Origin of the sequence: Natrinema marinum, assembly GCF_024296685.1 — an archaeon.
Taxonomy (GTDB): domain Archaea; phylum Halobacteriota; class Halobacteria; order Halobacteriales; family Natrialbaceae; genus Natrinema; species Natrinema marinum.
The window spans coordinates 2,177,660-2,401,173 of record NZ_CP100763.1 but is presented as its reverse complement, the minus strand read 5'-3'; the positions used below and the strand labels follow the sequence as shown (position 1 = coordinate 2,401,173).

Annotated in this window: 223 protein-coding genes, 3 tRNA genes and 1 pseudogene (2 of these 227 running past the window's edge); 131 read left to right on the top strand and 96 right to left on the bottom strand. The window is 66.2% G+C overall.

The features are described from left to right. Together NKH51_RS11945 and NKH51_RS11940 are read right to left on the bottom strand one after the other, a co-directional pair. Positions 1-1,744, bottom strand: the 5' portion of a protein-coding gene (locus NKH51_RS11945; protein WP_254761905.1) for a PD-(D/E)XK nuclease family protein. It extends 500 nt beyond the left edge of the window; only the first 1,744 of its 2,244 coding nucleotides appear in the window; the start codon lies at positions 1,742-1,744; its stop codon lies off the left edge, out of view. A 515-nt stretch (positions 1,745-2,259) separates the two neighbouring features. Next, positions 2,260-2,697: a universal stress protein gene (locus tag NKH51_RS11940; protein WP_254761904.1), complete on the bottom strand. Its 438-nt coding sequence runs from the start codon at positions 2,695-2,697 to the stop codon at positions 2,260-2,262. Positions 2,698-2,805: 108 nt separating this feature from the next. On the opposite strand from NKH51_RS11940, the gene NKH51_RS11935 reads away from it, so the two are divergent. Then, on the top strand, positions 2,806-3,978 hold the full coding sequence (locus NKH51_RS11935) for an MFS transporter (RefSeq protein ID WP_254761903.1): 1,173 nt from the start codon (positions 2,806-2,808) through the stop codon (positions 3,976-3,978). Positions 3,979-4,005: 27 nt separating this feature from the next. Here NKH51_RS11935 and NKH51_RS11930 read toward each other — a convergent pair whose 3' ends face one another. After that, positions 4,006-5,649, bottom strand: a complete 1,644-nt coding sequence (locus tag NKH51_RS11930) for a thiamine pyrophosphate-binding protein (protein WP_254761902.1) — start codon at positions 5,647-5,649, stop codon at positions 4,006-4,008. 876 nt (positions 5,650-6,525) lie between these two features. Further along, positions 6,526-7,704, bottom strand: coding sequence for a CaiB/BaiF CoA transferase family protein (locus tag NKH51_RS11925; protein WP_254761901.1), 1,179 nt, complete (start codon positions 7,702-7,704; stop codon positions 6,526-6,528). 192 nt (positions 7,705-7,896) lie between these two features. Between NKH51_RS11925 and NKH51_RS11920 the strand changes: the two genes are divergently transcribed. After that, entirely contained in the window at positions 7,897-8,952 is a 1,056-nt protein-coding gene (locus tag NKH51_RS11920; protein ID WP_254761900.1) for a TAXI family TRAP transporter solute-binding subunit, read from the top strand. Between the two features lie 7 nt (positions 8,953-8,959). Then, a complete protein-coding gene (locus NKH51_RS11915) occupies positions 8,960-10,963 on the top strand; it encodes a TRAP transporter permease (RefSeq protein ID WP_254761899.1) in 2,004 nt (667 codons plus the stop codon). Between the two features lie 230 nt (positions 10,964-11,193). Here NKH51_RS11915 and NKH51_RS11910 read toward each other — a convergent pair whose 3' ends face one another. Together NKH51_RS11910 and NKH51_RS11905 are read right to left on the bottom strand one after the other, a co-directional pair. Further along, positions 11,194-11,949, bottom strand: a complete 756-nt coding sequence (locus tag NKH51_RS11910; protein ID WP_254761898.1) for a CoA-transferase subunit beta — start codon at positions 11,947-11,949, stop codon at positions 11,194-11,196. Continuing rightward, positions 11,949-12,902: a CoA transferase subunit A gene (locus tag NKH51_RS11905; RefSeq protein WP_254761897.1), complete on the bottom strand. Its 954-nt coding sequence runs from the start codon at positions 12,900-12,902 to the stop codon at positions 11,949-11,951. The genes NKH51_RS11910 and NKH51_RS11905 overlap by 1 nt, the downstream gene beginning before the upstream one ends. A 137-nt stretch (positions 12,903-13,039) precedes the next feature. On the opposite strand from NKH51_RS11905, the gene NKH51_RS11900 reads away from it, so the two are divergent. Beyond that, positions 13,040-13,831, top strand: coding sequence for an IclR family transcriptional regulator (locus NKH51_RS11900; protein ID WP_254761896.1), 792 nt, complete (start codon positions 13,040-13,042; stop codon positions 13,829-13,831). A 562-nt stretch (positions 13,832-14,393) separates the two neighbouring features. Continuing rightward, positions 14,394-14,798, top strand: coding sequence for a CBS domain-containing protein (locus NKH51_RS11895; RefSeq protein WP_254761895.1), 405 nt, complete (start codon positions 14,394-14,396; stop codon positions 14,796-14,798). A 134-nt stretch (positions 14,799-14,932) separates the two neighbouring features. Here NKH51_RS11895 and NKH51_RS11890 read toward each other — a convergent pair whose 3' ends face one another. Further along, a complete protein-coding gene (locus tag NKH51_RS11890) occupies positions 14,933-15,316 on the bottom strand; it encodes a hypothetical protein (protein ID WP_254761894.1) in 384 nt (127 codons plus the stop codon). A gap of 113 nt (positions 15,317-15,429) precedes the next feature. Between NKH51_RS11890 and NKH51_RS18830 the strand changes: the two genes are divergently transcribed. Next, a complete protein-coding gene (locus NKH51_RS18830) occupies positions 15,430-15,558 on the top strand; it encodes a hypothetical protein (protein ID WP_256527461.1) in 129 nt (42 codons plus the stop codon). 39 nt (positions 15,559-15,597) lie between these two features. Here the strand turns inward: NKH51_RS18830 and uvrA are convergent, their stop codons facing one another. The 3 genes from uvrA to NKH51_RS11875 form a co-directional block, all read right to left on the bottom strand. Then, positions 15,598-18,561 (bottom strand): excinuclease ABC subunit UvrA, encoded by a 2,964-nt coding sequence (gene uvrA / locus NKH51_RS11885; protein WP_254761893.1) that lies wholly within the window; start codon positions 18,559-18,561, stop codon positions 15,598-15,600. 211 nt (positions 18,562-18,772) lie between these two features. Next, a complete protein-coding gene (locus NKH51_RS11880; RefSeq protein WP_254761892.1) occupies positions 18,773-20,299 on the bottom strand; it encodes a glycosyltransferase family 2 protein in 1,527 nt (508 codons plus the stop codon). After that, positions 20,296-21,804, bottom strand: coding sequence for a DUF2334 domain-containing protein (locus tag NKH51_RS11875; RefSeq protein ID WP_254761891.1), 1,509 nt, complete (start codon positions 21,802-21,804; stop codon positions 20,296-20,298). Before NKH51_RS11875 ends, NKH51_RS11880 begins: the two co-directional genes overlap by 4 nt. Before the next feature lie 429 nt (positions 21,805-22,233). On the opposite strand from NKH51_RS11875, the gene NKH51_RS11870 reads away from it, so the two are divergent. Further along, on the top strand, positions 22,234-22,737 hold the full coding sequence (locus tag NKH51_RS11870; protein WP_254761890.1) for a hypothetical protein: 504 nt from the start codon (positions 22,234-22,236) through the stop codon (positions 22,735-22,737). 103 nt (positions 22,738-22,840) lie between these two features. Next, a complete protein-coding gene (locus tag NKH51_RS11865; RefSeq protein WP_254761889.1) occupies positions 22,841-23,770 on the top strand; it encodes a ferritin family protein in 930 nt (309 codons plus the stop codon). Between the two features lie 24 nt (positions 23,771-23,794). On the opposite strand, the gene NKH51_RS11860 is transcribed toward NKH51_RS11865, so the two are convergent. Further along, positions 23,795-24,907: an aminotransferase class V-fold PLP-dependent enzyme gene (locus tag NKH51_RS11860; protein ID WP_254761888.1), complete on the bottom strand. Its 1,113-nt coding sequence runs from the start codon at positions 24,905-24,907 to the stop codon at positions 23,795-23,797. Between the two features lie 285 nt (positions 24,908-25,192). On the opposite strand from NKH51_RS11860, the gene nirK reads away from it, so the two are divergent. Both nirK and NKH51_RS11850 read left to right on the top strand, forming a co-directional pair. Then, on the top strand, positions 25,193-26,281 hold the full coding sequence (gene nirK / locus NKH51_RS11855; RefSeq protein WP_254761887.1) for a copper-containing nitrite reductase: 1,089 nt from the start codon (positions 25,193-25,195) through the stop codon (positions 26,279-26,281). A 234-nt stretch (positions 26,282-26,515) separates the two neighbouring features. Further along, positions 26,516-27,307 (top strand): hypothetical protein, encoded by a 792-nt coding sequence (locus tag NKH51_RS11850; protein ID WP_254761886.1) that lies wholly within the window; start codon positions 26,516-26,518, stop codon positions 27,305-27,307. A gap of 15 nt (positions 27,308-27,322) precedes the next feature. Here the strand turns inward: NKH51_RS11850 and NKH51_RS11845 are convergent, their stop codons facing one another. Further along, positions 27,323-27,562 carry a hypothetical protein gene (locus NKH51_RS11845; RefSeq protein ID WP_254761885.1) on the bottom strand — a complete coding sequence of 80 codons (240 nt, stop codon included), beginning with the start codon at positions 27,560-27,562 and terminating at the stop codon, positions 27,323-27,325. A gap of 222 nt (positions 27,563-27,784) precedes the next feature. Between NKH51_RS11845 and NKH51_RS11840 the strand changes: the two genes are divergently transcribed. Together NKH51_RS11840 and NKH51_RS11835 are read left to right on the top strand one after the other, a co-directional pair. Further along, positions 27,785-27,934 carry a DUF7557 family protein gene (locus tag NKH51_RS11840; RefSeq protein ID WP_254761884.1) on the top strand — a complete coding sequence of 50 codons (150 nt, stop codon included), beginning with the start codon at positions 27,785-27,787 and terminating at the stop codon, positions 27,932-27,934. A gap of 101 nt (positions 27,935-28,035) precedes the next feature. Further along, a complete protein-coding gene (locus tag NKH51_RS11835) occupies positions 28,036-28,452 on the top strand; it encodes a universal stress protein (protein ID WP_254761883.1) in 417 nt (138 codons plus the stop codon). 38 nt (positions 28,453-28,490) lie between these two features. Here NKH51_RS11835 and NKH51_RS11830 read toward each other — a convergent pair whose 3' ends face one another. Further along, positions 28,491-28,721, bottom strand: a complete 231-nt coding sequence (locus NKH51_RS11830) for a hypothetical protein (protein ID WP_254761882.1) — start codon at positions 28,719-28,721, stop codon at positions 28,491-28,493. A gap of 112 nt (positions 28,722-28,833) precedes the next feature. Here NKH51_RS11830 and NKH51_RS11825 point away from each other — a divergent pair, with 112 nt between their 5' ends. Then, positions 28,834-28,968: a transporter gene (locus tag NKH51_RS11825; protein ID WP_254761881.1), complete on the top strand. Its 135-nt coding sequence runs from the start codon at positions 28,834-28,836 to the stop codon at positions 28,966-28,968. A 121-nt stretch (positions 28,969-29,089) separates the two neighbouring features. Here the strand turns inward: NKH51_RS11825 and NKH51_RS11820 are convergent, their stop codons facing one another. Beyond that, on the bottom strand, positions 29,090-30,760 hold the full coding sequence (locus NKH51_RS11820) for an AMP-binding protein (protein WP_254761880.1): 1,671 nt from the start codon (positions 30,758-30,760) through the stop codon (positions 29,090-29,092). A 188-nt stretch (positions 30,761-30,948) separates the two neighbouring features. Between NKH51_RS11820 and NKH51_RS11815 the strand changes: the two genes are divergently transcribed. Then, the gene (locus NKH51_RS11815; protein WP_254761879.1) at positions 30,949-32,202 is read left to right on the top strand and encodes a digeranylgeranylglycerophospholipid reductase; all 1,254 of its coding nucleotides are present in this window, start codon (positions 30,949-30,951) and stop codon (positions 32,200-32,202) included. A 36-nt stretch (positions 32,203-32,238) separates the two neighbouring features. On the opposite strand, the gene NKH51_RS11810 is transcribed toward NKH51_RS11815, so the two are convergent. Continuing rightward, positions 32,239-33,879, bottom strand: coding sequence for a potassium channel family protein (locus NKH51_RS11810; RefSeq protein WP_254761878.1), 1,641 nt, complete (start codon positions 33,877-33,879; stop codon positions 32,239-32,241). Between the two features lie 131 nt (positions 33,880-34,010). On the opposite strand from NKH51_RS11810, the gene NKH51_RS11805 reads away from it, so the two are divergent. After that, positions 34,011-34,808, top strand: coding sequence for a ZIP family metal transporter (locus NKH51_RS11805; RefSeq protein WP_254761877.1), 798 nt, complete (start codon positions 34,011-34,013; stop codon positions 34,806-34,808). A 77-nt stretch (positions 34,809-34,885) separates the two neighbouring features. Further along, on the top strand, positions 34,886-35,329 hold the full coding sequence (locus NKH51_RS11800) for a universal stress protein (protein WP_254761876.1): 444 nt from the start codon (positions 34,886-34,888) through the stop codon (positions 35,327-35,329). Positions 35,330-35,369: 40 nt separating this feature from the next. Here NKH51_RS11800 and NKH51_RS11795 read toward each other — a convergent pair whose 3' ends face one another. The 6 genes from NKH51_RS11795 to NKH51_RS11770 all read right to left on the bottom strand — a co-directional run bounded on the left by NKH51_RS11795 (position 35,370) and on the right by NKH51_RS11770 (position 39,223). Next, on the bottom strand, positions 35,370-35,780 hold the full coding sequence (locus NKH51_RS11795) for a hypothetical protein (protein ID WP_254761875.1): 411 nt from the start codon (positions 35,778-35,780) through the stop codon (positions 35,370-35,372). A gap of 104 nt (positions 35,781-35,884) precedes the next feature. Further along, entirely contained in the window at positions 35,885-36,352 is a 468-nt protein-coding gene (locus NKH51_RS11790; protein WP_254761874.1) for a phosphopantetheine adenylyltransferase, read from the bottom strand. A 108-nt stretch (positions 36,353-36,460) separates the two neighbouring features. Further along, complete coding sequence (locus tag NKH51_RS11785; protein ID WP_254761873.1) at positions 36,461-37,051, bottom strand: cysteine hydrolase family protein; 591 nt, start codon at positions 37,049-37,051, stop codon at positions 36,461-36,463. Further along, positions 37,048-37,845, bottom strand: a complete 798-nt coding sequence (locus NKH51_RS11780; protein WP_254761872.1) for a YqcI/YcgG family protein — start codon at positions 37,843-37,845, stop codon at positions 37,048-37,050. The genes NKH51_RS11785 and NKH51_RS11780 overlap by 4 nt, the downstream gene beginning before the upstream one ends. A gap of 87 nt (positions 37,846-37,932) precedes the next feature. Further along, positions 37,933-38,391, bottom strand: a complete 459-nt coding sequence (locus tag NKH51_RS11775) for an MOSC domain-containing protein (RefSeq protein ID WP_254761871.1) — start codon at positions 38,389-38,391, stop codon at positions 37,933-37,935. Between the two features lie 91 nt (positions 38,392-38,482). Continuing rightward, entirely contained in the window at positions 38,483-39,223 is a 741-nt protein-coding gene (locus NKH51_RS11770; protein WP_254761870.1) for an SDR family NAD(P)-dependent oxidoreductase, read from the bottom strand. Between the two features lie 111 nt (positions 39,224-39,334). Between NKH51_RS11770 and NKH51_RS11765 the strand changes: the two genes are divergently transcribed. Both NKH51_RS11765 and NKH51_RS11760 read left to right on the top strand, forming a co-directional pair. Continuing rightward, on the top strand, positions 39,335-39,799 hold the full coding sequence (locus NKH51_RS11765) for a universal stress protein (RefSeq protein ID WP_254761869.1): 465 nt from the start codon (positions 39,335-39,337) through the stop codon (positions 39,797-39,799). A 126-nt stretch (positions 39,800-39,925) separates the two neighbouring features. Next, positions 39,926-40,390, top strand: a complete 465-nt coding sequence (locus tag NKH51_RS11760) for a universal stress protein (protein WP_254761868.1) — start codon at positions 39,926-39,928, stop codon at positions 40,388-40,390. Between the two features lie 79 nt (positions 40,391-40,469). Here the strand turns inward: NKH51_RS11760 and NKH51_RS11755 are convergent, their stop codons facing one another. After that, entirely contained in the window at positions 40,470-40,904 is a 435-nt protein-coding gene (locus tag NKH51_RS11755) for a hypothetical protein (protein WP_254761867.1), read from the bottom strand. A gap of 143 nt (positions 40,905-41,047) precedes the next feature. Between NKH51_RS11755 and NKH51_RS11750 the strand changes: the two genes are divergently transcribed. From NKH51_RS11750 to NKH51_RS11630, 25 genes and pseudogenes are all read left to right on the top strand, one after another. Then, positions 41,048-42,025, top strand: coding sequence for an ROK family protein (locus NKH51_RS11750; RefSeq protein WP_254761866.1), 978 nt, complete (start codon positions 41,048-41,050; stop codon positions 42,023-42,025). 84 nt (positions 42,026-42,109) lie between these two features. Beyond that, positions 42,110-43,588 carry an LVIVD repeat-containing protein gene (locus NKH51_RS11745; RefSeq protein ID WP_254761865.1) on the top strand — a complete coding sequence of 493 codons (1,479 nt, stop codon included), beginning with the start codon at positions 42,110-42,112 and terminating at the stop codon, positions 43,586-43,588. Between the two features lie 60 nt (positions 43,589-43,648). Further along, positions 43,649-44,014 (top strand): NifU family protein, encoded by a 366-nt coding sequence (locus tag NKH51_RS11740; RefSeq protein WP_254761864.1) that lies wholly within the window; start codon positions 43,649-43,651, stop codon positions 44,012-44,014. 153 nt (positions 44,015-44,167) lie between these two features. Then, positions 44,168-44,734: an amino acid-binding protein gene (locus tag NKH51_RS11735; RefSeq protein ID WP_254761863.1), complete on the top strand. Its 567-nt coding sequence runs from the start codon at positions 44,168-44,170 to the stop codon at positions 44,732-44,734. Beyond that, entirely contained in the window at positions 44,734-45,681 is a 948-nt protein-coding gene (locus tag NKH51_RS11730) for a homoserine dehydrogenase (RefSeq protein WP_254761862.1), read from the top strand. Before NKH51_RS11735 ends, NKH51_RS11730 begins: the two co-directional genes overlap by 1 nt. Before the next feature lie 95 nt (positions 45,682-45,776). Continuing rightward, the gene (locus tag NKH51_RS11725) at positions 45,777-47,480 is read left to right on the top strand and encodes a histidine kinase N-terminal 7TM domain-containing protein (RefSeq protein WP_254761861.1); all 1,704 of its coding nucleotides are present in this window, start codon (positions 45,777-45,779) and stop codon (positions 47,478-47,480) included. Beyond that, a complete protein-coding gene (locus tag NKH51_RS11720) occupies positions 47,477-49,159 on the top strand; it encodes a histidine kinase N-terminal 7TM domain-containing protein (RefSeq protein ID WP_254761860.1) in 1,683 nt (560 codons plus the stop codon). Before NKH51_RS11725 ends, NKH51_RS11720 begins: the two co-directional genes overlap by 4 nt. Before the next feature lie 160 nt (positions 49,160-49,319). Next, entirely contained in the window at positions 49,320-50,582 is a 1,263-nt protein-coding gene (gene tuf / locus NKH51_RS11715; protein WP_254761859.1) for a translation elongation factor EF-1 subunit alpha, read from the top strand. After that, complete coding sequence (rpsJ, locus tag NKH51_RS11710) at positions 50,583-50,891, top strand: 30S ribosomal protein S10 (RefSeq protein WP_004215311.1); 309 nt, start codon at positions 50,583-50,585, stop codon at positions 50,889-50,891. It abuts the gene before it with no gap. Between the two features lie 163 nt (positions 50,892-51,054). After that, complete coding sequence (locus NKH51_RS11705) at positions 51,055-51,756, top strand: rhomboid family intramembrane serine protease (protein WP_254761858.1); 702 nt, start codon at positions 51,055-51,057, stop codon at positions 51,754-51,756. Positions 51,757-51,876: 120 nt separating this feature from the next. Continuing rightward, a tRNA-Ala gene (locus NKH51_RS11700) sits at positions 51,877-51,948 on the top strand. A 394-nt stretch (positions 51,949-52,342) separates the two neighbouring features. Next, positions 52,343-52,813, top strand: a complete 471-nt coding sequence (locus tag NKH51_RS11695) for a DUF8053 family protein (RefSeq protein ID WP_254761857.1) — start codon at positions 52,343-52,345, stop codon at positions 52,811-52,813. Between the two features lie 95 nt (positions 52,814-52,908). Continuing rightward, positions 52,909-53,955 (top strand): metal ABC transporter substrate-binding protein, encoded by a 1,047-nt coding sequence (locus NKH51_RS11690; protein WP_254761856.1) that lies wholly within the window; start codon positions 52,909-52,911, stop codon positions 53,953-53,955. 59 nt (positions 53,956-54,014) lie between these two features. Continuing rightward, the gene (locus NKH51_RS11685) at positions 54,015-54,776 is read left to right on the top strand and encodes a metal ABC transporter ATP-binding protein (protein WP_425606703.1); all 762 of its coding nucleotides are present in this window, start codon (positions 54,015-54,017) and stop codon (positions 54,774-54,776) included. Next, a complete protein-coding gene (locus tag NKH51_RS11680) occupies positions 54,773-55,858 on the top strand; it encodes a metal ABC transporter permease (protein WP_254761854.1) in 1,086 nt (361 codons plus the stop codon). The genes NKH51_RS11685 and NKH51_RS11680 overlap by 4 nt, the downstream gene beginning before the upstream one ends. Before the next feature lie 83 nt (positions 55,859-55,941). Continuing rightward, positions 55,942-56,622 carry a metal-dependent transcriptional regulator gene (locus tag NKH51_RS11675; RefSeq protein WP_254765150.1) on the top strand — a complete coding sequence of 227 codons (681 nt, stop codon included), beginning with the start codon at positions 55,942-55,944 and terminating at the stop codon, positions 56,620-56,622. Positions 56,623-56,838: 216 nt separating this feature from the next. After that, a pseudogene (locus NKH51_RS11670) lies at positions 56,839-57,572 on the top strand (IS6 family transposase). Between the two features lie 477 nt (positions 57,573-58,049). Then, positions 58,050-58,757, top strand: coding sequence for a hypothetical protein (locus NKH51_RS11665; RefSeq protein ID WP_254761853.1), 708 nt, complete (start codon positions 58,050-58,052; stop codon positions 58,755-58,757). A 194-nt stretch (positions 58,758-58,951) separates the two neighbouring features. After that, a complete protein-coding gene (locus NKH51_RS11660; protein ID WP_254761852.1) occupies positions 58,952-60,067 on the top strand; it encodes a lipid II:glycine glycyltransferase FemX in 1,116 nt (371 codons plus the stop codon). Between the two features lie 172 nt (positions 60,068-60,239). After that, entirely contained in the window at positions 60,240-60,965 is a 726-nt protein-coding gene (locus NKH51_RS11655) for a helix-turn-helix domain-containing protein (protein WP_254761851.1), read from the top strand. 206 nt (positions 60,966-61,171) lie between these two features. Continuing rightward, the gene (locus tag NKH51_RS11650) at positions 61,172-62,245 is read left to right on the top strand and encodes a WD40/YVTN/BNR-like repeat-containing protein (protein WP_254761850.1); all 1,074 of its coding nucleotides are present in this window, start codon (positions 61,172-61,174) and stop codon (positions 62,243-62,245) included. Between the two features lie 275 nt (positions 62,246-62,520). Beyond that, entirely contained in the window at positions 62,521-62,841 is a 321-nt protein-coding gene (locus NKH51_RS11645; RefSeq protein ID WP_254761849.1) for a 30S ribosomal protein S24e, read from the top strand. Further along, positions 62,842-62,976 carry a 30S ribosomal protein S27ae gene (locus NKH51_RS11640; RefSeq protein ID WP_254761848.1) on the top strand — a complete coding sequence of 45 codons (135 nt, stop codon included), beginning with the start codon at positions 62,842-62,844 and terminating at the stop codon, positions 62,974-62,976. A 62-nt stretch (positions 62,977-63,038) separates the two neighbouring features. After that, the gene (locus tag NKH51_RS11635) at positions 63,039-64,796 is read left to right on the top strand and encodes a bifunctional N(6)-L-threonylcarbamoyladenine synthase/serine/threonine protein kinase (RefSeq protein WP_254761847.1); all 1,758 of its coding nucleotides are present in this window, start codon (positions 63,039-63,041) and stop codon (positions 64,794-64,796) included. A 78-nt stretch (positions 64,797-64,874) separates the two neighbouring features. Then, a complete protein-coding gene (locus NKH51_RS11630; protein WP_254761846.1) occupies positions 64,875-65,159 on the top strand; it encodes a DUF5808 domain-containing protein in 285 nt (94 codons plus the stop codon). Between the two features lie 36 nt (positions 65,160-65,195). Here NKH51_RS11630 and NKH51_RS11625 read toward each other — a convergent pair whose 3' ends face one another. After that, complete coding sequence (locus NKH51_RS11625; protein ID WP_254761845.1) at positions 65,196-66,860, bottom strand: NADH-quinone oxidoreductase subunit D; 1,665 nt, start codon at positions 66,858-66,860, stop codon at positions 65,196-65,198. A gap of 83 nt (positions 66,861-66,943) precedes the next feature. Between NKH51_RS11625 and NKH51_RS11620 the strand changes: the two genes are divergently transcribed. Continuing rightward, a complete protein-coding gene (locus NKH51_RS11620; RefSeq protein WP_254761844.1) occupies positions 66,944-67,600 on the top strand; it encodes a helix-turn-helix domain-containing protein in 657 nt (218 codons plus the stop codon). A gap of 67 nt (positions 67,601-67,667) precedes the next feature. Continuing rightward, positions 67,668-68,219, top strand: a complete 552-nt coding sequence (locus tag NKH51_RS11615) for an XTP/dITP diphosphatase (RefSeq protein WP_254761843.1) — start codon at positions 67,668-67,670, stop codon at positions 68,217-68,219. 21 nt (positions 68,220-68,240) lie between these two features. Here the strand turns inward: NKH51_RS11615 and NKH51_RS11610 are convergent, their stop codons facing one another. Then, complete coding sequence (locus tag NKH51_RS11610) at positions 68,241-68,435, bottom strand: hypothetical protein (RefSeq protein ID WP_254761842.1); 195 nt, start codon at positions 68,433-68,435, stop codon at positions 68,241-68,243. 59 nt (positions 68,436-68,494) lie between these two features. Then, positions 68,495-69,295: an ABC transporter permease gene (locus NKH51_RS11605; RefSeq protein WP_254761841.1), complete on the bottom strand. Its 801-nt coding sequence runs from the start codon at positions 69,293-69,295 to the stop codon at positions 68,495-68,497. Between the two features lie 172 nt (positions 69,296-69,467). Here NKH51_RS11605 and NKH51_RS11600 point away from each other — a divergent pair, with 172 nt between their 5' ends. Next, positions 69,468-70,673 carry a COG1361 S-layer family protein gene (locus NKH51_RS11600; protein ID WP_254761840.1) on the top strand — a complete coding sequence of 402 codons (1,206 nt, stop codon included), beginning with the start codon at positions 69,468-69,470 and terminating at the stop codon, positions 70,671-70,673. Positions 70,674-70,679: 6 nt separating this feature from the next. Here the strand turns inward: NKH51_RS11600 and NKH51_RS11595 are convergent, their stop codons facing one another. After that, entirely contained in the window at positions 70,680-71,639 is a 960-nt protein-coding gene (locus tag NKH51_RS11595) for an ABC transporter ATP-binding protein (protein WP_254761839.1), read from the bottom strand. A gap of 163 nt (positions 71,640-71,802) precedes the next feature. On the opposite strand from NKH51_RS11595, the gene NKH51_RS11590 reads away from it, so the two are divergent. Then, positions 71,803-72,462: an SOUL family heme-binding protein gene (locus tag NKH51_RS11590; RefSeq protein WP_254761838.1), complete on the top strand. Its 660-nt coding sequence runs from the start codon at positions 71,803-71,805 to the stop codon at positions 72,460-72,462. A 44-nt stretch (positions 72,463-72,506) separates the two neighbouring features. Here NKH51_RS11590 and NKH51_RS11585 read toward each other — a convergent pair whose 3' ends face one another. After that, positions 72,507-72,959, bottom strand: coding sequence for a universal stress protein (locus NKH51_RS11585; RefSeq protein ID WP_254761837.1), 453 nt, complete (start codon positions 72,957-72,959; stop codon positions 72,507-72,509). A gap of 113 nt (positions 72,960-73,072) precedes the next feature. Between NKH51_RS11585 and NKH51_RS11580 the strand changes: the two genes are divergently transcribed. After that, positions 73,073-73,342 (top strand): hypothetical protein, encoded by a 270-nt coding sequence (locus tag NKH51_RS11580; RefSeq protein WP_254761836.1) that lies wholly within the window; start codon positions 73,073-73,075, stop codon positions 73,340-73,342. Here the strand turns inward: NKH51_RS11580 and NKH51_RS11575 are convergent. The 8 genes from NKH51_RS11575 to NKH51_RS11540 form a co-directional block, all read right to left on the bottom strand. After that, positions 73,339-74,463 (bottom strand): guanosine monophosphate reductase, encoded by a 1,125-nt coding sequence (locus NKH51_RS11575; protein WP_254761835.1) that lies wholly within the window; start codon positions 74,461-74,463, stop codon positions 73,339-73,341. The genes NKH51_RS11580 and NKH51_RS11575 overlap by 4 nt on opposite strands. A 108-nt stretch (positions 74,464-74,571) precedes the next feature. Beyond that, positions 74,572-75,051 carry a DUF7384 family protein gene (locus NKH51_RS11570; RefSeq protein ID WP_254761834.1) on the bottom strand — a complete coding sequence of 160 codons (480 nt, stop codon included), beginning with the start codon at positions 75,049-75,051 and terminating at the stop codon, positions 74,572-74,574. A 418-nt stretch (positions 75,052-75,469) separates the two neighbouring features. Next, positions 75,470-76,762, bottom strand: coding sequence for a hypothetical protein (locus tag NKH51_RS11565; protein ID WP_254761833.1), 1,293 nt, complete (start codon positions 76,760-76,762; stop codon positions 75,470-75,472). Between the two features lie 234 nt (positions 76,763-76,996). Beyond that, positions 76,997-78,100 (bottom strand): putative sulfate/molybdate transporter, encoded by a 1,104-nt coding sequence (locus NKH51_RS11560; RefSeq protein ID WP_254761832.1) that lies wholly within the window; start codon positions 78,098-78,100, stop codon positions 76,997-76,999. Between the two features lie 85 nt (positions 78,101-78,185). Then, the gene (locus NKH51_RS11555; protein WP_254761831.1) at positions 78,186-79,085 is read right to left on the bottom strand and encodes a dihydrodipicolinate synthase family protein; all 900 of its coding nucleotides are present in this window, start codon (positions 79,083-79,085) and stop codon (positions 78,186-78,188) included. Positions 79,086-79,147: 62 nt separating this feature from the next. Beyond that, positions 79,148-80,764 (bottom strand): methyl-accepting chemotaxis protein, encoded by a 1,617-nt coding sequence (locus NKH51_RS11550; protein WP_254761830.1) that lies wholly within the window; start codon positions 80,762-80,764, stop codon positions 79,148-79,150. Beyond that, the gene (locus tag NKH51_RS11545; protein ID WP_254761829.1) at positions 80,757-81,410 is read right to left on the bottom strand and encodes a heme NO-binding domain-containing protein; all 654 of its coding nucleotides are present in this window, start codon (positions 81,408-81,410) and stop codon (positions 80,757-80,759) included. Before NKH51_RS11545 ends, NKH51_RS11550 begins: the two co-directional genes overlap by 8 nt. 338 nt (positions 81,411-81,748) lie before the next feature. Beyond that, complete coding sequence (locus tag NKH51_RS11540) at positions 81,749-82,528, bottom strand: DUF7537 family lipoprotein (protein ID WP_254761828.1); 780 nt, start codon at positions 82,526-82,528, stop codon at positions 81,749-81,751. Between the two features lie 188 nt (positions 82,529-82,716). Here NKH51_RS11540 and thiD point away from each other — a divergent pair, with 188 nt between their 5' ends. From thiD to mutS, 6 genes are all read left to right on the top strand, one after another. Further along, a complete protein-coding gene (gene thiD, locus NKH51_RS11535; RefSeq protein WP_254761827.1) occupies positions 82,717-84,078 on the top strand; it encodes a bifunctional hydroxymethylpyrimidine kinase/phosphomethylpyrimidine kinase in 1,362 nt (453 codons plus the stop codon). Then, positions 84,075-85,049 carry a TIGR03560 family F420-dependent LLM class oxidoreductase gene (locus NKH51_RS11530; RefSeq protein ID WP_254761826.1) on the top strand — a complete coding sequence of 325 codons (975 nt, stop codon included), beginning with the start codon at positions 84,075-84,077 and terminating at the stop codon, positions 85,047-85,049. Before thiD ends, NKH51_RS11530 begins: the two co-directional genes overlap by 4 nt. A 155-nt stretch (positions 85,050-85,204) precedes the next feature. Then, positions 85,205-86,278, top strand: coding sequence for an ABC transporter ATP-binding protein (locus tag NKH51_RS11525; RefSeq protein WP_254765149.1), 1,074 nt, complete (start codon positions 85,205-85,207; stop codon positions 86,276-86,278). After that, positions 86,275-87,087, top strand: a complete 813-nt coding sequence (locus NKH51_RS11520; protein WP_254761825.1) for an ABC transporter permease — start codon at positions 86,275-86,277, stop codon at positions 87,085-87,087. Before NKH51_RS11525 ends, NKH51_RS11520 begins: the two co-directional genes overlap by 4 nt. A 66-nt stretch (positions 87,088-87,153) precedes the next feature. After that, entirely contained in the window at positions 87,154-87,399 is a 246-nt protein-coding gene (locus NKH51_RS11515) for a DUF7861 family protein (protein WP_254761824.1), read from the top strand. A gap of 441 nt (positions 87,400-87,840) precedes the next feature. Next, positions 87,841-90,558: a DNA mismatch repair protein MutS gene (mutS, locus tag NKH51_RS11510; RefSeq protein ID WP_254761823.1), complete on the top strand. Its 2,718-nt coding sequence runs from the start codon at positions 87,841-87,843 to the stop codon at positions 90,556-90,558. A 47-nt stretch (positions 90,559-90,605) separates the two neighbouring features. Here mutS and NKH51_RS11505 read toward each other — a convergent pair whose 3' ends face one another. Together NKH51_RS11505 and NKH51_RS11500 are read right to left on the bottom strand one after the other, a co-directional pair. Then, a complete protein-coding gene (locus tag NKH51_RS11505) occupies positions 90,606-90,806 on the bottom strand; it encodes a DUF7534 family protein (protein WP_254761822.1) in 201 nt (66 codons plus the stop codon). Between the two features lie 117 nt (positions 90,807-90,923). After that, complete coding sequence (locus tag NKH51_RS11500; RefSeq protein WP_254761821.1) at positions 90,924-91,118, bottom strand: hypothetical protein; 195 nt, start codon at positions 91,116-91,118, stop codon at positions 90,924-90,926. A 464-nt stretch (positions 91,119-91,582) separates the two neighbouring features. Between NKH51_RS11500 and NKH51_RS11495 the strand changes: the two genes are divergently transcribed. Both NKH51_RS11495 and mutL read left to right on the top strand, forming a co-directional pair. Further along, positions 91,583-92,383 (top strand): SDR family NAD(P)-dependent oxidoreductase, encoded by an 801-nt coding sequence (locus NKH51_RS11495; protein WP_254761820.1) that lies wholly within the window; start codon positions 91,583-91,585, stop codon positions 92,381-92,383. A gap of 126 nt (positions 92,384-92,509) precedes the next feature. Further along, a complete protein-coding gene (gene mutL, locus NKH51_RS11490; RefSeq protein WP_254761819.1) occupies positions 92,510-94,684 on the top strand; it encodes a DNA mismatch repair endonuclease MutL in 2,175 nt (724 codons plus the stop codon). 44 nt (positions 94,685-94,728) lie between these two features. Here mutL and NKH51_RS11485 read toward each other — a convergent pair whose 3' ends face one another. Beyond that, positions 94,729-96,057: an MFS transporter gene (locus NKH51_RS11485; RefSeq protein ID WP_254761818.1), complete on the bottom strand. Its 1,329-nt coding sequence runs from the start codon at positions 96,055-96,057 to the stop codon at positions 94,729-94,731. Positions 96,058-96,197: 140 nt separating this feature from the next. Here NKH51_RS11485 and NKH51_RS11480 point away from each other — a divergent pair, with 140 nt between their 5' ends. Together NKH51_RS11480 and rtcA are read left to right on the top strand one after the other, a co-directional pair. Further along, positions 96,198-96,482: a hypothetical protein gene (locus NKH51_RS11480; protein WP_254761817.1), complete on the top strand. Its 285-nt coding sequence runs from the start codon at positions 96,198-96,200 to the stop codon at positions 96,480-96,482. 77 nt (positions 96,483-96,559) lie between these two features. Next, entirely contained in the window at positions 96,560-97,630 is a 1,071-nt protein-coding gene (gene rtcA / locus NKH51_RS11475) for an RNA 3'-terminal phosphate cyclase (protein WP_254761816.1), read from the top strand. Positions 97,631-97,646: 16 nt separating this feature from the next. Here the strand turns inward: rtcA and NKH51_RS11470 are convergent, their stop codons facing one another. Then, complete coding sequence (locus NKH51_RS11470; protein ID WP_254761815.1) at positions 97,647-97,895, bottom strand: hypothetical protein; 249 nt, start codon at positions 97,893-97,895, stop codon at positions 97,647-97,649. Between the two features lie 514 nt (positions 97,896-98,409). On the opposite strand from NKH51_RS11470, the gene kdgK1 reads away from it, so the two are divergent. The 5 genes from kdgK1 to NKH51_RS11445 all read left to right on the top strand — a co-directional run bounded on the left by kdgK1 (position 98,410) and on the right by NKH51_RS11445 (position 102,984). Next, a complete protein-coding gene (kdgK1, locus tag NKH51_RS11465; RefSeq protein WP_254761814.1) occupies positions 98,410-99,363 on the top strand; it encodes a bifunctional 2-dehydro-3-deoxygluconokinase/2-dehydro-3-deoxygalactonokinase in 954 nt (317 codons plus the stop codon). Positions 99,364-99,504: 141 nt separating this feature from the next. Further along, positions 99,505-100,797: a PGF-CTERM sorting domain-containing protein gene (locus NKH51_RS11460; RefSeq protein WP_254761813.1), complete on the top strand. Its 1,293-nt coding sequence runs from the start codon at positions 99,505-99,507 to the stop codon at positions 100,795-100,797. Positions 100,798-100,968: 171 nt separating this feature from the next. Next, a complete protein-coding gene (locus tag NKH51_RS11455) occupies positions 100,969-101,307 on the top strand; it encodes a DMT family transporter (protein ID WP_254761812.1) in 339 nt (112 codons plus the stop codon). Positions 101,308-101,567: 260 nt separating this feature from the next. Continuing rightward, entirely contained in the window at positions 101,568-102,122 is a 555-nt protein-coding gene (locus NKH51_RS11450; RefSeq protein ID WP_254761811.1) for a GNAT family N-acetyltransferase, read from the top strand. 79 nt (positions 102,123-102,201) lie between these two features. Continuing rightward, positions 102,202-102,984, top strand: coding sequence for an alpha/beta fold hydrolase (locus NKH51_RS11445; protein ID WP_254761810.1), 783 nt, complete (start codon positions 102,202-102,204; stop codon positions 102,982-102,984). A gap of 302 nt (positions 102,985-103,286) precedes the next feature. Here NKH51_RS11445 and NKH51_RS11440 read toward each other — a convergent pair whose 3' ends face one another. Both NKH51_RS11440 and NKH51_RS11435 read right to left on the bottom strand, forming a co-directional pair. Beyond that, positions 103,287-104,585: an RNB domain-containing ribonuclease gene (locus NKH51_RS11440; RefSeq protein ID WP_254761809.1), complete on the bottom strand. Its 1,299-nt coding sequence runs from the start codon at positions 104,583-104,585 to the stop codon at positions 103,287-103,289. A gap of 84 nt (positions 104,586-104,669) precedes the next feature. Beyond that, positions 104,670-105,608 carry an alpha/beta fold hydrolase gene (locus NKH51_RS11435; protein WP_254761808.1) on the bottom strand — a complete coding sequence of 313 codons (939 nt, stop codon included), beginning with the start codon at positions 105,606-105,608 and terminating at the stop codon, positions 104,670-104,672. 86 nt (positions 105,609-105,694) lie between these two features. Between NKH51_RS11435 and NKH51_RS11430 the strand changes: the two genes are divergently transcribed. After that, on the top strand, positions 105,695-106,345 hold the full coding sequence (locus tag NKH51_RS11430) for a helix-turn-helix domain-containing protein (protein WP_254761807.1): 651 nt from the start codon (positions 105,695-105,697) through the stop codon (positions 106,343-106,345). A gap of 54 nt (positions 106,346-106,399) precedes the next feature. On the opposite strand, the gene NKH51_RS11425 is transcribed toward NKH51_RS11430, so the two are convergent. Both NKH51_RS11425 and NKH51_RS11420 read right to left on the bottom strand, forming a co-directional pair. Next, positions 106,400-106,693, bottom strand: a complete 294-nt coding sequence (locus NKH51_RS11425; RefSeq protein ID WP_254761806.1) for a DUF7562 family protein — start codon at positions 106,691-106,693, stop codon at positions 106,400-106,402. Between the two features lie 125 nt (positions 106,694-106,818). Continuing rightward, the gene (locus tag NKH51_RS11420) at positions 106,819-108,237 is read right to left on the bottom strand and encodes a metallophosphoesterase (protein WP_254761805.1); all 1,419 of its coding nucleotides are present in this window, start codon (positions 108,235-108,237) and stop codon (positions 106,819-106,821) included. A 157-nt stretch (positions 108,238-108,394) separates the two neighbouring features. Here NKH51_RS11420 and NKH51_RS11415 point away from each other — a divergent pair, with 157 nt between their 5' ends. Both NKH51_RS11415 and NKH51_RS11410 read left to right on the top strand, forming a co-directional pair. After that, complete coding sequence (locus NKH51_RS11415) at positions 108,395-108,874, top strand: RNA-binding protein (RefSeq protein WP_254761804.1); 480 nt, start codon at positions 108,395-108,397, stop codon at positions 108,872-108,874. A 223-nt stretch (positions 108,875-109,097) separates the two neighbouring features. Then, entirely contained in the window at positions 109,098-109,547 is a 450-nt protein-coding gene (locus NKH51_RS11410) for a CBS domain-containing protein (RefSeq protein WP_254761803.1), read from the top strand. 142 nt (positions 109,548-109,689) lie between these two features. Here the strand turns inward: NKH51_RS11410 and NKH51_RS18825 are convergent, their stop codons facing one another. After that, complete coding sequence (locus NKH51_RS18825) at positions 109,690-109,815, bottom strand: hypothetical protein (RefSeq protein ID WP_256527530.1); 126 nt, start codon at positions 109,813-109,815, stop codon at positions 109,690-109,692. A gap of 133 nt (positions 109,816-109,948) precedes the next feature. Here NKH51_RS18825 and NKH51_RS11400 point away from each other — a divergent pair, with 133 nt between their 5' ends. Together NKH51_RS11400 and NKH51_RS11395 are read left to right on the top strand one after the other, a co-directional pair. After that, complete coding sequence (locus tag NKH51_RS11400; RefSeq protein ID WP_254761802.1) at positions 109,949-110,311, top strand: cell division protein SepF; 363 nt, start codon at positions 109,949-109,951, stop codon at positions 110,309-110,311. A 145-nt stretch (positions 110,312-110,456) separates the two neighbouring features. After that, positions 110,457-111,104, top strand: coding sequence for a helix-turn-helix domain-containing protein (locus NKH51_RS11395; RefSeq protein WP_254761801.1), 648 nt, complete (start codon positions 110,457-110,459; stop codon positions 111,102-111,104). Between the two features lie 58 nt (positions 111,105-111,162). On the opposite strand, the gene NKH51_RS11390 is transcribed toward NKH51_RS11395, so the two are convergent. Continuing rightward, entirely contained in the window at positions 111,163-111,354 is a 192-nt protein-coding gene (locus tag NKH51_RS11390; protein ID WP_254761800.1) for a hypothetical protein, read from the bottom strand. A gap of 171 nt (positions 111,355-111,525) precedes the next feature. Between NKH51_RS11390 and NKH51_RS11385 the strand changes: the two genes are divergently transcribed. Further along, positions 111,526-111,900, top strand: a complete 375-nt coding sequence (locus tag NKH51_RS11385) for a VOC family protein (protein WP_254761799.1) — start codon at positions 111,526-111,528, stop codon at positions 111,898-111,900. A 42-nt stretch (positions 111,901-111,942) separates the two neighbouring features. On the opposite strand, the gene NKH51_RS11380 is transcribed toward NKH51_RS11385, so the two are convergent. Further along, entirely contained in the window at positions 111,943-113,142 is a 1,200-nt protein-coding gene (locus NKH51_RS11380) for an MFS transporter (RefSeq protein WP_254761798.1), read from the bottom strand. Positions 113,143-113,452: 310 nt separating this feature from the next. Between NKH51_RS11380 and NKH51_RS11375 the strand changes: the two genes are divergently transcribed. The 14 genes from NKH51_RS11375 to argS all read left to right on the top strand — a co-directional run bounded on the left by NKH51_RS11375 (position 113,453) and on the right by argS (position 128,279). Next, a complete protein-coding gene (locus tag NKH51_RS11375) occupies positions 113,453-114,472 on the top strand; it encodes a TAXI family TRAP transporter solute-binding subunit (protein WP_345779984.1) in 1,020 nt (339 codons plus the stop codon). Between the two features lie 41 nt (positions 114,473-114,513). After that, positions 114,514-116,580 carry a TRAP transporter permease gene (locus NKH51_RS11370; protein WP_254761796.1) on the top strand — a complete coding sequence of 689 codons (2,067 nt, stop codon included), beginning with the start codon at positions 114,514-114,516 and terminating at the stop codon, positions 116,578-116,580. A 278-nt stretch (positions 116,581-116,858) separates the two neighbouring features. After that, positions 116,859-118,007, top strand: a complete 1,149-nt coding sequence (gene citZ / locus NKH51_RS11365; RefSeq protein ID WP_254761795.1) for a citrate synthase — start codon at positions 116,859-116,861, stop codon at positions 118,005-118,007. A 130-nt stretch (positions 118,008-118,137) separates the two neighbouring features. Beyond that, a complete protein-coding gene (locus NKH51_RS11360) occupies positions 118,138-118,281 on the top strand; it encodes a hypothetical protein (RefSeq protein ID WP_254761794.1) in 144 nt (47 codons plus the stop codon). Further along, positions 118,278-118,934 (top strand): helix-turn-helix domain-containing protein, encoded by a 657-nt coding sequence (locus NKH51_RS11355; protein ID WP_254761793.1) that lies wholly within the window; start codon positions 118,278-118,280, stop codon positions 118,932-118,934. Before NKH51_RS11360 ends, NKH51_RS11355 begins: the two co-directional genes overlap by 4 nt. A 272-nt stretch (positions 118,935-119,206) precedes the next feature. Beyond that, entirely contained in the window at positions 119,207-119,623 is a 417-nt protein-coding gene (locus NKH51_RS11350) for a gamma-glutamylcyclotransferase family protein (RefSeq protein WP_254761792.1), read from the top strand. A 255-nt stretch (positions 119,624-119,878) separates the two neighbouring features. Then, entirely contained in the window at positions 119,879-121,090 is a 1,212-nt protein-coding gene (gene ilvA / locus NKH51_RS11345; RefSeq protein WP_254761791.1) for a threonine ammonia-lyase, read from the top strand. Positions 121,091-121,768: 678 nt separating this feature from the next. Continuing rightward, on the top strand, positions 121,769-122,149 hold the full coding sequence (locus NKH51_RS11340) for a Rid family detoxifying hydrolase (protein WP_254761790.1): 381 nt from the start codon (positions 121,769-121,771) through the stop codon (positions 122,147-122,149). Between the two features lie 34 nt (positions 122,150-122,183). Next, positions 122,184-122,429, top strand: coding sequence for a DUF7981 family protein (locus tag NKH51_RS11335; protein WP_425606670.1), 246 nt, complete (start codon positions 122,184-122,186; stop codon positions 122,427-122,429). 47 nt (positions 122,430-122,476) lie between these two features. After that, positions 122,477-122,558, top strand: a tRNA-Ser gene (locus tag NKH51_RS11330). A gap of 766 nt (positions 122,559-123,324) precedes the next feature. Continuing rightward, positions 123,325-124,284 (top strand): succinylglutamate desuccinylase/aspartoacylase family protein, encoded by a 960-nt coding sequence (locus NKH51_RS11325; RefSeq protein WP_254761789.1) that lies wholly within the window; start codon positions 123,325-123,327, stop codon positions 124,282-124,284. Between the two features lies 1 nt (position 124,285). Next, positions 124,286-125,443: a pyridoxal-phosphate dependent enzyme gene (locus NKH51_RS11320; protein ID WP_254761788.1), complete on the top strand. Its 1,158-nt coding sequence runs from the start codon at positions 124,286-124,288 to the stop codon at positions 125,441-125,443. A gap of 24 nt (positions 125,444-125,467) precedes the next feature. Further along, a complete protein-coding gene (locus NKH51_RS11315) occupies positions 125,468-126,004 on the top strand; it encodes an NUDIX domain-containing protein (protein ID WP_254761787.1) in 537 nt (178 codons plus the stop codon). Between the two features lie 496 nt (positions 126,005-126,500). Then, positions 126,501-128,279 (top strand): arginine--tRNA ligase, encoded by a 1,779-nt coding sequence (gene argS, locus NKH51_RS11310; RefSeq protein ID WP_254761786.1) that lies wholly within the window; start codon positions 126,501-126,503, stop codon positions 128,277-128,279. A 107-nt stretch (positions 128,280-128,386) separates the two neighbouring features. Here the strand turns inward: argS and NKH51_RS11305 are convergent, their stop codons facing one another. Further along, a complete protein-coding gene (locus tag NKH51_RS11305; RefSeq protein ID WP_254761785.1) occupies positions 128,387-128,908 on the bottom strand; it encodes a DUF8159 domain-containing protein in 522 nt (173 codons plus the stop codon). A 315-nt stretch (positions 128,909-129,223) separates the two neighbouring features. Beyond that, positions 129,224-130,108: a cell division ATPase MinD gene (minD, locus tag NKH51_RS11300; protein ID WP_254761784.1), complete on the bottom strand. Its 885-nt coding sequence runs from the start codon at positions 130,106-130,108 to the stop codon at positions 129,224-129,226. A 193-nt stretch (positions 130,109-130,301) separates the two neighbouring features. On the opposite strand from minD, the gene prf1 reads away from it, so the two are divergent. Further along, complete coding sequence (gene prf1, locus NKH51_RS11295; protein WP_254761783.1) at positions 130,302-131,561, top strand: peptide chain release factor aRF-1; 1,260 nt, start codon at positions 130,302-130,304, stop codon at positions 131,559-131,561. A gap of 25 nt (positions 131,562-131,586) precedes the next feature. On the opposite strand, the gene NKH51_RS11290 is transcribed toward prf1, so the two are convergent. Further along, positions 131,587-131,892 carry a hypothetical protein gene (locus NKH51_RS11290; protein WP_254761782.1) on the bottom strand — a complete coding sequence of 102 codons (306 nt, stop codon included), beginning with the start codon at positions 131,890-131,892 and terminating at the stop codon, positions 131,587-131,589. A 151-nt stretch (positions 131,893-132,043) separates the two neighbouring features. On the opposite strand from NKH51_RS11290, the gene NKH51_RS11285 reads away from it, so the two are divergent. The 6 genes from NKH51_RS11285 to NKH51_RS11260 all read left to right on the top strand — a co-directional run bounded on the left by NKH51_RS11285 (position 132,044) and on the right by NKH51_RS11260 (position 140,330). Further along, positions 132,044-132,973, top strand: a complete 930-nt coding sequence (locus NKH51_RS11285) for an NAD-dependent epimerase/dehydratase family protein (RefSeq protein WP_254761781.1) — start codon at positions 132,044-132,046, stop codon at positions 132,971-132,973. 109 nt (positions 132,974-133,082) lie between these two features. Continuing rightward, positions 133,083-134,267 carry a lysylphosphatidylglycerol synthase transmembrane domain-containing protein gene (locus NKH51_RS11280; protein ID WP_425606669.1) on the top strand — a complete coding sequence of 395 codons (1,185 nt, stop codon included), beginning with the start codon at positions 133,083-133,085 and terminating at the stop codon, positions 134,265-134,267. Positions 134,268-134,274: 7 nt separating this feature from the next. Further along, a complete protein-coding gene (locus NKH51_RS11275; protein WP_254761780.1) occupies positions 134,275-135,456 on the top strand; it encodes an alpha-1 4-glucan-protein synthase in 1,182 nt (393 codons plus the stop codon). 39 nt (positions 135,457-135,495) lie between these two features. Then, on the top strand, positions 135,496-136,659 hold the full coding sequence (locus NKH51_RS11270) for an extracellular solute-binding protein (protein WP_254761779.1): 1,164 nt from the start codon (positions 135,496-135,498) through the stop codon (positions 136,657-136,659). Further along, positions 136,656-138,269, top strand: coding sequence for an ABC transporter permease (locus tag NKH51_RS11265; protein WP_254761778.1), 1,614 nt, complete (start codon positions 136,656-136,658; stop codon positions 138,267-138,269). Before NKH51_RS11270 ends, NKH51_RS11265 begins: the two co-directional genes overlap by 4 nt. Positions 138,270-138,311: 42 nt before the next feature. Further along, positions 138,312-140,330: a DUF7846 domain-containing protein gene (locus NKH51_RS11260; protein WP_254761777.1), complete on the top strand. Its 2,019-nt coding sequence runs from the start codon at positions 138,312-138,314 to the stop codon at positions 140,328-140,330. A gap of 442 nt (positions 140,331-140,772) precedes the next feature. Here NKH51_RS11260 and NKH51_RS11255 read toward each other — a convergent pair whose 3' ends face one another. The 5 genes from NKH51_RS11255 to NKH51_RS11235 form a co-directional block, all read right to left on the bottom strand. Continuing rightward, positions 140,773-141,516 (bottom strand): dolichyl-phosphate hexose transferase, encoded by a 744-nt coding sequence (locus NKH51_RS11255; protein WP_254761776.1) that lies wholly within the window; start codon positions 141,514-141,516, stop codon positions 140,773-140,775. 62 nt (positions 141,517-141,578) lie between these two features. After that, entirely contained in the window at positions 141,579-143,216 is a 1,638-nt protein-coding gene (locus NKH51_RS11250; protein WP_254761775.1) for a GMC family oxidoreductase, read from the bottom strand. Then, positions 143,213-143,731 carry a gluconate 2-dehydrogenase subunit 3 family protein gene (locus NKH51_RS11245; protein WP_254761774.1) on the bottom strand — a complete coding sequence of 173 codons (519 nt, stop codon included), beginning with the start codon at positions 143,729-143,731 and terminating at the stop codon, positions 143,213-143,215. Before NKH51_RS11245 ends, NKH51_RS11250 begins: the two co-directional genes overlap by 4 nt. A 59-nt stretch (positions 143,732-143,790) precedes the next feature. After that, positions 143,791-144,522 carry an SOS response-associated peptidase gene (locus tag NKH51_RS11240; RefSeq protein WP_254761773.1) on the bottom strand — a complete coding sequence of 244 codons (732 nt, stop codon included), beginning with the start codon at positions 144,520-144,522 and terminating at the stop codon, positions 143,791-143,793. 46 nt (positions 144,523-144,568) lie between these two features. Further along, on the bottom strand, positions 144,569-145,405 hold the full coding sequence (locus tag NKH51_RS11235) for a proline dehydrogenase family protein (protein ID WP_254761772.1): 837 nt from the start codon (positions 145,403-145,405) through the stop codon (positions 144,569-144,571). Between the two features lie 172 nt (positions 145,406-145,577). Here NKH51_RS11235 and NKH51_RS11230 point away from each other — a divergent pair, with 172 nt between their 5' ends. From NKH51_RS11230 to NKH51_RS11205, 6 genes are all read left to right on the top strand, one after another. Further along, a complete protein-coding gene (locus tag NKH51_RS11230; RefSeq protein WP_254761771.1) occupies positions 145,578-146,960 on the top strand; it encodes an aspartate aminotransferase family protein in 1,383 nt (460 codons plus the stop codon). Between the two features lie 12 nt (positions 146,961-146,972). Next, positions 146,973-147,362: a Rid family detoxifying hydrolase gene (locus NKH51_RS11225; RefSeq protein ID WP_254761770.1), complete on the top strand. Its 390-nt coding sequence runs from the start codon at positions 146,973-146,975 to the stop codon at positions 147,360-147,362. Between the two features lie 178 nt (positions 147,363-147,540). Beyond that, entirely contained in the window at positions 147,541-148,821 is a 1,281-nt protein-coding gene (locus tag NKH51_RS11220; RefSeq protein WP_254761769.1) for an amidohydrolase, read from the top strand. Positions 148,822-148,908: 87 nt separating this feature from the next. Then, complete coding sequence (locus NKH51_RS11215; RefSeq protein ID WP_254761768.1) at positions 148,909-149,556, top strand: DUF8102 family protein; 648 nt, start codon at positions 148,909-148,911, stop codon at positions 149,554-149,556. Between the two features lie 383 nt (positions 149,557-149,939). Next, a complete protein-coding gene (locus NKH51_RS11210) occupies positions 149,940-151,571 on the top strand; it encodes a BCCT family transporter (protein ID WP_254761767.1) in 1,632 nt (543 codons plus the stop codon). A gap of 144 nt (positions 151,572-151,715) precedes the next feature. Next, positions 151,716-153,077 (top strand): aminotransferase class III-fold pyridoxal phosphate-dependent enzyme, encoded by a 1,362-nt coding sequence (locus NKH51_RS11205; RefSeq protein WP_254761766.1) that lies wholly within the window; start codon positions 151,716-151,718, stop codon positions 153,075-153,077. A 134-nt stretch (positions 153,078-153,211) separates the two neighbouring features. Here the strand turns inward: NKH51_RS11205 and NKH51_RS11200 are convergent, their stop codons facing one another. From NKH51_RS11200 to NKH51_RS11190, 3 genes are all read right to left on the bottom strand, one after another. After that, on the bottom strand, positions 153,212-153,493 hold the full coding sequence (locus tag NKH51_RS11200; protein ID WP_254761765.1) for a hypothetical protein: 282 nt from the start codon (positions 153,491-153,493) through the stop codon (positions 153,212-153,214). Between the two features lie 98 nt (positions 153,494-153,591). Continuing rightward, a complete protein-coding gene (gene ilvA / locus NKH51_RS11195; protein ID WP_254761764.1) occupies positions 153,592-154,842 on the bottom strand; it encodes a threonine ammonia-lyase in 1,251 nt (416 codons plus the stop codon). Next, positions 154,839-156,146 carry an amidohydrolase gene (locus NKH51_RS11190; protein ID WP_254761763.1) on the bottom strand — a complete coding sequence of 436 codons (1,308 nt, stop codon included), beginning with the start codon at positions 156,144-156,146 and terminating at the stop codon, positions 154,839-154,841. The genes ilvA (NKH51_RS11195) and NKH51_RS11190 overlap by 4 nt, the downstream gene beginning before the upstream one ends. Positions 156,147-156,282: 136 nt before the next feature. On the opposite strand from NKH51_RS11190, the gene NKH51_RS11185 reads away from it, so the two are divergent. Further along, positions 156,283-157,251: an NAD(P)-dependent oxidoreductase gene (locus tag NKH51_RS11185; RefSeq protein ID WP_254761762.1), complete on the top strand. Its 969-nt coding sequence runs from the start codon at positions 156,283-156,285 to the stop codon at positions 157,249-157,251. Position 157,252: 1 nt separating this feature from the next. Next, complete coding sequence (locus NKH51_RS11180) at positions 157,253-160,468, top strand: FAD-binding and (Fe-S)-binding domain-containing protein (protein ID WP_254761761.1); 3,216 nt, start codon at positions 157,253-157,255, stop codon at positions 160,466-160,468. A 36-nt stretch (positions 160,469-160,504) separates the two neighbouring features. Here NKH51_RS11180 and NKH51_RS11175 read toward each other — a convergent pair whose 3' ends face one another. From NKH51_RS11175 to NKH51_RS11165, 3 genes are all read right to left on the bottom strand, one after another. Then, positions 160,505-161,164, bottom strand: coding sequence for a DUF502 domain-containing protein (locus tag NKH51_RS11175; RefSeq protein ID WP_254761760.1), 660 nt, complete (start codon positions 161,162-161,164; stop codon positions 160,505-160,507). A gap of 120 nt (positions 161,165-161,284) precedes the next feature. Then, positions 161,285-162,571 carry a glutamate dehydrogenase GdhB gene (gene gdhB / locus NKH51_RS11170; protein ID WP_254761759.1) on the bottom strand — a complete coding sequence of 429 codons (1,287 nt, stop codon included), beginning with the start codon at positions 162,569-162,571 and terminating at the stop codon, positions 161,285-161,287. 10 nt (positions 162,572-162,581) lie between these two features. Beyond that, complete coding sequence (locus tag NKH51_RS11165; RefSeq protein WP_254761758.1) at positions 162,582-163,763, bottom strand: M24 family metallopeptidase; 1,182 nt, start codon at positions 163,761-163,763, stop codon at positions 162,582-162,584. A gap of 176 nt (positions 163,764-163,939) precedes the next feature. On the opposite strand from NKH51_RS11165, the gene NKH51_RS11160 reads away from it, so the two are divergent. Then, entirely contained in the window at positions 163,940-164,485 is a 546-nt protein-coding gene (locus NKH51_RS11160; RefSeq protein ID WP_254761757.1) for a CDP-2,3-bis-(O-geranylgeranyl)-sn-glycerol synthase, read from the top strand. A 39-nt stretch (positions 164,486-164,524) separates the two neighbouring features. Here NKH51_RS11160 and NKH51_RS11155 read toward each other — a convergent pair whose 3' ends face one another. Continuing rightward, on the bottom strand, positions 164,525-165,484 hold the full coding sequence (locus NKH51_RS11155; RefSeq protein ID WP_254761756.1) for an alpha/beta hydrolase: 960 nt from the start codon (positions 165,482-165,484) through the stop codon (positions 164,525-164,527). A 163-nt stretch (positions 165,485-165,647) separates the two neighbouring features. Here NKH51_RS11155 and pyrE point away from each other — a divergent pair, with 163 nt between their 5' ends. Further along, positions 165,648-166,172 carry an orotate phosphoribosyltransferase gene (gene pyrE / locus NKH51_RS11150; RefSeq protein WP_254761755.1) on the top strand — a complete coding sequence of 175 codons (525 nt, stop codon included), beginning with the start codon at positions 165,648-165,650 and terminating at the stop codon, positions 166,170-166,172. 34 nt (positions 166,173-166,206) lie between these two features. On the opposite strand, the gene NKH51_RS11145 is transcribed toward pyrE, so the two are convergent. After that, on the bottom strand, positions 166,207-167,244 hold the full coding sequence (locus NKH51_RS11145; RefSeq protein ID WP_254761754.1) for a sodium:calcium antiporter: 1,038 nt from the start codon (positions 167,242-167,244) through the stop codon (positions 166,207-166,209). Positions 167,245-167,578: 334 nt separating this feature from the next. On the opposite strand from NKH51_RS11145, the gene thrS reads away from it, so the two are divergent. Further along, positions 167,579-169,531 (top strand): threonine--tRNA ligase, encoded by a 1,953-nt coding sequence (gene thrS / locus NKH51_RS11140; RefSeq protein WP_254761753.1) that lies wholly within the window; start codon positions 167,579-167,581, stop codon positions 169,529-169,531. Positions 169,532-169,588: 57 nt separating this feature from the next. Here thrS and NKH51_RS11135 read toward each other — a convergent pair whose 3' ends face one another. Next, positions 169,589-170,026 (bottom strand): hypothetical protein, encoded by a 438-nt coding sequence (locus tag NKH51_RS11135; protein WP_254761752.1) that lies wholly within the window; start codon positions 170,024-170,026, stop codon positions 169,589-169,591. 108 nt (positions 170,027-170,134) lie between these two features. Beyond that, entirely contained in the window at positions 170,135-171,043 is a 909-nt protein-coding gene (locus NKH51_RS11130; RefSeq protein ID WP_254761751.1) for a hypothetical protein, read from the bottom strand. Positions 171,044-171,713: 670 nt separating this feature from the next. On the opposite strand from NKH51_RS11130, the gene NKH51_RS11125 reads away from it, so the two are divergent. Continuing rightward, positions 171,714-172,424: a phosphoribosyltransferase family protein gene (locus NKH51_RS11125; protein WP_254761750.1), complete on the top strand. Its 711-nt coding sequence runs from the start codon at positions 171,714-171,716 to the stop codon at positions 172,422-172,424. A 192-nt stretch (positions 172,425-172,616) separates the two neighbouring features. Continuing rightward, complete coding sequence (glmS, locus tag NKH51_RS11120) at positions 172,617-173,057, top strand: methylaspartate mutase subunit S (protein WP_254761749.1); 441 nt, start codon at positions 172,617-172,619, stop codon at positions 173,055-173,057. Between the two features lie 141 nt (positions 173,058-173,198). On the opposite strand, the gene NKH51_RS11115 is transcribed toward glmS, so the two are convergent. The 3 genes from NKH51_RS11115 to NKH51_RS11105 all read right to left on the bottom strand — a co-directional run bounded on the left by NKH51_RS11115 (position 173,199) and on the right by NKH51_RS11105 (position 175,117). Then, entirely contained in the window at positions 173,199-173,630 is a 432-nt protein-coding gene (locus tag NKH51_RS11115) for a universal stress protein (RefSeq protein ID WP_254761748.1), read from the bottom strand. A gap of 156 nt (positions 173,631-173,786) precedes the next feature. Beyond that, positions 173,787-174,377, bottom strand: coding sequence for a 50S ribosomal protein L15e (locus tag NKH51_RS11110; RefSeq protein ID WP_254761747.1), 591 nt, complete (start codon positions 174,375-174,377; stop codon positions 173,787-173,789). Positions 174,378-174,583: 206 nt separating this feature from the next. Further along, positions 174,584-175,117 (bottom strand): hypothetical protein, encoded by a 534-nt coding sequence (locus NKH51_RS11105; protein ID WP_254761746.1) that lies wholly within the window; start codon positions 175,115-175,117, stop codon positions 174,584-174,586. 289 nt (positions 175,118-175,406) lie between these two features. On the opposite strand from NKH51_RS11105, the gene NKH51_RS11100 reads away from it, so the two are divergent. Next, positions 175,407-176,126 (top strand): DUF7847 domain-containing protein, encoded by a 720-nt coding sequence (locus tag NKH51_RS11100; protein WP_254761745.1) that lies wholly within the window; start codon positions 175,407-175,409, stop codon positions 176,124-176,126. Positions 176,127-176,354: 228 nt separating this feature from the next. On the opposite strand, the gene NKH51_RS11095 is transcribed toward NKH51_RS11100, so the two are convergent. Next, entirely contained in the window at positions 176,355-177,263 is a 909-nt protein-coding gene (locus tag NKH51_RS11095) for a serine/threonine-protein kinase RIO2 (protein ID WP_254761744.1), read from the bottom strand. Positions 177,264-177,480: 217 nt separating this feature from the next. On the opposite strand from NKH51_RS11095, the gene NKH51_RS11090 reads away from it, so the two are divergent. The 6 genes from NKH51_RS11090 to NKH51_RS11065 all read left to right on the top strand — a co-directional run bounded on the left by NKH51_RS11090 (position 177,481) and on the right by NKH51_RS11065 (position 183,086). Further along, positions 177,481-178,317 (top strand): lipoate--protein ligase family protein, encoded by an 837-nt coding sequence (locus tag NKH51_RS11090; RefSeq protein WP_254761743.1) that lies wholly within the window; start codon positions 177,481-177,483, stop codon positions 178,315-178,317. Between the two features lie 302 nt (positions 178,318-178,619). Continuing rightward, positions 178,620-179,492, top strand: coding sequence for a deoxyribonuclease IV (locus NKH51_RS11085; protein WP_254765146.1), 873 nt, complete (start codon positions 178,620-178,622; stop codon positions 179,490-179,492). 76 nt (positions 179,493-179,568) lie between these two features. Then, the gene (locus NKH51_RS11080) at positions 179,569-180,372 is read left to right on the top strand and encodes a class I SAM-dependent methyltransferase (RefSeq protein WP_254761742.1); all 804 of its coding nucleotides are present in this window, start codon (positions 179,569-179,571) and stop codon (positions 180,370-180,372) included. A 108-nt stretch (positions 180,373-180,480) separates the two neighbouring features. Continuing rightward, complete coding sequence (locus NKH51_RS11075) at positions 180,481-181,212, top strand: GNAT family N-acetyltransferase (RefSeq protein ID WP_254761741.1); 732 nt, start codon at positions 180,481-180,483, stop codon at positions 181,210-181,212. 109 nt (positions 181,213-181,321) lie between these two features. Next, on the top strand, positions 181,322-182,305 hold the full coding sequence (locus tag NKH51_RS11070; protein WP_254761740.1) for an ABC transporter ATP-binding protein: 984 nt from the start codon (positions 181,322-181,324) through the stop codon (positions 182,303-182,305). Beyond that, positions 182,298-183,086: an ABC transporter permease subunit gene (locus NKH51_RS11065; RefSeq protein WP_254761739.1), complete on the top strand. Its 789-nt coding sequence runs from the start codon at positions 182,298-182,300 to the stop codon at positions 183,084-183,086. The genes NKH51_RS11070 and NKH51_RS11065 overlap by 8 nt, the downstream gene beginning before the upstream one ends. Positions 183,087-183,119: 33 nt before the next feature. Here NKH51_RS11065 and NKH51_RS11060 read toward each other — a convergent pair whose 3' ends face one another. From NKH51_RS11060 to NKH51_RS11050, 3 genes are all read right to left on the bottom strand, one after another. Continuing rightward, positions 183,120-183,290 (bottom strand): helix-turn-helix domain-containing protein, encoded by a 171-nt coding sequence (locus tag NKH51_RS11060; RefSeq protein ID WP_256527528.1) that lies wholly within the window; start codon positions 183,288-183,290, stop codon positions 183,120-183,122. Between the two features lie 30 nt (positions 183,291-183,320). Continuing rightward, positions 183,321-184,010, bottom strand: a complete 690-nt coding sequence (locus NKH51_RS11055; protein ID WP_254761738.1) for a DUF7095 family protein — start codon at positions 184,008-184,010, stop codon at positions 183,321-183,323. A 93-nt stretch (positions 184,011-184,103) separates the two neighbouring features. Then, positions 184,104-184,577: a DUF4442 domain-containing protein gene (locus NKH51_RS11050; protein ID WP_254761737.1), complete on the bottom strand. Its 474-nt coding sequence runs from the start codon at positions 184,575-184,577 to the stop codon at positions 184,104-184,106. Positions 184,578-184,709: 132 nt separating this feature from the next. Between NKH51_RS11050 and NKH51_RS11045 the strand changes: the two genes are divergently transcribed. Continuing rightward, entirely contained in the window at positions 184,710-185,429 is a 720-nt protein-coding gene (locus NKH51_RS11045) for an alpha/beta fold hydrolase (RefSeq protein ID WP_254761736.1), read from the top strand. A 29-nt stretch (positions 185,430-185,458) separates the two neighbouring features. Here NKH51_RS11045 and NKH51_RS11040 read toward each other — a convergent pair whose 3' ends face one another. After that, entirely contained in the window at positions 185,459-186,157 is a 699-nt protein-coding gene (locus tag NKH51_RS11040; protein WP_254761735.1) for a hypothetical protein, read from the bottom strand. A gap of 131 nt (positions 186,158-186,288) precedes the next feature. Here NKH51_RS11040 and ncsA point away from each other — a divergent pair, with 131 nt between their 5' ends. Then, positions 186,289-187,248 carry a tRNA 2-thiolation protein NcsA gene (ncsA, locus tag NKH51_RS11035; RefSeq protein ID WP_254761734.1) on the top strand — a complete coding sequence of 320 codons (960 nt, stop codon included), beginning with the start codon at positions 186,289-186,291 and terminating at the stop codon, positions 187,246-187,248. 263 nt (positions 187,249-187,511) lie between these two features. Here the strand turns inward: ncsA and ftsZ are convergent, their stop codons facing one another. From ftsZ to NKH51_RS11020, 3 genes are all read right to left on the bottom strand, one after another. Beyond that, entirely contained in the window at positions 187,512-188,696 is a 1,185-nt protein-coding gene (ftsZ, locus tag NKH51_RS11030; RefSeq protein WP_254761733.1) for a cell division protein FtsZ, read from the bottom strand. A 2-nt stretch (positions 188,697-188,698) separates the two neighbouring features. Continuing rightward, positions 188,699-188,878: a ribbon-helix-helix domain-containing protein gene (locus NKH51_RS11025; protein ID WP_254761732.1), complete on the bottom strand. Its 180-nt coding sequence runs from the start codon at positions 188,876-188,878 to the stop codon at positions 188,699-188,701. Positions 188,879-189,074: 196 nt separating this feature from the next. Further along, positions 189,075-189,722 (bottom strand): ribbon-helix-helix protein, CopG family, encoded by a 648-nt coding sequence (locus NKH51_RS11020; RefSeq protein ID WP_254761731.1) that lies wholly within the window; start codon positions 189,720-189,722, stop codon positions 189,075-189,077. 126 nt (positions 189,723-189,848) lie between these two features. Between NKH51_RS11020 and NKH51_RS11015 the strand changes: the two genes are divergently transcribed. Both NKH51_RS11015 and NKH51_RS11010 read left to right on the top strand, forming a co-directional pair. Beyond that, positions 189,849-189,922, top strand: a tRNA-Tyr gene (locus tag NKH51_RS11015). Positions 189,923-190,504: 582 nt separating this feature from the next. Continuing rightward, the gene (locus NKH51_RS11010) at positions 190,505-190,813 is read left to right on the top strand and encodes a hypothetical protein (protein WP_254761730.1); all 309 of its coding nucleotides are present in this window, start codon (positions 190,505-190,507) and stop codon (positions 190,811-190,813) included. A gap of 143 nt (positions 190,814-190,956) precedes the next feature. Here the strand turns inward: NKH51_RS11010 and NKH51_RS11005 are convergent, their stop codons facing one another. The 10 genes from NKH51_RS11005 to phnG form a co-directional block, all read right to left on the bottom strand. Continuing rightward, positions 190,957-191,352: a hypothetical protein gene (locus NKH51_RS11005; protein WP_254761729.1), complete on the bottom strand. Its 396-nt coding sequence runs from the start codon at positions 191,350-191,352 to the stop codon at positions 190,957-190,959. Positions 191,353-191,443: 91 nt separating this feature from the next. Then, on the bottom strand, positions 191,444-192,115 hold the full coding sequence (locus tag NKH51_RS11000; protein WP_254761728.1) for an HAD family hydrolase: 672 nt from the start codon (positions 192,113-192,115) through the stop codon (positions 191,444-191,446). Beyond that, positions 192,108-192,914 (bottom strand): sugar phosphate isomerase/epimerase family protein, encoded by an 807-nt coding sequence (locus NKH51_RS10995; protein ID WP_254761727.1) that lies wholly within the window; start codon positions 192,912-192,914, stop codon positions 192,108-192,110. Before NKH51_RS10995 ends, NKH51_RS11000 begins: the two co-directional genes overlap by 8 nt. Further along, positions 192,911-194,074 (bottom strand): alpha-D-ribose 1-methylphosphonate 5-triphosphate diphosphatase, encoded by a 1,164-nt coding sequence (locus NKH51_RS10990; RefSeq protein WP_254761726.1) that lies wholly within the window; start codon positions 194,072-194,074, stop codon positions 192,911-192,913. The genes NKH51_RS10995 and NKH51_RS10990 overlap by 4 nt, the downstream gene beginning before the upstream one ends. Further along, positions 194,071-194,808 carry a phosphonate C-P lyase system protein PhnL gene (locus NKH51_RS10985; protein WP_254761725.1) on the bottom strand — a complete coding sequence of 246 codons (738 nt, stop codon included), beginning with the start codon at positions 194,806-194,808 and terminating at the stop codon, positions 194,071-194,073. The genes NKH51_RS10990 and NKH51_RS10985 overlap by 4 nt, the downstream gene beginning before the upstream one ends. Then, complete coding sequence (locus tag NKH51_RS10980) at positions 194,805-195,635, bottom strand: ATP-binding cassette domain-containing protein (RefSeq protein ID WP_254761724.1); 831 nt, start codon at positions 195,633-195,635, stop codon at positions 194,805-194,807. Before NKH51_RS10980 ends, NKH51_RS10985 begins: the two co-directional genes overlap by 4 nt. Next, positions 195,632-196,696, bottom strand: a complete 1,065-nt coding sequence (locus NKH51_RS10975) for an alpha-D-ribose 1-methylphosphonate 5-phosphate C-P-lyase PhnJ (RefSeq protein WP_254761723.1) — start codon at positions 196,694-196,696, stop codon at positions 195,632-195,634. Before NKH51_RS10975 ends, NKH51_RS10980 begins: the two co-directional genes overlap by 4 nt. Then, positions 196,689-197,822 (bottom strand): carbon-phosphorus lyase complex subunit PhnI, encoded by a 1,134-nt coding sequence (locus NKH51_RS10970; protein WP_254761722.1) that lies wholly within the window; start codon positions 197,820-197,822, stop codon positions 196,689-196,691. Before NKH51_RS10970 ends, NKH51_RS10975 begins: the two co-directional genes overlap by 8 nt. Next, positions 197,823-198,365: a phosphonate C-P lyase system protein PhnH gene (gene phnH, locus NKH51_RS10965; RefSeq protein WP_254761721.1), complete on the bottom strand. Its 543-nt coding sequence runs from the start codon at positions 198,363-198,365 to the stop codon at positions 197,823-197,825. After that, positions 198,362-198,805: a phosphonate C-P lyase system protein PhnG gene (phnG, locus tag NKH51_RS10960; protein ID WP_254761720.1), complete on the bottom strand. Its 444-nt coding sequence runs from the start codon at positions 198,803-198,805 to the stop codon at positions 198,362-198,364. Before phnG ends, phnH begins: the two co-directional genes overlap by 4 nt. 226 nt (positions 198,806-199,031) lie before the next feature. Here phnG and NKH51_RS10955 point away from each other — a divergent pair, with 226 nt between their 5' ends. From NKH51_RS10955 to NKH51_RS10935, 5 genes are all read left to right on the top strand, one after another. After that, positions 199,032-200,060 (top strand): PhnD/SsuA/transferrin family substrate-binding protein, encoded by a 1,029-nt coding sequence (locus tag NKH51_RS10955; RefSeq protein ID WP_254761719.1) that lies wholly within the window; start codon positions 199,032-199,034, stop codon positions 200,058-200,060. Positions 200,061-200,087: 27 nt separating this feature from the next. After that, positions 200,088-200,918, top strand: coding sequence for a phosphonate ABC transporter ATP-binding protein (locus NKH51_RS10950; protein WP_254761718.1), 831 nt, complete (start codon positions 200,088-200,090; stop codon positions 200,916-200,918). Then, the gene (gene phnE / locus NKH51_RS10945) at positions 200,915-201,946 is read left to right on the top strand and encodes a phosphonate ABC transporter, permease protein PhnE (protein ID WP_254761717.1); all 1,032 of its coding nucleotides are present in this window, start codon (positions 200,915-200,917) and stop codon (positions 201,944-201,946) included. The genes NKH51_RS10950 and phnE overlap by 4 nt, the downstream gene beginning before the upstream one ends. Next, the gene (locus tag NKH51_RS10940; RefSeq protein WP_254761716.1) at positions 201,943-202,608 is read left to right on the top strand and encodes a DapH/DapD/GlmU-related protein; all 666 of its coding nucleotides are present in this window, start codon (positions 201,943-201,945) and stop codon (positions 202,606-202,608) included. Before phnE ends, NKH51_RS10940 begins: the two co-directional genes overlap by 4 nt. Positions 202,609-202,672: 64 nt before the next feature. Then, a complete protein-coding gene (locus NKH51_RS10935; RefSeq protein WP_254761715.1) occupies positions 202,673-203,350 on the top strand; it encodes a hypothetical protein in 678 nt (225 codons plus the stop codon). Here the strand turns inward: NKH51_RS10935 and NKH51_RS10930 are convergent. Beyond that, positions 203,335-204,240: a helix-turn-helix domain-containing protein gene (locus NKH51_RS10930; protein ID WP_254761714.1), complete on the bottom strand. Its 906-nt coding sequence runs from the start codon at positions 204,238-204,240 to the stop codon at positions 203,335-203,337. The two genes, NKH51_RS10935 and NKH51_RS10930, sit on opposite strands and share 16 nt — an antisense overlap. A 198-nt stretch (positions 204,241-204,438) precedes the next feature. Between NKH51_RS10930 and NKH51_RS10925 the strand changes: the two genes are divergently transcribed. Together NKH51_RS10925 and NKH51_RS10920 are read left to right on the top strand one after the other, a co-directional pair. Further along, positions 204,439-205,455 carry a phosphate signaling complex PhoU family protein gene (locus NKH51_RS10925; protein ID WP_254761713.1) on the top strand — a complete coding sequence of 339 codons (1,017 nt, stop codon included), beginning with the start codon at positions 204,439-204,441 and terminating at the stop codon, positions 205,453-205,455. A 291-nt stretch (positions 205,456-205,746) separates the two neighbouring features. Beyond that, positions 205,747-206,490 carry a transglutaminase-like domain-containing protein gene (locus NKH51_RS10920; protein WP_254761712.1) on the top strand — a complete coding sequence of 248 codons (744 nt, stop codon included), beginning with the start codon at positions 205,747-205,749 and terminating at the stop codon, positions 206,488-206,490. 198 nt (positions 206,491-206,688) lie between these two features. Here the strand turns inward: NKH51_RS10920 and NKH51_RS10915 are convergent, their stop codons facing one another. The 6 genes from NKH51_RS10915 to NKH51_RS10895 form a co-directional block, all read right to left on the bottom strand. Next, complete coding sequence (locus NKH51_RS10915; protein ID WP_254761711.1) at positions 206,689-206,961, bottom strand: PadR family transcriptional regulator; 273 nt, start codon at positions 206,959-206,961, stop codon at positions 206,689-206,691. Positions 206,962-207,223: 262 nt separating this feature from the next. Next, positions 207,224-207,517 (bottom strand): PadR family transcriptional regulator, encoded by a 294-nt coding sequence (locus tag NKH51_RS10910; protein ID WP_254761710.1) that lies wholly within the window; start codon positions 207,515-207,517, stop codon positions 207,224-207,226. 309 nt (positions 207,518-207,826) lie between these two features. Then, positions 207,827-208,123 carry a HalOD1 output domain-containing protein gene (locus tag NKH51_RS10905; RefSeq protein WP_254761709.1) on the bottom strand — a complete coding sequence of 99 codons (297 nt, stop codon included), beginning with the start codon at positions 208,121-208,123 and terminating at the stop codon, positions 207,827-207,829. Positions 208,124-208,137: 14 nt separating this feature from the next. Next, entirely contained in the window at positions 208,138-208,494 is a 357-nt protein-coding gene (locus NKH51_RS18925) for a DUF7344 domain-containing protein (protein WP_425606668.1), read from the bottom strand. Between the two features lie 84 nt (positions 208,495-208,578). Next, on the bottom strand, positions 208,579-209,244 hold the full coding sequence (locus NKH51_RS10900; RefSeq protein ID WP_254761708.1) for a helix-turn-helix domain-containing protein: 666 nt from the start codon (positions 209,242-209,244) through the stop codon (positions 208,579-208,581). 342 nt (positions 209,245-209,586) lie between these two features. Beyond that, the gene (locus NKH51_RS10895) at positions 209,587-209,943 is read right to left on the bottom strand and encodes a hypothetical protein (protein WP_254761707.1); all 357 of its coding nucleotides are present in this window, start codon (positions 209,941-209,943) and stop codon (positions 209,587-209,589) included. Between the two features lie 435 nt (positions 209,944-210,378). Here NKH51_RS10895 and NKH51_RS10890 point away from each other — a divergent pair, with 435 nt between their 5' ends. The 5 genes from NKH51_RS10890 to NKH51_RS10870 all read left to right on the top strand — a co-directional run bounded on the left by NKH51_RS10890 (position 210,379) and on the right by NKH51_RS10870 (position 217,143). After that, complete coding sequence (locus NKH51_RS10890) at positions 210,379-211,143, top strand: ABC transporter ATP-binding protein (RefSeq protein ID WP_254761706.1); 765 nt, start codon at positions 210,379-210,381, stop codon at positions 211,141-211,143. Next, positions 211,136-212,401 carry an ABC transporter permease gene (locus NKH51_RS10885; protein WP_254761705.1) on the top strand — a complete coding sequence of 422 codons (1,266 nt, stop codon included), beginning with the start codon at positions 211,136-211,138 and terminating at the stop codon, positions 212,399-212,401. The genes NKH51_RS10890 and NKH51_RS10885 overlap by 8 nt, the downstream gene beginning before the upstream one ends. After that, complete coding sequence (locus NKH51_RS10880) at positions 212,398-213,630, top strand: ABC transporter permease (RefSeq protein WP_254761704.1); 1,233 nt, start codon at positions 212,398-212,400, stop codon at positions 213,628-213,630. Before NKH51_RS10885 ends, NKH51_RS10880 begins: the two co-directional genes overlap by 4 nt. A 105-nt stretch (positions 213,631-213,735) precedes the next feature. Next, positions 213,736-214,239 (top strand): hypothetical protein, encoded by a 504-nt coding sequence (locus NKH51_RS10875; RefSeq protein WP_254761703.1) that lies wholly within the window; start codon positions 213,736-213,738, stop codon positions 214,237-214,239. A gap of 63 nt (positions 214,240-214,302) precedes the next feature. Next, positions 214,303-217,143 (top strand): DEAD/DEAH box helicase, encoded by a 2,841-nt coding sequence (locus NKH51_RS10870; protein WP_254761702.1) that lies wholly within the window; start codon positions 214,303-214,305, stop codon positions 217,141-217,143. Between the two features lie 92 nt (positions 217,144-217,235). Here the strand turns inward: NKH51_RS10870 and NKH51_RS10865 are convergent, their stop codons facing one another. Next, complete coding sequence (locus NKH51_RS10865; RefSeq protein ID WP_254761701.1) at positions 217,236-218,432, bottom strand: polysaccharide deacetylase family protein; 1,197 nt, start codon at positions 218,430-218,432, stop codon at positions 217,236-217,238. Between the two features lie 388 nt (positions 218,433-218,820). On the opposite strand from NKH51_RS10865, the gene NKH51_RS10860 reads away from it, so the two are divergent. Both NKH51_RS10860 and NKH51_RS10855 read left to right on the top strand, forming a co-directional pair. Next, positions 218,821-219,582, top strand: a complete 762-nt coding sequence (locus NKH51_RS10860) for a protein sorting system archaetidylserine decarboxylase (protein ID WP_254761700.1) — start codon at positions 218,821-218,823, stop codon at positions 219,580-219,582. Positions 219,583-219,746: 164 nt separating this feature from the next. Beyond that, positions 219,747-220,022, top strand: coding sequence for a DUF8028 family protein (locus tag NKH51_RS10855; RefSeq protein WP_254761699.1), 276 nt, complete (start codon positions 219,747-219,749; stop codon positions 220,020-220,022). 235 nt (positions 220,023-220,257) lie between these two features. On the opposite strand, the gene NKH51_RS10850 is transcribed toward NKH51_RS10855, so the two are convergent. After that, entirely contained in the window at positions 220,258-220,623 is a 366-nt protein-coding gene (locus NKH51_RS10850) for a DUF7344 domain-containing protein (protein ID WP_254761698.1), read from the bottom strand. Positions 220,624-220,898: 275 nt separating this feature from the next. On the opposite strand from NKH51_RS10850, the gene NKH51_RS10845 reads away from it, so the two are divergent. The 3 genes from NKH51_RS10845 (at position 220,899) to NKH51_RS10835 (ending at position 222,491) form a co-directional block, all read left to right on the top strand. Then, entirely contained in the window at positions 220,899-221,534 is a 636-nt protein-coding gene (locus tag NKH51_RS10845) for a ribonuclease H family protein (protein ID WP_254761697.1), read from the top strand. 81 nt (positions 221,535-221,615) lie between these two features. After that, positions 221,616-222,074 (top strand): DUF2240 family protein, encoded by a 459-nt coding sequence (locus NKH51_RS10840; RefSeq protein ID WP_254761696.1) that lies wholly within the window; start codon positions 221,616-221,618, stop codon positions 222,072-222,074. 24 nt (positions 222,075-222,098) lie between these two features. Further along, positions 222,099-222,491 (top strand): DUF7993 family protein, encoded by a 393-nt coding sequence (locus tag NKH51_RS10835; RefSeq protein WP_254761695.1) that lies wholly within the window; start codon positions 222,099-222,101, stop codon positions 222,489-222,491. Between the two features lie 5 nt (positions 222,492-222,496). Here NKH51_RS10835 and NKH51_RS10830 read toward each other — a convergent pair whose 3' ends face one another. Both NKH51_RS10830 and NKH51_RS10825 read right to left on the bottom strand, forming a co-directional pair. After that, positions 222,497-222,916 (bottom strand): DUF6653 family protein, encoded by a 420-nt coding sequence (locus NKH51_RS10830; RefSeq protein ID WP_254761694.1) that lies wholly within the window; start codon positions 222,914-222,916, stop codon positions 222,497-222,499. A gap of 3 nt (positions 222,917-222,919) precedes the next feature. After that, positions 222,920-223,514: the 3' portion of an HAD family hydrolase gene (locus tag NKH51_RS10825; RefSeq protein WP_254761693.1), read on the bottom strand. Its footprint extends 59 nt past the window's final position; 595 of the gene's 654 nt are visible here — the last part of the coding sequence; its start codon lies off the right edge, out of view; the stop codon is at positions 222,920-222,922.

Here is a 223,514-nt window from a genome sequence, read left to right as displayed (position 1 = left end):
TAACAGCGGGATAGGCCGACATCTCCCGGAGCCACGCCGTCGGGAACAACTGCGTCAGGAACTGCTCGCCCGGATAGGTCTCGTCGATCAGGTCGAGCAAGAAGACGGCCCTTCGCGAGTCGTACTTCAAGTCGTCGACCGCGCAGACGGTGACGCCGCCGGTCGGCGGCTGCGTCTCGACCGCGTGGACGTACGGCGCGTCGTACCGGATCGTCCGCCGGAGCATCCGGCGCAGTCCCTGCCAGTCCGGGCCCACGAGATCCGTCTCTTCGACGAAGGCGGCGATCTCGAGCACCCGACGGATCCCCGCGTACTGCTCGCGGGCGTCGACCCACGTCTCCTCGCGCGCGATCCGCCCTTTCAGGTTCGTCCGTCGGATCCAGCGCTCGAGCGACCGGCGCACGCTCGCCCCGTCGGTCTCCGCGAGCAGGTCGGTCGAGAAGTCGGCGACGCGCGCTCGGAGCCGATTCAGCGATACGTCGAGCGGCTGACTCGAGTCGCGCGTGCGATCGCCGTGGTCGACTCGCTCGAGGCTGTCGCCGTCGCGCGCTCGCTCGCACTGGCACGCGACGACCGCGTAGAGCTCGTTCACCGCGGGGTCTTCCGCCAGCGAGGGCGTGCCGATCGTTGCGGTCGGGATACCTGCGTCGCGGAGCCGCCGTCTGGTCTCGGGGACTCGTTCGATCCGCGGGACGGCGACGGCGAACGCGTCGGAGGACCAGCCGTGGCGGTCGCGAAGCGACTGAATTTCGGTCGCGACCGCTCGGACCTGTTCGCGGGCGGTGCCGGTGCGGATGCGGCGCGCGCGTCCGTGGGCCTCGCCGCCTGCGTCCGCGGTCCGTCCTGTCTCCTCCGGCGTGTCGCCCGTCGCGAGAAAGCGCGCGATCGCTCGGTGTGGCGGCGTCTCGCGGTCGGCGGATTCGGGCGGGGCCTCGAGCGACTCGACCGCGAGGCCCGCCTCGCGCGCTACGTCCGCGACACGGCCCGGTTCGACGCGCGTTCGCTCGACGCTGGCGTGACGCTCGCCGAGACAGACGAGGTCGGCGTCGCCGGAAAGTGCCGCGAGATAGCGTCGGTCGAGCCGGCGGTACTCCTCGAACTCGACGGCGAGGACGGCGTCGAAGGAGGCGGTGACGCGGGTCCGCAGCCCGTCCGCGTCGGTCTCGAGCAGGTCGACGGCCTTCGGGATCACGTCCGCCCGCTCGACGTAGCCCCGTTCGTCGAGTTCCGCATGAAACCGGTCGTTCATCGCGTAGAGGTACGCCAGACAGTCGTGGGGGTCCTCGAGGTCGTCGAGGCGCAGGCGCTGGCGGGTCGCCTCGAGCAGTAGTTGCCCCACGTCGCGGGCGAAGCTCTCGTGGGCGGCCGCGCGCTCGAGGTAGTCCGGTACCGCTCGACTGGCCCCGTCGATCACCAGCGAGATGAGCTCGATCCGCTCCTCGTACTCGAGGCGGTCGAGCGTCGGGTCGTGTTCCTCGACGGTCTTGGAGGCGTGTTCCGGGAGCGACTCGACGCGCGGCGAGCGGGGACCGCCGTCGGATCGTTCGAGCGCCGTCTCGGAAAGCGCCGCCATCAGCGACTCGAGGCCCGTCGGGTGGCGTTTCAGGACGAGGACGTTGCGCGGTCCGTGCTCGTTGGCGAGGTCGGCGTAGGCGTCGGTCACCGCCGCGAACAGGTCGCTGCTCGGGACTGGACCCGGGAGGAGTCTACAGGTTCCCTCGAGAGTCGGCGGCCGTGCGGACATCGGTTGATACGTCACCGAGTATTGCGGAGTTGGTATTTAAATGTGCGCACGACGTGTCCTTTCGTCCCCGAACGACGCTCGAACGACCGTCAGCACGGCACCGGGAACCGGACGTAACTCGCTCGCGGCGGACGGTACCGCCCGTACTGAGAGACGGAATGATCGAAAATAGATCACTACTCGGAATATTATACATACATGAACGGGGTGAGGTAGGGAACTCTCATCATCAGGCCGGGTTTCGAGGCGGAAGCCGCGCAAAATCGCTTGTTCTGTCTCTTCGAGATCGGGTTCCCGGTCGAAAGAACGTATATCGAACAGAAACCCCCAAAAACCGGTTGAACGTGGTTTGATTCGCCGTAATTGTGGTCTTCAACTCGAGTGGTCGTAGAAGTATATGGTGACATAGGGTTCCGGAATTATGTTTGAAATATCACCTACCCTTCTCTGCTGGCTGGGTCCGATAGCGCACCCGCTTCCGACCGTCTGTCGTCGACCGTGTCGGTCGACGGCGGTTACACCACCGTCACGGGCCGGTCGGTCTCGAGGATCACTTCCTGCGTGACGCTGCCGAACACCGCTTTCCCGACGGGCGAGCGCTTGCGGGTGGGGACGACGAGCACGTCCGCGTCCACCGAATCGGCGCAGTTGACGATCTCGTCGGCTGGATCGCCGTGGCGGCGGACGACCTCGACGTCGATCCCGGCGGCCTCGAGTTCGTCGCGGACGGTCGCGACCGCGTCCGGGATGCTGTCGGGGTCGTACAGTTCGTCGGAGGTGACGCGGCTGCCCTCGTCGACGGCCGTGAACTTCTCGAAGACGTTGACTACCGTCACGGCGAGTTCGTCGGGGTCGTCGACCGGTCCGTCGGCGGCGACGAAGTCCATCACGTAGTCGACGGCGTGCAGCGCCCGTTCTTCGTCCGTGTCGATGGGGATGACTATCCGGTACATACGTGATATACGTCCTGACGCCTACTTAGTAGTACGTGCCCGGTGAGAGACGGACGCGAGTGATTCGGATCGAAACGCCTTTTCAGGCGGTACGGAAACGCACACTCAGTGAACTGGTCGTATCGAAATACGGTTCTGGTGCTGTGTACGTTCGCGTTCTTCGCCACGGTCACCGCCCGGCTGGTCATCAGCCCGGTCGTCCCCGACATCGTCGCGGGCTTTTCGGTCTCCACCGGCGCGGTCGGGCTGGCGCTGTCGGGCATGTGGGCCGCCTACGCGCTCTCGCAGTTCCCCAGCGGGCTGCTCGGCGACCGCTTTGGCGAACGCGCGATCATCGTCACCGCGATCGGCGGCACCGCGGTCGCGAGCGCGTTACTGGCGCTGTCGCCGACGTACGTCACCTTCCTGCTGTTTACCGTCGTCCTCGGCGCTGCGGCGGGGCTCCACTACAGCGTCGCGACGACGCTGCTCACCCGCCTGTTCGATCGGACGGGCCGCGCGATCGGGATCCACGTCTCCGGCGCGCCGCTGGCCGGGCTCACCGCGCCGGTGCTCGCGGCGCTGGCTGCCGACCGGTACGGCTGGCGGGCGGCCGTCGCCGTCGGGTCGGCCGTCGCGATCCCGATCGTCGTCGTCCTCGCGCTTCGAATCCGCCCGACGGAGCCCCGGTATCCCGACCGACGGATTCGAGACCAGGTCGACGGCGAACTCCTCGCCGAGATGTTGACCCGGCCCACCGTCGCGTACACGACCGTCCTGTGTGCGATGGGCGCGTTCACCTGGCAGGCGACCGCCTCGTTTCTCCCCGCCTTTCTCGAGGTCGGCTACGGGCTCTCCGGGACGACGGCGGGCCTCCTGTTCTCGCTGTACTTCCTCGTCAACGGCGGCGTTCAGCCGGTGATCGGCGCGTTTTCCGATCGCTACTCGCGCGACGCCGCCGCCGCCGTCACCATGTCGTCGGGCGCGACCGGGTTCGCCGTGCTCGTCACTGGCGACGGGCTGGCGACGGCGGTCGTCGGGGTCGCCTTCGTGGGCGTCGCGATGACCTGGGGCGCGCCGCTCCAGTCACGGTTCATGGACGTCCTCTCGTCGGACGAACGCGGCCTCGGCTTCGGACTCGTTCGGACCGTCTACATGACCCTCGGCGCGACGGGCAGCGTCGCCGTCGGGGCCGCCGCGGACCTGGTCGGCTGGACGGCCGCCTTTGGCCTGCTCGCCGGCGTCATGGCGACCGCGCTGGCGGTACTCGCCGCGAACAACGTCCTCTCGCTCGGTTACTGACGAGAACCGCTCGTCCCGAGCACCGTCCTACTCGCTCATCCAGTCGCTCGCCTGGGGTTCGCGCGGATCCGTCGGCACCTCGAGCAACACCGGCTCGTCCGCGTCGATCGCGGACGCGAGCGTCGACTGGATCTCGTCGGGCGTCTCAGCGTGTTCGGCCCGCATGCCGAGACTCGTCGCGAGGCGCTCGAAGTCGATCGGCGCGTTCGCCCACTCGTACTCGCCCTCCGAAAGGTCGTAGTTCCGACCGGCGTCGTCGCTGATGATCGCGTAGTCCTCGTTCGTGAAGACGACAACTGTCAGCGGGAGGTCCTCGGAGACGGCGGTGTGGAGCTCGTGGACGCACATCATGAGCCCGCCGTCGCCGGTCAGGACGACTACGTCGTCGTCGGGATTCGCGAGTTGCGCGCCGATCCCCGACGGCAGGCCGGTCCCCATCGTCGCCCACGAGCCGGGATTGACGTACGACCGCGGCCCTGTGGCCTCGAAGACGTTCAGTCCCCAGACGCGGAAGCCGCCGGCGTCGACTGCGACGGTCGCCTCCTCGGGGATCGCGTCGCGCGCGGTCTCGAGCGCGCTGACCGACGTGATCGGCGGCGACGAGCCGCGTAGCTCTTCGAGTCGGTCGCCGGTGGCCTCCCGAACCGCGGCTGCCCGGTCGACGGCGTCGTCGGCTGCGACCTCACGGTCCGCGAGCGCGTCCTCGAGCGCCGCCAGCGCCGCGCCCGCGTCGGCGACGATCCCGACGGTCGGCTCGTAGCCCGTCCCGAGGTCGTCGGGCTCGAGCGTCACGTGAACGAGCGTCTCTGGCACCTCGACGTCCCACGCGCGGGTCGCGACCGCGTCGAAGTCCGTCCCGACGGCCAGCGCCGCGTCGGCGTCCGCGAGCAACTCGAGCAGCTCGGGCGACGCGCTTCCCGACAGGCTTCCGGCGACGTATCCATCGTCCCCGTCGGGCAGGATGCCTTTCCCCTTGTACGTGGTGACGACGGGCGCGCCGAGTCGGTCGGCTACCCGTCGGAGGTCGTCGCTCGCCTCCGCCCAGCGGACGCCGCCGCCGGCGACGATCACCGGTTCGTCGGCCGCGGCCAGCGAGTCGGCCGCCGCCTCGATATCGCGGTCGGCGACGCCGGTCACCGATTCCCGGCTGTACTCGGCCGGCGACGCGAGCGGGACGTCCATCGCGAGAAAGTTCTTCGGGATGCCGACCCGGACGGGCCCTTTCGGCGGCGTCTCCGCGACCGCGATCGCCTCCTCGAGGACGGCGATCGTGCTCTCGGGGTGGTCGACCAGCAGGTTCTCCTTGACGACGTTGTCGTAGGTGTCCGGCGGCGTCTCGTGGATGCCGTCACCGCCGCGGATCTCGGGCTCGGTCTCGACGGCGATGTGGACCATCGGCGTGCAGTCGTTGAGCGCGTTCTTCAGGCCGTTCATCGCGTTCATGTCGCCCGGTCCTGGGATGACGGCTGTGGCCGCCATGCGGCCGCTGGTTTCGGCGTACCCCCACGCCTGATGTGTGACGGCGGTCTCGTGGCGGGCCACGACGAACCGGATGTCGTCTCGCGTTCCGATCGTCTCGTTCAGCGGCAGCGTCTGCTTGCCGGGGATTCCGAACACCGTATCGATCCCGTTCGCTGTCAGTCGCTGGATGACTGCTCGGCTTACGTCCATACGCGACCCTCGTACAGCAGCTACTTATGATCTCCCTTCCCCTCAGGCCCGCGCTTTGGCTTCCCCGGCGGCGCGACCGTCTCACCGGTTCGGTCGCCTCGCCACGGCGTTTCGACTCGAGAAACGATGTCGGACCTTCGGCCGGGCGACATCCGTTTACACCGTCTCATCGTGACCGTTTCTACCAGTGGCAATTTTTGCGCACTCGGCCCCTACCGTCGTTTTTCGATCGTTCGCGGTTTCGCCGATCGAGCCGCCACTGACGAGGGCGATATCGACCGTCTGACCGCACATAGACTCATCTTTTCGCTGTTCGAAACGCGCCGCTCTCGGCCGTTATTCGATAGTTGCTGCGGTTCGGTTCCTCGCTCGCGATCCGCTCGATCCGACTAAAATTACAATCTTATGTCTGTAAACCCTTACTGACCTCATCAGATCCGCTAGTCCCCGTCTGGAACCGGGTTCTCGAGTGTGTCACGAACTCTCACCCGTTCAAACCGACAACTGGTGGGGCGTTGATTACAGTTGTTCGTTCGACTCGCCCCGCAGTATCAATCGAGTCGCGATCGACGTTGGATGCACACCCGGTGAACGAGAAGAATGCGTGGTACCCGTTGTCTAGGGCTATCTTCCGCCGTTCGGGCTCTGGTCCTCGATCTCGTTTCGGAATGTGAAACAAAATCGCATATTCAGTCACCTGACGAAATCCTCCTCGTGGGCACGATCGGTCGTCCGAGACGGACGCTGGCCCCGCGAGTGGCGCTTTCGCTCGCCGCGCTCGATGGATGGTCCCGTCCGCGAACTGAAACGGCAGCCAGAACAATCGCGTCGAACAGGTAAGTCGTCGCTCAAGTACCCTCTTCCCCTCTTCGCCGGTCAGATCACGTTCTCGGACTCGAGAGCCGCGATCTCCTCCGGTGAGTAGCCGAGATCGCCGAGGATCTCGACCGAGTGTTCGCCGAGGTCCGGCGGTGCGCGCTCGTGGGTCGTCTCGAGCGAGGAGAAGTTGACCGGGTTCGCGGGCGCTTTCACCGTCCCGTGCTCGGGGTGGTCCATTTCGGCGATCATGTCGTGGGCTTCGATGTGGGGGTCGTTCACCACGTCCTCGACGTCGTTGACGGGCGTACAGGGGACGTCGTACTCGTCGAGATGTTCGACCCACTCCTCGGTCGTCCGCTCGGCGAAGATGGCGTCGAGGCGGCTGTCGAGTTCGTCTCGGTGCTCGGTCCGATCGGTGAACGTGGCGAATCGCTCGTCGTCGATCCACTCCTCGCGGTCGAGGGCGCGACAGAGATCGGGCCAGATTCCCTCGCTGATCACGCCGACGACGACGTGCGAGTCGGCCGTCTCGATCGCCTGATACGGGGCGAGGTTGGGGTGTTTCGTCCCCATCCGACGGGGCACCTCGCCGGAGGCGAAGTAGTTGGTCACGTGATAGAGCAGCCACTGGAAGCTCGTATCGAACAGCGAGAGCTCGATGTGCTGTCCCTCGCCCGTCTGCTGGCGGTGGTACAGCGAGGTCAGGATGGCGTACGTCGCCGTCATCGCGCCGGAGACGTCACAGATGGAGATGCCGACGCGGGCCGGCTGCTCTTCGGCGCCGGTGATGCTCATCATTCCGGCTTCGCCCTGCAGGATGATGTCGAACGACTTCTCCCCGCTGTACGGGCTGTTGGAGCCGTAGCCGGAGACGTCGCAGTAGATCAGGTCGTCGTTCAGACTCGAGAGGGTCTCGTAGTCCGCGCCGAACGCCTCGGCGTTGCCGGGGCTGAAGTTCTGCATGAAGACGTCGGCGTCCTCGATCAGATCGTGGAGGACGGTCTGGCCCTCCTCGCTCGTCAGATCGAGCGTGAGACTTCGCTTGTTGCGATTCAGACTCACGAAGTACGCCGATAGCCCCTCGTATTCGGGGCTGTACGCACGGGTGAGATCGCCGTGTCCCGGCCGTTCGATCTTGATTACGTCCGCTCCGAGGTCGCCGAACGTCTGGGTTGCCATCGGACCGACGAGCGCCTGTGTCGCGTCAATAACGGTTACGTCCTCTAGGGGCCGCATGTCTCGCTGATGGATACACCTCGGTTTATACGTTCCGCTCGCTGCGGTCGAGAGTCGCCAACCGCAGCCGTCGGACCGCCGTCCTCGTCCGATGTCGATGGAATGTATACACATAATATATGTTTTATTACTTATTGTTCCCTTGGGCCGTTCCCAAAGGTTTAATTAGGAAGGATGCACCGGATAGGGTGTATGAATCCCACCAGTAGGCGGGAAGTCTTGACAGTAGCGAGTGGTGTAGGTGCTGCGGCGCTAGCCGGCTGCCTCGGCGGCAACAGCGGCGGCGGCGCGACGTCGATAAGTGTCGGCATTCCGAGCGCTAGTACGACGACTGGCGCGGCGAGTAACTCCTTCCAGCGAGTCGTCAAAGAGCAGTCCGGTGATACCGAGCCGGCCGGTGAGATCCGCTGGCAGAACCAGGAGACCGGTGGAGACCCACCCAGCCTCCGTCAGTTCGCCCAGGGGAACTTGCAGGCGCTGACCGGGGGGAACTTCATCGTCGCGTCGGCCCAGGAGGACATGGCACCCTTCGCGGAACGGCCCCTGGACACGCTCCCCAACCAGATGTTCTCGATCACGCCGCTGCACATGCACGTCCTCTCGGTGTCGGGATCGGGGATCCAGACGACCGACGACCTCGTCGGCAGCAACTTCTGGCCGCTACCGCCCGCGTGGGGACTGCGCCAGCAGGCCGAGACCGTCTTCTCGAACGCCGGGCTCTGGAGCGAACTCCAGGACGCCGACTCGATCGTCAACGCCGACACGGGCGACGTGGCCGGTCTCATCGAGGAAGGCAGCGTCGACGCTCTCGTCGCCTACGGTGCCGGGTTCCAGAATCTCGCCGGCTGGGCGACCGAAGTCGACGCCCGTGCCGACCTCCAACTCGTCGAGTTCTCCGACGGCTTCGTCGAGGCCGCGAACAACACCCGCGGGACGAGCCACAGTGAGATCGACACCTACGGCTGGGAACAGCAGAGCTTCGACGCCGACACGATGGACGTCTACGGCGCGGACTTCCAGTTCTGGCTCGGCAGCGACGTCTCCCGCGACGTCGGCTACGAACTCGCGCGGATCAGCAACGAAAACACCGAGTCGATTCAGGAAGGCCAGCCGGCGTATCTCGACCACAGCGACCCCGAGAACATGGCCAGCCTCTACCTCGAGGACATCCCGGTCCATCCGGGGCCGTACGACTACCTCGAGGAGCAGGGCGTCGACATGAGCGCGTACACCCGCGGCGGCGAATAGAACGCCCATGAGCGAGACCCAGAGCGAACCGCCCGTCTGGTCGCCGCTGGATCTCCGACGGGAGCACCTGCTGAACAATCTTGTCACGGTCGTGGCCCTGCTCTTCTGGGGCCGGGTCCTGCTGTACGGGCTCAATCAGGAGGTACCGCGGGCGAAGTACGGTGCCGTCTTCCTCGCGGGTGGCGTCCTGATCTACGTTCTCGACGAACTCCGCGACCTCGAGGGAACCGATCGCCTCGAGCGTCTCGGGCTGTGGGCGTGTGCGCTCGTCGGCGTCGCCGTGCCGGCCTACGTCTGGCTGCACTACGAGGTGCTCGAGACCCAGCGGATCGGCTACGCGTTGGGCTACGAGTACGCCATCGGCGGCCTGTTCGGGCTCGTCGTCCTCTATCTGACCTACCGGGCGTTCGGGGCGGCCTTCGCGGGCGTCGTGATCGCGTCCGTCCTCTACGCCTACTTCGGGAACCTCATCACCGGACTATTGAGCCACGGCGGGATCGCCGCCGAACAGATCATCAACGTCCTGACGATGGAGTTCGACGGCTTCTTCGGCTCGATCACGCAGGTCGTCGCCGTCAAGGTCGCGCTGTTCTTACTCTACGCGGGACTGATGCAGGGGTATGGCGCGTTCGACCTGATCATGCGGCTTTCCTTCCGAACGGCGAAGTACCTCCGGTCGGGAGTCGCCCAGTCGGCGGTGATCTCGAGTCTGATCGTGGGGTCGATCAACGGCGCCCAGACGGCGAACGCGGCGATGACGGGTTCGTTCACGATTCCGCTGATGAAGGAAAGCGGGATGAAGGCGGACTCGGCCGGCGGGATCGAGGCCGTCGCCTCCTCCGGTGGGCAGATCATGCCGCCGGTGATGGGCGCGGCCGCGTTCGTCATGGCCTCGCTCATTCCGGGGATCGGCTACGTCGACGTGCTCATCGCCGGGATCATCCCAGCGCTGGTGTTCTACATCTCCGTCGCGATCGGCGTCCACTACATGTCGATCAAACAGCTCCCCGAGGGTGGGATCGATCTGGATAGCCGGCTCGACGACCTCGAGGAGGGGTACCACCCCGTAATCGAGGCGATCCGCTTCGGCGTCCCCTTCGCCGTGTTGCTGTACACGCTGGGGATCGCTCAGTGGACGGTCATCTCCTCCGCGCTGTACACCTGTGGGGCGATGGTGGTGACCGGTGCCGGCCTGCCGATCATCCTGAGCATCGTCGGCGACGCGGACCCGATCGGAACGGTCCGTGACGCCGCGAACGACACCGTCTCCGGGTTCAAGTTCGGTGCCGTCGCCATCGCGCCGATCGCGATCATCATCGCGGCGGTCAACGGAATCGTCGATCTGCTGAACGCGACCGGCCTCCCCGGCAAGCTCTCGCTCGCCATCGTCGGCGTCGCCGGCGGCATCCTGCTGTTTACGGCCATCCTCTCGATGGTCGTCTGTCTCATCCTGGGACTGGGGATGCCGACCGTGGCGGCGTACACGATCGTCGCCTTGCTCATCGCGCCGACGCTGACCGGCGAGTTCGCCCTCGAGCCGGTCGCCGCGCACTTCTTCGTGTTCTACGCGGCGATCCTCTCGGGGATCACGCCGCCGATCGCTATCGCGGTCGTGGTGACGACCGGCATCGCCGAGTCGAACTTCTGGAAGACGGCGCTCGAGGCGCTGAAGCTCGGCCTGCCGCTGTTCGTGCTCCCGTTCACGTTCATCTACAACCCCGAGATCGTGACCGGCGGCTTGGGACTCGCGACCGCCGGCTCGGGACTGATCGTCCTGCTGGGCGCGGTCGCGATCACCCACGGACTCAACTGCGCGCCCGACCCCTTCGGGATCTCGTCGCCGCTGAGCTACGGCGTGCGCGCGGTCTACGTCGCCCTGGGCGTCGTCGCGATGGTGTGGCCGTCGCTGCTGCCACGCCTCGGCGTCGTCGCCGTTGCGCTCGTCCTCATCGCGCTCCAGACGCAGGTGACGCGCGATACCGGCGTCGGTGCCGTCCCTGGCGGCGACTGACCCGTTCGCGGCGCGTTTTTCGAACGACTCCGGATCGACCGGCGGTCGTTTCCTTCGGCGACCAGCCAGTGGCGACGCTCGAGGTGAGGCGTCTCCGTGCCGGACGAACGTGCCCTCGGTGATTCGACCGGCTCGCCGGCGCGGCCGTTCGATACCGCTGGTGCGGCGCTATCGCCCCCTTCGCGAGAAAAGACGGAAGTTACGTCGCGTCTCCGCTCGAGCCGGGCCGTTCAGTCGAGGTAGACGCCGTCGGGGTCGAGCTCCTCGCGGATCAATCGGAGCTCGTCGTCGGTCGGTGCTCGCGTCCGCTCGACATCGTCGGCGAACTGAATCTCCCAGCCGGTCGCCGCCCGCACGTCGGCTTCGGTGACGCCGGGGTGGAGTCGCTCGACGATCATCTCGCCGTCGTCGTCGAACCCCATGATCGCCTTGTCGGTGATGACGGCGTCCGGCCCGCCCCGAAGCCCCAGGTCGGCCCGATCGGTCTCGGCGTCGAGGTAGCCCGGGCTCGTGACGAAGTCGACCTCCTCGGGGAACCGCCGCTGCTCGAGCGGCGAGATGATGATCGTCCGATGGGCGTTGCTTGCGATCTCGCAGGCCCCGCCGCTGCCGGGCAGCCGGACCGCCGGATCGTCGTAGTCGCCGATCACGGTCGAGTTGATGTTGCCGTACTTGTCGACCTGCGCGCCGCCGAGGAAGCCCACGTCGATCCGCCCGCCCTGCAGGTAGTACGAGAAGCCGTTGAGCATCGATTCGACGCCGACCGCGCCCGAGGCGAGCACCGGGTCGCCGACCGACAGCGGGAGCGAACTCGGGTTCGAGCCGATCGTCCCGGACTCGTAGATCATCTCGAGGTTCGGCGCGTGGTTGCGCTTTGCGAGGTTGCAAGCCAGGTTCGGGACGCCGATCCCGACCAGCACCGAGTCGTCGTCCTCGAGCTGTTCCGCCGCCGCCGTCACCATGAGCTCCGTGTCAGTGTACTCCATCAGTAGTCACCCATATCGATCGCCGTCGCGTACCGCGAGTCGACTTCGAGGTCCAGCAGCCGCTTTGCACCGAGTTTCTCGAGGTACTCGCGTCGGTTTTCGACGCCGTAGACCCACTCGTCGAGCCACGCCTGTACGTCCTCGTGGCTCTTCGAGACCTCTTCCCACTCGAGGTAGGCCTCGTTGTCCCGGTCGTAGTACCCCTGCGCGTACGACGGGTGTGCGCCGTAGGGGACCTCGACGACGTGGTCGACGGCGTCGGCGGTGAACAACGTCCGGTTGGGATCGCTCCGAATCGTTTCCGTCGAACAGAGCTCCTCGACGCAGCAGACGACGGTGTCGGCCGCCAGCGCGGCTTCTTTCTGCTCTCCGGGAATTCCCCAGAGGTGGGCGTTACCGTCCTCGTCGCCTCGCTGTGCGGAGACGATCGCCACGTCGGGCTCGATCGGCGGGACGACCGGGATCTCGTCGTCGCCGTACGGGCTCGAGACCGTCCGGATCGCGTCGTTGTGGTCGACGAGGTCGGAGCCGGCGAACGTCCGAACCGGCATGAACGGCAAGTTCGCCGCGCCGGCGTGCAGCGCCGCGACCATCCCGTAGTGGGTGTACTCTTCGGTCTCGATCGGGTTCGGAACGCCCGCTTCGACCGCTCGCCGGAACGCCCGGAGGCTGCCGACGCCGGGGTTGCCGGCCCACGAGAACGTCACCTTCGAGACGCAGCCCGCGGCGATCAGCTGGTCGTACACCAGATCGGGGGTCGCGCGGACGAGCTCGAGATCGCTGTAGCCGGCGCGGATGATCTCGTGCCCGGCGGCGAAGGGGATCAGATGCGTGAACCCCGCGAGATACAGGCTATCACCGTCGTTAACGGCGTCGCTAATCGCGGACGCCATCGTCGTCACTTTTGACATCGGGTACAGCACCGACCACAGCGGGCACTCGTATAAGGCCATCTCTTTTCGGCCGCTCGGTCCGCTCTTCCGGCCGGATAGTCGGCATCGGTCGGCAACGCTGTCGAATAACGAAACGCGGTCGCCGATCCGTTTCCGTGCGTGACCCTTTTTGCGAACTAGCGCCTAGATGGGATGGTATGTCCCGAAACGATGCCGAAAACGGGGATCACGGACCGCGATCACCGACGATCAAGAGCGTCGAGACCTCGCTTGGAATCGTCGACGAACTACAGGCTCGAGACGGGGCCAGGGTATCGGAGTTGGCGGCGGCGACCGGGAAGTCGAAGGGAACCGTCCACAAACACCTGATTACGCTCCTCAAACACGACTACGTCGTCAAAGAGGGCGACGAGTACCGGGTCGGGCTCCGGTTCCTCGACGTCGGCGGCTACGCGCTCCATCAGATCGAGGGGTTACAGTACATCGAACCGAAGATCCGTGAACTGGCCGATCTCACCGGGGAGACGGTTCAGTTTTCCGTCGAACAGCGCGGTCGATGCGTCGTCCTCGAGCGAAAGGCGGGCCAGAAGGGCGTGTTCAGTCGCGCTCGAATCGGCAGGCGGTTCTACATGCATCAGGTCGCCGGCGGGAAGGTGATCCTGTCGAACCTGCCCGACGAGCGAGTCCGTGAGATCGTCGCCCGCCACGGGCTGCCGGCCGCGACCGACGAAACGATCACCAGCGAAGCGGACCTGTTCGCGGAACTCGAGACGGTCCGCGAGCGAGGGTACGCCTTCAACATCGACGAGAGCACGCAGGGCCTTCACGCCGTCGCGGCCCCGCTGATGGGTCCCGACGGCGACATCTTCGGCGCGTTCGCCGTCGCCGGCCCGAGCCACCGGATGCGCGGCGAACGGTTCACCGACGAGATCCCGGACATGATTCGAAGCGTGGTCAACGAACTCGAGTTGAACCTCGCGCACTCGTGAGCCACTCCCCCGACGCGGTGATTGACGTTCGGCCTCTCGACTTCGGGGCGAGTTCATAACATAGTATAATAATACTATGAAATTGTATGGTTCTGTCTGCCGAGTAACAGCGGAATGCCAATCGTGAAACCGCCCAAATTTCGCATATGGGCGCCATATGGCTATTTGTAGCGATCTTTCTCTTGCCTAGGTTCGAATTAATGGGGGATCGTCCCTCTGCCGATATCTGAGAGTGATTATCGGCTTACTCGGACATAAAATGCTTGGAGAGGCGATATTGATATCGTCGGCTTTCTCAAGAGCTGAATCCCATCGGTTGCTCTCTCCTAACAGATTTACTATTGTTTTCGACTCGTTTATGTAACTTGGTACTTACTCGCGGTCGTTCGACGAGTGACTCGGCGGCAGCGATCGTCGGATCGAGGGACGGTTCGCTCTCGATGGCATCCCCGGTTCGATCCGGGCGATTTCGAGCAGCCCCGATCGATCGGGCGGCGGCCGAGTGCCGCCGGCAGCGGTCCGAGCCAACAACCCTTATAGTGGTTACCGAGTACTGTCTCGTATGGAGGATATTTTCGTCGCTCGAGTCATGTCCACGTCGGTACACACGGTATCGACGGACACGCTCGTCGAGCAGGCCGCCCAACTCATGCTCGAGAACGGAATCGGCTCGGTCGTCGTCGTCGACGACGAGAACCGACTCGAGGGGATCCTGACGACGACGGATTTCGTCCGGATCGTCGCCGAACGCCAGCCGAAAGATCAGACACCGGTGTCGACGTACATGAGCACGGATGTCGTCACGGCGTCGGCACAGGACAGCATCCGCGACGCTGCAGACGTTATGGTCGAGCGCGATTTCCACCACATCCCCGTCATCGACGATGACGAGGGCGTCATCGGGATGGTGACGACCTCGGATCTGGCTGGCTACATCTCGCGCGTGCAGTCGCCGAGTCCCGAGTGACCGCGTACAGGCGCGGTCGAATACTGCGAGAAATCACCGCCTCCGATCGAGGCAGTCCGGTTTCGCTCGCGTTCGATACTCGTCGCGAAGCGCTGGTGGAGGACGTTCAGCAGTACGACCGCGATACAAAGGCGCTAGTTCGGACTCGAGTCGGGTTCGTCGCCCGCTCCCGGTTCGGGGCTCGGCCGCTCGTCCGATTCGGTCATCCACCGGACGATGTCGTCCAGCCGATCCCGGAGCGTCCGCGCCTCCGCCGGCGTCAGTGCCACATCGGCATGGCCCGTCGCGTGGTCGCCGGCCATCGCGTCGACGCTGACGATCACGCGGTGGCCCTCGGCCGACTCCGGGCGGACCGATAGTTCGGCTCTGTCTGGATAGTCCCGCGGCGGCCCCGTCTCGAGATCCGTTTCACCGCGCGTAACGCCGATCTGGACCCGTTCGGGACACTCGAGGTCGAACGAATCAGTCGGGTCCTCCGTGAGCGGCGGCCCTTCGGAGTGCGTGGGGTTCTCTGCCATATCGAACAGTTGGTCGGCCGCCCTCTTGGCTGTACTCCCGAGTCGGTTCCGACCGCCCAGTCTTCTCGAGTAGTCTGTCGATCGGTTAGTGAACTCGCCGCTATATTCTATACATGATCTTCTTGCCGGGATCGACGCCGACGAACTTCACCGAATACGATGTCACCGACGACATCGACGCCCACGGCGAGTACTTCCAACCCGTCGTCGGCTGCGTGCCGGCCGTCGTCAAGCCGTTCTGACGCCGTGCTGGGGGTCAGCCCCGTCGACGGGACCCAGTCTCAATCGTCGTCCATCGGCGCGCTCACGGACTCGACGCGCTCGCCGCGTGGCCCCTCGAGATCCACCTTCGGCAACAGATCACGCAGGTAGCGACCGGTGTGGGAGTCCTCGAGTCGGGCCACGTCCTCCGGCGTCCCGGTGGCGACGATCTGCCCGCCGTTCTCACCTCCTTCGGGGCCGAGGTCGATGACGTGGTCGGCGTTTTTCACGAGGTCGAGTTCGTGTTCGATGACGACGACGGTGTTGCCGTTGTCGGTTAGCCGGTGAAGCACGTCGATGAGCTTGCGCTCGTCGGCCGAGTGCAGTCCCGTCGTGGGTTCGTCGAGCAGGTACAGCGTCTCGCCGGAGTCCTTCTTGCCGAGTTCCTCCGCCAGCTTGATCCGCTGGGCCTCCCCGCCCGAGAGCGTCGTCGAGGGCTGGCCGAGCTTCATGTAGTCGAGCCCGACGTCTTTCAGCAGCTTCAGCCGGCGGCGGATCTGGCTCGAGGATTCGAAGAAGTCGTAGGCTTCCTCGACGCTCATCTCGAGGACGTCGGCGATGGTCTTGCCCTTGTAGGTCACGTCGAGCGTGGCGTCGTTGTAGCGGGCACCGTCGCACTCCTCACAGGGGACGTACACGTCCGAGAGGAAGTTCATCTCGATCTTCACCGTGCCCTGACCGCCACATTCCTCGCAGCGGCCGCCCTTGACGTTGAAGGAGAACCGCCCCTTCTCGTAGCCGCGCTGTTTCGAGAGCTTCGTCTGGGCGAACAGCTCCCGGACGTAATCGAAGACGTTGGTGTACGTCGCGGGGTTCGACCGGGGCGTGCGGCCGATCGGCGACTGGTCGATCAGCCGGACGGTCTCGATCTCCTCGAGGCCCTCGAGGGCATCGTGGTCGCCTGGAATCACGCTCGTGTTGTCGTTCATCTCGCGCGCGAGGCCCTTGTAGAGCACCTCGTGCATCAGCGTGGACTTCCCGGAGCCCGAGACGCCCGTGATGGCGGTAAAGCAACCCAGCGGGAGGTCCACGTCGAGGTCTTTCAGGTTGTGCTGGCGCGCCCCGCGGATCGTCAGCGCGCCGTCGGGGTCGCGCCGGTCATCAGGGACCGGGATCTGCTTGCGACCCGAGAGGTAGTCGCCGGTGATCGACTCCTCGGTCGCCTTGACCTCCTCGACGGGACCGTTGGCGACGACCTCGCCGCCGCGCTTGCCCGGACCCGGACCCATGTCGATAACGTTGTCCGCGCGGCGCATCGTCTCCTCGTCGTGTTCGACGACGAGTAAGGTGTTGCCCAGATCGCGCAGTTCACAGAGCGTGTCCAGCAGCCGGTCGTTGTCCCGCTGGTGGAGTCCGATCGAGGGCTCGTCGAGCACGTACAACACGCCGACGAGGCCGGAGCCGATCTGGGTCGCGAGCCGGATGCGCTGGCTTTCCCCGCCCGACAGCGTCGAGGCCTCGCGGTCCAGGGTGAGGTACTCGAGGCCGACCTCACACATGAAGCCGAGGCGGGCGCGGATCTCCTTTAAGATCTCCTCGGCGATCACCTTCTCGCGCTCGGTGAGGTCCGCCTCCATCGACTCGAAGTGTGCGAGGGCGTCGCCGATGCTCATTCCGTTGATCTCGGTGATGGCGGTCTCGTCGACCAGCACCGCCCGGCTCGCGGGTTTGAGCCGGGTGCCGTCACAGGCCGGACACTCGGTGACCGACATGTAGTCCTCGATGTGCTCGCGGGTCGAGTCGGAGTCGGTCTCGATGTACCGGCGTTCCAAGTTCGGGATGACGCCCTCGAAGCGCTTTTTCTTCCGGCGGGTGCCGTTCTTCGTGTTCCGCTTGAACAGCACCTGCTCGTTGGTGCCGTAGAGGAACGCCTGCTGAACGTCTTCGTCGAGGTCCTCGAACGGGGTCGACAGCGCGACGCCGAAGTGCTCGGCGACGGCGTCCAGCCGCGTCTGGTAGTACGAGCGGTTGTAGCTCCAGGGCTCGAAGACGTGTTTCAGCGGTTTGGACTCGTCTTGCAGGACCAGCTCTTCGTCGATCTCCTTGGTCTCGCCCAGCCCTTCGCACTCGGGACAGGCACCGTGGGGCGAATTAAAGGAGAACGAGCGGGTCTCGATCTCCGGCACGTCGATCCCGCAGTGCGTACAGGCGAGGTCTTTCGAGAACTCGACGACGAACCGGTCGTCGTCTTCGGTCTCCTCGCCCAGCGCGCCCGTCCGGCGGGCCTCCTCCCCGAGGTCCGCGGCGACTTCCTCGGAGGCGTCCGGCAGGATGACCTTGAGGACGCCGTCGGCTTCCTCGAGCGCCGTCTCGACGCTGTCGATGATTCGCGGCCGGTCCTCGACGCTGACCTTCACGCGGTCGACGATCACGTCGATCGTGTGATCGAAGTTCTCGTCCAGATCGGGGTCGTCCATCGTGAGGTCGTGTTCCTCGCCGTCGATCTCGACGCGGGCGTACCCCTCGGAGACGAGTTCCTCGAAGAGGTCCTCGAACGCACCCTTCTGGTCGCGGACCACGGGTGCCGCGAGTTTGGCTTTCGTCCCGTCGGGGAGCTCGAGGATGCGCTCGACCATGTTCTGGGCCGACTGCTCGCCGACCTCGCGGCCACAGTCGGGACAGTGTGGCGTGCCGACGCGGGCGTAGAGCAGCCGCAGGTAGTCGTGGAGTTCGGTGACGGTCCCGACGGTCGATCGGGGGTTGTTCGCGGCGTTCTTCTGGTCGATCGAGATCGCCGGGGACAGGCCCTCGACGGTCTCGACCTGAGGCTTGTCCATCTGGCCCAGAAAGTTCCGGGCGTACGCCGAGAGGCTCTCGATGTATCGGCGCTGGCCTTCGGCGTAGACCGTCTCGAACGCCAGCGAGGACTTGCCCGAGCCCGAAAGACCGGTGACGACGGTGAACGCCTCGCGGGGAATCGTGACGTCGAGGTCCTTGAGGTTGTGTTCCTCGGCACCTCGAACTTCGATGGTGTCCTTGCTCATCGTTCGGTCGCGACTACGGACTGTCTCGGTTGTCGACGCGATGCCAGATTCATTGTATCTGTATCAGTGGCCGGAAGGACTTAACGAGTCTGAAAGGCCAATGTCGTGGGCTATGCTAGCATTCGACGACATTGGGTGTGGGGCCGCCGGATCGGGCCGCTCGTCGCGTGACAATCGTAATGGGGCGATCGAGTACCCCGGCTGGCCGTCCTCAATCGCCCTGCCGGTTCGACGACGGTTCGCTGGAAAGGTCAGCCGATGCCGGTTCGCTGGGGAGTTCGGTCGATGTCGACTCTCGCTGGTCGATCCGCGACACGTTCGTCCAGTCCAGGTCCGTCCCGCCGACGACGTCGACGATGCTCTTGACCATGACGAGGTCGTTGACGTGCTTGTAGCCCAGGACGAACAGCGGCGCGTAGCCGAGATACCAGTAGCTCTCGCCCTCGATCCCGAGCGCGAGCGCCGTCAGGAGCACGACGAGGACCGTGTACGTCACGAGTATCGGAAGGATCGCCGTGTGGCCGCCAGTCACCACGATGTACGCGATGACGCCGAGCACGAGCCAGCTCGCGACGGGCGTAAAGAGCATCGTGATCACCGCAAGCGGGACGTGGATTCGATCGACGTACCGGTTCCCCGGCGGCGTGCTGCCGAACAGGTGCTTTCGCAGCGTCATCACGTTGCCGCGGTACCACCGGAGACGCTGCCGGTAGAGGTCGCGCCACGTGTCGGGCGCTTCGGTGTACACGACCGCCTCGCTGAAGCGGACCTCGTAGCCCCTCGCCAGCACTTTCATCGTCGTATCGAAGTCCTCGGTCAGGGTGTGGGGGTCGTACGCCTCGACCTCCTCGAGTGCGGCCCGGCGGTACGCGCCCAGACAGCCCGGCACGATGGGAACGGCGCCGAACTGGTCGTACACCCGCCGGAAGAGGTTGATGCTGAGGACGTACTCGATCGCCTGGCATCTGGTCACGAACGAGTCCCGATTGAACGCGCGGACGTTGCCCGCGACCGCACCGACCGCAGGGTCCGCGGCGAGCGGCGCGACGATCTCGCGGAGCGCGTTCGTCTCGACGATGCTGTCGGCGTCGACGGTCACGACGACCTCCCCCTCGGCGAAGAGGAGGCCGTAGTTGAGCGCGGAGTACTTCCCGCCGTTGTCCTTCGAGACGACGGTCACGTTTTCGGCCCCGTAGCGGCCGGCCTCCTCGTGAGTCCCGTCCGTGCTGCCGTCGTCGACGACGATGATCTCCTTTTCGGCCGGATAGTTCGCCTCGAGCAGGCTCGCCACCGTCCGGCCGACGTACCCCTCCTCGTTGTACGCCGGGACGAGGATCGTGATCGATGGGAACTCGGCAACGTCGTCGTACTCGCTGCCGGTCAGCGCGTGAGCGAGGGCCGCAAACGGGATCGCCCAGCAGCCGAAGACGACGACGAGCGCGCCGAGATGGACGAGCGCGACGGCGGTCGGCGCCACCCAGCCGAGCAGGACGACCGCGACGGTACAACAGCCGAGGGCCAGCCCGAGCGCCGTCGGCGAGAAGCGGTGACGATACGCGGGCCGGCGCTCCACGACGTACCACGACCAGGCGAGATACGCCGCGAACACGGCGACGTACAGCGCGATCGCGAAGACTGTCTCGGTCGATAGCAAGCGGACGAGCAGCCCGTACGGGACGGCGGTCGCGAGACAGAGCAAGAGCAGGCCGAAGGTCCGGGCGGTAACGCGCTCAGTCATGGTTCTCCGCGTGCGCGGATGGTAACCTGCGGGCCGCCCTCGCTCACGACATCGCGACTTCGGTCCGTCGAATCGGTTCCGCCGGGCGGATGCGCGTGCCCGCCGGCGCTCGTCCCGTTCTCCGTGACCGACGCCTCGTCCGAGATCGGTTCGCCGCTGTCGACCGACTCCTCGACTCGCCAGCCGGTTTCGGTCCGCTCGAGTCGCCCGCGTTCGTACTTGCGGGCGAACTCGCCGACCGTCATGAACGCCACGTCGCCTTTCGATTTCGCGTGGTCGATGAGTCCGCGGAGCCGACGCAGTTTCTCTTCGGACGTGAACGTCGGGTAGTGGAGCATCTGCACGTAGAGGTCGCCGTCCCGGTACGCGTCGTCGAACCGCCGCTCGAGGGTGCGCTGCGAGTAGAACTCGTTGGTCGTCCAGTTTCGGACGAACGAGTGGGTGTTCGGAAGGTGGAGGATCCCGTTCGCCGCGAACGGGCCGGTTTCGTTGAAATACGCGCGCGTGAACCATTCGCCGCCGGAGACGGCCGCGTATCCGTGCTCGGCGAGCGTGCTCGCAGTCGCCTCGTCGTAGGTGTTAAACGGCGGGACGAACGTCGTCGGCGGTTGCCCGACGCAGGACTCGAGTGCCGCCGTCCCCTCCTGAAGCAACTCCTGCTGGCGCTCTGGCGGCAGGCCGCCGAACTCGCTACCGCCGTGGAACCCGGTCCGTCGGTCGTGTGTGTACCCGTGAAGCGCGTACTCGAATGTCTCTGGATGTGCGTCCGCCTGCTCGCGGAGGTAGCTGCAAAGCTCGCGGCTCGAGCGGTCGTCCTCGAGCGGGGGAATCACGCCCTGGGTCACGGGAACGTTCTCCTCGATGAATACTCGATCGACGGCGTGCATCGCGTCGGCTCGATAGCCCGTCTGTACGTCGTCGTTTCGGAAGATGACGATCGATCTGTACGACTGCCAGGCCGTCTCTTCCGACCGTCCCCGCTCGCCGTCTTCTACCGCGTCGTCCGTTTCGGAACCGTCCGCGACCGGATTCGACGCGGGCACGGTCTCGGTCGCGACGGGTTCCGGTCGGAACGTCGCGGGCCCGATCGCCGCGATGGCCGCCGCGGAGACGAGCAAGACGGCGACGACCACGACCAGCATCCGCCGACCCCGGCCGGCCCCGTTTACGGGCGACGGCGTCGCTGCGATCCGTGACCGCGCGCGCTCGAGGACGACCGTGGCGTCTCGTTGCCACGCCGTCTCGCCGTCCGCCGTCTCCGCTCGGCTCGTGCCGAAGGTGTGCCCGCAGTCCCCACACGTCCACGGACGGTCGCCGTCGATGAACGCGACCTCGCGACACCGCTCGCCGCAGTCCGGGCAGACGATGCCGTCGGCCGTACAGAACACCGGTTCCGGTTTGATTGCCCCGCACGGCTCGTGTTCGATCACTCGCTGGCGTGTCACGGCAGCCGATCCACAGCGCGGACACGTCCGATCCCCTGCCTCGTCTTTCCCCACTGCCATGACGCCGTCGACGGGAGAGTGACCCCTTGTAATACCGCGGTTACCGCCTTTCAACGCTTGGTTCCACGACGTATAGCCACGATTTCATTATTGATCGGCTGCTCAACACGGACCCTACCGGATACTACTGGACATCGACCGTTTCGAAATCGAAAACCAGCGTAGGAACGTGATACTGCGTGCACACCGTCCCGATAGACGCCTCGAGACCCGCTCGCTGGGACGATCGCCGCGACCGGGTGGCCGGACGCGGATCAGTGAATTCCGACGGGTTCTACGCGGTAGGAACCCGCTACCCGTGTGTGCGCTCACGATATCGGTTTACATCGTTTCCGTTCGCTGTCACCCCTCGCTATTAATCCCTCTCGATTCGGTCGCGCACCGATTCGATCCCAAAGTACCTTCGCCCGGAAGCCCCAAGGGAGCCTCATGAGCGACGACGCCGCGGACGCACTCGCGGTCGACGAGTTCGTCGAGTACTGCCGCACGCAGGCCGGCCTGCTCTCGGGGCACGTCGAGACGATGGGCGAGGAGGCCGACGAACTCTTAGACGAGATCGACCGGGAGATGGCCGAGATCCGATCGCGTCTCGAGGTGCTCCCGGACGAGATCGAGGGCACCGAGTCGCCGTCGACCGCCGACGTGCCCGACGCGGGCGAGGTCGACGTCGCGGCGATCGAGGAGTTGCAGGCGGAACTCGAGGAGAAACAGCTACTCGTCGAGGCCAAACAGGCCCGGATGCAGGCGTTTCAGGACCTGGCCGCGGGTTACACCGATCTCGCCGACGAACTGACTGCGGAGGCCGACGACGGGCAAGAGGCCCTGACCCGGATCCTCGAGTTCGAGGCCGACGCCGACGCGCCGGCGTACTTCGACGAGCGCCAGACGATGGTCGAGGCCGCCGCCGCATCGCGCGACGCCGACGGCGAGTGAACGAACTCGACCGTACTGACCCCGTGTTGACACCTTTGTTTCTCCCGCTTCGACGTGATACTCAGCCGAATATTGATCTACACCTTCATCGTCATGTGTGGGCATGCCAATCGACTACAGCCAGCGCGAGAAATCCTACGAACTGTATCGGAAGGGGAAACGAGAGGGGACGTGGGATCCGGACGACTACGATCTCGAAGGGGATCGGGAAGACTGGCAGCAGTTCTCCGAGGACGAACAGCAGCGGTTCCTCGCGACGTGTTCGGGGTTCTACGACGGCGAGGAAGACGTGACGCGGACGCTCGCGCCGTACATGATGGCGCTCGACGCCTTGCCGAACGAGGAGATGCCGTTCGACACCGTTCAGGAGGAGATATATCTGGCCCAGCAGGTGTACGAGGAGGCCAAACACACCGACCTGTTCAGCCGCTACTTCGAGGAGGTCTTCGGGACCCAGGAGACAGCACCGTATCGCGAGGGCGGCTATCAAGAGCAGGGGTACAGCACGGACGACCTCTACGACACCGCCGACGACCTGCTGGCGGCCGTCGAGAGCGGCGACCGGACCGATCTCGTCTACGCGCTCGGCGAGGCCTATCTGAACTACATGGGCATCGTCGAGGCCCAGCTCGCCCGCGGCGGCTACCTCAGCTTCGACCAGATGATCGAACTGAAAGCCGAGCAGATGGGCCGCGACGTCGTCCTCGAGTCGTTCCAGGAGGCCATCGGCAAGGTCCGGCAAGACGAGACGCGCCACATCGAGAACGGCCGTTGGATCCTGCAACAGTTGGCCAAGGCCGAACCGGATATCGTCGCGGACGTTTACGAGCCCCGCATCGAAGAGTACGTCGAGAACCGGCTGCTCGCCGACCCCCTCTACGATGAGCAGCCCTTCGAGGGCTACGACCAGCGCAAGATCGGCAAACAGGTCGTCCAGTACCTCCAGGACACCGTCGACTACATCGGTGCCGACCGGTTCGAGCGCTACGGCGACGTTCGAGCCGCCATGGAGGAGCGCCAGACCGCCGACTGAAACGCGTCCGAGCGGTCGTCGTTCTCAGTCCTCCAGCGCCTCGAGCAGCGTGTTTACGTCCTCACGGGTATTGTACGCGTGAATCGACGCACGGATTGCGTCCGGTTTCGGGAGGGAACGGACGACGATTCCCCGCTCGGCGAGTCGCTCGACGGTCCCCTCGGGGTCGTCGTCGGCGATCGTCACCAGTCCCGACTCGTAGGATCTGGGGCTCAGCAGGTGCTCGTCCGACACACCGTTCTTGAGCCGATCGGTCAGCGTCTCGATCCGCCGCTGAACCGCGTCGATGCCGACCTCCTCGAGCACGCTGATCGCCTCGGTCAGCCCAGCGTAGGGCGCAGGGCTGGCGGTACCGACCTCGAACCGTCGCGCACCGGCCGCGTAGCGGTACTCGTCGGCGTTCTCGTCCACGACGCTCCGGTAGCCGATCGCGGCGGGCGAGCGGTCCCGCTCGACGCCGTCGCGCACGTACAGAAAGCCGGCACCGAACGGGCCGAGCAGCCACTTGTGACCCGCCGCGACGACGAAGTCGGCACCCCACTCCCGGATGTCGACGGGGACCTGCCCCGGCGACTGGACGGCGTCGACCAGCACCAACGTCCCGGCGTCGTGAGCGATGTCGACGAGGTGGGCGATGGGCAGCCGCGTCCCGTGGGTCCACGTCAGCGAACTCACACAACACAGCGTCGCGTCCGCGAGCGCCGATTTCGCGGCCTCGAGGTCGAGCCGACCCCCCTCGGTTTCGAGCACCCGCACCTCGATCCCGCGCTCGCGCTCGAGGCGCCGCCACGGCAGGATCCCGGCGGAGTGCTCGAGGTCGGTCCGAACGACGACGTCGTCTTCGCCCCAGTCGAACGCGCCCGCGACGCGGTTGATCCCGTCTGTCGTACTTTGGGTCAACGCGACCTCGTCCGGCGTCGCGCCGAGCAAGTCCGCGACCGCCGTGCGCGCCTCGTCGTAGGCGTCGAACGCCGCAGGATACATGCCCTCCGCCGCGGGGGCCTCGTACTCGTGGTACTCGAGCGCCGACTCGGCGGCCTCGACGACGCGGCGCGGACTCGGCCCGCCGGCCCCCCAGTTGCAGTAGACGGTCGACTCGAGGGCGGGCATCGTCTCGCGGAGCGCGGTCGGATTCATTGTCGGTCGTTCGGCCGCGACCGTGTTCGTTCTGACGGTCGCCTCACTCTGTCAGCGATCGCTCAATTCGACGATGACCTCGGCCGGCTCGTCGATTCAGCTCCGGTCTCGACCCTCGGAGAACGCCCCGAAGAGCGCTCGGTATCGGTGTGCCGGGTTCCCATCGAAATCGAGTATATAAACACCCACGATATAGCGGGAAACATCAACTCTGTTACCATACCTCGAGAATCGTCGATACTACTGAATGTATATCCCTCCTCTATCCGAGTGAGGAGAAGACCAATGACTTCGACCCAACTCAACCGACGGCACATGCTACAGGCGATCGGGGCGACCGGTGCCCTGGCCGTGGCCGGCTGTCTCAGCAGCGACGCGGAGGAGAACAGCTCGAACAGCAAGACGCCGGCGGAGGAGGAGGGACTGCCGGCGGCGAAATCGGTCGATGTCGACCAGATCGCACGGGACCCCACGGACATTCCCGACCCGGTCGACTGGAACGAACCCCGGACCCACGACGTGACGATCCAGACTCAGAAGGTCACCGCGGAGATCGAGCCGGGAGTCACGTTCGACTACATGACCTTCGAGGGGCAGGTCCCCGGCCCGATGCTCCGCGTGCGCCGGGGTGACACGGTCAACCTCACGTTCGACGTCCCCGAGGACATGAACGTGGCGATGCACAACATGGACTTCCACGCGGTCTACGGGCCCGGTGGGGGCGCGGACGCGACGACGATCGCGCCCGACGACGACCCGACCCAGATCCAGTTCCGCGCGGAGTACCCTGGCGTGTTCATCTACCACTGTGCGGTCCCGGCGATGGACATGCACATCAGTTCGGGGATGTTCGGCTCGATCCTCGTCGAACCCGAGGAGGGGCTGCCCGAGGTCGACAACGAGTTCTACCTCGGCCAACACGAGATCTACACCACCGGCGAGGTCGGCCAGCAGGGCCACCACGGCTTCGACCACGACGCGATGAAGCGCGAAGAGCCCACCTACGTCGTCTTCAACGGCCAGGCCTACGGCTTCACCGAAGACGCCGCCGGCCCGATGACAGCCAACACGGGCGAAACCGCCCGGGTCTACTTCGCCAACGGTGGCCCCAACCTGCTGAGCTCGTGGCACCCGATCGGCAACGTCTGGAGCAACCTCTACCGCAGCGGCGACCTGCTGAGCGAACCGGCGAACAACGTCGAAACCACGCCCGTCCCGCCGGGCACCACCACCGCCGGGGAAATGGAGTTCCCGGTGCCAGGACCCGTCAAAATCGTCGATCACGCGCTCTCGCGGGTCGTCCACCGCGGCGCACTCGGCATCATCGACGTCGACGGGCCCGAAAACCCCGACATCTACAACCCCGATCCGTGATCGGGACCGGCTCACCGCGAGCTGACCATCCTTTCTCCGTTCTCGCCCCTGACGGGAGCGGCGGCCGTCGCTGACGTGTTCTATCCGATCTGTGCCGGCTCGAGCCATCGTTCAGGTGTGGGTCGACCTGCGTCGGCGGGTCTCTCGAGATCGGAGTACGAGCGGTCGCGTCGGCTTCTCGACCGTCGGTAAGAGAGGTGTATTCTTATGCCAGTTCGGCCGCCAGATACACGCATGACGTTTCCCTCGAGTCCATCGATCGCGTTCGACGCCGGCGACCCGGCGACGACGGTCGCGATCGGCCGGCTGTTCGCGTACCTCGCGATCGGTATCGCTGCGGTGATTCTCCTGTACTACACGATCGTCTACGTCCGCGAGGTCCTCGCGGTCGACGCCACGACCGAGCAGTGGTATCTCACGATCGGGGTCGGCGCGGCGATCGTCTACGCGGTCGCCGGCGTCGGCTCGATCCTGCTCGAGCCCGACTGGATCGGCCGGTTCGTCGACGGCGCGGTCCTGTTTTTCATCCTCTTTCTCGCGCTGGCGATCCGCGCGATGTACCACGATCAGCCGACGGCGGGCGACCGCTCGCGGCTGCTGCCCGCGTGGGTCGATTACGTCGTCGTCGTCGGCTTCATCGCCGCGTGGTGGGGGGCCTTCCTCGTCGAGAGCTCCGCAACGGGGCTGGTCGTCGCGGTGGGCTGGATCGTCACCTCGGCGTGGGCGGTGTTCTACGGCGTCCGCGCGGTGCAGGTCCACGAGGGGACGACTTTCGCCGCGCTGACGCGGCACCTGCTGCCGGCGATCGTCTGCGTCGCCGCGGTCGTCTTCGTCGATCTGCTGACGAGCTACCTCGACGGCTACGGCGCGCTCGCCGACGCCGCCTGGCTCGTCGGGACGACGTTGGTCGCCGCCTTCCTGTTCAACACCGCCGTCGCGATCCGCCAGCAGGGCGGTGAACTCCAGCGGCTCTACGACTGGACGACCTGGCGCGAGCAGTCGTTCGACGACCGCTCCGTCGAGTGAGCCGCGCCGCTCGAGTCAGCGTTCGCCGCGCAGGATGGCCTCGTTGTCGACCCGCTCGAGCATGTCCACCGTCACGATGTAGTCCCCGTCGTCCTCGCCTTCCCAGCCGAACGAGGCCATCGCCTGCTCCGCCAGGCTCGGGTTGGGGTCGACGGCGGCCCGCCCGTTTTCGACTTTCGCGACGATACCCAGTTCCTTGCCGTCGACGTCGACGATGGTCTTTCCCACGTCGTCGTCGGCCAGCGGTGCTGTCATGTCGCCGGCTACGACGACCGCTCGAGTGAGTGGGCGGTCGACCCGTGCCGGCGGGCACTCGAGGTGGCTCAAGCGGTATCGGATCGAACTCGGCCCCGATCGAACCGGTTCCCGATCGGGTGCTTGCGAGTGCCGGCGCGTCGACTGTCCGTACGTCCCCCATTATATCACTGCGGACGGCGATAGTACGGCCGACGCGCGCCGACCGCGTTATTACGTATCATGACACACACGCTCGAGATCAGTGACAACCTGAAGGAGCGACTCGACAACCACCGCGAGGAGGGCCAGTCGCACGAGGAACTCATCGCGGAACTGGTCTCGATGTACGAGACCGAGGGGGCGTTCCTGCAGGAAGGCTACTCCGAGTGAGGCGGCCGACGGCGGCCGAGCGCCTCGACCGAACGGCAGCGAGAGTCCGCTGACTGTGGTAATGGATGACACTCAAGTAGTTCGTCCACGTACAGGTCAGTATGCACCTGCTAGTCGCCCTCGAGGACTCAGACCCGGGGTGGGCGGCCTTCGAGTTCGCGTGCCGAGAACACGCCGACGACGAGATTACCGTTCTCCACGCCGTCGATCCGACGAACAGCAGCTACGGTGAGATCGCACACCTCGGCGCGGAAGAACTGCTCGAGCGCCGGCGCGAGGAAGCCCGCGACCTGCTCGCGGCGGCCGAAGATCGCGCGGCGGAGTACGGCCGGTCGGTCGAAACGGCGGTCGCCGTCGGCCAGCCCGCCGACGAGATCGTCGACTACGCCGCGGCGAACGATCTCGACCTCATCGTCGTCGGCAGCCACGGCCGCACCGGCTTCTCGAGGGTTCTCCTGGGCAGCGTCGCCGAACGGGTCGCGCGACAGGCACCCGTCCCGGTGACGATCGTCCGGTAGCCGCGGTCGCCTCGCGTTCCGCCCGCGCTCGCAGCGGTTCACTCGACGCCGTACCACCGACAGAGCGAGCGCACCGATTGGGCGATCACCAGCCCGACGACCGTCCCGACCAGAAACGCGTTCGACGCGCCGACCGCGAGCAGTTCGGCGACGACGTACTGGACCGCGACGACGGCGACGGCGGCGACAAGCACGCTTACGGCGGTTAGCTCCGGATGATCCCGGAGATTGCTCGAGCGCTCGAGTTGGCCGACCGGCTCCTCTTGCATGAGCGGTCGTGTTCCGCGAGCACCTTATCGATCTTCTGCCTCGACGGATCGCCGCGGATCGGTTGGTAAATCACGCAGCGATCTTTTCCGCGTCCCTCGGCTACGGGCGTGCATGGCTCGACTCTCCACCATCGTCATCCTCGTCGGGATCGTGCGTTTCACGCCGCTCCCGCCGCCGCTGGGGATCGTCCTCGGCGGGCTCTTGATTCTCACCGGGGGCGCGCTCCGGTTTTTCACGGAGAAATAGCCCCCGCGCTCGAGCCGGTGGCGCGTCGCCTCTGGCTCACTCGGCGTCGCTCGTCGCAGACGGGACGGGCCGGAAGCACCCCTAGCGGCTCTTCGGTCGTCGTCGTCCACGACTGTCGCCGCTAGGACTCGTCGGCGATCACGTCCTCGAGCGCCTCTCGATCGAGTTTCCCCATGTCCGTCACCGGGAGTTCGTCGAGCACGACGACGTCGCGGGGCCGCTTGTACGCGGCGAGTTGGGTTTCGGCCCACTCGAGGAACTCGTCTTCGGCCAGCGAGCCGTTCGTGAGCGTCACGGCGGCGACGACTTCCGAACCTTTGGTCTCGTGGTCGCGACCGACGACGGCGGCGTTGGCGATCTCGCCGTGGGTCTTCAGGACCTCCTCGACCTCGGCGGGGGCGATCGAGTAGCCGCTGGACTTGATCATGTACTTGCGCCGGCCGAGGAAGTAGAGCGCGCCGTCCTCGGTCACGCGACCGATGTCGCCGGTGAGCACGTAGCCGTCGTGGAAGGCGGTCTCTGTCTCCTCCGGTTTGCCGAGGTAGCCCTCGAACAGCGACGGCGAGTCGACGGTGATCTCGCCGGTCTCGCCGCGGGGGACCTCCTCGTGGGTCTCCCAGTCGCGGATCACGATGTCGGTGTCGTAGGCCGGTTTGCCGACGAACCCCTCCTCGACCACGCCCAGCCCCTGCGTGAACGTGTCTCGCGTGTGGGTCTCGGTCAGGCCGTAGGACGCCTCGTACATCGTGGAGTCGGTCGCGTCCGCCCACCGCTCGCAGAGGCTCTCGGTCAGCGCCTGGCCGAAACTCGTCGTCGGCATCGACTCGAGCGAATCGATCTCGCGCTCGTCGGCCTCGAGCAGCGGCAGGAGTTCGCGGACCATCGGGGTGGTGATCCAGCCGTTGGTTGGCTCGTGGGCCGCGAGCGCGTCGACGTAGGCTTCCGGTTCGTAGCGGGTCAGGAGGACGGTGGTCCCGCCCTGGATCATCGGTGAGTCGGCGGCGTTGAGCTTCCCGGCGACGTGGAAGAGGGGCATCACCGCGAGGTGACGAGTGGTCTCGTCGCGACCGGTCAGCGCCGAGGAGGTGGCCGCGGCGAAGAGGACGTTCTCGTAGCTGTGCATGCAGCCTTTCGGGAGACCGGTCGTCCCCGAGGTGTACTGCAGCAGGCAGATATCGTCCATCGCAACTTCGACGGCCGGCGGCTCGGCCGGCGTCTCCGCGAGGATCGTCTCGAGGTAGCTCACGGCTTCGGACTCGGGCTGTCGGGCCGCCTCGACCGCATCGGCCATGTCGTCGTGGATCGCGGGCACCGGCTCGTCGGGAAGATACGTCTCGAAGCGGGCGTAGACGATCTCCTCGAGTGGCGTCTCGTCGCGAACGGCCTCGAGCAGCGGGGCGTGGGTATCGCCCGCGACGACGATCCGGGCATCGCCGTCGGAAAGCTGGTAGGAGAGGCGGTGTTCTTTCGACATCGGACTACAGGGGCTGACCCGCATTCCCAGTTTCTGGGCGGCGTAGTAGGCGATGACGTACTGCGGACAGTTCTGGAGCAAGAGAAGGATGGTATCTCCACGACCGTACCCCTGCTCGTCGAGATACGTCGCGAATCGGTCGATCGAATCACCGAGTTCCCCGTAGGTGATGTCGGTCCCGTAGTAGTTGATCGCCACGTTGTTCGGCCGCTCGTCGGCGTAGTGGGCGACGTACTCGTGCAGCGGCCGTTGCCCGAGCGGAAACGCGGGTTCGCTCGGGATGCCGTTGGGGAACTCGCCGGGAGATGTGGTAACCATGTACACTCCGTTATGACGGACGTGTAAATTCGTTCTGTTCGACCGACAGCACTGCCGCAACCGTTGCGTCGACCGGTTTGCGGCCGAGTCGCCCCTGCTGGTGCCGACGGAGAGACTCAAGGGACTCGATCCCGTCATATCGACCGAAACCGGACAAACTAATTACGGTCCACTACAGTCCCGATTACATGAACGACCGCTACGACGTAGTCATCGCCGGCGCCGGACCCGCCGGCGCACAGTGTGCCCGGGATCTCGCGGCGAGAGGGTACGACGTCGTCGTCCTCGAGACAGAAGCCGAGGACGAGTTCCCACGCCAGAGCAACAAGTCCACCGCGGGGACGTTCCCCTCGATGATGGCCTCCTTCGGCATCCCCGACGACGTCGTGATGCAGTTCACCGACAGCGTCGTCCTCGAGTCGCCGACGGAACACTACGTCCGCGAACAGCCCGGTGCGGTCCTCGAGTTCGCCGACTTCAAGCGCTTCCTCGTCGCGGACAGCCGCGACGAGGGCGCGGAGTATCGCTTCGACGCTCGGGTCACGGGGCCGATCATGGAAGGCGGCGAGATCGTCGGCGTCACCTACAACGGCGACGAGGAGGTCTACGGCGAGATCGTTATCGACGCGACGGGGCCGGCCGCCCCGCTCGCGAAGAAACTCGGCGTCGTCGACCTGAAACGCGAGAACCACGCGATCGGCATCGAGTACGAGTTCGAAGGGATCGACATCGATCGACCCGGCTTCGCCGATCTCCACGACGCCATGATGCTCCGACTGGACCACGAGATCGCCCCCGGCGGCTACTCCTGGATCTTCCACACCGGCGAGGACACCGCCAAGGTCGGCCTCTGTTACATCCAGAACGACCACCACAGCCGCTACGCCAAGGACGGCTACACCATCGATGGCTACCTCGAGCACTGGCTCGAGACCGATCCACGGTTCCGGGACGCCGAGAAAATCGCGGGCAAACAACACCGCGGATCCGCCCACATCCAGAAACCCGGCGACCTCCACACGGACCGGTTCATGGCCATCGGTGACACCGTCCCGACCGTCGACCCGCTCTGGGGCGAGGGGATCAACAAATGTATGCAGTCCGGCCGGGTGGCCGCCGTCGCCGCCGACGGCTGTCTCAAGCACGCCGACCTCGAGCCGACCGCCGAGAACCTCGCCGTCTACGACACCCTCTGGCATCGCGACGTCGCCCCCAACGTCGACAAGCGACTGTTGATGACCCACCTCCTCTATCTCGCGCCCAACGAGCGCTACGACGACCTCATGCGGGACCTGAAGCGCCTCGGCAACGATACGCTGGCCGACGCGAACAACGGGGACCCGCTCGCCATCGCCCGGCTACTCGACCTCGAGGACGCACCGCTGCTCCTCGAACTCGCGAAACAACAGGTGGTTCCCAGCGTCCGGTCGCTGCTGTCGTAGGCCTACCGCCGATCGACCCGTTCTCTTCCCCGCTTCTCAGGCGAGAAATCGCGCTTCGAACGACTGGACGCTCTCGTCGGTGCCCGCGAGGATCACCTCGTCGTCGCCCTCGAGGACGAACGCCGACGGATCGAACGCCGTGATCGTCTCGCCGTCCCTGACGGCCGCGACGACGGTACAGCCCGTTCGCGAGCGCACCGCGGCGTCGACGACCGTCCGGCCGGCCAGCCGGCCCGCGGGGAGCCTGACGACGTTGATCCCCCGGTCGACTGCCAGCACCTCCTCGTCCTCGAAGACGGTCGACGCCATCATTCGGCCGCTGACCGTCGCCAACGACTGGACGTAGTCCGCCCCCGCTCGGTACAGCTTCCGTACGTCCTCCGCGTCGTTCGCCCGAACGACCACGTCGGCCGACGGATTCAGATCCCGCGCGACGAGAGCCGCGAAGACGGCCGTCGTATCGTCGTCGAGGGTAACGATCACCGCAGCCGCGTCCTCGACGCCGGCTTCGCGGACCACCGCCGGATCTCGAGCGTCGCCGACGACGTCGACGCCCTCCTTCTCGGCGATATCGAGGACGGTTACCCGGGCGTTCGTCCCGGCTAACGCCTCGCCGGCCGCCACGCCCGACTCGCCGTAGCCGGCGATCACCACGTCTCGAGCAGCGAACGACCGGACCGTCGACGCCGCTTCCGCCTGGAATGCCTCGATCCGGTCGGGTTCGCCTGCGACGAGTAACCGCGTCCCAGCGCGGAGGTCTCGGTCCCGCGGGATCGGACTCTCGAACGTCCCGTCGAACCACGCGCCGATGCCGTCCACGCCGAACCGCTCTCGGAGTCCGACCTCGCCCGCGGTCCGCTCACAGAGGTCGCTCCCCTCCGTGATCGAGACCTCGACCAGCTCGAGGTCGCTCCCGATCTCGATCCCGTCGTCGACCGCGGTCGTCACTGCCGTCGGCACTCGACGCGCGAGGCTCTCGCCGAGCAACTGGCGCGGCGAGAGTACCTCGTCGGCCCCCGCGATCCGGTGGTACTCCCCGAGGCGCTGGTCCTCGACCAGCGTCACGATACGCACGTCCGGGTTCGCCTCCCTGGCCGAGAGGACGATGCTCGCGTTCGTATCGTCCGCGGAATCGGCTACGACCGCCGTCGCCCGTCCGATACCCGCCTTCTCGAGCACCGCCGTCGACTCCGGATCGCCGTGGACGACCCGGTAGTCGGTCTCGTGGAGCGTCGTCGCCGTCTCTTCGTCGGACGAGACGACGACGTACGGCTGCCCGCGAGACTCGAGTTCCTCGATGAACGCCTCGCCGCGGGGCGTGTACTCGCAGATGATGACGTGATCCTCGAGATCGGTCGCCGCCGTCGGCGGCGTCACCGCGAGCGTGTCCCGCAGCCAGGGGACCGCGAAGACATCCACCGCGGTGAGGATCAGGCCGATTCCCATGAGTTGCAATCCGATCGTCAACACGTACATCTGCGGCGTCGACCACGCCGCGTCCTCGCCGTAGCCGGTCGTCGTGAACGACTGAAAGACGATTCCGAGCGACCGGAACAGCGGCTGCGGATCGTTCTCCCACGCCGCCATCCCGTAGTTGTACAGCAACGTCGAGCCGACGGTCGTCACGGCCACGAGGACGAAGTAGTGGCGAGTGCGGCGGGATCTCCACAGTGACATACGATACATATCAGACGGGCGGCTGTTGACGGTATCGGTCGATTGCCCCGTCTTCGAGGTGCGGTCCCGCTCGAGGCCCGGAGCCGGCGCTTTCGCCGTCGATTTATACCCCTGGTTCGATACTCCGACAGATGGCGCTGTTCGAGAACCTCGTGTTGGTGTTCGTCGCCGGGCTGATTACGGCGCTGGCGACCGGGATCGGTGCGCTCCCGTTTTTCTTCTTCGAGGGGATCAGCGACCGCCGAAACGTAATTCTCTGGGGACTCGCGTCGGGAATCATGCTCTCGGCATCGACCTTCGGCCTCGTCGAGGAGGGGCTGGCCGAGGGAACCCCCCTCGAGATCGCGATCGGGCTGTTGGCCGGCGTCGGCCTCGTCGTCGTCGCCCACGACGTGCTGATGGACGCCGAGATCGATCCCCAGCAGTACGAGGAGGCCGACTTCAAGAAGCTCGTCCTCATCCTCGGGATCCTCACCGTCCACAGCTTCCCCGAGGGCGTCGCTATCGGCGTCTCCTTTGCTGATCTCGGGCTCGAAGGGGGCGCCGAGTTCCTCGGCTTTACCATCCCGCTGCTGGCGGTCTTCATGACGGTCGCGATCTCGATCCACAACATCCCCGAGGGGACCGCGATCTCGATCCCGCTGACCTCGATGGGCGTCGCGAAGTGGAAACTGGTCTGGTGGGCCGTCTTCTCGAGTCTTCCCCAGCCGATCGGAGCGGTCATCGCGTTCGGATTCGTCCGCTACGCGCGGGAATTCCTCCCTTACGGCTTCGGCTTCGCCGCCGGCGCGATGATCTATCTCGTCCTGACGGAGTTCGTCCCGGAGGCGCTCGACATCGGAGACGGGCTGCCTCGCGGCGGCAAGCCCGAACTCGCGGGCGGCATCCTCGTTGGCGTCCTCGTCATGGTGCCGCTGGCGTTCGTGTGAGCGGTTCCGTCCCGCGGCCGACGACCGCACCTGTCGTTCCGGCAGGAATTTCACGGTTCCCGCCGAACCGTCGATCTATGTTCGACACGATCCTCGTCCCGACCGACGGGAGCGACCACGCCGAGGCCGCCGCCGAGACTGCCATCGAACTCGCGACCGTTCACGACGCGGCAGTGCACGTCGCCTGCGTCGCCGACACCGGCCCGCTGGCCGACCTCCGTCTGCCGGGCGACGCGGCGAGCGCCGAAGACGCGATGCGCGGTCGCGCGCAGGAGTACGTCGATGCCATCGTCGACCGGGCGGAGGCCGCCGGCCTCGAGGTCGCCGGGACGGTGCTCGAGGGGCCGCCGGAGGAGGCGCTGCTCGAGTACGCCGGCGAGATCGACGCCGACCTCGTCGTCATGGGGACCCGCGGTCGCGGCGGCGTCCACCGGATGGCGCTGGGAAGCGTCACCGATCACGTCATTCGCTTCGGCGACATCCCGGTGTTCGTCGCGAACTCGGGACCGCAGTCGGAGTGAGCTTTCGCCGGGGTCGCCGTCGATCCGCCGGAGACCGCGCTCACCGGACCATCTCGTTGATCGCTTCGGTCCGGCGGCCGATCGACCAGCCCAGCAGTGCGAGGCCGGCGTAGATGCCCGCCGCGGGCAGGGCGTAGACTCCTACGATCCCCTCGAGCGGGACCCCGAGGGCGTCGAGCGCGAGTAGGAGCAGCAACGAGACGAGCAAGAGCGCGATACCGACATCCGCGAATCGCATGTTCGGAAACTCCTGACTCCGAGGGTCGGCTCCCGCTCGACCGAGCGCGTAGAACGCGATCGCGTACGTCACCCAGCCGGCCCCGAGCGTCAGCACGGTCAACAGCACGTCCTCGGGCAGGTAGCGCGGAACGAACACCAGATGCAAGATGGCCGTCACGAGCAACGCACACCCCAGCAAAACGAGCAACAGGGGCCGTCGATCACCGTTCATAGGACAAGCTGACTGTCTCCCCTCGTATTACTGTTGCGTCACCGACGGATCGGGTGCCTCCGGCCTCGCCTGTCGACCGCCCGCCGCCCGCTGTCGCCCGCTCGCTACTCGAGGACGCGCCCGTGCTCGTCGATCTCCCCGTTGACGATCCGCGTCGAGGAGATCCGCTCGCCGTCGTCGGCGTAGACGTAGGGCGCGACGATACCGGACAGCGGCTCGAACCCCTGCTCGTGGCGCTGCTCGTTGATTCCCTCGAGTTCGGGGGCCGTCTCCGGGGAGACCACCAGCGCGTCGATCGACGGCTCGTCGGTCGCGATCCCGTCTTCGGTCTCGAGCGTCCGGAGTTCGATATCGCGGTCCCACTCATCACTCTCGTTGAGCGCGTCCGTCACGATCCGCGCTCGCTCCTCGAGCGACGGGATGGGCCGGGGTTCGTGGCGCGTCTCGACCGCCAGTTCATCGCTGGTCAGGGCGACGACGACGCCGTCCGAACCGAACCGGAGCGCGTGCTCGAACAGGTTTCGGTGGCCGTCGTGGAGCGGCCCGAACGTGCCGGCGACTGCGACTCGCATACACGACTCGAGAACGAGAGCGTTCATAACTGTGGTGCGACAGCCTCGCCGGACGCTGGCGTCAGTCGGGTCGTCGTCGGCGCGGGACCCGCCCTCGCGTATCGGGGTTCAAGAATCGGCCGCGAGCACCTCGTCGACGGTGGCCACCGTCGCGAACTCGCCCGCGAGGTGGGCCAGCGCGGTTCGGTGGACCGTCGCCGCATCGAAGGTCTCGCCGTCGAAGGTCCGTTCGAAGGTGGCGGTGGCGTCGCTCACCACGATCGGCTCGAAGCCGAGGTTCTCCGCCATTCGCGCGCTCGTCGAGACGCAGTGGTCCGTCGTCAGACCGGCGACGACGACCGTCTCGAGACCGCGCTCGCGGAGCCAGCCCTCGAGGTCGGTCCCGATGAACGCGCTGTTGACCGACTTCTCCATCGTCGGCTCGTCGGCGAGCGGGGCCGTCTCCGGTTTGAACGCGAAGCCCGGTTCGTCGCCCCGGAGCGGCGAGTCCGGCTCCGTCGAATCGTGGCGAACGTGGACGATCGGCCGGCCCCGCTCGCGCCAGCGCTCGAGCAGTCGCGCCGCGTTCGCCTCGGCGTCGGGGTTGTTCCGCTCGCCCCACGAGGAATCGTCAAACCCCCGCTGGAAGTCGATCAGGACGAGCGCGGCGTCCTCGAGTCGCGACTGAGTCACTGCGCTATCGCCGTCGGCGACCGTCATGGGAGCCGCGCCGCGGGTTTCGGGTGCGTCCGGGTGACCGTGATCGGACACGTCGACGGCGCCTGGGACTCGTCTTCGGAGAACATGTACTGGGGCCACTCGCGGTCGCCCTCGACGCCCCAGTCGCCGAGGTCGGCGTGCGGGCAGACCCCGTCGTACTCCTCGAGCCGATCCTGAATCACTTCTCGAGCGCGCTGGCCGGCCGCAGTGTCGGCCGTCACGTCGAGACCCTCGAACAGCGCGCGCGGCTGGAACGTGATCTCGAGGCCGACGGGACAGTATCGGCTCTTGCGCGTCTCGTAGAACGGTGCTCGGCAGGTCGGAAACATCGGCTCGCCGCCCAGACAGAACTCCCAGCGGGGGTCGTCGGGATCGGTGGGAATCTCCTCGGGCCACGGCTCGGGGTCGTGGAGGTGTAACGTCTGCAGGACGTGCCAGAGCGCGTCGTGGTACTCCCGCTCCGAGAGGGGCTCCGCGGGCGGCTCGAAGAAGGTGACCAGCGAGGCTCGGCCGGAGTGATCCTCGTAGACCTCGAGATACTCGAGGATCCGATCCCGAAGCGTCAGGAGCGCGTCGGCATCGCTCATCGAGGGCACCGCGGTGTAGAGCGGTTCGCCCTGCTGGACGGACTCGACGCCGAAGAAACACGGGAACGGCGATCCGCTTCGCTCGCCGAGCAGTCCCTCCTGAAACGTCTCCCAGTGATCGGCGACCCACGCCGGTACGTCGCCGGCGCGGACCCGCTGATCGAGCGTCTCCTGGTCCATCAGCGACTGGATCCCCGGCTCGTTCATACGCGTCCCTTGGCGCTCGCGAAAATGTAGTTTGCGCTCCGCTCGAGCGGGGTGTCGAACGACGACCGTGCCCGCTCGGCGGCCCCCTCAGAGCGGTTCGATGCCGTCGCCCGGCGTCAGGGTCCCGTCCTCGAGGATCCGCGCCCGGAGCCCGCCGCGGTGGACGAGCGCCTCGCGGATCCCCCGCTCCTCGAGGTGGGACTCGAGGTACGAACACGGCTCGCAGAGTTCGATCCCCTCGCAGACGGCGTCGCCGACCCGGAACCGGCGGTCGACGAGGTGGTTCAGTGCGATCCCGTCGGTCGTCAGGTTCCGGCGGTGGGCGCCGGGCTCGAGGCTGATGTCGTAGTTCCGTTCGACCGCCTCGAGGGCTTCCTGCTCGATGAACGTGATATCGCTGCCGTCGCGGTCGGCGAACGTTCCTTCGGTGTCGAAGTAGCGGTCGCCCTCGAGGCCCCGACCCGCGACCGCGCTCGCTCGCTCGAGGCGTTCCATCGGCGCTCCCTGTTCGGACGCGACGTGAATCACGCGGACTCGGCCCGCCATACCGGGACAGACGGCGCGGCTCGGGTTAAGCTATTGTGTCGGTGAGCGATCGGTAGACGGACCGCCTGAACGCGGAGCGAGACGGGACCGCTTACACCGTCTCGGGGAGCCACCCACCGTCGACCTCGATGTTCTCTCCGCTGACGTACTCGGTGTCCGGGTCGAGGAAGAAGTACAGCGGCTGTGCCAGGTCCTCGAAACTCGCGGGCCGACCGCGGGGCAGGTCGTCGGGGAACTCGTCGGAGTTCTCCACGACGTACGGCGAGATCGCGTTGACCGTGATCCCGTTGTCTTGCGTGTCCGCCGCGAGCATGCGCGTGAACAGCAATACGCCCGCTTTCGCGACGAAGTAGGGGAAGTTCTTCGGACTAACGAGTCCCCGCTCGCTCGAGGCGTACCCGATGTTAACGATCCGTCCGTACCCGTTCTCGCGCATTCCCGGCAGGGCGCGCTTCGAGCAGAGGTAGGTGCCATTGAAGTTGGTCTCGAGGACGCGGTTCCAGGTCTCGAACTCGAGGTCGGCCCAGTGGGCCGGCGCGAAGTCGCCGACGTTGTTGACCAACACGTCGACGGGTCCGAGTTCGGACTCGACGGCCGCGAAGAGGCCGTCGACGCTGTCGGGATCGGTCACGTCCCCCTGCACCGTCATCGCGTCCGACGCACCGCGGTCGCGGGCGCTTTCGGCGACCTCGCGAGCGGCGTCGGCGCTCGTGTGGTAGTGTACGGCCGTCCGCGCACCGCAGTCGGCCGTCGAGAGCAGCAGTTCGCGGCCGACGCCTTTCGCGCTGCCCGTGACGAGCACCGTCTGCCCCGCGAGGTCTGGTCCGTCCATGCCTCCGCTGTCGACGACGGGATGGAAAAATCGCCCGGAACCCGCCCTCTGCGCTCACACGCGGTTCCGTGACCCGCGGATTTACGGTGGTGTGCGATCAACCCGTCATCCATGCTAGAGACAGTATTGCTTGCAGTCGGTCCGAGCGACGCCGAACGGAGCGGCCAGCTCGCCGAAACCGTCCTCGACATCGCGAAGCCGGCCGGTGCAACCGTCATCCTCGCACACGTTTTCACAGAACGAGAGTACGATCAGGTCCTCGACCGCCTCGAGTTCGACCGAACAGTCGACGAAATCGACCCCGATGCGGTCGCGGCGCGCCACTCGACGATCCACGACCTGAAAGATATCTTCGACGAGCACGACGTCGATTACGAGATCCGGGGTGCCGTCGGAGAGCACGGACCGTCGATCGTCGATCTGTCGACCGAGACCGGTGCCGATATGGTCGTCGTCGGCGGCCGGCGGCGGTCGCCGACCGGGAAAGCCGTCTTCGGCTCGACGGCTCAGGAGGTCCTGCTGTCGGCACCCTGTCCCGTCACCTTCGTTCGCAGCGACGACGAGTTCGAAGACTAAGTCGTCCCCCAGCGGGTGTCAGGCGTCGTCGCATCGACCGGGTCGCGCCTGCGCCGACCGCGCGATGGTTCTGGAATACTGCAACGACGAGAATACTTAAGCGGGTGGCCCGACCACTGTGCCGATATGGCAATCGATACGGTACTCCTCGCGGTCGGACCGATGGACTCAGTACGCGCACCGGAACTCGCCGAAACGGTGCTCGAGGTCGCCGAACCCCTCGGCGCGAAGGTCGTGATCGGCCACGCCTTCACCGAAGACGAGTACGAAGACGTTCACGACGACCTCGGCTTCGATGCTCGCGTCGAGGATGTCGACCCCGACGAGGTCGCGGCCAACCGAGCACCGGTTCCCGAACTCGCCGAGCGCTTCGAGGAAGCCGGCGTCGAGTACGAGATCAAGGGCGCACTCGGCGAGGTCAGTACCAAGGTCGTCGACATGGCGATCGACGTCGACGCCGACCGCATGGTCGTCGGCGGGCGCCGCCGCTCCCCGGCGGAGAAGGCTGTCCTCGGCTCCGTCTCCCAGGAAATCATCCTTCAGGCACCCTGTCCGGTCACCTACTTCCGGGACCTCGACGTAATGGAGTAGCGACGAGGCCGTCGGTCGCATCGATCCCGCTCTCGAGCCCTCCCGCCCTTTCGTTCGTCTCCGCTTTCGATCGGCCGCGTCACCGTGACCGGTCGCCCGCCCGTTTCTTCCACTCTCGTTCCTGTCTGCGCTCGCGGACGTGGCGCTCCCCGTCGGCGACCTCGCGGCGAACTCGTCGCTCGAGCGCCCGCGTCTTGGCAAGCAGCGTCTCTTGGAAGTTCTCGAGAACGTCGTACGACCAGCGGTCCTCGTCGACGACGCCGTGGGGGAGCAGCTCGCCCCGGATCGCGTCGGCGAGCTCGTCGTGGCCGGTCGCTCGGAGCAGTTCCTCGGCCCGGTAGAGGTGGTCCATCCCGTGGCCCGTCGCGTGGTGGAACTCGAGCAGGCTTCCCTGGGCGCGCTGGACCCACTCGAGGCCCAGTTCGACTTCGTGGAGCGCCTCGCACTCTCCGTCGGACACCGATACCGCCTCGGATCCCGCGTCCGGATCGGTCGATGAATCGTCGGTGGCCATATCTCAAACTATGGTATGGTGTGGCATACGTGTGTCGTCGGTTCGCCGGCACCCGCCCGCCGCCACAACGTATCGAAATCGCTACTCGTCGCCGAGTACAATCTGGGTAGTTAAGTACGGCCGCGGTCGTCCACTAGGACAGCATGGTCTACTATGCGGGCGTCGACCTCGGCGCGACCAACGTTCGGGCCGTCGTCGCCGAGGCCGACGGGACGACGATCGGCTCGAGTCGTCGATCCACGCCGCGCGGGCCGACGGGTATCGACGTGACGGAAGGGGTGCTCCGAACGCTGCGCGACGCCTGCGGTCAGGCCGGGGTCGACCCCGAGCGGATCGTGGCCGCCGGAATCGGCTCGATCGGTCCGTTCGATCTCGCCGAAGGGGCCGTGATCGATCCTGCCAACCTGCCCGATTCGATCGACAGGATTCCCCTGACCGGCCCCATCGCGAAGCTCATCGACAGCGACGAAGTCCACCTCCACAACGACACCACGGCGGGCGTCATCGGCGAGCGCTTCCACGCCGCGAGCAACCCCGACGACATGGTCTACATCACGATCTCTTCGGGGATCGGCGCCGGCGTCTGCTGCGACGGCGAGATCATGGGCGGCTGGGACGGCAACGCCGGCGAGGTCGGCCACTACGTCGTCGACCCGCAGGGGCGGCTGACCTGTGGCTGCGGCCACGACGGCCACTGGGAGGCCTACTGCTCCGGCAACGCCATTCCCGATTTCGCCCGACTGCTCGCCGAGGACGACCCGACGATCGCGACCGACCTCCCGCTCGAGGGGCCCGACTTCACCGCGAAGGACGTCTTCGACCTCGCGGGCGAGGACGAGTTGGCCGATTACGTCATCGACCAGCTCGCCCACTGGAACGCGATCGGCGTGACGAACGTGATCCACGCGTTCGCGCCGATCGTCGTCTCCTTCGGCGGCGCGGTCGCGTTGCACAACGAGGAACTGGTCGTCGATCCGGTCCGCGAGCGCGTCTCCGAGATGGTGATGACCAACGTCCCCGAGATCCACGTCACCGACCTCGGCGACGACGTCGTCCTCGAGGGGGCACTCGCCAGCGCTATGACCGGCGGAACCGGCGACCGGCGACGGCTGCGCAGGTAACTCGCGACGCTCGGCTGCCCCGCCGCTCGCGAGTCCGGTGATTCGAGTAATCACGTCTATGTGTCTGCGCTCGTTGCACCCACTATGAAGCGGAGAGCGTTCCTCCGGACGGGCGGCGCTGCCGGCTTCGCGGCCGTCTCCGGTCCGACTGTTGCCTCCCGATCGCGTGGCGCCGCTACCGGCCACCAGCGGGGGTACGAACCGCTCGGCCGACTTCCCATTACCGGCGCTGCGGAGGCCGTCGTCGGCGACGGCAGCGAGACCGCGTACGTCGCCGCCACGACGGGCTTCGCGACCGTCGACGTGAGCGATCCCGCCGAGCCGACGCTACTGGCCGAGAAACGCGACCTCGAGCTCGCCGGCGAGTCCCTGACGCAGATCCTCGACGTGGCCGTCGACGGCGACCGACTGGCCGTCGTCGGCCCGGCGAACCCGAATTTCGCGGTCAACGGCTTTCGGCTGTACGACGTGAGCGACCCCGCGAACCCCGTGCCGACCGGCGAGTTCGAAACGAGCTACCACATCCACAACTGCTATCTCGAGGGTGACCTGCTGTTCGTCGTCGCGAACGAACAGGGGGCGAACCCGCTCGTGATCTTCGACGTCGGCGGCGGCGAGATCACGCAACTGGGGTACTGGTCGCTGTTAGAGCGCGAACCCGGCTGGGGCGAGGTCGGGATGCTCGCGCGCTACCTCCACGACGTCTACGTGCAGGACGATATCGCCTACCTGGCCCACTGGAATCCCGGCACCTACCTGATCGATGTCAGCGACCCGACCGAGCCGACCTACGTCTCGCACGTTCGCGACACGACGCTCGAGGAACAGCGGTCGATCGCCGACTGGCGCGAGGCCGCCTACGGCCTGCCGGGCAACGACCACTACGCGGCGGTCGACGAGACGGGCGATCTCATGGCGGTCGGTCGGGAGGCCTGGACAACCGGCGGAGCCGCGCCCAACCGGCCGGGCGGGATCGACCTCTACGACGTGAGCGACCCCACTGAGCCGATCCACCGCGGGTCGATCCACGCTCCGCGGACGGTCGACGAGACGTATCAGAGCGGGCTGTGGACGACCGCGCACAACTTCGAACTCCACGGCGGCCGGCTCTACTCGGCGTGGTACCGCGCGGGCGTCCAAATCCACGACGTGTCCGATCCGGCGAACCCCGACCGACTCGCGTGGTGGCGCGACCCTGCCGAAACCGGGTTCTGGACGGCCCGCGTTGCAGCGCGTGGCGAGTATTTCGTCGCCCCTAGTACGGAAGCGATTCCGGGCACGGACCTCGAGGGCGCGCTCTACACCTTCCCGGCCGAGGCCGGCGAGCAGGCCGATCCGCCGTCGCTTCGCGACCCCGACTGGCTCGCGGCCGACGAGGGAACGAACGCGACGAACGGAACCGGCGGCGATTCCGGAGACGGAGCTGGGGACGGCAGCGACGGGGGCGGCGGCAGCGACGCGGGCGGCGATTCGATCCCTGGCTTCACCGCCAGTGCTGGGCTCGCGGGCGGCGCGCTCGCGCTCGAGTGGCTGCGCCGACGCGGCGGAAACGTTCAGGATTAATTCGACGGATTTCGGCCGTGCGACCCAAGGTATACCCCGCTCGAGCGTCTATGGGTACCAATGACTGACTCCGACGACGACCCGTCGCTGCGAGAGCGCGTCGAGGCGTGGTTGGCCCGCGAGATGCCCATCATCCAGATGCACGGGGGGACCAGCGCGGTGCGGTCGGCCGACCCCGAGACCGGCGAGGTCGTCATCGAACTCGGCGGCGGCTGCAAGGGCTGTTCGGTCAGCGACGTGACGACGGGCAACATCGAGGCCGAACTTCTCTCCTGGCCCGAGGTCGACGAGGTCACCGTGCGCGTGCCCGACGCGCGAGACAGTCTTGGCGGCCCCGACCAGCCCGAGTCGATCATGGGCGTCGACCGGACCGAGGGGGGCCGCGGCGACTGGGGATCGTCGAATCCGGGGAAAGACCACCTCTGAGCGCCGAACGACGTGATATCCTCGTCGGCGATAGAATCCGTGTCTACCGTTGCCAGGGACGGAGAGTTTTGGGAAGTCCTATATCCTTTTACGCGCCCATTACGCAACCGTACATCATGACGTGTAGCTGCCCGCAGACAGGAGGTGTCGGCGATGGGTGACACACCCGAGCCCGACGAGGACGACCCCGACGCCGAGACCGACGGCGGCGTCCGGGCCTACACCGTCCGGCTCGAGCTCGTCGACGAACCCGGCGAGTTGCTCCGCGCGCTCGCCCCGATCGCCGACAGCGGCGGCAATCTGCTGAGCATCCACCACGAACGCGGCAACATCACGCCTCGCGGGCACATCCCCGTCGAGGTCGACCTCGAGTGTCCCCCCGACCGATTCGACGACATCGTCCAGGCGCTGCGCGACGCCGGCGTCAACGTCATTCAGGCCGGCCAAGAGCACTACGGCGAGGAAGTAAACGTCGTGCTGGTCGGCCACCTCGTCGAGACGGACCTCTCGAACACCCTCTCGCGGATTGAAAACGAGGCCGACGCCGTCGTCCAGGACCTCTCGCTCGCCGCGCCCGAGGGCACCGAGGGCGTCGCGAGCGCCCGCGCCCGCCTCGCGATCGATTCCGGGCGATCCGAGGAGGCGCTCGCGGCCATCCGCTCGATCGGCTCCGACAAGGACCTGACCGTCGTCGAACCCCTGCTTGGAGGTGAAGCCTAATGGATCTCGCAATCCTCGGCGCGGGCGACGTCGGTCGCTCGGTCGCCGACCTCGCCGGCGAGTACGGCCACGAGGTCGTCGCGCTCGCCGACTCGAGCAGCGCCGTCGTCGACTCCGACGGCATCGCCGTCGCCGACGCCCTCGAGCGCAAGGCTGGCGACGAACCGCTCGGCGCCGCCGCTCCCGCGGATGTCTTCGAGACCGACTACGACGTGCTCGTGGAGGCCACGCCGACGACGCTCGGCGACGCCGAACCCGGCTTTTCACACGTCCAGCGCGCGCTCGAGGCCGACCGCCACGTCGTGCTGGCCAACAAAGGACCGGTCGCAGAGCGCTACGAGGAACTCCGCGCGCTCGAGGACGAGAGCGCGGGCTCGATCCGATTCGAGGCGACCGTCGGCGGTGCGATCCCGGTCCTCTCGACGATCGAAGACTCCACCCCGCAGGCCGTCACCGCGGTTCGGGGCGTCTTGAACGGCACCGCGAACTTCATCCTCACGCGGATGGCCGCCGAAGGGCTCGACTACGAGCACGTCCTCGCGGAGGCTCAGGATCTGGGCGTCGCCGAGGCCGACCCCACCTTCGACGTCGACGGCACCGACGCCGCCCTGAAGTTCGTCATCCTCGCGAACGTGCTCGCCGACGGCGGGTTCTCGCTTGCGGACGCCACGGTCGAGGGCATCCAGTCGGTCCCCGGCAGCGCGCTCGACCTCGCCGCCGAGGACGGCCGGACGATCCGACTCATCGGCGAGGCGACCCGCGACGGCGTCCGCGTCGGCCCGCGGCTCGTCCCCGAAAACGGCGCGCTCGCGGTGACCGGCACTCGAAATATCGTCCAGATCGAGACGCGTAACGCCGGCTCGCTGCACTCGAGCGGCCGCGGCGCCGGCGGCCCGGAGACGGCGACGGCGGTGTTGTCGGACGTGGGCCGACTGCCGCCGCTGTAGACACTTCGACCGACGGCGCGAACCGTCCTCCCGTTCGGTTTCGTCGACCACCGGTATGTATTTACTATCTCCTCTGTTTTGTTTTCCCGAACGGTATGGTGTCACCAGCGTCGTTTCTTCCAGCGGCGTACGTTTGCTGTGGCCTGTTGCCGCTCGCTCTCGTTGGGCCGATTAGATCGGCCGGATCGAAGCCGGGACGAACGGGGCTGCTGGTGTCGATCGTCGGGCTGTCGGTGTGGTCGATTTCGATCGGTCTGCTGTTCGTCGCTTCGGCGTCCCTGAGTTATCTCCTCCTCGCGACGCTGACCGGGTTGGGCAGCCAACTCACCGCGATCGGCTACTTCCTCATGGCCGCCGAGTACACCGGCGCCCTCGAGTCGACGCGGCGGCTCCTCGGCGCGCTCGCAGCGGTCGTGGTGTTCGTCCAACTCCTCTCGATCACGGACCCCGTTCACCACCTCGTGTGGGCCGGGTCGTCCAGCCCACCTCTCACCGAGTTCACGCTCGGTCCGGTAGCCATCGTCGTCGTCGTTCTCACGTTCGTGCTCGGGGTCGTCGCGTGGTGCTTGCTCGTCTTCGACGCCGCAACCGCGAGCGGCGTCCGTCGGAAACAGAGTCTCGCACTCATCGTCACCGGCGCGCCGACGATCGGCTTCTTTCTCGTCGATAGCTTCGTCTTGACCGACGCCGACTTCGTGCTCCTTCCGTTCGGATTCGTTGGCAGTTCGTTCGCGCTCGCGTGGGCGCTGTTTCGGGCGGACTTCCTCGAGGTGGTCCCGGTCGGCCGCAAGCGCATCGTCGAGGAGATGGACGATGCCGCGATCGTCCTCGACGGCCGCGACCGCGTCGTCGAGTGCAACCCGGCTGCCCGCCGGCTCGTCGGCGTCGGTCCCGACTACGCCGGCATGCCCGTCACGGAGTTCTTCGGGAGCGTCGCCGAGAGCGTCGATCGGCTCTACGACGAGCACGGCGTCGATACCGAGACCACCTTCTCGTGTGAGGGAGAGCGGCGTCACTTCCACCTGAATATCTCCCGGCTCGACGATTCGCGGGCGTCGCTTCCCGCCGGGCGGCTCATCGTCCTGCGCGATATCACGCCGCTCAAACGGCGGGAGCGCGAACTCGAGCGCCGAGAGTCGGAACTCGAGTTCCTCCGGCAGGTCCTTGCTCGCGTGCTCAGACACAACATTCGCAACGATCTGACCGCGGTTCGCGGCTACGCGGAACTGATCGCCACCGAGACCGATGGGCAACAGGCCGACCTGGCCGAAACGATCGTCGAGACGAGCGACGATCTGATCGAGACGAGCCGGAAGGCCCGCCTGATGGAACGGGCCATCGATCGGAACGCGACCGTCGAGACGATCGACCTCGTCGCCCTCCTCGAGAACCTCCTCGTGGCGTACCGATCACGCTACGACCGCGCGATGCTCTCGTTCGAGGCCCCCGATGAGTGTCTCGTCGAGACCGACCCGTGGCTCGAGAACGCCTGCGACATCCTCCTCGAGAACGCCCTCGAACACAACGACGGCCAGCAGCCGTCGGTCGACGTCCGCGTCGAACGAACGACCGACCACGCGACGGTGACGATCGACGACGACGGCCCCGGCATTCCGCGGGCGGAACTCGCGGTGTTAGAACAGGGCGAGGAGACGCCGCTGGAACACGGGAGCGGGATCGGCCTCTGGATCGTCTACTGGATCGTGGACGCGGCCGACGCGTCGGTCACGTTCGAGACCGATGAGGGCGGGACGCTGGTTTCGCTTCGGGTGCCGATGGCTTTCGATCGAGTCAAATGATCGCCCTGACATCGCTGCTTCCGATCGTATACGTCTGCTGTGGCCTGTTACCGCTCGTGCTCGTTCCCTACAGCCGGCGACACAGCGAGAAACCTGGGAGCACGGGGCTGCTCGTCGCCCTCGTCGGGCTCTCGATCTGGACGACGGCCTACGGGATCGCCATCGCGTCGACATCGTCTCTCACGATTCTCGCGTTGGGCTCGCTCGTCATTTTCGGCAGCCAGCTCGCCGCGATCGGCTACCTCTTTCTGGCGCTCGAGTACACCGACACGCACGAACTCACGCCACGGCTCGTCGGCGGGCTCGCCGCGGTCGTGATCGCCGTGCAGGTGCTGTCGCTCAGTAACCCCCTGCACCACCGCGTCTGGGGAGAGACGGCCAGACCGGTCGTCGATACGACGGCGACGGAACCGCTGGCGACCGCCATCATCGCCGTCACGATGGCGATCGTTGGTGTGGCGCTGCTGGTGCTCGTCACCCACGCCGTCACCACACCCGGCGTTCGACGGCGACAGAGTCTCGCCCTCATCGCAGCTGGGTTCCCGACTCTCGTCATCACGGTCGTCGATATCTACCTGATCGCGGAGTACGTCTACTCCATCCTTCCGTTCGGCGTCATCACCAGTGCGTTCGCGCTCGCGTGGGCGCTGTTTCGGGCGGATTTCCTCGACGTGGTTCCGGTCGGTCGCAAGCGCATCGTCGAGGAGATGGACGATGCCGCGGTCGTTCTCGACGCCGACGATCGCGTCGTCACGTGCAATCCAGCCGCCAGACGACTCGTCGGCGTCGGCCCCGACTACGTCGGGCTGCCCGCCGAGCGGTTTTTCGACACCATACCCGAGGCGATCGATCGGTTTCGGGAGTCGGGCGGCGTCGACACGGAGATAACCGTCGCTTCCGATGGGTGCCGCCGGTACTTCCACTTGCAGCGTTCACGTCTGGACGATTCGCGAACGCCGGTACTGTCGGGCCGACTGATCGTCCTGCGCGATATCACGCCGCTCAAACGGCGAAAGCGCGAACTCGAGCGCCGAGAGTCTGAACTCGAGTTCCTCCGGCAGGTGCTCGCTCGCGTGCTCAGACACAACATCCGCAACGATTTGACCGCGATTCGCGGATACGCGGAACTGATCGCCGCCGAGGCCGACGGGGAACGGGCCGATCTGGCCGAGACGATCGTCGAGACGAGCGACGATCTGATCGAAACGAGCCGGACGGCCCGCCGAACCGAGGACATCACCGACCGAGACGCCGTCAGCGAACCGTTCGATCTCGCCGCTCGCCTCGAAGCGCACGTCGCCGAGTTCCGATCACGCTACGACCGCGCGACGCTCTCGTTCGAGGCTCCCGACGAGTGTCTCGTCGAGACTGACCCGTGGCTCGAGAACGCCTGTGAGATCCTCCTCGAGAGCGTTCTCGAGCGTAGCGACGAGCAGTCGCCGTCGATCGCGGTGCGAATCGAGCGGACGACCGACCGCGCGACGGTGGTAATCGACGAGGACGCCGGCCTTCCGCAGGCCGAACTCGCGGTGTTAGAACGCGGCGAGGAGATGCCGCCGGAACTCGACAGCGGAATCGGCTTCTGGATCGTCTCCGGGATTATCGACCGGACCCCGGCTTCGATCACGGTCGAAACGAGTGGCGGCACAGCCCGCATCTCGATCGATGTCCCGACGTGAGCGACGGGAGTGTGCGCTGGCGACCGAACGTTCCGTGGCGTGTGAATACTAGCCAAACCGCAAGAGGGCGGCGGGCTCGGCTGAATACGCTTTCGAAATGGTTTTAACCGCAACGAGCCAAAGAGACCGATATAAGCGCCTCTGCGCGTGAGCTACAACAATGAGCGACCAACACCAGAACCTGGCCATCATCGGTCACGTTGACCACGGGAAGAGTACGCTCGTGGGGCGACTCCTCTACGAGACGGGGAGCGTACCCGAGCACGTCATCGAACAGCACCGCGAGGAAGCCGAGGAGAAAGGCAAGGGCGGCTTCGAGTTCGCCTACGTCATGGACAACCTCGCCGAGGAGCGAGAGCGCGGTGTCACCATCGACATCGCCCACCAGGAGTTCTCCACGGACGCCTACGACTTCACCATCGTCGACTGTCCCGGCCACCGGGACTTCGTGAAGAACATGATCACGGGCGCATCCCAGGCGGACAACGCCGTTCTCGTCGTCGCCGCTGACGACGGCGTCGCGCCCCAGACCCAGGAGCACGTCTTCCTGGCTCGCACCCTCGGTATCGACGAACTCATCGTCGGCATCAACAAGATGGACATCGTCGACTACGAGGAGTCGACGTACAACGACGTCGTCGACGAAGTGACCCAGCTGCTCAAGCAGGTCCAGTTCAACACCGACGACGCCTCGTTCATCCCAATTTCGGCGTTCGAGGGCGACAACATCGCCGAGCGCTCGGACAACACGCCGTGGTACGACGGCGAGATCCTGCTCGAGGCCCTGAACGACCTGCCCGAGCCGGAGCCGCCGACGGACGCGCCGCTCCGACTCCCCATCCAGGACGTCTACACGATTTCGGGTATCGGTACCGTCCCTGTCGGACGAATCGAGACCGGTATCATGAACACCGGCGACGATGTCTCCTTCCAGCCCAGCGACGTGGGCGGCGAAGTCAAGACCATCGAGATGCACCACGAAGAGGTGCCCAAAGCCGAGCCCGGTGACAACGTCGGATTCAACGTCCGCGGCATCGGCAAGGACGACATCCGCCGCGGTGACGTCTGTGGCCCCGCCGACGACCCACCGAGCGTCGCCGAGACGTTCCAGGCACAGGTCGTCGTCATGCAGCACCCGTCCGTGATCACGGCCGGTTACACCCCGGTCTTCCACGCCCACACGGCCCAGGTCGCCTGTACGATCGAGTCCATCGACAAGAAGATGGACCCCTCGAGCGGCGAGGTCGCCGAGGAGAACCCCGACTTCATCCAGTCGGGTGACGCTGCTGTGGTCACCATCCGACCGCAAAAGCCCCTCAGCATCGAGCCGTCCAGCGAGATTCCCGAACTCGGGAGCTTCGCCATCCGCGACATGGGTCAGACCATCGCCGCCGGCAAGGTCCTCGAAGTCCACGAGAAATAAATGCAGCAGGCACGCGTTCGACTCGCGGGCACGAGTCCAGACGACCTAGACGACATCTGCGACGACGTCCGCGAGATCGCGAACAACACCGGCGTCAACCTGAGCGGTCCGATCCCGCTGCCGACGAAGACCCTCGAGGTGCCGACCCGGAAGTCGCCTGACGGCGAGGGCACCGCCACGTGGGAGCACTGGGAGATGCGCGTCCACAAGCGCCTGATCGACCTGGACGCCGACGAACGCGCACTCCGACAGCTCATGCGCATTCAGGTGCCGAACGACGTCTCGATCGAGATCGTCCTCGAAGACTGAGGATCGATCGATCGCGACTCGAGTGCGGGAGATCACCGTTTTTGCGGACACGGAACTCCGTTCGATAGCGACCGCGCTGGCGGTCCGGACACGCTGATCGGAGCCGTCTGCACCTCGCCGGCCTGCACCGAGACTTTTGTCTCTTGCCGTCCCAACGGGACCTATGCCGAGGCGCTCGCGGTCACGGTCTCAGTCGGAGCTGTACGTGCGGCCCGATTCCAGTACGGACGACGAGCCCGAGCCCGGGTCGATCGCACCGGTGCTCGAGTTGCTCGTCGTCTTCGTCCTCGTGGCGGTCGTCCAGTGGCTCACGGCGCTCGTCGGCGTCATGGGCGGGCTGTTCGTCCTCGCCCCGCCGCTTTCGACGAACCCGTGGACGATCGTCACGAGCGTCTACGCACACTCCGGATTGGGCCACCTCGTTTCGAACAGCGTCGCGCTGGTCGTCTTCGGCTGGCCGGTCGCGCGGGCGACGACGCGCGGGCGGTTTCACGCGTTTTTCGCGGCGACGGGCGCGATCGCCGGCGTCACACAGATCGTTCTGACTGGCCTCCTCGCGGCGATACCGTTCGTCCCCGTTGTGCCGACAGCGGGCGTTCTCGGTGCCAGCGGCGCCGTCTTCGCCCTGCTCGGCTATCTCGTCGCGTCGAACCGGCTCTCGTCCGGTCTCGCGTCGTTCGTCGATGTCCCGCGCTGGCTCTCGATCCTCGTGTTCGTCGGCCTCGCGGTCGCGCTTACCTTCGCGACCGCCTCGCCCGGCGTCGCGCTGATCGCCCACTTCACCGGCCTTCTCGTCGGCCTGCTCGCGGGCCGCACTCGCATCCTCGCCGTCGACCCGCCGACCGGCGATCGAACGGCCGCCTGACCGACTGCGAACTCCGAGGCCGTGTTCGGGTAGCCCGCTCGAGCGTCCTCCGTGGGTCGGTGTCCCGCTCCGCTCCCGAAACACAAGCCTCAAATAGAGACCGCGGGTAAGAACGTGCGAGGGCTCGTAGATCAGTGGTAGATCGCTTCCTTCGCAAGGAAGAGGCCTCGGGTTCAAATCCCGACGAGTCCACTTCTTCACATCGCTTCGCTCGTTCAGTCGCGGACTCGTCGAACATCGCAAACCCTTCGGGTTTGCTCAATCCCGACGAGCTCATTCAGATATTTTGACGTTTCGAATTATTCGTTTAGTCGTATCGTTAGTCTTCGCGTAGACAATTTGCTCGAGCGCTCCCGCCGGAATAAACAGGGAAAAATCCGAGTCATGCCCTCGAACTTGACCGGGTCGACGCCGTCTGCCGATTAGATCGAAGGAAATCGGGGTGTTCAGCGTGAGTACCTTTCGATCTCCCTCGGACGGTGGACCTCTCGACTTCCTGACTGAATGCGACGGTAAGACGGGGTCATGGACTCGAGCGGACCCACGAGAGGCACTGGTCAAGTCGTTCGGCCGGTTCGGCTACAAGGTGACACTCAGAGACGGCGAGGACGTCCACTACTGCGCGCTCGGTCTCGAGGACGACGAGTACATCGGTCGATGCGACTGCAAGGGCTGGCAGTACCACGACGTGCCGTGCGCTTATCTCTGTGCGCTCCGGAAGGCCGACTTCCTCGAGTTGATCAGCGTCGAGTCGACTGACGGCAGTCCTGACGACGGACACGAGATGTGCCACGCGACCGGCGAGACACACGAAGGCGAGCCACACGATGCCGCGATCGACCGGACACGACAACATAGCGAATTGATACAAGTTGGTCGTACGTCGGGCGGTGTTGTGCTTCCGAAGAGCGAGCTTCGGGCGCTTGGATTGGTCGACGACGAGGACATAGAGACGACAATCCTCGAGATTTTTCGCACTACTCTGCCGCCAGTTGTTCTTCACGCATATTCTGCATCCCGAGATAGAATTCACACCATCAGGTTTCTAAAACCATAATCTATACATGCGGGTGTGACAAACTGAGGTTTAGACAAGGCTAATCGAGATCTTTGGACACTATTATGTTACAAAAATCATGTGACGGACAAGCAGTGACGCGACGAGACGCGCTACGCGCAGGCGGTACGGCGGTACTGGTGGGACTGGCCGGGTGCACAGCACTGCCGAACGCACCGGAAGAGTCCGCGAGTGACTACGGAAGCGACGGACCAGTCGCCGTGGCCTCGTTCTTCAGCTTCTTCGACTTCGGCCGGCAGATCGCCGATGGGACTCCGCTGACGGTGGAGAACCTCGTCCCGACGGGGCTGCACGGCCACGGTTGGGAGCCAAACGCCAGTATCACCCAGCGCATCATCGAGGCGGACGCGTTCGTTCACGTCGGGGAGGACTTCCAGCCCTGGGCCGACCGTGCCATCGAGACGATCGAGGGCGACGACGTAGAGACGGCACTGATCAACGTCCGGGAGGACATCGACCTGGTGGACCTCGCCGCGACCCTCGATCGCGAGGAGGAGGGTGTCGGCGCTCAACGCGGGAAGGACCCGCACTTCTGGCTGGATCCCCGGCGTGCAAAGCAGTCCGTCGACAACATCGGCAAGGGGTTTGCCAAGGTCGTCCCGGAACACGCCGACACCTTCCGCGAGAACGCCGAGACGTACAAGTCCGAGGTACTCGACCGTATCGATTCGGATTACCAGACTATCTTCGACCGAACTGAGCGCGACATCGTTCAACTGGCCGCACACAACGCCTTCCAGTACATCGGTACACGATACGGCGTTCGCATGCGGCCGCTAGTAACGAACCTCGCGGCGAGCGGCGATGTCAAGCCCGCGGACATCCGCGAGGCGGAGAGAGTCATCCGCGAGAACGACATCCAGTACATCGCCAACGGCGTCTTTGAGTCCCAACGCCCGGCTCAGCAACTTGTCCGCGAGACAGCTGTGGAGGCGTACTTCCCGGTAACGCCGTATGCGGGCGTCCGTGAGGAGTGGGTCGAGGAGAACTGGGGCTATGAAGAGATCGCTTACAACATCAACATGCCCACGTTCGAGATCGTCCTCGGCAACAAGACACCCGAAGACGCAGCCCCGTCGGAGGACTGGCTGGAGCAGTGGCGGAACTTCGAACCATTATGAGCACGCAAGATGCCGATTCCGGGAGCGCAGCCGGCACAGACGAGCAGACAACCGCCGCGATGGATTCGGACGCCACAGCGAGCGAGACGGTCATCGACGTCTCGGACGTCACCTTCGGTTACACAGCGGCACCCGTGATCGAGGACGTTTCGCTGACGATCGACCCGGGTGAGTACGTCGCCATCGTGGGGCCGAACGGCTCCGGGAAGTCGACACTGATGCAGCTCATGTTGGGGCTGCTCGAACCCGACGCGGGACGGGCCCGCCTGTTCGGCGAGCGCGCCGACCGCTTCGACAACGGCGAACGGGTCGGCTACGTCGCCCAGCATGCCAGCGCCGCGAAGGAGATGCCGATCACCGTCCGCGAGGTGGTGAAGATGGGGCGGTTCCCCCACGTCGGATTCGGCCGCCTCTCCGAGGAGGACTGGGCCATCGTCGACGACGCGCTCGCGACCGTCGGGATGACGGCGTTCGCCGACCGGCGCGTCACGCAACTGTCGGGCGGCCAGCGCCAGCGCGCGTTCATCGCGCGGGCGCTGGCGGGCGAGGCCGACCTGCTCGTCCTGGACGAGCCGACCGTCGGCGTCGACGCCGAGTCGGTCGACGCCTTCTACGACCTGCTGGCGGAGTTGAACGCCGGAGGGATCACCGTCCTTCTCATCGAACACGACCTCGGGGCGGTCGTCGAGCACGCCGACCGCGTGGTCTGCCTGAACCGCGAGGTGTACTTCGACGGGCCGACCGACGAGTTCGTTGACAGCGACGCGCTGGCCCGGGCGTTCGGCGCCGGTGCGCGGTCCCTCGCGGGGGTGGACGGATGAGCGCGAGCGTGGTCGCCGCGCTCGCGGCGGGCGGGCTCGCCGGCGTGGATCCGTCGGTGGCCCTCCCGCTGCAGAGCGGACTGGGCGCCGTCGGCGAGTTCGTCTTCGGCGTCCTCCTGTGGGTCTTAGAGCAGTGGTACTGGCTGATGGACTGGGCGTACTACCTGACGGGCCTGGAGATGCTGAACCGGCGCTATCGGTTCATGCACCGGGCGATCCTCGTCGGGCTCTGCGTCGGCGTGATGGCGCCGCTCATCGGGACGTTCCTCGTCCACCGACAGCTCGCGCTCATCGGCGACGCGCTGGCCCACACTGCTTTCGCCGGCGTTGCCGTGGGCCTGTTCCTGAACGCCGTCATCGACCTCGGCGTCTCGCCGTACCTCACCGCCGTCGTCGTGGCGATGATCGCCGCGCTGTTCATCGAGCTCATTTCCGAGACCACGGACGCCTACAACGACGTCTCGATGGCCATCGTCCTGTCGACTGGGTTCGCGCTCGGAACGACACTCATCAGCCTCAACGCGGGTGGGCTCGCCGTCGGCGTCAACCAGTTTCTCTTTGGCAATCTCGCCACGGTGTCGCCCCAGAGCGCGGCTATCCTCTTGGTGCTGTTCGCCGTCATCGTCGGGACGGTGGCCGTGACGCGCAACCAGCTCCTGTACGTAACCTTCGATGAGACCGCGGCCGCCGTCTCCGGAATCTCGGTGAACTGGTACAACCGTGTGATGGTGATGCTGACGGCGATGGTCGTCGTCGGTGCGATGCAGATCATGGGCGTCATCCTCGTCGCGGCGATGCTCGTGGTCCCAGTAGCAGGCGCGACTCAGGTGTCCCGAAGTTTCTCCGAATCGCTCGTCGTCTCGGTCGTTCTCGCAGAAATTTCGGTGTTGCTAGGTATCGCCATCGCCTATTACGGTGGTGTCACGGCCGGTGGGGTCATCGTTCTCGTCGCCGTTGGAATCTACATTTGTGCCGTCGCGCTGGGCAAGATCCAGTCCGCCCGCGGTGAACAGGCTATGCCCGACATGGGTAGCATCGAGGCCGACAGCGCCGATGTCGGTACCGGGACGGGGGATAGGTGATGGTCGCAACCAGCGATAGCGACTCGCCAGACGACGGTCGCACCCGAAGCGACAAGGGAGGTCAGTCGAATGTCTCGAAAGGAATGCTGAGCGCGGTCATGGAGGACTACATCAAGACGATCCACGCCATTGAGAACACCAGCGACGGGCGGGTGTCGACCTCTGCTCTCGCCGACCATCTCGAGGTCACCGCACCGACCGTTTCCTCCATGCTGAAAAAGCTCGAAGAACGCGGCTTGGTCGACCGCGAGGAGTACAAGGGTGTGACGCTCACGGAGGAAGGCGAACTCGTTGCGCTCGAGATCCTCCGGCACCACCGTCTTCTCGAAGCGTTCTTGACCGAACTCCTCGACTACGACTGGGCCGACGTCCACGACGAGGCCGACAAACTTGAGCACCACGTCTCCAAGGAACTGACCGACCGCATCGCCGAGGCACTGGGCAACCCCCCGGTCGATCCGCACGGCGATCCGATCCCCGACGCCGACCTGTCCTTTCCCAAGGAGAGCGAAACCATCCGTCTCGCCGACGTCGACGAGGGCGAGCGCGTGACTGTCGGGCGGATTCGCCACCAAGGCGACGCGGAACTGCGGTACCTCGCCGATGCCGGCGTTCGCCCGGAGGTCCAACTCACGGTAGTCGACATCGCGCCGTTCGGGATGGTAACCGTCGAGACACCGACGGGCGAGCAGAGCCTTCCGGAAGAGATCGCCCAGCTTATCGAGGTCGCCCCGGCGACCGCCGCGAACGGTGTCGAGGTGTAGGGCTGGACATACCTCCGAGATGTGATCCTGATAGATTCAACTTCTGTACTGAGCAATCACTACTTTCGTGAATCGGTCACGACCTCGTGCCGCATTCGCGCACAGTATGCAGCAGCGCGTTCGCCAACTGCTCAATCTCTGTCAGTAACAGCACGACGGCACCGTCTAGGTAGCGCAGTTTGAGAAGCGAGCAGGTCGTAGAGGTAGTTTGGAACAATGCTCGCAGACCTGCTCAGCGAGAGCTACGCGGCGGTATTTGATGACTGTTTGGAGCGAGAGCGGACGGAGACGCCCGTCAGGGCGTTCGCCGTCCGGCTCTACGCGATCGGATGTTCGCTTCGGGAGACACGAGCAATTCGTCGCTCACTCGGCGCTGAACGCTTTCATCAAGCAATCTGGCACTGGGTACATCGGCTGGCTGACAGCGTGCCAAACCCGCCGACGTCCACGAGAGCTTCGCTCTCGTGCGGCCCATCAGAACACCTCATGTTCTGAGGACGGCTTCGCCGTCGCGGGTCGCGATTGACGAAACCGCTGTCAGGAGTAACGGCGATCGACCTTGGACGTACGCTGCAATAGACCTCGACACGAAACTCATTCTCGATGTCGCACCCTTTGGTCGGCGAGGCACCGATCCAGCTGCTGCGTTTCTGCATGGACTCGCCCAGAACCACGGTCTCTCCGGCGCTGAGTTTCTCGTCGATGGTGCTGGCTGTCTGACTGCCCTCTCTCGAGTAGGGTTGAGCGGTCACCTCGACTACGTTGATCGAAACCACCTCGAAAAGTGGTTTCATACCCTCAAAATGCGGATCAACCGCTTCCATAATTCCTGGGTTGGCAGTCGGGCCAGCACCAGAGAATGGCTTGAACAGTTCGCGCATTACTACAACCACCAGAGACCGCATCAGGCTCTCGATGGAAACGTACCAGTCGAGGAGGTGCAGAACTAGACAGTGCCGCTTGAACAATTTGTCCACTACCATAACACACAGCGACCGCACCAGTCACTCAACAAACAACCGCCGGTGGAGGTGCTAAACTGGACAGTGCCTCTCCACGCGGAAAGTATCTAGATCGAATGCTGCCGACGACCGCCTCGAGTCGGGAACTGATACCCAGGTCGACTTGCCGAGGAAACGAGGGGTGTATCGACCGAGAGGAACCGATGAGTGTCGGAAAATCGGTTCGGATTTCGTAATACACTGCAACACGGTGTATATTCGTTTAAAATTTACATTATACTTCTAAACAGCGTCTAGAGGCCTAGTAGATTGCCTTTTGACCGATCAACAGTTCTGAACATCATCTAGCCGATATCTTTTCTATGGTGGAGAAGAAAGGGAGAGATAGAAAGCGAACAGGTACTGATACGAGAACAACACACCGGCGATTGACCACCTCACGACGGTTGTGAGACACGATTCCCCATGAGTTACTCAGCACCCCCGATTCCCCACCGATCGACGAACCGATCTCCAGTCGATCGTCCGATCCCGACCGATCGCGACGGTCTCCGCGACGAAGTGGTCCGTGGCGTCGAGACCTGGATCGACAGATACGACACTGGGTCACAAGAGTACGTCCGGTACAGCCTCCGGCGATTCATCCGTCAGTATCTGCGAGAGACATCACACAGCCCGTTCGCGGACTCGATCTCGATTCCAAAACGGACGGCGAAGTGCGACCTCGTTATCGACGACTGCATCGGCGTCAAGATCATCCACAACTTAAACGCCGGCTCGAAGGAGTGGATCCACAAGCAGCTGCGGTCGATCTTCCAGAACTACGATCACCTCATCATCTACGGCCACCAGATCGCGCCAGAGCACCTCGACATCTGGTATCAGATCAAGCGATCGCTCGGCCGCCGCTCGAGCCGTCAGGGGTCGATCGCCGTCCTCCAGACGGTCCAGCGGATCGAGTACCGGATCCCCCTCACAAGCAAGCGGGTGCGGAAGGACGCCGTCCACAAGACGCTCGTCTACGTGCTCTTCGTCGCGTTCGTCCTCGCAGGTGGACAGTTCCTGTCGCTGGCCGACGGGTCGAACGTCATGGCACAGACGTACGTCGGCGCGCTGATCGTCTTCAACGCAATCGTCGTCCTCATGGGCGCGTTTCTCGTTCGGTCGCTGTAATCCGGTATCGGTGTGCCGGACGCCATCGATCGACTAACGACGGTGGCTTTCTCCTCGTCGGCGACCCGGTGTCCGCCTCTCGACGGCCCATCGACGGACGGCGGCCGCGCGAATCGGTTGGCGGTCGTTACCGTCTTCGATCCGGGTCATAATGGACGGACTACCAAATAGGGAGCCCGGCGTTGGGTCCGGCAATGGCACAAAAGACCGGCGGCAGTGCTCGCTCGAGCCTCCAGCGGATCGGCTCGCTGTTCGCGAACCAGTACGGGCGGTCCACGGCAACGGACGAGTCGACTCTCGAGGTACGGGTCGTCGACTCGGTCGATGCAGTCGGCCGATCCGAGTGGAACGGGATCGTCGAGCGCTCGAGTCGGGGAAGCGTCTTTCACCGCTACGAGTGGGTCGACGCGATCGAGACGGGACTTGACTATCCGGCCAGACATCAGGTAGTGACCAAGGACGGCAACACGATCGGCCTGCTACCGAACTTCGTCGTGGGAATCGAGAAGACGCCGTTCGACCGGCTGTCGTCGCTGTATCCCGGTTTCGGGGGGCCGCTGCTTCCGACTGATACGAAAGCCTCCCTCGAGCGCGTGATCGAAACCGCTCCGGAGCTCTGTCGCGGACGGACGATCGTACACCAGATCCGTGGACTCGATACGAGCTACCTCCGATACAACGACGAACTGCAGACCCACGGCTATCGCCCGCATCGCCGCGAGTGTCGGTTTCTGCTCGATCTGACCAAGGGCCACGACGAGATCCTCGCCGACATGAGCCGGAGCCGCCGGCGGGGGATCGAGCGCGGCCGCGACACCGAGTACGAGATCGTTGCGGAGGAAATCACGCGCGAGAACCTGCGTCGGTTCCATCGGACGTACGAACGCGTTATGAACCGCGTCGGCGGCGAGGTCTACCCGTTCTCCTTCTTCGAGTCGCTCCAGGCGATGGACGACCGACTCCTGTTGCTGACGATCCGCATCGATGGCGAGTACGCGGGCGGGATGCTCGAGTTGCTCGACGACGAGCGCGACGCGATTCACGGTTTCTTCGCCGCCGTTCCACAGGCGTATTTCGACGATCACGCGTCGGAACTCCTCTACGATCACGTCTTTCAGTGGGGGATCGAGCACGGGTACGAGACGTACGACTTCGGGAGCACGAACACGAACTTCGACGACGGCGTCTTCCGGTTCAAGGAGGGATTCGGCGGACGAGCCGTCCCGGTCCTCGTCTGGGAGCGCGGCTGTAGTCCGCTCTGGCGGCTGGTGAAAACGGGCCGGTCGCTCTACTGGCCCTACTACGCGTAGGGCTGGTTCCCCACGGCCTGAACCGATAACCGATTCCGTAATCGACGGCCGATGGGCCCATGAGTATGCGGTCGATACCCTTTCAGAGCATATTTTGAACTAACTTCTTGTTATTCAATTAACCACTTCATGGTCACAACTGTTTTTAATTAGAAGCGTATAATTAGGTTGTATGCGATACGTGACGTACGTTATCAAACCACCACGGGGATACTTCGACCAGGGGGCGGAGCGTCTCCGTGAACTGGGGGTTACGTTCGAGTCTATCCAGAACATCGACCAACTGAGCGATGGGACGATAATCTCTCACAAGGTAGTTCGCGGTGACAAGTCGACCGTTCGAAATGCGCTCGAGCAGAGCGGGTCGAATGTCGTCGACTACCAGCTCACCGACGCCGGCGAAACGATGATCCTTCAGCTACATTACCGGCCGAGTGACCTCACTCACGAGTTGTTGGCGATCCACCGGCGACACGCGGGAGTCCTGGATTATCCGCTCGAGTACACGGGGCCGGAAAACCGATCACTCCGGGTCACGGAGATCGGCCGCGAGGAATCGCTGCGCCACATCATCGAGGAGACCGAAGCGATCGCCGATGTCGAAATCGAGGCGCTTGGAAACTACGATCCGTCCGACAACCGCCCGTTCGCGGACTTGACGGACCGCCAGCGGGAGGTGCTCCGCGTCGCCGTCGAGGAAGGCTACTACGAGGAGCCACGACAGGTGACCTACGAAGATATCGCCGCCCGCCTCGACTGCTCTGCGGGGACCGTCGGACAGCACCTCCGCCGGATCGAAGCACGCCTCATGTCGACGCTCATTACCGGCGAGAGCGAGGAGCAGTCGGCCGAGGCCGAACGGACCCGGGGTGCGGCACCGACGAGTCCGCCACGATAGCGGCCGATTCCCGTCGCCGGTGAGCCAGGGTGCGCAGGGGGGACACCCGATCACCGGCAGCCGCAGCTCGTCATCGCTTGCCGTCGTCTACGCGTCTCGAGACCGGCTGGTACGACCGCCGACGCTCGACGAGATGGGACACTGCGACGTGTGACGGGCGGTGGGATCGACGTAGCTGGTATTCGGCTCGGGCGCGTAGCCTCCGTATGGCAACGGTATACGTCGCACTCGAGGACCGACTGCTCGTCTGCACCGGGGACGGCTCCGAACCCGGCGACTGGACGACGACTACCGGTCTCGAGGGCGTCGACCTCGAGTGCGTCGTGGCCCGTCCCGACGCGCCAGAACGCGTGTTCGTTGGCACCGTCGAGGATGGCTGCTTGCGAAGCACCGACGGCGGCGAGACGTTCCATCGCCTCGAGACCGAGTTTCGAGCAGGGGCCGGGACCGACTCGACGGCCACGAACGGAGCGCACGAGAGCGATGTGGGTCCCCGGAACGACCGCATAACGTCGCTGACTATCAGCCCGCACGATCCACGGGTCGTCTACGCCGGCACCGAACCGAGTCGGATCTACCGCTCGCGCGACGGCGGCGACTCCTGGATTCGTCTCGAGGGGCTGACCGACCTCCCGTCGGCCGACGAGTGGTCGTTCCCGCCGCGGCCACACACCCACCACGTCCGCTGGCTCGAGGTCGACCCGTTCGATCCCGACCGCCTCTCCGTCGGGATCGAGGCCGGTGCGTTCGTCTACACGCCCGACGGCGGCGAGACCTGGCGCGAGCGGCCCGACGGCTCCCGCCGAGATAATCACAGTCTCGCGACCCATCCCGATCGGGAGGGGCGGGTCTACGCCGCGGCCGGCGACGGCTACGCGGAGAGCGACGACGGCGGCCGGTCCTGGCGGCGACCACAGGACGGCCTCGCACACCGCTACTGCTGGTCGGTCGTCCCCGACCCCGGTGACCCGGATCGAGTCCTCGTCTCCAGTGCACGCGGCGCGTGGTCGGCCCACGCCGCGAGCCGGGCGGACTCGTACGTCTATCGCCGCGACGGCGGGAAAGAGTGGGAGCGCCTTGCGGGCTGCGGGCTGCCGACCGGTGAGGGCGTCGTTCGAGCGACGTTCGCGACCACCGGCCAACCGGGGGTCGTTTACGCGGTGACCAACCGCGGGCTCTTCGTCACGCGGGACTTCGGCGACTCGTGGGTGCAGCTCGGGATCGGTCGGGACGCGGAGCTCGAGGGGCAGACGCCGCGCGGGCTCGTGGCGCTTCCCTGAACGTTCGGAACGCGTGTGCTGCGGTCACGGAACCGCCTCACCGAGACGAACGAACCGAGTCGGTCAGACTTCGATCTCGCCTATCGAACTCGCTGGTACCTCGAGTGGGTCGTCTCCGAGTCGTCGCGAATCCCGTGCCGACAGCCGCTCCCGGACCGCTCGCCTCAAGCGCCGAACCGACGACCGCACACCGCTACACGGCAGCGGCGAGCGGGTGGGCGCTTCGAAATCCTTTTAGGCGCTACACGGGGATAGTAGGGTAACTGAGTGATATCATGGACGTCGACATCATCTCCGAAGAGGAGAACCCCATGTTGCATCGGACCGACGTGACCTTCGAACTGTCCCACGAGGACGCCACCCCCGAGCGACTGCAGGTCCGGGACAGCCTCGCCGCGAAACTGAACAAGGACGCCGACGAGGTCGTCATCCGCAAACTCGACACCAAGTTTGGAATGCGCAAGACCGTCGGCCAAGCGAAGGTCTACGACACCGCCGACTACGCCCGCGAGGTCGAGCAAGACCACATGCTCGAGCGCAACAAGATCGGTGCCGAGGAAGAGGCCGAGGCCGAACCCGAAGCGGAGGAAGCCTAAATGGCACACTACGATCTCTACGGCGACGACGGCAGCACCGAGGGCGAACTCTGCCCGCGCTGTGGCGACGTCTTCCTCGCCGACCACGGCGACCGCAAGCACTGCGGGAAGTGCAGCTACACCGAGTGGGAGTAAGGCGATACGCCGCCCTCCCGATCGTACCGAGATGCCTCGAACGCCGATAACCGTTTTCAGCCGTGACTGATACCCGAATCCTCGGCATCGAAGGCACCGCCTGGGCGGCCAGCGCGGCGGTTTTCGACGCCGCAACCGACGACGTGTTCATCGAGAGCGACGCCTACCAGCCCGAAAGCGGCGGCATCCACCCTCGTGAGGCGTCAGAACACATGCACGACGCGATCCCACAGGTCGTCGAGACTGCCTTGGAGCACGCCCGCGAGACCCACGACGGACGGGCGACGGAGCCGCCGGTTGACGCGGTCGCCTTCTCCCGTGGCCCCGGACTCGGGCCCTGCCTTCGCGTCGTCGGTACCGCCGCTCGAGCGCTGAGCCAGGCCCTCGAGGTGCCGCTGGTCGGCGTCAACCACATGGTCGCCCACCTCGAGATCGGCCGGCACACCTCTGGATTCGATTCCCCGGTCTGTCTCAACGCCAGCGGGGCCAACGCCCACCTGCTGGCCTACCGCGACGGCCGCTACCGCGTCCTCGGGGAGACGATGGACACCGGTGTCGGCAACGCCATCGACAAGTTCACCCGCCACGTCGGCTGGTCCCATCCCGGCGGACCGAAGGTCGAGGAAGCGGCGAAAGACGGCGAGTACGTCGACCTCCCCTACGTCGTCAAGGGGATGGATTTCTCCTTCTCTGGGATCATGAGCGCCGCCAAGCAGCGATACGATGACGACGTGCCGGTCGAGGACGTCTGTTTCTCCCTGCAGGAAACGATCTTCGGCATGCTGACCGAGGTGTCGGAACGTGCCCTCTCGCTGACGGGCAGCGACGAACTCGTGCTCGGCGGCGGTGTCGGCCAGAACGCCCGCCTGCGCGAGATGCTCGCGGAGATGTGTGCCCAGCGCGGAGCCGACTTTCACGCCCCCGACCCCCGATTCCTGCGGGACAACGCCGGGATGATCGCGGTGCTCGGCGCGAAGATGTACGATGCCGGCGACACGCTCGACCTCGAGGCGTCGCGCGTCGACCCCGACTTCCGACCGGATCAAGTGCCAGTGACGTGGCGCACGAGGTCCGGGCGAAGCGAGGGCCTCGGAACAGCGAACGGTGACGGACGGAACCGCGAGCACGCCGACGAGCCAGCGCTCGCTGCCGGCCGCGCCGTTGGCGGAGACGACGATCCACGGGTTCGCGGGGCCGAGGCGCTGGTCGACCTCGAGCCGGACGCGGGCCGGGTCGCGAAACGGCGCGAGGCAAAACGCTACCGCCATCCCGAACTCGACGAGCGGCTCCGTCGCGAGCGGACGACGCTCGAGGCCCGCCTCACCAGCCTGGCTCGCCGCGAGGGGGTCCCGACGCCGGTTCTCTCAGACATCGATCCGATGGAAGCGCGCCTCGAACTCGAGTACGTCGGCGAGCGCGACCTGCGAGACGGGCTGACCGCCGAGCGGGTCCGCGACGTGGGTCGGCACCTCGCGCGGCTTCACCGCGCGGGGTTCGTCCACGGGGATCCGACGACGCGAAACGTCAGGGTGGGGCGTGCGGGACGCGACGGCCCACCGGACGAGCGAGCGGCCGACGGCCGCGAGCGCGATGGGCGTCGAACCTACCTCATCGACTTCGGCCTCGGCTACCACACCGACCACGTCGAGGACTACGCGATGGACCTGCACGTCTTCGACCAGAGCCTCGTCGGGACCGCCGACGATCCCGAACCGCTCCGCGAGGCGGTCCGCGAGGGCTACCGCGAGGTCGGCGAGAAACGGGTCTTGGAGCGTCTACTCGAGGTCGAGGGGCGCGGCCGGTACCAGTCGGGCGAGTGAGCGCTGACCGCCGTCGGCTTCCTGCAGCCGTCGTCACAGCACACAATTACTTTATCAGGGGAGGACGTATCACCTGCCATGGCAGAGAAGCCGACCTCCGGTGAGATTCTCGGGGTACCGTACAACTTCGAACGACCGAGCATCGGTCGCATGCTCTCGGCGTACTGGCAGCCAGGCGAGGGAATGCTCGTCGAGAAACCCTTCGGCGTCGGCTACACCCTGAACCTCGCCAACTGGCGATCGTGGATCGTCGTCCTCGTTGCCGGCGGCCTCCTCTGGCAGCAAGAACAGGGCGCGTCCGGCGGCGACGAGGACCGAGCGGACGAACCCGTCGAGGTCATCGTCGACGATACGGACGACTGAACTGCGCTCCTTCGATTTCTCGTCATTCGGCGCTCGTCAGCGATCGACCTCGCCCATGATACAGTCGAGACTGCCGATCGCGGCGACGAGGTCCGGGATGTACTCCCCTTCCGCGATCTCGGGGAGCACGGAGAGGTTCGAGAAACACGGACTCCGGATCTTGAACCGGGCCGGCGTCTCGGAGCCGTCCGCGCGGATGTAGATCCCGAGTTCACCCTTCGCGCCCTCGACGGCGCGATACGTTTCAGTGTCGGACTCCGGCTTGAGCGTCCGCGGCACGTTGCTCTGTACCGTGCGTTCGTCTTCGGGCCACTCGGCGAGCAGATCGAGGCACTGTTCGACGAGCTTCGCGGACTCCTCGACCTCGCGCATCCGGACGAGCACGCGGCTGTAGTTGTCGCCGTCGGGCTCCGTGACGACGTCCCACTCGAGGTCGTCGTAATACCCGTACGGATCGTCTCGCCGGAGGTCGTAATCGATTCCAGAGGCACGGGCGACCGGGCCGGTGCAGCCGTACGCTTTGGCCGTCTCGGGCTCGAGGACGCCGGTGTCGATACAGCGGCGCTGGAAGATCTCGTTGGTGACCAGCAGGTCGTGGTACTCGTCGATCTTGGCCGGGAGGCCGTCTAAGAAGTCCCGCGTCTCCGCGATGAACTCCGCGCGGGGTTCGGGAAGGTCCCACGCGACGCCGCCCAGCCGGAAGTAGTTGTACATCATCCGCTGGCCGGTCAGATCCTCGAGCAGTTCGAGGACGAGTTCGCGGTCGCGGATTGCATACTGGAAGGTGGCGGTGAACTCGCCGAAGACATCCAGCGCGTAGGTGCCAAGCGAGATGAAGTGGGAGGCGAGCCGCGAGAGTTCCGCGCCCATCGTCCGGATGACCTGCGCGTACTCCGGAACCTCGAGGTCGGCCAGGTCTTCGGCAGCGCGGGCGTAGGCCCACTCGTTGCACAGCCCCGACATCCAGTCCCAGCGGTCGGGGTAGGGCATGATCTGGTGGCGGTAGGTTCCCTGCTGGCACAGCTGTTCTTCGCAGCGGTGGATGTAGCCGATGTCGGGGTCGACGTCGATGACCGTCTCGCCGTCCAACACCGCTTTCACGTGCATGACGCCGTGGGTCGACGGGTGGTGCGGGCCGATGTTGAGAAACATCGTGTCCGTGGCGGCGTCGTGCTCGTCGTCCGCGAGCGGGTTCGCGTGCTCCGAGAGGGTCACGATCTGCGATCCCTCCTGGTCGTAGGACCGCGAGAGTGGGTGACCCTGCCACGTTTCGGGCAACAGGATGCGCCGGAGGTCGGGATGGTCCTCGTACTCGAGGCCGACGAGGTCGTAGGCCTCGCGCTCGTGCCACTCCGCGGTCCGGAAGACCGGCTCGGCGGATTCGCTGACCGGCTCGTCGGTCGGCGTCGGCACGACGACGCTCGCCTCGCGGGTCGGGTCGTCGTAGGACTTCAGGTGATAGATCGTCTCGAATCGATCTGGGTACTCCTGGGCGGTGACGCAGGAACAGTGGTCGAAGCCGGCCTCGTCGCGAAGCGTCGCGAGCACCGCCTGTACATCGTCCGGCCGGATCACGACGCCCGGCGCGTTCAGATGGTCGTCGCGCGAGAGGACGGTCTCGCCGAGCAGCCCCTCGAGGTCGAGCTCCCGATTCGATCCTCCCGCGGCCGGTTCGGACTCGAGCGTCGAACGTGATGACATAACCGCCCGTTCGCACGGCGCGGCCGAGTCGATGCTGCGACAGTCGCTAGGCTATTTATATACGCGGGCCGGAACGACCGCCCGTGAAGACCGTTCGGCTCACGCTTCGGTACGATGCCGAGACCATCCATCCGATGCACCGGTTCGTCGCCGACAGCGATGCCTTCGACGCCTACCGGATGGTCCACGGGAACTTCACCGGCGACGGCGGCGACGACAACGCCTTTATTTTCCACGTCGTCGGCGACCCCACCGTCTACGAGACCGCCCTCGCGGAGACCGGGCGGGTGAGCGACTACGAGCTCACGCGGACCGGCGACCGGTCGTTCACCGTCTACGTGCGCGACGTGCCCGACGACGTCGATGACCGGCTGCTCGAGACCTTCACGCGCGGGAGCCTCGTGACCTTGCCGCCGCTCGAGTACCGCTCCGACTGGACGGTTCGCTTTTCCGTTGTCGGCGATCCGGCCGACCTACAGCGGGCGCTCGAGGAGATCCCCGAGGGGATCGAGACGAGCGTCGAGCGCGTCGGCGAGTACGACGGCGGTGACGCCGCAGTCGGGGCGCTGACCGCCCGCCAGCGCGAGGCCCTGCGGATCGCTCGCGAAGTGGGCTACTTCGACGTGCCGCGGTCGGCGAGCGTCGACGACGTCGCCGCGGAACTCGACTGCGCGCCGGGGACGGCCGCCGAACACCTGCGGAAAGCCGAGTCGACGGTGATGGACAGTCTCGAGCTGTGAGCGGACGCACCGATCGGGCTCGGTCGCAACCGACGACGCTTTGCCGTCGCCGGACCGTCGCCCGAACATGGCCATCCGATTCGTCACCGGCAACGAGGGGAAGGTCCGCGAGGCGCGTGACTACCTCGAGGGGATCGAGCCCGTCGAACAGTTCGAGTACGACTACACGGAGGTCCAGAGCGACTCGCTCGCCGAGATCGCGACCCACGGTGCCCGCGAAGCCTTCGAGGAACTGGGGAGCGACGAGCCGGTCCTGGTCGACGACGCGGGGCTGTTCATCGACGCGCTGGGCGGGTTTCCGGGGCCGTACTCGGCGTACGTCGAGGACACCGTCGGCGTCGAGCGCCTCTGGCGGCTCGCGAAGACCGAAGCGAACCGCCGCGCGCACTTCCGGACCGTGCTCGCGTACGCGGACGGCGAGAAGACCGAGACGTTCGAAGGCTCGGTCGCCGGCACGCTCGTCGCCCCTCGCGGCGAGGGCGGGTTCGGCTACGATCCCATCTTCGAGTACAACGGGGCGACGATGGCCGAGATGAGCACCGAAGAGAAGAACGCGATCTCCCACCGGGGCCGGGCGCTCGAGCGATTCGCGGCGTGGTACGCCGAGCGCGGCCAGTGATCGGCGGGCCGCTCGAGCACCTCAGTCACCCCAGCCGGAGGCGTGGCCGAGACAGTAGAGAAAGGCCACCCAGCCGATGAACAGCCCCGCGATGATCACCACGAAGTCGGCCAGTTTCGTTCCGACGACGAAGTCGTAGCCGATTCCGATCGTCAACAGGACCAGTGCGATGCCGATGAGCACGTGACAGCGCCGTTCGCTCTCCGGTGAATCCATGGTTCGACGGACGACGATTTCGAATAAATAATCCGCCCCCGCACAGCGATTCGCTCGACTCAGCCCGAGAGGTCTCGACGCTCGAAGTACTCGCTGCTGACGACGACGAGAACGACGACGGCGACGAGGAGCACGGAGAGGTCGGCCCACGCGACCTCTCCGTCGACGAGGATCGCGCCGGGGTCGAAGTACCGCGAAGCGGCGAGGTCGCCGAGCCACTCGTAATCGGTGTCGAACGTGAACGTGTCGAGGAGGAACAGCCCGAAGACCGCCCCGGCCCCGGCGGTCTGGGCCCGCCGGACGGAGTCGAACGCGACCGAGGCCAGCAGTCCGACGCCGGCACAGGCGAGCAGGTAGGCGATCGAGTACGCGTGAACCGCGAAGAGGTCGATCACGTCGATCGACTCGTCGACGAACACCACCCCGAGATAGACCCCGAGGAAGGTGATCGCGTTGACGAGGACGACACCCGGAACGAGCGACAGGTACTTTCCGACGACGAGTCGCGTCCGCGTCACCGGCAGCGAGAGCGTCAGCCCCACCGTCCCGCGTTCGACTTCCCCCGCGACCGTCGAGGCGGCCGCATAGGCGTAGTAGATCGCGAGCAGCAACACCCAGCCGAACTGGTAGAGTTGCGAGACGAGGTACCCCTCGATCGTCGTCAGCGTGGTCACGTTGCCGACGAACGCCCGCGTCGCCTCCGGCGGCAGCGACTCGAGGTAGGCGTCCAGGTCGGCACCCGTCTCCTGAATCGACGGAAAGAGGCCGACGGTGAGGCCGATCAGCGCGAGCAGCGCGCCCGAGAGCAACAGCGCGCCCCGTAGCCGACGGCCGGCCTCGAACGACGTGATCTCGAGCATGTCGCGCCCCTCGTTGTCGCCGACGAGGGCCTGCGACTTATAGGTCGATCCCGCTCGACCGGGACCGTTCGGGGTAACCACCAGTTGTCCCGGCAACGGCCCGGTAAGCCGGCGGTTTGCTCCCGCAACGGGTCCGACACTTTATGCCGTTCACCGCCGTTCCGGCGGTGACATGATGAGGCAGGCGGGCGGCTCGAGTCGGCCGCGTCGTGCCGTCTTCGTCGGCTGCTGCGTGCTCTTCGCGCTGGTGACGGTCAGCAGCGCCGCAGCGGGAGTCGTCATCCGCGAGCCGCCGCCTCCGGCGCTGCAGGACGACCGGTCCGAGAACGAGACCGGCGTCCGAAACGCAACCGCGGCCGAGACTGCGGGGCAACCCGTCCCGTCGAACGAGTCGCCGCTCGAGACCGAAGCCGGAACCCGAGCGCCGGTAAACGGCGAGCAACCGACCGCCACTAGCGCGGACGCAGCCACGACGGAGCCGATCGCGCGGGCGGCCGAGGCCAACGTCACCGTCGCCGTGGCGGACAACCAGTCCATCCGGGCGAGCGACGCCGCGACGGTCGTCCTCGAGGTGACCAACGACGGCGACCGACAGGCGACGGACGTCGTCGTGACGCTGCGCGCGCCGGCCGGTGCGCTGTCGCTCGGCTCGACCCCGTCCCAGGCGGTCCAGTCGGTCTACCTCGAGGACATCTGGCCCGGCAACACCGAGTCCATCGACGTCGACCTCGCCGCGGCTGAGGTCGAACCGGGACGGTACCCGCTGTATGCGAGCGTCCAGTACGCGGTCGAAGAGGACGCTGCCGACGAGATCGACGACCTGAACGAGACCGACGGCAACGACGGCGAGTTCGACGACGAAGAAAACGAGGACGATGACGAGTTCGACGACGAGGACGACGAAACCGTGGTGACCGGCGGTCCGGCCGTCCTCGGGATTCCGGTCACGGCCTCTCGTTCGCTCGATGTCGAGCCCGTGACCGGCGAGATTCCCGTCGACGGAACGGGGATCTACGCGGTGCGGATCACGAACGACGACGAGGACTCGGTCACGGGCGTCGTCGCCGCGCTGAACGTCAGCCCGCCGCTGTCGACCGAGTCGCCGACGGCGTACGTCGGAACGCTCGAGGCCGGCGAGTCCGAAACGGTCCGCTTCCCCCTCGAGTCGTCGACGGACGCGATCGAGACGACCGCCAGCGCCGCGGTCGCGCTCACCTACGACACCGGAACCGGCCGACGGACGGCCGCGGACCCGGAACCGGTGCCGGTCTCGATCGTCGAATCGGATGAGGAAGCCGACGTCGACTCCGTCGCTCCCTTCGCAGTCGTCGCGGTGGTCCTCGTCCTCGCAGCGGTCTGGTGGCTTCGCCGGCGCTGACGCGGATCAGTGGGAACCTGCGGTTCCCTGTCGGGAGCCGTCTCCGGCCGACGCGGACGCGCCGTCTTCGGCGTCGCTATCGCCGTAGAAGTGCATGAACACGTCCTCGATGGACGCCTCGCGGACCTCGAGATCGAGCACCGTGTACTCGTGCAGTCGGTCGATCAGTGCGTCGAACTCTTCCGCGAGGACGAGCCGATAGCGTCCGTCCTGGCGCTCGACGCGCGCCGTTCCTGGGAACTCGAGCGCCGACGGCGGCGGCTCCTCGGCCAGCCGCACGGTGACGATCGTCCCGCCCTCGGCGAGGATGTTCGCGACCGTGTCGAGTTCGATCAGCCGGCCGTTCCTGATGATCCCGACGCGGTCGCAGACGCGGCGCACCTCGCTCAGGACGTGCGAGGAGAAGACGCTCGTCCGCCCCCGCGCTCGGCGCTCCTCGAGCAGCTCGTAGAACTCGTTCTGGACGAGCGGGTCCAACCCCGAGGTCGGCTCGTCCATGATCGCCAGCTCGGGATCGTGCATGAACGTCGCGACGATGGCCAGTTTCTGTCTGTTCCCGCTCGAGTAGGTCTTGATCTTCCGCTCGAGGGGGGACGGAAACCGGTCGACGAGTTCCGCACGGCGCTCGTCGCCCCGCAGTCGGCCGAAGTAGTCGAGAACCTCCGCGCCGGTGACGCGGTCGTAGAAGGTGACGTCGCTGGGCAGGTAGCCGAGGTGGCGTTTCAACTCCCGCAGTTCCTCTCGGTTCGTGACATCGCGGCCCAGCAGGCTGGCTTCGCCGTCGGTCGGTTTCAGCAGTCCGAGCAGGACGCGGATCGCCGTCGACTTCCCCGCGCCGTTCGGCCCGAGGAAACCGAAGATCTCCCCGCGCTCGACGGCGAACGTGAGGTCCTCGACGCCCCGTACGTCCCCGTAGTACTTCGTCAGGCCGTCGACAGCGACGGGGTGGGCTTCGGCGTCGCTCACGGCCGAGACGACCACGGCTCGAGCCTTATAGCTGTCAGCGGTCGACCGCCGCGGAGCGGATGTTGGGTTGTGCTCCCCGTCGGGAGCCGACCGAGCGCCCGAAGCGTTCCGTTCCGGTGAACGTACCCCTCGTGGCTTTGCCGCTCGGCGTCGTCCGGGGCGTATGCGATCGATACGGCGACTGTTGATCGGTGCCGGCGGCCTGCTGGCGGCGTGGATCGGCTGGGGCGTCTACGTCAGCCGGACGACCGAACGCGTGCCGTCGGAGACGCTCGAGCGATTCGACGGCGTCGAAATACGGCGGTATCCGCAACTCGTCCTCGTCGAGACGACGGCCGGCGACGAGCGGACGGCGTTCCAGCGGCTCTTCCGGTACATCTCCGGCTCGAACGCGCGAAGCGAGGACATCGCGATGACCGCGCCGGTGGCGACCCGCGGTGAATCGATCTCGATGACGACACCGGTGCGGACGGACTCCGACGGGGGCGGCGTGACGATGGCGTTCTACCTCCCGGCATCGTACTCGCCCGCGACGGCCCCGACGCCGACCGATCCCGCAGTGCAACTCGTCGTCGAACCGCCGCGGACGGTCGCGGCGCGACGGTTCTCGTGGTACCCGACCGACGACCGCGTCGACCGGCAGCGCGAACGCCTGCTCGAGGCCCTCTCGCGGCGGGACATCGAGCCGAGCGACGCGCCGGTGTTGTTGCAGTACAACGATCCGTGGACGCCGCCGTTCCTGCGAACCAACGAGGTGGAAGTCGCCCTCGAGACGCCCGAAGACCGGCTCTGGGGCGACCGACGGCGGACCGCCGCCGAGTAGCCGACCGGCCGAACCGGTCTTCGGCATGTGCCGGTCGTCGACGCCTACGCGTCGGCTTTCGGGTTCTCCTCGCGGATGATCGTCACCGAGACGGGCGCTCGCTTGGCGATCCGCTCGGCGACGCTGCCGAGCAGGAACCGCGAGAGGCCGCGGCGGCCGTGGCTCCCGAGGACGATGTGACCGACGTCGTGTTCCTGGGCGTAGTCGACGACCGTCTCGGCCACCGTTCCGACCTCGGTCGCCGTTTCGATCTCCGCGCCGTACTCCCGGGCGATCGCTTCGGCGTCCTCGAGCAGCGCCTCGGCGGCTTCCTGGGACTGCTCGAAGGCGGCCTCCGAGTAGAAGATGCCGTCGATCCCGTCGACGGATGACCACTCTCGCGGGTCGTTGACGTGGAGAACGTGGAACTCCGCGTCGTCGTACGTCGAGAGCGCGTGGCGTAACGCGGCGGTTGCCTGTGGCGATTCGTCGAACGCGACGAGGATCGGTCGTGTCATGGTCGGTCCATCGCAGACCAGGGATAAATCGATACAGGTGTCTCCCGGCGATCGGTGACGGACGGCCCGGACCTCGGGGTCGCCGCGGGAATAAACCGAGAGCGCCGCGTACGTTGCTCTGTGCCGTCCGATTCCGCGTCCAGCGGTCGCTCCCCGCCGAGACGATCGTCGAATCGACTCGCACCGCCCCGATGCCGGTCGCGACCACGCGCTATCTGGCCAACGAGTACGGCGTTCCGACCGACGAAATGGTCGCCCGGCTCGCCGAACTGGCGGCCGACGGCGTCTGGAGACGCACGAAATCGAGGGTCGCGGTCGCCTCTGGTGGCTTTCGCTCGAGGCCGACCACGAGGACCGCGTCGCTTTGCCTGCGCCGTCGCTAGTCGTCGCTCTCGACGGCGTCGCTCGCGCCGTCCTCGGCGAGGTCCGACTCGGTGACGGTGACGGCCTCGCTGTCGACGCTGACGCCCTCCCAGTCCTGATCGGCGTGGTAGCCCTCGCGTTCTTTCGCGCTGGGGGCGACGCGGATGAACTCGGCCTTTTCTCGGGCGGCCGGAATCGTGTGGCCGCCGCAGTAGGAGAGTCCCGACTGGATGCCTGCGCGGAACTCCACGACGACGTCGGCGACCGGCCCCTTGTACGGCGTCAGCGCCTCGACGCCCTCGTCCGCCCGCACGTCGGCGTCCTTGTCGTCGCGCTTTTCGGCGGCCGTCGTGGTCGCCATCCCGCGCGAGCGCTTGTAGCGCGTCCCCTCTACCTCGACTACCGCGCCGGGGGCCTCCTCGGTGCCGGCGAAGAGGCTCCCGAGCATCACGGTGTCGGCCCCCGCCATCAACGCCTTTACCGCGTCGCCGGAGGTGCGGATCCCGCCGTCGGCACAGATCGTCACGTCGAGGTCCTCGGCGGCCGTCGCGCAGTCGTCGACCGCGGTCAGCTGCGGGACGCCGGCGCCGGCAACCTTCCGAGTCGTACAGTGCGAGCCCGGACCGATGCCGACCTTCACGCAGTCGGCTCCGGCGGCCGCGAGGTCCTCGACACCCGCGGGCGTGGCGACGTTGCCGGCGACGAGGTCCGTCTCCGGGAACTCCTCGCTCAGACGCTCGACGGCCTCGAGCGAGGTCTCGAGGTGGCCGTGCGCCACGTCGACGACGAGCGCGTCGACGCCGGCGGCCACCAGCGCGTCGCTGCGGGCGACGTAGTCCTCGTTGATCCCGACGGCGGCGGCGACCCGTTCGTCGGCGGCCTTCACCCGCTCGGTCTGTGCGGCCTGTTCCTCGGGCGTGAGAAACCGGTGGAGGACGCCGAGCCCGCCCGCGCGGGAGAGTTCGATCGCCAGTTCGGCCTCCGTGACGGTGTCCATCGCCGCGGAGACGAGCGGCGTCTCGAGGTCGATACTCGGTGTGAACGCCGTCGAGAGAGCCACGTCGCTGCGGCTGTCGACCGGCGACCGGTTCGGGACGAGGAGCACGTCACCGTAGCTCAGTCCGGTACGGAGTTCGTTCATTACCCCTCACTACTCGGGGCTCCCGTCTGATAAGGTTCTCGGCGGAATTGCAGGGGCTGCGAAGCGATCTGCTGCGATCGTACCGCCCGTCGCGGTTCGCGGCCCCGTTCACGTTCGGGGATCTTGATCCGGTCCCGGATACGTGCCGCCCTCGACGACCTCGTAGAGGCTTTCGGGATCGAACAGGCGGGCGAACGCGTCCGGCGGGCGAACGCTGACCGACACGCGGGGCTGGAGCGTGAGTCCCGCTTTCGCCGATCGCAGCCGCTCGTCGTAGGACAGCAGGTGCGCCGCCCCACCCTGATAGGCCGACGCCAGCGCCGGGTGGTCGCCCTCGGGCTGGTCGACCGCCACGCGGTCGGCTTCGAGGCGCTCGCGGTGATCGGCGGCCAGATCCGCGTCGGCGAGTGCCGTCACGAGTCGTTCGGTCTCTGCGAGCAGCGGGTCGCTGGCGACCAGTTCGACCCAGGAGTGTCGCCGGACGTGGTCCAGCGCCTCGCGGGCGTCGCCGCCGACGAGCAAGTCCGCCGCGAGCACGTCGGCGTCGGCGACGACGCGAGCCGGGTTCGGCCCCTCGTCCTCAGCCATCGTCTCCCTCCCGGATTTCCTCGAGCGCCGTCCGAATCGACTCGAGGTCGCCGTCGTGTCCTGCCGCGCGGTCGAACAGGTCGCCCCAGCTCGCGGTCATCGTCGGTCTTTCGCAGTCCGGAGAGAAAAGCACCGCGTCTCGGGGGGATCGGTCAGTTCAGGCGCTCATGCGGGTGCAGTCACCGGAACCGGCGCGACTCCGATGGTCTCCCGGGCGGGCGAGCCGCTGTCGCTCGAGTGGCGAGAGCCGTCAACCCCCGTCGGTGACGGGAGTTGATAGCTACGATTCCGGTGGCTGTGGCCGGAACCGTTCTCCTCGTTCGGATCAGTGTTTTGTCGCTGGCCGTGCAGACCAGCGGCGCCATCGACGATTGCATCGACACGGGATCGATACGTCGTGAAAACTCGGCCCGGAGATCTAACTGCGGAGTTCACTCGATCGGTTCGGAATACCACCCGTCGGTCCCTCCTCGCCGTATCGCCGTGTCGTTTCTTGGCGGAGCCGGTCTGCGACCCGTTCGGGTGTCTCGACGTACACGAGCGTTTGCCGGTAGAACCCGTAGGGAGACTGTTCGACACTCAAATCGGTTCGGTCTATCGTGACCGTCGCCGCATTCGTGCCGGCGGGTCCCGTCCAGAACCCCCGTTGAACGGAGACGTTTCGAATCGCGTCCAGCGGGGCGCGCCACTGAACGGCGTCGAGTCGAGTGTCGTATGCGACTAACTCGTCGTCGTACAGCCGGTATTCCATCGCCCCGAACGCCACCTCGAAGTGAGCGATACCCGCGAGCGCGAAGCCGATCACGACCGCGATGAGCACGGCGCCGGCCCCGACAGTCGCTGCCGCCAGTCCCACGAAGAACGACCCGAAGAACCACCCGGCAAGCACCATGAAAATGGCTGCGAGACGGGAATAGAGGTTGAGTACGTCCGACTCGAGTCGGGGTACGATTCCGTCGATTACTCCCGCGATCCGAACCGCGTGGCCGTCGGTCTGAAACCGTTCGATCGGTCGTCCCGTCGGCGCCGAACGTTCGAACGAGTCTGCCCCGCTCGGTGACGAGCTCCGACGTAGCACGTACGTGATCCGCCCGGCGATGAGTGCGACCGCCATCGCGGAGAACCCGACTGTGGGGTCGAAATCCGCATACGCGCCGTCGACGATGGAGACTGGAACCACCATCAGGATCGTTCCGAGCCATTGTAGGCCCGGGAGAACCCGCTTGGCCGGTGGGCGATCGGAGCGGACGAACCGCCGGAAAGACCGGCCGTGTTTCACGACGATTGCGAGACTCCCGACAGCCAGTATCCCGATCGTCGGCCACGATCGAATCGTGAACGGCGGCTCCAGAACCGTCGTCGTCAGGCCGACAGCGAGGGCGGTCAAAGACAGAGCGACGAGCCCCACTACGCCGGGCTTGAGGTTGTGAACCGCGATCGGTGGTAGCCAATCGACCGGCCGGACGGTTCCGAGCTTCGGGGTTACAAACCTGAACGGGTTCGGATCGCCGTTCCTGTGCATTGCTGGTGGTTCGGTCGGCGAATACTCCTCGCGCGGAGCCGCGACCACCGCCTGACAGAACCGCCGAATCGTCTCCCCGATCAGATCTCCCCAGTAGAGAATCAACACGACGTACAACGAAAACGGGTCGAACAGGGCCGCCACGAGTGCGACGAGATCGACGGCCGACCGCCCAACTCGGCGGAACATAGTAGCGATCGTATCGCACTACTCATAAGTGCTGTAAAAGAACCTGTCGTCGGTCGATGCCGCTCGATCGACAGGACAAGTCCGGAGACTGCATCTCCGTCGTACGGGCCGTTCCATCCGTCACTGTAACCACGGTGTCTGGTACTATTTGGCAATCACGTGATGGGGGATGGGACGAACGCGACGTATATCGCGGCCCCTCGCCATCGAGTAGGTCTCGCATTTCACACCCAGTTACTCCCGACGGGCGGCCAGCCGGAACGCCACGGCACCGATGACGAACGCGATACCGACGTTAACCGCCAGCCCGAGGAGTCCAACGGCGAGAACGGCCGCCAGTGCCCGCCATCCAGCGATCGGCTCGAACGCCGCCTTCGCCAACTCGAGCGCGACGACGACGAGCAAGACGCCGAGGACGGCCGTCGGGAACGCGGCGAGCAGCGCGCCGGTCGCGACGAGCGCGAGCGCGAGGTAGCCGATCCCGAGCAGGACGTTCGCGCCGCCGGTCCGCGCGCCGAAGGCGTACTTCCCGGCGAGCCCGCCGCTGCCGTGACACATCGGTACGCCGCCGAGTGGGACCGCCGCGAGGCAAGTGACGCCCATGCTCCGCGAGAGCGTGTCCGCCGAGATATCTCGCCCGTAGAGGTCGCCACAGAGCAGCGCGGTCGCGATGGCCGCGTTCCCGACCGTCATTCCCAGTTGGGCGACGGTCCCCTCGAGCGCGGCTCCGCTGAACGTCGGCGTGCCGGCGGGGAAGAGCGTCGGGTCGGGGACCGCCGGTGTCGGTACGCCGGCCGTCGCGACGGCCGCGGCCCCGCCGAGTCCGAGGACGACGAGGACGCTTGCCCCCCGGTAGCCCGCGAGCGCCAGCAGGCCGACGACTGCGAGGCCGGCCGCCGCGACGGGCGGGTTCCCGACCGAGAGCCCGACGGCCGCCTCGAGCAAGAGCAGCGCGACGGCGAGCTGAACGCCGCGGATGACCGGCTCGTCGACGACCCGCTGGAGCCGACCGACGAGGCCGATCTGGCCGACGACCAGCAACACGCCGCCGGCCAGCAGCCCGGCCGCGGCGAGTTCGGCGTACGAAAGCGCGCCGACGATGGCCAGCCCGATCAGCGCCTTCATCGGCTCGACGGAGAGGGGCAGGCCGTAGTAGAGCCCCCAGACGATCTGAAAGACGCCGAAGCCGACGAGGACGTGCGGGAGCGAGACCGTCGTCGTCGCGGCCAGCGCGACCAGCAGCGGCAGCACCGTAACTGAATCACCTAGCGCACCCGCGAGTTCGCTGGCGGAGAACTCGAGACTCGCGTCGGTCCGCGATCGGAACGAGTACGCCATCTACACCGCCTATGCGGGCCGTCTCCTTCACTCTTAGCAGTAACCAAACACGGGTTCGGCCGGCAGCCCGCGATGCCGATTTCGGTTACGTCGTCGAACCGGCGTCCACTGCGTTCGTCGCCTCGAGCGCATCCGCGAGGGTCGACTCGAGGTCCCGTCGCGCCGCGTCCTCGAGCGGTCGGAGCGGCCGTCGGAGCGAGCCGGCCGGGCGATCCCGCGCCGAGAGGGCGGCTTTGACGCCCGGCACGCCGTAGCGCGTCGTCACCGCGCGGTTGAGTTCGACGAGCGAGGCGTTGAGCGATCGCGCCTCCTCACTCCCGCCGTCCGCGTGATGGCGATAGATCTCGCTCGCCCGCTCGGGGACGACGTTCGCCATCGCGAGCACGCCGCCGTCGGCACCCGCCGCGAGCCCGGCCGCGTAGACGCTCCCGCTGCCGACCAGCACCGCGAACGACTCGTCGGCGGTCAGCTCGACGAGGCGCTGCAGCGACTCGAGGCTGCCGCTCGAGTCCTTGATTCCCGCGACGTTCTCGTGGCCCGCGAGCGAGGCGACGGTACGCGGCGAGAGCGCGTGACCGGTGAACTTCGGGACGCTGTAGAGGTAGATCGGGATCGGCGAGTCGTCGGCGAGATCGCGGTAGTAGGCTTCGAGACCCGCGTCGTCGGACCCGTAGTAGGACGGCGTCACCACGAGCGCCGCGTCGGCGCCGACCGCGGCGGCGCGTTCGGTCGTCTCGAGCGTGGGTCCGTATCCCTCGCGGCCGGTGCCGGCGAGCACCGGCAGGTCAGTCGCATCGGCGACGGTCTCGACGACCCGGACGCGCTCGTCCGTCGTCAACAGCGGTGCCTCACCCGAGGAGCCACAGGGGACCAGGAAATCGACGCCGCCGTCCTCGAACCAGCGGACGAGCGCCTCGAGCCGAGCGCGGTCGACACGCCCGGACGTATCGAACGGCGTGACGAGGGGAACGCCGGTACCGTGCATGGGCAAGCGAACGGTTGGCGGCGTGGTAAATACCCGCGGTTCCGGCAGCGCTCGCGCCGGCGCTATCGGCTCCCGCTACCGCCGTCGACCGTCCCCGGCGTCGGGTCGGCCGTCGAGACCGCTTCCGGATCCACGTCGTCCGCGGTTCGCGCTTCGGGGAGGTCGTAGCCGCTCTCGGTGTCGTAACGCTCGAGTTGGGCGTTCAGCTCGCCGGCCTGCTCGGTGAGGACGGTCGCGCTGCGAGCGACGTGAGAGAGGGCGTCGGCCTGAGCGGACGCCCGTCGAGCCGCTCTGGCGGAGGTTCGGGCCGTCTCGTCGCTCGTCTCGGCGGCGTTTTCGACCAGCACGACGACCTCTTCTGTCGCCGAGGCCTGCTGTTCGGTCGCCGCGGAAATCTCCTGGACGCCGTCGTTGGTCCGCTCGGCGAGGTCGGCGATCCGCTCGAGTGCGCCCGCGGCCGCCTCGACGTCGGCGACGCTGTCCTCGATGCGATCGCGGCTCGTCCGGACCTCGTCCGCCGCCGCGATCGCCCGGCGTTTGAGTCCCTCGAGGCGCTCTTCGACGGCCTGGACCGACTCGTAGACCTCCTCGGAGAGGTTCTGGATCTCGTCGGCGACCGCGCCGAACCCTTGCTCGCCGCCGCTGTCGGACCGCGTCGCCTCGATATTGGCGTTGAGCGCCAGCATGTTGGTCTGCTCGGCGATGTCGCTGATCGACTCGACGAGGTCGTCGATCCGCTCGGCTTCGGCCTCGAGTTCCTCGATCTCCTCGAGGGTGCGTTCGGTCTCCGCGTCGATCACGTCCATCCCCTCGATCGCGTCGTCCGCGGCGCGGCTCCCCTCCTGGCCGGCGCGGGCGGTCTTGTCCGCGGTGTCGGCGACCTCTGATGCCGTCGCGGCGATCTCCTCGATCGTCGTCGAGAACGACTCCATCTCGGCCGCGACGGTTCGCAGCTGCTCGTTTTGCTCCTCGTTGTCGCTGACGACCGCGGTCAGCGACTCGCTGGTCCGCTCGCCCTCCGCGCGGACCGTCTCCATGCTCGTGGTGAGTTCGCGGCTGTAGGTGACGACCTCGCCGGAGAACGACTTCAGCGTCCCGAACGTGTCCTCGATCTCGGCGAGCATCGCGTTCGAGTTGCCGGCCAAGTCGTCGATCGCACCGTGGTCGTCCGACCCCTCGAACCGCCGGGTGAGATCGCCCTCGGCGACCGCTCGCGTCGTCTCGGCGTGGGTTTCGACCGTCCGCTCGAGATCGTCGAGCGACCGATCGGTCCGCTCGCCCGCCGCGAGCCGTTGCTGCACCGAGGCAAGGGCCGCCTCGAGCCGGGCGAATTCGTCGTCCCGATCGGTCGCGAAGGACACGTCCGGGTCATCGTCGGCGAGCCGCGCCGTCCGATCGGTCACCTCGGCGATCCCGTCGCGCAGGTTGTCCCGTTCCCGCGGTGCGTCTCGTGCGTCGGAGACCGCCGCGACGACCCCCGCGCTCGTACCCGTTGCGACCGCGCCGGCGAGGCCGACGCCGATGACCGTCACCGAAACCTCGCCGAGCCCGATCGCGGCGGCGCTGACGGCGACCACGCCAAGACAGACGACCGCGATGGCGAAGCCAAACGGGCGCTGCGACTGGATCGACGCCGGTATCGGCGACTCGCCGTCGGCGGCCGTCGCGGCCTCAGTCATGCGTTCCTCCGGTTCCCGCGTCGGCCGACGAGTCGAACTCGAACCCGACGTCCGTCTCCGCGGCATCTTCGGTGCTCGAGTCCGCCGCGACGCCCGGACGTGCGGACACGGGCCGCCGGATATCGAACCGACAGGCATCGTCGCCCTCGTGCATACACGTCCGCTCCTCGGCCACCAATTCCTCGTCGAAGCGCTCGGCGACGCCCTGAATCGCGCCGCGGGCAACGTCACAGAGCTTTCGGTCGGAGTCGTAGGTGATCCGCACGCGGTTTTCGTCGATCCGTTCGGAGCGGATTCGGGGCGTCGTCACCGTCGTCATGTCTCGCGTCCGCAGCGACGTGTGGAACTGCTGGATGTTCGCGATCAACTCGAGTCCCTGCCACTCGTCGTCGATGTGAAGATCGTAGGTCTCGAGCAGCGCCGGAACGACCCACTCGCCGTACTGGGTCAGGATCGTCCGCGGAGACTGGTCGGTGAGTTCGCCGGCGGTCCGCGCGATTTCGTAGACATCGCCGTCCGGATAGACCGTGACCGGCACGTAGACTTTCTCCTCGATGTCGGCGTCTCGCTGGACCGCCAGCCAGGCGTCCTCGCCGTACGTGTCGACGACGAACGCCTGCAGCGTCTTCAGAATTATTCCGTGCATTCGACCCCCTTTCGCTCCGTTCCCTCGGCCGTCGTCGACTCGCGTGTATACGGACGCATGACAAGTACGTTCTCTTGTAATTCAACACGATTAGCTATTCACCCTGCATTGTTTGGTACGTCGGTGGTTCCACTGGCACGATAATTTATATTATACCACTCGGTGGCGAACCAGTGGCGCAGTCGCCCGTCCGAATCGGCGATCGGCTGTGCCGAGACCGCCTCGAACGACCGTGGAGCGGTTCTCGTCGACGGCGACCGATTCGACTATCCGCTCGTCGATCCATCGCGGGCCGCCTACGCGGCGCTGGCCGCGAGACGGACACGTAACGCGAACGCTTACTGCTCTGCCGCGTCGACCCAGGACGGCCGCTCGACCGTGACCTCGCCGAGTTCGGTGACGGCGACCGACTGCTCGCGCGTGATCGCCGTGCCCTCGGCGCTCCCCTCGAACGAGAGCGTGGCCTCGAAGACGACCCCGTCGTCGGTGGCCAGCACCGTCCCGCTCGAACTCGAGATCTCGACGCCCGGTTGCTGAATCCCGATCGACTCGAGGTCGAACTGTCGAAGCTCGCGGCCGTTTCGCGTGGTCGTCCCCGCGGAGACGTAGCTTCCGGCCTCGAGGACGCCGCCGAGGCTCCGTTTTCTGGTGAGGTGATCGGGCGTGTGTGTCCGCTCGAACGAGCCGTTTAGCTCCTGCGTCGATGTCGTCGTCTCCCCGTTCTCCGTCGTCTGGACGTAGTAGGCCCCGCCGTCGGCGAAGGTTCGACTCGTCTTCGATGCGGTCTCGAGAACGGAGAGCTGTCGCTCGGCCGTGGGGCTGCTGCGCGTGCGCTGTGAGCGTTCGTTCAGCTCCATGCCGGTCGTCGATAGCTCCTCGGTGAGTTCGTACCCCTGCTTCGTCAGCGTGCTCTGGGTCGTCGAGATGAGTGCTGACGGGTCCTCGATACCGTCGTCGCTGAGGCCAGCCCCGTTCCCGTTACTCGTCGGTCCGTCCGTTTCCCCGTCGGTTCCGGTCGCGTTGGCGTCGGTCTGCTCCTGGCATCCCGCCAGCGCGGTCGCGCCGACTGCGCCGAGAGTAACCAGATAGCGCCGCCTCGATCGCGAGCGTTCGTTCATGCCACTCCGTTCCTCCAAGAGATAATAATTATAGTTGTTATAAACATGAAACCATCGGCCGCCGCTGCCGGCGCACTACCGGTCGAAAACGGTCGACGGAGCGGCCGGTCTGGTCGTATGTTCTCGTGAGATGCGCAGTTACCCCGCCGACCAGTATCGCTTAGTACAACCGCGGAATACGATCGCCCATGAGAACGCCAGCACCCGAACAGCGGCCGGTCGGGCTGACGATCGCGGGCAGTGACTCCGGCGGCGGCGCGGGGATTCAGGCCGACCTCGCGACGATGGCCGCCCACGGCGTCTTCGGCACGTCGGCGATCACCGCCGTCACCGCCCAGAACACGCGCGGCGTCGAGTCCTCTCACGTCCTCCCGATCGAAGAGATCGAGGCGCAACTCGAGGCCGTCACCGACGACTTCGACGTGGGCGCGGCCAAGACGGGAATGCTCGCGACGACCGAGGTCATCGAGACCGTCGCCGAGTACGCTCGCGAGTTCGACTTCCCGCTGGTGGTCGACCCCGTCATGGTCGCGACCTCCGGCGACCGGCTGCTCGAGGCCGAGGCCGAACGAGCCTACGAGGACCTCCTGAGCCGGGCGACCGTCGTGACCCCCAACGCCGACGAGGCCGAGGTGTTGACCGACGTGGCCGTCACCGACGAGGAGACGGCCCGCGAGGCCGGCGAGGCGGTCCTCGAGACCGGCGTCGACGCGGTCCTCGTCAAGGGCGGCCACGTCCCCGGCGAGCGCGTTCGAGACGTGCTCGTCACCGAGGAGACGGTCCGAACCTTCGACCACCCCCGCGTCGACACGGACGCCACCCACGGCTCGGGCTGTGCGCTCGCTGCGGCGATCACGGCCCGGCTGGCGAACGGAGCGGCGCTCGAGCCGGCCGTGGCGGGCGCGACCGACTTCCTCGCGCGCGCGGTCCGATACCACTACGACGTTGGCGAGGGCCACGGCGCGGTCAACCACATGGCGCCGCTGCGAAACGAGGCCGCCCGCGAGGTGACCGCCGAGGACGTGCAGGCGGTCGTCGAGCAGGTCGTCGACGCCGACGTCTCGGCGCTGGTACCCGAAGTCGGCATGAACGTCGTCGGCGCGACGCCCTACGCCGAGTCCGTCGCCGAGACCGCCGCCGTCGAGGGCCGGATCACCCGCACCCTCTCGGGGGTCCACCCGAACCGCGGCGTTCGGTTCGGCGCCTCGAGCCACGTCGCTCGCTTCCTCCTGTCGGCGCGGGAGTTCGTCCCCGATCTGCGATTCGCCGTCAACTGTCGGTTCGACGCCGACGTGGAAGACGCGCTCGAGGCCCTCGAGTGGCCGGTCGCGGAGTACGATCGCGGCGAGCAGCCGACCGCGGTCGAGGAGACCGAGGGACGGACGATGGGCTGGGGCGCCAGGCAGGCGTTCGCGGATCGGGACGAACCCCCCGTCGCGGTCGTCGACCGCGGCGAGGTTGGCAAGGAGGCGCTCGTGAAACTGGTCGCGCCGGACGCCGAGACGCTCGCCGATCGGACGCTAGCACTCGACGAGGAGGTGGCCGAATGAGCGCGACCGACCTCTCGGTCGGCTATATCCTCCCGCAGTACGGCACCGACATCGGCACGATCCGGGCGACCGCACTCGAGGCCGAACGGCTGGGCTACGACGCGGTCTGGCTCGAGGACCACTTCCAGTCGTGGATCGGCGACCCGCGCCGGGCGACCCAGGAGTGCTGGACGACGCTGAGCGCGGTCGCCGAGGCGACCGACCGGATCCGACTGGGCACGCTCGTCACCAGCCAGTCCTACCGCCATCCGGCGCTGCTCGCGAAGATGGCGGCGACGGTCGATCACGTCAGCGACGGTCGGCTCGAGTTGGGACTGGGCGGAGGCTGGTACGAGGACGAGTATCAGCGCTTTGGCTACGAGTTCCGCGAGCCTCCCGCAAAGCGGCTCCGCCGACTGGCTGAGACCGTCGAGATCCTGCAGGGCCTGTGGACGAACGACACGTACAGCCACGAGGGCGAGCACCTCGCGGTCGACCTCGACGAAGCCTTTTGCGAACCGCAGCCGGTACAGAACCCCCACCCGCCGATCTGGATCGGCGGCGGGGGCGAGGCGTTCACCCTGCGCTACACCGCCGAGTTGGCCGACGGCTGGAACTACGGCACGCTCGAGCCCGACGGCTTCGCGGAGAAACTCGACGTGTTGCGGGACCACTGCGAGAGCGAAGCGCGGTACGACGAGATCCGCACGTCCGCCGAACTGTTCGTCTTCGTCGGCGAGACCACCGAGGCGGCCGAAGAGAAACGCGAAACGTTCCGGGACGACTTCCTGCCCGACGAGCCGAGCGAACCCCGCGAGTTCTTCCTCTCGGGCTACGTCGAGACCGCTCCCACCGGAACGCCGGCCGCGGTCCGCGACCGACTCGCCGACTACGCCGACGCCGGCATCGAGGAGGTCATGCTCGCGGTTCCCGACGCGGCCGACGAGGGTGACGAGAGCCTCGCATTACTGGCCGACGAATTGCTCGCGTAGCGTCTGGCGCTGCTGGCCGATCGCGACGTTGTTGCGGGCGAACGCCTCGCGTTCGGCGTCCCGTGCCGGTGGCCTCCCGCTTTTGTAGCTCGGTTCCCTGAATCAGTACTGTGACCGCGCGAGAGAACGGTGGGATCACGAGCGGTGAAGGAGCGATGTCGGACGGTGAGGAGACGGCTGTGGGCACCGGCGACGGCGTTACAGCCTCGGCTCTCGGTAGTACTGGGTCAGACACTCGTCCGAACAGCCTCGAGTCGTCGGCGATGGACGACCGTGACATCGCCGTTTCGGTGACCGGGCTGTCCAAGCGGTTCGGTGAGGGTGACGCGGCGGTCACCGCCGTGAACGACGTCAGCGTCGATATCGAAACCGGCTCGATCGTCGGGTTGCTGGGGCCAAACGGTGCCGGGAAGACGACGCTCATCAAATCGATCCTCGGCATGGTGATCCCGGACGCGGGAACCGTTCGGATTCGAGGCGTCGACCTCTACGAGCGGCCGCGAGAGGCCTACGGTTTCGTCGACGCGATGTTGGAAGGGGCGCGCAACGACTACTGGCGGCTGACGGTCCGCGAGAACCTCCGCTATTTCGCCACGATCGGCGGTGTCGATCCGAACTCGGTCCGCGAGCGCCACGATCGACTGCTGGCGAAACTCGATCTCGAGGCGAAAGCGGACGTTCCGGTCCGCGAACTCTCCCGCGGAATGAAACAGAAGGTGTCGCTGGCGAGCGCCCTCGCCGGCGGCGCGTCGGTCGTCTTTCTCGACGAACCCACGCTGGGGCTCGACGTCGAGAGTTCGCGAACGCTCCAGCGGGAACTGCGGCGTCTCGCCGAGGAGGAAGCCCTCACCGTCGTCCTCAGCAGCCACGATATGGACGTCGTCGAGACGGTCTGTGATCGCGTCCTCATCATGTCCGGCGGGGAGATCATCGCGGACGACACGGTCGAGGCGCTGCTGTCCGACACGGACCGACACCGCGTTCGGATCACGAGCAGCGATCTCGACGCCGCGGTCGTGTCGGCCCTGCGACGACGGTTCGACGCGATGAGCGTCGACTTGGACGATCCCAGCCCCCGGATCGAGGTCGTGACCGACAGCGACGGACTCTACGACCTGATGGATCTCCTCCGACGCAACGACGTGGCGCTCGAGCGCGTTCGAACGGTCGAGCCCGACCTCGAGGACGTCTTCGTCGATCTGACGGCGGCCGACCGAGGTGACCGATGACCGCGGCCGGGCCCGACGCGGGCGAGACGCCGCGGCCGGCCGGCTATCGGCACCTCGCGCGGGCCGTGCTCTACCGCGAGTACCTGATCTTCGTCCGCTATCCCGCCAACGCCGTCGGCGGGCTCGTCATCTCGGTGTTCTTCTTCGGGCTGCTGTTCTACGGCGGTCGGATGGTCGCCGGGCAGGCGCTCACCGACTCGATCGAGGGGATCATCGTCGGCTACTTCCTGTGGTCGCTGTCCGTGGGCGCGTACTCCTCGATCTCGAACGACATCGGGAGCGAAGTGCAGTGGGGGACCCTCGAGCGTCACGTGATGTCGCCGTTCGGCTTCGCCCCCGTCGCGCTGCTGAAAGGGCTCGCGAAGATCGTCCGGTCGTTCGTCATCGCGACGATACTGCTGGCGGTGATGATCGTCGTCACCGGGACGAGCCTCGAGTTGAACCTGGGAACGATCGTCGTCGTCGCGACGCTCAGCATCGTCTCGGTGCTCGGCCTCGGGCTCGCGGCCGGCGGCGTCACGGTCCTCTACAAACAGATCGGCAACTGGCTCAACCTGCTCCAGTTCGGGTTCATCGTCCTGATCTCCGCGCCCGCGTTCGACCTGGGCTGGCTGCGATGGCTCCCGCTCGCTCAGGGCAGCGCACTCCTCCAGCGGACGATGATCGACGACGTCCGGCTCTGGGAGTTCCCGCCGGCCGACCTCGCGGTTCTGCTCGGCGTCGCCATCGGCTACTTCGCGCTCGGGTACGCCGTCTTCCAGTGGGCGACCCGCCGGGCGAGACGGCTCGGCGTCCTCGGGGACTACTGACGACCTCGACTGACCACCGACGCCTGTCCCGCCACGCTCTCGGTCGCGGGGCGCCTCTGCTTTCTTATGCCCCACGACAGGATCCACGCGCGACAGCCGACCCACGACCTCGAGCGGTGGTCCGTCGGGACGATCGAAGCCATCGGCCGGCGGGACGGCCACGCCGTCTTCGAGGTGGCTCCCGAAGACGGCGCCCCAGTCGAACTCGTCGTGACGGTCGCGGTGCGGGACCTCGTCTTGCGCAGACTCGATCTCGAGGACGACGAGTCGCCGATCGGTGCCCGCGTCTGGTATCGGAGACACGGCGGGTGACGATCGCAGTGCCACTCGCCGCGAGGCTGTACTAGCGGCGACAGCAACGCCCGCGCCTCGAGCGGGTGAATCCGTGCTCGGACGAATTTCGGCCGCTCGAACCGTTTTAACTGGCGAATAAGTTTACTCGGCGGTCCCGTAGCAACAATCGGCGAGGGCGACTTGGTCGTTGCCAGAGGACCGTCCGACTCTCCGAGAGACCACCCTCCCTCGCCGCGATCGGAGGCCGTTTCACCGCCAGTTCGACCGACTGGCCGTTCCCGGCCCTCCCCCTCCCCTCTTCCGGACACACCACTGGGGGCCCGTTCGACATCACCTTCTGGCAGCGTTTTCGTCTCGATGGCCGCCGTCGGTCACGATGGATCCTCTCGAGCGCTCGCCGCCGATCACTTTCACCGCGGATCCCGCAGGGTTTTTGAGGTGGAAGGACACTCCCCGAGTATGACCGAGGCGACGGGGATCGTCGGTGAGTTCTTCTCCCTGAAAGAGGGGACCGACGCGGAACTACTGGCGATGCAGTGTGGCGACTTCTACGAGTTCTTCGGCGAGGACGCCGAACTCGTCAGCGAGGAACTCGACCTCAAGGTCTCACAGAAGTCCTCCCACGGCTCGTCGTACCCCATGGCCGGCGTCCCGATCGACGATCTGACGCCCTATCTCAAGGCGCTCGTCGAACGGGGCTACCGCGTCGCCGTCGCCGACCAGTACGAGACCGACTCAGGCCACGCCCGCGAGATCGTCCGCGTCGTGACCCCCGGCACCTTGCTCGAGACCAGCGACGCCGACGCCCAGTACCTCGCGGCGGTCGTCGACGGCTCGAGCGCCGGCGGCTCGTCGACCGACGCGGGGTACGGGCTGGCCTTCGCGGACGTGACGACCGGTCGCTTTCTGGTCGCGGCGGCCGACGACGCCGACGACGCGCTGACGGAACTCTACCGGTTCGACCCGGTCGAGATCCTGCCGGGACCGGACGTGCGGACAGACGACGACCTTCTCAACCGGGTGCGCGAACGCAGCGACGCCACGCTGACGCTCCACGAGACGGAGGCGTTCGCGCCCAAACGGGCCGACCACCGGGTGCGCGACCAGTTCGGAGCCGAGACCGTCGACCGGCTGTCGGTCGCCCAACCCGCGATCGCCGCCGCCGGCGCCGTCCTCTCGTACGTCGAGGAGACCGGCGCGGGCGTACTGGCCTCGATGACTCGCATTCAGGCCCACCACGGCGACGACCACGTCACGCTGGACGCGACCACCCAGCGCAACCTCGAGCTGACCGAGACCATGCAGGGCGAGCGCGACGGCTCGCTGTTCGCGACGATCGACCACACCGAGACCAGCGCCGGCGCCCGGCTCTTGAAGGAGTGGCTCCAGCGCCCCAGACGCTCGCTCGAGGTCCTCGAACGCCGCCAGGAGAGCGTTGCCGCGCTCTCGTCGGCGGCGCTGGCCCGCGACGAGATCCAGGAGACGCTCGGCGAGGCCTACGATCTGGCGCGGCTCGCGTCGAAGGCCACCCACGGCAGCGCGGACGCCCGCGACCTGGTCGCGGTGCACGAGACGCTGGCCGTGCTCCCGGCGCTGGCCGAGGCGATCGCGTCGAACCCCGACCTCGCGGACTCGCCGCTCGCCGAGATCGTCGACCGGCCCGATCGGGAGGCCGCCCGCGACCTGCGTGAGACGCTCGCTGAAGCGATCGCCGACGATCCGCCGTCGACGGTGACCCAGGGCGAACTCCTCCAGTACGGGTACGACGACGACCTCGACGAGGTGATCGAGCGCCACGAGGCGGTTCGAGAGTGGCTCGAGACGCTGGCCGACCGCGAGAAGGGCCAGTACGGCCTCTCCCACGTGACCGTCGACCGGAACAAGACCGACGGCTACTACATCCAGGTCGGCAAGTCGGCCGCCGACGGCGTCCCCGATCACTACGAGGAGATCAAGACGCTGAAGAACTCGAAGCGCTTTACCACCGACGAACTCGAGGAGAAAGAACGCGAGATCCTTCGCCTCGAGGAGCGACGCGGCGACCTCGAGTACGACCTCTTCAGCGACCTCCGGGAAGAGGTCGCCGCGCGGGCCGAACTGCTACAGGACGTGGGGCGGGCGCTGGCGTCGGTCGACGCGCTCGCCAGTCTCGCGACCCACGCGGCCGAGAACCGCTGGGTCCAACCCGAGTTGCATCGCGGCGACCGCCTCGAGATCGAACAGGGTCGCCATCCGGTCGTCGAGCAGACGACGGAGTTCGTCCCCAACGACGTGCGACTGGGGCCGGCGACCGAAGCCGCCGGTCAGGAACGCGCCAGTGGGCGCGCAGACGAGGATCGGGGCTTCCTCGTCGTCACCGGGCCCAACATGTCCGGGAAATCGACGTACATGCGACAGGTCGCCTGCATCGTCTTGCTGGCCCAGATCGGTAGTTTCGTCCCGGCAAAGGAGGCCGAGATCGGACTGGTCGACGGCATCTTCACCCGCGTCGGTGCGCTCGACGAACTCGCGCAGGGCCGGTCGACGTTCATGGTCGAGATGAGCGAGCTCTCGAACATCCTGCACGCCGCGACCGAGGAGTCGCTGGTCATCTTAGACGAGGTGGGCCGGGGCACCGCGACCTACGACGGCATCTCCATCGCGTGGGCCGCCACGGAGTACCTGCACAACGAGGTGAAAGCGAAGACGCTCTTCGCGACTCACTACCACGAACTCACCGGCCTCGCGGAAAAGCTCCCTCGCGTCGCCAACGTCCACGTCGCCGCGGACGAACGCGACGGCGACGTGACCTTCCTCCGAACGGTGCGGGACGGCCCCACCGACCGCTCCTACGGCATCCACGTCGCCGACCTAGCGGGGGTTCCCGACCCCGTCGTCGACCGCTCGAGGGACGTCCTCGAGCGGTTGCGCGAAGAGAAGGCCATCGAGGCCAAAGGCGGTGGCTCGAGCGAGCCAGTGCAGGCGGTCTTCGACCTCGGTAGCGGGACGATGCAGACGGGCGGCGAGGAGCAGGCCGCGTCGACCGACGGCGGGCCGACGGCGGCCGACGACGCCCCCGCGCTCGATCCCGAGACGGAGGCCGTCCTCGCGGACCTCGAGTCGATGGACGTGAACGCGACGCCGCCGATCGAACTCGTCTCGAAGGTTCAGGAACTACAGGAGCGACTCGAGGAGTGAGCACCTGCTGTAGCTATCGACTGTCGGTTCGGCCGAACGGACGCCAGTTAGCGCCCGAGTTCGATCGCCTCGAGGATGTCCGTGTACGTTCGGAGCGCTGCCAGCAGCAACGCACCGAGCAAGAACGGACCAAGGTACAGCAGTTGCGTGATGGGGTCGGGCGGGGACAGTATTCCCGAAAGCACCACTGCGAGTATCGCGAGAATTCCAAACGTCCGCAGAAACTGGTACCCTGTCGCTAGCTCCATGAATGATTCCACATCGAAAATAGTTATAACATTCACTATTGGTCTCTGGCGAACAGTGTCGATGCGACACTCGCGTTCGGCAGCAACGCCGCCGCTCTCGGTCCGATCGACGCGCCGTCAGCACATCTCGCCGAGGTCTCGCCACTCGCGGAGGTCGTGGAGGGTGACCTCGAGTTCGACGCCACAGCCCTCGCAGTGGAAGGCGACCGTCCGATAGCCGGGCTGGAACTCCTCGGCGTCGCCGTGTTCGTCGCATACGATTCGCATGCCACGTTCGTTCCCGTCGGGTACCTCGACAGTGTAGGTAGTCATCGTGATGAACACCAGTCTGCGCGTCCGTCGATGGCTCTCAAGACCGGGTTCGACTTAGCCCTTTCACCGAATCCCGCGCTCGGATCGACGCACGTGAACGCGGACTCGGTCGATTCCCGTTCGTCGCTGCTCGAGGTGCCCCAATATCGCGACCGACGACGACGACGTTGCTCAGAAACCCGGCGAGCAGATACCGCTTTGCGTTCCCCGTGTCACGCGTCCGGCAGTAGACGCTATCAAACGAACGCGGATCAAAAACCCCTCGAACGGGGAAATTCGGGACGATCGTCCCCGGCGGGTTCCGGGTCGATCGAACGGTTTCCGGGCTCATCGATCGCGCTCGAGTCGCGGGCTACGCCGGTAAATCGCTGGACGTTTTCGCCACTCACACGGGCGTGACCGAAAGACGGCGGTGCCGTCGTCCATCGATAGAACTTTGAGCCGATAGGGCACTCGGTAGCACGATGCACGAAGCTGACTTCGACGTTGCGGGGAAGACCGCAATCGTCACCGGAGCGAGCCAGGGAATCGGCCAGGCGATCGCGGAGACGCTCGCGGCCGGCGGCGCGAACGTGGCGATCTGCTCGCGGTCGATGGACCGCGTCGGCCCGGTCGCCGAGGGGATCAACGAGGCCGACGACGCGGCCGACGCGCTCGCGGTCGAGTGTAACGTCCGTGAGCGCGAGCAGGTCCAGAACTTAGTCGACGAGACGGTCGACGAGTTCGGCGATATCGACATCCTCGTCAACAACGCCGGTGGGGAGTTCGTCGCGCCCTTCGAGGACATCTCCGAGAACGGCTGGAAGACCATCGTCGACCTCAATCTCAATAGCACGGTCCACTGCACGCAACTGGCCGGCGAGGTCATGCGCGAGGGCGACGGCGGCGTCATCATCAACCTCTCCTCGGTCAACGGCCAGCACGCCGCGCCCGGCGAGAGCCACTACAGCGCGTCGAAGGCCGCGATCATCCGCCTGACTGAGACGCTGGCCGCCGAGTGGGCCGAATACGGCATCCGCATCAACTGTATCGCGCCCGGGCTGATTCAGACCCCCGGCGTCGCCGAGACGCTCGGCATCGACAGCGAGGACATGCCGCCCCGCGAGCAGGCCGACCGCCGCATCGGCTACGGGGAGGACATCGCCGACGTGGCGCAGTTCCTCTCGAGTCCCGCCGCCTCCTTCATGAACGGCGAGACCGTGACCGTGAAGGGCGTCCCGCGGGCCGGCAACTCGACGTCACAGGACCTCGGTCTCGAGGACTGAGCGCTCGAGACCGGCCTCGTTCTCGTTTTTCGCCGATCGGGACGCAAGACCTAACCAGCAGCCGTCTGTAGGGATATCCAGTCACACAGGCGCGTCGGAACTCGCCGTCGCCGACGCCACATCACCATGAGCGACGAGAGCACCCCATCCGAGACCGAGATCCACCGGCTCGACGACGACACCGTCGCCCGCATCGCCGCCGGCGAGGTCGTCGAGCGGCCCGCCAGCGCGGTGAAGGAACTGGTCGAGAACAGCGTAGACGCCGACGCTTCGAGCGTCGATGTCGCCGTCGAGGCGGGCGGCACCGACCTGATCCGGGTCGCCGACGACGGTCACGGGATGACCGAGGCCGATCTCCGCGCGGCCGTCCGCGAGCACACGACCAGCAAGATCGACGGCCTCGAGGACTTAGAATCGGGCGTCGCCACGCTGGGATTCCGGGGCGAGGCCCTGCACACGATCGGCTCGGTGTCGCGGCTGACCATCCGCTCGCGACCGCGCGAGGCCGACGGCGCGGGGACGGAACTCGTCTCCGAGGGCGGCGACGTGACGAGCGTCGAGCCGACCGGCTGTCCGACGGGGACGATCGTCGAGGTCGAGGATCTCTTCTACAACACGCCCGCGCGCCGGAAGTTCCTCAAGACGACGGCGACGGAGTTCGCCCACGTCAACCGCGTCGTCACGCGCTACGCGCTGGCCAACCCCGACGTGGCCGTCTCGCTGACCCACGACGGCCGCGAGGTATTCTCGACGACCGGGCAGGGCGACCTCCAGGCCGCCCTGCTGGCCGTCTACGGCCGCGAGGTCGCTTCGGCCATGATCCCGGTCGAGGCCGACGGCGACGACCTCCCACCGGGACCGCTCGACTCCGTCTCGGGGCTCGTTTCCCATCCGGAGACCAACCGCTCGAGCCGGGATTACCTCGCGACGTACGTCAACGGTCGCGCCGTCACCGCCGACGCCGTCCGCGAGGGGATCATGGGCGCCTACGGCACGCAACTCGGCGGCGACCGCTACCCCTTCGTCACGCTCTTCCTCGAGGTGCCCGGCGACGCCGTCGACGTGAACGTCCATCCCAGAAAGCGCGAGGTACGGTTCGACGACGACGACGCGGTCCGCCGCCAGGTCGATTCGGCCGTCGAGTCGGCGCTGCTCGAGCACGGCCTGCTCCGCTCGCGGGCACCGCGGGGGCGGTCGGCGCCGGGTGAAGCGCGGGTCGAGCCCGGTGACGGGCGAGATGCCAACGCCGAAACGCCCGACCACGAGCCGACGACGCTCGAGGGGAGCAGCGAAACCGCCGGGTCGTCGGCCGACGGCGATAGCGTCTCGGCGGCCGAGCCGAACGACGCGCCGCCGGATGGCGATTCCGAGACCGCACACGCCAGTGCGGGGGTCGGCTCGAGTCGGCCGGGCGACGAGACACGGCCGTCACCGAACGACGGGCCGACGGCGACGCCGCGAAGCGAACGGACGACGGAGACGGCGGCGTCGAACGCGGACGAGAGTACTGTGACGGGGTCGACGGAAACCCGCTCCCGCTCGAGCGGGCCGACCGCTGATCGCGACCGGGGTTCACCCTCGGCCCGCGGCTCGAGTTCCGACGCCGGCCCAGAGCGCGAGCGCAAATTCGACGCCGCGACCGAACAGCGGACGCTGACCGGCGAGGCAGCGACGGGCGGGGAGACCACGTTCGACTCGCTGCCATCGCTGCGGGTGCTGGGCCAGTTGCACGACACCTATCTCGTCTGCGAGACACCCGACGGACTCGTCTTGATCGACCAGCACGCCGCCGACGAACGCGTCAACTACGAGCGGCTGCAGCGAGCGTTCGCCGACGATCCGAGCGCGCAGGCACTCGCCGAACCGGTCGACCTCGAGTTGACGGCCGCGGAGGCCGAGGCATTCGAACACTACCGCGAGGCGCTCTCCCGACTGGGATTCTACGCCGATCGGACCGACGACCGGACGGTCGCGGTGACGACCGTCCCCGCGGTGTTCGCGGAGACGCTCGAGCCCGGTCGGCTGCGGGACGTGCTCGCCTCGTTCCTCGAGGGCGACCGCGAGGCGGGCGCGGAGACGGTCGACGCGCTGGCCGACGAGTTTCTCGGCGATCTGGCCTGTTATCCCTCGATCACCGGCAACACGTCGCTGACGGAGGGATCGGTCGTCGAATTGCTCGAGGCCTTAGACGACTGCGAGAACCCCTACGCCTGCCCGCACGGCCGGCCGGTGATCGTGCAGTTCGACGAGGCGGAGATCGAGGATCGATTCGAGCGGGATTATCCCGGCCACGGCGGGTAATCGGCTCGCGGCGGCCGCCGAGGAAACGCGTCGGCGCTGACCCGTTACTCGCCGCCCAGCCCCTCAGCGCTCGCGTCTCGAGCGTCTGCCTCCGAGTGGGTCGCGCGTTCGTGGCGGTAGAGCCAGAGCGCACAGCCGAAGGCGACCGCGCCGGCGGCCGTGGCGATACCGAACGCGATCCGGTAGCCGAACGGGGTGTAGACGCGGACGCCGCCGACGAGTTCGCCGGTCCAGTAGGCGTCGAGCGCCCAGCCCATCACCGTCGGCAGGATCGCGGCCCCGACGAACGCCCCGGCGTTGACCGTTCCGGTCGAGATCCCGCTCGCGCTGCTTGGGTGGCGGTCCTTGACGACGGCATAGCCGAGCAGGAACGCGCCCAGCAGGAAGCCGGCCAGGAAGAAGACGAGGCCGACGACGGGCAGCGGCGGCTTCCCCGTGACCGCGATCAGCCCGAGACAGGCGACGAAACAGCCGCCACCGGCGACTAGGAGTTCCATCCGGCGCTCGAGGCGGTCCGAGAGCCAGCCGATCGCCGGCGGCCCGATCATGATACCGATCCCGCCGAGCAGGGTGATCGTCGAGGCCGTCGTCACCGTCACGTCGTAGGTCTGGACGACGTACGGCACGCCCCAGAGCCCGAACAGGGTGAGGTTGACGCCGCTCGAGCAAAAGAGCATGAGCGCGACGAGCCAGACGAGTGGGTCCCGAAGCACGTCCGCCAGCGAGGAGCGAAGCTCTGCCCCGGTGAGCGTCTCCTGTTCGGGGACGCCCTCGATCGGCTCGAAGCCGGCCTTCGCGGGCGTGTCCCGCACGAGCGCGAACACGGCGACGGCGACGACGAACCCGACGGCGCCGAGCGAGCCGATCGCCGTCCGCCAGCCGACGGCCCCGACGACGATCGCGAGCGGGGTCGTCGCGAAGACGCCGCCGATCCCCGAGAGGGTGAACGTGAGGCCGCTCATCGTCGCGAACTCGTCGGCGCGGAACCAGGTGGCACAAAAGCGGAGGATACAGACGAAAATTACGCTACCGCCGAGGCCGACGAGCCCGCGGGCCAGCACCGCCGCAAGGTAGCTGTTCGCCGCCGCGAAGCCGATCGTGCCGACGCTCATCACCGCCGCGCCGACCGCCGCGGTGCGACGGGGGCCGACCCGGTCCGCCAGGATCCCGGTCGGAATCTGCATGGCGGCGTACACCCAGAAGAAGAAGGCGTGGAGCGTCCCCAGTTGTGCGCCCGTCGTGCCGAACGCGGCCATGAGGTCCTCCGCGAGGACCGCCGTCGAGAGCCGGTTCGCGTTGACCAGCAGAAAGGCGAGGCCCATCGTTGCCCAGAGAATCCACCGCCGTCGGAGCGGGTCGCGCCAGAGTCGCATCTGCAACACCTCCCCCGCGGAGCGGGGAAAAGCTTCAGCAACCGGAACCCGATCGCCGGTTGACGGCGGCCGACCTGCACGCATCCTCTGGGTTTCCGCGGTACGCTTTTCAGCCGGATCGTCGTACTCCCCGACCGACGATGCAACCGCAACGTCGGGGGCCGGCTGGGCTGGCCGGTATCAGCATCGGTGGCATGTTGACCGCACTCAGCGGCGTGCTAGTCGGGACGCCCTTCGTGGTACTCGGGGCCGAACTCGTCGCTGCCGTCGAGGCGGGCGCGCTCGCGCTCGCGTGGTGGCACACCGACACGTTCGCCCGCGGTGGCGGACAGACCCGGTGGATCACGCGGGAGTTCCTCCCGATTCTCGGGGCTGCCACGACGGTCGCCGGTGTTCTGACGCTGTTCGGCGCGCTCGCCGGGTGAGCGGCCGAGCACTCGAGACCGCGCCGGCGATCCCGACTGTCGCCACCGGTAGGTGACTCGAGCCCGAACGGACCTCCATGACCAGAACGCTCGACGGCTCGAGCGCCGGCGGCCAGTTCTTCCGCACCGCGCTCGCGCTGTCAGTCCTCCGGAACGAGCCGGTCCGGCTCGAGAACGTCCGCGGCGACCGGCCGACGCCCGGCCTGGCCCATCAACATCTGGCGGTCCTCGAGACGATGACCGAGATCTGCGACGCCGACGGTTCGGGGGCCGAACTCGGCGCGGAGACGATCGAATTCGAGCCGGGGCTCGAGGGCGGCGGCACCGGTTCAGGTGCAGCGAATGCGAGGCTCGAGGGCGGCGAGTACGCCGTCGACATCGGGACCGCCGGCAGCGCCATGTTACTGTTCGACGCCCTCCTGCCGCTGTCGGCGGTCCTCGAGTCGCCGCTGTCGGTGACGGCCACCGGCGGGACGGACGTGGCGTGGTCGCCGCCGCTGGACTATTTTCGACACGTGAAACTGCCGCTCTGTCGCCGCTACGGCCTCGCGGCCGCCTGCGAGGTCGACCGCCGCGGCTTCTACCCCGCCGGCGGGGGACGGGCGACGCTTCGACTCGAGCCCTCGAGCCTCGAGCCGATCGATATTCTCGAGCGCGGCCCGCTCGAGGGCGTCCGGCTCTACTCGACGGAATCGGAGTCGCTGGCGGACCGCGACGTGGCCCACCGGCAGGCAGAAGGCGCGCTCGAGCGGCTGGTTCTCGGAGCCGACGAGGTGCTCGAGCGCCGCGTGACGACCGCCGAGAGCCCGTCGCCGGGCTCCGCGCTGGTACTTCGCGTCGATCACGGGACCGCCGTTGCGGGATTTTCCGCCCTGGGCGAGCGCGGGAAGCCCGCCGAGCGCGTCGGCGAGGACGCCGCCGACGCGGCGAATCGCTTTCTCGAGGGCGTGGCGCCCGTCGACCGGCACATGGCGGATCAGTTGCTCGTCTTCCTTGCCGTTGCTGGTGGCCGAGTTCGGGTGCCGGCCGTGACCGACCACCTCGAGGCCGGATGCGAGTTGCTCGCGGAGTTCGGGGTGGATGTGGGACTCGAGCGGGAGGAGGCGGCGGTGATCTCGGTCGCGTCGCCGCTGGACGAGGGCCGTTAGGTCGTGGGTTCGGAGGTTACTTCCGGTCTCGGTTCAGCAGTCCCGCCAGCACGACCAGCAGGACAATCGTGAGGATACCGCCGCCCGTGACCGCGAGCGCGACCGTCGGGTTAGTGGAATCGACGCTCGAGTCTGCGAGCGGAAGCGTCCCCAGGTACGCCACGAGTCGGCTCCACACGGCGATGACGACGACGAACGCGATCGCGATCCCCGTGAAGAGCAGTTGGTAGTCGAACCACGTTTTTAATCCGTCTGCCGACACCATTCGGGAACCTGTTAGCGAAGCTATGGTATAGCCTTTGGGTCGGCTCGGAAACGGCGACCTCGATCGCCTCTTGTTCTTGATGAGAAAAGATCGGCGAGCGCCCCACTACCGTGGCGACGAGGGATTTCCACACCCTCCCCAACCGATTTCTACTCACGGGGCTTTGCCCCGTTCGTATGGTTCGCGGGACCTTCGGTCCCGCGCTAACGCTCGTTCCCGTCGGTCACTCACTCATCCACCGGAAGACGCGGTGCGTCTTCCGAGCCATTCGCTCATTTCACTCGCGAAGACCTCGCGCGAAGTCGAACAGACGGTTCGCCGTCGGCGAACCGTCGGCCAGCGCACGCCACCGCTGTCGGCTGGTAGGTAGAGTCGAAACGCGGTTCTCCGTCACTGCTCGAGCGTGATGCCGCGTTGACAGACCGCCATAACTTATAGCAACGCCGTTCGTTGAGTGGGGTATGACCGAGGGCCACATCGCAGTTCGCAGCCGCACGATCCGGGGGGTCGAGCCGTGAGCGACATCGTCACCTTCGGCGAGACGATGCTCCGGCTGTCGCCGCCGGGGAACGAACGCCTCGAGAACGCCGGCGAGTTCGAGGTCCGCGCCGCGGGCGCGGAGAGCAACGTCGCCATCGCGGCGAGCCGACTGGGCGCGTCGGCGACCTGGCTGTCGAAGGTCCCCGAGACGGCGCTTGGCCGGCGCGTCGTCGGCGAACTCCGGGGTCACGGCATCGAGACGGACGTGGTCTGGAGCCACCGCGGCCGTCAGGGAACGTACTACCTCGAGCACGCCGGCAAGCCCCGCGGGACGAACGTGATCTACGATCGGGAGAACACCGCGGTGTCGACGGCCGAGGCCCGCGAGTTCGACCTCGAGCGGATCCAGAACGCGCAGGTCTTCTTCACGACGGGTATCACGCCGGCGCTCTCCTCGACGCTTCGGGACACGACGCTGAACCTGCTCAAGGCGGCCCGGAAAGGCGGTACCTCGACGGCGTTCGACTTTAACTACCGGCGCAAGCTCTGGTCGCCCGATGAGGCTCGAGAGACGCTCACTCGGCTGTTTCCGGGTATCGACATCCTCGTGATCGCCGCCCGCGACGCGCGGACCGTCCTCGGCTTCGAGGGCGACCCGCGCCAGCTCGCGCACAAACTCGGCTCCCAGTACGACTTCACGACCGTCGTCGTCACCCGCGGCGCGGACGGCGCGGTCGGCTGGCACGACAGCGTTGTCCACGATCAGGAGGCCTACGAGACCGATACCGTCGATCCGATCGGCACCGGCGACGCGTTCACCGGCGCGTTCATCGCCCGCCGGCTCGACGGCGACGACGTGCCGGCCGCTCTCGAGTACGCTACGGCGACGGCGTCGCTCAAACGGACGATCCCCGGCGACGTCGCGCTCGTCACCGCCCAAGAGGTCGAGACCGTCGTCAAAGAGAGCGGCGAGGACATCTCGCGGTAGCGCGACGGGCGGGTCGGCCGGTACCGGTCGACCGCGGCCGAGTAGCGTCGGCCGTAGAGCGCGGGCGGCCGGCGGCCCCGCGACGTTTGGACGGATTTGTCAGAACGGGTTTTACGGTCACGACGAAAGTCACGGCTTGCAATGAATCGAGGCGCTGCGCTACTGGTTGCACTGCTCGTGGCCACGAGCACCGTGACGATGGCCGCGGCCGGTGCAGCTGCGACGACCGCGGAGGAATCGCGTACGACCATCGAGGCCGACGCCGAGGTCGATAGCGGGACCGGTCTCGAGACCACCGCTGACGCCAGCACCGAGACCGAGACGACGCTCGCGACGCAGTCCGACGCCGACGGCTCGGCCTACGCCGGCGCGAACGTCGCCTTCGACGTCGAGGGCGACGCGATCACCGATTACCGCGTCGGCGGCGAACGGACTTTCGCGTCCGTCGCCGTCCAGTCCCAGCGCGAGGCTGACTCGAGTTCCAGCGGCGGCCTCGACGGCAGCCTCGGGCTCGAGGCGGCGACGAACCTGAACGGCGCGGGACTGTCGGTGGCGAGCCAGACGCAGGCCAGCGCGCAGATTCGGGCCGAGAGCGGTGCGACGCTCTCGGCTCACGACACGCAACGCGGGACGCTGGTCGTCGAGAGCGGCGACGAGGCCCAGTACGTCGAAGCCGATCTCGCGGCCGAAGCGGAGGCCAGCGAGGAGGGCGAGCGCGTCCGAGTCGAGACCGGCGACCGGCAGGGCGTCTTCCTCGTGGTTGGCGACGGCGAGGTCGGCGTCGCCGACGGCAACGTGACGGCCGATCTCGGCGCGAACGCGACGCTGGCGTTCCGCTCCTACGCCGACGGCGAGCGAGACGAGCGGGCCCAATACGAGGAGTCGCTGATCGCCGAGGGGTCGGCGGCCGTCGACGTGACCGCCGAACAGCGCGACGGCGAACTCGTGACCGACGCCGTCACCTACGGGCAGGAGACCTCCGCGAACGTGAGCCAGTCCGCGAACAACCGGGTCAACGTGACCATCGATCGCGCCGTCCACGAGGGGACGGTCGTGATGACGACCGTCTCCGAGGAGGCCGTCGGCAACCTCGAGGACATCTCGGTGCGCATCGACGGCGAGGCCGCCGTGGAGGCGTCCTCGAAGAGCGAACTCGAGAGCGCGATCGGGGGCGATCAATCACGATACATGGTCGTTCAGGACGCTCAGGCGGAGGGGCAGGCGACCGTCTATATCGCGGTCAACCACTTCTCGACGCGGACCGCGACGATCGACGGCAACGGCAGTGGTTCGGACGACTCCGCTGACGGCTCGAGTGGCGGTTCCGGTGGCGACTCGAGCGGCGCCAGCGGCGACAGCACTCCCGGCTTCGGCGCCGGCGTCGCCGTGATCGCGATCTCGATGGCCGCACTGCGCACGCGACTCGAGCGCTAGCCGCGACCGACTCGCTACCCCCTCTGTTTCCGTCTTCGCCCTGTTTTCGACGCCGCTGACGCTCTCGCCGTGCCCGATCGCTCCACATCGCCCGTTCCGCTGCTTGACTGCGAGCACTGATCCGTCGATCGAAGCGAACCGTTCATAGTAACCGTCCAACGATATCGCCGCATGCGAGCGTACCTCTACCTGGCGATCGCGATAGCGGCGGAAGTGACCGGGACGACGGCGCTCAAATTCTCGGACGGCTTTACCAACCCCGTTCCCACCGCCATCGTCGTCGCGGGGTATATCGGCTCCTTTTATCTTCTCAGCCTCTCGCTGCAGGAGTTTCCGATCGGATTCGTGTACGCGACCTGGTCCGCGCTGGGGATCATCGCCGCCGCCCTCATCGGCGTCGTGTTATTCGACGAATCGGTCGACATTGCCGGGTTCGTCGGCATCGCGCTCATCGTCGGCGGTGTCGTCTGCCTCAACGTCTTTTCGGACACGTACGCACCCGCGCACTAACAGACCCCTACGAGAAAGCGGAAGGGAGAGGCAGGCGGGATTGTGGTGAGGCCGCTCCCTCGAGAACGGCCCGTCTGCCCGCCACCGATTCGTTCGGCGCTTGCGGCCATAATAGTAGTGGCAAACTCATCAAAACGATCTCGAGTCGTCGCGCCACTGGGGCGATGACGGGCGATCGCGGCGATTCATCGGACCCTGACCGTACCGATCCGGTAGCTGTCGGGCACTGCTTTTTGGCGGCCGCGCTGGTACGCCTCGTCGTGACGCGAACCGTCCGGCGTGCGACGGTCGACGACTGCTGGGAGATCCACGAGGTCGCCCGCGAGAGCTGGCACGGCGCCTACGACGACGTTCTCGGCGCCGAGAGGGTCGACGACGTGGTCTCCGATTGGTACGCGATCGGCGACCTTGAGTCGGCGATCACGGGCACGAACGGCCGCGAGAACGCCGTTTTTCTCGTCGCCGAGTCGGCCACTGCGGACGCCGCGACCGGGACCGACCTCGAGCCCGCCCTCGAGGGCTTCGCCCACGCCGTTCCCTGGCCGGAGGACGCGTCGGTGGCGTTTCTCGCGCGGCTGTACGTCCGCCCCGATCGCTGGCGCGAGGGCGTCGGGACCGCGCTGCTCGAGCACCTCGAGACCCTGCTCTCGCGGGCGTTCGACCGCCTCCGGCTGGCCGTCCTCGCGAGCAACGCGGTCGGCATCTCCTTCTACGAATCTCGCGGCTTCGAGCGCCTCAAAACGCGCGATTCCGATCTGGGGTCCGGCCTCGAGGAGCACGTCTACGAGAAGTCGCTCCCGGCTGTAGACGAGTGAGCGAACGACGCCGTCGCCGAACGCCTCTCGAGATACCGGAAGCCGAACTGTTAGGTATCGTCGCACGCATCTCCCGTTCATGCCAACGGGTGCCACATTTAATGCCGCCGGCGTGCAGCTCGCGTACGACGATCTCACTCCCGAAGACGGCGACGGCTCCGCCCCGCCGGTCGTCCTCGTCCACGGCTTCGCCTCGAGCCGGCAGGAGAACTGGCGCGACCGCGACTGGGACGACACGCTGCTCGAGGCCGGTCGGCGGGTGATCGCACTCGACTGCCGGGGCCACGGCGAGAGCGAGAAACCGCACGACCCGGCGGCCTACGAAACGGACATCATGGCGGCGGACGTGGTCCGCCTGCTGGACCACCTCGAGATCGACCGGGCCGACTTCTTCGGCTACTCGATGGGCGGCCGGATCGGCACCGAAGCCCTGTACCGTCACCCCGAGCGGTTCAACGCCGGCGTACTGGCCGGGATCGGCGCGGCGACCATCGAACCGAGCGACGCCGGCGACCGGATCGCCGACGGGCTGCTGGCCGACGACTCCGAGGACGTAACGGACCCGCTTGGCAAGCGGTTCCGGCTCTTCGCGGAGACGACGGACAACGACCTCGAGGCGCTCGCGGCCTGCGCCCGGACGCGAACGGCGCCCGCCGACTGGGACGAGATCGCGCAGGTCGAACATCCGGTGGTGATCGTCGCCGGCGAACACGACGACATCACGGGCGACCCCGAACCGCTCGCGGACGGCTTTCCGAACGGCGAGGCCGTCGTTATCGAGGGTGAAGACCACCTGACCACGGTGCCGGACGATCGGTTTACCGACGCGGTGTTGGACTTCCTCGAGCGTGAGGGGTTGTAGCGTCTCGTTCGTGCAGCGGTGGCTGACGGTTCGATTGTGAAGTGGTGGCTGACGGCTCGAGATTCTGTCTTCTACTGGCAACAAGGAATCACCACGTCCTCCCCAACCGATTCGTTCGTTCCCGTTGGTCACTCACTCATCCACTGGAAGACGCGTCGCGCCTTCCAAGCCTTCGTTCGCAGGATTCACGAAGACCTCGCACGGCTTCGGATCACGGTTCCCGCCACGGTCACCGTGATCCAGCGTGCGCCCCCGCACGTGGTGGGATCGAGGAGGAGAGAAAATCGGACGACGATCGGCCGCTATAGCGTCTTCTCTGCTTCTTCCTCGTCGACGACTTCGATCCCGCGGTTGTTGACCGCCATCGGATCGAGGCCGACCTCCTGCAGGAAGGTCTTGTACTCGCGCTCGCACTGCTCGGCGTCTTTTTGCTTGTCGCTGGCGCGATCGCAGAGTTCGACGAGGTTCTCGGGCACGTCGTTCTGGTAGACGATCCAGTGGTTGATCAGGTCGGAGAGGCGGCGGATGGGGCTGGTGAAGTGGCCGTAGATCTCGAAGTTCAGCGCGTGGTGGCCGCCGAACGGGTCGTTCATGTACCGCGCTCGAGGCATCACCTTCATCACGGCCCACTGGATCTTGTCGAGTTGGCGGCCCGGCGCCTCCTCGAGCGTCGCGTTGACCGCTTTGCGGGGGTCGTCCCACGTGCTGCCGGGGATCGAGACGCCGTCGAGATCCTGAATCTCCTGAAGGGCCTCGGACCACTCGTCGGGGCTGGGCTGTGGGTGGACCCGGTACATGGCCTCGACGCCGCGGTTCCACATCAGTTCGTGCGTGACGGCCTTGTTGGCCTTCAGCATGCACTCCTCGATGATGGTGTGGGCGCGGTCGCGGGCCGGGTTCAAGACGAGTGAGCCGTCTTCCTTGCGCTGTTCGTGCATGCGGTTTGCCACCTCGTAGACCAGTGTGTTCTCCTCGTGGAGGTCGGCGTCGGGGTCCTCGAGTCGGTTCTCGGCCTGCGAGTAGGTCAGGCGCTCGTCGGACTCGATGACGGATTTGTAGATCTCGATGTTTTCGTAGCTCAGATGCTCCTTGTCGAGGTGCATCTCGACGGTGTGGGCGAGTCGCTCCTCGTTGGGGACCAGCGAGCAGACCGTCTCGGCCAGCACCGGCGGCAGCATGTGAATGGTGTAGCCGGGCAGGTAGACCGTGTTGCCCCGCTCGACAGCCTCGTCCCACATCGCCGTTTCGGGGTTGACGTAGTGGGTCACGTCGGCGATGTGGACCCAGAGGACGTACTCGTCGTCGCGCTCCTCGATCGAGAGCGCGTCGTCGAAGTCCTGGGCGTCGATCGGGTCCGTCGTCCACGTCGTCAGGTCGCGCAGGTCTTTCCGCTCGTCGATCTCGTCGGTGATCTCCGACTGAACGTCCTCCGTCCGCGCCTCCGCTTCCTCGAGGACCTCCGGCGGAAACTCGTCGCGAATCTCGAGCTTCTCGAACAGCTCGTCGCGCTTGTTCTCGAGGTGGCGCGCGAGGTCCTCCGAGATTTCGACGGGACCCTGCCCTTCGGCCGTACCGGCATCGGCCTGTGCGTCGTCGCTCATGGCACCGCCTACGGACGTAAGGGTGAAAGTCGTGTCGGGACGGGGACGAGGAAGCCCGGCCCGCTCACCGCCGGACGAGGTCGGTTATTCGTCGTCCGAGCACCCGTGGTCGCGGAGTACTCTCTCCCTGCTTCGAAGCAGCGTGGTCAGGTGGCCCGCGCCCTCGAGCACCCGTAACTCGCCGTTCGGCAGGTCCTCGGCGAGTCGCCGAACGCCCTCGAGCGGAGCGTTCCCGTCGCTATCGCCGTGCCAGAGCCGGATCGGTCGGTCGACCGCGGCGAGGGAGAACTCCCACGGCGCCGTGAACAGGCGGGTTTCAGCGGCGAACCCCTCCCGGTGAGTCGCGAGCGCCTCGCAGAAGTCGCGCCGAACGCGGGCCGCCGCGCCCCTCGGAATCTCGGCTCGCTCCGCCGCCGTCGTATACTGTGCGAGAACGAACGACGGCGGCAACCGGCCGGCGGCCCACGTCTGTCCCCGAAGCAGTCCTTTCAGGAGCGACGGTGTCTTCGTCGCGAGAACGCCGAGTAGCCGCTGGGCCGCGGGTTTCTCGGGGAGCTGCGACCACGGCGGCGCGCCGGAGACGATATCGATCGACTCGACGAGGTCACCGTGCGTCGCGGCGGTCGCGAGCGCGTGTGGCCCGCCGCCGGAGAAACCGATCAGGCCGGCGCGCTCGACCTCGGCGTCCGCGAGCACCGCGGCGATGATCGGGCCGGTATCGGTCAGCTCTCGGTCGGGCCACGGCGGCGTCCGTCCGTATCCGGGTCGCTCCGGCGCGAGGACCCGGACGCCGTATTCCCGCGCGCAGTCGTCGAACAACTGTCCGAAGACGAGCGACCCGGGGGTGCCGTGGAGGACGACGACCGGCGCTCCGTCGGGGTCGCCGTACGTCGCGTACGTGACCTTCCCTCGGTCGCCGACCGTCACGGTCGACACCGAATCCGTTTTCGCTGAACCCGTCTCCGCCGCGTCCTCCTCGAGCGACGATCGGTGGTCCGATCGATCGAAGCGCGTGCGTGCCATCGGTCCGTGATTGGTCCCGCTCTACGGAGGGCGTTTTCCCGGATGAGTGCGGTTCTTTAAGTGCAGATACGAGAAACCGCCGGACGATGAAGCAGGTGACGTTCGGCGTTACGTACCCGGATACGATGACGCATCCCCTGCATCGCCGGCTCGCAACGGTAGACGGCGTGTCCTCCGCCGAACTACTGATGTGGGGACCGATGGGGACCGTGACGACGCTGCTCTGGTTCGACGCCGGGCGAGCGGCCGCCGCCGAGGTGCTGACCGCCGTCGACAGCGTCGAGACCGCCGATTTCGTCGTGGGCGACGACGGGACGTACGTGTTCGTCCATCAGATAGCCTACGAGTTCGAGGAATCGATTCTGGCGCTCGTCTCGGACTCGAGGGTCGTCTTCCTGCCGCCGATCACGTTTCGCGACGACGGAACGGTGCGGTTCGAGGCCGTCGGCCGGGCAGACGCGTTGACTGAGTTCTACGACGGCCTGACGCGCCTGGCCGATGGCACCATCGAGCGGGTCGGCGATTTCGAACGCCGCTTGCCGCCGGCGACGGTGACCGACCGCCAGCGGGAGGCCCTCGAGACTGCCGTCGCCGTCGGCTACTACGAGGTGCCCCGCACCGGCGGTGTCGCCGCGGTCGCCGACGAACTCGGCTGTGCCAGTAGCACGGCCGGCGAGTTGCTGCGGAACGCGGAGTCGGCGCTGGTCACGTCGATGATCGACGGTGGCGGCGATTGAAGCCAGAGGCCGGTCGGTCGTCGGCGGGTCGGTTCGAGGCTACCGGTTTGCTCGTCAGTACTCCTCCTCGAGCGTGCCGTACCGTTCTTCGACCGCCGCGAGATAGCTCGCGAGAAACGCGTCTCGGCTTCGCTCGCCGGCCTCGAGATCGACGAGCAGCGCCTCGAGTTCGTCGCGCGGGTGGTGACAGAGCTCGCGGTGGCAGGACTTACAGAGGTGTTCGAACGTCTTGTCAGCGCGGTCCCAGCGGTCGCCGTACTTGTCGTACTCGCGGGCCTCGTCGCGCGGGCGCTCGGCGCCACAGGCGAGGCAGGTCACCATCTCCGTGCGGTTCCGGGAGAACCACATACACGCCCCATGGGCGTGGGACTACTTAGCGATTGGCACACGTCGTGAGCGTGCTGGCACGGAGGTCACCCGCCCGATCCACCACCTCCGAACGAACGGGGCCGCTCGGCGTCCATCGGAGCGACTCACCGAGTGCGGTCGCGCTCGTCGTCCGCACGTTCTCCCGCGCTCGAGTCCGCGGCGTCGGTGCTGCCGGCAGCGACTCGCCGCTCGAGGTCGGCATCGAGATCCGACTCCGAGGCGGGGAGCTCGAGCGACCCGTCCGGATCGATCACCGTCCGCGTTGGAATCGGGTCCGGCTCCGGTGGCCGGCGCGCGACGAGTCGCTGAAAGCGCGTGAGGTCGACCGACCGCTCGGTGTCGATCTCCTCGTACTCGACGACGATCCGATCGCCGTCGGCGAATATCCGAACGTAGTTCAGTCGAAACGAGGGGTAGTACACGCCCGGCAGCCGCGAGAACCACGTCTCGACGTGCTGCAATTTCTTCAGCCAGGTGCCCGTGTTGACGACGACCCGATCGCCCCACTCGGCGACCGACGCGCGGTGGGTGTGTCCGTAGACGAAGACGGCGACATCGGAGTGTGCCTCGAAGACCTCTCTGGCCGCGTTCAGGAAGGGTTCGTCACCCTGGCCGACGCGAACGCCCGAGAGCACGACGCCGAAACGCTCGAGGGTTCGCTCGAGATCGCGTCTGAAAAACCACAGCGGAATCGCGAGCAACAGTAGGATGACGATGATCACCGCGTTGATCGCGACGATGAGTTCGAGGACGTACGCGCCGACGCCGAGCGCGTTGACGATCGGATTGTCGGTGAAAAACTGTGGGGGGAGGATCCCGACCGTCTCGAGGACGGTGCCAAACAGGTAGACGAGCGTGAAGTTAAAAAAGAGCAACAGCGGGATGACGACCGCACGCAGGTAGGGACTCATCTCCCGATAGAAGTAGTTCGAGAGGAGCCAGCGCGGGATCTCCTCCATCGGGGCGACGGACTGAATGTCGCGCAGCCAGTCGCCTCTCGCCTGGCCGGAGTAGCGGCCGGCCGCGGCAACGATTCGCTGGACGATGAAGTAGCCGACCGGGAGCGCGTCGGGGTTCCCCCAGTCTGGCAGCCGGTTGTTCGCGTCGTGTTGCTGGCCGTGCTCGATCCAGATCCGGGCGTCGCCGACCTCGCGGGTGATCGCGATCTCCTGCTCGAGCGAGACGTTGAACGCCGCGAGGCGATCGACGTGGGCGTCGTAACAGGCGAGATCGTAGTCGTGGTTGCCCGGAATGAGGGTTACGTCGATCTCGGCACCGGTCGCGCGAAGCTGCTCGAACACGCGTGAATGGTCGTCGATCACCCGCTCGAGCTTCGCCGGTCCCGTCACTTCGGCGTACTCCCACAGCCCGAACGCGTCGCCGTTGATGATCAACTCGACGTCGCCGCCGCGCTCTGCGAGTTCCGCGAGGAAGTCACAGAGTTCGTCCTCGAAATCCAGCGCCGTCAGCTGTTCGTCGCCGCCCATGTGGAGGTCGCTGATGAAGACGTACTCGCTGGCCATCGGACCGAGTCCGTCGTCCTACCAGCCCCGACGGGATAGTGGTTTCCCCGGATCGACTGCGGTTGTCTCCCCGAGTCAGACCACGGCGGTACGACTCGTCGATCCGCAACCCGCGGCGAATCTAACCTATTAAATGCGTCCGGGCGGTAGCGCGAGTATGCAGGTCAAATCGCGACACCATCTCCGCAGTGACGCCGTCTCCGACCTCGAGACGGCGCTCGAGGACCACCTCGGCGTCTCGCCCGACGGCGACGCCTACGAGCGCGTCGAGTTCGAGGACACCGACTGGGAGGTCGTCCTCATCGACGGCGAACCCCAGGTCGCGTACTTCGACGAGGAGCCGTTTCTCACCGTGCGCGGGGCCAACGCCTACGAACCGGAAAAGCGGCTCGTCACCGTCGACGCTGGCGCGATCTCCTTCGTGAGCGACGGGGCAGACGTGATGCGCCCCGGCATCACGGAGGCGACCGACGACATCTCGCCGGACGATTTAGTCGTAATTGCCGAGGAGTCCCACGGAAAGGTGCTCGCCGTCGGCCGCGCCCGCGTCGAGGGCGCGGACATGGCCGGCAACGAGGGGAAGGTCGTCGACTCGCTGCACCACGTCGGCGACGAACTCTACGAGTTCACGGGGTAGTCGCCGACGGGCGCGGTCAGCCGCGCGAGTCCCGTGTCGCCGACGAAGATCGTATCGCCACTCTCGACTCTATTTCTGCCCGAATGTCGGGCTAACTCTTCGAACTCGAGAAGGATATGGCCACGATCGAGAGTGGAGGGACAAACTGTGCTAGCAATACTAGGTCTTATGGGTCGTATGTCCATGGAGCCTATATATTGGTTCGTGGTAGCACGGCATAGCAATGATTGAAACGACAGTCGACGCCGTTGAGGTCCGCTCGCCGCGGACGGTTACCACGAAAACGCCCGTCACCGAAGCCGCTCAGTACCTCCGCCGAACCGACGTGCCCGCGCTCCCCGTGCTCGAGGACGAGTCCGTCGTCGGCATCGTTACCGAGTCGGATATCGTCGCGCTGGTCGCCGAAACCGACGACCGGCCGGTCGTGGGCGAGATCATGTCGTCGCCGGTGACCACGGTCGCGCCGGCCGCGACGTTGGCCGAGGCCGCCGAAACGATGCGAACCGCCGGCGTCAAACAGCTTCCCGTCATCGGCAACGGCGTCTACCGCGGGCTGCTGTCGGCGGCGACGCTCGCTCCGTACCTCCCGCGACACCGCCTCGAGATAGAGTGGGCGGACGAGCCGATGTCACTCGAGTCGGTCGACGGTCGGGAGATCACCGCGGACGACTGATCGCGGCCGTGCTCGTAGAGCGGTCTCCGTCCCCGCCCTAGCCCGACTCCGTGCCGGCCTCGTCCAGCGAGCCCGCTTCGAACGCCCCCTCGTACTGCGCAAGCGTGTCTCGATAGCCCCGCACCGCGAGATCGTACGTGTCTCAGAGATCCGCGATCGGCGTCTCGGTCACGGCCGACGGCTCCACCACGTCGTGGATCGCGCTCGCCTCGTAGGTCTCGGCGGCCGCCTCGAGCACGTCGGAGCGAGGGATCGGCAGGGACGGCAACCGACACCGACTCGTCGGTGCACCCGCGGCTCTCGGGGAGTCCGTCGGTCGCTCGTCACCGACCGTGACGGTTCTGCCGCGGGGAGTGTGTCTGACGTAAGAACTATACTGGCGGCGGCGGTGGATACCGCCAATGGGACTCATGAGCAAAATTCTCGGCGGCAGTCAGTCGCGAACCGTCGAGGATTACGCCGAACTGAACCTCGAGGACGTCTCGACGGAGTCGGCAGCGGCGACGATGCAGGTCCACATCGCGGAAGTAAACGGCAAGGCCGACGCGATCGACATCAAAGACGCCGTCTACGACGGCGATATTGTCATCGCGGATATCACGCGCCTGCGAACCGAGGACAGCACCGTCGAGCACATCGTCGACGAACTCCGGCAAGTCGCTCAGGAGGTCGACGGCGACATCGTCCGCAAGGGCGACGACCAGATGATCATCACGCCGACCGGCATCCGGATCAGCCGCGAGAAACTCGGCCAGAAACGCTGACGCCGATCGCCGCCGTTCGCGATCGGGTCGCGCTCGTGACCGTCGTCTGCTTCTCCGCTCGAGCGTCGTTCGACTCGCGGCAAGAATTTCCACCGCGCGGGAATTGCCGGGTCCGGTTATGGCGTCCGTGACCGGACTAGCGCATATGACGGGTTTTCGTGCAACGGTCGTCATCCGAGATCCGGACGGCTGCCCGGTCGCCGACGTCTCGGCCCACGCCGAGGAGCCGGTCGATTCCGTCTCCCGGTCGTCGCAAGTGACCGCGGACGGAACGGTCGTCGAGGAGTTCGGCGTCGCCGCGGACGCCGCGGTCGACGGCGGTGCCGAGGTCGACATCACGCCGGTCCAGTCCAATGATCGGGAAGCGATATACCGGTTCGAACGCGACGAGGCTGCCGACTGCGCCTGCGAGATCGTCGAGACGACGGGGACGCCAGTCTCGTCGGTTCGCGCACAGGACGGCGCGTTGCTGGTCTCGTTTCGCACGCTCGAGCTCGCGGCGGTCGCCGAAATCGTCGACGAGCTCCGGGCGTACTTCGACGGCGTTCTGGTCGAGGAACTCTCCCAGGACCACGAGGATATCTCCGCCGATCCGGTCGTCGTCGACCGTGACGAACTCACGGCGCGCCAGCGAGAGATCGTCGGGACGGCCCACGAAATGGGCTACTTCGACTACCCCAAGGGCGCGAACGCGACCGACGTGGCCGAGGAACTCGGTGTCGCTCGCTCGACGTTCACCGAGCACCTCGCGGCGGCCCAGACGAAGCTCATGGACGCGATCCTCGAGAAGTGAGCCGATCGGAGGCGGCGTCCTCGGTTGCGACCGTAGCGTACCCGCCGCTGATGACCGTCTAATCGTCGCGCTTCTCGAGCCGGCGGGCCTGATAGAGAACGGTTACCCCCAGGGTCGACGACAACAACACGAGCAGCGGACCGGGCGAGTCGAACCCCAGTTCCCGATACCGGGCGGCCAACTCCAGCGCGGCGAGGAAGCCAGTAACGAGTAGTACCGCCGCCAGTAGGATACCCCAGCTGGTGCCCATATAGTCCCCTTCTCGAGCACCGCTACTCATGATCCGTCCTGACGTGGGATGGAGAGCAGGGAGGGACACGGCGCTGGGAAGCCGGTACCGCCGGCCGTGGGATGGCTACACTCCGGACGGAACGAATCCCATCCCAGTAACGCTTTCACCGGCGGCATCTTTCCCGCGGACATGGACGTCATTCACACGGCGCTGTGGGTATCGGACATCGAGCAGACGCGGAATTTCTACGTCGACGCGCTCGGACTGACGGAGAACTGGTCGTTCACGGGCGACGACGGCGTCGAGAACGTCTACATCGGCGGCGAAAACGCCGAGTTCCAGTTCAAACACGACCCCGACGACAATCCGGAAATCGACTCGGGGTCGATGGCTCACGTCGCGGTCGGCGTCGACAGCACCGACGAGACGTTTGAGCGACTGCTCGAGCGCGCGGAGCCGCCGGTCGAGATGGAGCCGACGACGATGGACGAGATCGGCGTTCGCGTCGCCTTCGTCGAAGACCCCGACGGCTACGAGGTCGAGCTGGTCGAAGCACTCGACTGACGCGAGCCGTGAGTCGAGGGCCGACGAACTCGACGCCCGCTGCTACGCGTCGGTCGCGGCGGGTTCCGTGACGGCCGGTTGCGTCCGGATGACCTGCACGACGAGGACGGCCGCGACCACCGCGATGCCGGCGAGGAAGAGCCAGGCGGTCCGGTAGCCGACGGTGTCCGCCAGATAGCCGAACGAAGGCGGGGCGACCAGTGCGCCGCAGGTGAGCGCGAGCTGGCCGCCGGCGGTGGCACCGCCCATCTCGTCGGCTCGGACGAGGGTCGCCATGGCGGAGTAGTAGACGCCGGTATAGCCGAGCACGAAGAAGCCGAGAACGGCGAACGCGATCGCGGCGGCGCGTGTGCTCGCCGTCGACGCGACGACGACGAACATGACGGCGCTGCCCAGTGACTGGACGACGAGCAACAGCCCGATCCTGACGCGCGGTTTCCCGGGCAGCACGTCGCTCAGCCAGCCCGCCAGCACGCGGCCGACGCTACCGAACAACTGGACCAGCGCGAGGACGACGCCGCCGACGGCGACGGACGCACCGATCGCCTCGTCGACGTAGAGGACCGTGTAGCCGGTCGTCGTGAACAGCGCCGCGCCGAGGAAGAAGCCGGCGGTCAGCAACACCACGTACGGCCGGTTCGCGCGCAGCGCGCCGAAGTCGGGATACCCGCCGTCGCCTCCGCCACCGGCGCTCGAGTAGGTCCACGCGAAGGCGACGGCGACGACCGCGCCGAGAGCCGCGGCGACGAGGAAGCCGGCCTGCCAGAACAGCGCGCCCGCGAGGCCGGTGATCAACAGCGCGCTGATGCCGCTGCCGCCGGTGACGCCGACCTGCTTGATCCCCATCGCGAGGTTCTGGCGGCCCGGCTCGATGGCGTCGAAGATCGCTTTATTCGTCCCGGGCATCGCGGTCCCGTAGGTCGAGCCGAGGACGAACACCGCCGCGAGTAACACCGGGTACGTCGGCGCGCCCGCGACGAGAACGACGCCGCCGGCCAACCCGACGAGACCCAGCGTCAGCGCCGATCGTTCGCCGAATCGATCGGTCAGCGCGCCCAGCGGCAACAGGAAGACGGCGTAGCCCAGGGTGAGTGTCGTGACCACGATGCCGACCTGAAACCGGGAGAGGCCGAACGCGTCCCGGAAGAACGGCGTCGCGGCGAAGACCGTGTAGTAACAGATACTCGCCGAGATCTGCCACGTCGTGACGAGCAGGACTGTCCGCCAGTACGACCGGTTCATTCGACGGTGGTTCTTGGAAAACTCCTTAAAAAAGAGTACCGTTATTGCTTTTCTCCGACGCGAATTCTTCCCCAACTATCATACTATTTTTATAATCATTCACGTCTGGGGTTGTTCCAATATATGTCCAAATTAGCCGGCTAGGGGCGGTTTCACAAGATATTATCCAGTAATGACTATCACGGGATTCGACCAAATGTCAGTAAGAAAACTACACGGACATTTTCGAGGATAACAATAGTTTTTTATATCGGTGATTGAAAGTGGAGCGGTAATGTGTGCCAAAAGAGATCACAGTAGGCGAAACGTTCTGAAAGGTGCGGCCACGGCCGGCGTCATCGGACTCGCGGGCTGTCTCAGCGGCGGCGATGACAAGATCACCGTAACGATCGGCGGCACGTCGACCGGCAGTTCGACCCAGGCGGCCGGACAGGCGCTCGCTCGCGCCGCACAGCAGCACAGCGACGTCATCAACGTCTCCGTTCAGGAGACGGAGGGGTGGACGGCGAACCTCCGCGAATACGACGACGGGAACATCCCCGCGATGGGCGTCGACAACAACTCGATCGCGAAGGCGATGAACGATGAGGGACCGTTCGCGGAGAACCCGGTCGACTCCCTCCCCCACCAGGGATTCATGTTCACGTCACTGCAGATCCACATGGTCGGCCTCGAGGGCAGCGGCCTCGAGTCGACCTCGGACCTGAAGGAAGGAGGCTACACGATCTATCCGATCCAGCCCGGCTTCGGGACGCGACTGCTGACCGAGGAGATCCTCAAGGAAGCCGGCGTCTGGGGCCCTAACGAGATCAACAACTCCGACACGGGCGACATTCCCGGTCAGGTCGAAGAGGGGAACGTCGACGCACTCTGTCTGTACGGCGCGAACGGCGTCGAACTCTCCGGCTGGTGCCAGGAAGTCGACGTTCGGAGCAGCGAGGGGCTCTACCTGCTCGAGGTCGACGACGAGTTCAAGCAGGTCATCGAGAACCACCCCGGCGCGCTGCTCGAGGAGTTCGAGCCCTACGGCTATCAGCAGGACGTGACCCAGGTCACCGACACGGTCACCTCGTGGTCGCTCGCGGCCCAGTGGGCGTTCAGCCCCGACATCCCCGCGAAGGCGACCAAGGAGATCGCCCGCATCGCGAACGAGCACCACGAAACGCTCCGCGAGTCCGACTCGACGACCCTCGAGTTCACCCCTGAGATCATGACCCAGACGATCATGGAGGACCTCGAGGTCCACGAGGGCGTCGCCGAGTACTTGGAAGAGAACGACGCCTGGGACGACGCCTGGACGCGTGGCGACGCCGCCGAGGCCGACAACTGATCGCCGTTCGAAACTCTAATTCCCTTTCGTAAACCAGACAAATGGTAATAAACGACGATTCGAGTACTGACGATACTGCCGACGGGGTGGGAGACGACTCGCCTGCCGGCGCGGATGTCCTCGACACCGATGACCCGCTGTCCGTCGCCGAGGGACTCCGCGGCAAGTTCGAGTGGGCCGTGATTCTGGGTTCGATCCCGTTCTGGCTGCTCGTCTTCTGGTACTCCGAGACGCAGATGATGGACCGACCCCGGTACGGGACGCTCTTCCTCGGCGGCGTCCTCCTGCTGTATCTGTTGATCGAGCTACCGGACACGATCGAGGAGAAGAACTGGCTCGAGACGGGGATGTTGGCCGTATCGGGCGTGGTCGTCACGATCGCCACGGTGTATCTGTTCACGCAGTTCCAGAATCTGGTCTACACCCGCGCCGGCCAGGCCTACGGCTACGAGATCGCGCTCGCGCTGGCGATCTCGCTCGTGATGATCTACCTCACGTGGCGGTCGTTCGGGATCACCTTCCTGACCGTCGTCCTCGGTGGCATCGGGTACGGATTCGCCGGCCCGTACCTCGCGGGAACGCTCAGCCACGGCGGGCTCACACCCGAGCGGACGTTGCGAATCCTCGCGATCAGCGGCGACGGCTTCTACGGCTTCCTGACCCAACTCGTCGCGGCCTGGATCGCGCTGTTCCTGCTGTACGCCGGCCTGCTGAAGGCCTACGGGGCGTTCGACCTCATCCTCCGGATCGCCGTACGGTCCGCGAAGTACCTCGATTCCGGGATCGCACAGACCGCGGTCCTCTCGAGCGCCGTCATCGGCTCGGTCAACGGGAGTCAGACCGCGAACGCCGGCATGACCGGTTCGTTCACCATCCCGCTGATGAAAAAGAGCGGCATCAAGCCCGAGACCGCCGGCGGAATCGAAGCGGTCGCCTCGACGTCCGGGCAGGTGCTGCCCCCGGTCATGGGGGCCGGCGCGTTCATCATGGCCTCGCTGATCACCGGCCTCACGTACGGTGACGTCATCATCGCCGGACTCATCCCCGCCGCGATCCTCGTGGTCTCGATCTTCATCGCCGTCCACTACGTGGCGGCCCCCCAGATCGACGACCCCTCGATGAGCGGCCTGTTCGACGAGAAGCTCAGTCGGCAGGACACCGTCCTCGAGTCGATCAAGTACGGCGTTCCCCTCGTCATCCTCGTTTACCAGCTCGGCTACGTGCAGGTGACGGTGATGACCGCGGCGCTGCAGACGGCCGTCGCCATGATCGTGCTCGGAGTCCTCATTCCGCTGGTCAAGGCCGGGCTCGACGGCGACGACCTCGTCGGGACGCTCGTTCACACGTTCAAACAGACGATCGAAGGCTTCCGACAGGGCGTGATCGTCGTCGCCCCGATCACGATCATCCTGGCGGCGATCAACGGCGTCGTCGACCTCCTGATGGCCACCGGCGTCCCGACGGCGATTTCGTTGACGCTGATGGACCTCTCCGGGGGCGTTCCGCTTATCGCGTTCTTCCTCGCGATGGTCATCTGTATCCTGCTGGGCCTCGGTATGCCGACGACCGCGTCCTACACCGTCGTGGCGCTGCTGATCGCGCCGACGCTGATCAACCAGTTCCTCGTCCCCGACCTCGCCGCGCACTACTTCGTCTTCTACGCGGCGATCCTCGCGGGCCTGACGCCGCCGATCGCGACCTGCGTCGCCGTCGCGACCGGGATCGCCGGCGGGAACTTCTGGCGGACGTGCGTCGAGGCGATCAAGATCTCCGCGCCGCTGTTCGTCCTCCCGTTCGCGTTCGTCTACCACCCCGAGATGGTCTCCGGCGAGTTCAGTACGGCCGCGCTGACCGCCGGCGTCATTGCGCTGCTGGGCGCGGTCGCGATTATCCACGGGATCAACTACTGGTTCCCGTTCGGCCGCGGACCGACTGCCGGTCTGCGAGCCGTGTTCGCCGGTGCCGGTATCGTCGCCATGGTCTACCCGGACCAGATGATCCAGCTCGGCGCGCTCGGCCTCGTCGTCATCCTCTACGGCATCCAGATGACGCTCGGCCAGTCGGAACCGGCCGAACCGATCTCCGAAGCCGGCGACGGTCAGCCTTGACGGAGTCGGCGCGGTTCCATCGCTGCCGTCCGTTCCTTTTTCGGTAGCGCGTCGCGCTCAACAGTGCCGACGAATCGAGCCTGACGCGCGGCCGGATCCGAGCCGAAAACCGAGTCCAGCACCCCGTCCGTGGTATCGACTGACTATCTGTTCGTTCGATCACGAAACAACCCTTCGTCTGTAGTCGTAAAAGCGGCAAAATGAGGACAATCGGGGTGTCGAGAGCCGTCACTGGGCAAACGATAATACTTTTCCATTGGGGTCCGAAATCCCTGAGTATGTCTGACGACCTCAAGAAAGGGCTCGAGGGTGTGTTGGTTGCCGAATCGGAACTCAGTTCGATCGACGGCGATGCCGGCCGGCTGATCTACCGCGGCTACACGATCGAAGACCTGGCTCGCGGCGCGAGCTACGAGGAAGTCCTCTATCTCCTCTGGAACGGGCACCTCCCCACCGAAGACGAACTCGAGCCGTTCACCGACGCGCTCATGGACGAGCGCGAGGTCGACGACGACGTCCTCGAGACGATGGAGAAACTCGCCGCCGCCGACGAGCAGCCGATGGCGGCGCTGCGCACCGCCGTGTCGATGTTCTCCGCTTACGAGCCCGAAGACGACGCCGACCCCGAGGATCTCGAGGCGACGCTCCGGAAGGGGCGCCGGATCACGGCCAAGATCCCGACCGCGCTCGCGGCCTTCGAGCGCTATCGACTCGGCGAGGAGCCGATCGATCCTCACCCGGATCTCGGTCTGGCGGCGAACTTCCTCTACATGCTCTCCGGCGAGGAACCCGACGACATCGCGGCCGAGACGTTCGATCAGGCGCTCATCCTCCACGCTGACCACGGCCTGAACGCCTCGACCTTTACTTCGATGGTCATCGGCTCGACGATGGCCGACATTTACAGCGCCGTCACCGGCGGCATCAGCGCGCTCTCGGGGCCGCTCCACGGCGGCGCGAACCAGGATGTCATGGAAGTCCTGATCGAGATCGACGAGAGCGACTTAGACCACCGCGAGTGGGTCGAGCAGGCCACCGAAGAGGGCCGACGCATCCCCGGCTTCGGTCACCGCGTCTACAACGTCAAAGATCCGCGCGCGAAGATCCTGCAGGAGCGCAGCGAGGAACTCGCCGAGACGGGCGAGAGCAAGTGGTACGACTACACGACCACCATCGAGCAGTACCTCTCCGACGAGAAGGGCCTCACCGACAAAGGTATCGCGCCGAACGTCGACTTCTACTCGGGCTCCGTCTACTACCAGCTCGGCATCCCGATCGACATGTACACGCCCATCTTCGCGATGAGCCGCGTCGGCGGCTGGATCGCCCACGTCCTCGAGTACCAGGAGGACAACCGCCTCATCCGCCCGCGCGCCCGCTACACCGGCCCGCAGGATCAGGAGTTCGTCCCGCTCGAGGACCGATAACGGCCCGAACCGACCGTCGAGTCGGCCGTAACACGTGTTCGTCAGGTATCGTTTCGAGGCGATCCCGTCCGTGCTCTGCGTTTCGCGGTCATCAGACAACAGTTAACAATAGCCATACCGAGGTCAACGTATGGTCGTCGTCGACCCGCAGATACCGAGTTGGAGACGGCTCGAGCGGGGCAGCGCGGACGAGCGAACGGCGCCACCGACGGCGACCGGCGCGCTCGAAGCGACGGGACGAGAAGCGACCGTCTTCCGGGGGAGCGAGCGATGAGCTTCATCGCGGAGTTCACGGTTTCGAATCCGATCATGCAGTCGACCAGACGGGCGATCCCCGAAGTCACGGTCGAGGTGGAAGACGAACAGCCGGGCCAGAACGGGAAATCGAAGTTGATCTTCTGGGCGACTGGGCCGAAGGACCGCCTCGAACGCTTCTTTCACGAACTGCCGAACGACCCGTCCCTGCGGTCGTTCGAGATCCTCTCGACGCTTCCCGAGCGACGCCTCTTTCGCGTCACGCTGTCCCCCGAAGGTGAACGCGGTCTGACGTACGTCGACGCGATCGACGTCGGTGTCACGCTCCTCGATATCGAAGCGAGCGGAAACGAAACGAGGTACCGCGCGCAGGTCCCGAGCCGGAACGCGCTCTCGCAGTACCGACAGCGGTGCGAAGAACGCGGCCTCTCGTTCGACCTTCGTCGCCTCTATCGGAGCAATGCGGACGCGACGGAACGGCACGGGCTCACCCCCCGCCAGCGGGACGTGTTACGCCGCGCATTGGAAGCGGGCTACTTCGAGGTCCCGCGCGAGATATCGACGGAAGAACTGGCCGAGGAGTTCGACATCTCGAGTCAGGCGCTCTCCGCGCTCCTCCGTCGCGGACACAGAGCGATATTACGGAGCATGTTCTCCGGCGGTGAGTCCTAACGCGTCGATCGGTACCCCGGACGAACCCCCGTCGACGGGCAGTCGGTTCAGTTCGCGATGACCGGCGACACCCGACCGGTGTTCTCGACAGCGCCGGCCGTCTTCGCCTGGTCGGGGTCGGAGACCGCGCCGCAACGGCCGGGAGGGACTCGCGTTTCATATCAACGCGCTCGGATCAATCGTATTCATAATTCGTATGGGTAGTCGCGAAGAAAACCGGCGCCGCGACCCGGAGCAGTACGCGCAAGAGGGTAGAGTCGGTACCCCCTCTCGTGCTCGTCTTCGTGTATGGTACGTTGATCGAGCCGGAGCGAGTCGCGACCGTCCTCGAGCGCGACCCCGCCGACGCGGCGGACGCGTTCGCCGGCCGCGCGACGCTCGAGGGGCTCTGCCGCGTCGCGGGCCGGTATCCGACGCTCGTGCCGGGCGGCAGCGCCGACGGCCGACTGCTCGCGATCGACGAGACGGGGCTGGCGACGCTCGACGAGTACGAGGGGGTCGACACTGGGCTGTACGTCCGCGTCGCGGTCCCGATCGCCTCGAGCGGGCCCGCTGATCGGTGTTTCGTCTACGTCGGGGAGCCAAAGCGACTCGGCGTCGACGCAACCTGGCCCGGAGACGGGGCGTTTCGCGACCGCGTTCGACAGGTCGTCTCCCGGACCGATGTCGTGGTACGCAGTAACGAATGACGCCCGTCTGCCCCCCGTCTGACACGGTTCGAACCCCGTCGCTGTCGTGCGATTTCACTTTCGCCGCGGGTGCATGAGATTTATATGGTACCGGTTCCCTTCTCTACGTGCACGTCACACGCCGTGCATTCCCTGTATTCCCTGTCGTGCTGTCAGGTGTGACAGCACGGTTCTGTGGAGCGACGGCGCGGGCCCGCAACGGCTCTCCCGTCCTCCGACAGTAATCCTTACACCTCACGCCGAGTAGACGGGCGTATGCTCGAACTCTCTGATATTCTCGAGGCGCGCGAGCGGGTCCGGGAGACCTCCCGACAGACGCCGCTCGAGCGCTCACATACCTACTGCGCGATGACCGGGGCCGACGTTCGGCTCAAACTGGAGAACTTCCAGCGGACGGGGGCGTTCAAGATTCGCGGGGCGACCAACCGGATCGCGACGCTCTCCGCGGCGCAAAAGGGGGCGGGCGTCGTCACGGCGAGCGCGGGCAACCACGCTCAGGGCGTCGCGCTCGCGGCCACCCGATCGGGCGTCGACTCGAAGATCGTCATGCCCGAACACGCGCCGATCTCGAAGATCAAAGCCACGCAAAACTACGGTGCGGCGGTCGTTCTCGCGGGCCGGGACTACGACGCGGCCGCCGAGCGCGCCCACGAGATCGAACGCGAGGAGGGCCGGACCTACGTCCACGCCTTCGACGACGAGTACGTGATGGCCGGGCAGGGGACGATCGGCCTCGAGATCTTAGAGGACTGTCCCGACGTCGAAACCGTCGTCGTCCCTATCGGTGGCGGCGGGCTCATCAGCGGTATCGCCGTCGCGATCAAGGAGCAAAACCCCGACGTGCGCGTGATCGGCGTCCAGGCCGAGGGAGCCTCGAGCGCCGCCGAATCCCTCGCGAAGGGCGAGCGCGTCTCGATCGACGAGGTGGACACGATCGCCGACGGGATCGCCACCCGCAGCATCGGCGAGCAGACCTTTCCCTACATCGAGGAGTACGTCGACGAGGTCGTCACCGTCTCGGACCCCGAGATCGCCGTCGCGCTGGTCTACTTACTCGAGCGCTCGAAGACGCTCGTGGAGGGTGCGGGCGCGGTGCCGCTGGCCGCGGTGCTGTTCGAGAAATTCGACTATGTCGAGGACGAGGTGATCGTCCCCGCACTCTGTGGCGGCAACATCGATCTGAACACGCTCACCAACGTCATCATCCGTGGACTGGTCGAGACCGGCCGCTATCTGAAGATCCGGACCGTCCTCAGAGACCGGCCGGGCGCGCTCGAGGACCTCCTCGAGATATTTACCGCCCACCGGGCGAACATCTACGCGATCCACCACGATCGGACCTCCCGCGAGGTCGAGATGAGCGACACCGAGGTCGAGATCGAACTCGAGATGCGCGGTCCCGATCACGTCGATGCCTTCCTCTCGGATCTTCGCGAGGCGGGTTATGTGGTCGACGTGCTGGCTTGACTGGTGAATGCGGGCTCGAGAAGCGTTATTGCAGTCGGTTACTGGCTCTGTGTGGCGGTGTTCAGATTCGGATTGGAGAGTGAGCCGTCGCGGTTTTTGCGTATCACTGAAAGAACATGGCTGCTTCAACGATCGCTTCGGCCAGATTGACTTGGAGAACCTCACTCGGGAACGGAGTGCAGCATCTACGATTCAAACATTAACCCGCCGACAACGGTATGCATCGCGCGGCGCAATCGCTGTGAAATAGCCTGTTCACTCGCGTCAAACTGCTCTGTGTCGTGCGTGGATGATTGTGATATCAGCTACTGAAGTCGATGAAGAAATACGTACGCGCGACACTGCCTACTTCGAACGTTCAAATCTCGTAGTAGGCAATCTCACGACAGTTACAGTTGGGGCAGTTGTCAACGCTTTCCCCAGACTTTTCGCCACAGTTTCGACACTCGTAGAGCTCCACTTTGGGAACTTTACGGAATGTTTTGAGCAACCCCATCGTTGTAACCCCATACGAACATCCGGGGTGTATCATAATCAATTCTGTTGGTAATTTGGCTGAAATTCGCGTCTCGATTCTTGTTTGTACAGAATTATCATCATCTGGTGTGTGATTTCTCTAGCCGGGAAACGGAACTGACTTCGCCCGCCTTTAAGCCCGTCCGCAGCGAGACGTGTGCTATGAAGCGGATTATCGAGACTGATGACGCCCCTGCTGCGGTCGGTGCGTATAGCCAAGCGACCAGTAACGGCGAACTACTGTTTACCGCCGGCCAGATCCCGCTGACGTCCGACGGGGAACTGCTCGACGACGAACCGATCGAAGCCCAGACCGAGCAGGCCCTCTACAACCTCGATTCCATCCTCGATGAAGCGGACGCCACGTCCGCAGATATCCTCAAGGTGACCGTCTTCCTCGAGGACATCGACGACTTCGAGGCGATGAACGAAGCCTACGCCGCTTACTTCGACGACGAGCCGCCGGCCAGAAGCGCCGTCGAGGTCGCTGCGCTGCCGAAGGGTGTTGGCGTCGAGATCGAGGCGGTTGCGAGCCTCGAGTGAGCGCCATGAGCGACTCGAGGGCGGTGATCCGGCCGTGAGCGGGTATCCATCCGGCAAGATGGGGCTCGATCCGCGCCTCATGTCGGCCCTGCTGTGGGGGCTCGTCGGCGTGCTCTCCGTGCTGGTGCTCGTCTTCGGCTACGCGCTGGCGCTCGAGCCGATCGTGTCGATCCCCGGCACGATCGCGATCGCGCTGGCGGTCGGCAGTAGTGTGAGTATCGGGGCGTACGCGCTCGAGCCACGACTCGCAGCGTGGGCGGCGGATCGCACGACTGAGTGACCGCATCTCGTAAGGGTTAAACGACGGACCCGGCTACCATCACGTGAGCCAGGATGGCCGAACGGTAAGGCGCACGCCTGGAAAGCGTGTTCCCTTTCGGGATTCAGGGTTCAAATCCCTGTCCTGGCGTTTTCTGTCGCGAACAAATCCGTGAGCGACAGGAACCCGACGAAGGGATTTGAATCAGAGAGGTCGCGCACAGCGAGCGAGCACGTCCGACCGTGGTTCAAATCCCTGTCCTGGCGTATACTGTCTCTGTAAGTCAGTGAGCGCAGTCGCTGCGCTGACGCGGCGACTGCGTGTAACCATTACAGTGGCAGTATATCTGTCGCGAACAAGCCCGTGAGCGACAGGAACCGAACGAGGGGATTTGAACACGCGAGTTGCACACGGTCGAACGAAGTGAGACCGACCGTCTCGCAACTGTTCAAATTTCTGTCCTGGCGTTCTATCGAGCCGACGACTCGTCTGCGGCGTCGCTGTGGCTCGAGCGGCTGTGTACTGGGTAGGGGTACGGAAGGAGGCTGGATTAGCGCGTGATCTCTGCGGGAGAGTCGGTTGCGATCCAGCAGTCGGGATCATCCGGATCTCGAAGCCGAAGACTGCCGCTTTGACACACCACCAGTTCGTATCGATCGTCCATGATGACCCCATCGCCAACTCGTGCGGGATCGGATATCGTAACGTGGCTCGTACCGGTCGATCGGCCAGGAGTAGGGACTCCATACCGTCCGAATACGCCGTCGCGAACCGACCGTCGTGATCCCGCGGCTGGTCCCGTTCGATCGCGGTGGCAGCGTTCCGATGGCCTCGGATCGCCCGACCGCCGCCGCTGGTGGCAGAATACCGGCGGTCAAAGGATAGTATAAAGGCCGGCGGGTTCATCGTGAGGGACATGACGACGACGCTCGGAACGGCGAGCGCGGGGCCCGGCGAGATGGATACGGGCCGTCTCGAGGTCGGCGAGACGCGGGACGGAAGTCCGTTCGGGCTCCCAGTCGCCGTGATCAACGGCGCAGCTCGCGGGAAGACCCTCTACATGCAGGCGGCGAGCGACGGCGACGAACTCAACGGCGTGGGCGTCCTCCAGCGCGTCGTGCCGCGGCTCGATCCCGCCGAGATCTCGGGGACGATCCTGATCGTCGGGATCGTCAACTACCACGCGTTTCAGGTCGCCGAACACCGAAACCCGATCGACGACACGAAGATGAACCGGGCCTATCCGGGCAACGAGAACGGTACCTCGAGCGAGCGGATCGCGGCCGCGACGTTCGACGCCGCGACTCGAGCCGATCTGGTCCTCGACCTCCACCAGGGCTCGACCAGCCGAATGCTAAACGAGGTCCGCGTCCGCTGTGGGACGCGCCACCGGCTCCACGACCAGTGTCTCGAACTTGCGAAGGCATTCGGCTGTGGCTACGTCCTCGACCAGAAGGGACCGGACGGCCAGTTGGCCCGCGCGGCCCCCGACGAGGGGATTCCGACCGTCGACCCCGAACTCGGCGGGGCCGTCGGCTGGGACGAGACGAGCATCCGGAAGGGCGTCGAGGGCGTCTGCAACGTCCTCCGGTACTACGGCTTCCTCGAGGGCGACCAGCGCCTCGAGACCCAGACCCGCGCCAGCGGCTTCGAACAGTATGGTGCGCCCGCGGGCGGGCTCGTAACGCTCGAGAAGGACCTCGGCGACCGGGTTCGACCCGGCGAGGTGTTGTTCGAGGTGACGACGCCCTTTGGCGAGTCAAAAGCAGAGGTGACCGCCGACAGCGACGGAATCTTCTGGCGGGCGCGGCGATTACCGCAGGTCGCGACCGGCGAGTACGTCTGCTCGGTCGGCACCGACATCGGGGAGTACTAAGATGGCCTCCGACCTCACCTGCCCCGAGTGCGGAACCGTCTACGAGGCCGGCTCCGACGAGCCGTGGCGCTGTGGCTGCGGCCACGCGCTCGAGTTCACCGAGCGGCCCCACCCGCAGGGCGATCCGCTTCCGCTGCACAGCCTCGACACGAGCGAGGGGCTGTGGACGTTCTTCGAGTTCCTCCCGATCGAACAGCACGTCACCTTCTACGAGGGCTTCACCCCGATGGTCGACGCTCCCGACTGGGACGCCGAGTTCAAACTCGAGTACGTCTTTCCGACGGGTTCGTTCAAGGACCGCGGCGCGACGACGACCCTCTCGCGAGCCGTCGAACTCGGCGTCGAGAAGGTCATCGAGGACTCCTCGGGCAACGCCGGCGCGTCGATCGCGACCTACGCCGCGCGGGCGGGGCTCGAGGCGGACATCTACGTCCCGGCCGACGTCAAGCAGTCGAAACTGATGACGATCCAGCGGGCCGACGCCCGTCCGGTTCGCATCGAAGGGTCCCGCACCGACGTAACGGCGGCTTGCCTCCAAGCGGTGGAAGGCGACTCGAGGGGAGACGAGACGACGGCCGGCGAGCGCGGCGCACCGTACCAGACCGGCGAGGGCTGGTACGCCAGCCACGCCTGGAATCCGGCCTTCTACGCCGGGACGATGACGTTCGCGTTCGAGGTGGCCGCCCAGCAGGGGTGGTCCGTCCCCGACGCCGTCGTCCTCCCGATCGGCCACGGGACGCTCTTCCTCGGCGCGTATCGGGGCTTCTCGCTGCTCAACGAGGCCGGAATCGTCGACGGAATGCCCCGGCTACTCGGCGCGCAGGCGGCCGGCTACGCCCCCATCGTCGCCGCGCTCGGCGGGGAGACGACCGACGAGGACGGCGAGGGGACGACCATCGCCGACGGCATTCAGATCAACGAACCCGCTCGCGGAACGGAGATCTTGCAGGCGATCGGCGAGACCGGCGGCGACGCGATCGCGGTCGGCGGCGACCCGATCGAGACCACGCTCGATCGCCTCCACCGAAACGGGTTCTACGTCGAGCCGACCTGTGCGGTCGCGCCGGCCGCCTTAGAGCAGTATCGCGAGCGCGGCGATATCGACGACGACGAGGACGTCGTCGTCCCGCTGACCGGCAGCGGACTGAAAACCCTTTGAACCACCGGCCCAAGAATCCGATAGATGGTCAGTCGACCGCCGACGTTCTGTCCTGATTGTGGCACGCACCTCGAGCAGACGACGATCGACGACCGCGAGCGGATGCGCTGTCCCGACTGTCGCGCCGTCGTCTGGCACAATCCGGTGCCCTGTGCCGGCGTCGCCGTAGTCGACCGCTCCGGCCGAGAACCGGCCGTCCTCTGTGTCGAACGCGGCGTCCCGCCGGGTGTCGGCGAGTGGACGATCCCCGGCGGCCACATCGAGACCGGCGAGGAGCCGCCCGAAGCGGCCGCCCGCGAACTCCGCGAGGAGACGGGCGTCGCCGTCGATCCGGCCGACCTCGAGATTCTGGCCGCGTCGGCGATACCCCCTCGAGGGGGCAAACACGTCGTGACGGTCCACTACGTGGCCGATCGGGCCGACGCGGCGGGCGAGCCGATCGCGGGGAGCGACGCGACGGCCGCTCGCTTCTGGACGCCCGACGAGTTCGACGCCTCCGGGGAGACGTTTCGCCCGGTCCACGAGGGGCGGTTTCGCGAGGCCGCGTCGCTGCTCGAGTGAGACGGAGAGACGCGGAGTCGTGCCGAGACGTGGAGTTGTATCGTGACGTGGAGTCGTGCCGAGACGTGGAGTCGTCGGTGCCGGTCGGAGATGTCGAGATGGCCGCGTATCGCACGGATCGCTCGAGTCCGGTCGAGCGGAACGAAGCCGCCTTGCTATCGTAGCCACACGGGATCTCCACGTCCTCCCCAGCCGATTTCTACTCACGGGGCGAAGCCCCGTTCGTATGGTTCGCGGGACCGACGGTCCCGCGCTAACGCTCGTTCCTCCGGTCACTCGCTCATCCCTCGCGCGAAGGTATCGGTCGCCCTCACTCTCGTTCGGTCGACCGACAGCACGCGCCACGGCACGTTGGTCGAACGAGCCGGTTGAAATGGGGCATAACTGAATATCGTGTTCAGTAGCGACGACGAACCCACTCATCCTCCTCGGTCCGGGTACCGCCTTCGAGACGGAACCCGACATTCCTTTACTCCGGCCCTGAATACGGGCGGGTATGTTCCTCTCCCTACGCGCGGAGGTCGAGGACGCCCTCGAGGGGGCGCTCTCCGCACTCGACTTTCCGACGGACGACCTCGGGATCGAAGAACCGCCGGACGGCGTCGACAGCGTGCTGGCCTCGAGCGTCGCTTTCCGACTCGCGAGCGAGGCGGGCGCGCCGCCGCCGCAGGTCGCCGGGCAGGTCGCCGACGAGATCGACGCTGACGACCTGACCTACGTCTCCGAGATTCGGGCGCAGGGCCCCTACCTCAACTTCCTGCCGAGTGACGCCTACTTCGCGGCGACGCTCGAGGAGGCGACCGACGACTCCTACGGCACCCTGCCGGATCGGGACACCAGCATCGTCGTCGAGCACACGAGCGCGAACCCGACGGGCCCGGTCCACGTCGGACGCGCGCGGAACCCGATCATCGGCGACGCGGTCGCGAACGTTCTCGCGTTCGCAGGCTACGATGTCGACCGCCACTACTACGTCAACGACGCCGGCCGGCAGATGGCCGTCTTCACCTGGGCCTACGAGACCTTCGACGAGGCGGATCTCGAGGAAGAACCCGAGCGCGACCGCATCGAGTACGACCTCGTGCGCTACTACCGCAAGGGGAACGCTGTCCTCGAGAACGCCCCCGAGGACGAGGTCGAGGCCGCCGAGGCCGAGATCGAGTCGATCATGCAGGGTCTCGAAGCCGGCGACGACGAGGCCTACGACCGAGTCAGCGAGGTCGTCGATCAGGTGCTCGGCGGGATGACCGAGTGTCTCGCGCGCCTGCCCGCCGAGTTCGACGAGTTCGTCAAGGAGACGCGGTTCATGCGCAACGGCGACACGGACGATCTCGTTTCCCGGCTCAAAGAACTCGATGAGGCCGTCTACGAGGAAGACGCCTGGCAACTCGAACTCGACGACCACGGAATCGACAAGAACCTCGTCTTCCTGCGCTCGGACGATACCTCACTGTATGCGACCCGCGATCTGGCCCACCACGAGTGGAAGTTCGACAACTACGACCGCGCGGTGACGGTGCTCGGCGAGGACCACAAGCTCCAGGCGAAGCAGGTCCGGGCGACGCTCGAACTGCTCGGCAACGACACCGAGGGCCTCCAACAGGTGCTCTACTCGTACGTCAATCTCCCCGAAGGGAAGATGAGCACGCGCCGGGGTACCGGCGTCGACCTCGACGACCTGCTCGACGAGGCGATCGATCGCGCGCGAGAGGAGGTTGAGGACCGACTGGACGACCGCATCCGCGACGACGATCTGGACGACGACGACATCGAGCGCATCGCCCACCAGGTCGGGATCGGCGCGGTCCGCTACGACATCGTCTCCAAGCAACCGACGAAGGCGATCACCTTCGAGTGGGACCGCGCGCTCGACTTCGAGGCCCAGTCCGCGCCCTACGTCCAGTACGTCCACGCGCGCTGCTGTGGCATTCTGGAAGAGGCGGGGGTCGACCCCGAAACCGGCATGGACGACATCGAGACGGCCGTCGACGCAGACCTGCTCGAGACCCAGGCCGAACGCGACCTCCTCGAGACGATCGCGCGGTTCCCGGCGGTCATAGAGGAGGCCGCGGACGACCTCGAACCCCACCAGGTCGCGACCTACACCCGCGAGTTCGCCGACCGGTTCAACGCCTTCTACCGGGAGTGTCCGGTGCTGGCCGACGACGTCGACCCCGACGTCCGCGAGGCGCGACTGGCGCTCGTCGCGGCCTCGAAACACGCGGTTGCGAACGCCCTGTCGATTCTGGGCGTGGCCGCGCCGCGCTCGATGTGAGCGGCCGACGGACCGGCCGTTCGCCGTGCGATTGACGGTACTCACCGTTCGTCACACCCGTTGCTCGCTAAAAGAACGACTGCTCCCTGTGCCGTCGAACACCGACGTTACTGGGTCTCGTCCGTCGTCTCGAGGACGCGATCGACGAAGGCGTCCTGACTCAGCTCGCCGTTCCTGTACTTGATCGCCCACTCGACGTCGACGTAGAACGACATCACCTTCGCGCCGTCTTTCTCGAGGATCCACGCGACGCTGTCGACCGCGGCCGCGAACGCATCGGGGTCGGTGATCGCGGCGCTCATATCCTCGCCCAGCGAGTCCAGTTCCGCGAACAGCGTGTCGGGGTCGGTGGTGGTCGTCGTGGCGACGACATTGACCGTTTTGCCGTCCTTGTTCATGTCCTCGATGGACACTTTCTCGCTGTCGATTTTCAGCTTGTCTCGATCGAGACCGGGAATCTCCGCTTTGTCGTCGGAGCCGTCGCTCTCGCCGTTGCCGTCGCCGTTGAGCGAGTCGTCGGAATCGTCGTCGTTCGAATCCGTGTCGTCGCCGGTCTCGTCGCTCGAGCAACCGGCGAGGACGGTTGCGATCGCTGCGCCACTGCCGAGGAGGATCTTTCGTCGCTCCATGGGCGAGCCATCGAGAACCGCCATGATTAGTAATCAGTTCGTTACCGTTTCTGCCCGAAACGGCGGTGAATTCAGGATGTAAGCAGTCACAACCGCGTGCCGGAAACGACCGACAAACCGTTTCGGACCGAGCACTCACCTGCGCGAACCGAACGGTACTGTACGCGTGACGGTCATCGGCGAGTGAACGTATGCGTTCGGTGGTAATCACTGCATTCGAACGGTCCGAGAGCGAGAAACGATGTGTCCGTGGGAGAAAGCACCTCTTACCGACCGCGTACGAGGTTTTCGATGCCGAGTCGGGCGAACGGCCGTTCAGCCGTCCGTTTCGGCTTCCGTAATCGCGCTCGAGACGTCGTCGTGTGCGGCCTCGCGTCCGTCGGCGGTTCCGCTTTCCTCGTCCGTCGCGTCGGCGGACTGGGTTCGCGTGGCGTTGCGGGCTTTGATCTCCTCGCTCGTGCCGCCGTCGCCGGCAGTCGGCGACCCGACGTCGACGCCGGTCAGGTCGCTGGCCAGTCGGCGGTACGCGAGAGCGGCGGGTCCCCTGGGTTCGAAGACGACCAGCGGAGTCCCGGCGTAGACACTCTCTCGCGCGGTGGGATCTTCCGGAATCGTCCCGAGCAGGGCCACCTCGAGGCGGTCGGCGATCTCCTCGGGCGAGACATCGCCGTCGGGACGGGTTCGGGTGAGGACGATGCCGGCGATCTCGCCGCCGGCGCGGTCGGTCAACTCGATCGTCTTCCGCGTGTCGTGGACGGCTGCGGGTTCGGGCGTCGAGACCAGAACGACGGCGTCGGCCAGCCCCAGCGGGAGGACGGTCTCGTGGCTGATCCCCGCGCCGACATCGAGAAAGACGTAGTCGAACTGTGAGCGAAGCTCCGCGACGACCTCGCGGAGCCCCTCGGGAGAGGTTTCGGCGTACTCGTCGAGGCTGGTCCCGCTCGGGACCGCGACGATGTTGTCCGCCAGTCGGTAGGTGGCGTCGTCGATCGATGCGTCGCCGGCTAATACGTCGTACAGGGTGGTCGAGTCGGGAGAGAGGCTGACGAACCCGGCGAGGTTCGCCATACCGAGGTCGGCGTCGACGATGGCGACGCGTTCCCCGGCCTCCGCGAGGGCCGTGCCGAGGTTTACCGTCGTCGTCGTCTTTCCGACGCCGCCTTTCCCGCTCGCTATGGCGTAGACCGTCTCGTGAGACATACTCGGGTACTGTCCGGACAGTAGAACGGCATCACCTTAAATCGTGACCACGCTTCCCGAGTCGTTGTGTGCAGCCAACACATCGTGCTGATCGCCCCCGTAGCTACGATGCACACGGGTTACACCGGCAATCACTGCCACGTCGGCAGGTGTGTCAAAGGATTCTTACCCACAGCCCCGTTTTTTACGGCTAATGAGCCAGGAGGGCGAGCAGGAGCAATCCGACCGGAAAAAGTACGAGTTCCGGAAGGTGATCGAGGATCTCAAGGATTACGACGGCTCCGGGACCCAACTCGTGACGATCTACGTTCCCGACGACCGTCAGATCAGTGACGTCGTCCAGCACGTCACCCAGGAACACAGCGAGGCGGCCAACATCAAGTCCAAGCAGACCCGGACGGCCGTCCAGGACGCGCTGACGAGCATCAAGGATCGACTGCGCTACTACGATACCTATCCGCCGGACAACGGCATCGTGCTGTTCTCCGGTGCCGTCGACTCCGGCGGCGGCCGCACCGACATGGTCACGAAGGTCTTGGAGAGTCCGCCACAACCGATCGAATCCTTCCGGTATCACTGCGACTCCGACTTCTTGACCGAGCCCTTAGAGGAGATGCTCGCCGATAAGGGCCTCTACGGCCTGATCGTCTTGGACCGCCGCGAGGCCAACGTCGGCTGGCTGAAGGGCAAACGCATCGAACCGGTCAAGTCCGCCTCCTCGCTCGTCCCCGGCAAGCAGCGCAAAGGTGGCCAGTCCGCCCAACGATTCGCCCGCCTGCGCCTCGAGGCCATCGACAACTTCTATCAGGAGGTTGCGGGAATGGCAAACGACCTGTTCGTCCCGAAGCGCCACGAACTCGACGGTATCCTCGTCGGCGGTCCCTCGCCGACCAAAGACGAGTTCTTGGACGGCGACTACCTCCATCACGAGATTCAGGACAACGTCATCGGGAAATTCGACGTGGCCTACACCGACGAGTCCGGCCTGAAAGATCTGGTCGACAACGCCGAAGACGCGCTGGCCGACGCCGAGGTGATGAAGGACAAGAAGGTGATGGAGGAGTTCTTCAAGGAACTCAACGCGGGCGATAAGGCCACGTACGGCTTCGAGCAGACCCGCCGGAATCTCATGATGGGCGCGGTCGACCGCCTACTGATCAGCGAGGACCTCCGGAAGGACGTCATCACCTACGACTGTCCCGAATGCGGTACCACCGAGCGCGAGGTCGTCGACCGCCGCAAGTCGACGCCGACTCACACCTGCACCGAGTGCGACACCGAGGTCGAAGCGACCGAGGAGGACCGCGAGGACGCCATCGACCACCTCATCGAGATCGCCGAACAGCGCGGCACCGAGACGAAATTCATCTCGACGGACTTCGAGAAGGGCGAACAGCTCCTCAACGCATTCGGCGGTTTCGCCGGTATTCTGCGGTACTCGACCGGGGTCTAAACGGGGTCATTTCGGCGCTCGAGGTTCAGGGCGATCCGTTACCCGTACGTCCTTCTCCGACCGAAACTGCGTAGACGATCCAGAGGAGAACCGGCCCTAAAATCGGGAGGAAGACCGAAAGGGCGAGCATTACGCCGGTCCATGTCTGTGGACTGGAGACCTCGTCTGCCTTCGTTCGTCGATACATCGCCCCTGTCGGAATCCCAAAAACCGCGGCCGCCGCCAGAACCGTAATTGCGATTTCTTCCACTCGCATTCCGCCGACGAAACCGACCGTGACGACCGTCGCCAGTTCACCTCTCTCCATTCCTATCGGTTGAAAGTCTATCATCTGACCATTTGGACGATTCTATTTCGACGCATCCATCTGATAAATAATCGGGGGTCCTCGAATCTGTCCCGAGCCACGTCGGCTCAGACGGTTCGATCCCGGCGGGGACGAAATCCAAGAAGATTAACGCCTCGTCGGTGAACCGTCTGCTATGACTCTCTCGAGCCGACGTGTGCTCGTCACCGGCGGAGCCGGCTTCATCGGATCGCACCTCACCGAGCGCCTGCTCGCCGACGGCGCGGACGTCCTCGCCGTCGACGACCTTTCGAACGGCGACCGCGACCGCGTTCCCGACGACGCCGACTTCCTCGAGGCCGACCTCACCGACCCAGACGCCCTCGACGGCCGCCTCGACGGCGTTGATCTCGTCTTCCACCTCGCGGCCTCGAAACACGTCGACACGGACCGCCCCCACGGCCAGTTCGACGACAACACGCGGATGACCCGCACCATCCTCGAGGCGATGGCCGACGCGGACGTCACCGAGATCGCCTACACCTCCACCTCGACGGTCTACGGCGAGGCCCCGCGGCCGACGCCCGAGGATTACGCGCCCCTCGAGCCGATCAGCGCCTACGGGGCGAGCAAACTGGCCGACGAGGGGCTGCTCTCCGCGCGGGCCCACAGCCACGACCTGACCGTCTGGAACTTCCGCTTCGCGAACGTCGTGGGGCCGCGCCTGCGCGGCGCGGTGATTCCCGACTTCATCGAGAAGTTGCTGGACGATCCCGAAACGCTGACGATTCTCGGTGACGGCCGTCAGGAGAAGTCCTACCTCCACGTCGAGGACTGTCTCGACGCCATGTTCCACGTCGTCGAGCACGCCGACGATGCCATGAACACGTACAATCTCGGGACGCGCACGACGACGTCGGTCGACCGGATCGCGGCCATCGTCGCCGAGGAACTCGGCGTCGACCCCGCCCGGGAGTACACCGGCGGCGAACGGGGCTGGACCGGCGACGTGCCGAAGATGCGCCTCTCGATCGAGAAGCTCTCGGCGCTGGGCTGGGAGCCGCGCCTCTCGAGCGACGAAGCGGTTCGTCGCGCGACGCGCGAACTCGTCGACGAACTCCGCTGAACGGCGCGGACCGACGCGTCGGCTGGGGAAATCCGCTCGAGAACGACCGTCGAGCCCGCCCGCCGGCGTTTTAGGTGGGCTTAAATATCTGGGCGCCAAGGACCTGGACGTGAACGACGGGGGTGTGCAGTCGGGCTCACGGGACGGCAGCATCGAGCCCGACGGTGGGGAGACCGAGAGCGAATCGACGAGCCGCGGGCTCGCCACCGTTCTGACTCGCCGCCGATTGACGGTCGCCGGGACGCTCCTCGTACTGCTCGGACTGGCCGTCGCCCTCCGGGAACTCGATATCGGGACCGTGGTCGCCCAAGTCTCGAGCGCCGATCCTCGATTACTTGGGGCCGCGGTCGCCGTCTACGCGGTCTCGTGGCCGCTTCGGGGCCGCCGGTACCGCGACGTGCTGGCCGCGATGGACCACCGCAGCGACACCCTCGTGGCCACGGCGGCTGTTTTTGTCAGTCAGACGGCGAACCTCGCGATTCCGGCGCGGGCCGGCGACGCGGCGCGCGCCCACGTGATGCGAACTCGCCGGAACGTTCCCTATGCTGCGGGCTTCGCGTCGCTGGCCGTCGAGCGCGTGTTCGACCTGGCGACCATCGCCGTCTTGGCGGGGCTCGCGACCGCGTGGCTCGCGCTGGGAGGCGCGGCAGGCCCGCTCGAGGCCGCCTTTTCGAGCGACGGTGCGCGAACCGCTGCGCTGGCCGCAGCGGCCGTGAGCGCGACGACTGCGGGTGTCGGCCTCGCGGTCGTCACCTCGGCGCGGGCGAATCACGGACTCGGCGCGCGGCTTCGGTCGCGAGTCGCGGGCCGACCGCGGCTCGAGGGAGCGCTCGAGGCCGGCCTCCGTTTCGCGGGCGACGTACAGACGGTCGCGCGCCGACCGCGGGCGCTCGGACGGATCGGGGTCGGCAGTCTGCTGGTGTGGTCGCTCGACGTACTCACCGCGGTCCTCGTTCTCGCGGCGCTGGGAAGTGGGCTCGCGTTCGCCACCCTGGTGACGGTCGGGACGCTGGCGGTCAGCGTCGGCAACCTCGCGAAGGTCCTGCCGCTCTCGCAGGGCGGCGTCGGGCTCTACGAGGCCGCCTTCACCGCGCTGATCGTCGGACTCACTCCTATCGGCGCGAGCACCGCATTGGCGGCCGCTATCGTCGATCACGCGCTGAAAAACGGCGTCACGCTGGTCGGCGGTGCCGGCGCCGTCGCCGCGCTCGGGGTCTCGCTTTCGGATGCCACCGGGTCGACGCCCGAGACGACGCGGGAAACCGGTAGTGTTTTAGGTGAGCCTAAAAGATAGCGAGGCAATGAGTCAGGACATCTGTGTAATCGTGCCGACGATCAGGGAATACGAGTGTATGCGCTCGTACTTCGGGAACGCACGCGAGCACGGTTTCGACCTCGAGCGACTCCACGTCGTGCTCGTCACCGAGGACTTCTGTGAGACCGACGAGATGGAAGCGATGCTCGAGGACGAAGGCGTCTCGGGCGAGGTCTTCGACGGTAGCCGCCGCGAGGAGTGGTACGCCGCCCACGACGTGGCGGAGTACGGTCACGTCGTCCCGGCGGCGAGCCATGCCGAGACGAGCTTCGGGCTGCTCTACATGTGGGCCCACGACGAGTTCGACTACGGCTTCTTCATCGACGACGATACACTGCCACATCCCGACGAGGACTTCTTCGGCACGCACATGGAGAATCTCGCGTTCGAGGGCGAGATCGAGTCCGTTTCGTCCGACGAGCAGTGGGTCAACGTGCTCTACCAGAACGCCGACGAACACGGCCTCTACCCGCGGGGCTACCCCTACTCGGCGATGGGAGAGACCGTCGGAACCGGGACGACCGAGGTCGACGAGGGGAGCGTCGTCGCCTCGCAGGGGCTGTGGACGAACGTCCCCGACTTAGACGCCGTCCGCATCCTGATGGACGGCGACTTGGAGGGGCAGGCCCAGACCCGCACGACCGAGGACGATTTCGGCGAGGACTTCGTCGCGGCGCGGAGCAACTACCTCACCGTCTGCTCGATGAACCTCGCCTTCCGACGCGAGGTGATCCCCGCGTTCTACCAGCTCCCGATGGACGACAACGAGTGGGACGTCGGCCGGTTCGACGACATCTGGTCGGGCGTCTTCCTCAAACGAGCCTGTGACGTGCTCGGTAAACGGATCTACAACGGCGCGCCGCTGTGTGAGCACAACAAGGCCCCGCGCAGCACCTTCGACGACCTCAACAACGAGGTGCCCGGCCTCGAACTCAACGAGCACCTCTGGCGCGTGATCGACGATTCGGGTTCGGACGCCGACTCTTACGCCGCGGTCTTCGCGGCGATGGCCGACGAACTCGCCGAGGGCGACTGGTCGGACTACAACAACGGCGCGTTCTTCAACCACGTCGGCGAGCACATGCGCGACTGGCTCGAGTGTCTGGCGGAACTCCGCCCTCAGGCCGGCCTCGAGGCCGAACGGGGTCGGATCACCGCCGACGACTGAATCGTTAGCTATAAGGTTTTAGGTGGGCCTAAACCGCGTATGGACGAAAACAGGGACTTTCGGGGATTGTCTCGGCGACGAGCACTGCAGGTGGGCTCCACGTTCGGTCTCGCGTCGGTCGCTGGCTGCCTCGGATTTTTCAACGACAACGAACAGAATGCAGAAATCCCGTCGCTCGCCGAGTTCCGCGGCTCCGGCTCGCTGGTCGAAGGACGGACAGCACCGGGGGGGACCTCCATCGAGGACCTCCCGAACCTCTCGGGCGATCTCGCGCTGTATATCGGCGGCGGTGAGGGTGGGATCTACTACCAGTTCGTCGAGATGCTCGAGCGGATCTATCCCGATTTCGAGGTCCACGCGAGCGACAACAGCTCGGCGGCGCTGGCCCAGACCATCGTCGAAGAGGTCGACGCCGGCGCGGCTCAGGCGGACGTGTTCTGGTCGATCGACGCCAGTTCGCTGGGATTCGTCGCGGACAACGACGCGTACGAACCGCTGTCGGACGCGGCGGTCGAGCCCGTCGCCAACAGTCAGTACGTCGGTGACGACAATGCGTGGGCCGGCGTCGCCGGCCGTGCGCGTGCCGTCCCGTACAACACCGACGAACTGAGCGCGTCGGACATCCCGAGCACCGTTCAGGAGTTCCCCGACACCGGGGCGCTGCAGGGAACGATGGGGTGGGCACCGACCTACGGCGCGTTCAAATCGTTCGTCACGGCCATGCGGCTGCTCGAGGGCGAGGAGGCGACCCGAAACTGGTTGGTCTCCATGCGCGAAGCCGGTACCGAGCGGTACGGGAACGAGTTCGCCGTCTCGCAGGCCGTCGCCGACGGTGCCCTGACGGCCGGCTTCGCCAACCACTACTACGCGATGCGGGTCAAAAACGGGCGGCCGGACGCGCCGATCGATCTGGCCTTTACGAGCGGCGATGCCGGTGCGCTGATTAACGTCGCCGGTGCGCTGAAGGTCAAAGGCACCCAGCGGGGCGACCTCGTCGACGACTTCGTCCGCCACCTCCTCTCCGCGGAGGCCCAGGAGTTCTTCGCGACGCAGAGTTTCGCCTACCCGATGATCGAGGGCGTCGCCCCGGTTGGTGGCCTGCCAACGGTCGACGAACTGAGCCCGCCGGACATCGATCTCTCGAAGCTCTCGAACCTCGAGCCGACCCTCGAGCTGATGGACGAGGCCGGCGTCTCGGGATGAGCATTCGAGAGCAGGTCGCTCGCACGCTCGCGCGAGGGGCGGACGGAGACGACTCCGCCGCCGACGTCGGGCTCACCCTGCTCGCCGCGGCCATCGCGGCCGTACTCGTCCTCCCGCTCGTCTGGCTGGCCGTCGACGCAGCCGGGCTCGGCGTGCGTGCGCTCGAACTCGCCGTCGCCCCACAGACGCTCGAGGTGCTGGTCCGGAGCGTCGCCCTGGTCGCGGTGGTCACCGGCGCGAGCATCCTGCTCGGCGTCCCGCTGGCGCTGTTGACGGTTCAGGGCGGGATTCCGTTTCCACGCTTCTGGACCGTCCTCGCCGCGTTGCCGCTTGCGGTTCCCAGCTACCTCGGTGCCTTCGCGTTCGTCTCCGCGTTCGGCCCGCGCGGCGAACTCGCCGACCTTCTCGCGCCGCTGGGCGTCGAGTCCATCCCGTCGGTCTACGGGTTCGCCGGGGCCGCGTTCGTGCTGACGCTGTATACGTATCCGTACGTGTTTCTGACGACGCGCGCATCGCTGCTCTCGCTCGACGGCTCGCTCGTGGAGGCGGCGCGGACGCTCAACGCGGGTCGGTGGGAGGCGTTTCGCCGGATCACGCTCCCGCAGATCCTGCCGGGGATCACCGCCGGAGCGTTGCTCGTGGCGCTGTACGCGCTTGCGGACTTCGGCACACCGAATATCATGCGCGTCGAGGTGTTCACGCAGTTCATTTACGCCCGATACAACGCGTTCGCCCGCGATTACGCCGCGTTGCTGTCGTTGCAGTTGCTGACCGTGACGGCGGTTATCCTCGCCCTCGAGTCCCGCATCGGCGTCGACGAGTCGGGGGCCTACGAGAGCGGCGGTCACCGCGACAGCGCCGACCTCGAACTCGGCCGCTGGCGGTATGCGGCGCTGGTATTGCCGACCGCCGTCGCCCTGCTGGCGATCGCACTCCCGATCGGTATCTTCGCGATGTGGCTGACGGCGGGCGGCCCCGGCTACGAGGGCGGCCAGCTCACGTTCGAGTGGGAGTACGGCTTCAACTCGGCGTACGTCGCCTTACTGGCCGCCGCCGCGTCGATCCTCGTGGCGCTGCCGATCGCGATCGCGTCGGCGACCTCGAGTTCGCGGCTGGCGGCGCTGGCCGATCGCGCACCTTACGTCGGCTATGCGACGCCGGGAATCGTCCTCGCGATCGCGTTGCTCAGCTTCACCCTCGACGTGTTGCCGTCGGTCTACAAGACCATCCCGTTGCTGGTGTTCGCCTACGTCGTCCGATTCATGCCCCAGGCGATCGGCTCGATCCGAACCTCGACGCTGCAGGTGGATCGGGAACTCGTCGAGGCGTCTCGCACGCTGGGCCGGTCGCGGTTGGCCACCTTCCGAAAGGTGACGCTACCGCTGATTCTGCCGGGCGTGGCGGCCGGGGCCGCGCTCGTCTTCCTCACGACGATGAAGGAACTGCCGGCGACCCTGATGTTGCGCCCGCTCGGGTTCGACACGCTGGTGACCTACATTTGGAGCGTCGAGGAAGCTGGCATGTACGGACAGGCGGCGGTCCCGGCGCTCGTCCTGATCGGGATCTCCGGGCTGTCGATGGCCGTGATACTCGTCCAGGAGGGACGGTGATCCGAACGTGACAGGCAGCGGTTCCACCCCACTGGCCGACCGATGAGACGCCGAACGTGGCGGGCGGCGGTCGCCGTCGTGGCCCTCGCCGGTGCGGTCGCCGTCTGGCTGCTCGCGACGCACCTCTTTCACTACAATTCGCTTAACCACGACGAGGGCGTCTACCTCCAGCAGGCGGCGATGCTGCTGGACGGGCAACTGTTCGTCCGGCCGCCCGTCGAGGATGTCTTCCGGCCGTGGTTCTTCGTCGAGGACGGCGACCGCCTCTATCCGAAGTACGCGCCCGTTCCGGCGGCGATCTTCGCGCTCGGCGAAGTGGCGGGCGGCTATCGGCTTGCGCTGCCGGGAATCGCCGCCGCGATACTCGCGCTCGTCGCGCTGGTCGTCCGCGAGGCCTTCGACCGTCGGACCGGCCTCGCGGCCGCCGTGATCGTGCTCTGTTCGCCCCTGTTTCTCATCGAGTCGGCCGTCTTCCTGCCCTACGCGCCGACGACGATGCTGAATCTGGCCTTCGCCTACGGCTACCTTCGGGCCGACCGAACGGGAGAGCTGCGCGTCGCGGGGGCGGCCGGCGCGGCGATCGGACTGGCCTTCTTCTCGCGGCCCTACACCGCGGTGCTGTTCGCCGCGCCGTTTATCGTCCACGCGTGCTGGACCCTCTATCGCGAGCGGCGGCGAGCGCTTCCCAGACAGACCGCGACGGCGGCGCTCGGGCTCGTCGGCGTCTCGCTCGCGATGGCGTACAACGCCGTCGTGACCGGCTCGGCGCTGGTGTTCCCCTACGAGGCGTTCGCCCCGCTGGACGGACTCGGCTTCGGACACCGGGAACTCCTCGCCCACGATGTCGACTACACCGTCGAACTGGCGCTGCGATCGAACGCGCTGGTGCTGGAAACGTTCGTGACGGGGTGGATCGCGGGCGGCGTCCTCGGCGCGGCCGTGGCCGCAGTCGGGTTCGGCGTCGCCGTCCAGCGCGGACTCTCGCCCCGTCAGGCGATTGTGGCCGGCCAGATCGCCACCATCGCCGTCGGCAACGTCTACTTCTGGGGGAACTACAACCTCCTCGGCGATCTCGAGCGGGCCGGCGACGGGCTGATCGCCACCCACGGGCCGTACTACCACTTCGATCTCCTGGTGCCGTTCGCGGCCTTCGCCGCCGTCGGCGCGCTCGCGCTGGCGGCTGCCGGCAAACGGGCGGCCGACCGGAACCTCTCGCGGGAGGCCGCACGGGCGACGCTCGTCGCCGCGTTGCTCGTGAGCGCGCTCGCGGTCGGCGGCGTGACGGCGACGAATTTCGACGAGCGACTCGACCGAAACGCGGCGGCGACCGAGACCTACGAGCGGGTCTACGGGCCCCTCGAGGATCCACCCGCCGAGCCGGCCGTCGTCTTCCTCCCGACGCCGTACGGCGATTGGCTCGCACATCCGTTTCAGGCGTTTCGGAACGACCCGGACTTCGACGGACCGACGGTGTACGCCATGGACGAGCGCCCCTTTGCCGTCGTCGACGCGTATCCCGACCGCTCGTTCTACCGGTTCGCCTACCGGGGCGCGTGGGCACCCCACGCTGAGTCGCCGCGGGCCGCACGACTCCAGCGAGTCACGCACGTCGCCGGCTCCGCGGTCGAACTGAACGCCACCGTCGGCGTTCCGGCGGCGGCCGACGGCGCCACCGCGACGGTTACGACCGACGAGGCCAGCGCGACCTACGTCGCGGAAAACGCCTCGGGCGAGACGGCCGTTCGGCTGACCGTCGCCGACGGGGCCGTGCGCCTCCACGGGGCGGCGTGGAACGACACCGACTCGCTTCCCGTCGATGACCGGGACGACGTGGTCGTGACCGTGTTCGTCGACCGCGGGCCCGGAGGCAGTTTCAGCTACCGGCTCGAGTTCCCCACTACGACCGATGGCGAGACCGTCCGTGCGCTGACGCCCCGCGTCGAGCGCTGCAGCGGGATCCGCGACTGCGGCGGCGCGGCGGCGTACGTCCCCGGTCGTGCACCCAGCGGCGTCTCGGTCCGGACGCACCTCGAGGCCGTCGACGGGACCGATCGATCTTGACTTCCTCTGCCAGTCGCGAGGGGGCACGGCGCTACCGGGCGAGACTGACCGACATACGACTCAACGTCGAGACCACCTTCGGCGAGCGGCCGGTGTACGAGACGGAGGTCCCCTCGATCGACGGCGTGACGGAACGCGCAGAAGCCACATAGTGGGTCTCCCGCGAACTGCAGCGTCTCTGCCGGGAGAACGTCCGAACCAGGTCTCCGACTTCTACCTGCATGAGCAACATTTCCGGCGACGACAGGTCTGGCGAGACGGCGACTACTGGCGGCCGATCGCGCTCGCGGGTTCGCGGTGGGTCATGCGCTACGGGACGAGTCCGTGGCGCGTCGTCGAGACGCTACTCGGCTCGCTGCGAGTCGCGGTGTTAATCTTCGTGCTCGCGCGGAGCGTCCGATACTGACGCGCTGACCGCGGCCGGCGGCCATCGACGCCGCTCTCACTGCGTCGGTTCGTGTGGCAGTTCTCTGAGTCGCTCCTCGAGACAGACCTTGACGATCGATTTCGCGATCTCCGCTCCGCCCTGAATCGGATCGAGTTTCGTCTCGCCGGCGCGCTCGCGGTAGGCGATCGGGTGTTCGCGCACGTCGTAGCCGCGCAGCAGCGGCCGGATCAGCAGTTCGGCCGAGAGGCCCGTGTTCTCGGACCACTCGATCGATTCGACTACGTCGCGCCGGTAGGCGCGCATCCCGGTCGTCGTATCGTGGACCCGGGTCCCCATGAGGACGCTCGCGAGCGCGGCGAAGGCGTGGTTGCCGAAGCGGTTGAACGCCGGCATCGCGTCGGCCCCGTGGTAGAGTCGGTCGCCACTGACCACGTCGTAGCCCGCGTTGATCAACTCGAGGAACTCCGGGAGCTGCTCCATCGGGTAGGTATCGTCGCAGTCGGTGGTGACGACGATCGGCCGGTCGGGCTCGAGAATCGCCGCGCGGACGGCGACGCCGTACCCCTGCGGGTCCTGCTCGATCACCGTCGCGCCGTGTTCGCGGGCGATCTCGGGCGTGCGATCCGACGAGCCGTCGACGCAGACGACCTCGGCGTTCCCGTCGGTCACGTCCTCGACGTCCGAGATGACTTTCGCGATCGCTTCCTCTTCGTTGTACGTCCCCATGACGACGCTGACGTCGTCGAACGTGTACTCGTCCCCACCGTCCGTCGCCGCCGTTCGTTCCCCGCTGGTCATTGGCGGTACTCGCCGCCCATCGCACTTATTCTTTTAGGTTTGCCTAAACTAGTGGCTGGCCGTTACAGCGCTTCGAGCAGGTGATCGGCCGCCTTCAGCGCGAGCGCCGCGATCGTCAGCGTCGGGTTCATCGCGCCGCCGGTCGGGAAGACGCTGCTCGAGGCGATCCAGCAGTTCTCGAGGTCGTGGGTCCGCAGGTCGGGCCCGACGACGCTTTCGGCGGGATCGTCGCCCATCCGAGTCGTCCCCATGTGGTGGTAAGCCGGGCCGGTGTTGTCGGGGCCGACCTGCCAGGTGAGCTCCGCGCCGAGTTCCGCGAGGATCCGCTCTTGAATCTCGTTGACGCGCTCGATGGTGCGCAGTGCCCGATCGCCGACCGTCCAGTGGACGTCCGGGACTGGATTCCCGCGGTCGTCGATCCGGTCGGGATCGAGCGCAACGTAGCTGTCCTCTCTCGGGAGTTGTTCGACCAGCCCGCCCATCCCGATGTGGTTACCGTAGCCTTCGCGCAGGCGCTCGAGCAGGGCGTCGCCCCAGTCGTCGCCGGTCAGGGCCATCTCGATGGGCGACGGGCCGTCGTAGTTGAAGAATTCGAGCTTGAACGGCGCGTACTCCGCGTCGGCCTCGTCGTAGAACTGGTGGGACTCGCTCGTGAGGAAGCCGACGTGGTTCTGTCGCGTCGGCTCGTCGAGTACGCCGCCCGTGCCCGCAAAGCAGTGGTCCATGAAGAATTTGCCAACGAGGCCGCTCGAGTTGGCCAGCCCGTCGGGGTAGCGGCTCGACTCGGAGAGCAGCAGCAGGCGGGGCGTCTCGACGCCGCCGCAGGCGATCACGAAGGCGTCGGCCGCCTGTCGGTGCTCCTCGCCGTCGGGGGTGGCGTAGACCGCCGCCGTAATCTCGTCGGCGGTGTGCTCGAGGCGCTGGACGGGTGCGCGGTCGATCACCGTCGTCCCCCGCCGTTCGGCGCGCTCGACGTGGACCGTCGCGTCGTACTTCGCGCCGGAGGGACAGACCGGCTGACAGGTGCCGTAACCGACGCAGGCGCTCCGACCGTCGTGGGGCTCGGAGTTACGCGCGTTGGGGACGGAGTGCATCGCGATCTCGAGTTCCTCACAGGCCTCGGCGAACAGCGAGTCGCTATAGGAGGGCGGAAACGCCGGCATCGGGTGTGGCTCCTCGCGGGGCGGCGCGAAGGGGTTGTCCTGCGAACCGGCGACGCCGAGTTCGCGCTCCGCGGCGGCGTAGTACGGCCGGAGATCGTCGTAGTCGATCGGCCAGTCCGCGCCGACGCCGCGGACGCTCCGGGAGTCGAAATCGGCCTCGTGGAGCCGCATCACCATCCCCTGCCAGTGGAGCGTCGAGCCGCCGACGCCTCGAGCGCGCGCGTGATTCAGCGGGTAGAATCGCTCGCCTGTCGACGAGTAGGCGTCGCGCTCAGGGTCGCCGTCCCAGACCGCGGGGCGGTCGTAGTACGGGCGAATCGCCCGCTCCTGTCTGGCGAGCCTGTCGGCGTCGTCAAAGCGCGGCCCGGCCTCGAGGATCACGACCTCGCGGCCGGTCTCGGCGAGCCGGTCCGCGACGATGCCGCCAGCCGGACCCGCGCCGATCACGCAGACGTCGGCGTCCGCGACCGGCGTGCGATCCGTGGCCCCGTCGCGTACGGGCTCGGCCGACTCGGCCGGCGGTCGCCCCCCGCTCACGCCTCGGGCCCCCGCTGGTAGCTTCCGAGTCCGCCGGGATGGCCCTGCGGGTTCTCGAGCCCGACGAGTTCCCCGCCGGCCGGCGAGGCGTACAGCGCGAGCAGCAGTTCGTTCACCACGTAGTAGCGCACTCGCTCGGATGTCGTCCCCTCGGGGTGTTCGTTGGCGCTGTCGGCGTGTAGGTTCCGAAGGACCTGCTCGCGGTCGTCTCTCGACAGCGCCGCGAACCGGTCGTCGTACCACACTGACGCGTTCTCGTCCAGTTCCGCGACCGCCGCTTCCATCCCCTCGGCGTGCGATCGATCCTCGAGCCGGCCCTCGAGGAACGCCTCGACGAACGTCGCCGTCCCGGTGACCTCGCTCGGGTAGACGACTTCGGCGGCCGCGGCCAGCCCCTCGCGGAGTCGTTCGGTGTCGACCGGCTCGGTGCCCGGCGGGGCGACACAGCCCGAGAGCGTCCCACCGACGCCGAGGGCCGTCAGCGCGGCGACCGCGTCCCGTCTGGTCAGCTCCATGCGGCGAGATTAGGCAGACCTAAAACATATATTCGTTGGAACGAGTCGACTGCGTTTCGCTACCCCGCCGGCTCGAACGGCTCGAGCAGCGACGGCTCGTCGACCGACGGATCGTTCATAGCCGTCGACACCGGGTACGTCCGCATCTCCTCGGCCGGATGCGGCTCGAGTAACGCGCGCGGATCGTCGGCCGTCAGCCACCGGCGCTCGTCGTCCGGCTCGAGGATCACCGCCATTCGGTGGTGAAGATCCGCGACGAGGTCGTTCGGTTCCGTCGTCACGATAGTAAAGGTCTCGAGCGGGCCGCTCTCGGTTTCCTCGTCGACCCCGCCGCCGAACGCGTCCAGCCCGGTCTGGGTCGTTTTCGGTTCCCAGCGCTCCCAGAGACCGGCCAGCGCGAACACGCGCTCGTCCTCGAAACTGACTCGGTAGGGCTGTTTCCCGTCGTCGGTCTCGACCCACTCGTAGAAGCCGTCCGCCGGAACCAGACAGCGACGCCGCTGGTAGGCCTCCCGAAAGCTCGGCTTCTCGGCGACGGACTCCGCTCGCGCGTTGATCAGCCCGCCGCTGTCGTCGTCGGCCCACGACGGCACCAGCCCCCACTCGAGGTGCTGGATCGTCTCCGGCTCGGCGTCGGTGATAACCGGCAGCTCCTGGCCGGGGGCCATGTTGTAGCGAGGAGCGAACGACGGATCCGAGCCCGAGTCGGGGTCGGACGCGTCCCGAAACCGGGCGTCGAACCGCGCCTCGAGGTCGTCCTGCGCGACGGTGAGCGTGTAGCGACCGCACATGGTCGAGCAAACGGGCCGCGGGATCAAGTGTCCGTCGTCCGTCTTGCTACCCGGTCAGGACGGCCCGTAGCGCAAAGCGGAGGTTGTCCGTCCGCTCGGTAACCCGCCGGTAGAAGTACGACTTCCACTGGTCGCCGTAGGGGACGTACTGCCAGACCTCGTACTCCGCGGCCAGTTCCTCCTGGACGTTCTCGCGCACGCCCATGAGCAACTGGAACTCGAAGTCGGTGCCGTATCGGTCGTGGAGCGCTTTCGCGTGCTCGATCATCGCCGGATCGTGGCTCCCGACCGCGATGCCGCCGTCGTAGTGCTCGAAGGCGTACTCGAGCAGCGTCCGATACTCCTGGTCGACCCGTGTGCCGTCCGCGTAGGCCACGTCGGCCGGCGGATCGTAGGCGCCCTTGACGAATCGGACCTTGCCCGGCACGTCGGCGAGCCGGCGCACGTCCGCCCGCGTGCGCCTGAGGTTCGCCTGTACGCAGACGCCGACGCCGCCTCCGTGTTCGCGGGCGACGTTTTCGAAGGCGTCCAGCGTCGCGTCGGTCGTCGTGTGATCTTCCATGTCGATCCAGACGAAGACCCCGTGGTCGGCCGCGGCGTCGACGATCGCGGCCAGTTCCTCTCGGAAGACATCCTCGCCGATGTCTAACCCCAACTGGGACGGTTTGACCGAAATGCAGGCCTCGAGGCCCGAGCCCGCGATATCGTCGACCAGTTGCCGGTATTCGGCTGCGTCGGCGGTCGCATCGTCGCGGTCGTCGTAGTGTTCGCCCAGCAGGTTGAGGATCGCCTTCACGTCGCGGTCGTTCAGCCGGCGGACGTGCTCGAGCGCCGTCGCCGGCGACTCCCCCGCGACGAACCGGCTCGCGATCGGCGGGATCATAGGACGCAGAAAGCACGCCAGCGGTAAGGGTGTTCCTCCGATTTTCGACGCCTGTCTCCACGCGAGGCACGCTGGCTCGAGGTCCGATACGCCCTCTGTGTTCAATAACTGTATACAGCTTTCATGGATATTGTGGACAAGTTATTTATGATCGTTCCACCTGCCCATACGTATGACGGCAGGACCGCCGATAGACGAACTCCACTTCGAGGATGCACCGACCGTCGACGACGTTCCCGGTCCGAACACCCGGGCGCTGCTCGAGAAACAGCGCGAGATCGACAGTAGCGCGGTCGCCTACCCCGAAGACATCCCGATCGCATTCGAGGAGGGGAAGGGCGCGACGGTCCGCGATGCCGACGGTAACACCTACATCGACCTTTTCGCGGGGATCGGCGTGCTCAACGTCGGTCACTCGAACCCGTACGTGCTCGAGGCGGTCCACGAGCAGGCCGACAAGTTCGTTCACACGGTCGACTTCCCGACGGAAGCCCGGCTCGAACTGATCGAGAAACTCGACGAGATCGCCCCCGACGGCTTGCAGGGACAGAACAAGGTCGTCTTCGGCGGCCCGACCGGCAGCGACGCCATCGAGGCGTCGATCAAACTCGCCAAGTACAACACCGGCGGCGACGGGCTGATCGCGTTCCGCGGGGCCTACCACGGCGCGACGACCGGCGCGATGAGCGTCACGTCGAACAAGAAGTTCAAGGGCCACTACACGCCCCTGCTTCCCGATGTCGTCCACGCGCCCTATCCCCACCCGTTCCGACAGGACAAGTCGCCCGAGGAGGCGGTCGATCACGCGCTCGAGGAGGTCCAGGCCATCGTCGAGGACCCCTACGGCGGCCTCGCCAATCCGGCCGGCATCATCGTCGAGCCGATCCAAGGCGAGGGTGGCATCGTCACGCCGCCGGAGGGGTTCTTGCAGGGGCTGCGCGACATCGCCGACGACAACGACGTGACGCTCGTCTTCGACGAGATCCAGAGCGGACTCGGCCGCTCGGGCCAGTGGTGGGCCAGTGACTGGGCGGGCGTCACGCCCGACGCCATGACCTCCGCGAAGGCGCTGGGCGGCGTCGGCTTCCCGCTCTCGGCGACGATGTACCACGAGGACCTGGACACGTGGGGGTCGGGCGACCACGCCGGCACCTACCGCGGCCACGTCGTCGGCATGCGCGCCGGCACCCGCGCCATCGAGTATATCCAGGACCACGACCTGCTGGCCCACGCCCGCGACCTCGGCGAGTACATCCGGGGTCGCCTTCACGAGGCCGCAGACGAGACCGACCGGCTCGCCGATATCCGCGGGAAGGGCCTGTTCATCGGCGCGGAGTTCGTCGACGAAGACGGGACCCCCGACGGCGACCTCGTCGACGCGATCCAGCAGTACTGTTTCGAGCGCGGCGTCCTCGTCTGGACGGCCGGCCGCCACGGCAACGTGCTCCGGTTCCTCCCGCCGCTCGTGCTCACCCACGAGCTGGCCGAAACGGCCCTCGACATCGTCGTCGAGGCGATCGAGGCCGTGACCGCCGAAGCGGCTCAGACGGCCTGAGACGTACGAACGATGTCCGACACTACCCCCATCGAGACCGACGGCACGCCGAGCAACGACAACCCCTACTCCCAGGGCGTCCGCGCCGGCGACACGTGCTACGTCTCCGGCTACGGTCCGGTCGATCCCGACACCGGCGAGCCCGTCGAGGGCGACATCGAAGCACAGACCGACCGCGTGCTCGACAACATCGCCGCCGTCGTCGAGGAAGCCGGCGGCGACGGCCTCGCGGACGTGGTCAAGGTCACCGTCTACCTGACCGACCTCGAGGACTACGAGCGGGTCAACGCGGCCTACGACGCGCGGTTCGACGACGAGCCGCCCGCGAGAGTCTGCGTCGAGGTCGCGCGGCTGCCGGAGGATGTCCGCGTGGAGATGGACGCGATCGCGTACCTCGGCTGAGCGCCGGTCGAAGCCGGTCTTTCGGGCGTCCATCGCGACGATAGCGCGGTCGGGTGACCGGTCGTCGATCGAACGGACCTCGGGTTCGATCCGACAGCCTGTTACACTACCGGCGTAGAGACTGTGTACGATTATTGACTACCGTTAAGTAGCTGCTCGCCCTACTTTGCGGGAGAGAATGTCTCACGAGGCACGCACCAGACTGAGCGAGCTACGGCGGGCGTTTCACCGCCACCCCGAACCCGGCTGGCGCGAGTTTCGGACGACGGCCCGCGTCGTCGAGGAGCTCGAGCGGATCGGCGTCGACGAGATCGTCGTCGGCCGCGAGGCGCTGGCGACCGACGAGCGCATGGCGGTCCCTCCAGAGTCGGAACTCGAGCCATGGCGCGAACGAGCGCGCGAGGCGGGCGTCAGGCCGGACATCTTAGAGCGTACCGCCGACGGACACACCGGCGTGATCGCGGTCCTCGAGCAGGGCGAGGGGCCGTGTCTCGGTCTGCGCGTCGACCTCGACGCGATCTCGATGCGGGAGTCGACCGAGGGCGACCACCGGCCGGCCGCCGAGGGCTTTCGCTCCGAACACGACGGCTACATGCACGCCTGCGGCCACGACGCCCACCTCGCGATGGCCCTCGGCACGCTCGAGACGGTCAAGCGAAGCGACTTTTCCGGGACGTTAAAGGTCTTCTTCCAGCCCGCAGAGGAGATCTCCGGCGGGGGGAAGGCGATGGCCGAGAGCGGCTACCTCGACGATGTCGACTACCTGCTCGCGCTTCATATCGGCCTCGATCACCCGACCGGCGAGATCGTCGCCGGAATCGAGAAACCCCTGGCGATGGCCCACCTGACCGCGACCTTCGAGGGGGCGAGCGCCCACGCGGGGAAGGCGCCCAACGAGGGGGCAAACGCCATGCAAGCGGCGGCGACCGCCATCCAGAACGCCTACGGCATTCCGCGCCACAGCGACGGCCTGACGCGGGTGAACGTCGGCCACATCGAGGGCGGTACCGCGAGCAACGTCATCGCCGAGGAGGTCACCATGGAGGCCGAGGTCCGCGGCGAGACGACGGCCCTGATGGAGTACATGCGCACCGAACTCGAGCGGGTGCTCTACGCCGCCGCGGAGCTACACGACTGCGACGTGACGCCGCGGGTGATCAGCGAATCGCCCCGCGTCGACAGCCACCCCGCCTTACGGGACCTCGTCGGGAACGTCGCGTGGGAACTCGAAGGCGTCGACCGAGTCATTCCGAGCGAGGAGTTCGGCGTGAGCGAGGACGTCACCTACCTCATGCAGCGGGTTCAGGACAATGGTGGCCTCGCCTCCTACGTTCTGATCGGGACCGACCACCCGACGAGCCACCACACGCCCACGTTCGACGTCGACGAGGAGAGCCTCGAGATCGGTGTGGCGTTGCTGTCCGAGACCGCGGTGGAACTCTCGCGACGGCGGCCGTGACCTCAGTCTCCGTCCGCGAAATTGTTCGCACGGAATCACGTTCGGCGGATCAGAAACGTTAATTCGGACGCTACCTGTGTACTCTGTATGAGTCAGGACGACGTACCGGAGTCGCTCCAGACGGCTGCGGATTCGGATCGCCCGCGTGGGATTCTCACGCCCTCCGACCGCGACTTTCTGCTCGGCCGGAAAACCGACTACACCGACCACTCGAAAAAACAGAAGCGAAACCGCATCCGACGCCGAGTCCGTAACGCGATCCTCGATTTCAGCATTCTTTTCGAGTATATGGAGGAACGCGACCGGGAGACGGTCTTCGATCCCGATGCGGAGGACCGCGACGCCTACACGCAGGGGATCACCGACATGCTCGCCTTCCTCCACCTCGGGACGATGGGGTATCACACCCCGTTCAAGGACATGCTCTCCGAGGGCGTCGGCAAGGCCGAACAGCAGCTAGCCGGCTCGAACTACCGGATGGTCAACGTCGAGTTCAGCGTCGAACCGGTCGGCCAGATCGACGTCGACGAGGTCATCGAAAAGCTCGAGAACGAGGAGTTCGCCCAGCTCACCGACGAGGAACTCCGCGCGTTCGTTCGCCTGCTAACGATGTCGGACGGCTTTTCGCCGGCAGACTCCCGCGAGGAGATCAAGGATCGCGTCGACGAGTTCTCCGAGCAGGTGGCCGAAAGCGCCGACGATCGGGAGCGCACGCTCGAGGAACTGACGAACTGAGACGGTCGCCTTCGGATTCCGTTTTCGGTCGCCGGCGCTCGGGACTCGGTAGCGGGCCAGCTACGTCATCACCGTAGAACGGAGACTATCGATACTCAATTACTGACTCACTCGAAAACTGGCTAAAAGCAGCCACTCACCCAATAAATACCAAGAATGGGCTCAAATAGCCCATATAATTGGACTTAGAATTATGAATATCGGCTTAATGGGGCGTTCTTAGAGGTTTTACACCCAATACAAACTGTTGACAATCTCGGAGAGTGAGAAACACTTATTGTATACGGTGTCAATGGTAGCGGTATGCCATCACGCAGCATGGCGAATGGTAGGTGGAGACTCGGGCAAGCAACGACCTGTGGCTCGATTCGGGAGGTGAGACGATGAGCAGCGCCGACCAAGGGATGGTCGACGAGTTCCTCGAGGAGATCGATCCGATCGTCTTCGCGTTCGGTGCGTTGTTGACCGTCGGGGTGATCGGGATGTTCTTCGTCAACCGGAGCCTCGTCCGAGGGACGATCTCGACGCTCAACACTGTGATGCTCGAGTACCTGAACTGGGCACTGCTGGCGATCGTGTTCCTGATCGTTCTCTTCCTCTTGTTCTTGATCTTCAGTCCATGGGGCAAGCTCCGTTTCGGTGACGATCCACCCGAGTACAGCTTCCTCTCGTTCTTCGCGATGCTGTACTCTGCAGGCTTCGCGGCAGGTGTCGTGTTCTGGGGGCCGACGGAGGCACTGTTCTACTACGACAACCCATCGCCGCTGTTCGATGTCGGTAGCCAATCGGGCGCGGCGATGAGCATCGCCATCCAGCAGACGCTCTTCCACTGGGCGCTACCGCAGCTGGCCGTGTTCACGATCATGGGGATCGCGATCGGCTACTTCACGTACAACTACGACAACGTTCCCCTCCGGGTGTCCTCGGCACTCACGCCGATCCTCGGAAAGGAGAACCTGGACGGGCCGGTCGCGAAAGTCATCGACATCCTCGCCGTCTTTGCGACCATCGGTGGCGTCGCGACGTCGCTTGGCTTCATCGGGAGCCAGTTCATCAGCGGTCTCAACTACCAGTGGGGAGTCGACTTGGGGAACGCCGGGATCATCGTCGTGGTGACGACGATGACGCTCCTGTTCACTCTCTCGATGGTGCTGGGGGTCGACAAGGGGATCCGGCGGCTCTCGAACTTCAACATGATCCTCTTCGTCACCCTGCTGGTCGCGACCTTCGTTGTTGGTCCGTCGATCTTTCTGGTCCTGCTCGGAACGCAGGCCATCGGCGGGATGATCACTGACTTCGTCTCGATGAGCCTCTTCACCGGTGCCGGTGTCGAAGGAGGAACCGAGTGGGCGAACGCTTGGACCGTCTTCTACTGGGCCTGGGCGCTCTCGTGGTCGCCGTTCGCGGGACTGTTCATCGCACGGATCTCCCGCGGCCGAACCGTTCGTGAGGTCGCATTCACCGGTATCGTCGCGACCTCGGCAGCGACGATTCCGTGGTTCGTTTCGCTCGGCGGAACGGCCGTCTGGATGCAGCACAACGGGATCGCCGACTTCAGTCAGGTGATGGCGGGCGAACTCGGGCCCGAAACGACCGGCTTCATCATGTTCGACGCGTTCCCGCTCGGGACGGTGTTCATGGTCTCGTTCATGCTCCTCGTCACGACGTTCTTCATCACGTCGGCGGACTCGTCGACGCTCGCCGTTTCGATGATGACGACCGGCGGGAAGGCACATCCGTCGAACATCAACCGGATCTTCTGGGGCGTCGTCCTCGGGATGACTGCCGCGGTCCTGATGATCATCGGCGGCGTCAGCGCATTGCAGTCGGCGGCGATCATCACCGGCGCGCCGTTCGCCTTCGTCTGCTTCTTCGCGATGCTCGGACTGATCAAACACTTCAGTTCGACCGAAGGCCGTCTGCTACTGCAGGACGAAACCGTCCTCATCGGCTCGAGCAGGAAGGCCGAACCCGAATCGCCGCCCGGTGGCCCCGTCGAATCGGACGACGACTGAATCGCCTTCCATCCGCCCCCCTCGCTGGCCGACGCGCTTCGGCCGTCATGCTGTTCGTTTTTCGCGTCGTCGCGTCGTCCCGTCACGCTGGGTCTACGCCAAGCTATAACAAGTTTTAATGTACGAGGTACACATAATCTGTGTATGGATAGGGACACGGCGGAACCCGACGCGGACGCGCTTCCGGGTCCGAACGCCCAGCAGTGGGTGGACTTCCACCAGGAGTACTCGGCCCCCAGCGAGTACTCCCACGAATTCGTCTGGGACGTAACCCGAGAGGCCGACGGCCCGTTCGTCACGGACGTCGACGGCAACGTCCTGCTCGATTTTACCTGTCACATCGGCGCGGCACCGCTCGGCTACAACAACGAGACGGTCCTCTCGAAGGTCCGCGAGTTCGACCTCGTCGAACCGATGAAGATCGCCGGCCAGGACATGTACTTCGGCTCCGGCCCCAGCCCCGACGAGGCCGACTTCCCCGGCTCGAGCCACCTTATGGAGAAACTGACCGAGGTCTCGAGCCAGTATGGAATGGACACCGTCTTCCTCTCGAACTCCGGCGCGGAGGCGATGGAGAACGCGATGAAGATCACGAACGACTACCGTGCCCCGTCGAAGTACGGCGTGGCCTTCTCCGGGAGCTTTCACGGTCGGACCCTCGGGACGCTGTCGATCACGAAGTCCAAGGACGTCTACACGCGCCACTACCCCGAGATCAGCGGGATCGAGACGGTCCCGTTCTGTGACGACCGGGGCTGTGACGCCGCGAGCTGTGACTGCGGCTTCTTCAGCGGCGGCGGCTCGCAGCTCCGTAACATGCTCGCGCCCGAAGGCGGCTACGTCGATCCCGACGAGATCGCCTTCCTGACGCTCGAGCCGATCCAGGGCGTCGGCGGCTACCGCTTCCCCAGCGAGGAGTTCATGGGGGAGGTCGCGGCCGTCACCGACGAGTACGACATCCCGCTGGTCGTCGACGAGATTCAGGCCGGCGTCGGCCGCACCGGCGAGATCTGGGCCTCCGACCACTACCCGATCGAACCCGACGTGATCGCCAGCGCGAAGGCTCTGCGCGTCGGCGCGACCATCTCTCGCTCCGAGATCTTCCCCGACCAGAAGAACCGGCTGGGCTCCACCTTCGGCGGCGGTGACCTGCTCGGCTCGATGATGGGCGCGTTCACCCTCGAGGCGATCGAGGAACACGACCTCCTCGACAACGCCACCAGACGCGGCGAGCAGGCCAAAGAGCTCCTGCGCGACGACGCGCCCGACTACGTCGAGGACGTCCGCGGCAAGGGCCTGATGCTCGCCGTCGAGTTCGACACCCCCGAGCGCCGGACGAACGTCGTCCAGGCGGCCCTCGAGCGCGGCCTCCTGACGCTTGGCTGTGGCAAGAAGACTATCCGCCTGCTCCCGCCGCTGGACTCGACCGCACGCGAGATCGATCTCGGGATCGGTATCTTCCTCGAGGCGATCGAGGCCGTCGGGCCGAGCGCGAAGGTGGCCTGACTCCCGTCCGCCGATCGATTTTCGTTTCGCCGAGCGCTCCACCGGCGTCCGCTGTTCCCCTTTCGCCAGCCTGATACACGAATACTGATCTGCCGAATTCACCGGAGTCGCTTCTCGGACTCCGGCGTTCCACGTCAGACCGCGAGCGACAACACGCCCGCGAGCAGAACAAGCACCGCGGCGACGACCGAGAGCCAAAAACTCACGGGGCCGACGTCGACGCGGTCGGCGTTCTCGTTCAGAATGTGGTAGCCGTTACCGAGTAAGATCCCGACGCCGCCGACGATCAGCAACGCCGTGCTAACGGGCATCACGAACCCGTCGAGATCGTCGGTCACGACGTTCGAAACCGCGATCAGGGCGAGACCGACGCCGACGACCATCTGTGAGACGTGATAGACGAACGGTCGATTCACATCCGGACTTGTCTACACGGTGTAGAAAACGTTTCGTTGACATTCGTCGGGTCGCCGGTCGGTCCTCCTCATCGGACGAACCGAACTACGGCCGGCGGCTACTCGAGCGAGCGTTCCACGACCGACACCCCTTCGAGCCCCGCTAGCGCCTCGAGCACTCCCTCGAGATGGGCGGGACCACTCCCCTCGAGGCCGACGGTGACCGGCACCCGATTCGGCTCGTCGACCGACGTTCGACGGGCGCGCTCGAGGACGTCCAGTTCGGCGCCCTCCGATTCGACGGTCTCGACCACGTCGCCGACCGTCGTCGGCCAGCCCGCGACCGCGAGTCGCGCTTCGGCGTAGCGCTCGAGTTCGTGTAACCCCGCCCGCGTCAGTTCGGCGTGTTCGGTGAGATTGACGTTGCCGCCGGAGATCACGACGCCGACGTGCTCACCTCCGAGCTCCAGTTCGTCCGACAGCGCCGCGGCGAGCGGGGCGGCTCCGGCGCTCTCGGCGACTGTCTTCGCGCGCTCGGCCAGCAGGGTCACGGCGGCGGCGATCTCCCGGTCGCTCACGCTGACCACGTCGTCGACGACCTCGCGGGCGATCGCGAAGGTGGTCTCGAGCAGCCGGGTGTCCGCGATCCCCTCCGCGACGGTGTCGACGTCCGGAAGTTCGCGGATCTCGCCGGCCTCGAGCGACGGCTTGGCGTGGGCGGCGCCCTCAGGCTGGACGCCGATCACGCGCACGTCCGGCTCGCGAGCTTTTAGCGCCGTCCCGATGCCCGAGATGAGCCCGCCGCCGCCGATCGAAACGAGGACGGTGTCGATCTCGGGGTATTGCTCGCGCAACTCGAGGCCGACCGTCCCCTGGCCGGCGACGATGGCCTCGTCGTCGAAGGGGTGGACGAACGTCTCGCCGGTCTCGTCGGCCCGCTCTGTGGCGTACTCGTAGGAGCGCTCGTAGATGTCGCCCTCGACGACGACCTCGGCCCCGTAGCCGCGGGTGGCCTCGATTTTCGCGGCGGGGGTCACCTCGGGGACGACGATCGTCGTCTCGATATCGAGCAACTGACCGGCCAGCGCGACGCCCTGGGCGTGGTTGCCCGCGCTCGAGGCGATGACGCCCGCCTCGCGCTCCGCGGGCGAGAGCTGGGCCATCGTGTTGTACGCCCCGCGGATCTTGAACGACCCCGTCCGTTGGACGTTCTCGAGTTTGAGCCCCACCGAGGCCGCGCCGCTCATCTCGGCGAACGTCCGCGAGGTATCGAGCGGCGTGCGGTGGACCACGTCGGCGATGCGCTCCCGTGCAGCCTCGATGTCCGCTCCCGTGACTCGCGGCTCGCTCGCGGACCGGTTCCCGCTCATTCGTCGTTCTCACTGCCCGCGCGCGAAACTGGGTGGCGCCGCTCGAGTTCGTGAATCGTCTCGACGAGCACGTCGACCCCGTGCTCGAGGCTGCGCTCGTCGACGTCGAACGTGGGCGTGTGGTGGCTCGTCGGGTGATCCGTCCCGACGATCATGTACGTCGCCAGCCCGCCGTCTTCCTGGACGCGCTCCATGAGGAAGGTGGCGTCCTCGCTCGCACCGAAGTCCGCGGCCGGCAGCACGCGCTCGATCCCGTCGACGCCGCCGGCGACCTCGCTCACGATCTCCTGCATCTCCGGGTCGCTGTCGGCACGCGGCGACTCGCTGACCACGTCGACCGCGGCCTCGCAGCCGTGCATCCGCGCCGCGGATTTCACGGTGCGCTCGAGCCGGCGTTTCATGTACTCCATCAGTTCGGTGGTCTCCCCGCGGGCCTCGGCCTCCATGTGTGCCTCCTCGGCGATGACGTTGCTCGCGGTCCCGGCCTCAGCTTTCCCGATGTTCACGCGGGTCATCCCGTCGCTGTGGCGGGGGATGCCGTAGGCGTTCTCGATCGCAGTACCCATGGCGTGCATGGCGTTGTCGCCCTCGTTCGGCGCCTTCCCGGCGTGTGCGGAGGTGCCCTCGATCGTCGCGTCGACGTGGGCCATCGCCAGGGGTTTCTCGATCCCCGCGACGACTTCGCCGGTCGGGTGGTCCAGCCCGACGTGGATCGCCAGCAGGTAGTCCAGCTCGTCCGCGTACTCGCTTTTCGCCATCGGACAGCCGCCGCCGCCCGTCTCCTCGGCGGGCTGGAAAAAGACGACCAATCGTCCCGAGAAGTCGCTCTCGGCGATTCGCTCGAGCGCGGCCAGTCCCCACGTCATGTGGGCGTCGTGGCCGCAGGCGTGCATCGTCCCGTCGATCTCCGAGCGGAACTCCTCCGCGGCGGGGACGTGCTCTCCGTCGGTCGATTCCTCGATGAACAGGCCGTCGATATCGACGCGCAGGCCGATCGCCGGTCCCTCGCCGCGCTCGAGCACCGCGACCGCGCCGGTGGTGCCGCCTTCGAGTTTCGCCAGCAGGTCCTCGTCCGCGCCGCGCTCGCGGGCGCGCTCGCGCCACGGCTCGAGGTCCTCGTCGGGGACGGCCATCCGGTCGTCGGGATCGTAGGCGTCCGGGCCGACGGCCAGCTCGTCGACGCCGATCTCCTGAATCTCCGCGACGAGCTGTGTCGTGGTGAAGAACTCGCGCCACGCGGGCTCGGGGTGGCGGTGGAAGCTGCGACGAACCGTCTCGAGTCGCTCCTGTATCGGTTCGGGCATGCTAGGGGATGACGACCCCCACCCCCTTAATTATACACAATTGCTGTTAACGACGACTACACAAAAAGGATAAGAGAGCCGATGACAATGATAGGATAGACCGCAAGCCGCGTCACCGCGACGCATCCTACTCACCATGAGCACGAACCCAGACGTCGTCGTTTTGCGAGAGGGAACGGAAGGGCTGTCGATGGAATCGTACGCCGAAACCCTGCGCGAGCGGCTGCCCGAATACACTGTCGCGCTCGCGCGGACGCCGAAAGAGGAACGCGAACTCGTCCCGCAGGCGCGGGTCGTGACGGGAATCTCGATCGACGAAGACCTGCTCGAGCGCGCCGATCGGCTCGAGCTGTTCGCGTGTACCTTCGCCGGTACCGATCACGTCCCGATGGACGCGCTGGCGGACCACGGCGTCGCCGTCACCAACGCCGGCGGGATCCACGCCCCTGGCATCGCCGAGCAGTCCATCGGCAACATGCTCGTCTTCGCGCGCCGACTCCACGAGGGCTGGCGGCGCAAGGCGAACGACGAGTGGCGCCACTTCCAGTCGTTCGAGTTCACCGACAGCACGGTCACGATCGTCGGCCTCGGCTCGATCGGCCAGGAGATTGCCCAACGACTCGAGGGGTTCGAGGTCGAGACGATCGGGGTCCGCTACACGCCCGCGAAGGGCGGCCCGACCGACGAGGTGCTCGGCTTCGAGGAGGACGATATCCACGAGGCCTTCTCCCGAAGCGACTACGTCGTCCTCGCCTGTCCGCTCAACGACCTGACCCGCGGACTGGTCGGCGAGGCGGAACTGGCGACGCTCCCGCCGAACGCGGTGGTCGTCAACGCGGCCCGCGGCGGCATCGTCGACACCGACGCGCTCGTCTCCGCGCTGCAGTTCGAGGGGATTCGAGGTGCCGCGCTCGACGTGACCGATCCCGAGCCGCTGCCGGCCGACCACCCGCTCTGGGACCTCGAGAACTGTCTGATCACGCCCCACACGGGTGGCCACACGCCGAAACACTGGGACCGGCTGGCCGACATCGTGGCGCACAACGTCGAGGCCCTCGAGACCGGCGGCGAACTGGAGAACGCCGTCTACCGACCCGAGAGCTAACATGGCGACGGAAGACCACCGATCCACGACCGATCACAGCGACCAGACCGCGAGCCCCGACGAGACCGACCTCGGGTCGCCGTCGGAACGGCGGGCGGACGATCCGGCGGCCGACTCGCGGGCCGAGTACGACTACGTGGGTGGCGATATCGCCCGTCCCGAACTCGTCTCGGCCCTGCGAGAGCGAATCGACGGCGAGGTTCGATTCGACGAGTACAGCCGACGACTGTACGCGACCGACGCCAGCGCCTACGAGGTGACGCCGGTCGGCGTCGTCCTCCCGCGCTCGACGGCGGACGTCGCGAACGTCGTCGCGTACTGCGCCGAAAATGGCATCCCGGTCCTCCCCCGCGGCGGCGGGACGAGCCTCGCGGGACAGGCGGTCAACGAGGCCGTCGTCCTCGATTTCACCGCCCACATGGGCGACGCCGTCGAGGTCGCGCCAGACGTGCGCCGGGCGACCGTCCAGGCGGGGGCCGTCCTCGCGGACGTAAACGACGCGCTCGAGCCCCACGGCCTGAAGTTCGCGCCCGACCCCGCGGCGGGCAATCGCAGCACGGTCGGCGGCGCGATCGGCAACAACTCGACGGGAGCGCACTCGCTGCAGTACGGTAAGACCGACGCCTACGTCGAGGCGGTCGAGGTCGTCCTCGCCGACGGCTCCGTCGAGCGCTTCGGCGAGGTGACGGTCGGCGACCTCCGGGAGCGGGCCGATCCGGACGGCGTCCTCCTCGAGCGGATCTACGAGGCGCTGCGACGGGTTATCGACGAGGAGGCCGACGCGATCGCCGAGGTCTACCCGCAACTGAAGCGCAACGTCTCCGGCTACAACCTCGATCGGCTCGTCGGCGAGGCCTACGGGGAGCCCGACGCCTTCGACGAGAACACCGAGGAGACGGTCGAGATCGACGGCGAGCCCGATCCTGACGCGACGGTCAACCTCGCCCGCGTCTTCGCCGGCAGCGAGGGCACGCTGGGCGTGATCACCGAAGCCACCGTCTCGCTCGAGCCGATCCCCGAAACCACGGCCGTCGCCTTGCTCACCTACGAAGATCTGCTCGAGGCGATGGCCGACGTGGATACCATCGTCCGGACCCACGACCCGGCGGCCGTCGAAGCGATCGACGACGTGTTGCTCGACCTCGCCCGCGACACCGAGGAGTTCGCCGACGTGGCCGCGAACCTCCCCGCGGGGACCGAGACGGCGCTGTTGGTCGAGTTCTACGGCGAGAGCGAGGAAGACGCCCGGCGGAAAGTCGAAGCGATGCTCGCGGATCGGTTGCCCGACTCGAGCGCGCCGGAATCCGATGGTGGGACCGGTATGGCCGGTTCCGACGCCGACTCGGACGGCGGCGCGACCGCGGACGAGTCGGCCACCGGGTCGGACCCCGTCCGCGCGTTCGACGCCCTCGAGGCCTACGACCCCGCCGACCGCGCCGAACTCTGGAAGCTCCGCAAGAGCGCGGCTCCCATCTTGCTCTCGCGGACCTCCGACGCCAAGCACATTTCCTTCATCGAGGACACGGCCGTCCCGACCGAGCACCTCGCGGACTACGTTGACGACTTTCAGGACGTACTCGAGGAGCAGGACACGTTCGCAAGCTTCTACGCCCACGCGGGACCGGGCTGTATGCACATGCGGCCGCTGGTCGACACCAAGAGCCCGGCCGGGCTGAACCAGTTCGAGGCCATCTCGGACGCCGTCACCGATCTCGTCGTCCGGTACGACGGCTCGGTCTCGGGCGAACACGGCGACGGCCGCGCCCGCACCCAGTGGAACCGCAAGCTCTACGGCGACGCGGTCTGGTCGCTCTTTCGCGACCTGAAGACGGCGTTCGACCCCGACTGGCTGCTCAATCCGGGGAACGTCTGCGGCGATCACGACATGACCGAACACCTGCGGTTCTCGCCGGACTACGAGTTCGAGGCCGGCTTCGAGCCCGCGCTGCACTGGGAGAACGACAACGGCTTCCAGGGCATGGTCGAGCTCTGTCACGGCTGTGGCGGCTGTCGGGGCTCCCAGGAGACGACCGGCGGCGTGATGTGTCCGACCTATCGGGCGGCCGAAGAGGAGAGCCTGAGCACCCGCGGGCGCGCGAACATGCTCCGCGGGGCGATGAACGGCGAACTCGACGCGGAGCACACCGACCCCGAGTTCTTAGCCGAGGTGATGGACCTCTGTATCGGCTGCAAGGGCTGTGCGCGGGACTGCCCGAGCGAGGTCGACATGGCGAAGCTCAAAGCCGAGGTCGAACACGCGAACCACCAGGAGAACGGCGCGACCCTCCGCGATCGCCTCTTCGCGAACGTCGACCGACTCAACGCCGTCGGCTCCGCGCTCGCGCCGCTCTCGAACCGGGCCGCCTCCCTGCCCGGCGCGGGCACGATCGCGGAGAAGACCGTCGGTATCGCTCGCGAGCGCGACCTGCCGGCCTTCGCGAGCCAGAGCTTCGAGGACTGGTTCGAGGCCCGCGGCGGCTCCCGAATCCCGCTCGAGGAGGCCTCCCGAAAGGCCCTACTCTTTCCCGACACGTACACGAACTACAACCACCCGCGGGCGGGCAAGGCGGCCGTGCAGGTGCTCGAGACGGCCGGCGTCCGCGTCGAGATCCCCGACGGCGTGACCTCGACGGGGCGGCCGGCGCACTCGAAGGGCTTCCTCGACAAGTCGCGCGAGCGGGCGCGGACGAACGTCGAGGCGCTCGCACCGCGAATCGAAGACGGCTGGGAGGTCGTCCTCGTCGAGCCCTCCGATGCGGTCATGTTCCAGTCGGACTACCTCGACCTGCTCTCGGGGCGCGACGCCGAGCGGGTCGCGGCGAACACGTACGGCGTCATGGAGTACGTAGACCGGTTCGACCTGGCGGCCGGGCTGCCGACCGCCGCGCCCGACGAGCGGCTGACCTACCACGGTCACTGCCACCAGAAGGCGACGAAGAAAGACGGCCACGCGGCCGCCGTCTTGCGGACGACCGGCTACGCCGTCGACGCGCTCGATTCGGGCTGCTGTGGCATGGCCGGCTCCTTCGGCTACGAGGCCGAACACTACTCGCTGAGCCGGACGATCGGCGAGATCCTCTTCGAGCAGGTCGACGACAGCGACGGCGAGACGGTCGTCGCGCCCGGGGCGTCGTGTCGGTCGCAGCTCTCGAGTCGCGAGGGAGCCGACGAGCCGCCGCATCCGATCGAGAAAGTCGCGGCCGCGCTCTCGCGATAAGCCCGCCCGCGCTCGGTCTGCGGTCGGTCTCGCTCGTTACTCGTCGTCGGCTCCTCGAGTCCCGGACGTGGCGAACGGCGTCGTGCTCGGCCCCTTGCCGCTGTCGCCGAAACCGCCGCTGAGGACTCTGGCCAGCGCCTCTTCGATGGTCTCGTCGGTCTCGGTGATGCGCTCTGGATCGGCCTCGACGACGAACCCCGAGGAGATGTTCGGTGCCGTCGGGATGAACAGCACCTCCCTCCCGTCGGGGGTGAGATGGCCGGTCTTGAACGCGGTCATCTGTTTGTTGTCCCAGCTCGTGACCTTGACCGGCTCCTGCAGCGCCTGCTCATCGCCGAGCGTGGTCTCGGCGGCGACTTTGGACGCGTTGTAGACGACGCGCAGTCCGGGGAGGCGGTTGACGATGCCGTCGATACCGTCCGAGAAGAGGTCGCCGACCGTCGTCCGGGTCAGCGAGCCGACGACGATCGTCACCAGCGCGAAAAACGACAGCGAGACGGCGATGTGGAGGACGCGGGCGACGAGTTCGCGGGTCGGCCCGTGATCGATCCAGCCCCGCAACGCGGCCGCGTCGACCACGGACACCGGCGTGAGACCGGTGACGATCGCGTAGAGCCGGTAGATCACGTACAGCGTGACGAGGATCGGACCGACGACGATCAGCCCGCTCGCGAACTCCCGCTTCCACGTCGACATAATCGGTGCATGTGGCCGGCGGGACATGAGCGCTTCCCTTCTCTCGCTCCGGGGACGGGTCGGGTTCCCGTCGAACGCCCGCCAGGCGGACGATAGCGGTGGCGGCTGTCGACGACGGACCTACGGCCAGAGGCCGCGGGTCGCCTTCGCCTCCGCGATTCGGGAGAGCGCCACCACGTACGCCGCGTCGCGCCAGGTCAGTCCTTGGTCGTCGACCTCGGCGCGAACGTCGTTCCAGGCGTCGAGCATGTGGTCTTCGAGCTCCTCGTTGACGCGCTCGAGGGACCACTGCCGGCGGTTGATGTCCTGCAGCCACTCGAAGTACGAGACCGTGACGCCGCCGGCGTTCGCGAGGATGTCCGGGATCACCGGCACGTCGCGCTCCTCGAGGATGGCGTCGGCGGCGAACGTCGTCGGGCCGTTCGCGCCCTCGACGACGATATCGGCCCGGATGGCGTCGGCGTTGTCAGCTGTGATGACGTTACCGACTGCTGCCGGGATCAGCACGTCGACATCGAGTTCGAGGACTTCCTCGTTGGACAGCGTCTCCGGCGCGTCGTGGGCGAGTACCGCCTCCGGCTCCTCTTCGTGGGTCGGCACCGCGTGCGTCTCGAGGCCGTCGGGGTCGTAGATCGCGCCGTTGACGTCGCTGACGGCGACGACGGTCGCACCCCAGTCCTCGAGCAGGCGGGCGGCGTTGGCACCGACGCTGCCGAAGCCCTGGACGGCGACGGTCGTCTCGCTGAGATCGCGGTCGTAGTAGCTGACGGCCTCGCGGGCGGCGATCGCGGTCGAGCGGCCGGGGGCCTCCTCGCGGCCGTAGGAGCCGCCGATGACCGGCGGTTTACCAGTGACGACGCCGGGGATGGTCTCGCCCTGTTGCATCGAGTAGGCGTCCATGAACCAGGCCATCGTCTGGGCGTCGGTGCCCATGTCGGGTGCGGGCACGTCTTTCGTCGGCCCGACGGCGTCGCGCAGTTCCTCGGCGAAGCGGCGAGTGAGCCGCTCGGTCTCGTCGTCGGTCAACCCCTTCGGATCGACGGCGACGCCGCCTTTCCCGCCGCCGAAGGGGAGGTCCATCACGGCGCACTTCCAGGTCATCCACATCGAGAGGCCGGTACACTCTTCGGCGTTCACGTCGGGATGGTAGCGCAGGCCGCCCTTGTAGGGGCCGCGCACGTCGTCGTGCTGGGCGCGGTAGCCGGTGAAGACCTCGACGGAGCCGTCCTCGCGCTCGAGCGGGACCGACACCTGCTCGACCCGCGTCGGGTACTTCAGGCGCTCGACGACGCCGGGATCGACGTCGACGTGAGCCGCCGCGCGCTCGAGCTGTCGGCGGGCGGTAGTCAGCGCTGAGTCGGGTTCGTCCGTCGCCTCGGATTCGGCCGCAGGTGGTGTTGTCGTCATTTAGGTCGGGTTATGCAGTGAACAGTTTTCGCGGGAAGTCAGCCAGCGTCTCTGCACCGCTATCGGTAACGTGGAACGTCTCGCTTATCTCCATGCCGATCTCGTCCGTCCAGATGCCCGGGATCATGTGGAAGGTCATGTCCTCCTCGAGGACCGTCTCGTCGCCCGGGCGCAGGCTCGCGGTGTGCTCGCCCCAGTCCGGCGGGTAGCCCAGCCCCATCGAGTAGCCGATACGGTCCTCCTTCTCGAGGCCGTACTGCGCGATGGTCTCGCGCCAGGCCGTCTCGACCTCCTCGCAGGTGACGCCGGGCTCGACCGTGTCGAGTGCGGCCTCGATCCCCTCGACGACGATGTCGGCGGTCTCCTGGAGTTCGTCAGGCGGATCCCCGACGAACGTCGTGCGAGCGAGCGGGGAGTGATACCGGTGGCGACAGCCGGAGAGTTCGATGATGACCGGATCGCCGTCCTCGAACGGCCGATCGGTCCAGGTCAGGTGCGGCGTGCCGGTGTGATCGCCCGAGGGCATCAGCGGGACGATCGACGGGTAGTCGCCGCCGTAGTCTTCGGTGCCCGTGACGAGTTGCTCGTAGATCGCGGCCGCGGCCTCGTACTCCGGCACGCCCTCTTCGATGACGTCGAGCCCCGCCCGCATCGCGTTCTCGGAGATCCGGGCCGCCTCGCGCATGTACTCGAGTTCCTGTTCGGACTTCTTGATGCGGACCCAGCCGACCAGCAGCGTCGCGTCCTCGAACTCGGCCTCGGGGAGGTTCTGCTGGAGCCGCGTGTACGATTTGGCCGTGAAGTAAGAGGCGTCCATCTCGAGGCCGATCCGGCCGTCGGCCACCTCGAGTTCCTCGAGCACGCCCGCGACGTAGTCCATCGGGTGGAGGTCGTGGGGCGAGTGGACGTGGTCGTCGCTGTACGCGCGGATGCTGTCCTCGCCGAGGTGGGTCGTCGCCCGCGCGCCGTTGGCGTCCATCCCGCGGCCGATCCAGACGGGTTCGTCCCGGTCGGGCGTGACGACGACGGCCTGATGGACGTAAAACGACCAGCCGTCGTACCCCGTCAGGTAGTTCATGTTCGCCGGGTCGGCGACGACGATCGCGTCGAGGTCCTCCTCGCGCAGTCGCGCTTTGGTCCGATCGACCCGTCGCTCGTACTCGGCCTCGTCGAAAATATGCTCTCGTGGCATCGTACCAGGGCCTCTAGTGAGCCATCCATCAGGAACGATAAAACCTTTTCGTGTATGTGGAAAACAGATAGTGTGTACGTTATGGGTCGGTGAGGCGGCCCTATCGGCGGGCAGTGATTCGGCGGGTCGGCGACGAACCACCGGCGGTTAAGACACGCCGGTTCGTCCCCGCTGACATGGCAGTACTCGAGACTATCGCGATCGCGTTCTGGGCGATGTTGCCCGCCTACGTCCCCAACAACGCCGCGGTGCTGGCCGGTGGCGGCCGGCCGATCGACGGCGGCCGGACGTGGGGCGACAGACGGGTGCTCGGCGACGGGAAAACGTGGCGCGGAACGGCGATGGGAATCGTCGCGGGCCTCGCGCTCGCGGCCGTCCTCACCGTCATCGAGCCGTCCGTCGGCGACGTACTCGGCTTCGCGCTCCCCGAATTCACGCCGCTCGCGGCGCTCGGCCTCGCCGGCGGCGCGATGCTCGGCGACATCCTCGCTTCCTTCCTCAAGCGCCGCTCGGGCCGCCAGCGCGGCGCGATGTTCCCTGGTCTCGACCAGCTCGATTTCGTCGTCGTCTCCCTCCCGCTGGTCGCCCTGCTCGACTTCGAGTGGTTCACCGAGTGGTTCACGCTCGAGGTGCTCTTCGTCGTCGTCGTGCTCACGCCGATCCTCCACGTGACGACGAACGTGATCGCGTACAAACTCGGGCTGAAAAACGAGCCGTGGTAGCTAACTGACCCTCTCCGTCGCCGCCTCGCGGCGTCTCGTTCACTCGAGCGTCGCTTCCATGTCTTCGACGGCAGCGGCGTGGGCCTCGTGGGCGCGATCCAGATCCATCGGATCCGAGATCATGCTGAAGAAGCCGTGGATCATGTCGTCGTAGTTGTGATACTCGACGGGGACGCCGGCGTCCGCGAGTCGGTCTGCGTACGTCGCACCGATGTCCCGAAGTGGATCGAAGCCGGCGGTGATGATCGTCGCGGGCGGGAGTCCGGAGAGATCGTTCGCGCGAAGTGGCAGCGCGTAGACGTTTCCGAGGTCGATCTCGGAGTCGTAGAGGTGGCTGCGGAACCACTCCATGTCCTCTTCCGTGAGGAAGTAGCCCTCGCTGTTCTGCTCGTAGGCCTCGGTCACCGTCGCGTCGCCGACGCTGGGGTAGATCAGTAGCTGATAGGCGATTTCGGGGCCGCCCCGGTCCCGGGCGAGCAGCGACAGCCCCGCCGCGAGACCGCCGCCGGCGCTGTCGCCACCGACGACGATCGTGTCGGGGTCCGCGTTCAGCGCGTCGGCCTCCGCGGCGGCCCACTCGAGGGCGGCATAACAGCCCTGCAAGCCCTCGGGGAAGGGGTGTTCCGGTGCGAGCCCGTAGTCGACGCTGACGACGGGATAGCCGGTGTCCTCGGCCAGCTTCCGGCAGACGCCGTCGTGCGTATCGATGCTCCCGACAACCCACCCACCCCCGTGGAAGTACAGAATCAGCGGCCGGTCCTCGCCCTCGGTACCGGGATCGTAGCTCCGGACCGCGAGGTCGCCGTGTGGCCCGTCGATAGTGTGGTCCTCGACGGACGGAAGTTCGATATCGGGCTCTTCGGTGACGCGCATCTTCTCGAAGTTCCGCCGGGCTTCCTGGGGTGTGATCTCGCTGAACTCCGGCGTATCCAGCGACTCGTAGAGCTCGAGAAACGCCTGTACGTCCGGATGGGGTTCGTCCGCTCTGGATGGTGTCATCGTACGGCACACATCCTGGCGAGGACAAAAAGCTACCTGCAGCGGAAGTCCGTAGGGGAACCGGTCTCTCTCGGCCGTTTCGACCGGATCGCGGCACCCGACCGCGCGTCCTCCGGCGTCCCGTTCCACACCGCTTATTTCGGTTCGGTGCGCCCTCTCGAGCATGCCCAATCAGGACCTCATCGACGCCCTGCGCGCGGCCGACGCCGTTCAGTTCGGCGAGTTCGAACTCTCCCACGGCGGCACGAGCGAGTACTACGTCGACAAGTACCTCTTCGAGACCGATCCCGACTGCCTCGAGCAGATCGCCGAGGCCTTTGCCGACCGTCTCGATTCGGACGACAAACTCGGCGGCGTCGCGCTGGGCGGCGTGCCCCTCGCGGCCGCGACGAGCGTGGCGGCCGGCGTCCCCTACGTCATCGCGCGCAAGCAGCGCAAGGAGTACGGGACCGGGAACCTGATCGAGGGTCGCCTCGCCGAGGGCGAGGAGGTCGTCGTCGTCGAGGACATCGTGACGACGGGGACGAGCCTCGTCGAGGCCGTCGAGGCGCTTCGGGAGGCCGGCGCGACCGTCGAGCGCGCGCTCGTCGTCGTCGACCGCGAGGAGGGCGGCCGCGAGAACGTCGAGGAGGCCGGACTCGAGATGGAATCGCTGGTCACCGCGAGCGAGTTACTCGAGAGTCAGTAATCAGCGGCCGATCGCGGGGGCGGCCGCGTTCGAGTCAGGCGCCCTTGATGAGATGGGTCGCGCCGATGGTTTCGGCGATCACCCACGCGACGAACAGCCCGTAGGCGGCGAGGAGCACGTACGACTCGAGTGTGGTGACCGAGAGGTCGGTGCGCAGAAACGAGAACAGGAGGACGGTCGCGAGCGTGAGCACGCCGAGCATCGGGACGGCGACGGCGAAGTCCACGGGAACGCTCCCGACGATGAGCACGCCGATCGGAATCGCCACCAGGAGGTCGAACGTGTTCGATCCGAGGACGTTCCCGATGCTCGTAATTCCCTTGCCGGTCTGGGCCGACCGCACGCTCACCAGCGTGTCGGGCAGGCTCGTCGCCGCCGCGATGATGGTGACGCCGGCGAGGAACTCGGGGATGCCGAAGGTGTGGCCGAGCGATTCGACGCTGCCGACGAGCTGTTCGACGGCCAGCAGGATCACGACGAGTCCGCCCGCGAGTCTCCCCCACTCGCGGCCGATGTCGATCCCGTCGGTTTCGTTCTTCCCCTCGTAGTCGCTGACGTCTTGCCACTGGATGAAGAGATAGAGCCCGTACAGGAGCAGCGGTATCATCGCCAGGGGGCGCGTCAACTGACCGGCGAGCTCCGGGCCGCCGGGGACGGGGACGTAGATGACGGCCAGCGCGAGGGTGACGACCAGCGCGGAGACGGCGATCATGTAGAACTGCGCCTCTTTATACACGATGGTGCGGTTCGTATCCAAATCGCCGTCCGTCACCAGTCCGGACAGCGCCGGGATCACGAGGATGTTGAAGATCGCGGAGCCGACGACTGCGCCGACGCCCATGTCGAACGTCCCCTCGAGCGCCGTGAACACGACGCTGGAGAGTTCCGGAAAGCTCGAGCCGACGGCGACGACGATCGACCCCTGGACGACCGCCGGCAGCCCGTAGTACGACGAGAGGTGTTCCGCCGATTCCTCGAGCCAGCCGCTGCCGAGCCAGATGAAGCCCGTCGCTGCGACGATGACGAGCACGTTGACGAGGGGCGTGTCCGGAAGGAAGCCTCCGAGGACCATCGTCGGCAGCTATCGGCTCGTGACACATTAGCTGTTCTATAGCCGATAGTCCGATCTTCGTGTCGCACGGAACGAAGAACGGACCGACGCGGGCGGCGTCTCGACTGTGATTTCACGGTCACGCCGCCCGTTCGCTCGAGGAGCGACGCCGCTGTCGCTGCCCATCACAATGCTTTTATCCCGCTCGAGACTACGCGTATCCACGATGGTAGGTGTCCGCTTTACAGGGGCGTTTGCCCGCTTTTAACTCCCACCTACCGCGTGTTGCGTCGGCCACGGTCGACCAGCGTGCGGACGCGGACGCGCCACCGGGATTTTCACCACACTCACAGCCATGTCAGAACAAGATTCACAGGAACAGGTAGCGGTCGTACTGCCCGACGGCTCGGAACTCGCGGTCGACGCCGGCGCGACGGTCGAGGACTGCGCCTACGAGATCGGCCCCGGCCTCGGCAGCGACACGGTCGCCGGCAAACTCGACGGCGACTTAGTCGCCAAGGAACAGCCCGTCTACGACGGTGCCGAACTCGAGATCGTCACCGACGGCTCCGAGGAGTCCCTCGAGGTCATGCGCCACTCCGCGGCTCACTGTCTCGCTCAGGCCGTCGAGCGTCTGTACGACGCCGAGGAGGTCAAGCTCGCGATCGGCCCGCCGACGGACGAGGGCTTCTACTACGACTTCGACAACCTCGATATCGACGAGGAGGACCTCGCGGACCTCGAGGCCGAGATGGAAGAGATCATCGCCGCAGACTACGAGATCGAACGCGAGGAGGTCTCGATCGAGGAGGCCGAGGAGCGTCTGGCCGACGAGCCCTACAAACTCGAACTTCTCGCGGAGTTCGCCGAGGAGAACGACACGGTCACGTTCTACAGCCAGGGCGAGTGGGAGGACCTCTGTGCCGGCCCGCACGTCGACTCGACGGGCGAGATCGGCGCGATCGACCTGCTCGAGATCGCCGGCGCGTACTGGCGCGGCGACGAGGAGAATACGATGCAGACGCGCATCTACGGCACGGCCTTCGAGGACGAGAGCGATCTCGAGGACTTCTTAGAGCGCAAGCAGGAAGCCGAAAAGCGCGACCACCGCCGGATCGGCAACGAGATGGATCTCTTCTCGATTCAGGACGTGACGGGGCCGGGCCTGCCGCTGTATCACCCCGCCGGGAAGACGGTCCTCTCCGAACTCGAGGAGTTCGTCAAGGACCTCAACGAGGACGCGGGCTACGACTACGTCGAGACGCCCCACGTCTTCAAGACGGACCTCTGGCACCGGTCGGGTCACTACGAGAACTACGCCGACGACATGTTCATCTTCGACGTCGGCGACGACGAGTTCGGCCTGAAGCCGATGAACTGCCCCGGCCACGCCGCCATCTTCCAGGATCACTCCTGGAGCTACCGCGACCTGCCGATCCGCTACGCGGAGAACGGGAAAGTCTACCGCAAAGAGCAGCGCGGCGAACTCTCCGGCCTCTCGCGGGTCTGGGCCTTTACGATCGACGACGGCCACCTGTTCATCCGCCCCGACCAGATCCGACAGGAGGTCGAGGAGATCATGGACATGATCACCGACGTGCTCGAGACGTTCGACCTCGACTACGAGATGGCACTCGCCACGCGTCCCGAGAAGTCGGTTGGTTCCGACGAAATCTGGGACCGCGCCGAGGAACAACTCGAGAACGTGCTCGAGAACCGAGCCCACGAGTACGAGATCGAGGAGGGCGACGGCGCGTTCTACGGGCCGAAGATCGACTTCGCGTTCGAGGACGCCATCGGCCGCTCGTGGGACGGCCCGACGGTCCAACTCGACTTCAACATGCCCGAGCGGTTCGACCTCTCTTACGTCGGCGAGGACAACGAGGAACACCGCCCCGTCATGATCCACCGCGCGCTCTACGGCAGCTACGAGCGGTTCTTCATGATGCTCATCGAGCACTACGAAGGTCGGTTCCCGCTCTGGCTCGCGCCCGAGCAGGTCCGCGTGCTGCCCATCTCCGACGACAACCTCGGCTACGCCCACCGCGTCGCAAACGAGTTCGACGACTTCCGCGTCGAGGTCGACGGTCGCGACAGCACCTTAGAGCGGAAGATCCGCGCGGCCCACGACGACCGGGTCCCCTACCAGATCATCGTCGGCGACAACGAGGAGGAGGACGGCAACATCTCCGTTCGCGACCGCTTCGAGGACCAGGAGTACGATGTCGAGATCCAGGCGTTCCGCGACCATCTCGAGGCCGAGCGCGACGAGCAGCGGACGGCGCCGGACTTCCTGCAGGACGAGTAGCGTCGCAGGCTGTACTACACCGTTCACCTCGACGCTCGTGAATTTATCCGCGTGCAATTAGTCGCAGCTGGGTACTTCTTCTCGATACGTCATCTCTCGGTCGTCTCCATAGTACAGAATGATTCCCCGGGGAATGCTCGGATGTGGTGGACATTCAGGTTCGGCAGGAACAGAAACGACACCGTTTGCACCGTCATCGGTTTGGTACTCGACAGTACGGACCTCGTCGGGGATCGGGTCGGAGATAAATGAGTGACTCTTTGTCACTTCACGTTGGCTTTCGTAGATGACGGTGCCGTTCTCCGCTCTGGCTGTAAATTCGAACGTCGTCGTCTCGTTCTCGTAGTATGAATTGGTTAGCACAATCTGTGCTTTATTCTCATATTCGGGCTCCTCGTCGTAGAGCAAGTCTTGACAGCCGGCAGTTGCAGTAATTACTGTGGCTACTACAATTCCTATAAATTCGCGCCGGCGGTGCAATTTATTTTCGTTCATCGATGGTTAGATGGCTTTCTATCCCATCTCATAACCATGACCTCGAGTGTAAATAAATGTGCTGAATCGGGGGGTCAAATATGATTAATTATCAATCAGTATGCTCGATTAGAGCACCTCGTCGACCCGTATTTCAAACGTATCCCGCTCAGTGTCGTCCGCGCCTCGAGTGTGTTGGAAGCGCTGATACGCTTCGAATCGCTCCGAGGTTGCCGAGATACTGAACGACGGCGGATATCCAACTGTGATATCTGGCTTCGTCCTTTCTCCTTTCCAGACGTATGTAAACGCCGCGGAGAGTCGAGTGTAATCGACGAATTCGGGTCCTTTCTCGAGCATAATTCCCGTCGTCACCGGTGGTGTCCACTCCGTTTCATCGCCGGTAGGACCGTTATCGTAGGCCATGTGGTAGCCATCGACCTCGATACCGATGCCCTTGCCCGAATAGCTGCCTCCGATGAATCTCGTGTACGGCTTTTCTTCGACGATCGCACACGGAACTGAGTCGCAACCTTCCCAAGGGGGCATGTACGGCATCAGTCTATCGCCGTCATCCCAGGCTAATGTGAGGACATCCGTCGGCCATCTGGGCCCAATATATTCTTCATATGCGTTAGAACTTCTCCACAGACGGAGGTAGTCTTCTGGATCCTCAGGGTGATAGCCACTTTTGTAGTCTGACCTCCACCCATATCGGTACTTCGTGTAAAACGTATAATCGAAAATCTCCCCTCTGGGGTTGTACGTCAACTGGAACTTGACATCAATATTTGCATCTTCGCCACAGACACGCGGTTTAACGCAATAGTTTGGTTGTGCTTCTTGATCACTTGTTCCGCTATGTTGAGTTTCGATTCCCGTTCCAGCACTCCCTACACCATTATTCTGTATTCCTCTAATCTCAGCGTCGTTCGCTAACCCGACTGTACCTTCGCTGTGGGGCAACCCAAGGCTATCGAGATAGTCATCCCGCGCATCCATACCTTCTTGTTTACCGATTAGTCTGGCTTTGTCCATTTGCCGTGCGAACTGTCGCCGTGGGTCCTCGTCGTCGGTGGCGACTACTTGACCACTGGCCGAGAGCGCAGTAAGTGTAACACCTGTCGATCGAAGTATCATACGTCTACTCAGTTTTCCCATTCCATTCCTACAAAGTGTAGTTAAATATATAACTATTTCTAATTTAAATTATAAAAATGAATTAACTGTATGAATGATAGATTACTATATCAAGCCGTATAAATGACTATTTGGTTGATAATAATCTATCCGTTCTAGTTATTTCTAATTATGATAGTTTATGCTGAGTAGGGTGAAATAGTAGCGGATATCTACAACCGAGGCTCATTGATTCGTGACGATGCCCACAGTAGACGTTGCTCAACGACTGTGTCGACCGACGAGAAGAGCATCGGTACCCTAACGAGACGCGGATGTGAACGGACATGCTCGAGACGTCCGATTTCGGTTACGGGATGGCGCTGGCGACCGCCTTTTCGGCGTTGTTCTACAGTTATGGTGCCTCGAGCGTGACGAAATCCATGGAAGGGTGGGGACTCGCAACGACCACAGGCGTGTGTGTTTCGAGTCGACTCGACTGTGGCCGCCGCGGACAACACATGTCTGTGGTTATCAACGGCACAGCTTCGATCGCAATACCCATACTTGCGGAATCGTGCATATCGGTATGAACAGAGCCGAGAAAGCAGCCCTCCAGCTGCGGGCCGTCGACGTGTTGCGGATGTTGAAGGAGACGCGGACCTACGACGAACTCGCGGAGACGACGGGGCTCCCGGCGGGCGATCTCAACCGGTACGTCAACGGACACGTCCTCCCGGGAACCGACCGCGCGCGCGAGGTCGTCGAGGACCTCGGCCGGGAGGCGCTGGCCGCGGAACTCGACGCGCGGATCAGCGTCGACGACGAGGGATACGTCGACAACAGCGCGACCGTCTTCGACCAGCCGTTTCTCGATCTCGCAGCGCCGGTCGTGGCCAACGGCTTCGATTTCGACCGCCCGGATGTCGTCCTCACGGCCGCGACCGACGGGATCACGCTCGCGGCCGCGCTCGCGAGCTACTACGGCGTCCGCTGTGCCTACGCGAAAAAACGCAAGGAGACCGCCGTCGAGGAGTTCATCGAGGCTCGCCAGCGACTCCAGTCGGGGATCGAACTCACCTACTACCTCCCCGCGTCGGCCATCGGTCCCGGCGAATCGGTGCTGGTCGTCGACGATCTCATCCGATCCGGCGAGACCCAGGAACTCCTGTTAGACATCGCTCACACCGCCGACGCCGACGTCGTCGGCGTCTTCGCGCTCATCGCAGCCGGCGAGGACGGAATCGACCGCGCGCGCGAGCGAACCGACGCGCCAGTCGGCGCGCTCACGAGCGTTTGACGACTGACTCGCGTTTCGGGCGTCGCCGAAACGATCGGCCGCCGATCGCTCGCCGAAGCCGACGGACGACTTCTCGAGCGACTCGTCGGCCGAGAACCGTCAACTAATCGCCGGAGGGGAACCGTGTGAATGGTTGGCACATTATTAATCATTAGGTTTATGGTGGTCCCGGCAGTTAGTGGTGGTACGCACATGACGAAGACAGTCATCCTCGGCGTGATCGGGTCGGACGCCCACGTCGTTGGGATCACCATCCTGGAACAGGCGCTGGAGGCAGCCGGATTCGACGTCGTCAACCTGGGGGTTCAGAGCTCTCAGGAGGAGTTCGTTGAAGCCGCGTCCGCCAACGACGCCGAGGCTGTACTCGTCTCGTCGCTCTACGGCCACGCCAAGCAGGACTGCGAGGGCTTCCACCAGCGGATCGCGGCGGCCGACCTCGATGTCACCACCTACATCGGCGGCAACCTCGCGGTCGGACAGGACGACTTCGAGGAAACTCGATCGTTCTTCCGGAAGATGGGCTTCGACCGGGTTTTCGACTCCGAGACCGATCCGGAGGAGGCCATCGAGGCCCTGAAGGCCGATCTGGACATGCGCTCGACCGAACAGGAGAGCCAGACCGTCTCGGCGTAATCGACCCGCGTCGCGCCTTCTCGTAGCTCTTCGAACGCGTAGCCGCTGGCTTGCTACGCGTCGTGACCGATCACGGTTCGGCGTTCACGCTCGAGGAGCCGTCTCCCGACTCGCGACCCTCGACCGAACGAAGTGTGTCCGTTACCGGACGATCGTCACCGGAACCGGCGACCGGCGGGCGACCGTCTCGGCGACGCTGCCAAGCAGAATGCGGCTCGCGCCGGTTCGGCCGTGGCTGCCGACCACGATGTGGTCGATATCCTGCTCGTCGGCGTAGTCGACGATCGACCGTGAGACGCCGCCGATGACGTGATCGGTCTCGATCTCGAGGCCGTGTTCGGCGGCCTGTTCCCGTGCATCGTCCAGAATCCCCTCGGCGCGCTCCTCGTGATGGCCCTGTACCTCGTCGTAGTTGATCGCGGTCCCTTCGACGCCGCCGACGGCGTAGAAGTCACCGGGGTCGAGAACGTACAGCGCGGTGATCGTCGCGTCCGGATACTCCGTACAGGCGAACTCGAGCGCCGCAGTCGACTGTGCCGAGTCGTCAACCGCTACGAGGACGTGCCGTGTCATGCGCAGTGATACGTCCGCCCGCGGAATAAGTCCACCTCTCGGACCGGATCGGCGGGACCGACGCCGCGGTACCCGACGGTGTTCGATCGGCCGTGCTCCCTCTCTCGGAGCGACTCGCGAAAAATCGGTGCGTGCGTTCGCCCGTTGGCGATATCGTTACTTCGCGCGGCCCTGGCCGCCGGTGTTGGACGGGCGGACCTTCTCGGCGCCCTTGCCGCGGTTGTTGAGGCCGCGGTTTGCCTTGCCGGCGTTGGTGAGCCCGCGGAACGCGCGGTTCTGGTGGGCGTCGTCACAGATCCAGTTCAGATCGTCGTCGTTCTCGATCGCGGGGTGGTTCGGATCGACGAGGATCACTTCGAACCACTTCTGCGAGCCGTCTTCCCCGACCCAGTAGCTGTTGAGCACGCGCAGGTTGGGGTACTTACGGGAGACGCGCTCCTCACCGATGCGCTGGATATTCTTGCGCCGTCCGATGCGGTTGACGCCCTGGCGCTTCGAGCGCCGACCGGCTTTGTGTCGCTGCTTTCGGGCGGTCCCTTTCCGGACCGAGACCCGAGTCACGACGATGCCCTGCTTGGCCTTGTAGCCGAGTTCGCGCGCTTTGTCGAGTCGCGTCGGGCGGTCGATCCGCTCGATCGCGCCCTGCTTGCGCCACTCCTGCTTGCGCTGCCACTGCAGCTCCCCGAGCTTTCCGTCGTCGGGGTCTTTCCATGCGTCCTTGATGTGGGAATAGAAGCTCTTTGCCATTGTCTTCACCCGCGGGCGTTTCCTGGTTCAATCCAGACCGGGGCCGACCCCCGCGGATCACATCCCGACCTGTGACGAGGCGTCGTACAGGTGCCCGCTGATGCCCGCGAACCAGCGAGTCTACCCTTTCTTCCCAACTCTCGAGTATAAGCGCTTCGAACTCCGCGAGCGCGACTCGCTGCGGCGGTGCCGACGGGGTGGCCGGCTCACCGCACGAGCGGCACCCTCTCGCGCACCCCCCTCGGCGTGACGCCGTTGACCGCCGCGAAGACGGTCCCCAGAACGAGCCCGTAGACGAGGTGACCGAGGCCGAACAGGAGCGCGCTGAACAGCTCCGCCGCCGGCCCCGAAATCGGGAGGTAGGGCAGCGGCAGCGTCGCCACGCCGGCTCGATTCATCGCCAGCGGGAACACGACGCCGCCGGCAAAGAGCCCGATGACCGTGCCGAAGACGAGGCCGGCGATGACGTAGTCGCTGAACCCGTCGATCTGGTTCTGGATCGCCTGCCTCGAGACGAGTGCGGCGAACAGCAGTCCGAACGCGATGCTCAGCATCAGGTGGATGGTCCAGCCGACGCCGATCGCCATCTCGGGCTCGGCCGCGAGCCCGCCCAACAGTTCGATCTGGTTCCCGCCGAGGTGGAGGACCAACCCCATGGCGATCCCGCCGACCAGCCCGCCCGCGAGGCCGCCGCCCCAGATGCCGACGCCGTCTAGTTTATGCGTGTTATTAACACCCATAGCTGGAGCTACGGACAGGAGTCGGATCAATGTCACCATCGACCCGTTTCCGTGAGAGTCGATCGAACGATAGTGTCGTTTCGGCGTTCGTCTTCGCTCGAGTCTCCGACTCGCAGCCGTGATCACTACTGGTCGGGAGTTTCTCCATTGCGCCGCCGTCGATGGCGTTGAATAAGATATCAAACACATTTGATCGCTCGCTTTTCGGCGCTCACGGCCTCTGTACCATCGGAACTTCTGACATCTATTGGTGTATTGTGTATATCTTCTCCGGGCGCGTACTACTTCTATGGTCTTTAGCATCATCGACGCGATGACCGACGGGTTCTCCCGTTCCACCGAACGCAACGGACTCGTCTTCGTCGCCGTATTTGCTGTGCTCGCCGTACTGAACGCGCTCGTCGTCCCGACCGGGTTCAACGGGGAGCCCGTGTCCGGCCTCGCCGGTCTCGTCGGGGGCCTACTGTCGTTCGCTATCGGGCTCGTCACAGTCGCCGCCGTCGTCGTCGCGCTTCGGACCTTCGTGTCCGACGAGACGGAGACGATCCCTCGAGAGTTCCGCCGCCGCCGGCTCGGAATGGCCACGCTCAACGCCTTCGTCGGTACGATCGTTTTCGTGTTGCTCGTCGCCTTCGGCAGCCTCTTCCTGCTCGTGCCGGGGCTGTTCTTGCTCGTGGCCCTCTACTACTGGGGCGTCTTCGTCGCAGTCGAAGACCAGAACTTCGTCCAGGCGTTCCGCAGCAGTTGGGGGTTGACCAAGGGCAGCCGCCTCCGCCTGTTCGGGCTTGGCCTCGCCGTCGTCACGCTCGGTGTCCTGGTCAACGCCACCGCCGTCGTTCCGGCAGTCTTCCTCGGGGACGTGGCCGGAGTGGTCCTCACGCAACTCGTCGCCGCGGCCGTCACGGTCTACTCCCTCGCGACTACCGCCCGCGCGTACGACCAGCTCCGCGGCCTCGAGCACCCCGTCGAGACCGATCCGCAGCCCGGATCCGCCGGAACGCCCGCCTGAGCGGTCTACGAGCAGCCATCGCTCGAGCGAACGACCGCTGTTTTTCCGAGCTACGTACACCCCCATTTGATATATCGATATTCGGTATATGGGGGCGAATACCGGATACTACACCTATCCGACCGTACTCGAGAACACGTTGCGAGCCGCTATTCGGCGACGAACAGAAATCGTTGCCCGGGTGAGGTCGAATTCCCTCGAGTACTCGCTATCAGACGGCGATCGGTCTCAGACGAAGTCCGCGACCGTCTCGAACGAATCGTCAGCGATCGCCACCGCCAGTTCGTCGCTCGAAAGGTCGTCGGGGACGTGCTGGGGGTACTTACGGCGGAAGTAGCCCACGATGTTCGTCAGGTCGCGCCGGAGGAACTCATCGGCGTTCTCGTGGTCGGTCGGAACCGCCTGGGGCCAGTCGAAAATCTTCACGCCCGCCTCGTCGACGAAGACGTTGTACTCGCTCATGTCCGCGTGGACGTACCCTTTCGCGTACGCGCGCGAGAGTTCCGAGATCAGCAGGTCGAGGACGCCCAGCACCTGGTCGTCCTCGAGCCGGGTCCGCGAGAGTTCGACGCCGTCCATCTTCTCCATGACGATGGCGTGGCGGTTCTGGCCGATCGGCTGGGGGACCGACACGTCGGGATAGAGCTCCTCGAGGATGCCGTGTTCGCGTTCGGCGGCCTTCCGGGCGGTGTACATCCAGGAGACGTGGTCGTTGTCGGACGTGTAATCGCGTTCCTTGTGGACTTCCCGGAAGTTCGTATACCCCTCGCGGTGATATTTCAGCGCCAGCGGTTTGTAGGACTTGACCTCGTAGACGTCGCTTTCCTTGCCGACGCCAAGCGGCGAGCCGAACTCCGAGATCGTGTCCTGTTCGACGAAGGCTCGCAGCGCCAGCGTGTCGTACCCCTCGAACTGGAGGGTATAGCCCTCGTACTGGATCGTCTTTTTCTCGACCAGTCCGCGCTTGAGACAGCGCTCGAGGCGGTAGTCGACCTCTTCTTCGGACAGATCCGCGAACTTCGGGAGCTTCTCGCGTTGGACCCACTCGGAGAAGCGCATCCCCTGTTCGACCCCCGAGAGGAGATAGAAGTCTTCCGTCTCGAGTTCCGGAAGCAATCCGGCGACGTTTCGCACCATACGAGTCGGTAGCCCGCGGGTACGTAAAAACAGCGTGACGAAGGCCGGTGCAGGGATTGATACGGACGCATCACGGCCGACCCGCTCTCGCGCTCCGATTCGTGGTCGCGCTACCGGCCGATCGAGGTGGCCCGCTCCTTCGAATAAAGCGACCAGCGCTATACGAAACGCCGTCGCCGTCGGAATCGCTTTCCATCTCGTTCGCGTTGAATCGACCATGACCACGCTGGCCGACCGGGAGTGGCGGCTGATTCGAGACGAACCCCGCGACGGGGCGACCCAGATGGCGCTCGAGGAGGTCGCCGCGCGAACGGCGCTCGAGGACGATGTCCGAACCGTCAGAACCTATCCGTGGGAGCCGAGCACGCTCTCGCTGGGGTATCGACAGGACGCCGACACGGTCGACTGGGCGTTTTGCGAGCGAGAGGGAATCGATGTCACGCGCCGCCAGACCGGCGGCGGCGGCATCTATCACGACCGCTATGCGGACATCTCCTATACGATCGTCGCTCCGGCCGACGAGGTCCCCGGCGATCTGATGGATTGTTACGAACTGTTCTGCGAGCCGATCCTCGCGGCGTTCGATCGGATGGGCGTCGACGCCGATTTCGCGACGGCCGAACGAGACGCGATCTACCGGCCGTCGTGCTACCTGCGCGATATCAACCCGGCACACGACATCGTCGCGCCAGCGGGGGCGGGCACGCAGGCGAAGAAGATCAGCGGGAACGCCCAGTACCGCCAGCGCGATGTCGTCATCCAGCACGGCTCGATCAGCTACGCGCTCGAGCCCCGGAAACACGTGGGCGTCTTCGACGCTGACCTCTCGGAGTCGACGTTCACCGACCGCGTGACCAGCATCCGCGACGAGGCGGGAATCGACCGCGAGACGGCCGTCGACGCGATTTCGGGAGCGCTTCGCGACTGGTGTGACGCCGCGGAAGCGACGTGGCGGACGGACGAACTCGAGGCCGCCCGCGATCTCGCCGCGCGGAAGTTCGCCAGTGACGCGTGGGTCCGGGAGCGAGACGTGCTCGAGGCGGACGATCAGTGACCATCGCCGTTCGGCCGTCGGCCCGGACGTAGCTCGAGTGACTACCGCGGTGGCGCGTGCTGTGTGACGGTTCGCTACTGGCGAACCGTCGCGCGAATCCGCGCGAGGGATGTGCGAAGGTAGTGAGCGAATCGGCTGGGGAGGGTGTGGAAATCCCCTGTTGCCACGCGAACCGTTCGCCCGACCGCTTTTGAAACGAGACACCAGTCTGCTTCGATCCGCCCGTCGACCCCTGTTCCGACCGAGCGTCGGGTCGCTCCGAAGTACCTATCACGACCCGCTACTGACGGGAATCCATGACGATGAAGGTTGGCGCACACGTTTCGATCTCCGGCTCGCGCGTCTCCTCGGACGAGGAGACGCCGCCGTACGACGACATCCGCAACGCGGTCCACCGCCAGCGCGCCTTCGGCGGCAACTGCGGGCAGATATTCACGACCTCGCCGCAGGTCTGGGCCCAGCCCGAAATCGGCGGCGAGGCCGCCGAGGGCTTTCGAGACGCGACCGACGAGGAACTCGAGGGGCCGTGGGTGATCCACTCGGCGTACCTCGTGAACCTCTGTACTCCCAAGGAGGACCTCCGGCGGAAATCGATGGAGAGCATGCAGGCCGAACTCGACGCCGCCGACCGCCTCGGCGTCCCGTACGTCAACGTCCACCTCGGGGCCCACACTGGCGCGGGCGTCGAAGGCGGACTGGACAACGCCGCGGGCGTCATCGACGACCTCGAGGTGCCCGAGGACGTCCAGATCCTCATCGAATCCGACGCGGGCAGCGGAACGAAACTCGGCGGCGAGTTCGACCACCTCGCGGGGATCATCGACCGCACCGAAACGGATATCGGCATCTGCATCGACACCGCCCACACGCTCGTCGCGGGCAACGACCTGACGACGCCCGAAGCCGTCGACGAGACGGTCGGTCGGTTCGACGACGTGGTGGGCCTCGAGTACCTCGAGTACATCCACCTCAACGACTCGAAACACGACGTGGGTACCCACAAGGACGAGCACGCCCACATCGGCGAGGGCTACATCGGCGAGGACGGCATGCGCGCGATCGTGAACCACCCCGACCTGCGGGACCTGCCCTTCGCGCTCGAGACACCGACGGAGGACGGCCGCGGCTTCGCGTGGAACATCGAGAAGGTCCGAGAACTGCGCGACGACGAGTAACCGAGCCGACCGCCCGACTCACCGCCCTCTCGAGAAATCGACCCGTTTTTCACCCGCGCTGCCGGTACTCGAACCCGTGCGCGAGTTCTCGGAATCCTACCTCGAGCGGACCCGCGAGGGGATGTGGGCCGACTCTCGGGCGGCCCTCGAGCCGCTGGCCCTCGACGCTCGCGACCGGATTCTCGACGTTGGCTGTGGGACCGGCGAGTTGAGTCGAGTCCTGGCCGCGGAGTCGCCGGGCGAAGTGATCGGCTGCGATGCCGATCCCGACCTGCTTTCGGCCGCCGCCGAGCACGTCCCCGTCGTCGCGGGCGACGCCCTCCGACTGCCGTTTTCCGACGACGCAGTCGATCTCGTCGTCTGTCAGGCCTTGCTGATTAACCTCCCCGACCCCGCGGCCGCCGTCGCCGAGTTCGCCCGTGTCTCGACGGACCTCGTCGCGGCCGTCGAACCCGACAATGCCGCCGTCGAAATCGACTCGAGCGTCGACGCGGAAGGCGACCTCGAGCGCCGGGCGCGGCGGGCGTATCTCGACGGCGTGAATACCGACGTGGCGCTGGGTGCCGACGCCCGCACGGCGTTCGAGACGGCGGGGCTCGAGGTGCTGGCGACCCGCCGGTACGATCACGTTCGAACGGTCGAACCGCCGTACAGCGAAGGGGAACTGACCGCTGCCCGCCGAAAGGCAACCGGCGACGGGCTGGCCGACGATCGGGAGACGATGCTCGCGGGCGACTTGTCCGAGGGCGAGTACGACGCCCTCCGTGGCTCGTGGCGCGAGATGGGGCGGGACGTGATCGAGCAGATGCGCGACCGCGAGTACCGCCGCGAGGAGGTCGTCCCGTTTCACGTGACCGTCGGCCGGATTTCGGAGTCGTAGCTTCTGACGACGACCCACGGGAACCGCGGCAGTCTGTCTGCGACGCGTACTGTGTTGGATGGTAACACCTGACAATCTCTAAATGCGAGGCCGGTGAACCAACTGCCCATGCAGGCGATCGAAAAACCCCGGTTCGAAACCGACGCACAGGAACGGCTCTACGACTACGTCGAACGAAACGGCGCCGTCACCACCGACGACCTCGAGGCGGCGTTCTCGATGGAGTCCCGCCGACTGACGGAGTCGATCGCCGCGCTCGAGGCCGACGGCTATCTCGAGTCCGACGACGGCCTCCTTCGGATCGCGATCGAGACCGGTGCGGAGACGGAGCACACGATCGAGGGACTCACGTTCACGATCCGGCCAGCCGAGCAGAGCGACCTGCGGGGGCTCGTCAGCGTGATGCGCGAGGTCGCCGAGGAGAACGACTACCTCGTCGCGGAGACCGTCGTCGACTTGCTCGACCGCGAGGAGGTCGTCTTTCGGCACAACGACATCGAATCCCGGATCTTCTTCGTCGCCACCGTCGACGACGAGGTCGTCGGCTGGGTCCACCTCCGCTCGCCCAACTTCGAGAAACTCGCCCACACCGCCGAACTCACGATGGGCGTCCTCGAGGAGTATCGCGGCCACGGGATCGGCAGCCAACTGATGGAGCGCGGGCTCAAGTGGGCCGACTCGAACGGCTACGAGAAGGTCTATCAGAGCGTCCCCGCGACGAACCAGGACGCCGTCCGGTTCCTCGAGGACCACCGCTGGGAGACCGAGGCCATTCGGCAGGCCCACTACAAGATCGACGGTAACTACGTCGCCGAACAGATGATGGGCGTCATGCTGTGAGCGGCCCCGCGCGACCGACTTTTTTCGTCCCACTCGATCGCGACCGGCCGGGTCGCCACGGATTGGAACTACCCGCCACGCAGATATGCCCTCCGCGTGAAACGAGCGTATGGCCGCGATCGAACTCGAGGGACTGACGAAGGATTTCGGGGAGGTACTCGCCAACGACGGCGTCACGTTCGACGTCGAGCGCGGCGAGATTTTCGGCTACCTCGGCCCGAACGGTGCGGGGAAAACGACGACGATCCGGACGCTGCTGGGGTTTCTGTCGCCAACCGCCGGGACGGCCCGGCTGCTGGGCCACGACGTGACCGACGAGGGTGCCCTGCTCGAGGCCAAGCGAGCACTGGGCTACCTCCCTGACAGCCCGGCGTTCGACGAGACGGCGACCGGCCGCGAGATCATCGATCTGCACGGCTCGATCAAGGGCGACGAGCGCAGCGACGAACTGCTCGAGCTGTTCGAGCCGCCGCTCGACCGCGAGGTTCGGGACTACTCGCGGGGGAACGTCCAGAAACTGGGGCTCGTGACGACGTTCATGCACGACCCCGAGCTGGTGATCTTAGACGAGCCGACCAGCGGGCTGGACCCCCTGCTCCAGCAGCGATTCACGGAGTTCGTCCGGGCCGAACGCGAGCGCGGCCTGACGGTGTTTTTCTCCTCGCACATCTTGAGCGAGGTGCGGAAGCTGTGCGACCGGGTCGGCATCATCCGGGACGGCCGGCTGGTCACGGTCGAGCCGGTCGAATCGCTGCTAAACCGGAGCGGCAAACTCGTCCGCTTACACGCCGCGGAGCCGGTCCCGATCGGCGACCTCGAGATCGACGGCGTCCACGATCTCGCTGCCGAGGTCGACGCCGGGCCGAGCGCGGACCACGAGTACGCGTTCACGTTCACCGGCGACGTCAACGACCTGCTCGCGGCGCTCCGGGAGTACCGGCTAATCGACCTCTCGATCGAGGAAGCGCCGCTCGAGGAGGTATTCATGCGGTTTTACGGCGGCGAGAACGCTGACGACCGGGAGTCACGCGACGATCGCGTGGCCGCCGGCGTCGACGCGTCGGACGCCGTCGGAGGTGACGACGATGTTTGAACTGACCCGGTACGACGGCCGGCGGCGGGTTCGCGGCAGCGTCTACCTCTCGGTCGGGCTCTCCCTGCTCGCCGCGATGGTCGTCTGGGTCTACCCGTCCTTTGCGGCCGAGATCGATCTGGACCAGTTTATCTCCGCCTACCCGGAGCCGATCCTGCAGATCATGGGGATTCAGACGATGGCCAGTCTCGGCGGCTTCCTCTCGTTCGAACTCTACACGTTCGGCTGGGTGATCCTGCTCGGACTGTATCTGGCCTACAGCACGGCGGGCGTGATCGCCGACGACGTCGATCGCGGTCGGATGGACGTGCTGCTCGCGATGCCGATCTCCCGTCGCCGACTGGTCGGCGAGCGATTCGGTTCGATGGCCGTCCCGATCGTCGGCGCGAACCTCCTGCCGCCGATCGTCGTCCTCGTCGGCGCCGAGTTGATCGACGAACCGCTGGCCGTCGCGGACGTGCTCGCGGTCCACCTGCTGTCGATCCCCTACCTGTTCGCCTGCGCCGGGATCGGCCTGCTGGCCTCGGTCGCCGTCGACCGGGCGGCGATCGCCCAGCGGGTCGCCCTCGGCGTCACGTTCGCGCTGTTCCTCTCGGAGTCGCTGCTGACCGGGACCGACGCCGAAGTCCTCGGCGCGATCGCACCCATGCGCTACTACGACCCGAACGCGATCCTGCTCGAGGGTAGGTACGATTTCGCCGGCGCGGGCATCCTGATCGCGATGACCGTCGCGTTGCTCGTCGTCGCGCAGGTGTGGTTTACGCGCACGGACATCGACTGACTCCCTCGCGTTCGTTTCGGTCGTCGGCGGGACTTACGACGCTCGGTCGTCCGGATGTACCGTGTTCTCGACGAGCGCTTTGACTCCCCGACGGAACCGTTCGAAGGCCGCGTTCGGCGAGATGTCGAATCGATCGCCGAGCTCAGCCAGCGAACACGACCGCGGAATGTCGAGGTAACCGGTCTCGACGGCTGCAGGACGCAGGAACGGAACGAGGTGCGGAGTGAGACGGCGTCAGACCACGTCGCCGCGGACCGTCACGCCGTCCTGTCGGTCGCGCCAGGCGTGGAGTTCCCGTGCCGCAGTTTCGGCCTCGTCGCCGTCTAAGCCGAGCATCTCGAGGGCCGCCGACAGCGTCGGCAAGGCGAGTTCGCCCTCGCGGAGCTTCCGGAACGCCCCGTCACTTCTGGTCCCCTCCGCCCAGAGACAGACCCCGCGCGGATCGAGCAATTGGGTGTAGTCCTCGCGAAGCTGCGCCCCGCGAAGCCGCTGCGTGACATTGTCCTCGAACGATGCGTTACAGACCTCGAGGTGGACGGGTTCGTCGTCCTCGAGGAGGTGGGCCGCGAGACACTGCTCGGGGGCGGCGTGGCCGTTCGCGTTCGCCTGGAGGTCGTCGGGATGCTCGCGGGCCCAGTCGGCTCGGACCGATTTGCCGACGCCCTCGATGCCGTGGGACTCGCGGAACCGCTCGTGTGGGTCCGTCGCGTTGCCGTCGGCGCTCGAGTCGGTCGGCTCGCTGTCGTCGCGCAGCAAGATGTCCTTCGTCACGTAGACGTCCAGTCGCTCGACCGGATCGAGACCGAGCGCGATGTCGCCGAACGCCCACACCTCGCGGACGGGGACCGGCAGCCGATCGTTCGCGACGGTGTCGACGAGGCGCTCGAGACGGCCGACCGCCGCTGCCCGGTCGAAGTCGCTCATTAGCTGTGCTGGGACCTCGAGTCGCAAAACGGTTTCCCGTCGCGTCTCGAGGGTGTGGAAGCTCGACGCCGCCCGTCTTCAGCACGTGGCTCCTCAGACCCCTTTGGATCGGTCCGTCGTCACGTAGACGGTCTTCCGAACGGTCGCGTGGACGGTTCCCTCGGCGTCGACGAGGTCGACCGTGTAGTGGCGGTCGACGGAGTCGGTGTCGTCGGCTGCGAGTTCGGCGCGGATCGCCGCGAGCTCCTCGTCGGTGATCGTAAACGTCGCGTACAGCGTCTCTCGACCGGGCTTTTTGAAGCGGATCTCGGCTTCCTTGTCCCAGACGACGTAGCCGTCCCCGAGGTTCTTCAGGAGCAGCATCATGTAGAACGGGTCGACGGCGGCGTACATGCTGCCGCCGAAGATCGTCCCCACGTAGTTGCGGGTCCGCCAGCTCAGGGGGAGTTTCACCCGAATCTCCGACCAGTCCGACGCGATGTGGGTGACGCGAGCGCCGGTCCCGCGGTAGGCCGGAAAGAGATTGAACCCGATTCGATAGAGCCGAGCGCGTAGGGACTCGAGCATACGGCGATTCGATCGAGCGCGACGAAAGCCGTTGGCAAACGACGGGCGCGTGGGCGACCGTTGAACGGCTCGCATCGGCAGGAGTTGTGTCAGGAGCGCAGATTTTTACCGTCGCCCGGTGAACGCCCTCCCATGCGACACCGGATCTTCAACGACGACGGCGACGAGGACCTCGTCTTCGTCATGGGCTGGGGGAACCGCTGGACCCACGAGAACGTCAGCTGGCTCCTCGGGACGCTGACTGAGGCCGACTACCGCGTCCACGCGTTCGAGCTCCCCACCAACATCGACGATTTCAAAGCCGACTGGCTCGAGCCCGTCGCCGAGTACGTCCGCGATCTCGACGGCTACCAGTTGCTCGGTCACAGCGCCGGCGCGCTGATCGCTCAGGCCCTAGACGGCGCGGACAATCACGTCTATCTGAGCCCGTGGTGGGGCTACGGCGAGGGTTTTCCCGACCCGGTGCTCGAGGCGGTGTCGGCGGTGCCGACCACGTTCCCGTGTCTACCGATCGGCGACCTCGACAGGGAGGCGCTGGGCGAACTGGCGACCGACCACCAGATCGCGACGACGCCCTCCTGGGTCTCCCCGGCGTTCGTCCGGGAGACCCGCCGCGCCCAGCGGGACCTGCTGACGATCGACCACGACGCGGTCGTCTTCTGCTCGCTGCGCGATCCCGTCGTCGATCTCCAACCGATCGGGGAGCGGGTCCCTGCCGCCCACGTCGTCCTCTACGACGGCGGCCACGAACTGTTCTCTTCTGCCGCCCGCGAGCGCTCCGTCGACCTCCTGCTTGCCGCTCTCGAGGACGGCTCCGACGCCGTCGAGGAGCGGCCGACGGTGCCGGCCTGACGCGTTCGAAAAGCGGCCATCGAGCGCTCTCAGAGCGCGTCGACCAGTGCGCGCAACTGCGATCCACCCTCGAGCAGGGCGCGCGGAAAGCGCCGTCGTGCCGTCTCGAGCGCCTCGGCGAGGTGGCTCGCGGTGTCGACGAAGACGCCGGTCCCGTGTCCGAGGAGGATCCGTTCGGGCGCGATCCCTTCGAACGCGCTCGTCGGAACGACCGGCCGGAGGAGCAGGTAGACCGCGAGTCGCTCGTCGCCCGCCAGATACGGCGGCGCGGTCCCGAGGAGGTCGGGCACGTACAGCGTCCCGTCCGACCGCCGATAGGCGATCGCTTCCGACCAGCCCGGCAGCGGGCTCACCTCGCGGACCGCGAACCCCGATCGCTCGAGATCGCCGTCGAAGCGCTCGAGTGGCGCCTCGAGCCGCTTCGAGACGCGGCCAAGCCACGTCGGGACGTAGACGGGCGCGTCGAACCGCCGGGCGAACCGGTCGGCGTCGCGGGTGTGGTAGGCCGAGCAGACGACGACGCCCGCCACGTCGCCGAACGCGTCGATCTCCGCGTCGATCCCGGGGGCCTCGAGCGGATCGAAGAGCCAGACGCCGCCCGCGTCGCCGCGCACGGCGTGGCTCGCTCGCAGCCCGGCCTCGTCGGGATGAGCGAGCCAGCCGAAGCCGCCGTCGAACGCGTCGATCCGTTCGAAGCCCGTCGACGGCGTCCTGTCGTAGATCTCCATGCGTCGGTGTCGCACGGGCGGCCGGAATAGGTTTCGATCGATACGGGTCAGCCGCCGTGTCGGCACCGTTCGACCCGCGGCGAGGCGGAGAGACGAAACGGACATACGCGTCCGACGGCAACGTGACCGCGATGGACTGCAACCGGTGCGACGAGGAGGCGATCATGCACGCCGCCTACTCCGGGTCCCACCTCTGTGCGGCCCACTTCCGCGAGTCGGTCGAAAAGCGGGTCCGGAGACGAATCCGGCGGGACGACCTCGTCCCCCACGACGCGACGCCGGAGAATCCCCAGACCTGGGTGATCGGCCTCTCGGGAGGAAAGGATAGCGTCGTCCTCACGCAAATCCTCCACGAGACGTTCGCCGAGGACCCCCGCATCGAACTCGTCGGGCTGACGATCCACGAAGGGATCGAGGGCTACCGCGACAAGTCGGTCGAGGCCTGCGTCGAACTCAGTGACGAGTTGGGCATCCGCCACGAACTCGTCAGCTACGAGGAGGAGTTCGGCGTCCGCATGGACGAGGTCGTCGAGGACGACCCCGAGAACATGGCCGCCTGCGCGTACTGCGGCGTCTTCCGACGCGATCTCCTCTCGAAGTACGCGGAGGAACTCGAGGCCGATCTCCTCCTGACCGGCCACAATCTGGACGACGAGGCCCAGACCGCGCTGATGAACTTCTTAGAGGGCGACGTCGAACAGATCGCCAAACACTTCGACGCCAGCCTGGGGCCGCTCTCCGATCGCGAGGAGCAAGACGAGTTCGTCCCCCGCGCGAAGCCCCTGCGGGACGTGCCGGAAAAGGAGGTCGCACTCTACGCCCACGTCGAGGACCTCCCGGCCCACATCACCGAGTGTCCCCACGCCAGCGAGGCCTATCGAGGCGAAATTCAGCAGTTGCTCTACGACCTCGAGGAGAACCATCCCGGTACGCGCCACTCCATTCTCTCGGGGTACGAGGAACTGGCCGAGATCGCCGCCCAGCGCTACGCCGGCGACGACGGTGCCGACCTCCGGGAGTGCGTCGAGTGTGGCTCGACGACCACCCGCGAGGTCTGCCGGAAGTGTTCGCTGCTCGAGTCGCTGGTCTGACCTCCCGTCTTCTCGCCGTCGATATCGATCCGTCGAGCCGTTCGTTCGAGGCGTCGGCGTTGCCTCGGAAGCGCGGCTTTTAATCGCGTATACGGCCGTAAACACGCGTCTCGTCCCTCTTAGAGACGACTTCGTCTCGAGTGCTACGATTCGCGGCCCCCTCCTCGCGAGCGTCGCGACTATCCGTATCGAGACCGCACACCGCGGACGAAACCGATCCGGCCGCGGCGAAAAGTGGTGTGTGTCGTGGGTCGCGTGCCGTCTTACCGGATCACGTCGACGCCGTTCTCTCGCTCGAGTTCGTTGCGGCCGCCGTCGCTCTGTGCGCCGAAGCCGGAGCCGCCGTCGACGTTGTTACTCGCGTCGAAGTCGGCGTCGTTGACGCCTTCGATGCTCCGACGGGATTTGTCGGCCTGCTTCTGGGTGGTCGGGCCGAGCACCTGCGCGCTCTGGACGCCGGTCATGATCGCCATGACGCGGACCTTGCCCTTGTAGTTCTCCTGAATTCGAGCGCCCCAGATGACGTTCGCGCTGGCCTCGAGGCGCTCGGTGATGTTGTCGGCGATGCCCTCGGCCTCTTTGAGCGTGAGGTCGGGGCCGCCGGTGATGTGGACGAGTCCGCCCGACGCGCCGCGGTAGTCGACGTCGAGCAGCGGGTGGTTCATCGCGTCTTTGACGACCTCGTCGGTCTTGTTCTTGTCCTGGGTCTCGCCGACCAGCATGACGGCGACGCCGCCCTGGTTCATGATCGTGGACATGTCCGCGTAGTCCAGGTTGATCAGCGACGGCTGGGTGATCGTCTCCGAGATCCCCTTGACGGTCTCGGCGATGATCTGGTCCATCACCGAGAACGCCTTCCCGATCGGCAGATTCGGGACGTAATCGAGCAGCCGGTTGTTGTCCAACACGATGATCGAGTCGGCCTGCTCGCGCAGCTTCTCGAGGCCTTCCTCGGCTTTCACCGTGCGGGCGCGTTCGACGTTAAAGGGCGTGGAGACCATCCCGACGACGATCGCGCCCTGATCCTTGGCGATTTCCGAGACGACGGGGGCGGCACCCGTGCCGGTGCCACCGCCCATGCCCGCGGTCACGAACACGAGGTCTGCGTCGCCGAGGACCTCCTTGATCGTGCTCTGGGCCATCTCGGTCGCTCGCTCGCCCATCGACGGGTCGCCGCCGGCACCGAGCCCGTTCGTGAGCGACTTGCCCACGAGGATCTTGGTGTCGGCCTCGATCATCTTCAGATGTTGTTTGTCCGTGTTGATCGCCACGGTGTCCGCCCCGTCGACGCCAATGTTGTACAGGCGGTTGATCGTGTTGTTGCCGGCACCGCCACAGCCGACGATGACGATTCGGGGGTCCCCGAACTCGTCGTCGTCCATCGAGACGTCCATGTCTCGGGCTTCTTCCTCCGCGTTCTCTAAGGCGTCCTGTACGATATCCTGCATCGTTACACCTTCGCCCAGTTGCGTTTGCCGGACTGCTCGCTGGGTGCGTCCTGTTGTTCGTTGATCATCTCACGGACGGCCGACCGGATCGCCTCGCTCCGGTTCGGGAACTCGCCCGAGTCGACTAGTTGTTCGACCTCTTCGATCTGCTGTTTCGGGATTCGCAGTGTCACACGCTCCATGATTGTATTCCCCGTTGGGGTAAGACGGTGGCGCGCCCCTGTCAGACGCGGCGTGTCTTACGTTCGAACCACCCGTCATCGGGCGATTTCCCGTCTTGACGACGGGTGTAAGACAATCCGTCTTACGCGACTAAGGTGATGTTTGTCTTGGATAATAAAACTTCCGGCGGGGGTGACGTTCCGTGTCTTACACTGGTCAGTATTGGTTACTTTCAGCGTCGAGGACGTCGGCCGCGGGCGTCCGACGCCCGCAGCCGGGACAGAACGACCAGTCGGATCGGATCTCGTCGCCGCAATCACAGAACAGCCGCCGCGATGCCTTCTCGCCGCAGTTCGGACAGTATACGTGCTCGCCCTCGAGGCGGTCGCCACACTGATTGCACTGTCGCCCGGCTTCGTCGTCTCGAGGTCGTGTTTCCGCTCGCTCCTGGACTCGATCCGTCGATCGACCGTCTGCCCGGTGCCCCTCGGTCGTCGTACGCGCGCGCTCGCGATCGGCCGTCACACGCTCGTCCGACGCGAGGTTCCCACTCTCGAGCGAGATGGACACGTTGACGTCCTGCGGTCCCGTCGACGACAGCGGTTCTCGCGACCGTGTGTCGGTCCCGTCAAGTCCGAGGTCCCGCAGCCGTTCCTCGAGTCGCTCGTCGACTCGGTCGCGAACGAGGTCGTCTATCGCACCCGACCGATCGCGTTCCGGTTCCGCGTCGCCCTCGTCTGTCTCGGTCGCACCGCCCTCGAGATACGCCCGTAGCGCTTCCCGCATCGCTTCGCTCTTGGATGCGTCGAGCGCCTCGAGTCGGTCGACGAGGTCGTCGTCGGCGCGGAACGTGATCTTGCTCATACGCGAATCACTCCCCGTATTGTAACGCCTCCTATATCAATCATTCTTCCGTTCACGATCGATTACACGTCCGCCCTGCCCAGAATAATAACCCTTATGTGCACCTCGGCGGCTACGTTGGAGTGCCCGCCCTTAGCTCAGACTGGTAGAGCAGTCGACTGTAGATCGACTTGCCCCCCGTTCAAATCGGGGAGGGCGGACTCTCTTTCCCGTCGAAGTACAGCAGACACCGAATAGCCCGCCGTCTTGCGATTTCACCCCGCTCGAGCCGGCCGCAAATTCTGAGTGGAATTTGTTTCAAAACGCGCCCCCGCGCCGTCCGGCGAATTCAATAGCTGAGAGGTGGGCAGTGTGAGCCGGTACTGTCCGCACTGCAGTGGGCGTATGACAATCGAGACTTCGCCCGGTGGGTTCCCCCGTCGCGTTTGTGAGAACGGCCCACACGATCTGCTTGCGGTGTCGCGCGGCCGATGAGCGCCTTTCTAGAACCCACTGACGGGGAACTAGGGGCGTTCGCGAGGAACGCGACGGCGACACCGAGTCGTGGGCTCGAGCAGATCCACGCGAAGGGTTGATCGTTTTCTTTCGGCCGATTCCGCGCTCGTCGTCGGACCGGCGACCGACAACGATTCATCCGTCAATTATCCGGGTCGTCCTCCGACGACGTATCAGACGAGTCGGCTGTGAGGGATCGGGTAAACAGAAAGCGTTTACTCTAGGGCGTAAACTCCACTATCGAACCACGTGTCTACCACCACTCCGTGAGATGGAGACTACACACTATGCCCACGACGACCCAGAGAGAACGAACGGACGAATTGCTCCAGCTGTTGAGCCACCAACACCGACGGGAGATCCTCTACTGGCTGCGTACGAAGCCGGATAAGTCGGCGACTCTAGACGAACTCACCGAGTATCTCGACTCGTCGTCCGTCGGATCGGTATCGGATATCGAGCTGTACCACGTTCTCCTGCCGAAGTTGGACGAGTCCGAGTGGGCCCAGTGGCATACACAGGAATCGATGATTCAGTACTATCCCGACCGACTGTGTGAGGAACTCCTCCGAGTGCTGCGCAGTCGTGAAGGGTAGTGTCCATCTCAGCAAGCATCGTTTTACTCCGCGCGGTCGGTGTCGACGAGGCGATATCGACGCTCCGAACGGAGTACGTCGATCGGATCGACCCCCTCGAACCACGTCTCAGGAGTCTGGAGCGCCGAAGGGCACGACGCATATTAGGCCTCGAGCCACTCGCTTCGGAGTTCGTAGCGCGTCACGTCGTCGACATCGACTGCCAGCGTGAACTCGAGCGTGATCGTCTCCCCGACGCCGATGAACTGCGTCAGTTTGAGCCCCGACTGGTGGAGCGTTTCGCCGGTGGCGTCTAGGAACGTGCAGACGACGTTCGGAACCGACTCTTTGGGAGTGATCGGCTCGTGTCCGTCGTTTTCGGCCGTCACCTCGACGACGACTCGAGTGCCGGAGTACGTCGCTTGCGTCGCGTACTCGTGGGAGAAGGCGAGTGGCGTTTCGTTGGCGACGACTTCCCCGTCGACTCTCGACCCGGAGCAGCCCGCAAACAGCGTCCCACAACCCGCGGCAAGCGTCCCGAGAACGGCTCGTCGGTGCATACTCCATCCCCGAGCGGTTTCACCGTGAACGTATCGTCCGTAGAGTCCGTACTTCGTCGGGTTGCGCAGCGACAAGAGCGGCCGGTCGTTGTCAGTGCTGTGCAGGGAGCACATCGACCAACGTCCGGAGGTCTGGCACTTCAGCAGTCGGCTCGACGGAAAGCGCCACGTCCGCAACGTGGTCCCGACGGAGAAAGACCGAGTCGATACCGGCGCGTCGGGCCGCGACGATGTCTTTCTCGGAGTCACCGACGTATAGCGCCTCGCTCGCGTCTAGGTCCGCCAGCGCCCGCTCGAGGTAGTCCGGCTCCGGCTTGCGTCCGGCCGCACCCGCGAGCGTCGGCCGTCGACCGTAGGCCGTCTCGAACCGATCCAGCTCGTGGTGTGCGAGCAGAAACTCGACCGTCGCCTGCTGGTTGTTGCTCACTATCCCGAGGGGACGGTCCAGCCGCTCGAGCGCCGCGACGTCGTCGTAGACCGGTTTGCCGCCCTCCCGGACGTGGGCCTGCTGGGCGAGGCTGGCGGTCAACTCGCGGTGGTGCCAGAACGCTTCCGGATCGAGGCCGTGTTCGCGGGCCGCTTCGACCGGGACGGCGTCTTCGGCGACCGTCCGCCGTGCGAACGACCGGTCGATCTCGACGCCGAAGGCCCGAAAGGAGTCCACGACGGCGTCGACGAGCACCTCGCGGTCGGTCGGCGCGACCAGCACGCCGTCGTTGTCGAAGACGACGGCGTCGTAGTCGCCCGCCAAACCGTCATTCACGGCCCGTCACCTCCGTTTCGGGGGGCGTCTCATCGGTGCCGACGCTCGCCGCCAGGTCGTCGACGGACTTCATCTCGAAGACGAAGTAGTCCGCTGGAATCGCCTCGACGACCGGCTCGTAGTCGGGAAACGGCTCGTGCTGGTCGGCGGTACCGTCGTTGTCGTGGAGGTGACAGACCCTGATCCGATGGCCGAACTCCGCGACGAACGCGCGCCAGTCGTAGCCGTTGACCTTCGCGTGGCCCACGTCGAGCGTGACGCCGAAGTATTTGGGTGGCACGTCGACGGTGTTCCGCATCGACGCGAGAGCCGCCGGCGTCGTGGTATAGCGCTGCTTCTGTTCGTTGATGGGTTGGTTCTCCAGACACAGCGACACGCCGACCAGTTGCGCGTACTCGGCACACTCCGCGAGCGAGCGCAGCGCGTTCCGTTTCGCGCGGTCGCGGACCCACTCGGGGTAGCGCTTCGGGACCGATCCGCCGTGCACGACGACGGCTCCGGCCCCGGCCTCGGCGGCGTCGTCGAGGGTTCGCTTGACCCGCTCGACGGAATCCTGCCGGACCACCTCGTCGTAGCTGCCGATGTTCCAGTCTCTAAAGGGTGCGTGGTACGTAAGGCTGACGCCGTAGCGCTCGGACAGCTCTCGAATCCGCTCGGGGCCGGGCGTCTCCGGATGGCCCGCGAGGTATTCGCGTTTGAACTCGACGTGGTCCAGTCCGAGGTCGGTGACGTAGCGCATGAACTCCTCGACGGTCTCTCCGAAGCGGATGTCCATCGCTGCGCCGATGCTCGCGGTCATCGCGTCACCCGATCGGCGCGGTACACCGGCCGGCCCGCGACGAGCGCGCGGGCGACCGTCGGCGTCGGATCGCGGTCGACGACGAGCAGGTCGGCGCGCGCCTCGACTTCGATCCGACCGCGGTCGTCCAACCCGACTGCGTCGGCGGGAGCGGCGCTGACGCGGTTGATCCGCTCGGGCAGGGGTTCCCCGGTGTCGACGAACGCGGCCGCGAGCAGCGACGGTGGATGGTAGTCGGCGACGAGTGCGTCGACGACGCCGGCGTCGATGGCGTCGGCCGTCGAGAGGTTGCCCCACTGGCTCTCCCCGCGGACGAGATTGGGCGCGCCCATCGCCGTGGTCATGCCGATGTCGGCGGCGCGCTCGGCCGTCTCGAGCGTGATGGGATACTCCGTGATGTCGACCCCAGAGTCGGCCAGTCGCTCGACCTCGGTCGGGTCCTCGTCGTCGTGTGAGGCCGTCACCGCACCGGCGTCGTGGGCGGCTCCGACGACCCGGTCGATGCGATCGCGCAGCGTCGCCATCGAGACATCGCTTCGTTCCTCGATCATCTCCTCTGCCTCCTCGATCGAGCGGTCGTTTGCGTTCTCGTAGTACCGTTTGAACGCCTCGATATCTCGGAACTGGCCCTTCCCAGGGATGTGGCTCATCACCGAAACGAGGTCGGCGTGACCGTCCTCGACGACATCCAGCACCGCGTCGACGCATTGTTTCTGGGTGACTTCACAGCGGGCGTGCAGGCGGTGGTCCGCGAGCAGGTCGTCGTCGTCGGCGATGGCGGCCGTCAGCGTCGCCGCGAGTTCGGGCGAGCGGTCTTCCGCCTCGTCGCGCTCGAAGGAAATCGCGTGGAACTTCGTCGTGATACCCGCCGAGATGTTCGCACGATCGGCCGAGGCGAGCGCCATCGGGAGCCCCATTCGAGCGCCCGAGCGCGGGTGGAGGTGTCCCTCGATGTCGTCGCCGTGGAGGTCGATCAGGCCGGGCACGATCAGGCGGCCGTCGGCCTCGATCACGGTATCGGCGTCGTCGTCGACGGCTCCAACGTCGACGATGCGGTCGCCCTCGATTCGGACGCCGCCCTCGAGCACGGTCTCGGGTGTGACGACGCGTCCGCCGACGACGGCCACGCTTTCCTCGGCGGTCTGGGCGGTCGACCTCATCCGATCACCACCTCCTCGTCGTACGCCTCGGCGGGGACGACCCGCTGAAGACGCCCGTCGTCCAAGACGACCACGCGGTCCGCGACGGCTTCGACCACGTCCGTGTTGTGGAAGACGCCGACGACCGTCGTCTCCGACCCGAGATACGTCGACAGGAGGTCGATCGCGGCCTGGCGGGTATCGGGGTCGAGCGCGCTGGTCGGTTCGTCCAGCAGGAGCAATGCCGGTTTCGGCGCGACCGCCTGCGCGAGGTTCACCCGCTGGCGCTCGCCGCCGGAGAACGTCGCCGGATACGCTTGCCACAGTTCCTCGGGCACCGACAGCGCCGACAGCAGGTCTCGAGCGGTCGACCGTGCCTCCTCGCGATCGGCCCCCTGTTCGACCAGCGGCCGAGCGACCACGTCGACCGCGGGGACCCGCGGAATCTCGTCTAAGAACTGCGACGTGTAGCCGATGCTGTCCCCCCGGAGGTCGATGATCGTCCGGTCGGGACACGAGGCCAGATCCACGTCGCCGTCTGGGCCGCGGTAGACGACCTCGCCCGAACTGGGATCGTAGGTGCGGTACAGACACTTCAGCAGCGAGGACTTGCCGCTACCGGACTCTCCGACGACGGCGAGAAACTCGCCCTCGCGGACGTCGAACGATACGTCGTCGAGCCCGACGACCTGCGTGTCGCCGAGCACGTGCATGTCGAAGGTCTTAGAGAGACCGTCGACGGACAGGACTGTCATATGACTGAATTGATGAGGGTCTGGGTGTACTCGTGGTGTGGGTCTTCCATGATGCGGTCGGTGAGCCCGGACTCGACGATGCGGCCGTGACGCATCACGAGCGTCCGATCGGCGAGCAGGCGGACGACGCTCAGGTCGTGAGAGACCACGATGGCGGCGACGCCCTCTTCGCGCTGGACGCGTCGGAACATGTCTAGTACGCGGGCTTGGACGCTCACGTCGAGGCCCGTGGTCGGTTCGTCCAGCACGACCAGATCCGGGTCGGTCGCCAGCGCGCGGGCGATCTGGACGCGACGCTGCATCCCCCCGGAGTAGGTACTGGTTGGGTCGTCCATCCGGGCGACCGGGATCTCCGTCTCGTCGAAGAGGTCACGAACTCGCGCGCGGACATCCTCGTAGGAGCGCTGACCGGCCGAGAGCAGTTTCTCCGCGACGTTGCCGCCGCCGGTGAACTCGAGGTTCAGGCCGTCCCGGATGTGCTGGTGGACGAGCGCGATCTCTCCCGTACGGAGGTCGTGGCGCGTCTCGTAGTCCACCTCGAGCAGATTGCCGTCGCGGCCCGCGTAGTCGACCTCGCCGGCGGTCGTGGCGTCGTCGTCGCGCTCGAGCGCGAGCAGTTCCGCGAGGCTGGACTTGCCGGACCCGGACTCGCCGACGATGCCAAGCACCTCGCCGGCCTCGACGCTGAGGTCGGCCTCGGCGCAGGCGACGACGGTTCCGCAGTGGGGACACTGGTTCGTCCCCGCGCGGTCGCCGGTCGACTCGACGCAGCGGGGACAGCCGGGACCGTAGCGCGTCTGCAGGCCCTGTGCCTCCAGCAGCGTCATTCCCCGTCACCTCCCCGTTCGGTCGCCGTTCCGGCAGCGTCCCCAGCCGCGTCGGGCGTGCCCGGACCCCAGTCGACCGTCTCGTCGAGGTGGTGGTCCTTCGCGATGTCGGGAGCCTCGCGGCGCTTCTCGCAGAAACTCGAGTCGTTGCAGGCGTAGCGGGTCTCGAAGGCGTCGTCCACGTCCGCGGCGGCCTCCTCCGAGACCTCGACGAGGTAGGTGTCGGTCGACCCGCAGGCGTGACAGGCCTCGTCGGGGAAACGCTCGACGGTGAACTGGCGGTCCTCGAAGGCCAGCGGCTCGACCTCGGTGTGTGGCGGGACGGCGTAGATACGCGCTTCCCGGCCCGCGGCCAGCACAGTGAGATGGTCCGCGTGGTCGAGTTTCGGCACGTCCCACCGCGGGATCGGCGAGGGATCCATCAGGTAGCGTCCGGCGACCATCGTCGGGTACCGAGAGGCGATCTTGATCTCGCCGTACTCGACGACGTTCTCGTAGAGGTGGACCCACATTTTCCCGTAGTTCTTGTGGGCGTGTCGCCGACGGTTGGCCGCGTCCGACGGGTCGACCTTCCGCAGCGCGTCGGTGATCGGAACCTGCAACACCAGGCGCTGCTCGTCGGTCAGTACCTCCTCGGGGATGCGGTGGCGACTCTGGATCAGGTCCGCCTCGGTGGTGTCGGTCGTCGTCGCCACGTCGGCGGTGTTCTCGGCCAGCCGCCGGATGTTGGCGGCGTTGACGCTCTCGTCTGCGCCCTGATCGATCACCTTGAAGCTGTCCTCGGGGCCGAGGATCGACAGCGAGGCCTGAATACCGCCGGTGCCCCACCCGCGGGCCAGCGGCATCGGCCGGGAGGCGTAAGGCACCTGATGGCCGGGGATGGCGACGGCTTTCAGTATCGAGCGCCGGACCTCGCGTTTGGTGTGTTCGTCGAGGTACGCGTAGTTGTACCCCTCGAGCCCGTCGCTGTTCAGCGACTCGAGAGCGGCGTCGACGGAGTCGGTCGCGACGGGCGTGCCCCCGTCGGGCGATACGTCGTCGGTGGGTGCGTGTTCAGTCATCGTCACTCGGTCTCGCGACTGCCGGGTCCGCAGGCTGTTCGTCGGATTCGACGCGGCCGTCCTCGCTTACCCCCGTGCGCTCTCTGATGGCGCGGATGCGGTCCAGAATCGACTGGAAGGTGACGTAGTGGGGGAGTTTGAGGTGTTCGATGAAGCCAAAGGAGTCCATCCCGTCGACCGTATCGAGGACGAACTCGGCGTTCTCGGCTGGTTCGTCGTCGCCGTCGAGCTGGACCGAGGCGTCCAGGATGGTCATCCCGATCGCCTTGCGCTCGTTGCGGCCGAAGGTCAGCCCGTAGCCGAACGCGAACTGGGGGTCCTCGCGCTTCTCGTAGACGGGGACGACCGCCTCGGACTCGCTGACCTCGGCGTGGGTGACGGTCACCTCGTCCCCGGTGTAGGGGTGTTCGATCCGGACGGGCAGGCGTCCGACCCGAACCTCCGCCAGCGTCGGGTGGACCTGGCCGTACCCTCGCAGCGCGGAGTACCCCAGCGCGGTCACCGCGCCGGTCTCGCCGCGGGCCAGTTCCTGCAGGACTTCGTCGCGCTCGGGCGGATGCGTGACCGACTCCCGGGTCGTGTCGTTCGGTTCGTCGACCGCCGGCTCGTCGGGTTCGTGCAACAGCCCTTCGTCCCGGAGCAGTTCCGTGACGTTGGTCAGTCGCTCGGGATCGCCCTCGTCGTCTACGTCCCACTCGGCGGTGGGGTCTTCGGGCTCGCCGTCGACGAGGTCGAAATCCAGCAGTCGCTGGGTGTAGTCTTTGGTCGCGCCGAGGATCTGCCCACCGGGGACGTCCTTGAACGCCGGCGAAACCCGCCGACTGGCGATCATCTCGCCCGGCTCGACCGTGGTCGTCTCGTCGAACCGCTCCAGCGTCGAGCGGTACGCCCGCAACAGGAACGCGGCCTCGACGGTGTCGCCCTGTGCCTGCTTGACCGCCAGTGCGGCCAGTCGCGGCGTGTAGAGGCCCCCCTCGCTCATCGCCTGTGCGGTGAGACGGCCGAGTTGGCCCTCGAGCTGCTCGACGCCGATATCGTCGGTCTCGTCGTCGATGCGCTGTTTCTCGAACAGTTGCTCGGCGCGCTCGATGAGTTCTTCGCCGGCGGCAACCGCGACGTAGCCCACTCAGACCACCTCCATCGTTACGGACCGCGGGAGTGCGGCCACGCGATCCTCGGTGGCGAAGACGGCGTCGACGCCGCGCGGGTAGTCGGACTGGGCCGCCGCGAGCGCGGACAGTTCCGCCTCGGGCAGGGCCACCGACAGCGGTGCCGTTCCGTCGACACCGGGACCCGAGAGACTGAGCGTGGGTCCGTCGTCGGTGTCCTCGAGCGCATCGACGCGGTAGACGACGGTCGCCCCGTCGCTTGGCTCGGTCAGCGAGCCGCGTTCGCAGTCCCGTACGTCCCACCCCGTGTACTCGCGGGCGTGGACGATGTCCGCTTCCTCGCGCGGGGCACCCTCGAATCGGCCCTGATCGGCAAGGGCGTCTCGCAACATCTCGTCGTCGGTCGCCAGCGTCACCTCGTGGTCGACGAGGGTCGCGACGACGGCGTAGTCTGCGGGCGTCGGGACGGCGTGGACGGTTCCGGGCCGACTCATCGCCTCGAGGAGCCCGTCGAACGTCCGGCGGGTGTCGTGAACGGGGTCGATGCCGAGGGCTCTCACTCTTCGCCCTCCATCGTCTCGAACTCGACGGCGGTGTGTTTGCTCCGGGCCCATTCCCGGCGTCGCTGCTCGCGCTGGCGGGTGGCTACGTCCTCCAAAGCGGCGACGATCGCGGGTGTCTCCTCGCGGCCCGCGGCGACGGCGGCGTCGACGATCGCACCCGAGAGCGCGGCCCGTTCGCGCTTGCCTGCCACCATGGCGAACCCGCGCGTCCCCTCGAGTTCGACCTCCGCTGGCGTCACCAGTACCTCGCCGAGGTTGAACGGGCGGCGTTCGACTGGCTCGCGTACCCGTTGCATCAGCAACTGCGGCCGCGGTTCTTGGCGGACCGACAGCGGCGGGTCCCCCTCGAGCACGTCGTCGGCGAACTGGGCGAGCGTCGCCTCCTCGCAGGCGGCGATCAACTCGAACCGATCGGATCTGTCGTGTGGATCAACCATACACTCGGTCGAAACACGCCCAAACGACTGCATAAGGATTCTCTCGGTACTCTCTATGGTTCGCTCGCCTTCGGGGTTCATTCCCCACACCAGAATCCGAAGTACGGACGAGTACGGACTCGTTTTTCCAGCCCCCGTCTCGAGCCGGACCGATCGGCACCCGAGACGGACGATTCGGACTCTACACAGCCAATCGTTATTCGACCCTTCTCCCAGAACTGAGTTGATGTCCGAGGACCCGACTGACGACGGATTAGGGGTATCGACACCGAACAGCAGTCTCGATACGGGATCGGCCGGCCGACGAACGTTCATCGCTAGCAGCGCTGCGATCGTCGGCACCGCAGGACTCGCCGGCTGTCTGGGCCTCAGCAGCAGTAATACGTCCGGTGCAGAGACCGTCACGATGCTCCTGACACCGGGCACGCCGGCCGACGCCCGTCGGCGGTACAAGCCCGTCCAGAACCTGCTCAACGGCGAAATCGACGACATCGAGGTCGAGATGCAGGTCCCGCAGGACTACTCGGCGATCCGTCCCGCCCTCGAGAGCGAGCAGGCCGAGATCGGGATGGACGACGTGACGCTGCTCTCGAACCCGGACCTCATGGACGTCTACGGGACGACCGTGACCGGCGGCTCGGCGTTCTACTTCTCGATGATGCTCGTTAACCCGGATTCGGAGATCGACGAGCGTACCGACGTCGAGGGCAAGACGTGGGCGTTCGCCGACCGCCTGTCGACCAGTGGCTCTATCTTTGCGCTGTACACGCTTCAGGAAGCCGGACTCGACATCGGCGAAGCGCCCAAGGGGGACCCGGTCGACTTCGAGGGCAGTTGGACCGACCACGACCAGGCGCTCCAGCGACTCGCCCAGGGCAAGGCAGCCGGCGCGACCACGTGGGGTGGCAACGGGATCCCGCACCTCCCGGAAGGCACCGAGGTGCCCCAGCGCGTCCAAGACAAGAGCTCGTTTCTGGACACGATGGGCACCGAGACGCCGCAGTTCAAGCCGATCTGGTGGTCGTTCCCGATCCCGAAGCAGCCGATGTACGCCCGGAAATCCTGGGAGTCGGACAAGAAAGAAGAGATCGGCGAAGTCCTCCGGAACTCCACGAAAGAGCAGATCACGGAGTACTACCCCGACGACTACAACGAGGAGGAACTGCCCTTTACCACGCTGCGCGACACGTCCGTAGAGGACTACCAACCGGTCATCGACCGCATGAACGCCGTCGGCATCGACCCTGCGGCCTAACCACCGTCCGCTTTCGTTTTCATCACAATGAGTACACTCAAAGTCGAAAACGTATCGAAGCAGTACGGGGACGTGACCGCCCTCGAGGACGTATCCTTCGAAATCGAGGACGAATTCGCCGTCCTGCTGGGCGAATCCGGCGCGGGCAAGTCGACGTTGCTGCGGTGTATCAACGGACTGACCGACCCGACCGACGGGGCCATCTATCTCGACGAGGCGGAGATCACGGGTTCCCAGACCGACGTTGGGATGATCTTCCAGCAGCACAACCTCGTCGATGGGATGTCGGCGTATCTCAACGCGCTCACGGGCTCGCTCACCCGCGTCTCGACGCTCCGAAGCCTGCTCCAGTGGCAGTCACAGGAGGACAAACTCCGCGCGCTAGAAGCGCTCGAAACCGTTGGCCTGCTCGAGGAGAGCCACCAGCGCGTCTCGCAGATGTCCGGCGGCCAACAGCAACGCGTCGGCATCGCTCGAGCGCTCGTGCAGGATCCGCGATTGCTGCTGGCCGACGAACCGGTCGCCAGTCTCGACCCCTCGAGCGCCGAGACGGTGATGGGCTACCTGCGGAAAGCCGCCAAGGAACACGACGTGACCGCGCTGGTCAGCCTCCATCAGGTCAACATCGCCGCCTACTTCGGCGACCGATTCATCGGCCTGCGCGACGGACAAAAACTGTTCGACGTCGAGCGCGGCGAACTCTCGCCCGAGTTGATCGACGATCTCTACGGGAGCGTCGAGACGGTCGGACTCGCCGAACAGGACGAGTCGGTCGAGGCGATCCTCGACGACATCGGTGACGCCGATCACACCGACGCCCGGTCCACCGAGAACGTCGAGAGAGGGATCAAACCATGAGCACGCCGCCTTCGGAGGACGACTCCATCGCGGCCTACTTCGGCTACGCCGAGATCGGTGATTCGCCCGCCGAGCAGAAACTACAGAATATGAAGCGTCGCAAGACGCGGCGGCGACTCTACACGCTGATCGGACTGATCGGCACCGCCTTCCTGTTCTACGCCAGCCTGCGCGTCATCGAGTTCAATCTCGCGGAGCTGGTGGGGCAGTTCGGTCAGTTCTACGAGGCGCTACTGGAGTACTTCCCGCCGACGACGTACTTCGGGATCCCATTCGTCGATCTGGGCGCGTACGTGAGCTTCATCGTCGAGGAGAACCTGATTCTCTCCATCGAGAACGGCCGAATCGTCTGGGGTGCGATGTTCGTGACGATGGCCGTCGCCTTCGCCGGGACGGTGCTTGGGCTACCGCTGGCGCTGTTTTTCGGGGTTATGTCAAGCGAACGTGTCGTCCCCTATCCGTTCAACTTCGTCTTCCGGGCCACCATGAGCCTGATCCGTGCGATCCCGGGACTCGTGTGGTTCCTGATCTTGATTCCGCTGGCGGGCGTCACGCCGTTTACCGGCGCGCTGGCGATCATGGTCGACACCACCGGCTACCTCGGGCGGCTGTTCACCGACGAACTCGAGGAGATCGAGGACGGCCCGATCGAAGGGATCCGCTCGACCGGCGCGAGCCGCTCGCAGGTCGTCTCCTTCGGTATGTTGAGTCAGGTGGTCCGGCAGTTCATCGCCTGGATCGCCTTCGACCTCGAGCACAACGTCCGGGCGGCGATCGGACTCGGTATCATCGGTGCCGGCGGCCTCGGGCTGGAGCTGTACATCCAGCGCCAGACCTTCCACTACACCGAGATGATGGCCTGCATCATCCTGATCTTCCTGCTCGCGGGCTCGGTCGAACTGATCAGCCAGCGGGTTCGGTCGATGCTCCGCGATGACGATACCGTCGAGACCTCCGGCGTCCTCGAGGCGTTCCTCGACTCGCCGAAGAAAATCCTCGCGTCCACGATGGGGCGACGCGAACGATGACCTACTACGACGACTACGGGCCCGACAGGACGCGCACGCTCGGGCCGGAACCGACGCTACACGACCCCGTCTCGATCAGCGAGAGCGAACTCGGTGCGTGGACCGAAGTCCGACGGCACGCGCGGCTCAACGAGTCGGCGATCGGCGACTACACCTATCTCATGGAGCGGGTCCAACTCGATTACGCCACCGTCGGAACGTTCGGCAACGTCGCGGCCGACGCCAGGCTCGGCCCGACGAACCATCCGATCGACCGCCCGACGGCCCACCACTTCACCTACCGGGCGGCGATGTACGACCTCGGCAGCGACGACGAGTCGATCTTCGACTGGCGGGCCGATCAGCCGGTCGAGGTCGGTCACGACGTCTGGATCGGCCACGGCGCGATCGTCCTGCCCGGGGTCACCATCGGCAACGGGGCGGTCGTCGGTGCCGGCGCCGTCGTCGCCAGGGATGTCCCCGCCTACACGATCGTCGCCGGGGTCCCCGCCGAACCGATCCGCCGGCGGTTCCCCGAGGACGTGGCCGCTCGTCTCGAGGCGACCGAGTGGTGGCAGTGGGACCACGAGACGCTGGCCGAGCGCCTCGACGCGTTCCGCGACCTCGAGACGTTTCTCTCGCAGTACGCGCCCGAAGACCCCGAGCAGATGATCCGGGACTGACGCGTCCGGACCCGTACAGCGTACTCATAGCAACTGGTTTTACTCTCTCAACGCCAGCACATGTATGCGTAGCACCCTCCCGCCCGAGGAACGGGCCATCCGCCTCCTTGGTGCGCTGATCGTCGTCCTCGGCGTCGCGCTACTGGTCAACGTCGCGTGGGGTGTCGTCCAGGTCGGTACCGAGACGTATCGTCATTCGGCCACCCCAGTCACACCGGGGGACGACGCGCTCTTTTCCGAGCGGACGCCCGATCGGATCGCCGGCATCGACTGTTTCGACGAGTTCGAACGCGACTGGCTCTGTGGCCTCGAGCGCTCGCTGCTCGCCACCCACAGCGATGGGGAGCTGCTGACCCTGCCCGCCGATGATGTCACCCGCGGCCAGTCGGCCCGGTTTGCGTACCACGACGGAACATTCTACCACCGACACGAACGGGAGAACACGCTCGTGCTCGACCCCGTCGACGAGCGGACGGTCTTCGCCGAGCTCGCGGTCGACCCCGGATCGCTCTCGAAGCCGGAACGGCGTGCGCTCGACGGGTCCGTGACGAGCGACCGTCCCCTCTCTGGCGGCGGAACGGTCGTCGCCGTCGACGACGGCTACGTCGTCCTCACGAGCGAGCGCGTCGAGACGGGGTCTCCGTTCGTCAGAGGCGTGAGTGCGCTCGGTCAGTTCCTGCTGGGGCTCGGACTGGTCGCTCGCGGCTGGGGGTCGGTCCGCGCGCCTCAGATTTCGACGTGATCCGGCTGGTGGCCGGAGTGAATCTTCACCGCCAGTTCCGCGGCGTCGACCCAGTAGTAGATCGCTCGCTCGAGCGCCCGCGTAATCGCCACCAGATAGCCGTACATGTCAGGATCGTACGCCGTGACGAGCTCGAACAGCTCGTCCAGATCTCGGTGGACGGTCTCCTCCTGATCGCGGAGTTGGTGGTGGACCGCGAGTTCACAGTCGAACAGGATCTGCGAGAAGTACTCGTTGATCTGTGCCCCCGAGGCGAAGATGTCAGCCATGCGCTCGCCGACGATCCCGTTCGCGTCGCCCGCTTCGCGGTCGACGACATCGGCGATGAAACAGGCCCGATCGCCGACGATCTCGAGGTTCGTCGCGATGGTCGACAGATCCGCTGCGACGCGGTTGCCCGGCCAGTCGGTCGTCAACGTGTACGATTTCAGTTCCGAGAGAACCGCCGAGTAGCGTTCGTTGGTGAGCGACTCCAGCGTCTTGGCCGAATGCTCGACGCTCTCGCCGAGAAACGCCGCGCGAGCGGCGTCGTACTGGCGAGTAGTCACTGACTCAAGGCGGTCGAGCAGTTCCAGTACTGCCGTTCCGTGAGCACCCACCTCCTCGCTCGAGACGATCTCCGCGACGCCGGAATCGGAGCCGTACAGTTTCGAGATCTGTCCTGAATTGTCGTACAGGGCCGCGTCGTCGACGACGTAGCCCTTGCGCACTACGTCCGCGGCTTTGAGCTCTTGGAGCAGTTCCGAGAGATACTGTTCGGAGATGCCGACCGCGCTCGCCAGTTCCTCTTTGGTCTCGGGCGCGGTCCTGTCGATCGCTTCGACGACCTGGGCACGCGTCGCGTCACGGCCGCCCGCTCCGAGCGGGCGTTGCCACGTTCGACGGGACATACCTGCCGGTCTCGGCTCCCGATATTAGAGTTGGTCCACAGACTGTCCGGACGACTCTATAGCCTCGTGATCCGATCGAGCGAATTCCGGCCCGAGCCGTATGCCCATTTATCGTATCGTGCTGATATATGGGTCTCAGTATCGGCACGGACCGTTCATATCAACGTTAAGGGATTCTTGGTGGGTGGCAGTTCGTGTATGGAGACACGGAAAGTCCAGCTCTCCGGGGGAACGACGTATACGATCTCGCTTCCGAAGGCGTGGGCACAGGAACACGGCATCAGCGCCGGATCGGCGCTCTCGCTGTATCCAAACGGCGACGGATCGCTACTGGTCGAAGCAGAGGCCGACCGAACGAAAGAGACGCAGTCGACGACGGTGGATGTCTCGACCGACTCGGACAGCGCCATCAGACAGTGGATTTACGCGCTGCACGCCGTCGGCTTCGATACGGTGGCGCTGGTCGACCGAACGGGTCACTCCGCTGAACGTCGGGGAGTCATCGAAGACACGGTCGCGAACCTCTCCGGGTTCGAGTTGCTCGAGGCCGGCGATACGACGATCCGGCTGACGAACCTCATCGACGCCGAGAACGTCGATATCCGCAAGTCGACCCTCCGGCTCCGCCTCGTGATGCTCGGGATGCACCGTGACGCGGTGAGCGCCGTTCTGACCGACGACGAGACGCTGGCACAGCGCGTCATCGACCGCGACAGCGAGGCCGACAAGCTGTTCGCGATGGTAACTCGCCACTTCCGGCGGGCCCTGACGAGCCTCCACGAGGTCGAGAAGCTCGAGTACACCCGGGACGAACTGTTCGAATACTACTACGTCTGCCGGCAGTTCGAGCGGATCGCCGACCACGCCGAGAAGATCGCCCGCTTCACCCTCGATCCCGAGGTAACGATTCCGGCGAATTTCGAGGATCGGATCGATTCGCTGGCCTCGAGTTCCAGACAGATCATCGACGCGGCCGCGGACGTGATCCTCGCGGACGCTGGGGTCGAGGGTGCGCAAACAGCGCTCACCGAGCGCAACAAACTGGCCGCAGAGCTTGGGGCGCTCGATCGGGACCTCTACGGCCACGACGATCCCGCCGAGGCCTACGTGGTCGGTCTCTTGCTCAACAGCATCCGCCGCACCGGCGAGTACGGCGCGAACATCGCCGGAATCGGCATCCAGCAGTGCGCCCGTGAGTGTAACTCTCTCGAGTGAGCGATCGGTCCCGACGGTGGCCTGCCTGAGCACCGCCGTCACGCCACTTCGGACCACCACGGGAATCGATCCCAATCGTTCCGTCCGCAAGAGCGATTCAGCTACGGACGGCCGTTCTGCATATGTATCACATAGGAGCCCTCATAGCAGCCGTTTTCCGTGTCACATGCCCTCGCTCCAATCAGGGCCGTTGGACTCTCACAGCTGCCAGGCCCCATCACGATGCCCACACGAATGCCTGAAACTCCTCGAGAAGAGCACAGTGAGACCGGTCGCCACGGACGACGAGCGGTGCTTGCGACGTTCGCGACCGGTATTGGTGCTGTCGCGGGCTGTGTGTCGAGTGCAAACGAGCGAGACCGAGAGACGATCGTCCGTCACTATGCTGTTTCTACATCGACCGGAAACGAGACGGTTCGCATAGCCGTTCCCAAATCCGTGTATCAGGCCGCCCGTGAAGCAACGGCCGCGATTCCAGACGCTCTTACCGCGGCCCGGAATAGCACGTTTCTCACTGATCTCGTGCAGCGTCTCACAGCCGCAGCCGCCACTCTTCACGAGGCGCTTCGTGCCGTCAGATCCTTCGTCGATTCGATCGACTACGCCACGGACCAGGAGTCGACGGGGCGCACCGAATACGTCCGCCGTCCATCAGAGACCCTCGTGGACGGTGAGGGCGACTGTGACGACAAAGCCGTTCTCCTCGCCGGGCTCCTTTCTCGCCCACCGTTCGAGTACCAAACGGGACTCGTCTTCCCACCGAATCATTGTGCCACACTCGCTCCGCTGACTGCCCTTCCCGCCGAATCACTGTCAGCGGAGCCGCTCACTGTGACGGTCGATCGAACGGCGTTCGTCTATCTCGAGTCGGTTGCAATGGTTCCCGCGGGGCACTGGGCAGCGGACTACGGTGAAGACCCCATTCTCGCCTCGTATACGGACTTTTGGCACGTCCACGATGTGGATTCGCTGCTCGCAGCGGCCCAGCGAGCAGTAACCGGCAACGACATTTCATCGCTTCGAGCGTTCGTGTAGCGCTTCGGAGCGTGACCCCGAGGCGGGTCACACTCGAGCGTCTGCACGGGGGTCGGCCGGCCCCCGCGCTCTTCACGAGACGGAACTTCGTATCGTCCCATCGAACACGGCACCGACAACGAGATACTTCTCGAGGTTGACAGCGAGCACGCTGTCCGCCGGGAACTGAGACGTAGCGGGACCCAACAGCGAACCCGTCTAGTCGAGATACCGTGACTCCCACGCCTGTCGGTTCTCGATGGCTTCCTCGCCGTCTTCGGTGATCGCGTAGTAGTTCGTTCGCCGATCGAGCTGGCCCTTTTCGACGAGGTTTTTGTTGACGACGGTATCGAGATTCGGATACAGCCGGCCGTGATTGATCTCGTCGCTGTAGTACTGCTCGATTTCGTCTTTGACATCTTGCCCGGATGGTCGATCGGCACCAGCGATCACGTACAACAGGTCTCGCTGAAACCCTGTGAGGCCGTCCATAGACAACCACTCCGATCGTTTCGGAGTTTGTAATCTCGTCCGTACACGTCCGTACGGTGAGGCAACTAGTTGTCGTTTTATCCGTTCGAGCGCTGCTTCGACCCACTCGTCGCTCAACACCCCCGTCTCGCTGAGCGGCAACTGAGCCGTCATCACGTCGTTCCGGTCTCGAGGGGCGACAACTCGACGATCACGTGGGACCCCGTTCGAGACCGTCTACCCCAGGGTTCCACCGCTATGACGATGTGATCCGCTCGTCCACTCACTCGGAGTTTGCGAATGACTCGCCGATGTACTGGTCTTCCCACTCGCGACGGGCCTCGAGTTCCCGCTGGCCGCGAGCAGTGATCGTGTAGTAATTCGTGCGGCGGTCGCGTTCGCCTTTCTCGACGAGCCCCTTGTCGACAACGTCGTCGAGGTTCGGATAGAGTCGCCCGTGGTGGATCTCCTTTTCGTAGTAGTCCTCGAGTTCCTCTTTGATCGCGAGTCCGTGTGGCTCGTCCTGGCCAGCGATCGCGTACAGCAGGTCGCGTTGGAATGCGGTGAGATCGTACACGCCGTGAACGTCTATTTCTCGGTGGATAAAAATTCCGAGATCAGCTGTTCTAATACAAATAACAGGAAGCGATCGTGTCGATCACCACGGCGGCTCTACGTGTCAGCCGTCGATGGCCCGAGTCCATCGCTGCCGTGGTCTTGTCAGTCGACGACGGTAGTCCGAGCGGCCCCCTGCTGCGGCCGGCCGCTATCGGTGTTCACTACCGTCACAGCAGGATTCCCAGGCCGCGACTCCGGAACTGCTCGCCGCCTCGAGGTGGCCGCCGTCTACCTAGCGATTGTTCTCACGCGCGGATAGAGTTACGAATCAGTCGAGAAGGGATTCCGGGGCGACGATCCAGATCGATCCCTCGTTTCGCACGTGGACTTCGACGCCGGCGTACCGAAACCAGACGTTGGCGTTTCCGTTACCGATCGGCGGATACAGCTTGTCGAGCGCGTTGGTGTTGATCGCGTAGAACATCGGTGGGAGTCCGGTCGGATCCCTGTCCAGCGTCGTTGCGACGCATCGCACTATCCGCGCGGTTATCGATTCGCCGTCGTCTCCGAGCACCGGATCGTATATCGCCTCCGTCTCTTCCGTGCGAGTAATTTCACTTCCCATCTTCCCATCATGTATTAGTCGCTCGATTGTTTTCTCGCGGTACTTTTGATAGTGGCTGGGTGGGGAAGAATCACACCCACTGGGAGGTGCGAAACGAGCGTCGTGAGACTGGCCGTTTCCTGCGACCGATCCCAGACGATGAGGCCGGCATCCGCGAGCTTCGGGAGATGGACGTGGTACAGTTCCGTCCTGAGGCAATCAGCATCGCTCCCTTCTCCCCTGATATGGTCGTCTCCGGACAGATGTTCCGCGAGCTCGGTAAGCGTCGTAGTACCCGTTGTTTGCATTAGACGCCGAATTACGTTTCGGCGCTGCTCGTTGGTCAATGCGCTGAACACACTCGTCCAATCGATCTGGTCGTCTGTGTACATACATCGAATAATCTGAGCAAGTATGCCAGAAGATACCGCTTGTTATTTCAGCCGCGTTAAGTCCCTCCCCCTTATAATACGAAATTATTCTTGAACGTCAGCGGCGGACCGCTCGAGGAGAACTTTTTTCAATACCCTGTCAGCACCGCGGCGGACGTTCTCCGAAGCGGATTGTTCGGTAATTCCGAGTTCCCCGCCGAGGTCTCCGAGCGTGGCTCGGCGCGGTACTTCGAAATACCCGTTTTCCACGGCGAGGACCAGCGTGCGTCGCTGGGCGTCGCTGAGGTTGAACGCGTAGCTTCCCTGTTGTTCTTCCTCGAGCGTGTAGACACGGTTTAACTGGAACCGGATTTCGTGGCTCGTACAGTAATTATGGAATTGGGTGAGACCCGCGTGGGTATCGAATCGAATTCGGAAGTACCACTTTTCGTTTCCTCTGGCTTCCAGAATCGTCGCATCAGTCTCGGACATGCCGTAGATGAGGCTTTCGATGGGGTCTTCCCACTCGACCCGGTAGAGCGCGTCGTCTTCGACCACGTCGAGCGCGGTGAGTTTCTTGACGTGGTCACTCGACCGGACGGCCGCTTCGAACTCCTCGAAGTGGCCGCCGTGAACCCAGAGATACGGCATCACGCGGCCGGACGCGGGCACGACGCGTTCCATCTCGATGTGTGTTTCCGGATCTCGAGCGAGCACTTGGCCGAGAATGAACTCGCTCGATTTGATAGTGAACTCGGCGATTACACTCATTCGTAGTCTCTATGACGTGGTCACCCAAGAGTACTTGCCATCACACGAAGGCTGGCAGGTATGAAATTAGACATTGGAAAAAATATTTCGAGCAGAGTCCGAGTATCGCGTAGGTCGACGACGCACTTCCGCAGAGACGTGGCCGAATCGCCGTCGGACCAGGTATACCGGGCGGTCCGTCGTCCATCGCTACCCAGGCGGATGACTTCCCTCACTTTCGATGGGGTGAAGCCGGTTTCAGGGGAGATGGCGTCGGCTGGTCGCCTACATCCTCTTCGGCCGACAGATCCGATTACCTGTGGTACCGGGTGACTACGTAGGTTGCACGGCTGGTACTTTCCCTTACTCATCGGTTTCTACCCGCTGGCGGAGACTCCCGATGACTACCGATCGAACGACCCAGTGACTCACGTCGATCGTTCGAGTCGTTCCGCGGTACGTCCCACAGGACGCCAATATCGGGGCGTACGACCCGATCTCGGGGTCATTCCCGATGCCGACGACGACCAACACCGGCCCCAGATGCTCGAGATGAACCGCGAGTGGACTCCCTTCAGCGGCAACAACTGATTCGTCACCGTCAACGCCAGTCCCGTCGGCGAGGACGAAGAAGACAACATCCCCGGCAATCAAGACTGGTGGCAGACCTCTCAGTAGGCGGACGCGGTCGATGTCGTCGCCGTCGAGCGACGCGAGCATCGATTCCGTTCTCTTCGACCCGACCGTGTCCCGGCGACTCGAGCAGCGCTGCGTCGGTTCCGCCCCGTTTTCGGACCGAGGCGGCTTCGCTTTGCCTTCGGACGAAGTCGGTTCCAGCGGTCGCCTCGGGCGTCGACGGTCGGCGGCCGCCGGCCGCGGGCGGTGACGTGACTGCGCGCTAACCTGTACGTCGCCGTTTCAGGAGCCAGTCGGCCCAAAGGCGCTCCCTACTCGCGGATCTAGCGTCGGGACGACCGATCGCCGGTCACGCGTCCCAGACGGCCCGTGACGGGTGGAAACGGTAGCGAAGCGTCGCTCGGACCCGACACGGGTGACGGTTTCTGATCGCGAACCGACGGTAACTGCCTGCTGGCAGGGGTAACCGGGTCGAAACAATGAGTCGGTGGACCGTCCGCTGACAGTGAGACTCTTGGGATGTTCGATCAATCAGTACAGGATTCGGGCTCGTCGGCCGCGAGGGGCGACCGCGACGAGGGCGAATCGACGGCGGCCGTTCGACTCGAGGGCGTCAGCCACCAGTACGGCGCGACTGGCGGCCGATTTCGCTCGAGCGACGAGCGAACGGTGACCGCGCTCCGCGATGTCTCCCTCGAGCTCCCGTCGGGGACCATCGTCGGGCTCGAGGGACCGAGCGGAAGCGGGAAGTCGACGATCCTCCACGCCGTCACGGGGCTGTTGGTGCCGACGGCGGGGCGCGTCGAACTGCGGGGGACCGACATGACGGAGCTGTCGGACGCGGAGCGAACGCGGCTACGGCGTCGACACATCGGGATCGTCTTCCAGCGGTTCCACCTGTTGCCCTCGCTGTCGGCCCGCGCGAACGTCGCGCTTCCGCTCGTGCAGGCCGGCGTCCCGCGGGGTGATCGGCGAGCGCGGGCTGAGCGGCTGCTCGAGGCCGTCGGCCTCGGCGACCGCGCGACACACCTGCCCGGCGAACTCAGCGGCGGGGAGCGCCAGCGGGTCGCGATCGCGCGGGCGCTGTCGACGGATCCGGACGTGATCGTCGCCGACGAGCCGACGGGGGAACTCGACACGGCGACCGGCGCGGATGTCCTCGAGCTGTTGACCGATATCGGGCGCGATCGGGCGGTGCTGGTCGCGTCGCACGACGAGGCCACGCTGTCCGTCGCCGACCGGGTCGTCACCCTCCGCGACGGGCGGGTGGTCGGGAATGGCTGACGGCGTCGCCGGCAGCACTGAGGGGGACCGACGAACGCGCTGGTCGGGACTCGTCCGCCTGACGCTCGCGCGGTGGTGGCAGCGAGCGACGCGGACGACGACGGGCCGCATCGTCTCGACGGTCGGAACCGTCGCGCTGACGATCGCGCTGCTGGTGGTCGTGACCGGGGTCGCGCTGGCGCTGGCCGACGGCGGCGTGACGGGGCGAGACGACGCGGCCGTCGCCGTCACGCCGGAGGCCAGCGGCACGCTCTCGTCGGTCGACGGCGTCGAGGGGCCGCGACTCGGCGCGACCAACGAGCGAGCCGCGGCGATCCGCGACCGCGACGGCGTCGACCACGCTTCGCCGGTGCTGGTCGAGACGGTTCGACTCGGACCGCCGAACGGCGACGCGAGAACCGTCCGACTGGTCGGCGTCGTCCCCGACGAGGAGCCGCGGACCGTCGCGGGCCTGTCGACGGCCGGCCTCGAGCCGGGCGATCCCCGCTATGCCGACGGCTCGTACGACGGCCCGCGGACGGGCGAGATCGTCCTCTCGGAGACCGCGGCACAGCGGCTGGACGCGTCGACGGGCGACGAGCTAACCGTCTCGACGGGACCGACGCGCTCGAGCGGCCCCTCGGTGACGGTGACCGCGGTCGCGGACGGCCGAGCGGGCGGGACAGACGCGCCGGTCGCGCTCGTTCACCTGAGCGACCTCCAGTCGCTTTCGGGTGCCGCCGACGGCGGACTGGCCGATCGCGTCCTCGTCTGGGGCGAGCCGACGGCGGCGCAGTCGGCCGCCGCGGACGCCTACCCAGCCGCTGCGGTGGAGGTCGCCGGCACGACCGACCCGTCGTCGCTGTTCGATGACGGGCTGGCCTTCGCGACCAGCGTCATCGCGCTCGTGGTCGGCGTGACGATCTGCGCCTCGTTCGTCGCGACGACCATGGGGATGACCGTCGACGAAGATCGGCGTACCCTCGCCGTCCTCGAGTCCGTCGGCGTCCCGACTCGCGGTCGGCTGGCCATCGTCGCGGTGTCGACGGGGATCACCACGCTGGTCGGCGGGCTCGTCGGCGTCGGCCTCGGGGCGGCGGGGATCGTCGGGGTCAACGCTATTGCCGGCGCGACCGTCGCGCCGGGAGCGGTCGCGCAGTTCCACCCGGTGTTCGTCCCCTACGCGATCGCGGTCGCCCTCTTTTCGGGGCTCGTCGCCGCGCCCTACCCGCTCGCGGTGGCCGCGCGAACCTCGGTGCTCGAGGAGGTGGGCCGATGAGCGCGGCGGGAGCGATCGTCCGAATGCGGGCCGTCGTGGGCCTCGCGCTCGCACAGCTTCGGCGCTCGCCCGGTCGGACCGTCCTCACCGTGTGTGCGGTCACGCTGGCGGTCCTCTCGGTGACGGTGCTGGCGAGCCTCGGAATCGGCGTCGTCGAGAAAGGCGAGCAGGGGCTCGATAGCGCCGACCGCGACATCTGGATCTCGCGCGATCCCGTCGATCCGTCCGCGAGCGGGAGCGAGAACCCGATCGTGGGCGCACACGGGATGGCGGCCGAACTCACCGCGCGTGAAGACATCGAGAGCGCCGCGCCGATCGCGATGTACGACATCTACATCGGGACGAACGAGTCCGACCTGCGACGCAGGCCCGCGGTCGGCGTCCAGGAGACTCACGAGGGGTTCGACTTCCGGTCGGGTGAGGGGTTCAGGGTCGACCGCGAGGCCGCCCTCAGCCCGCCGCCGGCAGAGCCGCGGACCGGCGAGATCGTGCTCGATCCGCGGACCGCCGCGGCGCTGAACGTCTCCGTCGGCGACACCGTCCACATCGGGACGAGCCGCCAGACGGCCTCGAGCTACGAATTCACCGTCGTCGGCACGTCCTCGTACTACTCGCAGTATCTGGGCTCGCCGGCGATGACGGTGCCGCTGGGCGACCTACAGGCCGTCGCCGGCACGTCGGGAACCGACCGAGCGACGTTCGTCACCGCCGACGTGACGGCAGATGCCGACCGGGACGTCGTCGCGGACGAGCTCGGCGCGGCCTACCCCACCTACGAGGTCCGCACCAGCGACGAACAGGTCCAGGGGATGCTCGAGGAGCGCACGGTCGTCCTCGCGAGCGGCGCGACGCTGGTCGGGCTGGCGATCGTCGGCGGCGTCATCCTGACCGCGAACCTGTTCGCGCTCGTGGCCCACCAGCAACGCGAGGAGCTCGCGGCGCTGCGAGCCGTGGGTCTCTCCCGGCGGGTCCTCGCCGGGACGATCGGCGCGCAGGGGCTCATCATCGGCTTGTCCGGCGGGCTCGCCGGGCTCGCGATGACGCCGCTGGTCGTCCTCGGACTGAACCGGTTCTCGACGGCGGTGCTCGGTTTCGAGCGCCTCCTGCGAACGCCGCCCGAGGTCTACGCCGGCGGCTTCGCGCTCGCACTCTGTGTCGGCACGGTCGTCGCGCTCGTCGCCGGCTGGCGGGCCGGCCGGTACGCGCGTATCGAGCACCTCGAGATCTGAGTGTCGCCGCGCCCGCCGTCCACAGCGGTGTCCCGCTCTCCACACTGTCCGTTCCCGGCTCGAACACCCCGAACCCACTTGCCGGGGGAGGCCGTACGTCCCATGATGCGAATTCGAACGCCCGCCAGCGATCGCGCGGAATCGTCGTCCAGTACGGAATCGACGGCCGACACTTCGTTCGGTGGTCGACTCGCCAGATACGCGCTCGTCGCCGGCGGCGTCCTCGCGCTCGCCTACGCCGCCAGGCGAATTCGTAGCTCGAGCGGGGACGGCGACGGCATTCGATCGGTCGACGAATTTCAGGAGCGAGCGGCCGAGGCCGTCCCCGACGAACTCTCCGAGCCCGTCGCGACGATCCCGATCGGGGAGCCGGGCGACGAGTCCGAAACGGAGGCGTCCACTGCGGACGAGGGCAGCGACACGGTCGACGAGACGGAAACGAACGCAGCGTTCGCCGACGAGCGCGCGGACGCGGACGCCAGCGCCGACCCGGCCGAGCCCGGCGAGATGGCGGTCGACGAGGAGATCGCGGACGAACTGGTCGAGGACGAACTCGAGGCGGAATCCGAGGACGAAGGCGACGAGGAATCCGCGGCGTCCGAGGAGTAGGTTCGACCTTCGAGGCCGCCGGAAACGTGGCTCTTATCCGCCGCTCGGCCCTACCGTATTTCGATGACTGACGGGGACGTCGCGGCGTTTACGCACCTCGGAGCGACGGTTCGCGGGGCGCTCTCCGAACGCGGCTTTTCGACGCCGACGGCACCGCAGCGACTGGCGATTCCGCCGCTGTCTGCCGGCGAAAACACGCTCGTGATCGCGCCCACCGGGAGCGGCAAGACCGAGACGGCGATGTTGCCCGTCTTCGACCACCTCGTCGCAGACGCTGGGCCGCCAGAGGGGTTCGGCGTGCTCTACATCACGCCGCTGCGGGCGCTCAACCGCGACATGCGTGAGCGCCTCGAGTGGTGGGGCGACTACCTGAATCTCGCAGTCGACGTTCGCCACGGCGACACGACGCAGTACCAGCGGGGGAAGCAGGCCGAGAACCCGCCGGACGTCCTGATCACGACGCCGGAGACCGTGCAGGCGATGTTGACCGGAGAGCGACTCCGGGAGGCGCTCGAAGACGTCTCCCACGTCGTAATTGACGAGGTTCACGAACTTGCCGCCTCGAAGCGGGGCGCGCAGTTGGCGATCGGTCTCGAGCGCCTGCGGGACCTCGCGGGGCCGTTCCAGCGGATCGGGCTCTCGGCGACCGTCGGCGATCCCGGCGAGGTGGGGAAGTTCCTCACCGGCGGGCGGCCCTGTGAGATCCGCGAGATCGACGTTGGGAGCAACGTCGATGTAGCGGTCTGCGAGCCCGAGGTGACCGAAGCGGACGAGCGGCTGGCCGGCGAGCTGATGACCGAGCCCGACACGGCCAGCCACGTCCGGCTGATCCGCGATCTGGTCGCCGAGAACGAGTCGACGCTCATATTTGTTAACACGCGCCAGACCGCCGAGGCGCTGGGCTCGCGGTTCAAGGAACTCGAGCTCCCGATCGGGGTCCACCACGGCTCGCTCTCGAAGGAGGCGCGGATCGACGTGGAGGACCGGTTCAAGGCCGGCGAGCTAGACGGGCTGCTCTGTACCTCGTCGATGGAACTCGGGATCGACGTGGGCCAGGTCGATCACGTGATCCAGTACAAGAGCCCGCGGCAGGTCACGCGACTGCTCCAGCGGATCGGCCGCGCGGGCCACCGGCAAGACGAGGTCTCGAGGGGGACGATCGTCACGACCCGGCCGGACGACACGTTCGAGGCGTTGTCGATCGCCCGGCGGGCCCGCGACGGCGAGGTCGAGCCGGCGGCGATCCACGAGGGCAGTCTGGACGTGGTCGCGAACCAGTTGCCGGCGATCGTCCAGAGCCGCGGCAATACCTCCGTCGACGACGCCGTCGAGACCGTTACGCGCGCCTATCCGTTCCGACACGTGCCCGAGGAGACGATCCGCGAGATCGTCTCCGAACTCCACCGCAATCGAATCCTCTGGTTCGACGAGGGCGAAGACCGCATCGAGACGACGGGCGGGACCTGGCAGTACGTCTACGCGAACCTCTCGATGATCCCCGACGAGGAGACCTACGAGGTCCACGACATCGCTTCTGGTGGTCAGATCGGGACCCTAGACGAGCGGTTCGTTGTCAACTTCGCCCAGCCCGGCGAGGTGTTCATCCAGCGCGGCGAGATGTGGCGCATCGCCGAGATCGACGACGAGGAGGGACGGGTCAAGGTCAGTCCGATCGAAGATCCCGCCGGCGAGGTGCCCTCCTGGATCGGCCAGGAGATCCCCGTCCCCGCCGCGGTCGCCGGCGAAGTCGGCGAGATCCGCGCCGTTGCGCAACCCCAACTCGAGGCCGGAGCCGACGCCGCCGCCGTCGGCCGCGAACTCGCCGGCCGCTACCCGGCCGACGAGTACACGCTGACCGAGGCCTGCGGCCAACTCGAGCGCCAGGTCGAGAGCGAGTCGCCGATGCCGACGGCGGAGCGACTGGTCCTCGAGCGACAGGGCCGGACGATCGTGCTCAACGCCCCGTTCGGTCACACGGCCAACGAGACGCTCGGTCGGATACTCTCCGCACTGTTGGGCCAGCGCGCGGGCTCCTCGGTCGGCCTCGAGACCGACCCGTACCGGATCGAACTCGAGGTGCCCACCTCGATCGCCACCAGCGAGGTGCTCGAGGTGCTCGAGGAGACCGACCCCGGCCACGTCGAGGCGATCGTCGAACTCGGGCTCAAAAACTCCGACGCGCTCGCATTCCGGCTCGCGCAGGTCTCGGCGAAGTTCGGCGCGTTGAAGCGCTGGCAGGCGAACGGATCGGGCCGCATCTCGAACGACCGCTTACTGGCGGCGCTCGAGGACACGCCGATGTACGAGGAGGCGATCCGAGAGGTGTTCCACGAGGATCTCGATGTCGAGCGCGCGAGCGCCGTGCTCGAGGGGATCCAGTCGGGCGACCTCGAGTTGGTGACCCACCGCGGCCGGACCCCGGTCGGACAGGGCGGTCGCTCGTCTGGCGGCAAGGAACTGCTCGCGCCCGAAAACGCCGACGCGAGCGTCATCGAGACGGTCAAAGAGCGGATTCAGGACGACCGGGTCATCCTGCTGTGTACCCACTGCAAGGAGTGGAAAGTGACGACGAAGGTCAAGCGGGTCGCCGACCAGCCCGAGTGTCCCGAATGCGGTTCGACCCGGATCGCCTCGCTGAACCCGTGGGCCGACGAGGTGGTGCAGGCGGTCCGCGCCGAGGAGAAAGACGACGAGCAACGCCAGATGACCGAGCGCGCGTTTCGAGCGGCGAGTCTCGTCCAGAGCCACGGGAAGCGGGCCGTGATCGCGATGGCCGCCCGCGGCGTCGGCCCGCACAACGCCGCCCAGATCATCAACAAACTCCGCGAGGACGAGGCCGAGTTCTACCGTGACATCCTCTCGAAGGAGCGCGAGTACGCCCGAACGCAGGCGTTCTGGGACTGACCGACGGTCGCCGCCACGTCGCGACCGCACCGGCGATAGCAACGCCGACGGGTGTTGCCGGACCGCGTGAGATCGTTCGCGAACGAAGGCGATCAGTCCCGAACGAACGACTCCGCCACGTCTCCCGGCCCGATGACTTCGAGATTCCCGGCGGACTCGAGTTCGCTGGCGTATCCGGCGGCCTCCTCGAGGACCGACACGGACGTCTCGTCGAGTTGGCCGAACGCGAGCGACGTGATGCCACCCATCTGCGCGGTGAGTTCGAGCGCCGATCGCGCTGTAGCGGCGTCCGGGCCGGAGATCCGCGTACAGAGGTGCGGGTTCGTGGCGACGCCCTGCGATGGATAGCGCCCGGCGAAGGCGAGGTCGTGGTTGTTCGCAACAGCCTCGAGTGCATCTCCGTCGTACCGCCCCTGTGGGTAGGAAAAGTACTGGGAACCGTCTTCGAAGCCCTCGTCCTCGAGCCACGCCTTGGCGTCGGCGACCTCCGCCTCGGGATCGTACTCCGCCGACCCCGAGAGCGCGAGGCCGTGCATCGAATGGCTCCCGATCGTCCAGCCGGCGTCGGCGAGTTCGTCGAGGTGGTCGCGGAGCAGGTGGTCTCCCTCGGCGCGGCGGTCCTCGCGGATCCGACTCGGGGTGACAAAGGAGACGGCGGGATAGCCGTGCTCAGATAAGACCGGTAGCGCGCCCGTGTAGTCCGTCTCGTAGCCGCCGTCGAACTGGAAGACGACCTTCCCCGTGTCCGGCGCGGGGACGAATCGGAGATCGTCGATCCACACTGCGCCCTTGTCGTCGTCGCCCGTCCAGCGGAGGATCTGGACCTCGCGGACGGCGCTTAGGTCCGGCTCGCCGTCGACGGTCGCGACGCCGAAATTGTGCCGGACGAGCGGCGTGTCGCTGTGAGCGCGCTGCCTGAAGACCAGCCGGTTTCCGTCGCCGTCGAGCAGTTGCACGACCATATCGGCTTCGTGGTCCGTCGTGACCGCCAGGCTCGGCCGGAGTCCAGAGAGATCATGCGGCTCGGAGAGTTCCCGGACGATCCTGACCTGATCGTCCTCGCCCGACTCGAGTTTCGCGGACTGCGAGCCGGTGACGGCTCGATCCGCGTCCGCCGTGAGCGTCCCGAGGGGCGCGGTCCAGGCCTCGAGCGTTTCGAAGTCGTCGAACGGCTCGCCGCCGCTCGAGTCCGCCCGTCTCCCGTCCGGGCCGTCGCCCGACTCTTCCGTGCTGGAGCAACCGGCCAGCGTGGCCACCAGCGCTGCGCTGAGATACGTTCGTCGTTTCATCGCTGACGACCGCCTCCCCGACGGAGGGCCGTATTGTTATTCTCGATTGTCAACGGGGAATTTCCGTCGATAGACCGAGCGAAACTCCCTCGAGACAGCGCGGTCACCGCGATAGCGGTCGCATTGCCGAATTGCCGCGGGCGCTCGGCGTCGGTGTCGAATACGCACCGACTATCCACGTTGCAGCCGAGCAACCGCGGTGTGCGGTGCCCCTACCGCACTCGAGTTCGCCAGCTATCGACGGCGATCGTCCCGTACCGAGAACCGATGCGTGCGGCCACGCGCGACCGTACCGCCGTCGAAACCGGGACGGTAAGTCGCGCGAACGCGTCTGTTTCCCGGCCAGCGATCCGTAACGGCCATACGACGCGGTGTCGTCAGTTCGTCCATGAAATTCGCACCCGGGGCCTGGAAGTACGCCATCCTTCCCCTGCTCGCCGCCCCGTTTGCCTTCATCATCAGCGTCACCGCGAGTCTCGTCGCGCTCGCGGTCGGCGTCGGCACCCTCGCGTTCTTCCGCGACCCTGATCGCACTCCGCCCCCGACGGGCGTCGTCTCGCCCGCCGACGGGACCGTCTCCGTCCTCCGCGAGGAGGGCGACCGGGTTCGGTTGGGCGTTTTCATGAACGTCTGGCACGTCCACGTCGTCCGCGCCCCCTTCGCCGGCCGCGTCACCGAAGTCGAGCACGTCCCCGGCGCGAACCGCCCCGCCTTCTCGAAGGAGTCCGACCGCAACGAGCGGGTCCACGTCCGCCTCGAGACCGACTCCCCGAACCTGCCCGCCGCGGGCGACGAACGGGACGAGACGATCGCCGATGACGGCGGCGAATCGGTCGCGGACGATGCGTCGACGCCGCCCGCGGAGTCGGTCGGCGACGCCGAGGTGACGCTGATCGCCGGCGCGTTCGCCCGCCGCATCCACCCCTACCTCGAGCGAGACGATGCCGTCGAGCGCGGCGACCGGATCGGCCACATCGCCTTCGGCAGCCGCGTCGACCTCCTCTTTCCGCCCGCGGTCGACCTCGCGGACGTCGCGGTCGACGTCGGCGACTCGATGACCGCCGGGGAGACCGTCGTTCTCGAGTCGCCCGCCGGCGACCCCGACGGCGTGTTCGATCTCGCGTCCGGTCCCGACGGCCGGGAGGAGTGATTCGGCTGTGGCTACCGCTCGGGCGGCCCGCGTCCAACCTACCTTTTCGTCGTAAACGACGCGTTCAGACCGCCCGGATTCGGCTGAATCCGCTCGAACCGGTCGAAACGGTTAGGCCGGTATTTGGGGTCTCGTCACCAACGAAACTACCAGCAGCACCTCCGATGGCGAGTCCACCCTCTCTCTCCGATCAGCGGTCGACCGGTTCGAACACGCCGAGCGAACGCCGCGACGACCAGCGCGGCCGCCTCGAGCGAGCAGCGCCGGGGTTCGCCACCCCGATTCGCGCGGTCGGATTCTGGGCGGCGATCGCCATGCCGATCCTGTACGTCCCGTTGCTCGTGACCGGCCTGTCTTCGTCGCTCGACGGGCTCCTCTTCCTCGCGTTGCTCGCCGGCCACTTCCTCGCACTGTACGTCGGCCACGCACATCGCCGATAGGCGGAAGCCGTTCGCGATGAGCGCGGGATCGGTCGGCAGCAGGCTCGACGCTCACTGTCCGACGGACCGTAACGCACGATAAGCAGCGATTACGAGGGCCGTGCCAACGGCGTTCGAGGACCGCTCTGGCAGGGACTCCCTATCTGACTCGACAATAGACGTATTCGGCGGGTCCGTACCCGCCGAATGCAACGGGATGGAGAAATGGCGCTCGACCGCCGGTCGGTAACTCGTCTCAGAGCGGCGCCCGCTCGCGGAGTTCTGGCTCTTCTTCGGTCTGTCGGAACTGCTCGAGCAAGGGCTTGATGTCGTCGAACCCCTCCTCGAGGACGATATCGCCGCTGCGCAGGTCGTACTCGATGATATCGTAATCGGCCAGTCGAGGCAGGTGGTTGTGGACCAGCGAGACGTACACCTGCTGTCGGGTTTCTTTGTCGATCCCGGCGATGCGGGCGTCGAGTTCCCAGGCCGCGATCTGGCTCACGAGGTCCTCTATGTTCGCTGTCCGGTCGGTCGCCAACTCGTAGAGCAGGAACCGCCGTTCGGGTTCCGAGAGCAGGGAACAGGCTACTTCCATCCGACTGGCGTTCGTCTGGTTCATACATCTCCCAAGCACCCAGTGGTATTACACCTACTGCCAACACAAATTGGGTCCCGATCGATCGGTCGTAATCCGCGCGTACTGAATCCGCCGAATTCCGTACTTCGGGGCTTTCTGGGGCGCACCCGTGCGTATTCGGTCAGTTCTATTGACTATTTATTTCTCGAGAACGAGTATAGAAGTATATTGCGTCGCTCGGTCATCGCCCGTGATATACATTGTCATTTGTTATCACGGGCGACATAATTAAGTGGGTGACTGGCTTACACGCTGGTATGGCCGCTCACGGCCGGCCCGCACTGCGGGACCTGTTCGACGAGTCGCCCACCCCTCACATTGCCCATCCCCCTCGGACCCACCATCGTGATTTCTACGTCGCTACCGACGGGTCCTTCCGTGACTCGGGCGGTGGGCTGGGCGCCGTCATCGAAACGCGCGACGGCACCCGCGTCGCACGCGTCGCGACCGCGGACGCGCCGCCGGACAACAACGTCGCCGAATATCGGGCGCTGCATCTCGGCCTCGACGTCCTCGCGGCTCGAGCGCCGCGGGACGCCTCGGTCGGTGTCCTCATCGACCACGACGTGCTCGCCAGCAACGTCAACAACGCGATCCTCGCGACCCAGCACCCGGACGGCAAATCGCCCCGACCGGTCTCGATCCCGGCGGCGACGCGGTATCACTGGCGCGGCATTCAGGCGCGCCTCAGCGGCTTCGAGGAGGTTCGAGCCGCCCGCATCGACAGCGATCAGAACCCGGCGCATCCGCTCGCGAACGCGCCCGAGCAGTACCGCCACGTCAACCGTGAGCCCGAACGGTGTGTCCTTCCGGAGACACCCGAGCCAACGACGACCGAGTTCCCGCCGCCGTCCCGCGCGGATCGGAACGGCGGTGGCCGCGCGTCCGACTGATCGCCGGTAGCCGCCACGCTTTTTCGCTCGATCCACCCGGAACCGCCATCGTTTTCTCGCGCCTCGAGAGAGTCGTCTCCGATGAGCCTTCGCGTCGCGGTCGCCGCGCCGTTCATCCAGAACGGCACTCGCCGCCTCAAGGAAAACGAGTTCGTCGTCGCCCTCTCGCTCGATCGGGACTGGTTCTCACCCGATCAGGCCAAGCGACTGATCGACGTGGCCACCGGGGAGGGCTTACTCGAGCGCGACGACGACGGCCTCGCGGTCGCGTTCGACCCCGGCGAGGTGACGGTCCCCGAGGAGTTCGTCCCCGACGAGGACCTCCTGCGGGAGCGGTCGGCGTTCGAGCGCGTCCTCGACTCGCTGGTCGCCGAGGGCATGGAGAAACACGAGGCCGTCGGCGCGATCAACGCCTTGCAGGGGGAGCTCGGACTCACGATCGAGGCCGCCGCGGTCGTCTACGCGCGCCGGCAGGGGATCGCGGTCGACGACCTCGCGCCGGTCGCCCGCGAGGCCGTCCTCGACACCGAAGACGGTTAATCCCTCGCGGGCCGACCGACTCGCATGGTCGAAGAGCGGATCACCGACGGCCGCCGGATCGCCGAACTCCTCTCGAGCGAGATCGACGGCCGCGAAGACGGCGAACTCGCGCGCTTTTCGGTAACGAACGCCGATAGAGATGTCGAGCCGACGACGGACGGCGCTCGCGCCTACGACATCACCCGCGACGACGACCGATTCGCCCGAGCGTTCGTCCAGGAGGACCGCGCCCGCCTCGAGTTCGAAGCCGGCCAAGACGCGGCCGCCGAGGCGGCGGCCGAGGTCGACCTCCGGGTGCGCCCGAAGGCGACGACGCCCCCGCGGACGCTCGTCTTCGTCGAGAGCGGAGCCGAAGTCAAGCGGGCGACGGACGTGGTACAGGCGGTGAGCCGGCGGCTCGAGGACGAACGCGTCTAGCGGCCTTACGCGCTCGCTTCGTTCTCTTCGTCGTACAGTCGAACCATTCGCCGGAAAAAGACGAGCATCAGCGCCATCGAGAGCGCCACACCGACGCCGGTTTCGACGCGCCGGCGGTCGACGGCCGCTCGCAACGTCCACAGATAGACCGGGGCAGACGCGGCCGCGAACAGGGTCTCCCTCGAGCGCAGCGGTTCACGCTCGAGCCAGACCCGCTCACCGAGGACGACGCGCGTCGCCCACGCGTCGTCGGTTTCCGGCGGCGGGGAGACGAACGGATTCGCCGCGACGAACAGGAGCGTGCCGACGAGCAGCCGTCGATCCCGCCGGTAGATCGCCCAGACGAGCGTCGGATACGCACCCATTAGCGTCCAGACGCTCCACGGGTTCGCGTGTCGCGACCAGAACCGGCGGCGGACGGCCATGGCTCACTCGAGGTCGGCGACGAGCCCCGGTAGCGCGGTCGCGATCTCCCGTTGCTCGACGTGCGCGACGGCGCGCTGATCCGGGCCGGGGCCGTCCGCGAGCAGCACCTGAATCGCGCGCAGTCCCGTCTCGGTCGCGCCGCGAACATCGGCCTCGACCTCGTCGCCGACGTAGACCGCCTCGGCGGGGTCGACGCTCAGTTCGTCCGCGATCGCCTCGAACGCGCGCGGATCGGGTTTCCCAGCCTCGAGTTCACCCGTCACGAGGGCGGCGTCGAAGGCGTCCTCCCAACCGAGCGTCTCGAGTTTGTCCCGCTGGGCGCGGACGGGGCCGTTCGTGAGCAGGCCGACGCGGTACTCGCCGCGCAGATCCGCGAGCATGGCCTCGACGCCGGGCAACGGCTCGAGGTCGTCGGCGATCGTCTCGCGGTAGGCCGTCGCGACCGCGGCCGGGTCGGCGTCGCTGTCTGCGAGCAGGTCGGCGAAGATGGGCTCGCGCGTCTCGGTGGTGAGGTTCCGGCGGTGGGCCTCGAGGTAGTCGTCGCGCGATAGCGAGGGCGCGCCGGTGGTCGTCGTGGCCTCGTCGAGGATGGTCGCC

Excerpts from the sequence above, each read along its gene's own strand:
- NKH51_RS11705 (WP_254761858.1), top strand. The coding sequence starts at position 51,055 with ATGCCGAGGCGCTCGCGGTCACGGTCTCAGTCGGAGCTGTACGTGCGG.
- NKH51_RS11260 (WP_254761777.1), top strand. The coding sequence starts at position 138,312 with ATGAGACGCCGAACGTGGCGGGCGGCGGTCGCCGTCGTGGCCCTCGCC.
- NKH51_RS11750 (WP_254761866.1), top strand. The coding sequence starts at position 41,048 with ATGGTCTACTATGCGGGCGTCGACCTCGGCGCGACCAACGTTCGGGCC.
- NKH51_RS11205 (WP_254761766.1), top strand. The coding sequence starts at position 151,716 with ATGGATAGGGACACGGCGGAACCCGACGCGGACGCGCTTCCGGGTCCG.
- mutS (WP_254761823.1), top strand. The coding sequence starts at position 87,841 with ATGACCGAGGCGACGGGGATCGTCGGTGAGTTCTTCTCCCTGAAAGAG.
- NKH51_RS11180 (WP_254761761.1), top strand. The coding sequence starts at position 157,253 with ATGGCGACGGAAGACCACCGATCCACGACCGATCACAGCGACCAGACC.
- NKH51_RS11505 (WP_254761822.1), bottom strand. The coding sequence starts at position 90,806 with ATGGAGCTAGCGACAGGGTACCAGTTTCTGCGGACGTTTGGAATTCTC.
- NKH51_RS11255 (WP_254761776.1), bottom strand. The coding sequence starts at position 141,516 with ATGACCAGCGGGGAACGAACGGCGGCGACGGACGGTGGGGACGAGTAC.
- NKH51_RS11665 (WP_254761853.1), top strand. The coding sequence starts at position 58,050 with ATGAGTTACTCAGCACCCCCGATTCCCCACCGATCGACGAACCGATCT.
- phnE (WP_254761717.1), top strand. The coding sequence starts at position 200,915 with ATGAGCACGCCGCCTTCGGAGGACGACTCCATCGCGGCCTACTTCGGC.
- NKH51_RS10975 (WP_254761723.1), bottom strand. The coding sequence starts at position 196,696 with ATGACTGAACACGCACCCACCGACGACGTATCGCCCGACGGGGGCACG.
- NKH51_RS11840 (WP_254761884.1), top strand. The coding sequence starts at position 27,785 with ATGACACACACGCTCGAGATCAGTGACAACCTGAAGGAGCGACTCGAC.
- NKH51_RS10850 (WP_254761698.1), bottom strand. The coding sequence starts at position 220,623 with ATGAACCAGACGAACGCCAGTCGGATGGAAGTAGCCTGTTCCCTGCTC.
- NKH51_RS11790 (WP_254761874.1), bottom strand. The coding sequence starts at position 36,352 with ATGCGAGTCGCAGTCGCCGGCACGTTCGGGCCGCTCCACGACGGCCAC.
- gdhB (WP_254761759.1), bottom strand. The coding sequence starts at position 162,571 with ATGACGACAACACCACCTGCGGCCGAATCCGAGGCGACGGACGAACCC.
- NKH51_RS11095 (WP_254761744.1), bottom strand. The coding sequence starts at position 177,263 with ATGGTGCGAAACGTCGCCGGATTGCTTCCGGAACTCGAGACGGAAGAC.
- NKH51_RS11115 (WP_254761748.1), bottom strand. The coding sequence starts at position 173,630 with ATGACACGGCACGTCCTCGTAGCGGTTGACGACTCGGCACAGTCGACT.
- rpsJ (WP_004215311.1), top strand. The coding sequence starts at position 50,583 with ATGCAGCAGGCACGCGTTCGACTCGCGGGCACGAGTCCAGACGACCTA.
- NKH51_RS11085 (WP_254765146.1), top strand. The coding sequence starts at position 178,620 with ATGAAGGTTGGCGCACACGTTTCGATCTCCGGCTCGCGCGTCTCCTCG.
- NKH51_RS11225 (WP_254761770.1), top strand. The coding sequence starts at position 146,973 with ATGTCCGACACTACCCCCATCGAGACCGACGGCACGCCGAGCAACGAC.
- NKH51_RS10930 (WP_254761714.1), bottom strand. The coding sequence starts at position 204,240 with ATGTCCCGTCGAACGTGGCAACGCCCGCTCGGAGCGGGCGGCCGTGAC.
- NKH51_RS11630 (WP_254761846.1), top strand. The coding sequence starts at position 64,875 with ATGGCAGAGAAGCCGACCTCCGGTGAGATTCTCGGGGTACCGTACAAC.
- NKH51_RS11070 (WP_254761740.1), top strand. The coding sequence starts at position 181,322 with ATGGCCGCGATCGAACTCGAGGGACTGACGAAGGATTTCGGGGAGGTA.
- NKH51_RS10925 (WP_254761713.1), top strand. The coding sequence starts at position 204,439 with ATGGAGACACGGAAAGTCCAGCTCTCCGGGGGAACGACGTATACGATC.
- NKH51_RS11765 (WP_254761869.1), top strand. The coding sequence starts at position 39,335 with ATGCTAGAGACAGTATTGCTTGCAGTCGGTCCGAGCGACGCCGAACGG.
- NKH51_RS11210 (WP_254761767.1), top strand. The coding sequence starts at position 149,940 with ATGAGCAGCGCCGACCAAGGGATGGTCGACGAGTTCCTCGAGGAGATC.
- NKH51_RS10840 (WP_254761696.1), top strand. The coding sequence starts at position 221,616 with ATGAGCCTTCGCGTCGCGGTCGCCGCGCCGTTCATCCAGAACGGCACT.
- thiD (WP_254761827.1), top strand. The coding sequence starts at position 82,717 with ATGAGAACGCCAGCACCCGAACAGCGGCCGGTCGGGCTGACGATCGCG.
- NKH51_RS10890 (WP_254761706.1), top strand. The coding sequence starts at position 210,379 with ATGTTCGATCAATCAGTACAGGATTCGGGCTCGTCGGCCGCGAGGGGC.
- NKH51_RS11165 (WP_254761758.1), bottom strand. The coding sequence starts at position 163,763 with ATGCCACGAGAGCATATTTTCGACGAGGCCGAGTACGAGCGACGGGTC.
- NKH51_RS11615 (WP_254761843.1), top strand. The coding sequence starts at position 67,668 with ATGGCCATCCGATTCGTCACCGGCAACGAGGGGAAGGTCCGCGAGGCG.
- NKH51_RS11075 (WP_254761741.1), top strand. The coding sequence starts at position 180,481 with ATGCAGGCGATCGAAAAACCCCGGTTCGAAACCGACGCACAGGAACGG.
- NKH51_RS11830 (WP_254761882.1), bottom strand. The coding sequence starts at position 28,721 with ATGCAAGAGGAGCCGGTCGGCCAACTCGAGCGCTCGAGCAATCTCCGG.
- NKH51_RS11190 (WP_254761763.1), bottom strand. The coding sequence starts at position 156,146 with ATGCCCGAACCGATACAGGAGCGACTCGAGACGGTTCGTCGCAGCTTC.
- uvrA (WP_254761893.1), bottom strand. The coding sequence starts at position 18,561 with ATGAGCAAGGACACCATCGAAGTTCGAGGTGCCGAGGAACACAACCTC.
- NKH51_RS11485 (WP_254761818.1), bottom strand. The coding sequence starts at position 96,057 with ATGCGACTCTGGCGCGACCCGCTCCGACGGCGGTGGATTCTCTGGGCA.
- ncsA (WP_254761734.1), top strand. The coding sequence starts at position 186,289 with ATGGACTGCAACCGGTGCGACGAGGAGGCGATCATGCACGCCGCCTAC.
- phnG (WP_254761720.1), bottom strand. The coding sequence starts at position 198,805 with ATGGTTGATCCACACGACAGATCCGATCGGTTCGAGTTGATCGCCGCC.
- NKH51_RS11160 (WP_254761757.1), top strand. The coding sequence starts at position 163,940 with ATGGCAGTACTCGAGACTATCGCGATCGCGTTCTGGGCGATGTTGCCC.
- NKH51_RS11795 (WP_254761875.1), bottom strand. The coding sequence starts at position 35,780 with ATGAACGGTGATCGACGGCCCCTGTTGCTCGTTTTGCTGGGGTGTGCG.
- NKH51_RS11895 (WP_254761895.1), top strand. The coding sequence starts at position 14,394 with ATGGAGGATATTTTCGTCGCTCGAGTCATGTCCACGTCGGTACACACG.
- NKH51_RS11785 (WP_254761873.1), bottom strand. The coding sequence starts at position 37,051 with ATGACGGTCGCCGACGGCGATAGCGCAGTGACTCAGTCGCGACTCGAG.
- NKH51_RS11870 (WP_254761890.1), top strand. The coding sequence starts at position 22,234 with ATGAGCGACGACGCCGCGGACGCACTCGCGGTCGACGAGTTCGTCGAG.
- NKH51_RS11600 (WP_254761840.1), top strand. The coding sequence starts at position 69,468 with ATGATGAGGCAGGCGGGCGGCTCGAGTCGGCCGCGTCGTGCCGTCTTC.
- NKH51_RS11340 (WP_254761790.1), top strand. The coding sequence starts at position 121,769 with ATGAAGCGGATTATCGAGACTGATGACGCCCCTGCTGCGGTCGGTGCG.
- NKH51_RS11430 (WP_254761807.1), top strand. The coding sequence starts at position 105,695 with ATGAAGCAGGTGACGTTCGGCGTTACGTACCCGGATACGATGACGCAT.
- pyrE (WP_254761755.1), top strand. The coding sequence starts at position 165,648 with ATGCCCAATCAGGACCTCATCGACGCCCTGCGCGCGGCCGACGCCGTT.
- NKH51_RS11325 (WP_254761789.1), top strand. The coding sequence starts at position 123,325 with ATGACGACGACGCTCGGAACGGCGAGCGCGGGGCCCGGCGAGATGGAT.
- NKH51_RS11240 (WP_254761773.1), bottom strand. The coding sequence starts at position 144,522 with ATGTGCGGTCGCTACACGCTCACCGTCGCGCAGGACGACCTCGAGGCG.
- NKH51_RS11860 (WP_254761888.1), bottom strand. The coding sequence starts at position 24,907 with ATGAATCCGACCGCGCTCCGCGAGACGATGCCCGCCCTCGAGTCGACC.
- NKH51_RS11055 (WP_254761738.1), bottom strand. The coding sequence starts at position 184,010 with ATGAGCGACTTCGACCGGGCAGCGGCGGTCGGCCGTCTCGAGCGCCTC.
- NKH51_RS11780 (WP_254761872.1), bottom strand. The coding sequence starts at position 37,845 with ATGAACGAGCCGGGGATCCAGTCGCTGATGGACCAGGAGACGCTCGAT.
- NKH51_RS11290 (WP_254761782.1), bottom strand. The coding sequence starts at position 131,892 with ATGATAGACTTTCAACCGATAGGAATGGAGAGAGGTGAACTGGCGACG.
- NKH51_RS11235 (WP_254761772.1), bottom strand. The coding sequence starts at position 145,405 with ATGATCCCGCCGATCGCGAGCCGGTTCGTCGCGGGGGAGTCGCCGGCG.
- NKH51_RS11875 (WP_254761891.1), bottom strand. The coding sequence starts at position 21,804 with ATGGCAGTGGGGAAAGACGAGGCAGGGGATCGGACGTGTCCGCGCTGT.
- NKH51_RS11050 (WP_254761737.1), bottom strand. The coding sequence starts at position 184,577 with ATGCTCGAGTCCCTACGCGCTCGGCTCTATCGAATCGGGTTCAATCTC.
- NKH51_RS11730 (WP_254761862.1), top strand. The coding sequence starts at position 44,734 with ATGGATCTCGCAATCCTCGGCGCGGGCGACGTCGGTCGCTCGGTCGCC.
- NKH51_RS10995 (WP_254761727.1), bottom strand. The coding sequence starts at position 192,914 with ATGACCGCGAGCATCGGCGCAGCGATGGACATCCGCTTCGGAGAGACC.
- NKH51_RS10980 (WP_254761724.1), bottom strand. The coding sequence starts at position 195,635 with ATGACGCTGCTGGAGGCACAGGGCCTGCAGACGCGCTACGGTCCCGGC.
- NKH51_RS11265 (WP_254761778.1), top strand. The coding sequence starts at position 136,656 with ATGAGCATTCGAGAGCAGGTCGCTCGCACGCTCGCGCGAGGGGCGGAC.
- NKH51_RS11400 (WP_254761802.1), top strand. The coding sequence starts at position 109,949 with ATGGGACTCATGAGCAAAATTCTCGGCGGCAGTCAGTCGCGAACCGTC.
- NKH51_RS11925 (WP_254761901.1), bottom strand. The coding sequence starts at position 7,704 with ATGCGGCCCCTAGAGGACGTAACCGTTATTGACGCGACACAGGCGCTC.
- NKH51_RS11590 (WP_254761838.1), top strand. The coding sequence starts at position 71,803 with ATGCGATCGATACGGCGACTGTTGATCGGTGCCGGCGGCCTGCTGGCG.
- NKH51_RS11460 (WP_254761813.1), top strand. The coding sequence starts at position 99,505 with ATGAATCGAGGCGCTGCGCTACTGGTTGCACTGCTCGTGGCCACGAGC.
- NKH51_RS11740 (WP_254761864.1), top strand. The coding sequence starts at position 43,649 with ATGACTGACTCCGACGACGACCCGTCGCTGCGAGAGCGCGTCGAGGCG.
- NKH51_RS11910 (WP_254761898.1), bottom strand. The coding sequence starts at position 11,949 with ATGGAGTACACTGACACGGAGCTCATGGTGACGGCGGCGGCGGAACAG.
- NKH51_RS11845 (WP_254761885.1), bottom strand. The coding sequence starts at position 27,562 with ATGACAGCACCGCTGGCCGACGACGACGTGGGAAAGACCATCGTCGAC.
- NKH51_RS11025 (WP_254761732.1), bottom strand. The coding sequence starts at position 188,878 with ATGGAGCGTGTGACACTGCGAATCCCGAAACAGCAGATCGAAGAGGTC.
- NKH51_RS11755 (WP_254761867.1), bottom strand. The coding sequence starts at position 40,904 with ATGGCCACCGACGATTCATCGACCGATCCGGACGCGGGATCCGAGGCG.
- NKH51_RS11835 (WP_254761883.1), top strand. The coding sequence starts at position 28,036 with ATGCACCTGCTAGTCGCCCTCGAGGACTCAGACCCGGGGTGGGCGGCC.
- NKH51_RS11230 (WP_254761771.1), top strand. The coding sequence starts at position 145,578 with ATGACGGCAGGACCGCCGATAGACGAACTCCACTTCGAGGATGCACCG.
- nirK (WP_254761887.1), top strand. The coding sequence starts at position 25,193 with ATGACTTCGACCCAACTCAACCGACGGCACATGCTACAGGCGATCGGG.
- NKH51_RS11525 (WP_254765149.1), top strand. The coding sequence starts at position 85,205 with ATGTCGGACGGTGAGGAGACGGCTGTGGGCACCGGCGACGGCGTTACA.
- NKH51_RS11445 (WP_254761810.1), top strand. The coding sequence starts at position 102,202 with ATGCCAACGGGTGCCACATTTAATGCCGCCGGCGTGCAGCTCGCGTAC.
- NKH51_RS11805 (WP_254761877.1), top strand. The coding sequence starts at position 34,011 with ATGGCGCTGTTCGAGAACCTCGTGTTGGTGTTCGTCGCCGGGCTGATT.
- NKH51_RS11735 (WP_254761863.1), top strand. The coding sequence starts at position 44,168 with ATGGGTGACACACCCGAGCCCGACGAGGACGACCCCGACGCCGAGACC.
- NKH51_RS11355 (WP_254761793.1), top strand. The coding sequence starts at position 118,278 with ATGAGCTTCATCGCGGAGTTCACGGTTTCGAATCCGATCATGCAGTCG.
- NKH51_RS11900 (WP_254761896.1), top strand. The coding sequence starts at position 13,040 with ATGTCCCGAAACGATGCCGAAAACGGGGATCACGGACCGCGATCACCG.
- ftsZ (WP_254761733.1), bottom strand. The coding sequence starts at position 188,696 with ATGCAGGATATCGTACAGGACGCCTTAGAGAACGCGGAGGAAGAAGCC.
- NKH51_RS11680 (WP_254761854.1), top strand. The coding sequence starts at position 54,773 with ATGAGCGCGAGCGTGGTCGCCGCGCTCGCGGCGGGCGGGCTCGCCGGC.
- NKH51_RS11530 (WP_254761826.1), top strand. The coding sequence starts at position 84,075 with ATGAGCGCGACCGACCTCTCGGTCGGCTATATCCTCCCGCAGTACGGC.
- NKH51_RS11385 (WP_254761799.1), top strand. The coding sequence starts at position 111,526 with ATGGACGTCATTCACACGGCGCTGTGGGTATCGGACATCGAGCAGACG.
- NKH51_RS11425 (WP_254761806.1), bottom strand. The coding sequence starts at position 106,693 with ATGTGGTTCTCCCGGAACCGCACGGAGATGGTGACCTGCCTCGCCTGT.
- NKH51_RS11390 (WP_254761800.1), bottom strand. The coding sequence starts at position 111,354 with ATGGGCACCAGCTGGGGTATCCTACTGGCGGCGGTACTACTCGTTACT.
- NKH51_RS11440 (WP_254761809.1), bottom strand. The coding sequence starts at position 104,585 with ATGAGCGACGACGCACAGGCCGATGCCGGTACGGCCGAAGGGCAGGGT.
- NKH51_RS11585 (WP_254761837.1), bottom strand. The coding sequence starts at position 72,959 with ATGACACGACCGATCCTCGTCGCGTTCGACGAATCGCCACAGGCAACC.
- mutL (WP_254761819.1), top strand. The coding sequence starts at position 92,510 with ATGAGCGACGAGAGCACCCCATCCGAGACCGAGATCCACCGGCTCGAC.
- NKH51_RS11745 (WP_254761865.1), top strand. The coding sequence starts at position 42,110 with ATGAAGCGGAGAGCGTTCCTCCGGACGGGCGGCGCTGCCGGCTTCGCG.
- NKH51_RS11395 (WP_254761801.1), top strand. The coding sequence starts at position 110,457 with ATGACGGGTTTTCGTGCAACGGTCGTCATCCGAGATCCGGACGGCTGC.
- NKH51_RS11370 (WP_254761796.1), top strand. The coding sequence starts at position 114,514 with ATGGTAATAAACGACGATTCGAGTACTGACGATACTGCCGACGGGGTG.
- NKH51_RS10905 (WP_254761709.1), bottom strand. The coding sequence starts at position 208,123 with ATGGGAAGTGAAATTACTCGCACGGAAGAGACGGAGGCGATATACGAT.
- NKH51_RS10860 (WP_254761700.1), top strand. The coding sequence starts at position 218,821 with ATGAAATTCGCACCCGGGGCCTGGAAGTACGCCATCCTTCCCCTGCTC.
- NKH51_RS11315 (WP_254761787.1), top strand. The coding sequence starts at position 125,468 with ATGGTCAGTCGACCGCCGACGTTCTGTCCTGATTGTGGCACGCACCTC.
- NKH51_RS11155 (WP_254761756.1), bottom strand. The coding sequence starts at position 165,484 with ATGACACCATCCAGAGCGGACGAACCCCATCCGGACGTACAGGCGTTT.
- NKH51_RS11540 (WP_254761828.1), bottom strand. The coding sequence starts at position 82,528 with ATGAACGAACGCTCGCGATCGAGGCGGCGCTATCTGGTTACTCTCGGC.
- NKH51_RS11655 (WP_254761851.1), top strand. The coding sequence starts at position 60,240 with ATGCGATACGTGACGTACGTTATCAAACCACCACGGGGATACTTCGAC.
- NKH51_RS11245 (WP_254761774.1), bottom strand. The coding sequence starts at position 143,731 with ATGGAGCTGACCAGACGGGACGCGGTCGCCGCGCTGACGGCCCTCGGC.
- NKH51_RS11065 (WP_254761739.1), top strand. The coding sequence starts at position 182,298 with ATGTTTGAACTGACCCGGTACGACGGCCGGCGGCGGGTTCGCGGCAGC.
- NKH51_RS10895 (WP_254761707.1), bottom strand. The coding sequence starts at position 209,943 with ATGCTCGCGTCGCTCGACGGCGACGACATCGACCGCGTCCGCCTACTG.
- NKH51_RS11130 (WP_254761751.1), bottom strand. The coding sequence starts at position 171,043 with ATGGACAAAGCCAGACTAATCGGTAAACAAGAAGGTATGGATGCGCGG.
- ilvA (WP_254761764.1), bottom strand. The coding sequence starts at position 154,842 with ATGAGCGGGAACCGGTCCGCGAGCGAGCCGCGAGTCACGGGAGCGGAC.
- NKH51_RS10870 (WP_254761702.1), top strand. The coding sequence starts at position 214,303 with ATGACTGACGGGGACGTCGCGGCGTTTACGCACCTCGGAGCGACGGTT.
- NKH51_RS11625 (WP_254761845.1), bottom strand. The coding sequence starts at position 66,860 with ATGTCATCACGTTCGACGCTCGAGTCCGAACCGGCCGCGGGAGGATCG.
- NKH51_RS11660 (WP_254761852.1), top strand. The coding sequence starts at position 58,952 with ATGGCACAAAAGACCGGCGGCAGTGCTCGCTCGAGCCTCCAGCGGATC.
- NKH51_RS11455 (WP_254761812.1), top strand. The coding sequence starts at position 100,969 with ATGCGAGCGTACCTCTACCTGGCGATCGCGATAGCGGCGGAAGTGACC.
- NKH51_RS11550 (WP_254761830.1), bottom strand. The coding sequence starts at position 80,764 with ATGACTGAGGCCGCGACGGCCGCCGACGGCGAGTCGCCGATACCGGCG.
- NKH51_RS10990 (WP_254761726.1), bottom strand. The coding sequence starts at position 194,074 with ATGAGGTCGACCGCCCAGACCGCCGAGGAAAGCGTGGCCGTCGTCGGC.
- NKH51_RS11565 (WP_254761833.1), bottom strand. The coding sequence starts at position 76,762 with ATGTTCCGCCGAGTTGGGCGGTCGGCCGTCGATCTCGTCGCACTCGTG.
- NKH51_RS11605 (WP_254761841.1), bottom strand. The coding sequence starts at position 69,295 with ATGCTCGAGATCACGTCGTTCGAGGCCGGCCGTCGGCTACGGGGCGCG.
- NKH51_RS11545 (WP_254761829.1), bottom strand. The coding sequence starts at position 81,410 with ATGCACGGAATAATTCTGAAGACGCTGCAGGCGTTCGTCGTCGACACG.
- NKH51_RS11820 (WP_254761880.1), bottom strand. The coding sequence starts at position 30,760 with ATGGTTACCACATCTCCCGGCGAGTTCCCCAACGGCATCCCGAGCGAA.
- NKH51_RS11220 (WP_254761769.1), top strand. The coding sequence starts at position 147,541 with ATGTCTCACGAGGCACGCACCAGACTGAGCGAGCTACGGCGGGCGTTT.
- NKH51_RS11090 (WP_254761743.1), top strand. The coding sequence starts at position 177,481 with ATGACCACGCTGGCCGACCGGGAGTGGCGGCTGATTCGAGACGAACCC.
- NKH51_RS11045 (WP_254761736.1), top strand. The coding sequence starts at position 184,710 with ATGCGACACCGGATCTTCAACGACGACGGCGACGAGGACCTCGTCTTC.
- NKH51_RS11010 (WP_254761730.1), top strand. The coding sequence starts at position 190,505 with ATGCCCACGACGACCCAGAGAGAACGAACGGACGAATTGCTCCAGCTG.
- NKH51_RS11810 (WP_254761878.1), bottom strand. The coding sequence starts at position 33,879 with ATGTCACTGTGGAGATCCCGCCGCACTCGCCACTACTTCGTCCTCGTG.
- NKH51_RS11770 (WP_254761870.1), bottom strand. The coding sequence starts at position 39,223 with ATGGACGGACCAGACCTCGCGGGGCAGACGGTGCTCGTCACGGGCAGC.
- NKH51_RS10845 (WP_254761697.1), top strand. The coding sequence starts at position 220,899 with ATGGCCGCTCACGGCCGGCCCGCACTGCGGGACCTGTTCGACGAGTCG.
- NKH51_RS11320 (WP_254761788.1), top strand. The coding sequence starts at position 124,286 with ATGGCCTCCGACCTCACCTGCCCCGAGTGCGGAACCGTCTACGAGGCC.
- NKH51_RS11215 (WP_254761768.1), top strand. The coding sequence starts at position 148,909 with ATGAGTCAGGACGACGTACCGGAGTCGCTCCAGACGGCTGCGGATTCG.
- NKH51_RS10900 (WP_254761708.1), bottom strand. The coding sequence starts at position 209,244 with ATGAGTGTAATCGCCGAGTTCACTATCAAATCGAGCGAGTTCATTCTC.
- NKH51_RS10915 (WP_254761711.1), bottom strand. The coding sequence starts at position 206,961 with ATGGACGGCCTCACAGGGTTTCAGCGAGACCTGTTGTACGTGATCGCT.
- NKH51_RS11145 (WP_254761754.1), bottom strand. The coding sequence starts at position 167,244 with ATGGTCCTCGGAGGCTTCCTTCCGGACACGCCCCTCGTCAACGTGCTC.
- NKH51_RS11185 (WP_254761762.1), top strand. The coding sequence starts at position 156,283 with ATGAGCACGAACCCAGACGTCGTCGTTTTGCGAGAGGGAACGGAAGGG.
- minD (WP_254761784.1), bottom strand. The coding sequence starts at position 130,108 with ATGTCTCACGAGACGGTCTACGCCATAGCGAGCGGGAAAGGCGGCGTC.
- NKH51_RS10875 (WP_254761703.1), top strand. The coding sequence starts at position 213,736 with ATGCGAATTCGAACGCCCGCCAGCGATCGCGCGGAATCGTCGTCCAGT.
- NKH51_RS11175 (WP_254761760.1), bottom strand. The coding sequence starts at position 161,164 with ATGTCGACGTGGAAGCGGGAGTTCGCGAGCGGGCTGATCGTCGTCGGT.
- NKH51_RS11915 (WP_254761899.1), top strand. The coding sequence starts at position 8,960 with ATGAGCGAGACCCAGAGCGAACCGCCCGTCTGGTCGCCGCTGGATCTC.
- NKH51_RS11285 (WP_254761781.1), top strand. The coding sequence starts at position 132,044 with ATGACTCTCTCGAGCCGACGTGTGCTCGTCACCGGCGGAGCCGGCTTC.
- rtcA (WP_254761816.1), top strand. The coding sequence starts at position 96,560 with ATGACCAGAACGCTCGACGGCTCGAGCGCCGGCGGCCAGTTCTTCCGC.
- NKH51_RS11890 (WP_254761894.1), bottom strand. The coding sequence starts at position 15,316 with ATGGCAGAGAACCCCACGCACTCCGAAGGGCCGCCGCTCACGGAGGAC.
- NKH51_RS10950 (WP_254761718.1), top strand. The coding sequence starts at position 200,088 with ATGAGTACACTCAAAGTCGAAAACGTATCGAAGCAGTACGGGGACGTG.
- NKH51_RS11270 (WP_254761779.1), top strand. The coding sequence starts at position 135,496 with ATGGACGAAAACAGGGACTTTCGGGGATTGTCTCGGCGACGAGCACTG.
- NKH51_RS18830 (WP_256527461.1), top strand. The coding sequence starts at position 15,430 with ATGATCTTCTTGCCGGGATCGACGCCGACGAACTTCACCGAATACGAT.
- NKH51_RS11930 (WP_254761902.1), bottom strand. The coding sequence starts at position 5,649 with ATGGACGTAAGCCGAGCAGTCATCCAGCGACTGACAGCGAACGGGATC.
- NKH51_RS11675 (WP_254765150.1), top strand. The coding sequence starts at position 55,942 with ATGCTGAGCGCGGTCATGGAGGACTACATCAAGACGATCCACGCCATT.
- NKH51_RS10835 (WP_254761695.1), top strand. The coding sequence starts at position 222,099 with ATGGTCGAAGAGCGGATCACCGACGGCCGCCGGATCGCCGAACTCCTC.
- NKH51_RS11275 (WP_254761780.1), top strand. The coding sequence starts at position 134,275 with ATGAGTCAGGACATCTGTGTAATCGTGCCGACGATCAGGGAATACGAG.
- NKH51_RS11685 (WP_425606703.1), top strand. The coding sequence starts at position 54,015 with ATGGATTCGGACGCCACAGCGAGCGAGACGGTCATCGACGTCTCGGAC.
- NKH51_RS11435 (WP_254761808.1), bottom strand. The coding sequence starts at position 105,608 with ATGGCACGCACGCGCTTCGATCGATCGGACCACCGATCGTCGCTCGAG.
- NKH51_RS11850 (WP_254761886.1), top strand. The coding sequence starts at position 26,516 with ATGACGTTTCCCTCGAGTCCATCGATCGCGTTCGACGCCGGCGACCCG.
- NKH51_RS10885 (WP_254761705.1), top strand. The coding sequence starts at position 211,136 with ATGGCTGACGGCGTCGCCGGCAGCACTGAGGGGGACCGACGAACGCGC.
- NKH51_RS11775 (WP_254761871.1), bottom strand. The coding sequence starts at position 38,391 with ATGGCGGGCCGAGTCCGCGTGATTCACGTCGCGTCCGAACAGGGAGCG.
- NKH51_RS11005 (WP_254761729.1), bottom strand. The coding sequence starts at position 191,352 with ATGCACCGACGAGCCGTTCTCGGGACGCTTGCCGCGGGTTGTGGGACG.
- tuf (WP_254761859.1), top strand. The coding sequence starts at position 49,320 with ATGAGCGACCAACACCAGAACCTGGCCATCATCGGTCACGTTGACCAC.
- NKH51_RS11645 (WP_254761849.1), top strand. The coding sequence starts at position 62,521 with ATGGACGTCGACATCATCTCCGAAGAGGAGAACCCCATGTTGCATCGG.
- NKH51_RS11650 (WP_254761850.1), top strand. The coding sequence starts at position 61,172 with ATGGCAACGGTATACGTCGCACTCGAGGACCGACTGCTCGTCTGCACC.
- NKH51_RS11570 (WP_254761834.1), bottom strand. The coding sequence starts at position 75,051 with ATGGCTGAGGACGAGGGGCCGAACCCGGCTCGCGTCGTCGCCGACGCC.
- NKH51_RS11520 (WP_254761825.1), top strand. The coding sequence starts at position 86,275 with ATGACCGCGGCCGGGCCCGACGCGGGCGAGACGCCGCGGCCGGCCGGC.
- NKH51_RS10880 (WP_254761704.1), top strand. The coding sequence starts at position 212,398 with ATGAGCGCGGCGGGAGCGATCGTCCGAATGCGGGCCGTCGTGGGCCTC.
- NKH51_RS10855 (WP_254761699.1), top strand. The coding sequence starts at position 219,747 with ATGGCGAGTCCACCCTCTCTCTCCGATCAGCGGTCGACCGGTTCGAAC.
- glmS (WP_254761749.1), top strand. The coding sequence starts at position 172,617 with ATGACGAAGACAGTCATCCTCGGCGTGATCGGGTCGGACGCCCACGTC.
- NKH51_RS11560 (WP_254761832.1), bottom strand. The coding sequence starts at position 78,100 with ATGGCGTACTCGTTCCGATCGCGGACCGACGCGAGTCTCGAGTTCTCC.
- NKH51_RS10935 (WP_254761715.1), top strand. The coding sequence starts at position 202,673 with ATGCGTAGCACCCTCCCGCCCGAGGAACGGGCCATCCGCCTCCTTGGT.
- NKH51_RS11100 (WP_254761745.1), top strand. The coding sequence starts at position 175,407 with ATGGTCTTTAGCATCATCGACGCGATGACCGACGGGTTCTCCCGTTCC.
- NKH51_RS11110 (WP_254761747.1), bottom strand. The coding sequence starts at position 174,377 with ATGGCAAAGAGCTTCTATTCCCACATCAAGGACGCATGGAAAGACCCC.
- NKH51_RS11040 (WP_254761735.1), bottom strand. The coding sequence starts at position 186,157 with ATGGAGATCTACGACAGGACGCCGTCGACGGGCTTCGAACGGATCGAC.
- NKH51_RS11305 (WP_254761785.1), bottom strand. The coding sequence starts at position 128,908 with ATGGAGCGACGAAAGATCCTCCTCGGCAGTGGCGCAGCGATCGCAACC.
- NKH51_RS11880 (WP_254761892.1), bottom strand. The coding sequence starts at position 20,299 with ATGACTGAGCGCGTTACCGCCCGGACCTTCGGCCTGCTCTTGCTCTGT.
- NKH51_RS11515 (WP_254761824.1), top strand. The coding sequence starts at position 87,154 with ATGCCCCACGACAGGATCCACGCGCGACAGCCGACCCACGACCTCGAG.
- NKH51_RS11410 (WP_254761803.1), top strand. The coding sequence starts at position 109,098 with ATGATTGAAACGACAGTCGACGCCGTTGAGGTCCGCTCGCCGCGGACG.
- NKH51_RS11575 (WP_254761835.1), bottom strand. The coding sequence starts at position 74,463 with ATGAACGAACTCCGTACCGGACTGAGCTACGGTGACGTGCTCCTCGTC.
- NKH51_RS10985 (WP_254761725.1), bottom strand. The coding sequence starts at position 194,808 with ATGACAGTCCTGTCCGTCGACGGTCTCTCTAAGACCTTCGACATGCAC.
- prf1 (WP_254761783.1), top strand. The coding sequence starts at position 130,302 with ATGAGCCAGGAGGGCGAGCAGGAGCAATCCGACCGGAAAAAGTACGAG.
- NKH51_RS11500 (WP_254761821.1), bottom strand. The coding sequence starts at position 91,118 with ATGACTACCTACACTGTCGAGGTACCCGACGGGAACGAACGTGGCATG.
- NKH51_RS10955 (WP_254761719.1), top strand. The coding sequence starts at position 199,032 with ATGTCCGAGGACCCGACTGACGACGGATTAGGGGTATCGACACCGAAC.
- NKH51_RS11725 (WP_254761861.1), top strand. The coding sequence starts at position 45,777 with ATGGTGTCACCAGCGTCGTTTCTTCCAGCGGCGTACGTTTGCTGTGGC.
- NKH51_RS11905 (WP_254761897.1), bottom strand. The coding sequence starts at position 12,902 with ATGGCCTTATACGAGTGCCCGCTGTGGTCGGTGCTGTACCCGATGTCA.
- NKH51_RS10830 (WP_254761694.1), bottom strand. The coding sequence starts at position 222,916 with ATGGCCGTCCGCCGCCGGTTCTGGTCGCGACACGCGAACCCGTGGAGC.
- thrS (WP_254761753.1), top strand. The coding sequence starts at position 167,579 with ATGTCAGAACAAGATTCACAGGAACAGGTAGCGGTCGTACTGCCCGAC.
- NKH51_RS11920 (WP_254761900.1), top strand. The coding sequence starts at position 7,897 with ATGAATCCCACCAGTAGGCGGGAAGTCTTGACAGTAGCGAGTGGTGTA.
- NKH51_RS11420 (WP_254761805.1), bottom strand. The coding sequence starts at position 108,237 with ATGGCCAGCGAGTACGTCTTCATCAGCGACCTCCACATGGGCGGCGAC.
- NKH51_RS11800 (WP_254761876.1), top strand. The coding sequence starts at position 34,886 with ATGTTCGACACGATCCTCGTCCCGACCGACGGGAGCGACCACGCCGAG.
- NKH51_RS11555 (WP_254761831.1), bottom strand. The coding sequence starts at position 79,085 with ATGCACGGTACCGGCGTTCCCCTCGTCACGCCGTTCGATACGTCCGGG.
- NKH51_RS11360 (WP_254761794.1), top strand. The coding sequence starts at position 118,138 with ATGGTCGTCGTCGACCCGCAGATACCGAGTTGGAGACGGCTCGAGCGG.
- NKH51_RS11865 (WP_254761889.1), top strand. The coding sequence starts at position 22,841 with ATGCCAATCGACTACAGCCAGCGCGAGAAATCCTACGAACTGTATCGG.
- NKH51_RS11020 (WP_254761731.1), bottom strand. The coding sequence starts at position 189,722 with ATGAGCAAGATCACGTTCCGCGCCGACGACGACCTCGTCGACCGACTC.
- ilvA (WP_254761791.1), top strand. The coding sequence starts at position 119,879 with ATGCTCGAACTCTCTGATATTCTCGAGGCGCGCGAGCGGGTCCGGGAG.
- NKH51_RS11825 (WP_254761881.1), top strand. The coding sequence starts at position 28,834 with ATGGCTCGACTCTCCACCATCGTCATCCTCGTCGGGATCGTGCGTTTC.
- NKH51_RS11415 (WP_254761804.1), top strand. The coding sequence starts at position 108,395 with ATGCAGGTCAAATCGCGACACCATCTCCGCAGTGACGCCGTCTCCGAC.
- NKH51_RS11720 (WP_254761860.1), top strand. The coding sequence starts at position 47,477 with ATGATCGCCCTGACATCGCTGCTTCCGATCGTATACGTCTGCTGTGGC.
- NKH51_RS11610 (WP_254761842.1), bottom strand. The coding sequence starts at position 68,435 with ATGGATTCACCGGAGAGCGAACGGCGCTGTCACGTGCTCATCGGCATC.
- NKH51_RS11480 (WP_254761817.1), top strand. The coding sequence starts at position 96,198 with ATGCAACCGCAACGTCGGGGGCCGGCTGGGCTGGCCGGTATCAGCATC.
- NKH51_RS11105 (WP_254761746.1), bottom strand. The coding sequence starts at position 175,117 with ATGGGTGTTAATAACACGCATAAACTAGACGGCGTCGGCATCTGGGGC.
- citZ (WP_254761795.1), top strand. The coding sequence starts at position 116,859 with ATGTCTGACGACCTCAAGAAAGGGCTCGAGGGTGTGTTGGTTGCCGAA.
- NKH51_RS11815 (WP_254761879.1), top strand. The coding sequence starts at position 30,949 with ATGAACGACCGCTACGACGTAGTCATCGCCGGCGCCGGACCCGCCGGC.
- NKH51_RS11495 (WP_254761820.1), top strand. The coding sequence starts at position 91,583 with ATGCACGAAGCTGACTTCGACGTTGCGGGGAAGACCGCAATCGTCACC.
- NKH51_RS11125 (WP_254761750.1), top strand. The coding sequence starts at position 171,714 with ATGAACAGAGCCGAGAAAGCAGCCCTCCAGCTGCGGGCCGTCGACGTG.
- NKH51_RS11760 (WP_254761868.1), top strand. The coding sequence starts at position 39,926 with ATGGCAATCGATACGGTACTCCTCGCGGTCGGACCGATGGACTCAGTA.
- NKH51_RS10865 (WP_254761701.1), bottom strand. The coding sequence starts at position 218,432 with ATGAAACGACGAACGTATCTCAGCGCAGCGCTGGTGGCCACGCTGGCC.
- NKH51_RS11135 (WP_254761752.1), bottom strand. The coding sequence starts at position 170,026 with ATGAACGAAAATAAATTGCACCGCCGGCGCGAATTTATAGGAATTGTA.
- NKH51_RS18925 (WP_425606668.1), bottom strand. The coding sequence starts at position 208,494 with ATGTACACAGACGACCAGATCGATTGGACGAGTGTGTTCAGCGCATTG.
- argS (WP_254761786.1), top strand. The coding sequence starts at position 126,501 with ATGTTCCTCTCCCTACGCGCGGAGGTCGAGGACGCCCTCGAGGGGGCG.
- NKH51_RS10940 (WP_254761716.1), top strand. The coding sequence starts at position 201,943 with ATGACCTACTACGACGACTACGGGCCCGACAGGACGCGCACGCTCGGG.
- NKH51_RS11940 (WP_254761904.1), bottom strand. The coding sequence starts at position 2,697 with ATGTACCGGATAGTCATCCCCATCGACACGGACGAAGAACGGGCGCTG.
- NKH51_RS11640 (WP_254761848.1), top strand. The coding sequence starts at position 62,842 with ATGGCACACTACGATCTCTACGGCGACGACGGCAGCACCGAGGGCGAA.
- NKH51_RS11380 (WP_254761798.1), bottom strand. The coding sequence starts at position 113,142 with ATGAACCGGTCGTACTGGCGGACAGTCCTGCTCGTCACGACGTGGCAG.
- NKH51_RS11470 (WP_254761815.1), bottom strand. The coding sequence starts at position 97,895 with ATGGTGTCGGCAGACGGATTAAAAACGTGGTTCGACTACCAACTGCTC.